Annotated in this window: 208 protein-coding genes, 8 tRNA genes, 1 other RNA gene and 2 pseudogenes (2 of these 219 cut by a window edge); 83 read left to right on the forward strand and 136 right to left on the reverse strand. The window is 69.6% G+C overall.

Features of this window, described 5'->3' with window-relative positions; translation table 11 throughout:
- Positions 1-476, forward strand: partial view of a VIT1/CCC1 family protein gene (locus tag AB2L57_RS11445; RefSeq protein ID WP_292811678.1) — the 3' end only. It extends 619 nt beyond the left edge of the window; 476 of the gene's 1,095 nt are visible here — the last part of the coding sequence; its start codon lies beyond the left edge, outside the window; its stop codon occupies positions 474-476.
- 411 nt (positions 477-887) lie between these two features.
- Here the strand turns inward: AB2L57_RS11445 and AB2L57_RS11450 are convergent.
- A tRNA-Leu gene (locus AB2L57_RS11450) sits at positions 888-972 on the reverse strand.
- Positions 973-1,052: 80 nt separating this feature from the next.
- On the opposite strand from AB2L57_RS11450, the gene AB2L57_RS11455 reads away from it, so the two are divergent.
- A complete protein-coding gene (locus AB2L57_RS11455) occupies positions 1,053-2,381 on the forward strand; it encodes a M20/M25/M40 family metallo-hydrolase (protein WP_409047147.1) in 1,329 nt (442 codons plus the stop codon).
- A gap of 67 nt (positions 2,382-2,448) precedes the next feature.
- Positions 2,449-3,279: an undecaprenyl-diphosphate phosphatase gene (locus tag AB2L57_RS11460; protein ID WP_292811702.1), complete on the forward strand. Its 831-nt coding sequence runs from the start codon at positions 2,449-2,451 to the stop codon at positions 3,277-3,279.
- Positions 3,280-3,313: 34 nt separating this feature from the next.
- On the opposite strand, the gene AB2L57_RS11465 is transcribed toward AB2L57_RS11460, so the two are convergent.
- Positions 3,314-4,180 (reverse strand): PAC2 family protein, encoded by an 867-nt coding sequence (locus AB2L57_RS11465; protein ID WP_292811682.1) that lies wholly within the window; start codon positions 4,178-4,180, stop codon positions 3,314-3,316.
- 174 nt (positions 4,181-4,354) lie between these two features.
- On the opposite strand from AB2L57_RS11465, the gene AB2L57_RS11470 reads away from it, so the two are divergent.
- The 9 genes from AB2L57_RS11470 (at position 4,355) to lnt (ending at position 14,337) form a co-directional block, all read left to right on the forward strand.
- Complete coding sequence (locus tag AB2L57_RS11470) at positions 4,355-5,011, forward strand: HAD family phosphatase (protein ID WP_292811704.1); 657 nt, start codon at positions 4,355-4,357, stop codon at positions 5,009-5,011.
- Positions 5,008-6,054 (forward strand): tRNA (adenine-N1)-methyltransferase, encoded by a 1,047-nt coding sequence (locus AB2L57_RS11475; protein WP_292811685.1) that lies wholly within the window; start codon positions 5,008-5,010, stop codon positions 6,052-6,054. The genes AB2L57_RS11470 and AB2L57_RS11475 overlap by 4 nt, the downstream gene beginning before the upstream one ends.
- Before the next feature lie 5 nt (positions 6,055-6,059).
- Complete coding sequence (locus AB2L57_RS11480; RefSeq protein WP_292811687.1) at positions 6,060-7,028, forward strand: FKBP-type peptidyl-prolyl cis-trans isomerase; 969 nt, start codon at positions 6,060-6,062, stop codon at positions 7,026-7,028.
- 59 nt (positions 7,029-7,087) lie between these two features.
- On the forward strand, positions 7,088-8,071 hold the full coding sequence (locus AB2L57_RS11485) for a YafY family protein (protein WP_292811689.1): 984 nt from the start codon (positions 7,088-7,090) through the stop codon (positions 8,069-8,071).
- Positions 8,071-9,054, forward strand: coding sequence for a YafY family protein (locus AB2L57_RS11490; protein ID WP_292811691.1), 984 nt, complete (start codon positions 8,071-8,073; stop codon positions 9,052-9,054). Before AB2L57_RS11485 ends, AB2L57_RS11490 begins: the two co-directional genes overlap by 1 nt.
- Positions 9,055-9,134: 80 nt before the next feature.
- Positions 9,135-9,410, forward strand: a complete 276-nt coding sequence (tatA, locus tag AB2L57_RS11495; RefSeq protein ID WP_292811694.1) for a Sec-independent protein translocase subunit TatA — start codon at positions 9,135-9,137, stop codon at positions 9,408-9,410.
- Between the two features lie 66 nt (positions 9,411-9,476).
- A complete protein-coding gene (gene tatC / locus AB2L57_RS11500; protein ID WP_292811706.1) occupies positions 9,477-10,250 on the forward strand; it encodes a twin-arginine translocase subunit TatC in 774 nt (257 codons plus the stop codon).
- Entirely contained in the window at positions 10,247-12,733 is a 2,487-nt protein-coding gene (locus AB2L57_RS11505; RefSeq protein WP_292811696.1) for an RNA helicase, read from the forward strand. The genes tatC and AB2L57_RS11505 overlap by 4 nt, the downstream gene beginning before the upstream one ends.
- A 50-nt stretch (positions 12,734-12,783) precedes the next feature.
- Positions 12,784-14,337: an apolipoprotein N-acyltransferase gene (lnt, locus tag AB2L57_RS11510; RefSeq protein ID WP_409047148.1), complete on the forward strand. Its 1,554-nt coding sequence runs from the start codon at positions 12,784-12,786 to the stop codon at positions 14,335-14,337.
- 67 nt (positions 14,338-14,404) lie between these two features.
- Here lnt and AB2L57_RS11515 read toward each other — a convergent pair whose 3' ends face one another.
- The 4 genes from AB2L57_RS11515 to AB2L57_RS11530 all read right to left on the reverse strand — a co-directional run bounded on the left by AB2L57_RS11515 (position 14,405) and on the right by AB2L57_RS11530 (position 17,132).
- A complete protein-coding gene (locus AB2L57_RS11515; RefSeq protein WP_292813521.1) occupies positions 14,405-14,788 on the reverse strand; it encodes an RNA polymerase-binding protein RbpA in 384 nt (127 codons plus the stop codon).
- Between the two features lie 126 nt (positions 14,789-14,914).
- Positions 14,915-15,691, reverse strand: a complete 777-nt coding sequence (locus AB2L57_RS11520; protein ID WP_292813523.1) for a glycerophosphodiester phosphodiesterase family protein — start codon at positions 15,689-15,691, stop codon at positions 14,915-14,917.
- Entirely contained in the window at positions 15,688-16,653 is a 966-nt protein-coding gene (locus AB2L57_RS11525) for an SPFH domain-containing protein (RefSeq protein ID WP_409047149.1), read from the reverse strand. Before AB2L57_RS11525 ends, AB2L57_RS11520 begins: the two co-directional genes overlap by 4 nt.
- Positions 16,650-17,132, reverse strand: coding sequence for an NfeD family protein (locus tag AB2L57_RS11530; RefSeq protein ID WP_292813527.1), 483 nt, complete (start codon positions 17,130-17,132; stop codon positions 16,650-16,652). Before AB2L57_RS11530 ends, AB2L57_RS11525 begins: the two co-directional genes overlap by 4 nt.
- 113 nt (positions 17,133-17,245) lie before the next feature.
- Here AB2L57_RS11530 and AB2L57_RS11535 point away from each other — a divergent pair, with 113 nt between their 5' ends.
- On the forward strand, positions 17,246-18,019 hold the full coding sequence (locus tag AB2L57_RS11535) for an SDR family oxidoreductase (RefSeq protein WP_292813529.1): 774 nt from the start codon (positions 17,246-17,248) through the stop codon (positions 18,017-18,019).
- 75 nt (positions 18,020-18,094) lie between these two features.
- On the opposite strand, the gene AB2L57_RS11540 is transcribed toward AB2L57_RS11535, so the two are convergent.
- The gene (locus AB2L57_RS11540; protein WP_292813530.1) at positions 18,095-19,462 is read right to left on the reverse strand and encodes an AEC family transporter; all 1,368 of its coding nucleotides are present in this window, start codon (positions 19,460-19,462) and stop codon (positions 18,095-18,097) included.
- A 120-nt stretch (positions 19,463-19,582) separates the two neighbouring features.
- Here AB2L57_RS11540 and AB2L57_RS11545 point away from each other — a divergent pair, with 120 nt between their 5' ends.
- From AB2L57_RS11545 to AB2L57_RS11555, 3 genes are read left to right on the forward strand one after another with little or no spacing between them, the layout of a single operon-like run.
- Entirely contained in the window at positions 19,583-20,173 is a 591-nt protein-coding gene (locus AB2L57_RS11545; protein WP_292813531.1) for a sulfite oxidase-like oxidoreductase, read from the forward strand.
- The gene (locus AB2L57_RS11550; protein WP_363331357.1) at positions 20,170-20,889 is read left to right on the forward strand and encodes an FAD-binding oxidoreductase; all 720 of its coding nucleotides are present in this window, start codon (positions 20,170-20,172) and stop codon (positions 20,887-20,889) included. Before AB2L57_RS11545 ends, AB2L57_RS11550 begins: the two co-directional genes overlap by 4 nt.
- Entirely contained in the window at positions 20,889-21,182 is a 294-nt protein-coding gene (locus AB2L57_RS11555; protein WP_292813535.1) for a DUF6510 family protein, read from the forward strand. Before AB2L57_RS11550 ends, AB2L57_RS11555 begins: the two co-directional genes overlap by 1 nt.
- Positions 21,183-21,571: 389 nt before the next feature.
- Here the strand turns inward: AB2L57_RS11555 and AB2L57_RS11560 are convergent, their stop codons facing one another.
- Positions 21,572-22,129, reverse strand: a complete 558-nt coding sequence (locus tag AB2L57_RS11560) for a dihydrofolate reductase family protein (protein WP_409047150.1) — start codon at positions 22,127-22,129, stop codon at positions 21,572-21,574.
- A gap of 76 nt (positions 22,130-22,205) precedes the next feature.
- Between AB2L57_RS11560 and AB2L57_RS11565 the strand changes: the two genes are divergently transcribed.
- The 4 genes from AB2L57_RS11565 to AB2L57_RS11580 all read left to right on the forward strand — a co-directional run bounded on the left by AB2L57_RS11565 (position 22,206) and on the right by AB2L57_RS11580 (position 25,000).
- Positions 22,206-22,715 carry a hypothetical protein gene (locus AB2L57_RS11565; RefSeq protein WP_409047151.1) on the forward strand — a complete coding sequence of 170 codons (510 nt, stop codon included), beginning with the start codon at positions 22,206-22,208 and terminating at the stop codon, positions 22,713-22,715.
- Between the two features lie 35 nt (positions 22,716-22,750).
- On the forward strand, positions 22,751-23,497 hold the full coding sequence (locus tag AB2L57_RS11570; RefSeq protein WP_409047152.1) for a hypothetical protein: 747 nt from the start codon (positions 22,751-22,753) through the stop codon (positions 23,495-23,497).
- Positions 23,498-23,587: 90 nt separating this feature from the next.
- Positions 23,588-24,304, forward strand: a complete 717-nt coding sequence (locus AB2L57_RS11575; RefSeq protein WP_409047153.1) for a hypothetical protein — start codon at positions 23,588-23,590, stop codon at positions 24,302-24,304.
- A 30-nt stretch (positions 24,305-24,334) separates the two neighbouring features.
- On the forward strand, positions 24,335-25,000 hold the full coding sequence (locus AB2L57_RS11580) for a hypothetical protein (RefSeq protein WP_292813545.1): 666 nt from the start codon (positions 24,335-24,337) through the stop codon (positions 24,998-25,000).
- A gap of 63 nt (positions 25,001-25,063) precedes the next feature.
- Here the strand turns inward: AB2L57_RS11580 and AB2L57_RS11585 are convergent, their stop codons facing one another.
- From AB2L57_RS11585 to AB2L57_RS11595, 3 genes are read right to left on the reverse strand one after another with little or no spacing between them, the layout of a single operon-like run.
- Positions 25,064-25,822 (reverse strand): SGNH/GDSL hydrolase family protein, encoded by a 759-nt coding sequence (locus AB2L57_RS11585; RefSeq protein WP_409047154.1) that lies wholly within the window; start codon positions 25,820-25,822, stop codon positions 25,064-25,066.
- A 22-nt stretch (positions 25,823-25,844) separates the two neighbouring features.
- Positions 25,845-27,242, reverse strand: coding sequence for an MFS transporter (locus AB2L57_RS11590; protein ID WP_409047155.1), 1,398 nt, complete (start codon positions 27,240-27,242; stop codon positions 25,845-25,847).
- 32 nt (positions 27,243-27,274) lie between these two features.
- Positions 27,275-28,333 carry an LLM class flavin-dependent oxidoreductase gene (locus tag AB2L57_RS11595; protein ID WP_409047156.1) on the reverse strand — a complete coding sequence of 353 codons (1,059 nt, stop codon included), beginning with the start codon at positions 28,331-28,333 and terminating at the stop codon, positions 27,275-27,277.
- Between the two features lie 90 nt (positions 28,334-28,423).
- On the opposite strand from AB2L57_RS11595, the gene AB2L57_RS11600 reads away from it, so the two are divergent.
- Positions 28,424-29,092, forward strand: a complete 669-nt coding sequence (locus AB2L57_RS11600; RefSeq protein WP_292813553.1) for a phosphoribosyltransferase — start codon at positions 28,424-28,426, stop codon at positions 29,090-29,092.
- A 9-nt stretch (positions 29,093-29,101) separates the two neighbouring features.
- On the opposite strand, the gene AB2L57_RS11605 is transcribed toward AB2L57_RS11600, so the two are convergent.
- Positions 29,102-30,778: a DUF885 domain-containing protein gene (locus AB2L57_RS11605; protein WP_409047157.1), complete on the reverse strand. Its 1,677-nt coding sequence runs from the start codon at positions 30,776-30,778 to the stop codon at positions 29,102-29,104.
- Between the two features lie 33 nt (positions 30,779-30,811).
- Positions 30,812-33,484, reverse strand: a complete 2,673-nt coding sequence (gene polA / locus AB2L57_RS11610; protein ID WP_409047158.1) for a DNA polymerase I — start codon at positions 33,482-33,484, stop codon at positions 30,812-30,814.
- 159 nt (positions 33,485-33,643) lie between these two features.
- On the opposite strand from polA, the gene AB2L57_RS11615 reads away from it, so the two are divergent.
- Complete coding sequence (locus AB2L57_RS11615) at positions 33,644-34,003, forward strand: PaaI family thioesterase (protein ID WP_292815375.1); 360 nt, start codon at positions 33,644-33,646, stop codon at positions 34,001-34,003.
- Between the two features lie 27 nt (positions 34,004-34,030).
- Here the strand turns inward: AB2L57_RS11615 and AB2L57_RS11620 are convergent, their stop codons facing one another.
- Positions 34,031-34,651, reverse strand: coding sequence for an ANTAR domain-containing response regulator (locus AB2L57_RS11620; protein ID WP_292815370.1), 621 nt, complete (start codon positions 34,649-34,651; stop codon positions 34,031-34,033).
- Between the two features lie 55 nt (positions 34,652-34,706).
- Between AB2L57_RS11620 and AB2L57_RS11625 the strand changes: the two genes are divergently transcribed.
- Positions 34,707-34,789 (forward strand) — tRNA-Leu (locus tag AB2L57_RS11625).
- Positions 34,790-34,881: 92 nt separating this feature from the next.
- On the opposite strand, the gene pyk is transcribed toward AB2L57_RS11625, so the two are convergent.
- The 15 genes from pyk to rpe form a co-directional block, all read right to left on the reverse strand.
- Positions 34,882-36,330, reverse strand: coding sequence for a pyruvate kinase (pyk, locus tag AB2L57_RS11630; protein ID WP_409047159.1), 1,449 nt, complete (start codon positions 36,328-36,330; stop codon positions 34,882-34,884).
- A gap of 73 nt (positions 36,331-36,403) precedes the next feature.
- Positions 36,404-37,870 carry a glutamate synthase subunit beta gene (locus tag AB2L57_RS11635; RefSeq protein WP_409047160.1) on the reverse strand — a complete coding sequence of 489 codons (1,467 nt, stop codon included), beginning with the start codon at positions 37,868-37,870 and terminating at the stop codon, positions 36,404-36,406.
- Positions 37,863-42,437, reverse strand: coding sequence for a glutamate synthase large subunit (gltB, locus tag AB2L57_RS11640; protein ID WP_409048621.1), 4,575 nt, complete (start codon positions 42,435-42,437; stop codon positions 37,863-37,865). Before gltB ends, AB2L57_RS11635 begins: the two co-directional genes overlap by 8 nt.
- Before the next feature lie 53 nt (positions 42,438-42,490).
- The gene (gene lgt, locus AB2L57_RS11645) at positions 42,491-43,492 is read right to left on the reverse strand and encodes a prolipoprotein diacylglyceryl transferase (protein ID WP_292811751.1); all 1,002 of its coding nucleotides are present in this window, start codon (positions 43,490-43,492) and stop codon (positions 42,491-42,493) included.
- A 10-nt stretch (positions 43,493-43,502) separates the two neighbouring features.
- On the reverse strand, positions 43,503-44,309 hold the full coding sequence (gene trpA / locus AB2L57_RS11650) for a tryptophan synthase subunit alpha (RefSeq protein ID WP_292811754.1): 807 nt from the start codon (positions 44,307-44,309) through the stop codon (positions 43,503-43,505).
- Entirely contained in the window at positions 44,306-45,556 is a 1,251-nt protein-coding gene (trpB, locus tag AB2L57_RS11655; protein WP_292811756.1) for a tryptophan synthase subunit beta, read from the reverse strand. The genes trpA and trpB overlap by 4 nt, the downstream gene beginning before the upstream one ends.
- Positions 45,553-46,362 (reverse strand): indole-3-glycerol phosphate synthase TrpC, encoded by an 810-nt coding sequence (trpC, locus tag AB2L57_RS11660; RefSeq protein ID WP_409047161.1) that lies wholly within the window; start codon positions 46,360-46,362, stop codon positions 45,553-45,555. Before trpC ends, trpB begins: the two co-directional genes overlap by 4 nt.
- A gap of 2 nt (positions 46,363-46,364) precedes the next feature.
- Positions 46,365-46,595 carry a DUF6704 family protein gene (locus AB2L57_RS11665; protein ID WP_292811760.1) on the reverse strand — a complete coding sequence of 77 codons (231 nt, stop codon included), beginning with the start codon at positions 46,593-46,595 and terminating at the stop codon, positions 46,365-46,367.
- 88 nt (positions 46,596-46,683) lie between these two features.
- Positions 46,684-47,292, reverse strand: coding sequence for a Trp biosynthesis-associated membrane protein (locus AB2L57_RS11670; protein WP_292811763.1), 609 nt, complete (start codon positions 47,290-47,292; stop codon positions 46,684-46,686).
- The gene (hisI, locus tag AB2L57_RS11675) at positions 47,289-47,678 is read right to left on the reverse strand and encodes a phosphoribosyl-AMP cyclohydrolase (protein WP_292811765.1); all 390 of its coding nucleotides are present in this window, start codon (positions 47,676-47,678) and stop codon (positions 47,289-47,291) included. The genes AB2L57_RS11670 and hisI overlap by 4 nt, the downstream gene beginning before the upstream one ends.
- Entirely contained in the window at positions 47,675-48,439 is a 765-nt protein-coding gene (hisF, locus tag AB2L57_RS11680) for an imidazole glycerol phosphate synthase subunit HisF (protein WP_292811767.1), read from the reverse strand. Before hisF ends, hisI begins: the two co-directional genes overlap by 4 nt.
- 2 nt (positions 48,440-48,441) lie before the next feature.
- The gene (hisG, locus tag AB2L57_RS11685; RefSeq protein WP_409047162.1) at positions 48,442-49,284 is read right to left on the reverse strand and encodes an ATP phosphoribosyltransferase; all 843 of its coding nucleotides are present in this window, start codon (positions 49,282-49,284) and stop codon (positions 48,442-48,444) included.
- A gap of 43 nt (positions 49,285-49,327) precedes the next feature.
- Positions 49,328-49,591: a phosphoribosyl-ATP diphosphatase gene (locus AB2L57_RS11690; protein WP_292811771.1), complete on the reverse strand. Its 264-nt coding sequence runs from the start codon at positions 49,589-49,591 to the stop codon at positions 49,328-49,330.
- Between the two features lie 53 nt (positions 49,592-49,644).
- The gene (locus tag AB2L57_RS11695) at positions 49,645-50,199 is read right to left on the reverse strand and encodes a hypothetical protein (protein WP_292811773.1); all 555 of its coding nucleotides are present in this window, start codon (positions 50,197-50,199) and stop codon (positions 49,645-49,647) included.
- Positions 50,200-50,217: 18 nt separating this feature from the next.
- Positions 50,218-50,883, reverse strand: a complete 666-nt coding sequence (gene rpe, locus AB2L57_RS11700; RefSeq protein WP_292811776.1) for a ribulose-phosphate 3-epimerase — start codon at positions 50,881-50,883, stop codon at positions 50,218-50,220.
- Between the two features lie 26 nt (positions 50,884-50,909).
- Here rpe and glsA point away from each other — a divergent pair, with 26 nt between their 5' ends.
- Positions 50,910-52,079, forward strand: a complete 1,170-nt coding sequence (glsA, locus tag AB2L57_RS11705; RefSeq protein ID WP_409047163.1) for a glutaminase A — start codon at positions 50,910-50,912, stop codon at positions 52,077-52,079.
- 21 nt (positions 52,080-52,100) lie between these two features.
- Here glsA and AB2L57_RS11710 read toward each other — a convergent pair whose 3' ends face one another.
- The 28 genes from AB2L57_RS11710 to AB2L57_RS11845 all read right to left on the reverse strand — a co-directional run bounded on the left by AB2L57_RS11710 (position 52,101) and on the right by AB2L57_RS11845 (position 85,716).
- A complete protein-coding gene (locus AB2L57_RS11710) occupies positions 52,101-53,474 on the reverse strand; it encodes an RsmB/NOP family class I SAM-dependent RNA methyltransferase (RefSeq protein ID WP_409047164.1) in 1,374 nt (457 codons plus the stop codon).
- Positions 53,471-54,391, reverse strand: a complete 921-nt coding sequence (fmt, locus tag AB2L57_RS11715) for a methionyl-tRNA formyltransferase (RefSeq protein WP_409047165.1) — start codon at positions 54,389-54,391, stop codon at positions 53,471-53,473. Before fmt ends, AB2L57_RS11710 begins: the two co-directional genes overlap by 4 nt.
- Positions 54,392-54,402: 11 nt before the next feature.
- Entirely contained in the window at positions 54,403-56,415 is a 2,013-nt protein-coding gene (locus AB2L57_RS11720; RefSeq protein ID WP_409047166.1) for a primosomal protein N', read from the reverse strand.
- 2 nt (positions 56,416-56,417) lie between these two features.
- Positions 56,418-57,611 (reverse strand): methionine adenosyltransferase, encoded by a 1,194-nt coding sequence (metK, locus tag AB2L57_RS11725; RefSeq protein ID WP_409047167.1) that lies wholly within the window; start codon positions 57,609-57,611, stop codon positions 56,418-56,420.
- 78 nt (positions 57,612-57,689) lie between these two features.
- A complete protein-coding gene (gene rpoZ / locus AB2L57_RS11730) occupies positions 57,690-57,962 on the reverse strand; it encodes a DNA-directed RNA polymerase subunit omega (protein WP_292811789.1) in 273 nt (90 codons plus the stop codon).
- An 89-nt stretch (positions 57,963-58,051) separates the two neighbouring features.
- Positions 58,052-58,957, reverse strand: coding sequence for a guanylate kinase (gmk, locus tag AB2L57_RS11735; protein ID WP_292811840.1), 906 nt, complete (start codon positions 58,955-58,957; stop codon positions 58,052-58,054).
- A gap of 25 nt (positions 58,958-58,982) precedes the next feature.
- The gene (gene pyrF / locus AB2L57_RS11740) at positions 58,983-59,846 is read right to left on the reverse strand and encodes an orotidine-5'-phosphate decarboxylase (RefSeq protein WP_292811792.1); all 864 of its coding nucleotides are present in this window, start codon (positions 59,844-59,846) and stop codon (positions 58,983-58,985) included.
- Positions 59,843-63,130: a carbamoyl-phosphate synthase large subunit gene (gene carB, locus AB2L57_RS11745; RefSeq protein ID WP_409047168.1), complete on the reverse strand. Its 3,288-nt coding sequence runs from the start codon at positions 63,128-63,130 to the stop codon at positions 59,843-59,845. Before carB ends, pyrF begins: the two co-directional genes overlap by 4 nt.
- Positions 63,130-64,305 (reverse strand): glutamine-hydrolyzing carbamoyl-phosphate synthase small subunit, encoded by a 1,176-nt coding sequence (gene carA, locus AB2L57_RS11750; protein WP_409047169.1) that lies wholly within the window; start codon positions 64,303-64,305, stop codon positions 63,130-63,132. Before carA ends, carB begins: the two co-directional genes overlap by 1 nt.
- A complete protein-coding gene (locus AB2L57_RS11755; RefSeq protein WP_409047170.1) occupies positions 64,302-64,823 on the reverse strand; it encodes a hypothetical protein in 522 nt (173 codons plus the stop codon). The genes carA and AB2L57_RS11755 overlap by 4 nt, the downstream gene beginning before the upstream one ends.
- On the reverse strand, positions 64,820-66,163 hold the full coding sequence (locus tag AB2L57_RS11760; protein ID WP_409047171.1) for a dihydroorotase: 1,344 nt from the start codon (positions 66,161-66,163) through the stop codon (positions 64,820-64,822). The genes AB2L57_RS11755 and AB2L57_RS11760 overlap by 4 nt, the downstream gene beginning before the upstream one ends.
- Positions 66,160-67,149: an aspartate carbamoyltransferase catalytic subunit gene (locus AB2L57_RS11765; protein ID WP_292811802.1), complete on the reverse strand. Its 990-nt coding sequence runs from the start codon at positions 67,147-67,149 to the stop codon at positions 66,160-66,162. The genes AB2L57_RS11760 and AB2L57_RS11765 overlap by 4 nt, the downstream gene beginning before the upstream one ends.
- A gap of 4 nt (positions 67,150-67,153) precedes the next feature.
- Positions 67,154-67,687 (reverse strand): bifunctional pyr operon transcriptional regulator/uracil phosphoribosyltransferase PyrR, encoded by a 534-nt coding sequence (gene pyrR, locus AB2L57_RS11770; RefSeq protein ID WP_292811804.1) that lies wholly within the window; start codon positions 67,685-67,687, stop codon positions 67,154-67,156.
- A 363-nt stretch (positions 67,688-68,050) separates the two neighbouring features.
- Positions 68,051-69,613, reverse strand: coding sequence for a Rieske 2Fe-2S domain-containing protein (locus tag AB2L57_RS11775; protein WP_409047172.1), 1,563 nt, complete (start codon positions 69,611-69,613; stop codon positions 68,051-68,053).
- Between the two features lie 91 nt (positions 69,614-69,704).
- The gene (locus tag AB2L57_RS11780; protein ID WP_409047173.1) at positions 69,705-73,028 is read right to left on the reverse strand and encodes an SNF2-related protein; all 3,324 of its coding nucleotides are present in this window, start codon (positions 73,026-73,028) and stop codon (positions 69,705-69,707) included.
- A 67-nt stretch (positions 73,029-73,095) separates the two neighbouring features.
- Positions 73,096-73,506: a transcription antitermination factor NusB gene (nusB, locus tag AB2L57_RS11785; RefSeq protein ID WP_292811812.1), complete on the reverse strand. Its 411-nt coding sequence runs from the start codon at positions 73,504-73,506 to the stop codon at positions 73,096-73,098.
- A gap of 18 nt (positions 73,507-73,524) precedes the next feature.
- Entirely contained in the window at positions 73,525-74,085 is a 561-nt protein-coding gene (gene efp, locus AB2L57_RS11790) for an elongation factor P (RefSeq protein ID WP_292811814.1), read from the reverse strand.
- Between the two features lie 104 nt (positions 74,086-74,189).
- On the reverse strand, positions 74,190-74,648 hold the full coding sequence (gene aroQ / locus AB2L57_RS11795) for a type II 3-dehydroquinate dehydratase (RefSeq protein ID WP_292811816.1): 459 nt from the start codon (positions 74,646-74,648) through the stop codon (positions 74,190-74,192).
- Positions 74,645-75,727: a 3-dehydroquinate synthase gene (gene aroB / locus AB2L57_RS11800; protein WP_292811818.1), complete on the reverse strand. Its 1,083-nt coding sequence runs from the start codon at positions 75,725-75,727 to the stop codon at positions 74,645-74,647. Before aroB ends, aroQ begins: the two co-directional genes overlap by 4 nt.
- Positions 75,724-76,242, reverse strand: a complete 519-nt coding sequence (locus AB2L57_RS11805) for a shikimate kinase (protein ID WP_409047174.1) — start codon at positions 76,240-76,242, stop codon at positions 75,724-75,726. Before AB2L57_RS11805 ends, aroB begins: the two co-directional genes overlap by 4 nt.
- A complete protein-coding gene (aroC, locus tag AB2L57_RS11810) occupies positions 76,226-77,455 on the reverse strand; it encodes a chorismate synthase (RefSeq protein WP_409047175.1) in 1,230 nt (409 codons plus the stop codon). The genes AB2L57_RS11805 and aroC overlap by 17 nt, the downstream gene beginning before the upstream one ends.
- Before the next feature lie 4 nt (positions 77,456-77,459).
- Positions 77,460-78,305, reverse strand: coding sequence for a shikimate dehydrogenase (locus tag AB2L57_RS11815; RefSeq protein ID WP_292811826.1), 846 nt, complete (start codon positions 78,303-78,305; stop codon positions 77,460-77,462).
- Position 78,306: 1 nt separating this feature from the next.
- Positions 78,307-79,953 (reverse strand): endolytic transglycosylase MltG, encoded by a 1,647-nt coding sequence (mltG, locus tag AB2L57_RS11820; RefSeq protein ID WP_409047176.1) that lies wholly within the window; start codon positions 79,951-79,953, stop codon positions 78,307-78,309.
- Positions 79,953-80,426, reverse strand: coding sequence for a Holliday junction resolvase RuvX (gene ruvX / locus AB2L57_RS11825; protein WP_292811830.1), 474 nt, complete (start codon positions 80,424-80,426; stop codon positions 79,953-79,955). Before ruvX ends, mltG begins: the two co-directional genes overlap by 1 nt.
- On the reverse strand, positions 80,423-83,089 hold the full coding sequence (gene alaS, locus AB2L57_RS11830) for an alanine--tRNA ligase (protein WP_409047177.1): 2,667 nt from the start codon (positions 83,087-83,089) through the stop codon (positions 80,423-80,425). Before alaS ends, ruvX begins: the two co-directional genes overlap by 4 nt.
- A gap of 63 nt (positions 83,090-83,152) precedes the next feature.
- Positions 83,153-83,407 (reverse strand): ATPase, encoded by a 255-nt coding sequence (locus AB2L57_RS11835; RefSeq protein WP_292811836.1) that lies wholly within the window; start codon positions 83,405-83,407, stop codon positions 83,153-83,155.
- 123 nt (positions 83,408-83,530) lie between these two features.
- The gene (gene rpsD / locus AB2L57_RS11840; protein ID WP_409047178.1) at positions 83,531-84,160 is read right to left on the reverse strand and encodes a 30S ribosomal protein S4; all 630 of its coding nucleotides are present in this window, start codon (positions 84,158-84,160) and stop codon (positions 83,531-83,533) included.
- 140 nt (positions 84,161-84,300) lie between these two features.
- A complete protein-coding gene (locus AB2L57_RS11845) occupies positions 84,301-85,716 on the reverse strand; it encodes a replication-associated recombination protein A (protein WP_409047179.1) in 1,416 nt (471 codons plus the stop codon).
- An 83-nt stretch (positions 85,717-85,799) separates the two neighbouring features.
- Between AB2L57_RS11845 and AB2L57_RS11850 the strand changes: the two genes are divergently transcribed.
- The 3 genes from AB2L57_RS11850 to AB2L57_RS11860 all read left to right on the forward strand — a co-directional run bounded on the left by AB2L57_RS11850 (position 85,800) and on the right by AB2L57_RS11860 (position 88,100).
- On the forward strand, positions 85,800-86,117 hold the full coding sequence (locus AB2L57_RS11850) for a dioxygenase (RefSeq protein WP_292813657.1): 318 nt from the start codon (positions 85,800-85,802) through the stop codon (positions 86,115-86,117).
- Between the two features lie 66 nt (positions 86,118-86,183).
- Positions 86,184-87,434 carry a DUF349 domain-containing protein gene (locus tag AB2L57_RS11855; RefSeq protein WP_409047180.1) on the forward strand — a complete coding sequence of 417 codons (1,251 nt, stop codon included), beginning with the start codon at positions 86,184-86,186 and terminating at the stop codon, positions 87,432-87,434.
- Between the two features lie 78 nt (positions 87,435-87,512).
- Complete coding sequence (locus tag AB2L57_RS11860; protein WP_292813652.1) at positions 87,513-88,100, forward strand: type IV toxin-antitoxin system AbiEi family antitoxin; 588 nt, start codon at positions 87,513-87,515, stop codon at positions 88,098-88,100.
- On the opposite strand, the gene AB2L57_RS11865 is transcribed toward AB2L57_RS11860, so the two are convergent.
- The 11 genes from AB2L57_RS11865 to pdxS form a co-directional block, all read right to left on the reverse strand.
- A complete protein-coding gene (locus AB2L57_RS11865) occupies positions 88,079-90,334 on the reverse strand; it encodes a bifunctional (p)ppGpp synthetase/guanosine-3',5'-bis(diphosphate) 3'-pyrophosphohydrolase (protein ID WP_292813649.1) in 2,256 nt (751 codons plus the stop codon). The genes AB2L57_RS11860 and AB2L57_RS11865 overlap by 22 nt on opposite strands.
- A gap of 91 nt (positions 90,335-90,425) precedes the next feature.
- Positions 90,426-91,415 (reverse strand): protein translocase subunit SecF, encoded by a 990-nt coding sequence (gene secF / locus AB2L57_RS11870; protein WP_409047181.1) that lies wholly within the window; start codon positions 91,413-91,415, stop codon positions 90,426-90,428.
- On the reverse strand, positions 91,415-93,136 hold the full coding sequence (gene secD / locus AB2L57_RS11875) for a protein translocase subunit SecD (protein ID WP_292813644.1): 1,722 nt from the start codon (positions 93,134-93,136) through the stop codon (positions 91,415-91,417). The genes secF and secD overlap by 1 nt, the downstream gene beginning before the upstream one ends.
- A 38-nt stretch (positions 93,137-93,174) precedes the next feature.
- The gene (gene yajC, locus AB2L57_RS11880; protein ID WP_292813641.1) at positions 93,175-93,609 is read right to left on the reverse strand and encodes a preprotein translocase subunit YajC; all 435 of its coding nucleotides are present in this window, start codon (positions 93,607-93,609) and stop codon (positions 93,175-93,177) included.
- Positions 93,610-93,675: 66 nt separating this feature from the next.
- The gene (gene ruvB / locus AB2L57_RS11885) at positions 93,676-94,710 is read right to left on the reverse strand and encodes a Holliday junction branch migration DNA helicase RuvB (RefSeq protein ID WP_292813639.1); all 1,035 of its coding nucleotides are present in this window, start codon (positions 94,708-94,710) and stop codon (positions 93,676-93,678) included.
- A complete protein-coding gene (gene ruvA / locus AB2L57_RS11890; protein WP_292813636.1) occupies positions 94,703-95,326 on the reverse strand; it encodes a Holliday junction branch migration protein RuvA in 624 nt (207 codons plus the stop codon). Before ruvA ends, ruvB begins: the two co-directional genes overlap by 8 nt.
- 49 nt (positions 95,327-95,375) lie before the next feature.
- Positions 95,376-95,954: a crossover junction endodeoxyribonuclease RuvC gene (ruvC, locus tag AB2L57_RS11895; RefSeq protein ID WP_292813633.1), complete on the reverse strand. Its 579-nt coding sequence runs from the start codon at positions 95,952-95,954 to the stop codon at positions 95,376-95,378.
- Positions 95,955-96,003: 49 nt separating this feature from the next.
- Complete coding sequence (locus AB2L57_RS11900; protein WP_292813630.1) at positions 96,004-96,762, reverse strand: YebC/PmpR family DNA-binding transcriptional regulator; 759 nt, start codon at positions 96,760-96,762, stop codon at positions 96,004-96,006.
- 67 nt (positions 96,763-96,829) lie between these two features.
- On the reverse strand, positions 96,830-97,354 hold the full coding sequence (locus AB2L57_RS11905) for a DUF1697 domain-containing protein (RefSeq protein ID WP_409047182.1): 525 nt from the start codon (positions 97,352-97,354) through the stop codon (positions 96,830-96,832).
- A 127-nt stretch (positions 97,355-97,481) separates the two neighbouring features.
- On the reverse strand, positions 97,482-98,075 hold the full coding sequence (gene pdxT / locus AB2L57_RS11910; RefSeq protein WP_292815702.1) for a pyridoxal 5'-phosphate synthase glutaminase subunit PdxT: 594 nt from the start codon (positions 98,073-98,075) through the stop codon (positions 97,482-97,484).
- 108 nt (positions 98,076-98,183) lie between these two features.
- Entirely contained in the window at positions 98,184-99,074 is an 891-nt protein-coding gene (gene pdxS, locus AB2L57_RS11915) for a pyridoxal 5'-phosphate synthase lyase subunit PdxS (RefSeq protein ID WP_292815705.1), read from the reverse strand.
- A gap of 76 nt (positions 99,075-99,150) precedes the next feature.
- Between pdxS and AB2L57_RS11920 the strand changes: the two genes are divergently transcribed.
- Positions 99,151-100,536: an aminotransferase class I/II-fold pyridoxal phosphate-dependent enzyme gene (locus tag AB2L57_RS11920; RefSeq protein WP_292815707.1), complete on the forward strand. Its 1,386-nt coding sequence runs from the start codon at positions 99,151-99,153 to the stop codon at positions 100,534-100,536.
- A 7-nt stretch (positions 100,537-100,543) separates the two neighbouring features.
- On the forward strand, positions 100,544-101,395 hold the full coding sequence (gene pdxY, locus AB2L57_RS11925) for a pyridoxal kinase PdxY (RefSeq protein WP_409047183.1): 852 nt from the start codon (positions 100,544-100,546) through the stop codon (positions 101,393-101,395).
- 16 nt (positions 101,396-101,411) lie between these two features.
- On the opposite strand, the gene AB2L57_RS11930 is transcribed toward pdxY, so the two are convergent.
- The 5 genes from AB2L57_RS11930 to AB2L57_RS11950 form a co-directional block, all read right to left on the reverse strand.
- Positions 101,412-101,936, reverse strand: a complete 525-nt coding sequence (locus AB2L57_RS11930; protein ID WP_292815447.1) for an HIT domain-containing protein — start codon at positions 101,934-101,936, stop codon at positions 101,412-101,414.
- A gap of 35 nt (positions 101,937-101,971) precedes the next feature.
- Positions 101,972-103,996 carry a threonine--tRNA ligase gene (thrS, locus tag AB2L57_RS11935; RefSeq protein ID WP_292815443.1) on the reverse strand — a complete coding sequence of 675 codons (2,025 nt, stop codon included), beginning with the start codon at positions 103,994-103,996 and terminating at the stop codon, positions 101,972-101,974.
- Positions 103,997-104,249: 253 nt separating this feature from the next.
- A tRNA-Val gene (locus tag AB2L57_RS11940) sits at positions 104,250-104,321 on the reverse strand.
- A 24-nt stretch (positions 104,322-104,345) separates the two neighbouring features.
- Positions 104,346-104,419 (reverse strand) — tRNA-Cys (locus AB2L57_RS11945).
- Between the two features lie 56 nt (positions 104,420-104,475).
- A tRNA-Gly gene (locus AB2L57_RS11950) sits at positions 104,476-104,547 on the reverse strand.
- A gap of 143 nt (positions 104,548-104,690) precedes the next feature.
- Here AB2L57_RS11950 and AB2L57_RS11955 point away from each other — a divergent pair.
- Positions 104,691-105,902 (forward strand): integrase, encoded by a 1,212-nt coding sequence (locus tag AB2L57_RS11955; RefSeq protein ID WP_409046856.1) that lies wholly within the window; start codon positions 104,691-104,693, stop codon positions 105,900-105,902.
- A 168-nt stretch (positions 105,903-106,070) separates the two neighbouring features.
- A tRNA-Val gene (locus tag AB2L57_RS11960) sits at positions 106,071-106,143 on the forward strand.
- A 9-nt stretch (positions 106,144-106,152) separates the two neighbouring features.
- Here AB2L57_RS11960 and AB2L57_RS11965 read toward each other — a convergent pair.
- The 3 genes from AB2L57_RS11965 to zapE form a co-directional block, all read right to left on the reverse strand.
- Positions 106,153-106,683, reverse strand: coding sequence for a type II toxin-antitoxin system PemK/MazF family toxin (locus AB2L57_RS11965; RefSeq protein WP_292815445.1), 531 nt, complete (start codon positions 106,681-106,683; stop codon positions 106,153-106,155).
- A gap of 71 nt (positions 106,684-106,754) precedes the next feature.
- Positions 106,755-107,981, reverse strand: coding sequence for an ammonium transporter (locus tag AB2L57_RS11970; RefSeq protein WP_409047184.1), 1,227 nt, complete (start codon positions 107,979-107,981; stop codon positions 106,755-106,757).
- 193 nt (positions 107,982-108,174) lie between these two features.
- On the reverse strand, positions 108,175-109,206 hold the full coding sequence (gene zapE / locus AB2L57_RS11975) for a cell division protein ZapE (protein WP_409047185.1): 1,032 nt from the start codon (positions 109,204-109,206) through the stop codon (positions 108,175-108,177).
- 148 nt (positions 109,207-109,354) lie between these two features.
- Here zapE and AB2L57_RS11980 point away from each other — a divergent pair, with 148 nt between their 5' ends.
- From AB2L57_RS11980 to AB2L57_RS11990, 3 genes are read left to right on the forward strand one after another with little or no spacing between them, the layout of a single operon-like run.
- Positions 109,355-110,257 (forward strand): sulfurtransferase, encoded by a 903-nt coding sequence (locus AB2L57_RS11980; protein WP_292813114.1) that lies wholly within the window; start codon positions 109,355-109,357, stop codon positions 110,255-110,257.
- Positions 110,258-110,288: 31 nt separating this feature from the next.
- Positions 110,289-110,729 carry a SufE family protein gene (locus tag AB2L57_RS11985; RefSeq protein ID WP_292813118.1) on the forward strand — a complete coding sequence of 147 codons (441 nt, stop codon included), beginning with the start codon at positions 110,289-110,291 and terminating at the stop codon, positions 110,727-110,729.
- On the forward strand, positions 110,726-111,460 hold the full coding sequence (locus AB2L57_RS11990) for a dihydrofolate reductase family protein (protein ID WP_409047186.1): 735 nt from the start codon (positions 110,726-110,728) through the stop codon (positions 111,458-111,460). The genes AB2L57_RS11985 and AB2L57_RS11990 overlap by 4 nt, the downstream gene beginning before the upstream one ends.
- Here AB2L57_RS11990 and AB2L57_RS11995 read toward each other — a convergent pair.
- On the reverse strand, positions 111,429-112,646 hold the full coding sequence (locus AB2L57_RS11995; protein ID WP_292813124.1) for a S9 family peptidase: 1,218 nt from the start codon (positions 112,644-112,646) through the stop codon (positions 111,429-111,431). The two genes, AB2L57_RS11990 and AB2L57_RS11995, sit on opposite strands and share 32 nt — an antisense overlap.
- A gap of 25 nt (positions 112,647-112,671) precedes the next feature.
- Here AB2L57_RS11995 and AB2L57_RS12000 point away from each other — a divergent pair, with 25 nt between their 5' ends.
- From AB2L57_RS12000 to AB2L57_RS12015, 4 genes are all read left to right on the forward strand, one after another.
- A complete protein-coding gene (locus AB2L57_RS12000; RefSeq protein WP_292813126.1) occupies positions 112,672-113,268 on the forward strand; it encodes a DUF3000 domain-containing protein in 597 nt (198 codons plus the stop codon).
- Between the two features lie 88 nt (positions 113,269-113,356).
- Complete coding sequence (locus AB2L57_RS12005) at positions 113,357-114,553, forward strand: HRDC domain-containing protein (protein ID WP_292813129.1); 1,197 nt, start codon at positions 113,357-113,359, stop codon at positions 114,551-114,553.
- A 73-nt stretch (positions 114,554-114,626) separates the two neighbouring features.
- Positions 114,627-115,832 carry a thiolase family protein gene (locus AB2L57_RS12010; protein WP_292813133.1) on the forward strand — a complete coding sequence of 402 codons (1,206 nt, stop codon included), beginning with the start codon at positions 114,627-114,629 and terminating at the stop codon, positions 115,830-115,832.
- Positions 115,829-118,000, forward strand: coding sequence for a 3-hydroxyacyl-CoA dehydrogenase NAD-binding domain-containing protein (locus AB2L57_RS12015; RefSeq protein WP_409047187.1), 2,172 nt, complete (start codon positions 115,829-115,831; stop codon positions 117,998-118,000). The genes AB2L57_RS12010 and AB2L57_RS12015 overlap by 4 nt, the downstream gene beginning before the upstream one ends.
- Before the next feature lie 22 nt (positions 118,001-118,022).
- On the opposite strand, the gene dxs is transcribed toward AB2L57_RS12015, so the two are convergent.
- The 5 genes from dxs to dut all read right to left on the reverse strand — a co-directional run bounded on the left by dxs (position 118,023) and on the right by dut (position 124,912).
- The gene (gene dxs, locus AB2L57_RS12020; protein ID WP_292813138.1) at positions 118,023-119,969 is read right to left on the reverse strand and encodes a 1-deoxy-D-xylulose-5-phosphate synthase; all 1,947 of its coding nucleotides are present in this window, start codon (positions 119,967-119,969) and stop codon (positions 118,023-118,025) included.
- Between the two features lie 166 nt (positions 119,970-120,135).
- Positions 120,136-122,973: an aconitate hydratase gene (locus AB2L57_RS12025; protein WP_409047188.1), complete on the reverse strand. Its 2,838-nt coding sequence runs from the start codon at positions 122,971-122,973 to the stop codon at positions 120,136-120,138.
- A 153-nt stretch (positions 122,974-123,126) separates the two neighbouring features.
- A complete protein-coding gene (locus tag AB2L57_RS12030; protein ID WP_292813143.1) occupies positions 123,127-123,852 on the reverse strand; it encodes a DUF3159 domain-containing protein in 726 nt (241 codons plus the stop codon).
- Positions 123,849-124,454, reverse strand: a complete 606-nt coding sequence (locus AB2L57_RS12035; protein ID WP_292813146.1) for a DUF3710 domain-containing protein — start codon at positions 124,452-124,454, stop codon at positions 123,849-123,851. Before AB2L57_RS12035 ends, AB2L57_RS12030 begins: the two co-directional genes overlap by 4 nt.
- Positions 124,451-124,912, reverse strand: coding sequence for a dUTP diphosphatase (gene dut, locus AB2L57_RS12040; protein WP_292813150.1), 462 nt, complete (start codon positions 124,910-124,912; stop codon positions 124,451-124,453). Before dut ends, AB2L57_RS12035 begins: the two co-directional genes overlap by 4 nt.
- Positions 124,913-124,924: 12 nt before the next feature.
- Between dut and AB2L57_RS12045 the strand changes: the two genes are divergently transcribed.
- The gene (locus AB2L57_RS12045) at positions 124,925-125,440 is read left to right on the forward strand and encodes a DUF3093 domain-containing protein (RefSeq protein WP_409047189.1); all 516 of its coding nucleotides are present in this window, start codon (positions 124,925-124,927) and stop codon (positions 125,438-125,440) included.
- Here the strand turns inward: AB2L57_RS12045 and AB2L57_RS12050 are convergent.
- Positions 125,373-125,666 carry a DUF4193 domain-containing protein gene (locus tag AB2L57_RS12050; protein ID WP_292815031.1) on the reverse strand — a complete coding sequence of 98 codons (294 nt, stop codon included), beginning with the start codon at positions 125,664-125,666 and terminating at the stop codon, positions 125,373-125,375. The two genes, AB2L57_RS12045 and AB2L57_RS12050, sit on opposite strands and share 68 nt — an antisense overlap.
- Positions 125,667-125,877: 211 nt before the next feature.
- Here AB2L57_RS12050 and sepH point away from each other — a divergent pair, with 211 nt between their 5' ends.
- Positions 125,878-126,915 (forward strand): septation protein SepH, encoded by a 1,038-nt coding sequence (sepH, locus tag AB2L57_RS12055; protein WP_292815033.1) that lies wholly within the window; start codon positions 125,878-125,880, stop codon positions 126,913-126,915.
- A 9-nt stretch (positions 126,916-126,924) separates the two neighbouring features.
- Here sepH and AB2L57_RS12060 read toward each other — a convergent pair whose 3' ends face one another.
- On the reverse strand, positions 126,925-128,076 hold the full coding sequence (locus AB2L57_RS12060) for an alkaline phosphatase family protein (RefSeq protein ID WP_409047190.1): 1,152 nt from the start codon (positions 128,074-128,076) through the stop codon (positions 126,925-126,927).
- 55 nt (positions 128,077-128,131) lie between these two features.
- Here AB2L57_RS12060 and AB2L57_RS12065 point away from each other — a divergent pair, with 55 nt between their 5' ends.
- On the forward strand, positions 128,132-130,579 hold the full coding sequence (locus AB2L57_RS12065) for a DNA topoisomerase (ATP-hydrolyzing) subunit A (protein WP_409047191.1): 2,448 nt from the start codon (positions 128,132-128,134) through the stop codon (positions 130,577-130,579).
- 21 nt (positions 130,580-130,600) lie between these two features.
- Here the strand turns inward: AB2L57_RS12065 and AB2L57_RS12070 are convergent, their stop codons facing one another.
- A complete protein-coding gene (locus tag AB2L57_RS12070) occupies positions 130,601-132,679 on the reverse strand; it encodes a type IIA DNA topoisomerase subunit B (RefSeq protein WP_409047192.1) in 2,079 nt (692 codons plus the stop codon).
- Positions 132,680-132,847: 168 nt separating this feature from the next.
- On the opposite strand from AB2L57_RS12070, the gene AB2L57_RS12075 reads away from it, so the two are divergent.
- Positions 132,848-133,066: a hypothetical protein gene (locus AB2L57_RS12075; protein ID WP_409047193.1), complete on the forward strand. Its 219-nt coding sequence runs from the start codon at positions 132,848-132,850 to the stop codon at positions 133,064-133,066.
- A 48-nt stretch (positions 133,067-133,114) separates the two neighbouring features.
- Here the strand turns inward: AB2L57_RS12075 and AB2L57_RS12080 are convergent, their stop codons facing one another.
- The 4 genes from AB2L57_RS12080 to AB2L57_RS12095 all read right to left on the reverse strand — a co-directional run bounded on the left by AB2L57_RS12080 (position 133,115) and on the right by AB2L57_RS12095 (position 137,652).
- A complete protein-coding gene (locus AB2L57_RS12080) occupies positions 133,115-133,858 on the reverse strand; it encodes a hypothetical protein (protein ID WP_292813666.1) in 744 nt (247 codons plus the stop codon).
- A complete protein-coding gene (locus AB2L57_RS12085; protein ID WP_409047194.1) occupies positions 133,855-135,174 on the reverse strand; it encodes a MurT ligase domain-containing protein in 1,320 nt (439 codons plus the stop codon). Before AB2L57_RS12085 ends, AB2L57_RS12080 begins: the two co-directional genes overlap by 4 nt.
- Positions 135,175-135,180: 6 nt before the next feature.
- Positions 135,181-136,509, reverse strand: a complete 1,329-nt coding sequence (locus tag AB2L57_RS12090) for an RNA polymerase sigma factor (protein WP_409047195.1) — start codon at positions 136,507-136,509, stop codon at positions 135,181-135,183.
- Positions 136,510-136,722: 213 nt separating this feature from the next.
- Complete coding sequence (locus AB2L57_RS12095; protein WP_292813673.1) at positions 136,723-137,652, reverse strand: proteasome assembly chaperone family protein; 930 nt, start codon at positions 137,650-137,652, stop codon at positions 136,723-136,725.
- A gap of 123 nt (positions 137,653-137,775) precedes the next feature.
- Between AB2L57_RS12095 and AB2L57_RS12100 the strand changes: the two genes are divergently transcribed.
- The 3 genes from AB2L57_RS12100 to sucB all read left to right on the forward strand — a co-directional run bounded on the left by AB2L57_RS12100 (position 137,776) and on the right by sucB (position 142,434).
- Positions 137,776-139,242: a leucyl aminopeptidase gene (locus AB2L57_RS12100; RefSeq protein ID WP_409047196.1), complete on the forward strand. Its 1,467-nt coding sequence runs from the start codon at positions 137,776-137,778 to the stop codon at positions 139,240-139,242.
- A complete protein-coding gene (gene lpdA / locus AB2L57_RS12105) occupies positions 139,242-140,615 on the forward strand; it encodes a dihydrolipoyl dehydrogenase (RefSeq protein ID WP_409047197.1) in 1,374 nt (457 codons plus the stop codon). Before AB2L57_RS12100 ends, lpdA begins: the two co-directional genes overlap by 1 nt.
- 61 nt (positions 140,616-140,676) lie before the next feature.
- Positions 140,677-142,434 (forward strand): 2-oxoglutarate dehydrogenase, E2 component, dihydrolipoamide succinyltransferase, encoded by a 1,758-nt coding sequence (gene sucB, locus AB2L57_RS12110; RefSeq protein ID WP_409047198.1) that lies wholly within the window; start codon positions 140,677-140,679, stop codon positions 142,432-142,434.
- 72 nt (positions 142,435-142,506) lie between these two features.
- Here the strand turns inward: sucB and AB2L57_RS12115 are convergent, their stop codons facing one another.
- Entirely contained in the window at positions 142,507-143,859 is a 1,353-nt protein-coding gene (locus AB2L57_RS12115) for a hypothetical protein (RefSeq protein WP_409047199.1), read from the reverse strand.
- Between the two features lie 144 nt (positions 143,860-144,003).
- Between AB2L57_RS12115 and AB2L57_RS12120 the strand changes: the two genes are divergently transcribed.
- On the forward strand, positions 144,004-144,714 hold the full coding sequence (locus AB2L57_RS12120) for a DUF4191 domain-containing protein (protein ID WP_292813687.1): 711 nt from the start codon (positions 144,004-144,006) through the stop codon (positions 144,712-144,714).
- Positions 144,715-144,719: 5 nt separating this feature from the next.
- On the opposite strand, the gene AB2L57_RS12125 is transcribed toward AB2L57_RS12120, so the two are convergent.
- Positions 144,720-145,115, reverse strand: coding sequence for an RDD family protein (locus AB2L57_RS12125; RefSeq protein ID WP_292813689.1), 396 nt, complete (start codon positions 145,113-145,115; stop codon positions 144,720-144,722).
- Between the two features lie 136 nt (positions 145,116-145,251).
- Between AB2L57_RS12125 and glnA the strand changes: the two genes are divergently transcribed.
- The 7 genes from glnA (at position 145,252) to AB2L57_RS12160 (ending at position 152,190) form a co-directional block, all read left to right on the forward strand.
- Positions 145,252-146,676, forward strand: a complete 1,425-nt coding sequence (glnA, locus tag AB2L57_RS12130; protein WP_409047200.1) for a type I glutamate--ammonia ligase — start codon at positions 145,252-145,254, stop codon at positions 146,674-146,676.
- Positions 146,677-147,275: 599 nt separating this feature from the next.
- Entirely contained in the window at positions 147,276-147,590 is a 315-nt protein-coding gene (locus AB2L57_RS12135) for a hypothetical protein (RefSeq protein WP_409047201.1), read from the forward strand.
- Positions 147,583-148,233, forward strand: a complete 651-nt coding sequence (locus AB2L57_RS12140) for a nucleotidyl transferase AbiEii/AbiGii toxin family protein (RefSeq protein WP_409047202.1) — start codon at positions 147,583-147,585, stop codon at positions 148,231-148,233. The genes AB2L57_RS12135 and AB2L57_RS12140 overlap by 8 nt, the downstream gene beginning before the upstream one ends.
- The gene (locus AB2L57_RS12145) at positions 148,233-149,507 is read left to right on the forward strand and encodes a DUF6880 family protein (protein WP_409047203.1); all 1,275 of its coding nucleotides are present in this window, start codon (positions 148,233-148,235) and stop codon (positions 149,505-149,507) included. Before AB2L57_RS12140 ends, AB2L57_RS12145 begins: the two co-directional genes overlap by 1 nt.
- 364 nt (positions 149,508-149,871) lie before the next feature.
- Entirely contained in the window at positions 149,872-150,162 is a 291-nt protein-coding gene (locus tag AB2L57_RS12150) for a DUF6412 domain-containing protein (protein ID WP_409047204.1), read from the forward strand.
- 104 nt (positions 150,163-150,266) lie between these two features.
- Positions 150,267-151,010 carry a YidC/Oxa1 family membrane protein insertase gene (locus tag AB2L57_RS12155; protein WP_409047205.1) on the forward strand — a complete coding sequence of 248 codons (744 nt, stop codon included), beginning with the start codon at positions 150,267-150,269 and terminating at the stop codon, positions 151,008-151,010.
- 271 nt (positions 151,011-151,281) lie between these two features.
- Positions 151,282-152,190: an oxygenase MpaB family protein gene (locus AB2L57_RS12160; RefSeq protein WP_409047206.1), complete on the forward strand. Its 909-nt coding sequence runs from the start codon at positions 151,282-151,284 to the stop codon at positions 152,188-152,190.
- A 50-nt stretch (positions 152,191-152,240) separates the two neighbouring features.
- On the opposite strand, the gene AB2L57_RS12165 is transcribed toward AB2L57_RS12160, so the two are convergent.
- The 5 genes and pseudogenes from AB2L57_RS12165 to AB2L57_RS12185 form a co-directional block, all read right to left on the reverse strand.
- Positions 152,241-152,534, reverse strand: coding sequence for a hypothetical protein (locus tag AB2L57_RS12165; protein ID WP_409047207.1), 294 nt, complete (start codon positions 152,532-152,534; stop codon positions 152,241-152,243).
- A gap of 194 nt (positions 152,535-152,728) precedes the next feature.
- A pseudogene (locus tag AB2L57_RS12170) lies at positions 152,729-152,944 on the reverse strand (transposase); the annotation flags it as partial.
- A gap of 125 nt (positions 152,945-153,069) precedes the next feature.
- Complete coding sequence (locus tag AB2L57_RS12175; RefSeq protein WP_409047208.1) at positions 153,070-156,075, reverse strand: bifunctional [glutamine synthetase] adenylyltransferase/[glutamine synthetase]-adenylyl-L-tyrosine phosphorylase; 3,006 nt, start codon at positions 156,073-156,075, stop codon at positions 153,070-153,072.
- 16 nt (positions 156,076-156,091) lie between these two features.
- Positions 156,092-157,429: a glutamine synthetase family protein gene (locus tag AB2L57_RS12180; protein ID WP_292814572.1), complete on the reverse strand. Its 1,338-nt coding sequence runs from the start codon at positions 157,427-157,429 to the stop codon at positions 156,092-156,094.
- A gap of 33 nt (positions 157,430-157,462) precedes the next feature.
- A complete protein-coding gene (locus tag AB2L57_RS12185; RefSeq protein ID WP_292814575.1) occupies positions 157,463-157,687 on the reverse strand; it encodes an SPOR domain-containing protein in 225 nt (74 codons plus the stop codon).
- Between the two features lie 73 nt (positions 157,688-157,760).
- Between AB2L57_RS12185 and ppgK the strand changes: the two genes are divergently transcribed.
- Positions 157,761-158,516: a polyphosphate--glucose phosphotransferase gene (ppgK, locus tag AB2L57_RS12190; RefSeq protein ID WP_292814578.1), complete on the forward strand. Its 756-nt coding sequence runs from the start codon at positions 157,761-157,763 to the stop codon at positions 158,514-158,516.
- A gap of 8 nt (positions 158,517-158,524) precedes the next feature.
- On the opposite strand, the gene rnpB is transcribed toward ppgK, so the two are convergent.
- The 5 genes and pseudogenes from rnpB to AB2L57_RS12215 all read right to left on the reverse strand — a co-directional run bounded on the left by rnpB (position 158,525) and on the right by AB2L57_RS12215 (position 160,957).
- Positions 158,525-158,883, reverse strand: an RNA gene (gene rnpB / locus AB2L57_RS12195) — RNase P RNA component class A.
- Positions 158,884-158,918: 35 nt separating this feature from the next.
- Positions 158,919-159,410, reverse strand: a pseudogene (locus AB2L57_RS12200) (bifunctional 3'-5' exonuclease/DNA polymerase); the annotation flags it as partial.
- Positions 159,411-159,669: 259 nt separating this feature from the next.
- A complete protein-coding gene (locus AB2L57_RS12205; protein WP_292814581.1) occupies positions 159,670-160,155 on the reverse strand; it encodes a reverse transcriptase-like protein in 486 nt (161 codons plus the stop codon).
- Positions 160,152-160,883 (reverse strand): zinc ribbon domain-containing protein, encoded by a 732-nt coding sequence (locus AB2L57_RS12210; RefSeq protein ID WP_292814584.1) that lies wholly within the window; start codon positions 160,881-160,883, stop codon positions 160,152-160,154. Before AB2L57_RS12210 ends, AB2L57_RS12205 begins: the two co-directional genes overlap by 4 nt.
- A 1-nt stretch (position 160,884) precedes the next feature.
- Positions 160,885-160,957: transfer RNA gene (locus tag AB2L57_RS12215), tRNA-Val, on the reverse strand.
- A 159-nt stretch (positions 160,958-161,116) separates the two neighbouring features.
- Here AB2L57_RS12215 and aceE point away from each other — a divergent pair.
- The 11 genes from aceE to AB2L57_RS12270 all read left to right on the forward strand — a co-directional run bounded on the left by aceE (position 161,117) and on the right by AB2L57_RS12270 (position 175,974).
- Positions 161,117-163,843, forward strand: a complete 2,727-nt coding sequence (gene aceE / locus AB2L57_RS12220) for a pyruvate dehydrogenase (acetyl-transferring), homodimeric type (RefSeq protein WP_409047209.1) — start codon at positions 161,117-161,119, stop codon at positions 163,841-163,843.
- Positions 163,824-165,089 (forward strand): PucR family transcriptional regulator, encoded by a 1,266-nt coding sequence (locus AB2L57_RS12225; RefSeq protein ID WP_409047210.1) that lies wholly within the window; start codon positions 163,824-163,826, stop codon positions 165,087-165,089. Before aceE ends, AB2L57_RS12225 begins: the two co-directional genes overlap by 20 nt.
- 44 nt (positions 165,090-165,133) lie before the next feature.
- Positions 165,134-166,048 (forward strand): ACP S-malonyltransferase, encoded by a 915-nt coding sequence (locus tag AB2L57_RS12230; RefSeq protein ID WP_292815199.1) that lies wholly within the window; start codon positions 165,134-165,136, stop codon positions 166,046-166,048.
- Positions 166,045-167,073, forward strand: coding sequence for a beta-ketoacyl-ACP synthase III (locus AB2L57_RS12235; RefSeq protein ID WP_292815202.1), 1,029 nt, complete (start codon positions 166,045-166,047; stop codon positions 167,071-167,073). The genes AB2L57_RS12230 and AB2L57_RS12235 overlap by 4 nt, the downstream gene beginning before the upstream one ends.
- Positions 167,074-167,137: 64 nt before the next feature.
- Positions 167,138-167,386 carry an acyl carrier protein gene (locus tag AB2L57_RS12240; protein ID WP_292815205.1) on the forward strand — a complete coding sequence of 83 codons (249 nt, stop codon included), beginning with the start codon at positions 167,138-167,140 and terminating at the stop codon, positions 167,384-167,386.
- A 61-nt stretch (positions 167,387-167,447) separates the two neighbouring features.
- Entirely contained in the window at positions 167,448-168,686 is a 1,239-nt protein-coding gene (locus AB2L57_RS12245; RefSeq protein WP_292815208.1) for a beta-ketoacyl synthase, read from the forward strand.
- A gap of 228 nt (positions 168,687-168,914) precedes the next feature.
- Entirely contained in the window at positions 168,915-170,342 is a 1,428-nt protein-coding gene (locus tag AB2L57_RS12250) for a DUF222 domain-containing protein (RefSeq protein WP_409047211.1), read from the forward strand.
- A 199-nt stretch (positions 170,343-170,541) separates the two neighbouring features.
- Positions 170,542-171,540 carry a hypothetical protein gene (locus AB2L57_RS12255; protein ID WP_409047212.1) on the forward strand — a complete coding sequence of 333 codons (999 nt, stop codon included), beginning with the start codon at positions 170,542-170,544 and terminating at the stop codon, positions 171,538-171,540.
- Positions 171,541-171,618: 78 nt separating this feature from the next.
- A complete protein-coding gene (locus AB2L57_RS12260) occupies positions 171,619-173,247 on the forward strand; it encodes a S8 family peptidase (RefSeq protein ID WP_409047213.1) in 1,629 nt (542 codons plus the stop codon).
- A 13-nt stretch (positions 173,248-173,260) separates the two neighbouring features.
- A complete protein-coding gene (locus tag AB2L57_RS12265; protein ID WP_409047214.1) occupies positions 173,261-174,547 on the forward strand; it encodes an alpha/beta fold hydrolase in 1,287 nt (428 codons plus the stop codon).
- A gap of 56 nt (positions 174,548-174,603) precedes the next feature.
- Positions 174,604-175,974, forward strand: a complete 1,371-nt coding sequence (locus AB2L57_RS12270) for a maltokinase N-terminal cap-like domain-containing protein (RefSeq protein WP_409047215.1) — start codon at positions 174,604-174,606, stop codon at positions 175,972-175,974.
- Here AB2L57_RS12270 and AB2L57_RS12275 read toward each other — a convergent pair.
- Positions 175,955-177,196: a CDP-glycerol glycerophosphotransferase family protein gene (locus AB2L57_RS12275; protein WP_409047216.1), complete on the reverse strand. Its 1,242-nt coding sequence runs from the start codon at positions 177,194-177,196 to the stop codon at positions 175,955-175,957. The genes AB2L57_RS12270 and AB2L57_RS12275 overlap by 20 nt on opposite strands.
- Before the next feature lie 134 nt (positions 177,197-177,330).
- Between AB2L57_RS12275 and AB2L57_RS12280 the strand changes: the two genes are divergently transcribed.
- On the forward strand, positions 177,331-178,356 hold the full coding sequence (locus AB2L57_RS12280; RefSeq protein ID WP_409048622.1) for a glycosyltransferase: 1,026 nt from the start codon (positions 177,331-177,333) through the stop codon (positions 178,354-178,356).
- 20 nt (positions 178,357-178,376) lie between these two features.
- Here AB2L57_RS12280 and AB2L57_RS12285 read toward each other — a convergent pair whose 3' ends face one another.
- The 3 genes from AB2L57_RS12285 to AB2L57_RS12295 all read right to left on the reverse strand — a co-directional run bounded on the left by AB2L57_RS12285 (position 178,377) and on the right by AB2L57_RS12295 (position 182,744).
- Positions 178,377-179,840, reverse strand: coding sequence for a CDP-glycerol glycerophosphotransferase family protein (locus AB2L57_RS12285; protein WP_409047217.1), 1,464 nt, complete (start codon positions 179,838-179,840; stop codon positions 178,377-178,379).
- Positions 179,837-181,141 carry a CDP-glycerol glycerophosphotransferase family protein gene (locus AB2L57_RS12290; protein WP_409047218.1) on the reverse strand — a complete coding sequence of 435 codons (1,305 nt, stop codon included), beginning with the start codon at positions 181,139-181,141 and terminating at the stop codon, positions 179,837-179,839. The genes AB2L57_RS12285 and AB2L57_RS12290 overlap by 4 nt, the downstream gene beginning before the upstream one ends.
- A 97-nt stretch (positions 181,142-181,238) precedes the next feature.
- Entirely contained in the window at positions 181,239-182,744 is a 1,506-nt protein-coding gene (locus AB2L57_RS12295) for a trypsin-like peptidase domain-containing protein (protein WP_409047219.1), read from the reverse strand.
- 141 nt (positions 182,745-182,885) lie between these two features.
- On the opposite strand from AB2L57_RS12295, the gene AB2L57_RS12300 reads away from it, so the two are divergent.
- A complete protein-coding gene (locus tag AB2L57_RS12300) occupies positions 182,886-184,088 on the forward strand; it encodes an aminotransferase class I/II-fold pyridoxal phosphate-dependent enzyme (RefSeq protein ID WP_409047220.1) in 1,203 nt (400 codons plus the stop codon).
- 34 nt (positions 184,089-184,122) lie between these two features.
- Here AB2L57_RS12300 and AB2L57_RS12305 read toward each other — a convergent pair whose 3' ends face one another.
- A complete protein-coding gene (locus AB2L57_RS12305; RefSeq protein WP_292810596.1) occupies positions 184,123-184,956 on the reverse strand; it encodes a carbon-nitrogen hydrolase family protein in 834 nt (277 codons plus the stop codon).
- Positions 184,953-185,504: a DUF6328 family protein gene (locus AB2L57_RS12310; protein ID WP_292810594.1), complete on the reverse strand. Its 552-nt coding sequence runs from the start codon at positions 185,502-185,504 to the stop codon at positions 184,953-184,955. The genes AB2L57_RS12305 and AB2L57_RS12310 overlap by 4 nt, the downstream gene beginning before the upstream one ends.
- 128 nt (positions 185,505-185,632) lie before the next feature.
- Here AB2L57_RS12310 and AB2L57_RS12315 point away from each other — a divergent pair, with 128 nt between their 5' ends.
- From AB2L57_RS12315 to mtnB, 3 genes are read left to right on the forward strand one after another with little or no spacing between them, the layout of a single operon-like run.
- Positions 185,633-186,754: a hypothetical protein gene (locus AB2L57_RS12315; RefSeq protein WP_409047221.1), complete on the forward strand. Its 1,122-nt coding sequence runs from the start codon at positions 185,633-185,635 to the stop codon at positions 186,752-186,754.
- Positions 186,751-187,467, forward strand: a complete 717-nt coding sequence (gene mtnC, locus AB2L57_RS12320) for an acireductone synthase (protein ID WP_409047222.1) — start codon at positions 186,751-186,753, stop codon at positions 187,465-187,467. The genes AB2L57_RS12315 and mtnC overlap by 4 nt, the downstream gene beginning before the upstream one ends.
- Positions 187,464-188,096, forward strand: a complete 633-nt coding sequence (gene mtnB, locus AB2L57_RS12325) for a methylthioribulose 1-phosphate dehydratase (RefSeq protein ID WP_409047223.1) — start codon at positions 187,464-187,466, stop codon at positions 188,094-188,096. The genes mtnC and mtnB overlap by 4 nt, the downstream gene beginning before the upstream one ends.
- A gap of 30 nt (positions 188,097-188,126) precedes the next feature.
- On the opposite strand, the gene mtnK is transcribed toward mtnB, so the two are convergent.
- From mtnK to AB2L57_RS12345, 4 genes are read right to left on the reverse strand one after another with little or no spacing between them, the layout of a single operon-like run.
- A complete protein-coding gene (mtnK, locus tag AB2L57_RS12330; protein WP_292810587.1) occupies positions 188,127-189,371 on the reverse strand; it encodes an S-methyl-5-thioribose kinase in 1,245 nt (414 codons plus the stop codon).
- Positions 189,368-190,426: an ABC transporter permease gene (locus tag AB2L57_RS12335; protein WP_292810585.1), complete on the reverse strand. Its 1,059-nt coding sequence runs from the start codon at positions 190,424-190,426 to the stop codon at positions 189,368-189,370. Before AB2L57_RS12335 ends, mtnK begins: the two co-directional genes overlap by 4 nt.
- Entirely contained in the window at positions 190,423-191,985 is a 1,563-nt protein-coding gene (locus AB2L57_RS12340) for a sugar ABC transporter ATP-binding protein (RefSeq protein ID WP_409047224.1), read from the reverse strand. The genes AB2L57_RS12335 and AB2L57_RS12340 overlap by 4 nt, the downstream gene beginning before the upstream one ends.
- Positions 191,982-193,079, reverse strand: coding sequence for a substrate-binding domain-containing protein (locus AB2L57_RS12345; protein ID WP_409047225.1), 1,098 nt, complete (start codon positions 193,077-193,079; stop codon positions 191,982-191,984). Before AB2L57_RS12345 ends, AB2L57_RS12340 begins: the two co-directional genes overlap by 4 nt.
- A gap of 194 nt (positions 193,080-193,273) precedes the next feature.
- Between AB2L57_RS12345 and AB2L57_RS12350 the strand changes: the two genes are divergently transcribed.
- Positions 193,274-193,861, forward strand: a complete 588-nt coding sequence (locus AB2L57_RS12350) for an acireductone dioxygenase (RefSeq protein ID WP_292810578.1) — start codon at positions 193,274-193,276, stop codon at positions 193,859-193,861.
- Positions 193,862-193,908: 47 nt separating this feature from the next.
- Here AB2L57_RS12350 and AB2L57_RS12355 read toward each other — a convergent pair.
- The 7 genes from AB2L57_RS12355 to AB2L57_RS12385 all read right to left on the reverse strand — a co-directional run bounded on the left by AB2L57_RS12355 (position 193,909) and on the right by AB2L57_RS12385 (position 199,113).
- Positions 193,909-193,985: transfer RNA gene (locus AB2L57_RS12355), tRNA-Met, on the reverse strand.
- A gap of 60 nt (positions 193,986-194,045) precedes the next feature.
- The gene (locus AB2L57_RS12360; RefSeq protein WP_292810576.1) at positions 194,046-194,273 is read right to left on the reverse strand and encodes a DUF3046 domain-containing protein; all 228 of its coding nucleotides are present in this window, start codon (positions 194,271-194,273) and stop codon (positions 194,046-194,048) included.
- Between the two features lie 6 nt (positions 194,274-194,279).
- A complete protein-coding gene (locus AB2L57_RS12365; protein WP_292810574.1) occupies positions 194,280-194,588 on the reverse strand; it encodes a helix-turn-helix domain-containing protein in 309 nt (102 codons plus the stop codon).
- Between the two features lie 182 nt (positions 194,589-194,770).
- Positions 194,771-195,310 carry a CinA family protein gene (locus tag AB2L57_RS12370; RefSeq protein WP_409047226.1) on the reverse strand — a complete coding sequence of 180 codons (540 nt, stop codon included), beginning with the start codon at positions 195,308-195,310 and terminating at the stop codon, positions 194,771-194,773.
- Positions 195,307-195,882 carry a CDP-diacylglycerol--glycerol-3-phosphate 3-phosphatidyltransferase gene (gene pgsA, locus AB2L57_RS12375; RefSeq protein ID WP_409047227.1) on the reverse strand — a complete coding sequence of 192 codons (576 nt, stop codon included), beginning with the start codon at positions 195,880-195,882 and terminating at the stop codon, positions 195,307-195,309. Before pgsA ends, AB2L57_RS12370 begins: the two co-directional genes overlap by 4 nt.
- Complete coding sequence (locus tag AB2L57_RS12380) at positions 195,882-198,611, reverse strand: DNA translocase FtsK 4TM domain-containing protein (RefSeq protein ID WP_409047228.1); 2,730 nt, start codon at positions 198,609-198,611, stop codon at positions 195,882-195,884. Before AB2L57_RS12380 ends, pgsA begins: the two co-directional genes overlap by 1 nt.
- Positions 198,612-198,681: 70 nt before the next feature.
- Entirely contained in the window at positions 198,682-199,113 is a 432-nt protein-coding gene (locus tag AB2L57_RS12385) for a GNAT family N-acetyltransferase (RefSeq protein WP_409048623.1), read from the reverse strand.
- Positions 199,114-199,288: 175 nt separating this feature from the next.
- On the opposite strand from AB2L57_RS12385, the gene AB2L57_RS12390 reads away from it, so the two are divergent.
- Positions 199,289-200,500 carry an integrase gene (locus tag AB2L57_RS12390; RefSeq protein ID WP_409046856.1) on the forward strand — a complete coding sequence of 404 codons (1,212 nt, stop codon included), beginning with the start codon at positions 199,289-199,291 and terminating at the stop codon, positions 200,498-200,500.
- A 34-nt stretch (positions 200,501-200,534) separates the two neighbouring features.
- On the opposite strand, the gene AB2L57_RS12395 is transcribed toward AB2L57_RS12390, so the two are convergent.
- From AB2L57_RS12395 to thyX, 4 genes are all read right to left on the reverse strand, one after another.
- Positions 200,535-202,241, reverse strand: a complete 1,707-nt coding sequence (locus AB2L57_RS12395) for a ribonuclease J (RefSeq protein WP_409047229.1) — start codon at positions 202,239-202,241, stop codon at positions 200,535-200,537.
- A gap of 104 nt (positions 202,242-202,345) precedes the next feature.
- On the reverse strand, positions 202,346-203,323 hold the full coding sequence (gene dapA / locus AB2L57_RS12400; RefSeq protein ID WP_409047230.1) for a 4-hydroxy-tetrahydrodipicolinate synthase: 978 nt from the start codon (positions 203,321-203,323) through the stop codon (positions 202,346-202,348).
- Between the two features lie 127 nt (positions 203,324-203,450).
- Positions 203,451-204,296, reverse strand: coding sequence for a DUF559 domain-containing protein (locus AB2L57_RS12405; protein ID WP_409047231.1), 846 nt, complete (start codon positions 204,294-204,296; stop codon positions 203,451-203,453).
- A gap of 202 nt (positions 204,297-204,498) precedes the next feature.
- Positions 204,499-205,245, reverse strand: a complete 747-nt coding sequence (gene thyX / locus AB2L57_RS12410) for an FAD-dependent thymidylate synthase (protein WP_292810557.1) — start codon at positions 205,243-205,245, stop codon at positions 204,499-204,501.
- Positions 205,246-205,348: 103 nt separating this feature from the next.
- On the opposite strand from thyX, the gene AB2L57_RS12415 reads away from it, so the two are divergent.
- The 4 genes from AB2L57_RS12415 to AB2L57_RS12430 all read left to right on the forward strand — a co-directional run bounded on the left by AB2L57_RS12415 (position 205,349) and on the right by AB2L57_RS12430 (position 207,739).
- On the forward strand, positions 205,349-205,792 hold the full coding sequence (locus AB2L57_RS12415) for a thioredoxin family protein (RefSeq protein ID WP_292810555.1): 444 nt from the start codon (positions 205,349-205,351) through the stop codon (positions 205,790-205,792).
- Positions 205,785-206,303 carry a DUF4395 domain-containing protein gene (locus AB2L57_RS12420; protein ID WP_409047232.1) on the forward strand — a complete coding sequence of 173 codons (519 nt, stop codon included), beginning with the start codon at positions 205,785-205,787 and terminating at the stop codon, positions 206,301-206,303. The genes AB2L57_RS12415 and AB2L57_RS12420 overlap by 8 nt, the downstream gene beginning before the upstream one ends.
- Positions 206,304-206,399: 96 nt before the next feature.
- The gene (locus tag AB2L57_RS12425; protein WP_292810551.1) at positions 206,400-206,825 is read left to right on the forward strand and encodes an OsmC family peroxiredoxin; all 426 of its coding nucleotides are present in this window, start codon (positions 206,400-206,402) and stop codon (positions 206,823-206,825) included.
- A 14-nt stretch (positions 206,826-206,839) separates the two neighbouring features.
- On the forward strand, positions 206,840-207,739 hold the full coding sequence (locus AB2L57_RS12430) for a TIGR01777 family oxidoreductase (protein WP_409047233.1): 900 nt from the start codon (positions 206,840-206,842) through the stop codon (positions 207,737-207,739).
- Here the strand turns inward: AB2L57_RS12430 and AB2L57_RS12435 are convergent, their stop codons facing one another.
- Complete coding sequence (locus tag AB2L57_RS12435) at positions 207,740-208,192, reverse strand: tetratricopeptide repeat protein (protein ID WP_292810547.1); 453 nt, start codon at positions 208,190-208,192, stop codon at positions 207,740-207,742.
- 10 nt (positions 208,193-208,202) lie between these two features.
- Positions 208,203-209,015, reverse strand: coding sequence for a 4-hydroxy-tetrahydrodipicolinate reductase (dapB, locus tag AB2L57_RS12440; RefSeq protein ID WP_292810545.1), 813 nt, complete (start codon positions 209,013-209,015; stop codon positions 208,203-208,205).
- A gap of 42 nt (positions 209,016-209,057) precedes the next feature.
- Between dapB and AB2L57_RS12445 the strand changes: the two genes are divergently transcribed.
- On the forward strand, positions 209,058-209,537 hold the full coding sequence (locus AB2L57_RS12445) for a GNAT family N-acetyltransferase (protein ID WP_292810543.1): 480 nt from the start codon (positions 209,058-209,060) through the stop codon (positions 209,535-209,537).
- Here the strand turns inward: AB2L57_RS12445 and AB2L57_RS12450 are convergent, their stop codons facing one another.
- The 3 genes from AB2L57_RS12450 to AB2L57_RS12460 form a co-directional block, all read right to left on the reverse strand.
- Positions 209,538-210,140 (reverse strand): histidine phosphatase family protein, encoded by a 603-nt coding sequence (locus AB2L57_RS12450; protein WP_292810540.1) that lies wholly within the window; start codon positions 210,138-210,140, stop codon positions 209,538-209,540.
- Between the two features lie 83 nt (positions 210,141-210,223).
- Positions 210,224-211,258, reverse strand: coding sequence for an aldo/keto reductase (locus tag AB2L57_RS12455; RefSeq protein WP_409047234.1), 1,035 nt, complete (start codon positions 211,256-211,258; stop codon positions 210,224-210,226).
- Positions 211,259-211,464: 206 nt separating this feature from the next.
- Entirely contained in the window at positions 211,465-213,744 is a 2,280-nt protein-coding gene (locus tag AB2L57_RS12460) for a polyribonucleotide nucleotidyltransferase (protein WP_409047235.1), read from the reverse strand.
- Between the two features lie 350 nt (positions 213,745-214,094).
- Between AB2L57_RS12460 and AB2L57_RS12465 the strand changes: the two genes are divergently transcribed.
- Positions 214,095-214,280, forward strand: a complete 186-nt coding sequence (locus tag AB2L57_RS12465; RefSeq protein WP_409047236.1) for a DUF5302 domain-containing protein — start codon at positions 214,095-214,097, stop codon at positions 214,278-214,280.
- 10 nt (positions 214,281-214,290) lie between these two features.
- Positions 214,291-214,467, forward strand: coding sequence for a hypothetical protein (locus AB2L57_RS12470; protein ID WP_409047237.1), 177 nt, complete (start codon positions 214,291-214,293; stop codon positions 214,465-214,467).
- Between the two features lie 21 nt (positions 214,468-214,488).
- On the opposite strand, the gene AB2L57_RS12475 is transcribed toward AB2L57_RS12470, so the two are convergent.
- The 3 genes from AB2L57_RS12475 to AB2L57_RS12485 all read right to left on the reverse strand — a co-directional run bounded on the left by AB2L57_RS12475 (position 214,489) and on the right by AB2L57_RS12485 (position 218,467).
- Positions 214,489-216,474: a GDSL-type esterase/lipase family protein gene (locus tag AB2L57_RS12475; RefSeq protein ID WP_409047238.1), complete on the reverse strand. Its 1,986-nt coding sequence runs from the start codon at positions 216,472-216,474 to the stop codon at positions 214,489-214,491.
- A 132-nt stretch (positions 216,475-216,606) separates the two neighbouring features.
- Positions 216,607-217,251, reverse strand: coding sequence for an FMN reductase (locus AB2L57_RS12480; RefSeq protein ID WP_292812099.1), 645 nt, complete (start codon positions 217,249-217,251; stop codon positions 216,607-216,609).
- A gap of 1 nt (position 217,252) precedes the next feature.
- Positions 217,253-218,467 carry an LLM class flavin-dependent oxidoreductase gene (locus tag AB2L57_RS12485; RefSeq protein WP_409048624.1) on the reverse strand — a complete coding sequence of 405 codons (1,215 nt, stop codon included), beginning with the start codon at positions 218,465-218,467 and terminating at the stop codon, positions 217,253-217,255.
- A gap of 197 nt (positions 218,468-218,664) precedes the next feature.
- Here AB2L57_RS12485 and AB2L57_RS12490 point away from each other — a divergent pair, with 197 nt between their 5' ends.
- Both AB2L57_RS12490 and AB2L57_RS12495 read left to right on the forward strand, forming a co-directional pair.
- Entirely contained in the window at positions 218,665-219,831 is a 1,167-nt protein-coding gene (locus tag AB2L57_RS12490) for an acyltransferase family protein (RefSeq protein ID WP_292812096.1), read from the forward strand.
- Positions 219,832-219,902: 71 nt separating this feature from the next.
- Positions 219,903-220,913 (forward strand): isopenicillin N synthase family oxygenase, encoded by a 1,011-nt coding sequence (locus tag AB2L57_RS12495; protein WP_292812094.1) that lies wholly within the window; start codon positions 219,903-219,905, stop codon positions 220,911-220,913.
- A gap of 71 nt (positions 220,914-220,984) precedes the next feature.
- Here the strand turns inward: AB2L57_RS12495 and rpsO are convergent, their stop codons facing one another.
- From rpsO to AB2L57_RS12515, 4 genes are all read right to left on the reverse strand, one after another.
- Positions 220,985-221,254 (reverse strand): 30S ribosomal protein S15, encoded by a 270-nt coding sequence (gene rpsO / locus AB2L57_RS12500; protein WP_036299063.1) that lies wholly within the window; start codon positions 221,252-221,254, stop codon positions 220,985-220,987.
- A 181-nt stretch (positions 221,255-221,435) separates the two neighbouring features.
- Positions 221,436-221,993, reverse strand: a complete 558-nt coding sequence (locus tag AB2L57_RS12505) for a YceI family protein (protein WP_292812089.1) — start codon at positions 221,991-221,993, stop codon at positions 221,436-221,438.
- Between the two features lie 148 nt (positions 221,994-222,141).
- Entirely contained in the window at positions 222,142-222,510 is a 369-nt protein-coding gene (locus AB2L57_RS12510) for an FKBP-type peptidyl-prolyl cis-trans isomerase (protein WP_292812087.1), read from the reverse strand.
- A 156-nt stretch (positions 222,511-222,666) separates the two neighbouring features.
- The gene (locus tag AB2L57_RS12515; RefSeq protein WP_292812084.1) at positions 222,667-223,899 is read right to left on the reverse strand and encodes a PrsW family intramembrane metalloprotease; all 1,233 of its coding nucleotides are present in this window, start codon (positions 223,897-223,899) and stop codon (positions 222,667-222,669) included.
- Between the two features lie 40 nt (positions 223,900-223,939).
- On the opposite strand from AB2L57_RS12515, the gene AB2L57_RS12520 reads away from it, so the two are divergent.
- Positions 223,940-224,815 (forward strand): fumarylacetoacetate hydrolase family protein, encoded by an 876-nt coding sequence (locus tag AB2L57_RS12520; RefSeq protein ID WP_292812082.1) that lies wholly within the window; start codon positions 223,940-223,942, stop codon positions 224,813-224,815.
- 16 nt (positions 224,816-224,831) lie between these two features.
- Here the strand turns inward: AB2L57_RS12520 and AB2L57_RS12525 are convergent, their stop codons facing one another.
- Positions 224,832-226,286 carry an aspartate ammonia-lyase gene (locus AB2L57_RS12525; RefSeq protein ID WP_292812080.1) on the reverse strand — a complete coding sequence of 485 codons (1,455 nt, stop codon included), beginning with the start codon at positions 226,284-226,286 and terminating at the stop codon, positions 224,832-224,834.
- A 71-nt stretch (positions 226,287-226,357) separates the two neighbouring features.
- Positions 226,358-227,266 (reverse strand): metallophosphoesterase, encoded by a 909-nt coding sequence (locus tag AB2L57_RS12530; protein ID WP_292812126.1) that lies wholly within the window; start codon positions 227,264-227,266, stop codon positions 226,358-226,360.
- Between the two features lie 113 nt (positions 227,267-227,379).
- Here AB2L57_RS12530 and AB2L57_RS12535 point away from each other — a divergent pair, with 113 nt between their 5' ends.
- On the forward strand, positions 227,380-228,887 hold the 5' portion of the coding sequence (locus AB2L57_RS12535) for a molybdopterin-dependent oxidoreductase (RefSeq protein ID WP_292812077.1). The gene runs 79 nt beyond the window's last position; the window shows 1,508 of its 1,587 coding nt (coding positions 1-1,508); it begins with the start codon at positions 227,380-227,382; its stop codon lies beyond the right edge, outside the window.

A 228,887-nucleotide genomic window follows, 5' to 3' on the forward strand; every position in this document is an offset into this window, starting at 1 on the left:
AGCCGAATGACTTCGCCGACGACGTGCTGCCCGACCTCGATCTCGACGCGAACGAGCTGGCCCTGGTCTACCGCACGCGCGGCCTGACGCCGGATGAGGCGATCGAGCGCGCTCGCGCGGTCGTCGAGGCGGCGCGCTCAGCCGACCGTGCCGAGCCCTACCGCAGTCCGCGCGGGGATTCGGGAGACCACGAGGTCGTCGGCGGCGCACTGGGCGCCGCGACATCGAGCTTCCTGTTCTTCGCGTCCGGCGCGATCATCCCGGTGCTCCCCTGGATCCTCGGCCTGAGCGGTGTGGCGGCCGTCGTCCTCGCGCTGGTGCTCGTGGGAATCGCCCTGCTGGCAACGGGGGCGACCGTCGGCCTGCTCTCGGGAGCGCCGCCGCTGCGGCGCGCGCTGCGCCAGCTCGCGATCGGCTTCGGCGCCGCCGCCATCACCTACGCGCTCGGCCTGCTGTTCGGGGTGACGGCCGCGTAGCCCCGGGTGTCCGTCCGCTGCACCGCCGGACATGGTCCGCGGCCGCGCATGCTGAGCCGAACCTACATTCCTGCAGCGAGCCCACATTTTTGCAGCGAGCCCACATTTCTGCAGCGAGCCCGCATCTCTGCAGCGAGCCCACCTCCGACGCGTGGTGGCTCGCTGCAGAAATGTGGGGTCGCATCGCACCCGGTCGCGGGCACGCAGATCGGGCCGCCGCCGGGTACGACGTACGGCACGCCGCGAGAACAGGAGATGCGCCCAGAACAGGATGCTGCACGTCAATGCGTCCTGTTTCGGCGCCGTCTCCTGTGCTCGTTCCCGCCGCGCCGCGTGGCCCCAACCAGGGGCGTCGCGCCGACACTGTCGCACAACAAAAAAGGGCCCCTTTCGGGACCCTTTTTCGTTCTGTGCGCGAGGGGGGACTTGAACCCCCACGCCCTATACGGGCACTAGCACCTCAAGCTAGCGCGTCTACCTATTCCGCCACCCGCGCATGGGTGAGTTGCTTTCGCAACCGAGGATCGAGCCTAGCATGTTCCGGGGCGTCCTCCCGACCCGGGTAGCCTGGTGCGCATGTCAGGGCCCACGGCACCCGCCGCCAACGCGAGCGATCCCGCCGCGCTGCCGGAAGTGGCCCGCATCGCCCGCGACCTCATCCGCATCGACACCCAGAACTGGGGCGGCGGCCGAGCGTCCGGGGAGCGTGAGGCGGCCGAATACGTCGGCGCCTATCTCGAATCCCTCGGGCTCATCACCCACTACTTCGAGCCGATTTCGCGGCGCACCAACGTCACCGCGCGTGCGCCGGGCAAGAATCCCGATCGGCCGGCGCTCATCCTGCACGGTCATCTGGATGTCGTGCCCGCGCCCGCCGAGGGATGGAGCGTCGATCCCTTCGAGGGTCTCGTGCGCGACGGGATGCTGTGGGGTCGGGGGGCGGTGGACATGAAGGACATGGACGCCATGATCCTGACGTCGGTCGCCGAGCTGCTGCGCGCAGGCGAACAGCCCGATCGTGATCTCATCCTCACCTTCTTCGCCGACGAGGAGAACGGCGGCGTCGAGGGCTCGCAGCTTGTGGTGCGCGATCGGCCCGAGTGGTTCGCCGGCGCGACCGAAGCGATCAGCGAGGTCGGCGGCTACTCGATCGATGTCGCCGGTCGGCGTGCGTATCTGCTGCAGGTGGGGGAGAAGGCGCTGCTCTGGATCCGGCTCGTCGCCCGCGGCCGCGCCGCGCACGGTTCGCGCCTGCACGGAGACAATGCCGTGACCCGCCTGGCCGAGGCGGTCGCGGCGCTCGGTCGGACCGAGTGGCCGGTGCGTCTGACCGAGACGACCACGCAGCTGCTCGCGCGCCTCGCCGAGATCACGGGAGAATCCGACGCCGACCCGGACGCCCTCGCCGCGTACACCGGCCCTGCACAGGGCTTCCTGCGCTCCACGCTGCGCACGACCGCCAACCCCACGGGGCTCACGGCGGGGTACAAGCACAACGTGATCCCGGATCGCGCCGAAGCGCTCATCGACGTGCGGGTACTCCCCGGCACGGAGGATGCCGCCCTCGCCGACATCCGCCGCATCATCGGTGACGACGTCGAGATCCAGACCGTGCATCGCGACATCGGTCTCGAGGTGCCGTTCTCCGGCGACCTCGTCGAGCGGATGGTCGCGGCCCTCGGCCGGCACGATCCCGGCGCCCCCGTCATCCCGTACCTGATGGGCGGCGGCACCGACAACAAGGCTCTCGCCTCACTCGGCATCGCCGGCTTCGGGTTCGCACCGCTGCGACTGCCCGCCGACCTCGATTTCACCGGCATGTTCCACGGTGTCGACGAACGCGTGCCGATCGCGTCGCTCGAATTCGGTCAGCGCGTGCTGACCGATCTGATCCGCACCTGCTGATCCGCGGATGCCGGGACCCGGCATCCCTCATCACTCCCGCATCGCTGCGACCAACCCGGAAGGCGCCATGCAGTTCATCGAAGCCCTCATCCTCGGCATCGTGCAGGGGTTGACCGAGTTCCTGCCGATCTCATCGAGCGCCCACCTGCGCATCGTCGGAGAGTTCTTGCCCTCGGCCGAGGACCCGGGCGCGACGTTCACCGCCATCACCCAGATCGGCACCGAGCTCGCCGTGCTGGTCTATTTCTGGGGAACCATCGTGCGGATCATCTCGCGATGGGCGAAGTCGCTGACCGGCGCCGTGCCCCGCAATGATCCGGATGCGCGGATGGGATGGCTGATCATCATCGGCACCATCCCGATCGGGGTGCTCGGGTTCCTCTTCCAGGACGTCATCCGCGGCACCTTCCGCAACCTGTGGCTCGTGGCCATCGTCCTGATCGGCTTCGGTCTGCTCCTCGGCGCGGCGGATCGATGGGGCTCCCGCCGCCGTCAGCTCAGCGACCTCACCTACCCGCACGGCCTGGGCCTCGGCTTCGCGCAGGCCCTCGCACTCATCCCGGGGGTGTCCCGCTCCGGCGCGACGACCACCCTCGGGCTCGCGCTCGGCTACACCCGGCCCGCGGCGGCCGAGTACGCCTTCCTCCTCGCCGTGCCTGCCGTGTTCGGCTCGGGGCTCTACGAGCTGCTCCAGGCGTTCGAGGAGCCGAGCGGCCCCTACTCGCTGATCGACACGGCCGGGGCCACCGTTGTCGCGTTCGGTGTGGGACTGGCCGTGATCGCGTTCCTCATGCAGTACCTCAAGCGGGGCAGCTTCCTGCCGTTCGTGATCTACCGCCTCGCGCTCGGCGCCCTGCTGATCGTGCTGTTGTCGCTGGGCGTGCTGCAGCCGTACTGAGTCCGGAGGCGCCGGCGCGAGCCCTCGCGGCGACTCAGCGCCGCGGGTCGTCCCGAGGGGGCTTGCGCGGTCCGTCGCCGCCGCCGCGGCGCAGGTAGCGCTCGAACTCCTCGGCGATCGCGTCTCCCGACGCCTCGGGGGAGTCCCACGTGTCGCGCGTGCGCTCGAGGCTGCGGATGTACTCGGTCATCTCCTCGTCGTCGGCCGCCGCCGCGTCGATGGAGGCCTCCCAGGTCGCCGACTGCGTGGGCAGGTCCCCGCGCGGGATCTGTGCGCCGGTGATGTCCTCGAGACGATCGAGCAGCGCCAGGGTCGCTTTCGGGGAGGGCGTGTGGCCAGCGACGTAGTGCGGGACGCTCGCCCACAGGCCGACGGAGGGCACTCCCGCTCGTTCGGCCGCCTCGGCGAGCACCGACAGGATGCCGACCGGGCCCTCGTACGTGCTGCGGTCGATGCCGAGGTGGTCGCGGACCCGGTCGTTGTCGCTGCCCGCGAACACCGAGATCGGCCGGGTGTGCGGCACGTCGGACATCATCGACCCCAGCGCGACGAATCCGGTGATGTCTTCGCGCAGGGCGACGTCCATGAGCTCGGCGGCGAAGGCCTGCCAGGCGCGGGCGGGTTCGACCCCGGTGAGCAGCCAGAGCTGCGTGCCCCGTGTGCGCCGCGCCGGGCGCAGGATCGTCGTCTCGGGCCAGGTCAGCTGGCGGCGGCCCTCGGCATCCATCGCGATGTGGGGACGGGTGTACTGGTAGTCGAAGTAGAGCTCGGGATCCACCGAGTGCACGGCTTCGTATTCGCCGGATTCGCGCAGCGCGGCGACCGCAGCCGTTGCCGCCTCTCCCGCGTCGTTCCAGCCGTCGAATGCCGCCACGAGCACTCTGCGTCCGAGTCCATCCACCACGCCTCCCGACTGGCTCTGCGGGTCTGCGGTGCAGAATCGAGCATCCTGCACCCCCGCGCGGGTTCCCTCAAGGATAGGCGGTCGCGCGGACAGGGGTATCAGGCGGGCCTCGGGCGCGTCGGTAGCATGGGGCGGGTGACTCACCCCCCTCTGCGCGCGGTCCTCTGGGACATGGACGGCACTCTCGTCGACACCGAACCCCATTGGATGGCCGCTGAGACGCCGCTGGTCGAGAGCTTCGGAGGCACGTGGTCGCACGAGCAGGCGCTGCAGCTCGTGGGCCTCGGCCTCGATGACGCGGCCCGCATCTTCCAGGCCGCCGGTGTGCGGCTGAGCGTCCCCGAGATCGTCGACACCCTCACCGATCGCGTGCTCGAATCCCTCGCCCGCGAGGGCGTCCCCTTCCGCCCGGGTGCGCGTGAGCTGCTCTTCGCCCTGAAGGAGGCGGGGATCCCGACCGCGCTCGTGACGATGTCGATGCGCAGGATGGCGCTGTCGATCGTCGAACTGATCGACTTCGACGCCTTCGATCTCGTCATCGCGGGCGACGACGTCAGCCGTCCCAAGCCGTTCCCCGACCCGTATCTGATGGCAGCAGACGAGCTGGGGGTCGACATCCGGCAGACCGTGGCCATCGAGGATTCGCCGAACGGCGTCCGTTCCGCCGTCGCGGCGGGCGGTGCTGTCCTGGGTGTACCCAACATCGTCTCGCTCGAGGGCACCGGCGCGAACCGGCTCTCGCCGTCGCTGGCCGATGAGACGCCGGCGACGCTCCAGGATCTGCTGACCCGACACGCCCGGCACGCGGGCGCGGAGCACGGCGCATGAGCGCGGCTCCCGCATCCGCCCCCCGTCAGAGCGGGCCGTTCGGCCTCGGAGACCGCGTGCAGCTGACCGGCCCCAAGGGGCGCCGGCACACGATCACGCTGCGCGAGGGCGGCGAGCTGCACACCCACCACGGTGTCCTCACGCACGAGGCCCTCATCGGCGCTCCCGACGGCTCCGTCGTCGTCAACAGCTCAGGACACGAGTACCTCGCCCTGCGCCCTCTGCTGCGCGACTTCGTCATGTCGATGCCGCGCGGTGCGGCCATCGTGTATCCGAAGGATGCCGTGCAGATCCTCGCCGAGGCCGACATCTTCCCCGGGGCCACGGTCGTCGAAGCGGGGGTCGGATCCGGCGCGCTCTCCCTCTGGCTGCTGCGGGCCGTCGGACCCGAGGGGCGACTGGTCTCGTTCGAGCGCAGGCCCGAGTTCGCCGAGGTGGCGACGGCGAACGTCGAGACGTTCTTCGGCGAGCACCCCGAACGGTGGGAGGTGCGTGTGGGCGACCTCGCCGCAGATCTCCCCGATGCCCTGCCGCCCGGCGCCGTCGACCGCGTCGTGCTCGACATGCTCGCGCCCTGGGAATGCATCGACGTCGTCGCGGACGCCCTCACTCCCGGCGGTGTCGTGCTCTGCTACGTCGCGACGGCGACGCAGCTCTCACGCGTCGCGGAGTACCTGCGCGGCACGGGGCTGTTCACCGATCCGGAGGCTTCGGAGACGATCGTGCGCGGCTGGCACGTCGAGGGCCTCGCCGTGCGACCCGACCACCGCATGATTGCGCACACCGGCTTTCTGATCTCGGCGCGTCGCCTTGCCCCCGGCGCAGTGCCCCCCGAGGTCAAGCGTCGCGCATCCAAGTCGAGCTACGGCGACGAGGATGTCGAGCTGTGGACCCCGGGTGCCGTCGGTGACCGCGAGATCACCGACAAGAACCTGCGCAAGCGGGTCCGCGAGGCACGCAAGGCGGCAGATGCCCGCCTCGACGGCGGACCGCTTGCGGGCGACGACCCCCACGGGGCGACGTCGGACGACGGCCTAGACTGATGCGCGTGCGTAGACTTCCCGCTCTGGTGGCAGCCGTCGGCCTCGTCGGATTAGGACTCGTCGGCTGCGCCTCGGCGCAGCCCTCCGGCGGCGCGTGCGAGCGCGAGGTGTCGCCGGATTCGGCCGTCGCCGAGCTCGTGAGCGTCGAGGGCGACCTTGGTGAGATGCCCGAGCTCGAGGCCTACACCCCCGTGCAGACGGATTCCACGATGTGGGCCGATGTGCTCACCGGCGAGGGGACGGCCATTCGCACCGACGACCAGCTGGTGGTCTTCGACCTCGCTGTCTTCGACGGCGAGAGCGGCGAGCAGCTCGTCTCGACGCCCTTCGACGGCACGCTCGACGCGGCGCCCCTGACTCAGTGGACGGGCATCTTCCCCACGCTCGAGCAGTCACTGGCGTGCGCGCGCGAGGGCGGCCGCGTCGTGAGCGTGATCCCCTCCGGCGATCTCGACGAACAGACCGCCGAGGGACTGGGGCTTGCACCGGGAGCGACCGCCATCGTCGTCACCGACCTGCGCAAGGTCTACCTCGACAAGGCGGACGGCGACGACCAGTTCGTGACCGGCCACGGCATGCCCTCGGTCGTCCGCGCACCCGACGGGCGCCCCGGCATCATCGTTCCCGACACCGCGCCCCCGTCCGACCTCCAGGTGCAGGTGCTCAAGAAGGGACGCGGCGAGATCGTCACGGGCGACGCCCCGGTGCGCGTGGCGTACACCGGCGTCCTCTGGGACGACCGCACCGTGTTCGACTCGACGTGGGACGAGGGCAAGACTCCCGCGTCGTTCGAACTCGATCAGGTCGTCGAAGGCTTCGGGCAGGCTCTCGAGGGGCAGACCGTCGGCTCGCAGGTGCTGATCGTGATCCCGCCCGAGCTCGGGTACGGCGACGACGATGCCGGCAGCATCCCGGGTGGGTCGACGCTCGTCTTCGTCGTCGACATCCTCGGCATCGACGCTCCCGCCGGATAGTCCGTCCCGGCGGCGTCGCGCTCGCGCCGGACGCGGGAGCGCCGACCTAGGATTGGGGCGTGCCGGAGAAGATCGCGCCCGAGGAGCGGCTGCTCAGTCTCACCGTCGCGCTCATGGCGCATCGCTACGGGCTGACGAAGGAGCAGATCCTCTCGAGCGTGTCCGGATACCGCGAGGCGCGCGCCGAAGGGCGCAGCGTCGACGCGCTCGAGAAGATGTTCGAGCGCGACAAGGATGCCCTTCGCGAGCTCGGTGTACCCATCCACACGCTCGGTGACGCCGCCGACCCCGACGATCTGCGCGAGGCGCGCTACGTCATCCCCAAGGCCGAGTACGTGTTGCCCGAGGACCTCGAGTTCACCCCCGCCGAGGTGGCGGTGCTCAACGTCGCCGCCGCGGTATGGGGCGAGAGTTCCATCTCGGGCGAGGCGCGGTCCGCGTTGCGCAAGATCCGCGCTCTGGGTATCGAGGTCGACGAGCCGATCATCGGCTTCGCGCCCCGGATCACGGCGCGGGATGCCGCCTTCCCGGCGCTGCGCCAGGCCGCTGATCAGGGGCGGGTCGTGCGCTTCACCTACGTCAAGCCCGGCGACGACGTCCCCCGCCTGCGCACTCTCGAGCCCCACGCCCTGATCGATGTCGAGGGACGCTGGCACGTCTACGGATACGACCGCGACCTGGCCCAGGAGCGGACCTTCCTGCTCTCTCGCATCGTCGGCGACATCGAGCCGACGCGGCAGCGTTTCGATCCCGCCGCGCGAGCAGGTGCGGGGGAGCGAGCGCGCCGAGGGCTCGAACAGGTCGCGGCGCGCAACACCGCCGTGCTCCGGGTGCAGGAGGGCACGGAGGCGGCGCTGCGACTGCGACGGCGCGGCGAACGGCGCGGCGACCAGGTGCACGTGCCGTTCATCGACGTGCACGTGCTGGCCGACGAACTCGCCTCCTACGGACCCGAAGTGTTCGTCGAGGGGCCCGAGGCCCTGCGGGCGCAGGTCATCCTGCGGCTGCAGCGCACGCTGTCCGCGCACGGGGAGGCGAGCTGATGTCGGTTCCTTCCCAGGGCGGGGCGCGCGGCTCCCTGCCACGGCCCGTCGCCATGGTCGCGATCGACCGCGTGGCGCTCGTGATGAATCTCGTGCCCTATCTCGTCGAGCGCGGTCCGGTGCCGGTCGTCGAGGCGGCGCGCGATCTCGACGTCGACCCCGACACCCTCCGGGCCCTCGCGGAGAGTCTGGTCGTGATCGGTCTGCCGGGCGGTATGCACAACGAGCTCTTCGACATCGACTGGGACCTGCTCGATCAGAGCGACGAGTTGCAGCTGCTGAACACCGTCGCGTTCGAACGGGCGCCCCGGCTGACCGCCCGCGAGGCCGCGGCACTGCTGGCGGGACTGCAGCTCGCGCAGTCGGCCCCGGGAGTCGCCGGCGGTGGCGTCGTCCCGGCGCTCATCGCAAAGCTCGCGCGCGGGGCGAGCGCGGCGCCGACGGAGCTGGTCGTCACCGCCGACCCCATCGACGACGTGCGGTCCGCGGTGCGCGACGCCCTCGACCGGGGGCGAGCGGTGTCCTTCACGCATCGAAAGCCGGATGCCGAGGCCACGACTCGCACGGTGGACCCGGTGCGCATCGTCGTCACCGACGATCAGTGGTACCTGCGGGGCTGGTGTCATCTGCGCCGCGACATGCGCACCTTCCACCTCGACCGGGTCAGCGACGTGGTGGTCACGGACATTCCCGCCGCGCACCACGACGATCCCGAGACCGAGGTGTTCACTCGGGCGGACGGGGCGCTCGAGGCGTCGATCCGATTCGTCCCTCATGCCGCGCCCCTGCTCGGTCAGTACCTCGACTTCGCCGAGGTCACCCCGGGTGAGCCGCTGTCCTCCGCGGTGCTGCGGGTCGCGGACCCACAGCAGCTCAAGCGCCTCGCGGCCCGCCGGGGCGGGGCCGTCGAGGTCGTCGCGCCCAGCGAAGCGCGCGAAGCGAGCATCGCCTGGGCGCGCCAGGGGCTTGCGCAGTACGAGTGAGCGGCCTGAGGCTCCCGGCCATCGCGGCATCCGCGGGTTAGACTGGGCGGACCGCATCCTCACGTGAGACGGAGAGCACCATGTTGGGAAACCTCAACGGCTGGCACCTGCTGATTCTTCTTGCGGTGATCCTGCTGCTCTTCGGTGCGGCCAAGCTCCCCGCACTGGCCAAGAGCGTCGGCCAGTCCGCTCGCGTCTTCAAGGGCGAGATGAAGGCGATGAAGGACGAAGATCACTCCGAGGGCAAGACCGAGCAGACGGTCGGCACCCCGCCGTACGATCCCTCGCTCGGGCAGAACGCCTCGGCGAGTTCGACGCCCCCTGCACCGGGCGCGTCTTCCGACACAAAGCCGTAGGCTGCCGTGGCCACGACCGCTGCGGGCGTGACCGTCGGGGATGACGAACCGCGCCGCGACAAGCGCATGTCGCTCGGCGCCCACCTTGTCGAGCTGCGTCGTCGGCTGATGATCGCAGCCCTCGGACTGATCGCCGGCATGGTGGTGGCCTTCTTCATCACCGACGGAATCATCTCCCTGCTCAACGAGCCGATCCTCGAGGTGGCGCAACGCCGCGGACTCGAGATGCAGGGCGACGCGCTCACCGCTCTGAACTTCACGACCGTCACGAGCGGCTTCGACTTGCGCATCCGCATCGCGTTCGCGATCGGCCTGCTCATCTCGGCACCGGTCTGGCTCTGGCAGCTGTGGGCGTTCGTGATGCCGGGCCTCACGCGCAAAGAGATCCGCTATACCTGGTCGTTCATCGGGGCCGCCATCCCGCTGTTCTTCGCCGGGTGCGTCGTGGGCTTCTTCATCATCCCGCACGTGATCGAGCTGATGGCATCCTTCGTGCCCAACGGCTCGGCGCTGCTGTTCGCCTACGACACCTACTACGACTTCGTCTTCAAGTTCTTCATCGTCCTCGGCTGCGCGTTCGTGCTTCCCGTCTTCCTCGTGGCGTTGAACATCTCGGGCGTCATGAGCGGGATGGCGATCCTCAAGGGATGGCGGGTCGCCGTCCTCATCGCCGCCGTCTTCTCGGCGCTCGCGACGCCGGCGGCGGATGTCACCTCGATGCTTCTGCTCATGGGCATCATGATCGTGCTGTACTTCGCGGCCGCCGGACTCTCTCTGCTCTTCGACCGCCGCCGCCGCAAGCGCGACGCCGCGCTGCTGGCCGCGGGGACGCCCGGGTGAGCATCCCGAGCCCCGCGGAGAGGTACGCCTCCGCGCGGGAGGCGCACCGGCATCCCCTCACCTCCGCGTTCGCTCAGGCGCAGCGGTTCGACCTCGACCCCTTCCAGGTCGCGGGGTGCCAGGCCCTCGAAGAGGGGCGCAGCGTGCTCGTGGCGGCCCCGACCGGAGCGGGCAAGACGATCGTGGGGGAGTTCGCCGTCCATCTCGCCATGCAGAGCGATCGCGGCAAGGCCTTCTACACGACACCGATGAAGGCCCTGTCGAACCAGAAGTTCCGCGAGCTGCAGGAGGTGTACGGCGCAGACGAGGTCGGGCTGCTCACGGGCGATGTCAACATCAACGGCAACGCCCGCGTCGTGGTGATGACCACCGAGGTGCTGCGCAACATGCTCTACGCCGACTCGCCGGCATTGCGCGACCTGCGCTTCGTCGTGATGGACGAGGTCCACTACCTCGCGGACAGGTTCCGCGGCGCAGTGTGGGAGGAGGTCATCATCCACCTCTCCCGCGACGTGCGCCTCGTGTCGCTGTCTGCGACGGTCTCCAACGCCGAGGAGTTCGGCGACTGGCTCGACACCGTACGCGGCGACACCGAGGTCATCGTCTCCGAGACCCGGCCCGTGCCACTCGAACAGCACGTCCTCGTGCGGGGAGACCTGCTGCCTCTCTTCGACGATCGCGCGGGGGTGGCCACCGCGCAGGTGAATCAAGAGCTGATGCGCATCCGCTCGCCGAAAGGGGCGAACCTCGACAACAACCGTCGCGCGCACGCTCGCAACAGCGACCGTCAGACCGGCCGATACGAGCCCTCGCGTCGTCGGCCCGACCGCGGTCACCACCGGCCGGTGCGGCCCGGCAACGTCCAGCGGATCGAGCGACTCGACCGCCCCGATGTCGTCGAGCTGCTCGGACGCAGCAACCTGCTGCCGGCGATCTTCTTCATCTTCAGCCGTGCGGGGTGTGATGGCGCGGTCCAGCAAGTGCGCCGAAGCGGGCTGCGCCTGACGTCCCCCGAGGATCGTGCCGAGATCCGGGCCGTGATCGAGGAGCGCACCCGCACGCTGCCCGACGAGGATCTGGCCGTGCTCGGCTTCTGGGAATGGCGCGAGAACCTGGAGCGGGGCGTGGCCGCCCACCACGCGGGGCTCCTGCCGGCCTTCAAAGAGGTGGTCGAGGAGCTCTTCCGCCGCAAGCTCGTCAAGGCGGTCTTCGCGACCGAGACCCTGGCTCTCGGCATCAACATGCCCGCGCGCACGGTCGTGCTCGAGAAGCTCGAGAAGTTCAACGGCGAAGCGCGGGTCGCCATCACGTCGGGGGAGTACACGCAGCTCACCGGGCGCGCCGGCAGGCGGGGCATCGATGTCGAGGGACACGCGGTCATCCAGTGGACCGAGGGTCTGGATCCCCAGCAGGTCGCGGCGCTGGCGTCGCGTCGCACCTACCCGCTGCACTCGAGCTTCCGGCCCACCTACAACATGGCCGTCAACCTCATCGACCGGTACGGCAGGGGTCGGGCCCGCGAGCTGCTGGAGTCCTCGTTCGCCCAGTTCCAGGCCGACCGTGCGGTCGTCGGCCTCGCGCGGCAGGTGCGCGAGCAGGAGGAGTCGTTGGCAGGTTACGCGCAGGCGATGACCTGCGACCGCGGAGACTTCGCCGAGTACTCGGGCATCCGACGCGAGCTGAGCGATCTCGAGAAGCAGAATCGGACGGATGCCGGGGCGAGCCGCGGTGCTCGCGAACGTCGGCAGGCCCAGCTCAAGAGCCTGCGCACGCGCATGCAGCGCCACCCGTGTCACACGTGCCCCGACCGTGAAGCGCACGCGCGATGGGGGGAGCGGTACTGGAAGCTGAAGCGGCAGGTCGATTCCCTGCGCCGGCAGATCGACAGCCGCACGGGCACCGTCGCGCGGCAGTTCGACCGGGTCACCGATGTGCTGCGCGCGCTCGAGTACCTTCGCGAGCGCGACGGCCGGGTCTTCCTCACCCCGGCGGGCAAGACGATGCGGCGCATCTACGGCGAACGCGATCTGCTCGTGGCCGAATCGCTTCGTCTGGGCCTCTGGGATCGGCTCGATGCCGCATCTCTCGCCGCTCTCGCGAGCTGTCTGGTCTTCGAACCGCGCCGCGACGAGGCGGGACCGGGGGAGCGGGGACTGCCCGGAGGGGAGTTTCGGGCGGCGCTCAGCGCGACGCAGGATCTCTGGTCGCGGCTCGACGATATCGAACGGGATCACCGGCTCCCGGGGTCCGAGCCGCTCGCGACGGGTCTGGCCCGCGCGATGCGGGCCTGGGCGCGCGGAATGCCCCTGGATCGTGTGCTCGATGACGCCGATATGGCGGCGGGGGACTTCGTACGCTGGACCAAGCAGACGATAGATCTTCTCGATCAGCTCTCGATCGTCGCGGACGCGCCCCTCGCCGGCACGGCGCGCGACGCGCTCGACGCCGTGCGGCGCGGCATCGTGGCCTACTCCGGCGTGTGAGCTCCCGCATCCCGCCCGGCGCATTCTCGCGCGCGTTTAGGCTGGAAGGCGTGCCCGTGACCTCCGCTTCGCCGCGCACCGGCACGAAGCCCCTCCTCCCCCTCTGGGCGGCCCTGATCGCCGCCGCCGTGGGAGGTCCCGTGCTCGATCTGGCGTATCCCTCCGTCGGCGTGTGGCCGCTGGCGTTCGTCGGGATCTCGCTCGCGCTCGTGTCGCTCGTCGGCCGGAGTGCGTGGTCGGCTCTGCTCGTGGGGGCGGTGTTCGGCGCGTCGTTCTACTTCGTGCACATCCTCTGGATCACGCGCTACCTGGGTCTCGTGCCTTGGTTCGCCCTCGCGGGGCTCGAGGCCGTCTTCTGGGCCGTCGGCTCGCTTCCGATCGCGCTGGCGTACCGATGGATGCCGCGGGTGATGCCCGCGCGGACGGGTCGACTCGTCCTCCTACCGCTGCTCGTGGCCGGACTCTGGACGGCGCGTGAGGTGTTCATGGGCTCGTGGCCGTACACGGGATTTCCGTGGGCGCGGATGGGGATGAGTCAATCCGAGAGCCCCCTCGCGCACGTGTCTTCGTGGGTCGGTGTCACCGGCCTGACGTTTCTGATGGTGGCCGTGTGCGCCGCCGCGATCGAGTGGGCGCGACTGCGGCATCTGCGCGATGTGCGCACCGCACTGCCGACGCTCGTGCTGGCGACCGTGCTCCTGCTCACTCCGCAGTTCGCGACGGCGACGGCGGGGACGATGCGTGTGGGCAGCGTGCAGGGCAACGGCCCCTCCGGGTACTTCGACGAACGCGCACCCGGAGATGTGCTGCGCGCCCAGCTCGCCGCCACGCAGCCGATCATCGACGACGATCTCGACGTGCTGCTGTGGCCCGAGGGCGGGATCGACTCGGATCCGACGCAGAACGCGTCGACGGCGCGCACGCTGGACTCGCTGTCGTCGCTGGCCGACGCCCCTCTGATCGTCAATGCGGCCACCCAGCGCGGCGACGAGATCTTCAACACCTCGATGCTGTGGCGGGCGGGCGAATCCAACCCGGTGCAGTACCACGACAAGCGCAAACCCGTGCCCTTCGGCGAGTACGTGCCCGACCGGTGGTTCTTTGAGGCACTCGCACCGGATCTGATCGGGCTGATCCAGCGCGAGTACACACCCGGGCAGAACGCCCCCGTGTTCGATGTCGACGGTGTCGGCGTGGGATTGGCGATCTGCTTCGACGTCATCTACGACGACGTCATCCACGAGGGAGCGCGAGACGGCGCGCAGGTGTACATGTTCCAGACCAACAATGCCGACTTCCGTGGGACGGACGAGAACCTTCAGCAGCTGGCGTTCGCGCGGATGAGGGCGATCGAGACGGGCCGCTCGGTCGTGAACATCTCTACGGTCGGCACGAGCCAGGTCATCGCACCCGACGGCTCGACGATCGACGCGCTGCCCGCCGACGAGCCGGGCGCGATGGTCACGGATGTCGAGTTGCGCGAGGGGATCACTCCCGCCGTGCTCATCGGGTCGACGGTTCAGGCGATCCTGTTCTGGGGAGCCCTCGCGGCTTTCGCCGGCGTCGGTCTGCTGGCGCGTCGCCGTCGGCGCGACGCCGCCTGAGGCGCCCGGATATGACGAAGGGCGCCGGATGTCGTCATCCGGCGCCCTCCGTGGCGGATCGTGAGGCTCAGGCCCCGAGCAGCATGCTGTCGGGGTTCTCACCGGCGCCGCGACGGGCGCGCAGGTAGGCGAGCCGCTCCTCGAGCAGCTCCTCGAGCTCGGCGCGCGAGCGACGTTCGAGCAGCATGTCCCAGTGGGTGCGGGCGACCTTGTCGTCGCTGTGATCGATCGTGACCGCCTTGTCGCCGACCACGAGGGCTGCCTCCGCGCCGCAGGTGCGGCACTCCCAGGCCTCGGGGGCTTCGGCGTCTGCGGCGAACATCAGGACGGTGTCGCGTCCGCACGTGCTGCAGTTGTAAGTGTGTTCCGCGCGCTCCATGAACACGACGCCCTCTTCGCTCTGTAGGCTCTGGGCGCCGAGCCGCATGCCGCGCAGGCTGCGATCTGCCATTGTGTGGTCTCCTCGGCGGTGGGTGGTGACGGTCTGTCTAGGTCCGTCCTCCGGTATAACGTGACCACCTGGATGCTTCATCCGAACGGGCCGTTGCGGCGCGGCATTCTCAGTCAACGCACAGTGTCAGACGTGCGGAAACCGTCGCAGCGCCACGTCCGCGCGATCCGTGACGATGCCGTCGACGCCCATCGCGACCAGGCGGTCCATCTCGTGCTCCTCGTTGATCGTCCACACGTGCACCTCGACGCCCTTCTCATGCGCCGCGTCGAGCAGCCGCGGGCTGAGCACGCGCACGCGGCCTCTTCGCTCCGGAATCTGGAGCGCGTCGACATCCGAGAGCAGTGCGCGCACGACGCGCCTCTGTCGCAGGGCGAGGGCAGCGAGCAGCCGCGTGAGCACCCACCTACCCGCCGATGTCGCGGGCGGGGAGCTTCCGCCCGCCGCGGCCGAAAGCGCTGCTCTCCGGCGTTCATCCGAGAAGCTCGTCAGCAGCACGCGCTCGGCATGGGGTGCGATGATCCTGCCCGCGGGATGGGCTGCGGCCGCGGCTTTGACATCGATGTTGAACCGGACCGTCGGGAAGGCGTCGAGCGCCTGCTCGAGGGTGATCAGCCCGCCGCGCTCCGCCATCAGCTGTTCGAGCTCACGGACTCCGACGTCCGCGAGGGAGCGCGCATCGCCGGTCACGCGCCGAAGATCGGGGTCGTGGAAGAGGACCACGACCCCGTCCTGGGTCAGGTGGCAGTCCGACTCGACGTACAAGGCCCCGGCGGCATGGGCCTCGGCGACGGCCGCGAAGGAGTTCTCGGCGATGCCGTGCGCTGCGCCGGTGTCCGTGACGAGTCCGCGATGGGCCAGCACTCGGGGCGCCGCCGAGGCGGCGAACCACGGGTGTGTCACGACGCGGAGGGCCCATCGGGGTGCGATGCAGCGCGAGGGGCCGCCTCACGAGCCGCCACATCGGCGAGCGTGCCTGAGAAGGCTCCCGAGACGTTCTTCAGGGCTTCGGTGAACTCGCTGGGGATGATCCACAGCTTGTTGGCCGAGCCCTCGCTGATCTTGGGAAGGGTCTGCAGGTACTGGTAGGCGAGGAGCTTCTCGTCGGGATTGCCCTGGTGGATGGCGGCGAAGACGGTCTGGATCGCCTCGGCTTCGCCCTGCGCCCGCAGCACGGCGGCCTGCTTGTCGCCCTCGGCGCGCAGGATCTCGGCCTGCCGGGCGCCCTCGGCCGTGAGGATCGCGGACTGTTTGGTACCCTCGGCGGTCAGGATCAGGGCACGGCGATCGCGTTCGGCGCGCATCTGCTTCTCCATCGAGTCCTGGATGGAGACCGGCGGGTCGATCGCCTTCAATTCGACACGCCCGACGCGGATGCCCCACTTACCCGTGGCCTCGTCGAGAACTATGCGCAGTTTGCTGTTGATCTCGTCCCGGCTGGTGAGCGCCTCTTCGAGGTTGAGCCCGCCGACCACGTTGCGCAGCGTGGTCGTGGTGAGCTGCTCGACCGCGCCCAGATAGTTGGCGATCTCGTAGGTCGCCGCGCGGGCATCGGTCACCTGGAAGTAGACGACGGTGTCGATTGAGACGACCAGGTTGTCCTCGGTGATCACCGGCTGCGGGGGGAACGACACGACCTGCTCGCGCAGATCGATCAGCGGCCGCACCCGATCGATGAACGGCACCAGGATGTTCAGGCCCGGCATCAGGGTCTTGCGATAGCGGCCGAGCCGCTCGACGACCCCCGCCGTGGCCTGAGGGATGATGCGGATCGATCGTACGATCACCACCAGCACGAAGATGAAGACCGCCGCGGCGAGGACCCAGCCGATCGCGGTCGGGATGATCTGCTCGAGATCGCTCATACGCCCTCCTCGGGGATCTGCGTGCGCACGACGGCGGTCGCGCCGTCGATGCGCACCACGGTGACGGGGATGCCGGGGGTGATCTGCGCGTCTGCGGCGCCGCTGTCGGCGCGGGCAGTCCATGTGTCGCCGTTTGCGAGGCGTACCTGGCCCCCGAGCGTCGAGACCGTGGACACCACGACCCCCGGCATCCCGAGCAGTGCGTCGATGTTGCTCGGCGTGGGATCCTCGCCGCGGCGCAGGCGCCGCAGCAGCGGGGGGCGCAGGAGCAGGAGCAGTCCCGCGGCGACGGCCGCGGCGAGGACGACCTGCAGCCAGAGCGGAGCGCCGGCGAGACCCGAGACGAGACCGGCGACACCCCCGACCCCGAGCATGAGGAAGGTGAACTCCAGGGTGAGTGTCTCGATCGTGAAGAAGACGAGGATCAGGACGATCCACCCGATCCAGGCGAACTGCTCGATGGTCTGAACAAGGTCCACGGCGCGCCTCCTCGTCTCGAACCTAGCACGGGGCCCGCGGGCCGGGGTTGGTAGGGTCGAGAGGTCCGTGACATCACCTGTGCGCGGCCCGTTCGATCCCTCTGGAGCACCCCGTGACCGACCCCGCCGTCCCTCTCGCCCCCGGATCCCTCGCCGGCAAGCGCGCTCTCGTGACGGGTTCCTCGCGCGGTATCGGTGCCGACACGGTTCGATACCTCGCCCAGGCCGGCGCCGACGTCGTGATCAACTTCCGGAACAAGGCTCCTCGCGCCGAGAAGCTGGCGAACGAGGTGCGTGCGCTCGGTGTCCGCGCCATCGTGGTCGGGGCGGACCTCACCGACGCCGACTCCGTGGGCGCGATGTTCGCCGAGGTCGAGCGCGAGTTCGGCGGCCTCGACATCCTGGTGCTCAACGCGTCCGGCGGCATGGAGTCCGGCATGGGGGAGGACTACGCGCTGCTGCTCAACCGCGATGCGCAGGTGGGTGCGCTGCAGGCGGCGCTGCCACTGCTCGGCGAGGGCGCACGTGTCGTGTTCGTCACGAGCCACCAGGCGCACTTCATCCGCACGACGCCGACCATGCCGGAGTACGAACCGGTCGCGCTCTCCAAGCGGGCCGGTGAGGACGCGCTCCGAGAGCTCATCCCCGATCTCGAGCGCCGCGGTATCGGCTTCGTCGTCGTCTCGGGCGACATGATCGAGGGCACGATCACCGCGACCCTGCTCGAGCGGGCCAACCCGGGCGCCATCGCGTCGCGCCGTGAGTCGGCGGGGCGGCTCTACAACGTCTCGGAATTCGCTGCCGAGGTCGCTCTCGCCGCATCCGACCCCGTACCGACGGACAACACGCGCCTCATCGGCGACACCAGCGGCTTCGCCGGCGCTTAGTCACGGCCCGCTCGCACGAGAAGAGCCCACGCGCCCCGGGGGAGGGAGCGTGGGCTTTCGCGTGTGCGCCTCGGCTCAGAGCGTCTTGAACGTGAAGGCGCGGATGATCTGAAGGATTCCCAGCACGACGAGCGAGATGCCGATCAGCCACCACAGCACCACAGCGCCCCAGATGGGCGAGAAGAGCAGGATGACGCCCGCGACGATGCTGAGGATCGCGAAGAAGATGCTCCAGCCCTTCGAGCTCGAACCGCCGAGCGTCGTGAGCGCCACGACGCCCTCGACGATCCACATGATGCCGACGAGGATGCCGAGGAAGAGGGCGAGCCATGCCGTGGCGGCGCCGAGGTTGGCGAAAGCGATGATGCCCGCGATGACGAACAGCACGCCGAGCACGATGTGACCGATGCGCGACCATCCGCCCATCGCCTTGGAGAAGATGCCGAGGCCGGCATATACCAGGCCGGCGACGATCGCATAGATCGCGATGATCGCCGTGACGACGGCGGCGGTCTTGCCGGGCCAGACGAGGATCAGGATTATGCCGATCAGGACGGGCACGCTCGCGACCGTCGTGAGAAAGACCGTGTCACGCGAGATCGTCTCGCCGACACCGTACCGCTGGGAGTAGTTGAACACGTTCTGGGCTGTGGGCAGCGCCGCCAGCACGACGACGACGAGCACCTCCGCGGCGGAGAGATGGAAGATGTAGGTCGCGACGGCCCATGCGGCACACGGCATGACGAAGAGCTTCAGTGCCGAGGCGAGGAGGATGTCGCGACGCCGGCCAGACGCGCCCAGCACCCGCTGACCGTGGAGCGAGATGCCGTAGCTGATCAGCAGGACGGGGACGCACGCGTCGGCGATGAGCAGGGCGGGATCGAGCACGACGGGCGGCAGCGTGATCCCGCTCACGGACACGAGGGTGCCCAGCACGGACCCGATCACGATCGGGTTGCTCGCCGTGCGCGCCAGCGCGCGGCCGAGCGACGCGCGCCCCGACGTGACGGATTCGAGGATCGTCATCGCGATCGGCGTGAACACGAGCAGCTGCAGCAGGATGACGGGCGCGGGAAAGGCCGCGCTTCCCAGCATGTAGAGCGAGATGGGGATGCCGATGTTGTTGGAGTTCACCTGCCCGGCCGACAGCGCGCCGATGAGGGTCTCGCCGACCGAGCGCTTCCAGATCAGTCGGGCGACGACGGTGTATGCGACGAAGACCGTGAGCGCGGCGAGCGCCGAGACGGGGAGCATCGCCGAGAACAGCATCGCCACGTCGGCCTGGGCGAGCACGACGAAGAGCAGGAAGGGGGAGAGGACGAAGAAGGTGAGGCGGCTCAGCACGGGGCGCGCGTGCGGTCCGAGCAGATCGATGCGCCCGATCACGTAGCCGACGGCGATGGCGACGCCGATGACGACGAATCCGGTGAGGGCCTCGATCACGGCGCCGCGTCGGAATCGGCGGGACGCGGCATCCTCCCAGCGTAGCGATCGTCCTGCGCGTGGCCCTCGCGCAGGCTCCGCGCGCCGATACTCTGGAGACCCAGACCGTTCGGAGGCGTCATGGCCGTGTTCTCCCGGGGCTTCGGAGCCCGCCGCCGCGAGAGTGATCCACGGCTGCCTCCCGGGCAGTACCTGACGGAGGATTTCCCCGTGCTCTCGGCGGGTCCGACGCCCCGGGTGGACACGGGGGAGTGGGCATTCTCGATCCGCACCGAGGACGCTGTCACGACGTGGACGTGGGATCAGCTGATGGCGCTTCCGATCGAGGATGTGCACACCGACATCCACTGCGTCACCCGGTGGTCGAAGCTCGAGACGACGTGGCGCGGTGTGTCGCTCGACACCCTGTTCGCCGGCATCGACACGGAGCTGGCGTTCGCGATGATCCATGCGTATGGCGGCTACACGACGAACCTGCCCCTGGACGATCTGTTGGGCGGCAAGGCATGGGTCGCATGCGAATTCGACGGCAAGCCGCTCGAGCCCGAACACGGCGGGCCCGCACGGCTGCTCGTGCCGCACCTGTATTTCTGGAAGAGCGCCAAGTGGGTGCGGGGCATCGAGATGCAGAAGAGCGATGACCCGGGCTTCTGGGAGCAGAACGGCTACCACCGTCGGGGCGACCCGTGGGCCGAAGAGAGATATTGGTGAACGCAGGCTGGCGGCCCGCGCGGATCGTGGCGGCGCGATCGGTGACGCCCTCGGCGCGTGTGCTCGAGGTCGAGGTGCCGGGCTGGCCCGGCAGCGTTCCGGGCCAGCACATCGATCTCCGACTGACGGCCGAGGACGGGTACCAGGCCGTGCGGTCGTACTCCCTGGCCTCCGCCGATGCGGGTGAGCACATCGAGCTGGCTGTTGACGAGGTCGCCGATGGTGAGGTTTCGCCCTACCTCGTCCGTGACGTGCTGCCGGGTGACGAACTCGAAGTCCAGGGGCCGCTCGGTGGCTACTTCATCTGGCGCCCCGAGGATCGGGGGCCCGTCCAGCTGATCGCCGGCGGTTCGGGGATCGTGCCGGTCCGGGCGATCGCGCGCGCTCGTGCGACCGCGGGTTCGGGCCAGCCGTTCCGCCTGCTCTATTCGGTGCGTTCACCGCAAGACGCGATATATCGTGATGATGTCGAATCCATGGGGGAGCAGGGCGTCGACGTGACCTGGGTCTACACCCGGCGCGCACCCGATGGCTGGTCGGGCCGAGTCGGGCGGGTGGATGCCGAGACCGTGGAATCCGCGGTGTGGCCCGTGGATGTCGGGGCCACAACGTTCGTCTGCGGGCCGACGGGATTCGTCGAAGCGGTCGCGCGGACACTCGTCGAACTCGGACATCGGAGCGACCGCATCCGTACCGAGCGTTTCGGAGGTGCGTGATGGGAGTCGGGTCTCCGCGACACGACCGCCGGGCCGCGCACGCGACACTGGTCGACGGAAACGCCCTGGCGGGCGTCCTGGCGCGCCTGCTCGGCGGGGACCCGACGGCGCTCGTCGCATCGTGCGGCGCGTGCGGCGCGGCAGAGCCCTTGGCGGCGGCATCCGTCGAGGTGGACGATTCCGTGGCGATCGTTCGTTGCCGGTCCTGTACGCACACGCTGTGCACCGTCGTTCTTGATGAGGCGGCGCCGTCGCTGCGGATCGGGGCGCTGACGGAGCTGCGCGTGCGCTGAGGCCCGGATGGGTTATTCGCCGATAATGCACATTATGTCAGGTTGAGTTGTTCGGGCGGCCTTCGTGGGGCGTGCGGCGGCGCTCGTCGTGTGCGTGCCGTCATCGTGAGGGCGCTCCCCTGTCGCGATGTGCGGGTGCAGCGCGGCGCGACCCGCACTTTGCGACAGGCGAAGTGCGCACCGGCGCCTGCGCGAGGTACTCGCCTGTCACGAACTGCGGGTCGGACGGTGTCGCACCCGCAGTTCGCGACAGGCGAACGGTTGTGAGATGTCGGCGACGCCGGGGCACGCCTGGGGTGAGGCGAACGGTTGTGAGATGTAGGCGACGCCGGGGCACGCCTGGGGCGGCCGCGACCAGGGCCGCCGCAGCGGATGCGTGCGTCGACGCGTCAGGTCATGCGCACGTCGAAGACCACGCGCGCGAACTGCCCGACGGCCTTCGCCTCGACGAGTGTCAGGCGGTCGGATTCGATACGGCGTGGCAGCAGGGGCGCGCCGGAGCCGAGCGCGACCGGCGCGATCGAGATCGCGATGCGGGTCAACACTCCGGCGTCGAAGAACTGCCCGGCCAGATCTCCCCCGCCGACGACCCACACATCTCCGTCGCCCGCGGCCTCCCGGATCCGCGGCAGCGCCTCGGCGACCGAGCCCGAGACGAAGCGCACGTCGGCTCCCGCCGGCACGGGAAGCTGCCTCGTCGTGAACACGAACACCGGCCGATCGCCATGAAACTCCTGCCACTTCTCGGGGTGCGTCAGGATGTCGGACTCTCTCAGCAGCCACTCGTAGGTGGTCGATCCCTCCACCAGGACCGCATGATCGTGCGGCAGCAGCTCGTCGGCGGGCGACTCGCCGTCGGGCACGGCGAACAGCCATGCGAGCGAGTCGGCGTCGTCCGCGATGAAGCCGTCGAGGGACGTTGCGGTGTCGAAGAAGAACCGAGTCATGCGGCGAATGTACGACGAACCTCCGACATCTGTGGATAACCGCCGTCGCCTGCTGCCGCACGGCTAGTTTGTCGCCATGAGATTCGGGATCGTCGCGCTCGCCGCCGCCGCCCTGCTGCTGGTCGGATGTGCGTCGCAGCCCGACGCGACGCCCACACCCTCCGCGACTGCACTCCCCTTCGCCACGGACGAAGAAGCCTTCGCAGCCGCCGAGGCGACATATCGCGCCTACGTCGACGCCCAGAACGGCGTAGTAGTCAGCGATCCGGAAACATTCACCAACGTCTACGAGTGGAGTACCGGCGAAGCGAATGCTGGTGCTCGAACGTACCTAACCGAGCTCCACTCGCTGGGACATGAGGTGACGGGCGAGACGCGCGTCCTCTCTATAGGTGGTCAAGCAGAACGCCTCCTCGTCTGCGTAGACGTTGGCACAGTGAAATTGGTTGACGCGTCCGGCAGTGTGATCCCCAATTCTGACCGTACAAGCATCCAATCGTTCGTGGTGATTCTCGAAGAACGTCCCAGCACCGCCACTGGCTTGGCTGTGTCGAAGTTCCTGCCCGGAGACCCTGCGCTGTGCTGAGAACGGCTGCCGCGACCTTGATGCTGGTAGGGGCGATGCTTGGCACAGGCATCCCCACATCGAATGCTTGCCAGGGCGGTTTTGGCTGGACGACGACCTGCCACGCCACGACGAACGGCACCCAGGTCGACGTCGGCGCCGACACCCGCAGCCTCGGCGGGCAAAGCGGGCCAGCGACGAGGCCACAGACGGGCTCGGCAACGAATCCAAGCCGCGACGACACCGGCACAGCGCCCGCCGCTCCCCCGGCCTGCACGACCGCGCTGTGCCGCCCCAACTACACGGTCGTCACCCTCCCCGACGTCACGGCGGCGGACCTCGCCTCGTTCATCCCGGCGGCCCCGGCCATCACGGGCGAGCCGCAGGGGCTCGGCGTCGTCGGCATGCCCACGAACCTCGTGGCGACAGCATCCACCCATGCGTTGACGGGCACGCTGTTCGGGTACGACGTCACGGTGCGGTTCTCCCCCACCGCCTTCCGCTTCGAGCACGGCGACGGCACGGCGCGCGCGGCATCCACCGGCGGCGCGCCGTGGCAGAGACTCGGGATGCCGGAGTTCAGCCCCACCGCGACGAGCCATGTCTACGGCGAGCCCGGCCGTTACCGTGTCACCGCGCGGGTCATCTACCAGGCGGCGGTCGACTTCGGCACGGGGGCATGGCGACCCGTCACCGGGGCGGTCACCTCGGCGGGCGTCGGATACGACGTGCGTGTCGTCGAGGTGCACACGGCCCTCGTCGCCCGCACCTGCATCGAGGATCCCGCGGGCCCGGGCTGCTGACCCGCGGCTGAGACGTATCAGACGTCGCCTCGCGAACTCCTTTGAGGGTGAGCGCACTCCCCCGCGCTCGCCCTCAGACAGGAGAGAGCGATGGTGCATCACGAGAACACGCCTCGCGTGCGCGGTACCGAACCCGACGAGTTCGCCATCCGGGATATGCGCAGCTTCCCGGACATCTCGGGCGATCCGCGGCTGTACCGGCGATTGACCGACACGGTCGCGGTCATGACGGCGAGTGGCGCCGGCGCCGAGGAGATCTATCAGCGCGCCCTGGCCCGCGTGCGCGAGGACGCGGACTTCGCCGTCCTGGTGCTGAAGACCCACGATGCGCTCGAGGAGGATGCCTACATCGAGCGGTGGGCGCTCGTGCAACTGGCGATCGATCTGGAACACCCGGCGGCGGGTGAGTTGCTCGCCGACATCGTCCGACGCCCCATTCCCGAGGAACGGTCCGCCGACCCCGCGCACGGCATCAGCACGGTCACCGAGGAGGTGCTGCTGCGCACCACCGCGATGGAGGGCCTGAGCCGCCTCTTCCGGCACGGCGTCGACACGAGCGACGTGCTGCTCGAGACCATCGCCCGCGCCGATTACACCGCGATGCGCCGCGCCGCGTGGTTCGCACTCCTCGACGGCGATCAGCGCGACGCGCTCGAGCGCGCCCGCGCCCTTCTCGACGAGCGGGGTGACGGGTGGATCGCAGACCTGCAGCGCCACACCGTGTCGGACGCCGAACAGGCCGATATCGACCGCATCGATCCGCCGCAGAAGGACCTGCCCGGCATCCCGCGCCCCTTCGACGAGTGACCCGCGCAGCATCGAGAGAGGAATGAGACCATGACCGCCTGTGGCGCCACCGTGCCCGACAAGAACGCCTCCGGAGACGCCTTCTACGGCGCCTCCATCTGCAGTCAGCCCTTCGTCGACTACTTCTGGAACACATACGGCTTCTTCGCCAATGCGACCTGGAACGCGAGCTTCGGGTACGACGACTGCTGCAACACCGATCTGCCACTCGCCCGAGCCTTCAACGGCTGCTACGCGCTGACCTACTCGGCCCAGAACTACCTCGACGACGACTATTCGGGCGCCTGCCTGAACTGGGCGCGCCGGTACGTGCGCGAACACATCGGCGATCTGCGTGCCGCCTGCGGAGACGGCGACGCCGTCGCTCGCAACAACGGCTCCAACGTCGAGCTGTACTCGCTGTTCTTCTACAGCAAGAACGCCCCGGGACGCGCCGAGACGCTTGTTCACGAGGCACGGCACGCCGCACTCCGGCACAACTCGACCTTCCCCGCGGGTTCGACATTCGGGGAGGGCAAGGACGGCGCCGACTCGAACTGGGCCTACAACGGCGCGTGGATGTACGGTGCGCTGTACCTCTGGTGGTACTTCGCCGAGGGCGCGCGTACGACCAGCGCACTGCGCCAGCTGGCCCGCCAGCGCGCGCAGATCGTCATCGACGGTGCCTTCGCCGAGCACCCGGGGTACGTGCTCTGAGGGACACGTGCTCCGAGCGGGTCCGGGCTCTGAGCGGGTCCGTGCTCCGAACGGATGCCGCGCTCAGGTGCTCGGGTCGATCGGCGTCCACGCGCCGTACTTCGCCTGGCGGCCATCACCCGATGAGGTTCCGGTCATCCGCCGGCGCACCCACGGACCGACGTGCTCGCGATAGTAGGCCCACCCGCGCGCGCTTCGGGGACCCGCATCCGGCAGCGCCCACCACTCCGGCGGCGGGGTGTGCCCGAGGGCATCGAGCACGCGGGCGGCGACACGGTGATGCCCGCGTGCGCTCATGTGCAGCCTGTCCTCGGACCAGAACGGAGGCGTGCCGAGCTCGTGATCGTGCCAGTTCAGCGCGCGGACGACATCGTCGCGGTGCTCCACCCGCTGTTCCACGGTTCGTGAGAGCTCGTCTCCGCGGCGCCGAATGAGCCGCCCGAGCGGCAGCTGCGCGGACGGGTTCGCGCCCGAGAGCAGGATCAGCGTGACCCCTTCCTCGTCGCACCGACGCAGCACGCGCTCGAAGGCGTCGGCGACGCGCACCAGGTCGGCGCGCGGTCGGAGCATGTCGTTGCCCCCGCCGTTGAACGACAGGTGCGTGGGATTCAGCGCGAGGGCCGGTTCGAGCTGCTCCTCGACGATCGGCCAGACGAGCTTGCCCCGGACGGCGAGATTGGCGTACTCGATCCGATCTCCCAGCGCATTCGCCCAGCCCTGCGCGGTGAGATCGGCCCACCCCCGGGTGCGACCGTCGGGCAGCTCATCGCCGACGCCCTCGCTGAAGGAGTCGCCGATCGCGACGTACCGAACGTGTACCACTCCCCCACCCTATGCGGGCGGGTCAGGCGTCGAGCGCTGCGCCCGTGCGGTCGCCGAGCGGCAGGACGGCCACGGCTGCGAGCACGAAGAACCCTGCGAACACGGCGAACAGCAGCGGCGTGCCGCCCCAGACGAGCATCACCGGCACCAGCAGCGGCGCGACGATGGATGCGAGACGCCCCACCGCGGCCGCCCAGCCCGCGCCGGTCGCGCGCACGGGCGTCGGATAGACCTCGGGAGTGACGGCGTAGAGCGCACCCCACGCGCCGAGGTTGAAGAACGACAGCGCCATCCCGGCCGCGATCACCTGCCACTGCGCGATCGCGGTGCCGAAGAAGTAGGCCGACACCGCCGACCCCGCCAAGAAGACCACGAGCGTCGCACGCCGGCCCCAGACCTCGATCAGCCACGCCGCCACGGCGTATCCCGGCAGCTGCGCGAGAGTGATGATCAGGGTGAATCCGAACGAGCGCACGAGGTCGTATCCCGCCGCGACGAGCAGCGACGGAATCCAGATGAAGGCCCCGTAGTACGAGAAGTTGACGCAGAACCACACGACCCAGAGGGATGCCGTCCGCAGGCGCACGCCCGGACCCCACAGCGCCGCGACGCCGCGCATCGCGCCCCGCGCCCGGCCCGCCCCGCCAGGTGCCGCGTCCACCGCGGGCGCCACCGGTAGGCCGCCGTCGCGCACCGTCGCCGCGGCCGGGGACGGGCGGCCAGCGGACGCCTCGAAGCGCCGGACGACAGCATCCGCCTCGCCGAGCCTTCCTCGCGACTCGAGGAACCGTGCCGACTCCGGCAGACCCCAGCGCACGATGAGCGCGTAGACGGCCGGGATCGCACCGATCGCGAACGCCCATCTCCAGCCGTCATCGGAGGCGGGGATGACGAGGTAGCCGATCAGCGCGGCCGCGGTCCAGCCGACGGCCCAGAACGCCTCGAGGATCACCACGAGACGCCCGCGGATGCGCGCGGGGGCGAACTCGCTCACGTACGTCGAGGCGACCGGCAGCTCGGACCCGAGTCCCAGGCCAACGAAGAACCGCAGCACGAGCAGCGCGGCGACCGAGCCGAAGAGAGCGCTCGCACCCGTGGCGACGCCGTACACCAGCAGCGTGATCGCGAAGACCTGCCTCCTCCCCAGCCGATCCGCCAGCAGACCGCCGACACTCGCACCGATCGCCATGCCGATGAATCCGACCGAGGCGATCCACGACGCTTCGTGCGGCAGCAGACTCCACTGCACGGTGAGAGCGGCGATCACGAAGGAGATGAGTCCGACATCCATCGCATCGAGTGCCCAGCCGATTCCCGAGCCGGTGAGCACGCGCAGGTGGGCGCGGCTGAACGGCAACGTGTCGAGACGGTCGGAGGGCCGCGCGGAGCGTGCGGCTGCGGTGTCGGTCACGCCGGCCATCGTACGGCTCAGCCCACCGGCCATCGTACGACTCAGCGCACCGGCTGGCGGGAGTCCGCGAGCATCTCCTGCACGAGCGGGGCGACCCGCGTACCGTAGAGCTCGATGCTGCGCATCAGCATGCTGTGCGGCATGGTGCCGGTCGCGTACTTGAGGTCGAAGCGCGAAACGCCCAGAGTCTGCACCGTGTCGACGATCTTTCGCGCGACGGTCTCGGGGGATCCGGCGTAGATCGCCCCTTCGGGGCCGACATCGTGCTGGAAGCGCATCCGGCTGTAGGGCGGCCATCCGCGCTCGCGCCCGATGGTGTTGTTCATCGCCTCGAAGCCGGCGTAGGCCTCGTCCCAGGCCTGCTGGTCGGTGTCGGCGATGTGACCCGGCGAGTGCACGCCGATGGGCAGCGCCTCGCGGCCGAAGGCGTCGAGCGAGCGGTGATAGAGATCGACGAACGGGCGGAACCGGTAGGCGGGCCCGCCGATGATCGCGAGCATGAGGCCGAGACCATGACGTGCCGTACGCACGACCGACTCGGGGCTGCCGCCCACGCCGATCCAGGCTTTGAGCCCCCGGGCGGTCTTCGGAAACACATCCGCCTCGGTGAGCGGTGCGCGGGTGGTGCCCTGCCAGGTGACGGGCTTCTCGGTCATGAGCTGCGTGAAGAGGTCGAGCTTCTCCTCGAAAAGGGTCTCGTAGTCCTGCAGGTCGTAGCCGAACAGCGGAAAGGACTCGATGAACGACCCGCGCCCGAGGATCACCTCGGCGCGCCCCTGCGAGACGGCGTCGAGCGTCGCGAAGCGCTCGTAGAGGCGCACGGGGTCATCGCTCGAGAGCACCGTCACGGCGGTGCCCAGGCGGATCCGGGACGTCCGAGCGGCCGCGGCGGCGAGGACGATCTCGGGACTCGAGATCGCGAACTCGCGGCGGTGGTGCTCCCCCACCCCGAAGAACGCCAGCCCGACCTCGTCGGCCAGCTGCGCCTGGTCGACGACGTTTCGGATCGTCTCGGCATCGCTGATCAGGTGCCCGTCGGATCCCAGGCTCACATCGCCGAACGTGTCGAGCCCCAGCTGTACTCCGGTGGATTCGGTCATGATCCCGCCCTTCTATTCAGAAGCATGCAACGGATGCCGTCGTGCCGGCATTCCCGCCGCATCATGCCGCTGCGAGCGTACTCTGGCCGCATGGCAGCGCAGCCCTTCCGCGATCGTGCCGATGCCGGTCGTCTCCTCGCCGAACGCCTCGTCGCGGAGGCGGCCGCGGGCACCGTGGGTGCGGACGCGGTCGTGTACGGGATTCCCCGCGGGGGCGTCGTCGTCGCGGCACCGGTCGCGCGTGCCCTTGCCGCCCCGCTGGACGTCGTGCTCGTGCGCAAACTCGGCGCGCCGGCACACGCGGAGTACGCCGTCGGTGCGATCGGCGAGAACGTACGGGTGGTGGATGCGGCCGCCGTGCGCGGCATGGGCGTCGGACCGGAGCAGCTCGCCTTCGTCGAGGACCTCGAACGCGTCGAGCTCGCCCGACGCACTCGGCTGTTCGGCGGCGACGGCGCGCGAGCGGACGTGCGCGGACGCACGGCGATCGTCGTCGACGACGGCATCGCCACGGGGGCGACGGCCACCGCCGCGTGCCGGGTCCTGCGCGACCGCGGCGCCGCAACGGTGGTGCTCGCGGCGCCCGTCGCGCCGGCGCAGTGGCGCCCCGACCGCGGCATCGCGGATCTGTACGTCTGCCTACGCCCGGAACGGGAGTTCTGGGCCGTCGGGCAGTTCTACGAAGACTTCACCCAGACGGGCGACGAGGAGGTCGCGGACCTGTTGCGGCAGCATCCCGCTGGCGGAACGCCCCCGTGAGGCCCCGACTCAGCCGCGTAGAAGGGCCGTGCGGAGCGTGTCGAGTCCGACACCGCCCATGTCGAGGGCGCGCTTGTGGAACTCCCTGATCGAGAAGGCCTCGCCCCGCTCATCGCGGTAGGCGTCACGCACCTGCTCCCAGATGCGCTGCCCGACCTTGTACGAGGGCGCCTGTCCCGGCCACCCCAGGTAGCGGTTGACCTCGAACTGCACGAACTCGTCGGGCATGTTGACGTTGCGCCGCATGAACTCCAGCGCGAACGCGGCGTCCCAGGGGCCCTGGCCGTCGGGTCGCGGCTTCTCGAGGTGCACGCCGATGTCGAGGACGACGCGGGCGGCCCGCATGCGCTGTCCGTCGAGCATGCCGAGGCGGTCGGCCGGGTCGTCGAGATAGCCCAGATCCTGCATCAGGCGCTCGGCGTAGAGAGCCCAGCCTTCGGCGTGGCCCGACGTGCCGGCCAGCAGCCGGCGCCAGGAGTTGAGCTCGCCACGGTTGTGGACGGCCTGCGCGATCTGCAGATGATGACCGGGCACCCCTTCGTGGTACACCGTGGTCAGCTCCCGCCAGGTGTCGAAGCTGTCGACGCCCTCGGGCACAGACCACCACATGCGGCCGGGCCGGGAGAAGTCGTCTGTCGGCCCCGTGTAGTAGATGCCGCCTTCGTTGGTCGGGGCGATCATGCACTCGAGCGTGCGGATCTGCTCGGGAATGTCGAAGTGACTCGCGCCCAGCTCGGCGATCGCACGGTCGCTCGTCGCCTGCATCCAGCGCTGCAGCGCCTCGGTACCGTGCAGCTTGCGGGCGGGATCGGCTTCGAGGATCGCGACGGCGTCCTCGATCGAGGAGCCGGGCGCGATCTCGTGCGCGACCTCCTCCTGCTCGGCGACCATGCGCGCGAGCTCTTCGGTGCCCCACTCGTAAGTCTCGTCGAGGTCGATCTCGGCTCCGAGGAAGCGCCGCGAGTGCAGGGCGTAGAGCTCGCGACCGACCACATCCTTCTCTGTGGCCGCGGGCGCCAGCTCGTCGGCGAGAAAGCCGGCGAGCTCGTCGTAGGCGACACGGGCGGCGTCGGCACGCTCGGCGAGATCACGGGCGAGGGATGCCGGCAGCTGGCCCTCGGCGGGAGCCGCCTGAGCCGCGAACTCGGCGAAGAAACCGGTGTCGGCCGTGTACCGGTGCAGCTGGGTGACGACCTCGACGACCTGACGGCGCGCGGGGACGACTCCCTGCGCGATGCCCTCGCGGAGGGTCTGGATGTAACCGCGGACCGCGCCGCGCACCGCCCGGAGGCGCTCGCCGATGACGGCCCAGTCCTCGACCGTGTCGGTGGGCATCAGATCGAACGCCGATCGGATGTCTTGTGCGGGAGAGGCGATGACGTTGAGATCGCGCAGGTGCCAGCGAGCGTCGTGCAGATCGAGCGCCAGACGGAGACTGCCCCCGAGGTCCGCCTGCGTGACCGCATCGATGGCGTCAGCCGGGATCTGCGCGTCGAGTCGCGTGAGCGTCGTGCGCGCCGCGTCGGCGAAGCGCTGCGCCCCCTCGGGCGAGAAATCGTCGAAGCGCCCGTTGTACTCGAAGCGACCGATGTAGGTTCCGAGCGTCGGGGAGAGCTCGGCGAGAGTGTCGACCCACGCCTCGGCGACCTCGTCGATCTTCGTGGGTGTCCGCTGTGCGTCCGTCATAGCCTCGAGCCTACTGACCGGGGCCGACACGACTCAGTGGGCGGCCTCGTTCCAGTCCGCGCCGCGCCCGATCTGCACATCGAGGGGAACCGTCAGCTCGGCCGCGTCGCCCATGCGCGCGCGGACGATCTCTTCGGCGGCATCCCACTCCCCGGGCGCCACCTCGACGACGAGCTCGTCGTGGATCTGCATGAGGATGCGCGAGCGCAGACCGGCCCCGCGCAGCGCATCGTCGATGTGGAAGAGGGCGATCTTCATGATGTCGGCGGCGCTGCCCTGGATCGGCGCGTTGAGCGCGGCACGCTCGGCATTCTCTCGCAGCACGCGGTTGGGGCTGGCCAGATCGGGGAAGGGACGGCGACGACCGAAGATGGTCTCGGTGTACCCGTCGATCCGCGCCTGCTCGACCGATCCGCGCAGATAGTCGCGGACCGCGCCGAACCGCGCGAAGTACTCGGTCATGAGCTGCTTGGCCTCGGACTGCTCGATGCGCAGCTGCTTGGACAGACCGAACGCCGACAGGCCGTAGACGAGACCGTACGACATGGCCTTGACCTTGGTGCGCATCGCCGGGGTGACGTCGGCGGGCTGCACGCCGAACACGCGCGCGCCGACGAAACGGTGCAGATCCTCCCCCGTGCGAAACGCCTCGACCAGCCCCGGATCCTCGGAGAGGTGCGCCATGATGCGCATCTCGATCTGGGAGTAGTCGGCGGTCAGAAGGGCCTCATACCCCTGACCGACCTCGAAGGCACTCCGGATGCGACGCGACTCCTCGGTGCGTACGGGGATGTTCTGCAGATTCGGTTCGGTGCTGGACAGACGACCGGTCTGACTGCCCGTCTGCACGTAGGTGGTGTGGATGCGGGCGTCGGGACCGATCGCGACATCGAGGGACTCGATAATCTGGCGCAGCTTCGTCGCCTCGCGGTGCTGGAGCAGCAGATCGAGGAAGGGATGCGGGTTGCTCTCCTGCAGGTCGGCGAGCACGGCCGCATCGGTCGAGTAGCCCGTCTTGGTCTTGCGTGTCTTCGGCAGCTGGAGGTCTTCGAAGAGCACCTCCTGCAGCTGTTTGGGCGACCCCAGGTTGAACTCTCGGCCGATGATGGCGTACGCCTCGCGCGCGAGCGTCTCGGCACGAGCCCCCAGATCACCGGAGAACGACGAGAGCTTGGCGTGTGACACGGTCACCCCCGCCAGCTCCATGTCCGCGAGCGCCGTCAGCGTCGGCATCTCGATCTCGGAGAGCACCCGCGTAACGGACGCCGGCATGTCGGCCAGCAGAGCGTCGGCGACCCTGAGGATGTACCACGCGCGCTGACCGGGGGTCGCCCCCTCGGTCTCGGGCACGAGCTGATTCGGGTCGGCCTCGGGCAGCGCCTCGCCCAGATAGCGATCCACGAGGTCGGCGAGGTTCTTGTCGGGAAAGCTCGGGCGCACGAGCCACCCGGCGATCAGCGTGTCGTGCGCGACGCCGGCGACCTCGACTCCCGCCCGCCGGAGGAACTTGAGCTGCGGTTTGGCGTCGTGCATCACCTTCGGTGCGGTCGAGGCCAGCCATGCGGTGAACGCCGAGAACGCCGGGTCGTCGTCGGCGGGCATCCACGCGAACTCCACGGCCTCGGCCGATGTGGCGAGGCCGACACGCGCGGCGGCCGCCGTCGGCTGCGGGTCGCACACCATCGCGATGCCCGCCGGGTGGCTCTCGAGCGCCGCGGCGATCCAGCCATCGAGCTCGCCGGGCGCGATCTGCCGTGCGGGAGCGGCGGTGGGCGCCGCGGCGGGAGAGTCCGTCGCCGCCGCGGCCGAGGCATCCGCTCCCGTCGCCTCGAAGACGCGTGGCAGGAGTGTGCGGAACTCGAGGCGGGCGAAGATGTCGCGCACGCCCTGCGCGTCGATCGGGCGCACCGCGAGGTCGGCCGGCGCGACGGGCAGTTCGACGTCGGTGAGCAGGCGGTTCAGCGTGCGGTTGCGTCGCACGTCGTCGAGGTGGTCCCGCAGGTTGCCGCCGACGACACCCTTGATCTCGTCGGCGCGGGTGAGCAGCTCATCGAGCGAGCCGAACTGGGTCAGCCATTTGACCGCCGTCTTCTCGCCGACCTTCGGCACACCCGGCAGGTTGTCGCTCGTCTCGCCGACGAGAGCGGCGATCTCGGGATACTGATGCGGCGGCAGCCCGTACTTCTCGACGACGGCCGCGGGATCGTAGCGCTTGAGCTGCGAGACGCCCTGAACGTTCGGGTACAGCAGCGTGATGTCGTCGGTGACGAGCTGGATCGTGTCGCGGTCTCCGGAGACGACGAGGACGTCGTATCCCTGCGCGGCCCCCTGGGTCGCAAGCGTGGCGAGGATGTCGTCGGCCTCGATGTCCTCCTGCTGCAGCACCGTGATGCTCATCGCCGCGAGGCAGTCCTGCAGGAGGGGGATCTGCCCCTTGAACTCCTGCGGCGTCTCGCTGCGGTTGGCCTTGTACTCCGCATACTCACGCGTGCGGAATGACACTCTCGACGTGTCGAAGGCGACCGCCATGTGCGTGGGCTTCTCAGCCTTGATGAGGTTGACGAGCATCGCCAGGAAGCCGTAGATGGCGTTGGTGTGCTGGTGATCCTTGGTCGTGAAGTTCTCGACGGGGAGGGCGAAGAAGGCCCGGTAGGCCAGCGAGTGGCCGTCGACGATCATGAGGGTAGGCTTTGCGGAGTCCGGCACCCTGACAGCCTAGTCAGGGGTTCCGACACCGCCCGCGGCCCCGTGCGAGCGCCGCGGCTCCGCCTCCCCCGTCCAAGGAGTCCCGTGAACGACCATGCCGCATACCCGTCCGCACTCGAGTGGGCGCGGGCGCGCGGGGTCGGTGCGCTCGCCGAGAAGATGGGCTTCGAATGGGTGGAGTTCACGCCCGAACGCGCCGTCGCCTCCCTCCCGGTCGAGGGCAACACGCAGCCCGTGGGACTCATGCACGGCGGGGCGTACGTCGTGCTCGGCGAGTCCCTCGGTTCGATGCACGCGAACTTCCATGCCGGCGAAGGGCGGCTCGCGGTGGGCGTCGACATCAACGCGACCCATACGCGATCCGCGACGTCCGGACGGGTCACGGGGGTATGCACCCCGATCCATCTCGGGCGCACCATGACGGTGCACGAGATCGCGATCAGCGACGATCACGGCCGTCGTGTCTCGACGGTGCGCATCACCAACCTGCTCAAGGATCTGACGCGATCAGCCCGCTGAGGGATCTGATCAGGCCTGCCTCGCGGGTCAGGCCTTCTTGGGGGCGAGCTGCTCGATGATCGCTTTCGCGACATCCTGCATCGTCAGGCGGCGGTCCATCGACGCCTTCTGGATCCAGCGGAAGGCCTCGGGCTCGGACAGCCCCATCTTCTCGTTGAGCAACCCCTTCGCGCGGTCGACCAGCTTGCGCGTCTCGAAGCGCTCCACCATGTCGGCGACCTCGGCCTCGAGCGTGATGATCTGCTGGTAGCGGCTCAGTGCGATCTCGATCGCGGGCAGAAGGTCGTTCGGGGTGAACGGCTTGACCACGTAGGCGAGCGCACCCGCCTCGCTCGCGCGCTCGACGAGCTCCTTCTGGCTGAAGGCGGTGAGCAGCACGACCGGCGCGACGTGGTTCTTGTTCAGCTTCTCGGCGGCGCTGATGCCATCGAGCACGGGCATCTTGACGTCCATGATCACGAGGTCGGGGCGCAGCTCGGTGGCGAGCTGGACGGCGGTCTCGCCGTCGCCGGCCTCGCCGACGACCTCGTACCCGTTGTCGCGAAGGATCTCGACGATGTCGAGGCGGATCAGCGACTCATCCTCGGCGACGACGACGCGTCGGGTGGTGGATGCCGCGGGCTTGGCGTTCAGGTCTTGCTCAGTCACCTTTGAATCCTACGGTATCGTCTCAGGCGGACGCGCGGGCAGGCCGCTCGCGCGGGCCGGTGTGGCGGAATGGCAGACGCGACCGACTCAAACTCGGTTGCCCGAGAGGGCGTGTGGGTTCGACTCCCATCACCGGTACCGCAGCCCCGACGGCACACGCAGACGGCGGCATCCCCGCAGGGATGCCGCCGTCTGCGTGCTGTCGGGGCGGGTCGTCGGGCCCCGAACCGCTACTCGCGCGTCTGGTAGATGGGCGCGGCGCCGTGCACGGCGTCACCGACCTTGTGGACGCGGATGTCGTTCGTGGAGCCGATGATTCCGGGAGGTGAGCCCGAGATCACGACGACCTTGTCGCCGATCTTGGCGAGGTCGTTGGAGAGCAGGTAGTCGTCGACCTGGATGAACATGCGGTCCGTGTGGGCGACGTGCTCCACCAGCGTCGACCGGATGCCCCATGTCAGCGCCATGCGGCGGCGGATCGCCGGGTCGGGGGTGAACGCCAGCATGGGGATCTTCGGGCGCAGACGCGACATGCGGCGGGCGGAGTCGCCGGACTCCGTGAAGATGCAGAGATACTTCGCCTCGACGAAGTCCGCCACCTCGATCGCCGCGAGGGTGATCGCCCCGCCCTGCGTGCGCGGCTTGTTCGTCAGCGGTGCGATGCGCTCGAGACCGTGCTCCTCGGTCGAGGCCACGATGCGCGCCATCGTCTCGACGACGACGACGGGGTACTCCCCCACGCTCGTCTCGCCCGACAGCATGACCGCGTCGGCGCCGTCGAGCACCGCATTCGCAACGTCGGAGGTCTCTGCGCGGGTGGGTACCGGGTTGTTGATCATCGATTCGAGCATCTGGGTCGCCACGATGACGGGCTTGGCCATGCGGCGGGCGAGCTCGACGGCGCGCTTCTGCACGATCGGGACCGCTTCGAGCGGCAGTTCGACGCCGAGGTCGCCGCGGGCGACCATGATGCCGTCGAAGGCGTCGACGATCTCCTCGAGCTGGTCGACGGCCTGCGGCTTCTCGATCTTGGCGATGATCGGCACGTGTCGGCCTTCCTCGGCCATGATCACGTGGGCGCGCTGCACATCCTTGGCGTTGCGTACGAACGACAGCGCGATCATGTCGGCGCCGATGCGCAGTCCCCAGCGCAGATCCGCCTCGTCCTTCTCGGACAGCGCGGGCACGTTGACGGCGACTCCGGGCAGGTTGATGCCCTTGTTGTTGGAGACGGGCCCGGCGACGATCACCTCGGTGGTCACTACGGTGCCGTCGGTCTCGACGACCTTGACCTTCACCTTGCCGTCGTCGATGAGGAGGAAATCACCCGGCTTGACGTCCTGGGGCAGGCCCTTGAACGTCGTCGAGCAGATCTCCTTCGTGCCCGGGATGTCTTCGATCGTGATCTTGAAGATGTCACCGACGGCGAGCTCGTGGGGCCCGTCGGCGAACTTGCCGAGTCGGATCTTCGGTCCTTGCAGGTCGACGAGCACGGCGACGGGACGCCCCGCGTCGTCCGCGGCCTTGCGCACATTGGCGAAGTTCGCCTCGTGCACCGTGTAATCGCCGTGGCTGAGGTTCATCCGGGCGACGTCGACGCCGGCCTCGATGATCGCGCGCACCATCTCGTACGAGGAGGTGGCGGGTCCGAGAGTGGCGACGATTTTGGCACGTCTCATCGTGAGGAGCTCCGTGGGGTTGGGGGGGTGTGGGATTTGTTGCGAAGGCGGCAGAAATGCGCCGCCCCTCAGCCTACGCGGGCTGCAGGCCGATCGCGACGTCGTTCGGGTGAACGGGGAAGGGCAGCTCGGTCTCTCCCATGAGGTAGGCATCGACCCGCGCTGCGGCGGCCCTGCCCTCTGCGATCGCCCAGACGATCAGCGACTGTCCGCGGCCCGCATCCCCGGCGACGAAGACGCCCGGCACGGTCGTCTGGTAGTCGCCGTCACGCTCGAGGTTGCCGCGGCCGGTGAACCGCGCGCCGAGCTGATCGGAGAGCTCGCCCTGCTCCGGTCCGGTGAACCCCATGGCGATGAGCACGAGATCGGCGGGGATCTCGCGCTCCGTGCCGGATTTGGGCACGCGTCGGCCGTCGACGAACTCGGTCTCGGCGACACGCAGCGCGCGCACCTCGCCCGCACCGTTGCCGAGGAACTCGACGGTGGAGGCGAGGAACATCCGCTCACCGCCCTCCTCGTGCGCCGACGCGATCTCGAAGATCGTCGGCGACATCGGCCAGGGCTGCTCGTCCGTGCGCGAGGCCGGGGGCTGCTTGCCGATGGCGAGGTTCGTCACGCTCAGTGCACCCTGCCGGTGGGCCGTGCCGATGCAGTCCGCGCCGGTGTCGCCGCCACCGATGACGATGACGTGCTTTCCCTCGGCGCTGATCTGGTGCGGCACCGCGTCGCCCGCGACCGCTCGATTGGATTCGACGAGGTACTCCATCGCGAAGTGCACACCCGCGAGGTCACGGCCGGGGATCGGCAGCTCGCGCGGGATCGTGGATCCTGTCGCGATGACAACGGCGTCGTAGCGGGAGCGCAGCGCGTCCCATGTGATGTCTTCGCCGATGCTCACACCCGCGCGGAAGCGCGTGCCTTCATCCTGCATCTGGCGAAGGCGCGCCTCGAGGTGCTTCTTCTCCATCTTGAAGTCCGGGATGCCGTACCTGAGCAGTCCGCCGATGCGGTCATCGCGTTCGTACACGGCGACCGTGTGGCCGGCACGGGTGAGCTGCTGAGCGGCGGCGAGGCCGGCGGGACCCGAGCCCACGACCGCGACGGTCTTGCCGGTCAGGCGGCCCGGCGGCTCGGGCTCGACCCAGCCGTTCGCGAATGCCTGGTCGATCGTGGCGACCTCGATCTGCTTGATCGTGACGGCGGGCTGGTTGATCCCGAGCACGCACGAGCTCTCGCATGGCGCGGGGCACAGACGGCCCGTAAACTCCGGGAAGTTGTTCGTGGCGTGCAGACGCTCGATCGCCGAACGGCCCTCGCCGCGCCACATGAGGTCGTTCCACTCGGGAATCAGGTTGCCCAGAGGACAGCCCTTGTGACAGAAGGGGATGCCGCAGTCCATGCAGCGCCCCGCCTGCCGGCGGAGGGCGGCGGGATCCCCCGCCTCGTACACCTCTTTCCAGTCCATGATGCGGACGGGTACGGGGCGGCGAGCGGGCAGCTCGCGCTCCGTGACCTTCAGGAAGCCTTTCGGGTCAGCCACCGGTCACCTCCAGGATGCGGGTCCAGACGACGTCGCTGTCGGGGTCGAGCCCCTCGTCGACGGCGTCCTGTCGGGTCTGCAGCACTGCCGCGTAGTCGCGCGGCAGCACTCGGGTGAAGCGCGGCGCCTCCTCCTCGAAGTTCTCGAGCAGAGCGGCCGCGAGTGTCGAATCGGTCTCTGCGACGTGTCGGGTCAGCAGGTCGCGGAGCATCTCGGCGTCGCCGGCGCCGAGCTCGAGCAGCTCGAGTTCGCCGGAGGCCAGCGCCTCGCGGTTGACCAGCGAACGATCGAGGTCGTACACGTAGGCCGTGCCGCCCGACATGCCGGCGCCGAGGTTGCGGCCTGTCCTGCCCAGGATGACCGCGAGGCCGCCCGTCATGTACTCGAGCGCGTGATCGCCCACGCCCTCCACCACGGCGGTCGCGCCGGAGTTGCGGACGAAGAAGCGCTCGCCGACGACTCCGCGAAGGAACATGGATCCCTGGGTGGCGCCATAGCCGATCACGTTTCCGGCGATCACGTTCTGGGACGCATCGAAGGATGAACCCCGCGGCGGCCTGACCACGATCTGACCGCCCGAGAGGCCCTTGCCGACGTAGTCGTTGGAGTCGCCTTCGAGTCGGAGCGTGATCCCCGCGGGCATGAACGCCCCGAAGGACTGCCCGGCGGACCCGCGCAGATTCACGGTGATCGACCCCGACGGCAAGCCGTTCTGGCCGTGAGCCAACGTCACACGGTTGCCGAGCATCGTGCCCACGGCCCGCGCCGTGTTGCGCACGGGCAGATCGATCACGACCTCGCCGCCGTGCGCGATCACATCCTGCGCGCGCTCGATCAGCTGAACGTCGAAGTGCTCGTCCAGCTCGTGCTCCTGACCGCGGGCGTTGCGCCGCGGCTCGTCCTCCGCGAAGGCGGGGCCCTCGAGGATGGGCGCGAGGTCGAGACCGTTCGCCTTCCAGTGCTCCACGGCGCCGTTGACATCGAGGAGCTCGTGGTGCCCGATCGCCTCGTCCAGGGAGCGGAAGCCCAGCTCGGCCAGGTACTCGCGCACCTCCTCGGCGATGAACTCCATGAAGTTCACGACGAACTCCGGCTTGCCGGTGAAGCGCTTGCGCAGCACGGGGTTCTGCGTCGCGACGCCCACGGGGCAGGTGTCGAGGTGGCAGACACGCATCATGATGCAGCCCTCGACCACGAGCGCGGTCGTGGCGAAGCCGAACTCCTCGGCACCGAGCAGCGCGCCGATGACGACGTCTCGTCCCGTCTTGAGCTGGCCGTCCACCTGCACGACCACCCGGTCGCGCATGCCGTTGAGCATCAAGGTCTGCTGGGTCTCGGCGAGACCCAGCTCCCACGGCGTCCCGGCGTGCTTCAGCGAGTTCAGCGGGCTCGCGCCCGTGCCGCCGTCGTGGCCCGAGACGAGGATCACGTCGGAGAGGGCCTTGGCCACACCCGCCGCGACCGCACCGATGCCCGACTGGCTGACGAGCTTGGTGTGGATACGCGCCTTCGGGTTTGCTCGCTTGAGGTCGAAGATGAGCTGCTTGAGGTCCTCGATCGAATAGATGTCGTGGTGCGGCGGCGGCGAGATGAGGCCCACCCCGGGCGTTCCCCCGCGGGTCCGGGCGATCCAGGGATACACCTTGCCCGGCGGCAACTGCCCGCCCTCGCCGGGCTTGGCGCCCTGCGCGAGCTTGATCTGGATGTCCTCCGCGTGGGTGAGGTACATGCTCGTCACGCCGAAGCGGCCGGAGGCGACCTGCTTGATGGCGCTGCGGCGTTCGGGGTCGAGCAGACGGTCGAGATCCTCGCCGCCCTCGCCGGTGTTCGACTTGCCGCCGATGCGGTTCATCGCGATCGCGAGGGTCTCGTGCGCCTCCTTGGAGATGGAGCCGTAGCTCATCGCGCCGGTGGAGAAGCGCCGCACGATCGCCGAGACCGGCTCGACCTCGTCGATCGGGACGGGAGAGCGCTCACCCGTACGCAGCCGGAAGAGTCCCCGCAGGGTCTTGAGCTCGGCCGCCTGGTCGTCGACGAGCTTGGTGTACTCGCGGAAGATGTCGTAGCGGCGGGCGCGCGTCGAATGCTGCAGACGGAACACGGTGTCAGGGTTGAACAGGTGCGGGGCCCCGTCACGGCGCCACTGATACTCGCCCCCGGTCCACAGCCGCTCGTGCGCACGGACCGCGGCGTCTTCGGGATACGCGTAGGCGTGCCGCGCCGCGTTCTCGGCGGCGATCTGATCGATCCCGACGCCCCCGAGCTTGGTCTCCGTACCGGAGAAGTACGCGTCCACCAGACCCTGCGACAGGCCGACCGCCTCGAAGACCTGGGCGCCCGCGTAGGAGGACACCGTCGAGATACCCATCTTGGACATGATCTTCAGCACACCCTTGCCGAGTGCGTAGATGAGGTTCTTGACGGCCTTCTGCGGGGACACCCCCGAGATGAAGCCGGCGCGTACGAGGTACTCGACGGTCTCCATCGCCAGGTAGGGGTTCACCGCGGATGCGCCGTAGCCGATGAGGGTCGCGACGTGGTGCACCTCACGGACGTCTCCCGCCTCCACGACGAGCCCCACCTTCATCCGCGTCTCCTTGCGGATCAGGTGGTGATGGATCGCCGACACCATCAGCAGGGACGGGATGGGGGCGAGGTCCTTATTCGAGTCGCGGTCGGAGAGCACGATGAACTCCGCGCCGTCCTCGATGGCCTGATCGACCTCGTTGCACATCTGTGCGATGCGCTTCTCGAGTCCCTTGCGCCCTCCCTCGACACGGTAGAGCCCGCGGATGGTCACCGAGGTGCGACCGGGCAGTGCGGTGTCGATGTGCTGGATTTTGGCGAGCTCGTCGTTGTCGATGACGGGGAAGTCCAGCGTCACCGTGCGCGCGTGGTCGGCGCCCCACGACAGCAGGTTGGGCTCGGGCCCGAGTCCCATGCGCAGACTCGTCACGACCTCTTCGCGGATCGAGTCCAGCGGCGGGTTCGTGACCTGCGCGAACTGCTGCACGAAGTAGTCGAACAGCAGACGCGGACGCTCGCTGAGCACCGCGATGGGCGTGTCGCTGCCCATCGCGCCCAGCGGCTCGGCACCGTTCTGGCCCATGGGTGTGAGGAGGATGCGCACCTCTTCTTCGGTGTATCCGAAGGTGCGCTGACGACGGGTGATCGACGCGATGGGGTGCACGATGTGCTCGCGCTCGGGCAGGTCAGCGAGACGCACCGTACCGCTGTCGAGCCACTCCTGCCAGGGCTGGAGCTCGGCGAGCTGCTGCTTGACCTCGTCCTCTTCGATCATGTGACGCGCCGCCGTGTCAACGAGGAGCATGCGGCCCGGGCGCAGCCGACCACGACGCTTGATCCGCTCGGGCGCGAAGTCGAGCACACCGGTCTCGCTGCCGACGACCACGAGTCCGTCGGTGGTCTCCGTCCAGCGCCCGGGGCGCAGCCCGTTGCGGTCGAGCGTCGCGCCCACGAGCGTGCCGTCCGTGAAGATCAGCGCGGCGGGGCCGTCCCAGGGCTCCATCTGCATGGAGTGGTACTCGTAGAATGCGCGCAGCTTGGGGTCGATGTCGGGCTGCTTCTCGTACGCCTCGGGCACCATCATCATGATGGCGTGCGGCAGGCTGCGCCCCGTCAGCGTCAGCAGCTCGAGCACCTCGTCGAACGATGCGGAGTCGCTCGAGCCGGGCGTGCAGATCGGCAGCAGAGGCTTGACGTCGCCGAGCAGCTGGGACTCGAGCTGCGACTGGCGGGCACGCATCCAGTTGCGGTTGCCGTTGACCGTGTTGATCTCGCCATTGTGTGCGAGCATGCGCAAGGGCTGCGCGAGCGGCCACGACGGGAACGTGTTGGTCGAGTAGCGCGAGTGCACGACCGCGAGCTCGGATGCGAACCGCTCGTCCTGCAGGTCCGGGTAGAAGGGCTCCAGCTGCAGCGTCGTGACCATGCCCTTGTAGCCGAGGGTGCGGCACGAGAGCGAGACGAAGTAGGCGTCGAGTTCGCGGCGCGCGCGCTTGCGCAGACGGTACACACGGCGGTCGAGCTCGATGCCCGAGAGCGCCGGCGCCGATCCGGAGGCGGGACGCGAGACGAAGAGCTGCTCGAATGCGGGGCGGGCGGCATGCGCCAGCTTGCCGAGGTTGCTCTCGTCGGTGGGCACCTCGCGCCACCCGAGCACGACGAGGTTCTCGCTCGCCGCGATCTTCTCGACACCGTTCTTCAGAGCGATGCGCTCGTCATCGTCGAGGGGCAGGAACGCCATGCCGACGGCGTACTCGCCGACGGGCGGAAGATCGAACTCGACGACGGCCCGGAGGAAGGCATCCGGAATCTGCGTCAGGATTCCCGCGCCATCTCCGGTTCCCGCGTCGGAGCCGATGGCCCCGCGGTGCTCGAGATTGCGCAGCGCCGTCAGCGCCAGGTCGACGATGTCGTGACCGGGCGTTCCGCGCAGCGTAGCGACCATGGCCAGACCACACGCGTCCTTCTCGAACGCGGGGTTGTACATGCCCTGCTTCGCGGGGAGGGAACTGCGGTCGCCGATAAGAGGGCTCGCGGCCATTTCAACCGTCCTCACTGGGTGTTTCTACATGGGACGACGTCGGCCCGGCTGCGTTACTTCGCGGCGACTGTGCTTGTGGCCGTTGCCCCGCTCTTCGGTTCGTTCGCGGGCGGTTCGCTCACGTCCACGAACTCCGTGGTGTCCTGCGATTGTACCCCCTCCCCCGTCGGCGACCACTCTCGGCCGTCGCTGTAGGGGCCGGGCTCGCGCCCCGGGTGGCGGCGCTTCTGCACGAAGATGATGATGAGGCCGAACACGACGCCGGCGATGGCAGCCCAGACGTTGGTGCGGATGCCGAGGAAGATCTCGCTGGGATCGATGCGGATCGACTCCCACACGATGCGCCCCGCGCCGTACCACACGAGGTACAGGCCGAACAGGCGCCCCCACTGCATACGCAGCCCGCGCCCGGCCCAGAACAGCACGATCACGCCCGCCACGTTCCAGATCACCTCGTACAGGAAGGTGGGGTGGAAGAGGGTGTCGGGTGCGAGCCCCGGGGGGAAGGCGGTGTTGTCGGCGTCGATCTCGAGGCCCCACGGCAGATCGGTGGGCAGCCCGAAGAGCTCCTGGTTGAACCAGTTGCCGAAGCGTCCCATGGCCTGTGCGAGCAGCAGACCGGGCGCCAGGGCGTCGGCGAACGACCAGAACCGGATGCCCGTCCAGCGGCATCCGAGCCACGCTCCCACGGCGCCGCCCATGAGGGCGCCGTAGATGGCTATTCCGCCCTCCCAGATGAAGAAGACCGCCCAGATGTTGGTGCCCTCGCCGAAGTAGAACCCCGGGTGGGTGAGCACGTGGTAGATGCGCGCGCCGATGATCGCGAGCACGACGGCGGGCAGGGCGACATCGAGCACGACCCAGGGCTCGGCTCCGCGCTTGGTGAGCCGGTGATTCGTGATCAGGGTCGCCGCGATGATGCCCGCGATGATGCACAGGGCGTAGAAGTGGATGCGCAGCGGCCCGATGTCGATGTAGCTGACCGAGGGGCTCGGGATGCTGGCCAAGACCTGGGTGGTGGCGCTCGTCAGGTCGTGCGGAAACGCGAAGGGCATGCCTGCGAGTCTAGTCAGCCGCGACGGCTGTTCCTCGGCGCGTGCCCGCGGCGAGGTCGCGGGCCACCCGGGCCAGGCGCGGCACTCCGCCATCGCGCAGCGCACGCACGAGAGCCGTTCCCACGATCGCCCCGTCGGCGTAGTCGAGCACGCCCGCCACCTGATCCGGGGTCGAGATGCCGATGCCGACGCACGCGCGTGTCGCGCCGCGATCTCGGAGACGGCCGACGAGCGTGCGCGCGGCGGCGTCGAGTTCCGCGCGCTCGCCGGTGATGCCCATCGTCGAGACGGTGTAGACGAAGCCCGTCGAGTTCTTCACGACGAGGTCGAGGCGGTCATCGCTCGACGTCGGTGCGGCAAGGAACACACGGTCCAGTCCCGTGCGGGTGCTCGCGGCGATCCACTCTCCGGCCGCCTCGGGCGTGATGTCGGGCGTGATCAGACCGGCCCCGCCGGCGGCGGCCAGGTCATCGGCGTACCGATCGACGCCGTACTGCCACACCGGGTTCCAATAGGTCATCACGAGCACGGGCACGTCCACCCGACTCGTGATCTCACGGATCGCGGGAAAGAGGTCGCGCAGTCGGAAGCCGTTCGCGAGGGCCGCGACGGTGGCCTCCTGGATGACCGGACCGTCCATGACGGGGTCGCTGTACGGAGGGCCCAGTTCGAGGATGTCGGCGCCTGCCTCCGCGAGGGCGACGGCGGCGTCGATGCTCGTCTGCAGGTCGGGATACCCGATCGGGAGGTAGCCGATGAAGGCCCCCCGCCCTTCGGCTTCGGCCTTGGCGATCGCCGCTTCGACGGGCGACGTCACAGCTTCTGTCCTTCGCCCCTGGCGGCGTCCGCGGGGCCGGGATCGGCATCCCCGTCGTCGTACAGTCCGAAATACCTCGCGGCGGTGTCCATGTCCTTGTCGCCCCGGCCGGAGAGGTTCACCGCGATGAGCGCGTCGGGACCCAGCTCGCGCCCGATCCGCAGGGCGCCGGCGAGCGCGTGGGCGGACTCGATCGCGGGGATGATGCCCTCGGTCTCGGACAGCAGGCGCAGCGCCTGCATCGCCTCGTCATCGGTCGCGGGGATGTAGTCGGCGCGACCGATCGAAGCAAGCCACGCGTGTTCGGGGCCCACACCGGGGTAGTCCAGTCCTGCCGAGATCGAGTGGGATTCGATCGTCTGCCCGTCCTCGTCCTGCAGCACGAAGGTCTTCGCACCGTGCAGCACACCCGGCCGCCCGCGCCCGATGGACGCGGCATGGCGCGGCGTGTCCACGCCGTCGCCGGCCGCCTCGACGCCGTACAGGCGCACCTGCGCGTCGTCGAGGAAGGCATCGAACATGCCGATCGCGTTGGATCCGCCGCCCACGCAGGCGACGACCGCGTCGGGCAGTCTGCCCACCTCGTCGAGCAGCTGCGCTCGGGCTTCGTCCCCGATGACCTTCTGGAAATCACGGACCATCGCGGGGAACGGGTGCGGACCCGCCGCGGTGCCGAAGATGTAGTTGGTCGTCTCGACGCTCGCCACCCAGTCTCGGTAGGCCTCGTTGATCGCGTCCTTGAGGGTGCGCGAGCCTGTGGTCACCGGCACGACCTCTGCGCCCAGCAAACGCATCCGCGCGACATTCAGTGCCTGGCGCTGCGTGTCGACCTCGCCCATGTAGATCGTGCACTCGAAACCGAAGAGCGCCGCGGCCGTGGCCGTGGCGACGCCGTGCTGACCTGCGCCGGTCTCGGCGATGACGCGGGTCTTGCCCAGCCGCTGCGTGAGCAGGGCCTGGCCGAGCACGTTGTTTATCTTGTGGGACCCGGTGTGGTTGAGATCCTCGCGCTTGAGGAAGATGCGGGCGCCGCCCGCGTGCGCGGCGAACCGCGGTACCTCGGTGAGAGCGGAGGGGCGGCCTGCGTATGAGTGCAGGAGGCGCGCGAACTCGGCGCCGAAGGCCGGGTCGGCCATGGCCGCCTCGTACACGGCGGTCAGCTCGTCGATCGCGGCGATGAGCGACTCGGGCATGAACCGCCCGCCGAACTCGCCGAAGAAGGGACCGCTGGCCTCGCGCAGGCTCACGCGGTTGCTCCCTGGTCGCGGAGCGCATCGCGCTCTGTCGCCGCCAGGAAATCCCGGAGCGTGGCGATCGGGTCGTTGGTCACGAGGGCCTCCCCCACCAGCACCACGTCGGCGCCGGCTCGTCGGTAGTGCGCCACGTCCTCCGGGCGCAGCACGGCGGACTCGGCGACCTTGATCGCGCCCGCGGGAATGCGCTCCGCGAGGCGTCCGAACAGGTCGCGATCGAGCTGGAACGTCGAGAGATCGCGGGCGTTGACACCGATCACGCGAGCGCCCAGCTGCGCGGCCCGGTCGACCTCGTCGGCGGAGTGCGCCTCCACCAGAGGAGTCATTCCGAGATCGAGGATCAGAGCGTGCAGCCGCTCGAGCGTCGGCTGATCGAGCGCGGCGACGATCAGAAGGACGAGGTCCGCGCCGGCCGCGCGCGCTTCGACCACCTGATACGGCGTCGCGATGAAGTCTTTCCGAAGCACGGGCAGCGATACTGCGGACCGCACCGCCTCGAGGTCGGCGAGGCTGCCTTTGAACCGGCGCTGCTCGGTCAGCACGCTGATGGCGCTCGCCCCGCCCCGCTCGTAGAGTCCCGCCTGATGCGCGGGGTCGGGGATGTCGGCGAGATCGCCGCGCGAGGGGCTCGCGCGCTTGACCTCGGCGATGATGCGCACGATGTCGGCGGGGGCGAGGGCTTCGAGGGCGTCACGGGCGGGCGGCTGTCCGAGGGCGGCGCGCTCGACGTGTGCGAGCGAACGACTCGCCTCGCGGGTGCGGGAATCCTCGACGGCGCCGGCCATGAGGTCGGCGAGCATGCTCAGTGCTCTTTCGGCGTGTACTTGGAGCCGCCCACGCCGTAGCCCGCGCGCGCCATGATCCAGCCCACGAGGGCTCCGACGACCAGCAGCCCGGCCGAGGCCCAGACCAGCCAGGGAAGATCGAAGAAATAGGCCACCGTGCCGATGGTGACGGCGACGAGCATGATGACGACGGCGGTCCAGGCGGCGGGCGAGTGTCCGTGACCGGGGTCGGCGATGTCGTTGCTCATGGGACTCCTTCGATCGACAACCGCTTCAGTCTATCGGGCGATGCCGCGCTGCCGCGCGCCTGCCGCACCTCGCCGATGCACGATCCGATCAGCGGGTGGGATCGGTGCCGTGGCTCAGGTCGTCCCACGAGTCGATGGCGTCGAGCGTCCCGGCGTCCTCCGCGCCGGGGGCGGGCGCAGAGCGCGGTGAGTCCGTGCGGTACCGGCGTCCGGAGGCACGCCAGCGGTGCGCCGTGGCGAGCACGACGCCGCCGGCGCCGGCCAGTACCACGGCGCAGACGAGCGCGATCGCGGGCCACACACCCGCGCTGATCGACGCGACGAGCTGGGCGATCGCGGGCTCCCCGGCGATTCCGGTGGCCTCCGTCACCGTCGCCGCCACGGTGCCGATCGGAGGATCGACGGCGACGGGGGCGATCAGGATCACGAGCAGGATGCCGAGCGCGAGCGCCAGCGCGCCGAAGATCGTGCCGAGCACCCGGCCGGCGATCGAAAGTGCACCTCCGACGGCGAGGGCCGCCAGCGCGAGCGGCGCGAGAACCGGCACCGCGGCGGCACCCGCGACCTCGAGCGCGGCATCCGGGCTCTCGCGCAGCGAGACGCTCACCCAGGTCTGCGTCGATGCGATGAGCAGCATCGCGCCGGTGGCCAGAATCGCGAGGATCGCGGTGGTGCGACCCCGACGTGCACCCTTCACGCGTTCGCCGCCGGCATGCGGGTCACCGGGTGCAGGTCGTCCGCGTCGAAACAGGTGCGGTCGCCGGTGTGACAGGCGGCACCGACCTGCTCGACGCTGATCAGGAGGGCGTCGCCGTCGCAGTCGAGCCGGGCTCCGCGCACGAGCTGCACGTGGCCCGAAGTGTCGCCCTTGCGCCAGTACTCGCCGCGCGACCGCGACCAGTACGTGACGCGGCCGCTGGTGAGTGTTCGGCGCAGTGCCTCGGCATCCATCCACGCGAGCATGAGGACCTCGCCCGTGTCGTGCTGCTGCACGATGGCGGGAGCAAGCCCCCCCTCCCCGAAGACGACCCGGGCGATGCGCGCCTCGACGTCGTCGCCGTCGGATGCTGTCGAATCGGTCATGCGCGCACCTCGATCCCGTCGGCGCTCAACGCCGCCTTGACGTCGCCGACGGTCAGCTGCCCCGAGTGGAACACGCTGGCCGCGAGCACGGCGTCCGCACCCGCGCGGATGGCCGGGGCGAAATCGCCGACCGCACCGGCACCCCCGGAGGCGATGACGGGGACGCTGGAGACCTCGCGCATCAGCGCGACGAGCTCGAGATCGAAGCCCGCCTTCGTCCCGTCGGCGTCGATGGAGTTCACCAGCAGTTCGCCGGCGCCGCGCTCGATGGCCTCGCGGGCCCAGGCGAGGGCGTCCAGCGTGGTCGCCGTGCGTCCGCCGTGGGTGGTGACGACGAATCCGGACTCGGTATCGGGCGAGCGCTTGACATCGAGCGAGAGCACGAGGACCTGGGCACCGAAGCGGTCGGCGATCTCGTCCAGCAGCGCGGGGCGGGCGATCGCGGCGGAATTGACCCCGATCTTGTCGGCGCCCACCGACAGCAGACGTGCCACGTCGTCGGCGGTGCGCACTCCCCCTCCCACGGTCAGGGGGATGAAGACCTGCTCGGCCGTGCGCCGCACGACGTCGTACGTCGTCGCCCGCTCATCGACAGTGGCGGTGACATCGAGGAACGTGATCTCGTCGGCGCCCTGATCGAAGTACAGCTTCGCGAGTTCGACGGGATCGCCCATGTCGCGCAGGTTCTCGAAGTTCACGCCCTTCACCACGCGCCCGGCGGCAACGTCCAGACACGGGATGACGCGACACACGAGGCTCATGATCACAGCCTCGCGGCGTGGATGGCGGTGACGAGGATCGCGCGGGCGCCGATCGCGTAGAGGGAGTCCATCACGCGGTTCACACCCTTCCGGGCGACCATCACGCGCACGGCGACCCATTCGGGGTCGCGCAGCGGAGAGATCGTCGGCGACTCGATGCCGGGGGCGAGCGCGACGGCGTAGTCGATGAGCGCGGCGGGCAGGTCGTAGTCGACCAGCACGTATCGGCGCGCGACCATGACGCCGCGCAGCCGGCGCAGGAGCGTCTCGGCGCCGTCCGCGTCCTGGTTGGCGCCGCCGATCAGCACCGCCTCGGACTGCAGGATGACCGGGCCGAAGATCTCGAGCCCTGCCTGACGAAGCGTCGTGCCGGTCGACACGACGTCGGCGACGGCATCCGCAACGCCCAGACGGACGGCGGATTCGACCGCGCCGTCGAGCGGCACCAGGTCGACCGCGACGCCGTGCTCGTCGAGGAATCCGTCGACGAGGCCGGGGTAGGCCGAGGCGACGCGCAGCCCCTCGAGGTCGGAGAGGTCGGTGAAGCGGCCGGGAGGGCCGGCGAAGCGGAAGGTCGAGTCGCCGAAGCCGAGCGCCTCGATCTCGCGTGCGCGTCCGCGCACATCCAGCAGCAGATCGCGGCCGGTGATGCCGACATCGAGCGCGCCGGAGCCGACGTAGGTGGCGATGTCCCGGGGGCGGAGGTAGAAGAACTCGACGTCGTTCTGCGGGTCGATGACGTGCAGATCCTTGGAGTCGCGGCGGCCGGTGTACCCGGCCTCGGCGAGCATCTCGGCGGCGGTTTCGGCGAGCGAGCCCTTGTTGGGCACGGCGATGCGCAGCATGTCGGCGGTGCTTTCGGTTCGGATGTCGGGGGGACGGGGCGCGTCAGAGATGTCGGTAGACGTCGGCGGGCGAGAGGCCCTTCGCGAGCATGAGCACCTGCAGGTGGTACAGCAGCTGCGAGACCTCTTCGGCCGTCGCCTCCTGCGACTCGTACTCGGCCGCCATCCAGACCTCGGCCGCCTCTTCGACGATCTTCTTGCCGATCGCGTGCACCCCTCGATCGAGCTGGGCGACGGTTCCCGATCCCTCGGGGCGCTCCGCGGCCTTGGCCGCGAGCTCCGCGAACAGCTCGTCGAAAGTCTTCACCCTGCCAGGTTACCGGCTCGATCCGGGCGCGTGCGTCGCTCGGGCCTGCGCGGTCAGTGGGTGAGGATGCTGAGGAGGATGACGATCAGCCCGAGACCCGTGGTGGCGAGCACACCGAGGATCCGCCAGTACCACGGGCTGCGGTTGCGGGCGGCGTTGGCGTAACCGATGAGCGCGAGCAGGACGACGCCGCTGCCGAGCGCGAGGAGGTATGCGGTCCACTCGTCGACGAGGCCGGCGACGCCGAAACCGAGGAGGACGGCGGGCACGAGCATCGCGAGCAGCATCCCCGACGCGTGGCGTGCGCCCGAGCGGATCGCGGTTCCCACGCTCTCTCCCCGCCCGTGCGTCGGGGATCGACTCGCGACGACGGCGGCGTAGACGTGGCAGAGCCAGAAGACGAACACCGTGCCGACGACGAAGAGGAGGACGTCGAGGTCGGTGTCCTCCTCGGCCGCCACGGCGATGAGGGCGGTGACCAGCACGACCCCGTAGATGCCGTGTTCGCCGCTGTAGGCATCGAGCACGACCCGCGCGGGTCGCGTGAGCCTCGCCGCGCGGGAGGAGACGACGCGTGCGGGCTGCGGGTCGGGGGACGGCGCGCTCATGCGCACGACCCTACCGACTCAGTGGGCGTGCCTTGCGGCACCCGCGCGCAACGCCGCGATGGCGGCCGCAGGATCCGACGCGCCGAACACCGCGGAGCCCGCGACGAAGGTGTCGGCACCGGCCTCGGCCGCCTGCGCGATCGTCGACTCTCCGATGCCGCCGTCGACCTGCAGCCAGACCGCGGAGCCCCGGCGCCGGGCCTCGTCGGCCAGCGCGCGCAGCTTGGGCATCGTCTCGGGCATGAAGGACTGCCCGCCGAACCCCGGCTCGACGGTCATCACGAGGATCTGGTCGAATTCGTCGAGCACCTCGAGCAGCCCTTCCACGGGCGTGCCGGGCTTGACGGCCACGCCCGCGCGCGCGCCGATCTCGCGCAGACGCCGGGCGAGTGCCACCGGCGATGCGGCGGCCTCGAGGTGAAAGGTCACGGACGCCGCGCCGATCTCGGCATAGCCGGGCGCCCACCGTTCGGGGTCGTCGATCATGAGGTGCACATCCAGGGGCACGGGGGTCGTCGCCTGGATACGCTCGACCATCTGCGGTCCGAAGGTGAGATTGGGCACGAAGTGGTTGTCCATCACGTCGACGTGCACGAAGTCCGCGGCCGCGATGCGGGCGAGCTCCGCCTGGATGTTCACGAAATCGGCGGCGAGGATGCTGGGGTTGATGCGGGGCGTCGGCACTCCCCCATTATCGCTAGGGTCGGGGCGTGGACCCGATCGCCCCCATGCTCGAGGCCGTGCTGCAGGAGGTCCGCGAGGACACCTCCGGCGCCGTCGCCGACTACATCCCCCAGCTCGCCGCGGCGCCGCCCGATCGACTCGCGTTCGCGGTCGTCGGTCCGCGCGGCCACGTCTTCTCCGTCGGCGACGACGAGGTGGCCTTCACGATCCAGTCGGTGTCGAAGCCGTTCGTCCTCGCTCTCGCCCTCGAACGGCTCGGGCGCGACGCCGTGTTCGCGCGCGTGGGCGTCGAACCCAGCGGGGAGCCCTTCAACGCGATCAGTCTCGAGGCCGGCACCGGGCGCCCCGCCAATCCCATGGTCAACGCCGGCGCCATCGCGACGTCGGGCCTCGCGGCAGAGGGGTCCGCGGCGGAGCGCTCATCGACCCTGCGGGACACCCTCTCGCGCTTCGCGGGTCGGTCGCTGAGCATCGACGAGGAGGTGTACCTCGGCGAGTCCGAGACGGGTCATCGCAACCGTGCCCTCGCGCACCTGCTGCGCTCGCACGGCATCATCGACGGCGACGTCACCACGGTCGTCGAGACCTACTTCCGGCAGTGCTCGATCCTCGTCACGGTGCGCGACCTGTCGGTCATGGCGGCGACCCTCGCGTTCGGCGGCGTGAACCCCGTGACCGGGGAGCGCGTGGTGCGCGAGGCGGTCGCACGCGACGTCGTCTCGGTGATGGCCAGCTGCGGCATGTACGACTACTCGGGCGAGTGGATGCTGCGCGTCGGCATGCCGGCCAAGAGCGGTGTGAGCGGCGACCTGATGGCCATCGCCCCCTCTCAGTTCGGCGTCGCGACCTTCAGCCCGCGCCTGGACCGTCACGGCAACAGCGTGCGCGGCATCCGCGTGCTGGAGCGGCTGTCGGAGGAGTTCGGCATGCACGTGTTCGAGCCCCACGAGAGCATCGCCGAACCCGGCATCCGCATCGAGCGCACCGACGGCGGAGTGATCGTCCACCTCGGCGGCGAGCTGGCCTTCAGCGGTGCCGCACGGGTGGTGGGCGTGCTGCGCGATCTCACCGGCGCGGACTCGGAGTCCGATGTCCTCGTCGATGCGAGCGCGCTGGCTCGCGCGCACCCTGCGGCGCTTTCGGTGCTGCGCGCCCAGCTGGAGACGGAGGGCGGGCGACTGCACTTCACGCAGTGAGCCGACGCCGGCCGGGCCCGCTCAGTCCGCGACCCTGCGAACAAGCTGGATGAACATCGCATCGGTGCCGTGCCGGTGCGGCCAGAGCTGGGCATGCAGGGATGAGTCGCGCGGGTCGCCGAGATCGAGCGGTTCGCGCACGACCTGTGCCAGGACCGCCCGCGTGTCGATCGCCTCGACGCTGCCGCCCGCGCGGCGCAGGCCCTCGGAGACGATCGCGGCGGTCTCGGCGAGGTGCGGCGAACAGGTCACGTATGCCATCACGCCGCCCGGCCGCAGCGCGGCCACGCCCGCGTCGAACAGCTCGGTCTGCAGATCGGTCAGCGGCACGACGTCCGCCGGCTGCTTGCGCCACCGAGCTTCGGGACGCCGCCGCAGCGCGCCCAGACCCGTGCAGGGAGCGTCGACGAGCACGCGGTCGTAGGTGCCGGCGGCGGCCGCGCCCCGCTCCCGGCCGTCCGCTTCGCTGACCTCGACGTCGAGGGGCACCCCCGCGACCGCCCGGCGCACGAGGCCCGCGCGAGCGGGCGAGATCTCGTTCGCATCGAGCGTGGCGCCGACGGCCAGCGCCTCGGCGGCGAGCACGGCCGTCTTGCCGCCCGGCCCGGCGCACAGATCGAGCCATCTCTCGCCGCTGTGCGCGGCCTCGACGCGGGACAGCGCGAGCGCCGCGAGCTGCGACCCCTCGTCCTGCACGCGCAGGATCCCGCCGGATGCCGTCACGATCGGCTCCGGATCGCCGCCGGCACTGCGGAATCCGATCGGCGAGTACGGTGTGCGGACGGAGCCGGCGGGCGGCTCCGCGAGCCCCGGCAGGGCCGCCATCGTCACGGCGGGCGAGACGTTGTCGGCCGCCAGCAGCGCTTCCAGTTCGTCGCCGCGTCCTTCCGCGATCAGCGCGCGGCGGAACGCGCGCACGATCCAGGGCGGGTGGGCGTGAGCGAGCGCGAGCCTGTCGATGTCGTTCTTCGCGGTCGCGAGCACGCGGGTGCGCCAGGTGCCGGGATCCTCCCGGGCGATGCTCCGCAGCACGCCGTTGGCGAATCCGGTGGCGCCTCGGCCGGCGTGCGCACGCACGAGCTCCACGCCCTCGTGCACCGCGGCGTGCGACGCGATCCGTGTCGACAGCAGCTGGTGGACTGTCAATCTCAGTGCCTCGAGCACCGGCGGGTCGATCGCCGTCACGGGGCGCCTCGCCGCCAGTGCGATGACGGCGTCGTAGTACCCCCGCCGGCGCAGGGTGCCGTAGGTGAGCTCGGTCGCCAACGCGGCATCGGCGGTCTTCAGCCCCGCGCGGACGATCGCGCTCGGCAGCAGCAGATTCGCGTAGGCGTCGGAATCGGTGACGGCGCGCAGGGTCTCGTAGGCGACGCGTCGCGCGGGCTGGACGCTCATCCCTCGGCCAACAGCTCGGGTACCCGCAGACCGCGCCACCAGTCGCCGCCCGACATCTCGGAGCGGCCCGCCGGCTGCACCCGATCGAGGCTGATCGCGGTCGTGCCGGTGCCGACGAGCACGCTGCGCCCGGCCGCTGCGAACTCCCCGGGCCGCAGGATGACCTCGGCGCCGTGCGCGCGCGCCGCGAGGACCTTCAGTCGCGTGCCGTTCACAGTGGTGAAGGCTCCGGGCTCGGGCGTCGTGCCGCGCACCCGGTCGAGCACCGTCGGCGCGGGATCCGCCCAGCGGATCCGTGCGTCGTCGAGGTCGAGTTTGGGTGCGAGCGACGCTTCGCCGGTCTGTGGTGTGGCCCGCGCGCTGCCGTCCTCGATGCCGGCCACGACATCGCGCAGCAGCTCGGCCCCCAGGCCCGCCAGGTCGGTCAGCACGTCGCCGGCGCTCGCCTCGGGAGGCACGACGTACTCCCGGGCCTCGAAGACGTCGCCGGCGTCGAGCTCGGGCACCAGTTGGAAGACGGCGGCACCGGTGACGTCGTCGCCGTTGATGAGTGCGTGCTGCACCGGCGCAGCGCCCCGCCAGCGCGGCAGCAGGGAGAAGTGCAGGTTGATCCAGCCCCGCGCCGGTGCACTCAGCAGCGGCTCGCGGACGAGGCCGCCGTAGGCGACGATCACCCCCAGGTCGGCACCGACCGCGGCGATCGCCTCGGTGGCCGCCTCATCCAGCCGTGCGGTCTTGAGCACGGGGATGCCGAGCTCGTCCGCGGCGCGGGATACCGGCGAGGGCGTCAGCGTCCGTCTGCGGCCCTTCGGCGCGTCGGGACGCGAGACCACCAGCGCGATGTCGTGGCCGGATGCTGTCAGCACCTTCAGTGCGGGAACCGCCGCATCGGGGGTGCCGGCGAAGACGAGCCGCATGGCGTCTCCTTCTAGAGCTCGGGGTCGGGCACATCGACCCGCACTCTGAGTGTATTGCGCGGCGCCCCGCCCCTCGCGGGCCGTCGGGTGCGCAGAGCCGCCTGCACCACCGAGGCGCGCAGGCTCGCGGTGACGTCCGCGCCGTGTGCGTAATCGAAGAGGACGAGCGCCCGGGCTGCGGGTCCCGGGCGTGTCGCGGCGCGACCACGGGGTCGGTCGGGCGGTTCGACGGCGACCGGGCCGACCACGGTGCCCTCGGGCAGCTCGACCTCGGTGCGCAGCTGCTCGAGAGCGCGTTCGACGGCGTCCACATCGCCCTCGACCGCCGCCACGCGCGCAGTCGGCGGCATGCGCAGAGGCGCACGCGAGGCCAACTCGGCGCGCGCGTAGGCCGCCTGGTTCCACGTCGCGAGCGCACGCGCGACCTGGCCGGCGACTCCCACGAGGTGCACGGGCGCCCCCGGCGCCGCCAGGGCGGCCGCGTTGGACCACCAGCGCAGGCACGACTCGCCGATGCGGAGCGCATCGGCCATGAGCATCCGGTCTCCGTCGAGGAGCACCACGGCGCGGTAACCGCCGTCGGCCACGGGCTCGGCGCCTCTCGTGGCGATGATCAGGGCCGGGCGGGCATCGACGTGCAAGACGGGGTGATCGCCGTCCGCGACGATCACCCGCACGCCGGGAAAGGCGCGACCGAACTCGTCGGCGGTGCGCGTGGAGCCCGCGGATGCCAGCCGGAGCTTCTCGCCCTGGCAATGCCCGCATCGCCACGCGACCGCGGCGCGTCCGCACCAGCGGCACTCGGGAGCGCGACCCCGGGCCGCGGTGTGGAGGGGACCCGCGCAGTGCAGACAGCGCGCAGCCTGACGGCAGTCCCCGCAGACGAGGACGGGCGAGTAGCCGGGTCGCGCCACCTGGATGAGCACGGGTCCGTGGGCGAGCGCCTCGCGCGCGGCCGCGAAGGCGGCGGACGGAACGCGCACACCGGGTCGCTCCCCCTCCCTGGCCGCGCTCAGCACGACGCGCGGACTCTCGCGCCTGCGCGGGCCGACATCGCGCACCCAACCCACCGCGACGAGCCTCTCGACGTCGGTGGTGCGGGTGTGGCCGGCGAAGACGAGGGCGCCACCCTCGAGCTCCTGACGGACGAGGGCGGCGTCCCTCGCGTGGACGTAGGGCGCCAGCGGTTCGTCGAGCAGCGGATCGCCGTCGTCCCAGACCGCCAGCATCCCGAGCCGGCTCACGGGGGCGTAGACCGCCGAGCGGTTGCCGAAGACGACGCTCGGCGCGGGCTCGAGCGTACGCAGAAAGCCCCGATAACGTTCGGCGCCGGTGCGTGCGGCATCCACTCGCACCAGCGCGTCCGCGGGGATCAGCGGTGCGAGAGCTCGGTCGAGCTGATCGAGATCTCGGTGATCGGGGGCCACCAGCACGGCGCTGCGGCCGCCCGCGAGCACGCGCGCGGCCGCAGCGGCGAGCAGCAGAGCCCACGCGGCCGCCTGCTCGCCCGTGGCGGTGGTGCCGGGCCGCGGCGGTGCATCGAGGGCGATGCGCTCGCCGCCCTGGAGTGCGTCGCCGAGGCCGGGATAGACATCGAGCATCTGCTCGGCCCAGGCGATCTGCTCCGCCGTCGGTGCCGCGGGTTCGACGGCATCCGCGCGCGCGAGCCAGGTCTTCTCGACGCGCACCTGGCGCTTGGGGATCGCGAGGCGCAGGATGTCGGACGCCGAGCCCGCGGCCCGGTCCGACACCCGACGCGCGAGGTCGTAGAGCGGGCGCGGCAGGACGCGGACGGCGGAGACGACCTCGTCGATCTCGGACAGTGGGCGGTCGGGATCGACCGCCTCGCCGAGTTCGACGACATAGGCGTCGACGACGCGACCGGCGGTGCGCAGCGGAACCCGCACCCGCACGCCCGGGACGACGTCGCCCTCCAGCGCGGCGGGGATGGCGTAGTCGAGCAGCCTGTCCAGCTGTGGAAGCGGGGCATCCAGCAGCACGCGCGCCACGGGCGCGGTGCCCATGCTCAGATCCCGGCGGCGGCGCGCAGCTCTTCGACGCGGTCGACGCGCTCCCACGTGAAGTCGGGCAGCTCGCGGCCGAAGTGCCCGTAGGCCGCGGTCTGCGCGTAGATCGGCCGGAGCAGGTCGAGTCGCTCGATGATCGCCGCGGGCCGCAGGTCGAACACCTGCGCGATCGCGCGGGTGATCGTGTCGTCGGACACCGCGCCGGTGCCGAAGGTCTCGACGTACACGCCCACGGGGCGGGCCTTGCCGATCGCGTAGGCGACTTGCACCTCGATGCGCTCCGCGAGCCCCGCGGCGACGGCGTTCTTGGCCACCCAACGCATGGCGTAGGCGGCGGAGCGGTCGACCTTGGAGGGGTCTTTTCCGCTGAAGGCGCCGCCTCCGTGTCGTGCGGCCCCACCGTAGGTGTCGATGATGATCTTGCGGCCGGTGAGGCCCGCGTCGCCCTTGGGACCGCCGACGAGGAACGGCCCGGCCGGGTTGATGTAGTACTTCACCTCGGGAAGGTCCAGGCCGGTGCTCTCGAGGACCGGGTCGATGACCTCGCTGCGGACCAGAGCGCGCAGCTCATCCTGCGAGATGTCCGGGTGGTGCTGCGTCGAGAGCACAACCGATTCCACCGTCTTGGGCACGCTGCCATCGAAACCGAGCGTCACCTGGGTCTTGCCGTCGGGACGCAGGAACGGGAGCGTACCGTCGCGGCGGGCGGCGGCGAGGCGTTCCGCCATGCGGTGCGCCGTGTGGCTGGCCATCGGCATCAGCTGCGGCGTCTCGGTGGTGGCGTAGCCGAACATGATGCCCTGATCGCCCGCACCCTGTTCGTCGTGGGGATCCAGCGAGCGCTGCTCGCGCTGCTCGAACGCGCGGTTGACACCCGCGGCGATGTCGGAGGACTGCGCGCCGATCGACACGCTGACGCCGCACGAGTCACCGTCGAAGCCCGTCTCGCTCGAGGTGTATCCGATGCGGTTGACCACGTCGCGCACGATCGCCGGGATCTCGACGTACGCCGAGGTCGACACCTCGCCCGCGACGTGGACGAGTCCCGTCGTGACGAGGGTCTCGACGGCCACACGACCCCGCGGATCCTCCGAGAGGATGCCATCGAGGATGCTGTCGGAGATCTGGTCGCAGATCTTGTCGGGGTGGCCCTCGGTGACGGACTCGGACGTGAACAGGCGCAGATCGCTCATCGGTGCTCCAGTCGGGGGTGAACGCGCATCAGTATGCCCCCCGCCGCCGACACGGCGCGGGAGAGCGTGGATGCGGCCTCAGTCGCCGGCGCGCAGGCGGAGCTTGTCTTCGTTGATCTCGTGCAGCGCGATCGTCAGCGGCTTGTCCTCGACGGACGAGTCGACGAGCGGGCCGACGTTGTCGAAGAGGTTTCCTTCGTGCAGGTCGGAGTAGTAGTCGTTGATCTGGCGCGCGCGCTTGGACGCGAAGATCACGAGCTGGTACTTCGAGAGCGCACCGCCCTCGGCATCCTTCTTCTGCAGCAGGGAGTCGATGGGGGGCTCGATGATGCCCTGGTTCGTTCCGGCCATGGCGGAATCCTCTCGTTGGCGACGGATGATCGTCGGTGGCGCGACCGCCCGCGGGTGCGGGCTGCGGCGGGATCGTGCGGGTCGCGCGGCTAGGAGCGCGCGGGCGCCTCGACCAATTCTACGACCTCGCGTGCCGCGCGGGCGACGTCGTCGTTCACGACACGGAAATCGAACTCGCTCTGGGCCGCGAGTTCGCGCTTCGCGGTGCGCAGGCGGCGAGAGCGTTCCTCGGCGTCCTCGGTGCCGCGGCCGATGAGTCGCTGCACCAGTTCGTCCCAGCTGGGCGGGAGGAGGAAGACGAGCGTGGCATCCGGCTCGCGGGTGCGCACCTGGCGGGCGCCCTGGATGTCGATCTCGAGCAGCACGCTGCGGCCCTCGCCGACGGCGGCCTCGATCGGAGCGCGCGGCGTGCCGTAGCGGTGCCGGTTGTGCACCGTCGCGTGCTCCAGCAGCTCGTCCTCGCGCACCAAGCGATCGAACTCGGCGTCGTCGACGAAGAAGTAGTGCACGCCCTCGACCTCGCCGGGGCGCGGCGGCCGGGTGGTGGCCGAGACCGAGAGGAGCATCTCGGGGTGGTGCTCCTTGATGTGCGCCGCGACGGTGCCCTTGCCGACGGCCGTGGGGCCTGCGAGCACGACGAGACTGCTGCGCCCGGGACGGGGCTCGGGCTCGGGAAGGCGCTCGTCGAGGAAGGCCGCAAGATCCACGCGCTGTCGCGAGCCGAGGCCGCCCAGCCGCTTGACGGGCGAGATCCGGAGGGATTCGAGGATGCGGTCGCGCTTGCCCGCGCCGATGGCCGGGATGCTGGTGAGGAAATCGGGCACCCGCATCGCGGCCGCCGGCGAGTCGGTGTCGGCCCACGCGCGTCGCAGGAGCTCCTGAGGCGTGATGACGCGGGTCGTGACGTCCCGCTTGAGCGCGGCGCGGGCGCGTCGCGCGGCGACGGCGCGACGCGACGCGGCCGCACGATCGACCTCGGGGGGACGACCGGCCACCCTGTCGTTGCCCTGGAGCTCGCCCTCAGCCACCGATCATTCCTTTCACGCCCCGCCTGTCGTCGATCGCCTGCTCCATGCCGTCGGGACCGGCGGAGAGGATGCTCCGGCTCTCGCTGACGATCACCGCGGGCGCAAGCGCCCCGAAGATCGCGAGGAGGTCCTCGGGGCGGGCGCCCTGGTGACCGAAGCCCGGAGCGAGGATCGGGGCGATGGGCTCGATCGTAGCGTCAAGTCCGACCGCGGCGCGGTCCACCGTCGCGCCGATGACGAAGCCGGCGCTGGCCCACTCCCCCGGAGCGCCGGTCCGGGCGTTGAACGCCGAGACCTCGGCGACGACCGACGCGGCCACCGAGCGCGATGTGGCAGCATCCGTCGTGCGGGCACTCTGGAGTACGGCGGCCTCGGGGTTGCTCGTCGCGGCCAGGATGAAAGCGCCCTTGCCGTGGGCGAGCGCGAACACCAGCGTGTCCTGCAGCGAACCGACGCCGAGGTACGGGCTGAGGGTGACCGCGTCGACTTCGAGGGCGGATCCCGGGCTCAGCCATGCGCGGGCGTACGCGTCCATCGTCGTACCGATGTCACCGCGCTTGGCGTCGGCGATCACGATGAGTCCGGCGGCGCGGGCCGCGGCGATCACCTCTTCGAGGGCCGCGTAGCCCGCCGACCCGAAGCGCTCGAAGAAGGACACCTGCGGCTTGACGATGCCCGCCCGCCCGGCGCAAGCCTCGACGACGCGCAGGCCGAACGCGCGCACGCCCTCCGCCGTGACGGGCAGCCCCCAGGCGTCCAGCAGGCCCTCGTGCGGATCGATGCCGACGCAGAGGCGCCCGGTCACGGCCACGCTCTCGCGCAGCCGCTGCCCGAACCCCGAGGCGGTGTCGCTCACGCGCGCACCGCGCGGTCGGCGGCGTACTCCTGCAGGCTCTTGACGTCGAACCCGTCGCGGACCGCGTCCATCGCGCTCACGGCTGCGCCGAGTACCGCGATCGTCGTGAACAGCGCCTTGTCGGCGGCCACCGCGGCGGCTCGGATCTCGTAGCCGTCGGCGCGCGCCGAGCGCCCACTGGGCGTGTTCACGATGATGTCGATGCTGCCCGCATTGATGAGGTCGACGATGTTCTCGGCGCCCGACTCCTGGGTCGCGCTGTACTTCTCGACCACGCGCACCGCGATCCCGTTGCGGGCGAGGATCTCGGCGGTGCCCTCGGTGGCAGCGATGTCGAACCCGAGCTGCTGCAGCCGGTGCGCCGGCAGGATCACGGCGCGCTTGTCGCTGTCGGCGACCGAGATGAACACGGTGCCCGAGAGCGGCATCCCCCCGTAGGCGGCCTCCTGGCTCTTGGCGAACGCGCGCGGGAAGTCGCGATCGATGCCCATCACCTCGCCCGTCGAGCGCATCTCGGGGCCGAGCACCGAGTCCACGATGTGACCTTCCTTGGTGCGGAAGCGCTTGAACGGCAGCACCGCCTCCTTCACCGATACCGGCGAGTCCAGCGGCACGCGCGACCCGTCGGCAGCGGGCAGAAGACCCTCGTCCTTCAGCTCGGCGATCGAGGCGCCGACCATGACCCGAGCCGCGGCCTTCGCGAGCGGGATGCCGAGCGCCTTGGAGACGAACGGCACGGTGCGGCTCGCACGGGGGTTGGCCTCGATGACGTAGAGCACGCCGGCGCTGATGGCGAACTGCACGTTCAGCAGGCCGCGAACGCCGACGCCGCGGGCGATGGCGAGCGTGGCCTCGCGCACGCGGTCGATCTCCGAGCGCCCGAGCGAGATCGGCGGCAGTGTGCAGGCGGAGTCGCCCGAGTGGATGCCGGCCTCCTCTATGTGCTCCATCACGCCGCCGATGTAGAGCTCGGAGCCGTCGAACAGCGCATCGACGTCGATCTCGATCGCGTCGTCGAGGAAGCGGTCGACCAGCAGCGGCATGCCGGGGCCGACGATCACCTCCCCCGCGGTGCGCACGAAGTAGTCGCGCAGGCTCGGCGTGTCGTACACGATCTCCATGCCACGGCCGCCGAGCACGAAGCTCGGGCGCACGAGCACGGGGTATCCGATGTCCTCGGCGACCGCGACCGCGCCCTCCACGTCGGTGGCGGTGTCGTGGCGCGGCGCGATGAGGCCCGCCCCGTCGAGGATCCCGCTGAACAGCCCGCGCTCCTCGGCCAGATCGATCGCCGCGGGGCTCGTGCCGAGGATGCGGTAGCCGGCATCCTCGATGCCCTTGGCGAGCCCGAGCGGCGTCTGTCCGCCGAGCTGGCACACGACGCCGAGGATCTCGCCCGAGGCCGCCTCGGCGTGCAGCACCTCGAGCACGTCCTCGAGGGTCAGCGGCTCGAAGTACAGGCGGTCGGAGGTGTCGTAGTCGGTCGACACGGTCTCGGGGTTGCAGTTGACCATGATGGTCTCGTACCCGGCGTCGGAGAGCGCGAACGACGCGTGGACACACGAGTAGTCGAACTCGACACCCTGGCCGATGCGGTTGGGCCCGGAGCCGATGATGACGACCTTGGTGCGTTCGGACGCCGTCACCTCGGTCTCGAGGTCGTAGCTGGAGTAGTGGTAGGGCGTGAGCGCCGGGAACTCCCCCGCACAGGTGTCGACCGTCTTGAAGACCGGTCGCAGACCCAGCCCGTGGCGGATGCCGCGCACCTCGGCCTCGTCCAGACCCCGCAGCTGGGCGATCTGGGCGTCCGAGAAGCCGTGCTCCTTCGCGACGCGGAGGGTGGCGGCGTCGAGTTCTGCGGCGCCGCGCACGAACTCGGCGACCTCGTTGATGAGCGCGATCTGGTCGAGGAACCACGGGTCGATCGCCGTAGCCTCGAAGGCCTGCTCGATGCTCGCGCCCTTGCGCATCGCCTGCTGCAGCACGACGATGCGACCATCGGTCGGGGTCTTCGAGACCTCGAGCAGCTCGTCGACCGAGCGCGGCTCGTCTCCCCAGTGGAAGCTCGACCCCCGCTTCTCGAGCGAGCGGAGCGCCTTCTGCAGCGCGGTGGCGTAGTTGCGGCCGATCGCCATCGCCTCGCCGACGCTCTTCATCGTGGTCGTCAGCGTGGTGTCGGCGGCGGGGAACTTCTCGAACGCGAACCGCGGCACCTTGACCACGACGTAGTCGAGGGTCGGCTCGAAGCTCGCGGGCGTCACCTTCGTGATGTCGTTCGGGATCTCATCGAGCCGGTACCCGATCGCGAGCTTGGCGGCGATCTTGGCGATCGGAAAGCCCGTGGCCTTCGACGCGAGAGCCGACGAGCGCGAGACACGCGGGTTCATCTCGATGACGATGATGCGGCCGGTCGCGGGGTCGACGGCGAACTGGATGTTGCACCCACCCGTGTCCACTCCCACGGCGCGGATGATGTCGATGCCGATGTCCCGCAGCTTCTGGTACTCGCGATCGGTCAGTGTGAGGGCCGGCGCGACCGTGATCGAGTCACCGGTGTGCACACCGACCGGGTCGACGTTCTCGATCGAGCAGACGACGACCGTGTTGTCGGCGGTGTCGCGCATGAGCTCGAGCTCGTACTCCTTCCAGCCGAGGATCGACTCCTCGAGCAGCACCTCGTGGGTGGGTGAGTCGCGCAGCCCCGCGCCGGCGATCCGGCGGAGATCCCGCTCGTCGTACGCGAACCCCGACCCGAGTCCGCCCATCGTGAACGAGGGCCGCACGACCAGGGGGTAGCCGAGCTCTTCCGCGCCGGCGAGAACTTCGTCCATGGACGTGCAGATGCGGCTGGCCGCGACATCCGCCCCCGCCTCCAGCACCAGCTCCTTGAAGATCTGACGGTCCTCGCCCTTGTTGATGGCTTCGAAGTTCGCGCCGATCAGTTCGACGTCGTACTTCTCGAGGATCCCGTGGTTGTGCAGCTGGATCGCGGCGTTCAGCGCCGTCTGACCGCCGAGGGTCGGCAGGATGGCATCCGGCTTCTCCTTGGCGATGATGGTCTCGATGACCTGCCACGTGATCGGCTCGATGTAGGTGGCGTCCGCGAAATCGGGGTCGGTCATGATGGTCGCCGGGTTCGAGTTGACGAGGATGACACGCACCCCCTCTTCGCGCAGCACGCGGCACGCCTGCGTGCCCGAATAGTCGAACTCGCAGGCCTGGCCGATGACGATCGGGCCGGATCCGATGACGAGGACGCTCTGGATGTCGTCGCGCTTGGGCATCAGTTGTTGTCCTTCACTGTCGGTCCCTGAGCTTGTCGAAGGGCCGCGATGACCATGTCGCGGAACCGGTCGAAGAGATAGTTGGCGTCGTGCGGGCCGGCCGCCGCCTCGGGGTGGTACTGCACGCTGAAGGCCGGGATGTCGAGCGCGCGCAGACCCTCGACGACGCGGTCGTTCAAACCGATGTGGCTGACCTCGACCTGGCCGTATCCGTGCGGACTGGCGAACGCGCCCTCGAGCGGCGCCTCGACCGCGAAGCCGTGGTTGTGCGCCGTGATCTCGACCCGGCCGGTCTGCTTGTCGAGCACGGGCTGGTTGATGCCCCGGTGACCGAAGGGCAGTTTGTAGGTGCCGAGGCCGAGCGCGCGGCCCAGGAGCTGATTGCCGAAGCAGATGCCGAAGAACGGCAGGCGCTCATCGAGCACGGCGCGCAGGAGCTCGACGTGGTGCTCGGAGGCGGCCGGGTCGCCCGGGCCGTTGGAGTAGAACACCGCGACAGGCTCGATCGCGCGCAGCTGCTCGATCGTGACGTCCTGCGGCAGCACGTGCACCTCGAAGCCGCGCGCCGCGAGATTGTCGATCGTGGCCTGCTTGACCCCGAGGTCGAGCACGGCGAGGTTGCCCAGACGTTCGCCCCGGGCGGGCGTGACCTCGGCGACCGTGACCGAGACGTCGGCCGACAGGTTGCGGCCGGTCATCGCCGGCGCCTCGCGCACGAGGCGCAGCTGCTCCTCCGGGTCGATGCCCGCGGCGTCTCCGGAGAAGATCGCCCCGCGCATGCTGCCCGACGAGCGGATGCGGCGGGTGACCGCGCGCGTATCGATCCCTGAGATCCCGACGATGCCGTCGCGCTCGAGCGTGTCATCGAGGGACTCTTGCGAGCGCCAGTTGGACACGATGCGCGAGGGGTCCCGGACGATGTATCCGGCGACCCACACCCGGCGCGACTCGGTGTCCTCGTCGTTCATGCCGGTGTTGCCGATGTGGGGGGCCGTCTGCAGCACGATCTGTCCCGCGTACGAGGGATCGGTGAGTGTCTCCTGGTAGCCGGTCATGCCGGTGGCGAAGACGACCTCGCCGAGCGTGGTGCCTCGCGCGCCGTAGGCGCGTCCGGTGTGACGGGTGCCGTCCTCGAGGACGAGCACGGCGGGGTCGGTGGAGATGAGCGCGGTCATGCGTCGTTTCCTGTCGGTGTGGCGGGAGTCGCGGCCGAAGGCCGCAGCGGGTCGATGGCGTGCACGAGGGCGTCGGGGTCGCCGCCCTGCAGCCGGAGGTAGGAGTCGGCGACGGTGGCGGTGTCGAGGCGCCACGAGAGGACCACAAGACCGTCGCGCTCGACGACACGGTCGATCGTCCACGTCGCACGCCCGACGCCGACGATGGACGCGCGATCGACGAACACATCGGGCTCGCCCGTGATGCGCAGCAGCACACCCCGCGTCGTGACGTCGATGCGGCAGCGGCCGCGGTACGCGAGATGGCGCACCGCGAGACGCTCCAGCGGCGCGTCGTGGTGCGTGGTGGCGACGTAGAGGCCCGAGAAGGATGCTGTCACGACAGCATCCGCGGGAACATCCGTCGGCGCGGCGAGCGAGCGGTCACGGCGGGTGCGACGCCACCAGCCCCAGGCCATCAGCGCAAGGAGGGCGACGGCGAGGGCGATCATGACGGCGATCGCGCCCTCGCGGGTCATCGGGAGACCCCCTCGACGAGCGCGCCGTCGGCGAGCACCGCCGCGCCCCGGTGGATGGTCCAGAGGACACGACCGGGCAGGTCTCGTTCGAGATAGGGCGAGTTCACGCTGCGGCCGCGCAGGTCGGTCCGGGTGAACGACGCGCGCGCCGAAGGATCGTAGAGCGTGAGCTCGGCGGGCTGACCGGCGGCGATCGGCGTGCCGTGCCCGGACAGCGACCCGATGCGCGCGGGCGACTCGGACATGACGCGCGCCACATCGTCCCACCCGAGCAGACCGGTCTCGACCATCGCCTCGTGGACGACCCGCAGGGCGCTCTCGAGGCCCACCATGCCGTTCGCGGCCGCCGCCCACTCGCACGTCTTGTGCTCGGCGGGGTGCGGGGCGTGGTCGGTCGCGACGATGTCGATCGTTCCGTCAGCCAGCCCCTCGCGCACGGCGAGCACGTCCTCTTCGCGACGCAGCGGCGGATTGACCTTGTAGCGGGCGTCGTATCCGCGCACGAGCTCGTCCGTCAGCAGCAGGTGGTGCGGGGTGACCTCGGCCGTCACGTCGATGCCGCGCTTCTTCGCCCAGCGGATGATGTCGACGGATCCGGCGGTGGAGAGATGACACACGTGCAGACGGGATCCCACGTGTTCGGCGAGCAGCACGTCGCGGGCGATGATCGACTCTTCGGCGACGGCCGGCCAGCCTGCGAGCCCGAGCTCGGCCGACACCGTGCCCTCGTTCATCTGCGCACCCTCGGTGAGACGCGGATCCTGCGCGTGCTGGGCGATGACCCCACCGAACGCCTTGACGTACTCGAGCGCGCGGCGCATGATCAGCGGGTCGTGCACGCAGAAGCCGTCGTCGCTGAAGACGCGCACGCGTGCGCGCGAGTCCGCCATCGCGCCGAGTTCGGCGAGACGCTCGCCCTTCTGGCCCACGGTGACCGCGCCGATGGGCTGCACCGTCGCGTATCCCGCAGCCTCGCCGAGGGCGAGCTCCTGCTCGACCACACCCGCCGTGTCGGCGACCGGCGACGTGTTGGGCATCGCGAAGACCGCGGTGAAGCCGCCCGCGGCCGCGGCACGTGTGCCGGTGAGGATCGTCTCGGAGGCCTCGTATCCGGGCTCGCGCAGGTGCGTGTGCAGGTCGACGAGACCGCGCAGCGCAACGAGTCCGTCGGCGTCGATCCGGGTCGCCCCGGCACGGCTGAGTCCCGTGCCCACCTCCGCGATCCTGCCGTTCTCGATCAGGATGTCGGCGGCGGCGCCGCCCTCGATCCGTGCGCCCGTGATCAGCATCGTCCCGGGCGCCGGGGACGCGCCCGCGGCGGCGTCTCGAAGAGCGCTCATCGTGTCTCCTCCGTCTCGGCCGGCGCGGCCGTGTCATCGTTCGCGGCCTGCTCCCCCGCCAGCAGCAGGTAGAGCACCGCCATCCGCACGGACACGCCGTTCGCCACCTGCTCGAGCACGGTCGAGCGCGGAGAATCGGCGGCCTCGGCGGAGATCTCGAGTCCCCGGTTCATGGGTCCGGGGTGCATCACAATGCTACCCGGGGGCAAGGCCGCGAGCCGCTCGGCGTGCAGCCCCCACCGCCGGGCGTACTCGCGTTCGGTGGGGAAGTAGGCGGCCCCCATGCGCTCGAGCTGGATGCGCAGCATCATGAGCGCGTCAGGCGCCGCCGCGACCGCCTCGTCGAGGTCGTAGACGACCCGGACGGGCCAGGCCGACACGTCCTGCGGCACGAGCGTCGGCGGTGCCACGAGCGTGACATCGGCGCCCAGTGTCGTGAGCAGCCAGACGTTCGAGCGCGCCACGCGCGAGTGCAGCACATCGCCGACGATCGTGACCCGCATCCCCGCCAGATCCCGTCCCCGGCTGTCGGATCCGAATCGCCGTTTGCGCATCGTGAACGCGTCCAGCAGCGCCTGCGTGGGGTGCTCGTGCGTGCCGTCGCCGGCGTTGACGACGCCGGCCGTGATCCAGCCGCTCGAGGCCAGGGTTCGCGGCGCTCCCGAGGCGCCATGACGGATCACGACAGCATCCGCCCCCATGGCCTGCAGCGTCTGGGCGGTGTCCTGCAGGCTCTCGCCCTTCGAGACGCTCGAGCCCTTCGCGGCGAAGTTGATGACGTCGGCGCTGAGCCGCTTGGCGGCGGCCTCGAACGAGATGCGCGTGCGCGTGGAGTCCTCGAAGAAGAGGTTCACGACGGTCTTGCCGCGCAGTGTGGGGAGCTTCTTGACCTCGCGTCGCTGCGTGTCGGACATGTCCTCCGCGACATCGAGGATCGCCAGCGCGTCCTCACGGGCGAGCGAGCGGGTGTCGAGCAGATTCCTCACGGGATCACCGCCCCTCGATCGTGACGGATTCTGCGCCGTCCGTCTCGGCGAGGTGCACGTTCACGCGCTCGTCCCGCGCGCTCGGCAGGTTCTTGCCGACGAAATCGGGCCTGATCGGCAGCTCGCGGTGCCCCCGGTCGATGAGCGTTGCCAGGCGCACGATCGCGGGCCTGCCGATGTCCTGCAGGGCGTCGAGGGCCGCACGGATGCTGCGCCCCGAGAACAGGACGTCATCCACGAGCACGACCACCCTGCCGTCGACGCCGCCGGGTGGGATCTGGGTCGGGCGCGGCGCACGAGTGGGGTTGCGGGCGAGGTCGTCGCGGTACATCGTCACATCGAGGGCGCCGACGGGGACCGCCGTACCCCCGAACTCAGTGATGAGGGCGCCGATGCGGTGGGCGAGCGTCACGCCGCGGGTCGGGATGCCCAGGAGCACCAGATTGTCGGGGCCCCGGTTGGACTCGAGGATCTCGTGCGAAATCCGAGTCAGGGCTCGGGCGATGTCGGCCTCGTGCAGCACGGTTCGCGTGCCCATTCGCCGCTCCCTTCTCCGCCTCACGGGACGGGATTAAAGGTTGCTCTGGTGCGGTGTCCACTGTAGCGGACGCGGCGACCCGGCATTCGTGCCGCGGGCCGCGCCCCCGCCGCCGGTCGTGCTCCCCGCCGCGGGCCGTGCTCTCCAACGCGAACCAAGCTCTCCGCCGCGAACCAACACTTTTGCAGCGAAACACCACGCGACGGATGTGGGTTCGCCGCAGAAGTGTTGGCTCGACGGCGCATCGGCACGTGGCGGCGGCGCGCAGGGCCGGGCGGCGGCGCGCAGGGCCGGGCGGCGGCGCGCAGGGCCGGGCGGCGGCACAGGGTCAGACCCCGACGCAGGGCCAGACCGCGACGGCGCTCAGACCGCGGCGGGCGCGGGTGCCTCGGCTGCCGCGTGCGCCCGGATCGGGTGCCCCTGCGTGGTCAGGCACCGGCCGGTGGCCAGATCCCACTTCCAGTCGTGGAGGCTGCAGGTGAGCACGCCGTCCTCGATCTTGCCGGTCTTGGTCAGATCGGCGCGCAGGTGCGGACAGCGCCGCTGCACGACCCAGTCGCCGAGCTGCGCGTCCTCGGTCTGATCGGACTGCTCGGAGTACCAGTTCTCGACGTACTCGATCCGGTCGCGCGAGAGGCACTTCAGGAACGTCGTGAGGAACTCGTTGAACTTGCCGCTGCGCCCGACCTCGAACTGCATCGAGAGGAAGATCGAGTTGGACCAGTCGATCTCGTGGTCGCGGATGTTCGTCGAGACCAGATCAGCCGGGATCGTGTACCAGTAGATGCACTCCTCGCCCGCATACTCGCGCACCTTCGCCTTCGGAAAGTCCACGACCATGTCGAGCTCGCCGATGCGGAAGCGCACGTTGCCGCCGACGCCGTTGCGAATCGTGCGGGCGCGGCGCAGCAGCGGCTCCCACCACTCCTTGATCGCGGCGAGCATCTCGGCGGGGGGCAGGACCTCGGCCCTCGTGGCCTCCTCGGCCCTGATCTCGTCCGCTCGCCCGTCGCGCTGCTCAGCGAGATAAGCCCACTTGTCGTCGAACATGCGGTCGATCTCGTCGTCCGTGTAGAGCGTCTGGGTCACCGAGATGGCGCCGGAATTCAGCTCGACGACGGTGCCCGGCACGAACTCGTACCCCTTCTGCTGGGGGCGCTGCTCGCGCATGTGCGCGAGGAACTGACGCTGATCGGTGAAGATCGAGTCGTCATGCTCTCCGATGCCGTTGTAGCGGAACAGCTCCTCGCGCAGGAACATCGGCGGACCCGCCATGGGGAACACGTGCGGCGCGTCGACCTTCTCGATGTAGTACATCGCCCGCTTGTTCTGGGCGTCGCGCTTGAGCTTTGCGAAGTTCTGCTTCGCGTCCTGAGGCAGGTCGTAGACCATCGGCCACCAGATCGCCCCCGACACCTGCGTGAAGTACGCCTCGGGCTTGGAGAACGACAGCAGCTTCTCGAGGTCGAGCGGGTGCGAGTCGTTCTGGTTCAGGATGCTGGCGGTGCCGTCATCGACGCTGAGAGAGGAGTCCCCGATCGGCCCGTCGCTCGGTGCGCGCAGGGGCGTGACCATCAGGGTCAGCGCGCCGAAGGTCAGCGGCTCACCGCCGCGCGTGTAGACGAGGTTGTCGTATCCGCACGCGCGCAGGTCGCTCTCGAGGTCGTCCGTCGGGTATTCCGGGAGGAGGACGCGGATGTCCTTGCGCACGTAGCGCTCGAGCAGCGCAGGATCGAAGTGATCGCGGTGCCGGTGCGAGATGTAGAGGAAGTCGGCGGCGCCGAATCGCTCCCAATCGAGGCCCCGGTTGTCTGGGAAGGGAAACCACGACCCGAAGAAGCTCGGGCCGATCACCGGGTCGCAGAGGATGGATCCCCCCGCCGTCTCGATGAACATGCCGGCGTGTCCGAGTCCCGTGATCTTCATGCTGCTCCCGTCGGGTCGTCTCGTGAACTCCTCGATTCTACGTGCGGCCCTCGTCCGGGCCCGGTCGACGGACCGGGCAAAACGGCATCCCTCACCCTTCGAACAGGGTCCGGATGTCGTCGGCCGAGAGCGTCTGCCCGAACAGCGCCTCGTCGTCCATGACGGCCGTGAAGAGCCGCGCCTTGCGCTGCTGCAGCGCCATCACCTTCTCTTCGATCGTGTCGGAGGCGATCATCCGGTAGACCATTACCGTGCGGTCCTGCCCGATGCGATGGGTGCGGTCGACGGCCTGCGCCTCGGCCGCGGGATTCCACCACGGATCGAGCAGGAACACGTAGTCCGCTTCCGTGAGCGTCAACCCGAACCCGCCCGCTTTGAGGCTGATCAGGAAGACGGGGCTCTCGCCCGCGCGGAAACGCGCGATGACCTCGTCCCGATGACGGGTCGATCCGTCGAGTTGCGTGTGGCCGATCTGCTCGCGTTCGAGACGCCGCGCGACGAGCGCGAGGAACGACGTGAACTGGCTGAAGACCAGCACGCGGTGACCCTCGGCGACGATCTCGCCCAACTGGTCGACGAGCGCGTCGATCTTGCTCGATCCGAGGGACGCGTGTGCGGGGTCGACGAGCTCCGGCGCGAGGCTGAGCAGGCGCAGGAGCGTCAGCGATCGGAACACGATGAATCGGTTGCGATCCAGGTCGTCGAGCAGGCCGAGCACCTTCTGCCGTTCGCGCTGCAGCACGGTGTCGTACACACTCCGGTGCGCGGGTGAGAGTTCGATGTGCAGCTGCTGCTCCTGCCGGGGCGGCAGCTCGGGCGCCACGATCTCTTTCGTGCGACGGAGGACGAGCGGGCGGATGCGCCGGCGAAGGCGCTCGAGCCGCGCCGCGCGATAGGCGCCACCCTCCTGGTTCTCGGGAACCTTGCCCTGCTCGATCGGCGCGACGTAGTCCTGGCGGAATCGCCGCCCCGACGCGAAGAGTCCGGGGGCTGCGAGCGCCAGGATCGACCACAGGTCGATCAACGAGTTCTCGAGCGGCGTTCCCGTGATGGCGTATGTGGCGTCGGCGCGCAGCGCCTGCGCGGCGCGGTGCAGCTTGGTCTGCGGGTTCTTGACGAACTGCGCCTCGTCGAGGATGACCGCGGCCCATTCGACGTCACCGAATTCGGCCTCGGAGAGCCGCAGCAGGGCGTAGGAGGTCACCACCACATCCGCCTGCGCCGCCAGAGCGCCGACCGAGGCATCGCGTCTGCCCCGTGTCGAGCCGACCGATGCGACGCGCAGCCCCGGACTGAACCGCAGCGCCTCGTCCCGCCACGTCGAGGTGACCGATGTCGGGGCCACGACCAGGAACGGACGATGCTCACCGCTCTCCTTCGCGTGCGCGACGAGCGCCAGCATCTGCACCGTCTTGCCCAGCCCCATGTCGTCGGCGAGCACACCGCCGAGGCGATGCCGCCAGAGGAAGGCGAGCCAGTCGAATCCGCTCTTCTGGTAGGGCCGCAGCTGTGCGCGCAGGCCGGACGGTGCCGGTGTGGGCTCGACACGATCGATGTGGCGCAGTCCCTCGACCGCCGCCCGCCACGCTCGCGCGGGCACGGCCTCATCGGCGACGTCTTCGAAGTCCGCCCACAGCGAGCTCTGGTGGCGACTGATGCGCGGGCCGGTCTCCCACTCCGCGACGTCGGCCGCCTCGTCGATGAGATCGCGAAGACGGTGCAGGGCGGGATGTGCGAGCGAGAAGTAGCGGCCGTCCGAGAGCAGCAGCTTCTTCTTGCCGAGGGTGAGCGCCGTGAACAGGGGCGCGAACGGGATCGTGCGGCCATCGATCGCGACGATCACGCCGAGATCGAACCAGTCGGCATCTGCCGATTCGACGGTCGATACGGTGATCCGCGGCGCCCCCGTCAACTCGCGGTACGCGCGACGGGTGCCGCGGGTCTCGACGCGGACTCCCTGACGCTCGAGCGCCGGCACGACCCGGGTCATGAACTCGGCCGTCGCGACCTCCTGCAGCGTGCCCGCTGGCTGGAACGGAAGCTCGAGACCACCGGTCCACGCGGCCTCGACCTCGCGGAGGATCCGCTCCTCCGCGCCGCGGTCCCGGTCGGGCTCGCCGGAGTCCGGAGCGCCCGATTCGGGCGCTCGCTCAAGGCCGGGATAGTCCCAGGCGAACGCGTAGTGCAGGGTGTCCGCGGCACGGAACTCGACGCTCAGCACCGGCGTCGGATCGTGTGCCGGCGGAATCGACACGCCACCGCTCGCGCGGACCACGGCCCGACGAGCGAGCCTCGGCGACCCCTCGCGCAGAAACTCCTCGGCCTCCCCCTCGGCGACCGCGATGTGGCCGCCCGCCGACACGAGCGCGTGCACCGGATCGCTCAGCGGCACCTCCGCAAGAGTGACGCGGATGCTGTCGTCCGAGACCGCGAACGCGTAGACGCCGCTGCGGCCGATCGCGCGCACGGACGCCGCGTCGCAGCTCTCCCCGGCGATCACGAACTCGGCTTCGACCCGGAGCCCGCCGGTCTCCGCGGGCTCGATCCGGATGGCCGACTCGGCCTCGGAAGCGAGCGTCACCGTGCTCAGCCGGTTCATTCCCACGAGCGCGATCCCGAGCCGTTCGGCCCGCCGCAGCTGTGGCCACAGCAGCACGGAGCCGACGGTGTCGAGCGTGACCGCATCGGACGAGTCGGGAAAGGCCCCGATGGCGAACACGTCGCGGGCGATGCTGTAGAGCTCGGCGAACCACCGCGCCTGCGCCGTCGCGAACGAACCTCCGGGGCGACGCACCGCCTCCCAGGAGGCCTCGCCCTTGATCCACGCGCCCGTGCTCGGGCTGCGCATCAGGGGTCGGGCGCGCAGAAGGAGTTCGCTCGCACTCCGGCTGACGGAGCGTGGCGTCACGGGCTCGGCCCGGCGCGGCATCCACGCCGAATGATCCGCGGCTCTGCGCTGGGTGAGGTCGAAGCCGAGGGCGAGGGGAACGGACCGGCAATCGTGGGGAGCACCGGGCATGAGGTCGCGCCAGGACGGTGCCGAATCGGCGCGTGCACGGGAGACGGGAACGTCGACTCCCACAGAGACGACCGCCGGCGCCGACACTGCGGACGAACCCTCGAGGGCTGCGTTGCTCGCCAGCAGGGCGGCGACGGTGTGCTTGCAGTCGGCCTCCATCGGACAGCTGCAGACCGCCAGGAGGATCGGGGCGCCAGGGCGCCCCGGATCGAGGCGGATCGTGCACGAGTAGGGATGTGCTCCACTGCCGCGAACCTGCGCCGTCAGGACGCGGGTCGCATCGTCCCATGCGATGTCGCGCACGGCGCCGCTGCGGAAATATCGCACGCCGCGCTCGTAGCCCGCCCCGAACGCGCGACGTCGGATCGCGTCGGGGGCGACGAAGGGCGCAGGCATGTGCTCCATCCTCGCAGGGCGCTCCGACACGGCGCCGACCCGGCCTCGCCGCGAGCCGGTGCGCGCGTCAGCCGGCTCGGGCGACGCGCGCGAGCACGCCGTGCACGAACGCTCCGGAGTCGTCGGTGGAGAACTCCTTCGCGAGTTCGACGGCCTCATCGATCGCGACGGCGGTCGGCACGCCGTCGTTGAAGAGCACCTCCCACACACCCATCCGCAGCAGCGCGCGGTCGACGGCGGGCATGCGGTCGAGCTTCCAGTCCCGCGCGTGCGTCGTGATGATCTCGTCGATCTCATCGCGGTGATCGATCACCCCGTCGACGATCTCGCGGGCATAGAGCCATGACGCCTCGCGGGCGGGCTCGCCCACGGCGCGCTTGGCCTCCGCTGCGAGGATCACCGCAGTCTCGTCGCCGCGGACGTCCGCCTGGAACAGGATGTCGAGCGCGCGTTTGCGCGCCTTCGTGCGGGCACTCATCGGGCCGGACCGCCGAGCTCAGCTGACGCGGCCGAGGTAGTCCCCGGTGCGCGTGTCGACCTTGACCTTCGTGCCGGTCTCGAGGAAGAGCGGCACCTGGATCTCGTAGCCGGTCTCGACCGTCGCGGACTTCGTGCCGGCCGACGACCGATCGCCCTGCAGACCGGGTTCGGTGTAGGTGATCTCGAGCACGACGGATGCGGGGAGGTCGACGTACAGCGGATTGCCGTTGTTGGTGGCGATCGTGACCTGCTGGTTCTCGAGCAGGAAGTTGGCGGCGTCCCCGACGATCGTCGCGGACACGTTGATCTGGTCGTAGTCGGCCATGTCCATGAACACGAAGCTGTCGCCGTCGTTGTAGAGGTACGTGAAGTCGCGGCGGTCGACGTTCTCGATGTCGACCTTCGAGCCCGCGTTGAACGTCTTGTCGACGACCTTGCCGGACATGATGTTCTTCAGCTTGGTGCGCACGAACGCACCGCCCTTGCCGGGCTTGACGTGCTGGAACTCCACGACGCCCCAGAGCTGCCCGTCGATGTTGAGGACGACGCCGTTCTTGATGTCTGCGGTGGATGCCATGAGGGTGAAAGGTCCTTCGGGATGACGGGTGCAAGACCCGGGAGGATGCGGCCCGACCGGGCCCGACGTTCGATTCTACGGGATGCCCCGCCGGGCGCTGCAGGTCAGCCCTCGGCGGTGCCCGTGATGATCGCGACGAGCCGCTCCACCGCCCGCGCGTATCCCTGTGCGCCCTCGCCGATGACATGGACGGCGGCCACGTCCGAGACGTACGAGAAATGGCGGAACGACTCGCGCGCGCGGACGTCCGAGATGTGCACCTCGGCGACGGGCAGCGCCACACCCGAGAGCGCGTCGCGGAGCACGACCGAGGTGTGCGTGAGACCGCCCGGATTGATGACGATGCCGGCGCAGTCCTCCCGCGCGGCGTGGATCGCATCGATCAGCACGCCCTCGTGATTGCTCTGCACGGCGCGCACGGAGAAACCGAGGTCCGCGGCCGCGCGCGTGGCGATCTCCTCGACGTCGGCGAGGGTGGACGAGCCGTAGATGCCGGGCTCCCTCGTGCCGAGGAGGTTGAGGTTCGGGCCGTTGACGAGCAGGAGACGGCGTTCGGCACTCATGCCCCCACCTCCTGGTAGGCCGCGAAGAGCAGCGATTCGTCGGGGGCCTGCAGCACGGTCGGTCGTGCGAGATCGTCGAGAACGATGAAGCGCAGCATCCCGCCTCTGCTCTTCTTGTCGCGCTGCATCGTCGCCAGCAGCTGGGGCCATGCCCCCGCGCGGTAGGTCACGGGCAGGCCGAGCGTCTCAAGGATGCTGCGGTGCCGGGCGGCGGCGGCGTCGGGAAGACGCCCGGCCAGCCGGGAGAGCTCGGCGGCGAACACCATGCCCACCGATATCGCCGCGCCATGTCGCCAGCGGTAGCGCTCGGCGTGCTCGATCGCGTGACCCAGGGTGTGTCCGTAGTTGAGCACCTCGCGCAGGCCCGCCTCGCGGAAATCCTCGCCGACCACTCGGGCCTTCATCTCGATCGCCAGCTCGATGCAGCGTCGGAACGCCGGGCTGGACGGGTCGGTCGCCGCGGCCGGATCCGCCTCGATCAGGTCGAGGATCTCGGGATACCAGATGAACCCGGCCTTGACCACCTCGGCGAAGCCCGCCACGGCCTCGTTCTGCGGCAGGGTGTCGAGCGTGTCGAGGTCGCAGACGACCGCGCGGGGCGGCCAGAATGCGCCGACGAGGTTCTTGCCCTCGGCGGTGTTCACGCCGGTCTTGCCGCCCACCGCCGCATCGACCATGCCGAGCACCGTGGTGGGCACCTGCACGACCTGCACGCCGCGCAGCCACGTCGCCGCGACGAACCCCGCGACATCGGTGACCGCTCCCCCGCCGAAGCCGACGACGGCATCGGTGCGGGTGAAGTCCGCCTGTCCCATGACCTGCCAGCAGAACGCCGCGACCTCGATGCGCTTGCCCGCCTCGGCATCCGGGATCTCGGCGAGCAGCACCTCGCGCGACCCGTCGTCCATGAGCTGCTCCCGCAGCGCGGCGGCCCGCTTTCCGAGGGTGGGCGGATGCACCACGAGCACCTTGCGGACGCTCGGTTCCAGGGCGTCGGCGACGCGGGTGAGGATGCCGCGCCCCACACTGATCTCGTATCCGGAGTCGCCCTGCACCGCGATCGTCGTCGTCTCGCTCACTTCTCGCCCCTCAGCCAGTCGAGGATCGCGTCCGCGACCCCCGTGATCGGTCCGAACGACGTGTCGAACGTCCGGTCGGCGACCTCCTCGTACAGGGGTCGCCGTTCGTCGAAGATCTGCTGCCATCGCGCGAGGGGATCGTCGCCCTCGACGAGGGGCCGGTTTCCGTCGCGGATGCGCGCGGACACCGCCCGTGGCGTCACGGTGAGGAAGACGACGCGGTGGCCTGCCAGTGCCGCCCGCGTGCCCGCGTCCAGCACCGCTCCCCCGCCCAGCGAGATCACTCCGCCGCGCTGCAGCGATTGCGTCACGGCCTCCCGCTCCCACTCGCGGAACCGCGCCTCGCCGTGCGCGGCGAAGATGTCGGGGATCGGGCCGTGCGCCTGCACGATGACCCGATCGGTGTCGGTGAAGCCCACCCCCAGACCGCGCGCGACGCGTCGCCCGATGCTCGTCTTGCCGGCGCCCATCGGCCCCACGAAGACGACGGCGGGCGGCTCAGCCGAGGAGGTCATGCTCGACGAGCGCCGCCTCCGAGGCGGGAGTCGTGCGCAGAGCCGCGGGGATCTCGGCGAGGTAGGCCTCGAGGTTGCGGCGCGTCTCGCGCACGCTGTCGCCGCCGAACTTCTCCAGCACCGACCCGGCCAAAACGATCGCGACCATGGCCTCGGCGACCACGCCGGCCGCCGGGACGGCGCACACGTCGGATCGCTGGTGATGCGCGGCCGCCGTGTCGCCGGTGGCGACATCAACCGTGCGCAGCGCGTGCGGCACGGTCGCGATGGGCTTCATGCCCGCGCGCACGCGCAGCACGGTGCCCGTCGACATGCCGCCCTCGGTGCCGCCCGCGCGATCGGTTGCGCGGGTGATGCCCTCGCCGGTGACGAAGAGCTCGTCGTGCGCGGCCGAGCCGCGGCGCCGCGAGGTCTCGAAGCCGTCGCCGACCTCGACGCCCTTGATCGCCTGGATGCTCATCAGCGCCTGCGCGAGCTTGCCGTCCAGTCGTCTGTCCCAGTGCACGTGCGAGCCGAGCCCGGGCGGCAGGCCGTACGCGAGCACCTCGACGATCCCGCCGAGCGTGTCGCCGTCCTTGCGCGCGGCGTCGACCTCGGCCACCATCCGCTCCGAGGTGTCGGCGTCGAAACAGCGCAGCGGGTCGGCGTCGAGCACGTCGACGTCGTCCGCCGTGGGGAGCACTGCCCCCTCGGGCACCCGGACTGGTCCGATCGAGAGGGTGTGGCTGACCAGGCGGATGCCGAGCTCGACCAGGAACCCGCGCGCCAGGGCGCCGAGGGCCACGCGGGCCGCTGTCTCGCGCGCGCTCGCGCGCTCGAGGATGGGCCGCGCCTCGTCGAAGCCGTACTTCTGCATGCCGACGAGGTCGGCGTGCCCCGGACGCGGGCGGGTCAGTGCCGCTCCGCGGCCGCGCGAGCGCTCGGTGAGCTCGACGGGTTCGGGGCTCATCACCTCGACCCACTTGGGCCACTCGGTGTTGCCGATGCGCAGGGCGATGGGGCTGCCGAGGGACAACCCGTGACGCACGCCGCCCGAGAGGGTCAGCTCGTCCTCCTCGAACTTCATGCGCGAGCCGCGTCCGTAGCCGAGCTTGCGGCGGGCGAGGTCGGCGCGGATGGCGTCGAGCGAGACGGGGACGCCTGCGGGCAGGCCCTCCATGACGGCGACGAGTTCGGGGCCGTGGGATTCACCGGCCGTGAGCACGCGGAGCATTCCCCTAGTCTCCCATGAGCGCGCGGCGCATCGCGGCGATGACGGCCTCCTCGGCGGCGAGCGGGATCTCGACGTCGTCGTTGACGAAGAATCGCACCTGCAGCACCGCCTGATGCAGCAGCATCGACAGGCCCGACATCGCCGCCCCGCCGCGCGCCCCCTGCCGCTCGGCCAGGTGCGAAGGCCAGGGACTGTAGGCGACGTCGAGCAGCGGCCCGGACTCATCCAGCGCAGCGTCGGCGATGTCATCGTCGAGGCGGACTCCTCCGGGCAGCGTACCGATCGTGACGTCCGCGGGCGCGAGGCTCGCGGACCCGAGCGCGTGCGCCCGGACGTCGACGCCCATCCGCGCCCCGAGCGCGCGTATCGGTGCGACCGCTTCGGGACGTCGCGCGAGCACGACCACGGAACCCGCACCCAGTTCGCCGAGCGCGACGAGCGCCGAGGATGCCGTCGCGCCGGCACCGACGATCCGCCCGGTGTCGACGTGGTCGATACCGCTCTCGCGCAGCGCGCGCACGAGACCTCCGACGTCGGTGTTGACGCCTCGGGGGCCATCGGCGTCGAGTCGAAGCGTGTTCACCGCTCCGGTGAGCTCGGCGCGCCGATCGCGGTGCACGGCCGCGCGGAACGCCTTCTCCTTGAGGGGCATCGTGAGAGACAGCCCGCGCCAGCGGCGATCGAGTCCCGCCAGCGCCCCGTCGAACGCGCCGGCGTCGACGTCACGCCGGTCGTACTCCCAATCCAGGCCCAGCACCGCGTACGCGGCCGCGTGCAGCTGCGGCGAGCGGCTGTGCGCGATGGGGCTCCCCCACACCGCCAGATGGATGGGGGAAGAACCCGATGTCACCTCAGCATCCCGACTCGGGATTCTCACGGCACCACTGCTGCCACTGGGTGACGGCCTGCTGATGCTGCGCGTTCGTCTCTGTGAAGATCGTCTCTCCGGTGTCGAGATTGACCGTCACGAAGTAGAGCCAGGGACCGTCCTCGGGGTTCATCGCAGCGTCGATGGCGGTGTCGCCGGGGTTGGCGATGGGACCGATCGGAAGGCCTGTGTTGACGTACGTGTTCCACGGGTTGTCGTCCTCGAGCGCCTCGGCGCTGGAGGAGACGGTGCCATCGTGCATCTCGCCGTAGCCGTACTGCGCGGTCGAGTCCATCTGCAGCAGGCCGTTGGTCTCGTCGTTGTCCGGTGAGAGGCGGTTGTAGATGACTCGGGACACGCGATAGAAGTCCTGCTCGAATCGCGCCTCCCTCTCGATGATCGACGCGATGGTGAGGATGCGCTGGCGCTCCTCGACGGGAACCCCTGCCGAGTCGAGGGACTGGATCGTTCGATCGACCAGCGTCTGGATGACCTCGCTCGCGCTGACTCCGGGATTGAAGGTGTAGGTCGCGGGAAAGAGCCACCCCTCCATGCTGTCGGCCGGAACACCGTATGCAGCCGGATCGGCGACGGCGGCCTGGAGATCCTCGAGCGGCAGGCCGATGCCATCCGCCAGCAGCGGCAGCGACTGGTCGACGGTCAAGCCCTCGCGCAGCTGCGCGGAGTTCTCCATGCGGTTGTCCGGGTTCTGCAGCGCCTCGAGAGCGGCGGCGGAGGTCATCTGCTCCTGCAGCCGGAAGACGCCGGGGTAGAACGTCGGAACCGCGTCGAGGGTCAGGATGTGGGCGTAGAACGCCTCGGGCGTCATCGTGACTCCCGCAGCGTACAGCGTGTCGGAGATCGTCGATCCGGTGTCGCCGTCGACGACGGTGACGAGCACCTCGCCGGTGGCCATGCCCGGCTCGTAGTCGATCGGCTCCTGCCAGCCGAGCACGGCGCGGATCTGGTCCTCATACGTGTTCCAGGCCCATGCGCCGGCGCCGGCGATGCCTCCGATGATCAGCACGACGACTCCGAGCGCGATCCATCCGCCGATGCGGCGATTGCGGCGGCGCTCCGCCTTGGCGTGGACAATCGCCTTCTCCTCGGCGAAGAGGTCATCGAGGGTCATCGACGCGGCAGCCGGTGCCTGTCCGGAACGAGGGGGCCCCGACTCCTCGGGCGGACGCGGACGGGTCAGCGGCGGCGTGGCAGCCCCCGCCGGTGGCGCGTCGGCAGCTCGCGGCGCCGCGACCGGAGCCGTCTGTGATTCACTCGAGGGCCCCTGCCGCGGAGCGGCCTCCGCAGCGGACTGCTGCCGACCACCCTCCGCGGCGGAATCCGGCTGCTCCTGCGCGGCCTGGGCCGACGCCAGAGCGCGCATCTCCCGCCGCGACAGGGGGGCGCCGGTGCCGTGCGCGCTGTCGGCCGCGCCGCCCTGCTGCTGGCGCGACGCCCGGGCCGCCGCATCCCGCGCGGATTCGGCGGGCACGGGCGGCGGCGCCTCGGAGCCCAAGGCGCCCGAACCCTCCGCCTCGGCGGCGTCGGTCACCGTGCGCCCGCGGGGATCGGGCAGCCGGCCGAAGAGCGCGGCGAAGTCGTCATCGGCAGGGGGCTTGTCATCGGGCATCAGGTGGACTCCTGGGCAAGGACGGGCTCGCCCGCAGGGCGTCCCGTCCGCTTCTCGACATCGAGGGCGTGCTGGAGCAGCACGACCGCGGCGACCTGGTCGACAATGCTACGTGACCCACGCTGGCTGCGGCCCGATCGGCGCAGGGCATCGTGTGCGCTCACCGTGCTGAGACGCTCGTCGACGAGCCGCGTGGGCAGGGTGGATGCCGTCGCCAGACGCTCCGCGAACCCCCGGGCGTCGGCCGTCGACGCCGTCTCGCCGCCGGACAGACTCACGGGGAGCCCCACGACGATCTCGACCGCGTCGTACTCGCGCGCGATGGCCGTGATCCGCGCCAGGGGATCCGGGCCCTCGCGCGGCACCGTCTCGACGGGAACGGCGAGCAGACCGTCGCGATCGCACCGTGCCACGCCGATGCGGGCCTTGCCCACGTCGACGCCGAGCCGCACGCCCGCGCGGAAACCCGTCACGCCGCGGTCGCCTCGATGTGGGCGCGGACATCGGCAAGGGCTGCGGGCAGGGCCGCAGCATCCGCACCCCCGCCCTGAGCGATGTCGTCACGGCCGCCACCGCCTCCGCCGAGGGCGGAGGCCGCGATCTTCGCGAGCGCGCCCGCTTTGGCGCCGCGCGTGCGGGCTGCGTCGTTCGTGGCGACGATGACCACCGGGCGCCCCGACACCTCGCCGCCGAGAGCGACGATCGCCGGCTCGGAGCCGAGCCGGTCGCGCACCCCGAGCACCAGCTGGCGGAGGTCGTCCTGGGATGCGACGGCGCCCGCCGCACCCGTCACCACGGCGATGCCGGAGACGCGCTCGGCCGTGGCGGCGAGGGCGGGAACACGATCCTGCAGGGCGCGCGCCTCGAGGGCCGCGAGCTTCTTCTCGGCGGCCTTGAGGCTCGCCGTCAGCTCCGCGATGCGCTCCGGCAGCTGATCGCGCGGGGTCTTCAGCGTCGTGGTCAGCTGGGAGACGATGGCACGCTCCGCGGCGAGCTCGCGGAACGCCGACAGACCCACGAGGGATTCGATACGCCGGTTGGAGGCGCCGACCGAGGACTCGCCCACGAGGGAGATGAGTCCGACCTCTGCGCTGGAGGACACGTGCGTGCCCGCGCAGAGCTCCCGCGACCAGGGTCCGCCGATGTCGACCATGCGGACGACGTCGCCGTACTTCTCACCGAAGAGTGCCATCGCCCCGGCCTGCTTGGCCTCGTCGAGAGAGAGCACGCGCGTCTCGACGGGCAGGTTGTCGCGGATCGCGTTGTTCGCGATCTCTTCGATCTCGGATCTCGTCTCGCCCGACAGGGCCTGACCCCACGTGAAGTCGAAGCGCAGGTAGCCTGCCCGGTTGAGCGATCCCGCCTGTGTCGCGCTCTTGCCGAGCGTGTCGCGCAGCGCCGCGTGCACGAGGTGGGTGGCCGAGTGCGCCTGGCGCGCGGCGCGCCTGTTCGCGGCGTCGACGACGGTCGTGGCGGCGGCACCCACCGACACCTCGCCCGCCGTCACCTCGACCGTGTGACTGACCAGGCCCGGCACCGGCTTCTGCACATCGAGGACGTCGAGCTCGAATCCGGGACCGACGATGACGCCCTTGTCGGCCACCTGACCGCCCGATTCGGCGTACAGAGCGGTCTCGCCCAGGATCACCTCGGCGACCTGACCCACGCTCGCCCGGTCGACGGAGATCCCGTCCACGAGCACGCCGAGCACACGCGACGAGGTCTCGAGATCCGTGTAGCCGGTGAAGACGGTCTCGCCCTGGGCGCGGAACTCGCGATACACGCTGTGATCGGCGAGCGCCCGCTTGCGGCTCTTGGCATCGGTCTTGGCGCGCGTGCGCTGCTCCTGCATGAGCGCGTCGAAGGCCGCGCGGTCGACGGTGATGCCGGCCTCCTCCGCGACCTCCAGTGTGAGGTCGATGGGAAAGCCGTACGTGTCGTGCAGCAGGAACGCCTCGGAGCCCGCGAGCGATGTGCCCCCGGCATCCTTCGTCTGCGTCACCGCGAGGTCGAGGATCGTGGAGCCCGCGGCGAGGGTGCGCAGGAACGTCTCCTCCTCCGCGTAGGCGTACGCCGAGAGCCGTGCGTAGTCGCTCTCGAGCTCGGGATAGGCGGAACCCATCGCGTCGCGGGAGGCGGTGAAGAGCTCGGGGAAGGTGGGGCCGTCGACGCCGAGCAGACGCATCGCGCGCACGGAGCGTCGCATGAGGCGCCGCAGGATGTAGCCGCGACCCTCGTTCGAGGGCGTCACCCCGTCGGAGAGCAGCATCAGAGAGGACCGGACGTGGTCGGCGATGACGCGGAAGCGCACGTCGTCCTCGTGCTCGGCCCCGTACTTCTTTCCCGAGAGCTCGACGGCGCGGTCGAGAACAGGGCGGACCTGGTCGATCTCGTACATGTTCTCGACGCCCTGCTTGATGAAGGCGACGCGCTCGAGTCCCATGCCGGTGTCGATGTTCTTCATCGGCAGCTCGCCGACGATGTCGAAGTCGACCTTGCTGCGCACGTTCGTGATGAGATCTTGCATGAACACGAGGTTCCAGATCTCGGTGAAGCGGTTGTCGTCGACTGCCGGGCCGCCGTCACGCCCGTACGCCGGGCCACGGTCGAAATAGATCTCGGAGCAGGGGCCGGCGGGGCCGGGCTGGCCCGTCGACCAGTAGTTGTCGTCCTTGCCCAGCCGCTGGATGCGCTCGGCGGGAACCCCCGCCACCTTCTGCCACAGCGCGGCGGCTTCGTCGTCGTCTTCGTAGACCGTGACCCACAGATCCCGCTCCGCGAAGCCCAGACCGCCGTCGGCCTCGGAGGCGGTCAGCAGCTCCCAGGCGTAGCCGATCGCGCCTTCTTTGAAGTAGTCGCCGAACGACCAGTTGCCGAGCATCTGGAAGAAGGTGCCGTGCCGAGCCGTGTGACCGACCTCTTCGATGTCGTTGGTTCGAATGCACTTCTGCACGTCGGCGGCGCGCTTGTACGGAGCGGGCACGACTCCGGTGAGGTACGGGATGAAGGGCACCATGCCGGCGACCGTGAACAGCAGCGAGGGATCGTCGGTGACGAGCGACGCCGAGGGGACGATGACGTGATCGTTCTTCTCGAAGTAGTTCAGGTAGCGCTTCGCGATATCAGCGGTCTTCATGGCGGCGTCGTTCCTTGCATGCGGGAGCAGCCACCGCTTCGCGGGGCGCCGGGAGGGGAAAGGTCAGTCGGAGCTGGCGGGGCGGGCGGCATCCGTCGCCGCCTCCGCCGCGCGGCCGGCGACGCTCTTGGCGTCGTCGAGGAACGACGCGAACTGCGCCTCCTGCGCGTGGTACGCGTCCGCGATGCGGTCGGTGAACTCGCCGATGCGCGCATCGACCTCGGCGAGGGCCTCGTGGCCCGCCGGGTTCTTGTTGACGAGGTGCGCGGCGACGAACCCCCCGATCACGCCGAGCATGAACCACGTCAGGTTCTTCATGTCACCACTTCCTCGCAGAACGCGGCCGCGCGCGCGACCCGCAACCATCGTAGCCGCGGACGGCGAAGGGCGCCGGATCCTCTGCGGATCCGGCGCCCTTCGACTGTCGTCTCGCGCCGTCTGTCAGCGTGCGGCGTAGTACTCGACGACGAGCTGCACGTCACAGGTGACGGGCACCTCGGCGCGCTTGGGGCGACGCACGAGGCGCGCCTGCAGCTTGTCGAGCTCGACCTCGATGTAGCCGGGAACGGGGGGCAGCACGTCGGCGTGACCGCCGGCGGCGGCGACCTGGAAGGGCTCCGTGCCCTCGCTCTTGGCCTTGACGTGGATGAGCTGACCCGGCTTCACGCGGAAGGAGGGACGGTCGACGAGCTGGCCGTCGACGAGGATGTGACGGTGCACGACCATCTGGCGAGCCTGCGCCGTGGTGCGGGCGAAGCCCGCGCGCAGCACGAGGGAATCCAGACGCATCTCGAGCAGCTCGACCAGGTTCTCACCGGTCAGGCCGTCGGTGCGGCGGGCCTCGTTGAACGCGATGCGCAGCTGCTTCTCGCGGATGCCGTACTGGGCGCGCAGGCGCTGCTTCTCACGAAGGCGGACGGCGTAGTCGCTGTCCTGCTTGCGCTTGCTGCGACCGTGCTCGCCGGGAGCGTAGGGGCGCTTCTCGAGGTAGCGGGCCGCCTTCGGGGTGAGGGCGACGCCGAGGGCGCGCGAGAGGCGCGTCTTGCTTCGGGTCCGGGATTTGGTGGACACAATTGCCTTTCGGTGACGTGGCCGCGTCGGTCGCGGGCTCACGGACGTATCTCCCGCCTCCTGCTGCCGGGCGCACGTCGGGGCGCACCGGAAGTGTGGTGTCGGAGAGGGGGATGCTCGAAATGCGGATTCGAGCCGATCTAGTCTAGCAGACCGAGTATTCTGCGCAGCTTCTCGAGGCGCGCGTGGATGTCGCGCTCGGTGCCGTGCGTCGTCGGCTCGTAGTACCGCGTGCCGCGCAGTTCGTCGGGCAGGTACTGCTGACGAACGACGCCGATGTCGCTGTCGTGGGGGTACAGGTAGCCCTTGCCGTGACCCAGGCGCTTCGCGCCGGCATAGTGCGCGTCGCGAAGATGCAGGGGCACACGCCCGATCCGGCCGTTCTTCACATCGGCGATCGCCTTGCCGATCGCCGTGTAGGCGGCATTGGACTTCGCGGCCGTGGCCAGATAGGCCGTCGCCTCGGCGAGCGGGATACGACCCTCGGGCATGCCGATCAGCTGAACGGCATCGGCGGCGGCCACCGCGATCGTGAGCGCGTGGGGGTCGGCGAGTCCGATGTCCTCAGACGCCGAGATGATCAGACGACGGGCGATGAAGCGGGGGTCCTCCCCCGCCTCGATCATGCGCGCGAGGTAGTGGATGGCCGCGTCGACATCGGACCCGCGGATCGATTTGATGAAGGCGCTGATGACGTCGTAGTGCTCATCGCCCTGCCGGTCGTACCGCAGGAGCGCGCGGTCGACCGCCCGTGCCACATCGTCGGCGTCGACGACGGCCGGTTCGGCATCCGTCTCGTCATCGATGGCAGCCCTGCCCGTCTCGTCCGCGTCATCCGGCACGGCCCCGCGCGCCGGTCCGGATTCTCCCTCGACGTCCTCCGCGCCGAGCACCGATGCCGCCGCCGCCTCGAGCGCCGTGAGCGCCCGGCGCGCGTCGCCGGAGGACAGGCGCACGAGCGCGGCCCGCGCGGCGGGATCCAGGCGCACGGCATCGTGCAGGCCGCGCGGGTCGGACACGGCCCGGTCCAGCAGCGCACCCAGGTCGTCGTCTCCGAGCGGCTGCAGCGTGAGCAGGAGCGAACGGGAGAGCAGGGGCGAGACGACGGAGAAGCTGGGGTTCTCCGTCGTCGCGGCGATCAGGACGACCCAGCCGTTTTCGACCCCCGGCAGCAGCGCGTCCTGCTGTGCCTTCGTGAATCGGTGGATCTCATCGAGGAAGAGGATGGTCGAGGTGCCGTAGAGGTCCCTCTGCGTGAGCGCCTCCTGCATCACCTCGCGCACGTCCTTCACCCCCGCCGTGACGGCCGAGAGCTCGACGAACCGTCGGCCGGATGAGCGCGCGATCGCCTGGGCGAGTGTCGTCTTGCCCGTGCCGGGCGGGCCCCACAGGATCACCGACACGGCACCGGCCGCGCCGTCCGGGTCCGCCAGCTTGACCAGCGGTGACCCGGGGCGCAGCAGGTGACCCTGACCCGCGACCTCGGCCAGCGAGGTCGGCCGCATGCGCACCGCGAGCGGTGTGCTGCCCTGGAACAGCGCGGAGGAGGGGGTCACCCCCTCAGGCTAACCGCCGCCGCACGCCGAATATGCTGGCACCGCACGCGGTGACGTCCGCGCGCGGACGAAGGGATGCGCGAATGGCGACCGGCAAGGGTGACAGAGCGCGCGGCGACCGCGAGGCCCGCGAGCGCGCGCGCCTCTACCGTGCCCGACAGGAGCTGCGTGAGTCACAGGCCGCCCGACGCCGACGCGACACGGTGCTCGCCGCCGTCGTCGGCGGTGTCGTGATCCTCGCGAGCATCGGCGGCCAAGTGGCATACGTCACCGCCGGCCCGGGAGCACCGTCGCCTGCTCCCTCGTCGACCCCGTCGCCGACGGCGACGTCGACGTCGACGCCCCTGCCGACGCCGGCCGCTTCCCCGGCTGCGACGCCCGCGCCCAGCACGACCCCCTGAGTCCTGTGCGCCCCACGTACTAGGCTGGGGTGGTTTCCGCACCCGGCACCGCACACGAGGAGAACCGTGTCCTCCGACTCCGCTCACGCATCAGACCGGCCGTGGGGCCGGGTCGATGACGACGGCACCGTATTCGTCCGCGAGGGCGACGACTGGCGCGAGGTCGGGCAGTTCCCCGACGGTTCGCCGGACGAAGCTCTCGCCTACTTCGCCCGCAAGTACGCCGACCTCGCCGACAAGGTGACCCTCCTCGAGCAGCGCCATCGCCGCGGTGGCGCCTCCGCGTCCGATCTGGCCTCGGCATCCCGCCACCTGCGCTCCGACGTCGAGGGCGCGTCCGCGGTGGGTGATCTCGCCGGCCTCGTTGCACGCATCGATGCGCTCGGAGCCACCCTCGCCGAGGCATCCGCCACCGAAGCCGCGGCCGCCAAGGAGGCGGTGGCCGAGGCGGTCGCCGAACGCACCGCGCTCGTGGAGCGCGCCGAGGCGCTCGCCGCGCGCGACCCGCGACAGGTGCAGTGGAAGCAGGCGACACAGGAGCTGAACGACCTGTTCGCCCAGTGGCAGGCGCACCAGCAGAGCGCGCCTCGCCTTCCCAAGCGCGACGCGCAGGATCTCTGGAAGCGGTTCCGCGACGCGCGCGCGAGTGTCGAGAAACATCGTCGCGAGTTCTTCGCCGAACTCGACGAGGCGCACAAGGGCGCACGCGACCGCAAGTCCAAGCTGGTCGAACGCGCCGAGGCACTCTCCACCAAGGGCGAGGACGGCATCCCCGCCTACCGTGCGCTCCTCGATGAGTGGAAGACGGTCGGACGCGCGGGCAAGAAGGTCGACGACGCGCTCTGGGATCGGTTCAAGGCCGCCGGCGACGCGCTCTACGGCGCGCGTGCCGAGCGCGACGCGACCGAGCTCGCCGAGTCCGCGCCCAAGATCGAGGCCAAGCACGCCCTGCTCGTCGAGGCCGAGGCGGTCGCCGACGAACGGAATCTCACCGCCGCGCGATCGCAGCTCACCGGTATCCAGCGCCGTTGGGACGAGATCGGCCGCGTCGCGCCGCGTGAGAAGGATCGCGCGCTCGATGACTCGCTGCGCAAGATCGAACAGGCTCTGCGCGCACGCGAGGATGTCGACTGGAAGCGCAACAACCCCGAGACCAAGGCGCGCGCCGGCGACATGGCACGCCAGCTCGCCGATGCGATCGCCGCGCTCGAGGCCGACATCGAGACGGCCCGCGCGAAGGGCGACACCAAAGCGGTGACGAAGCTCGAGGCCGAGTTGGCCACGCGGCGCTCCTGGATGCAGGTCGTCAGCGGCTGACTCGACCGACCCGCGGGTTGTCCACAGATCCGGGATGCCGTCATCCGGCGTCCGCCGCAGTGGGCTTCAATCGGGACCATGGTCTGGCCGTTCCTGTACTTCGCGCACGATCGACTCTCGCCCGCCGAGCTGTCGGCGGCACGCCTGGATGGCGACCTCGTCGAGATCGGCGAGGGGTACATGCCCGCCGATGCGGTCGAGAACGCGGCCATGCGCGCGGCATCCCTCGCTCCTCTGTGCAGCGAGAGACTGGCTGTGGGCATCTGGAGCGCGGCGTGGGTCTACGGCGCTCTCCACGAACCTCCCGCGCGCCATTCGCTGGTGCGTGCTCCGGGCCGGCGGGTCGGCAACCTCGTCAGCCGTCGCGCCGTCTTCCACGACACGGCGATCGATGCGGACGACGTCACGCTCCTCGGCGACGTGCGCGTGACGACGCCGCTGCGCACCCTCACCGACATCGCGCGGCGGACCGGCAAGGGCTCGGATCCGTCACGGGCGGCAGCCGCGGCACGCGGGCTGATCGAGACGGGTCTGGTCACCGCGACCGCGGGGCGGGACTTCCTCGCCATCCACCCCGGGCTGCCGGGATGCCGCCGGGGTGACGCGCTGCTCGCGCGGATCGCAGGCGGGGCCGCGTCATCCGCTCAGGAGGACGTCACACGGTAGACGTCGTACACCGCGTCGATGCGACGCACCGCGTTGAGGACACGATCGAGATGGACGATGTCACCCATCTCGAAGACGAACTTGCTCAGCGCCAGGCGGTCATCGGTCGTCGACACCGAGGCGGAGAGGATGTTGACGTGGTGCTCGCTGAGAACGCGCGTGACATCGGACAGCAGTCCCGAGCGGTCGAGCGCCTCGACCTGGATCTGCACGAGGAAGACGCCCTTGGGCGTCGACGTCCACGACACCTCGATGATGCGGTCGGGATCGGTCATCAGCGACGCGACGTTCGGGCAGTCGGTGCGGTGCACCGAGACTCCGCTGCCGCGGGTCACGAAGCCGACGATCTCGTCGCCCGGAACCGGAGTGCAGCACTTGGCGAGTTTGACGAGGATGTCGGGGGCCCCGCGCACGAGCACGCCGGTGTCGCTCGAGCGCGGCGTGCGCTGGCGGCCGATGTGCGGGAGATCGATCGGGCCTGTGGATGTCTCGCCGCTGGCACCGACGAGTGCCGTCACCTTCTCGATGACGGACTGGGTCGAGACGTGGCCTTCGCCGACAGCCGCATACAGCGCCGATACGTCTTCGTACCGCAGCTGACGGGCGACATCCGCGAACGAATCCTGGCTCATCAGGCGCTGGAGCGGGAGGTTCTGCCGGCGCATGGCGCGGGCGATCGCCTCCTTGCCCTGCTCGACGGCCTCCTCGCGGCGCTCCTTCGTGAACCACGCGCGGATCTTGTTGCGCGCCCGCGTGCTCTTGACGAAACCCAGCCAGTCCTGGCTCGGTCCCGCGTCGGGGTTCTTCGACGTGAAGACCTCGACGACATCACCCGAAGACACGGGCGAGTCGAGGGGCACCAGCCGGCCGTTGACCTTGGCGCCCATCGTGCGGTGCCCGACCTCCGTGTGCACGGCGTAGGCGAAATCGACCGGTGTCGCGCCCGCGGGCAGTCCGATCACGCGGCCCTTGGGGGTGAAGACGTAGACTTCTTTGGCGCCGATCTCGTAGCGCAGCGAGTCGAGGAACTCCCCCGGGTCGGCCGTTTCCGCCTGCCAGTCCGAGATGTGGGCGAGCCACGCCATGTCGGTGTCGAGGGACTTGCTCTCGGTCTTGGCGCCCGACATCCGCTCCTTGTACTTCCAGTGCGCGGCGACACCGAACTCCGCCTGCTGGTGCATCTCGTGCGTGCGGATCTGGATCTCGACCGTGCGGCCGCCGGGGCCGATCACCGTCGTGTGCAGGGACTGATAGAGGTTGAACTTCGGGGTGGCGATGTAGTCCTTGAACCGTCCGGGCAGCGGCGTCCACCGGGCATGGATCGCCCCGAGCACCGCGTAGCAGTCGCGCACCGTGCCCACCAGGACGCGGATGCCGATCAGATCGTAGATGTCGTCGAACTCGCGGCCGCGCACCACCATCTTCTGGTACACCGAGTACAGCTGCTTGGGCCGGCCCATGACACGACCGCGGATGCGGAGCTCGCGCAGATCCTCCTCGACCGAGCCGATCACGTTGTCGACGTACTGCTCCCGCTGCGGGGTGCGCTGTTTGACGAGACTCTCGATCTCGGCGTACAGCTTGGGGTGCAGCACGGCGAAGGAGAGATCCTCGAGCTCGGACTTGATGGTCTGGATACCGAGCCGATGAGCCAGCGGTGCGTAGATCTCCAGCGTCTCGGTCGCCTTCTTGGCGGCCTTCTCCGGCGGCACGAATCCCCACGTGCGGGCATTGTGCAGTCTGTCGGAGAGCTTGATGACCAGCACCCGGATGTCTTTGGACATCGCGACGATCATCTTGCGGACGGTCTCGGCCTGGGCGGCATCGCCGTACTTGACCTTGTCGAGTTTCGTGACGCCGTCGACGAGCATCGCGACCTCGTCACCGAACTCGGCCGACAGCTGATCGAGCCCGTAGGCGGTGTCTTCGACGGTGTCGTGCAGGAGGGCTGCAGCGATGGCCTTGGGTCCGAGCCCCAGATCGGCGAGGATCTGGGCGACGGCGACGGGGTGCGTGATGTACGGCTCGCCGCTCTGGCGCTTCTGGCCCTCGTGCGCCTTCGAGGCCACGACGAAGGCCCGCTCGATCACGGCCACATCGCTCTTGGGGTGGTTCGTGCGCACCGTGCGGATGAGGTGCTCGACGCCCTCGCTCCGGGTGGAGCGCGAGAAGATGCGGGGCACGAGTCGGCGCAGCGACGAAGCCTGCGCGACGGGCGGAACCGTCTCGGTCATCGGTACACCTCCCCCGCGTGCGGATCGCGGGCTGACGCAGTCCCGACGGATTCATCCATCCTACGCCCGCGGGCGGGTCGCTCCGACGCGGTCAGACCCCCACCGACGCGCGCTCGCGGGCCTCCATGAGTCGCTGGTCGCGCTCGCGGAGGTCGGGCTCGCTCTCGCGGAACAGCGAGTACAGCGGAGCCGCGACGAACAGCGTCGAGTAGGCCGCGACGATGATGCCGACGGTGATCGAGAGAGAGATGTCGCTCAGCGTGTCGGCACCGAGCCAGAAGGCACCGATGAACAGGATCGCGGCCACCGGCAGCACCGCCACGACGGAGGTGTTGATCGATCGGATCAGGGTCTGGTTGACGGCGAGGTTGACGGACTCACCGAACGTGCGTCCGGACTTCATGCCGTCCTCGGATGTGTTCTCGCGGATCTTGTCGAACACGACCGTCGTGTCGTACAGCGAGTACCCCAGGATCGTGAGGAACCCGATCACCGCCGCCGGCGAGATCTCGAACCCCGCGAGGGCGTAGATGCCGATCGTGATGACCAGCACGTCGACGAGGCCGATGATCGCCGCCGCCGACATCTTCCACGTGCGGAAGTAGATCGCGAGGATCAAGAAGGCCAGGGCGAGGAAGATACCGAGACCCCAGAGCGACTGACGTGTGACATCCTCGCCCCAGCTGGGGCCGATGAAGGATGTCGTCACCTCGGTCTCGGGCACGCTGTAGGCCGCCGCGAGGGCCTCGCTCACCGACTGGGTCTCGTCGGCGCTGAGCTGGTCGGTCTGCACCCGCACCGCGTCGCCGCCGACCGTGGTCACGCGCGTCGCTGCATCGGGGACGACCGAGCGGACCGCATCGGTCGCGACGAGCTGGTCGGGCTGCTCGAGGCCCGTGACGGTGAACTGCGATCCGCCAGTGAACTCGATCGAGAACTGCGGGGGCTTGATCAGCAGAACGAGCGCCGACCCGATGATCAGCAGCGCGGCGATGATGAACCACAGCCGCCGCTTTCCGACGAAGGGAACCGACGCCTTGCCCGTGTAGAGGTCGTTGCCGAACCGGCTCATGGGACCCATCAGTCGTCCTTCCCCTCGGGGCCGCTCGTGCCGCGGCCCGCGGCGGCCAGCTCCGCCTGCTTGCGTTCGGCGATCGTCTGCCGTTTGACCGCCTCGCCCCGCGATCGTGCGGCCCGGGTGCTCGCGCCGCGTCCCTCAGCCGTGACGGGGGCCTTGAACTCCGCGCGATTGCGGTAGACCGCGCCCAGGGCGACGGGGTCGAGACCGGAGAGCGGGTGGCCCTGCCCGAAGAAGCGGGTGCGGGCGAGCAGCTGCATCACCGGGTGGGTGAAGATGATGAAGATCAGCACGTCGAGCACGGTCGTGAGGCCGAGCGTGAACGCGAAGCCCTTCACGGTCGCATCGGCGAGGATGTACAGAACCACGGCCGCGAGGATGTTGATCGACTTGGAGATGTAGATCGTGCGCTTGGCTCGCGCCCAGCCGTCCTCGACGGCGCTGGTGATCGACTTTCCGTCGCGCAGCTCGTCGCGGATGCGTTCGAAGTAGACGATGAACGAGTCGGCCGTGAAGCCGATCGTGACGATGAGTCCCGCGACGCCGGCGAGAGAGAGCCGGAAGCCCATGCGCCACGACAGGATGCACAGCGCGATGTACGTGAGCACAGCCATCACCGCGAGCGAGGCGATGATCACGAACCCGAGCGAGCGGTAGGCGATCAGGGAGTACACGGCGACCAGGGCGAGGCCGATGAGTCCGGCGATCATGCCGATCTGCAGCTGCTGGGAGCCCAGGGTGGCCGAGATCGTGTCGGAGCTCACGACCTCGAAGCTCAGCGGCAGCGCGCCGTACTTCAGCTGATCGGCGAGCACCTGGGCGCTCTCCTGCGTGAACGATCCGGAGATGCTGGGCCGGCCGTCGAGGATCAGCCCGTTCATCGACGGCGCCGAGATGACGGCACCGTCGAGGACGAAGGCGAACTGATTCAGCGGAGCGGTCGCGCCGTAGAGCCGCTGGCTGACCTCGCCGAAGATCTCGGTGCCCTCGGAGTCGAACTCGAGGTTGACGGTCCACTGGTTGCTCGTCGTGTCGAGACCCGAGGTGGCGTCGTCGATCGAGGAGCCGTCGATCTCGACCGGACCCAGGATGAACTTGGCGGTGTTGTCGACGTCGCACGTGATCAGCGGCCGGTCGGCGGGAGCGCCCGAGGGATCGATGTCGGGATCGGCGCAGTCGTAGGCGAGGAAGCGGGCTTCGAGCGCGGGGGTGATCCACGCCAGGTCGCTCGGGCCCGTGGGCTCTGCCGTCGGGGTCGCAGCGAGCGTCGGGTCGGGCGAGGGGTAGGGCGTGGCGTTGCCGTCCTCCCCCACGAACTCGGTTGCGGGCGAGCCCGTGAACAGGACCGGCCGCAACTGCAGCTGGGCGCTGGCCTCGATGCGCTCGCGCGTCTCCTCATCGGCCTGGCCGGGGATCTGCACGACGATGTTGCGCCCACCCTCGGTCGTGACATCGGCCTCGCCGACACCCGACGCGTCGACGCGCTGGCGGATGATCGTGACCGCCTGGTTCATCTGCTCGCTCGAAGGCGCCGCGCCATCCTCGACCTGAGCCTCGAGGATGATCTGCGTGCCGCCCTGCAGATCGAGGGCGAGCTCGGGAACCCACGAGCTCTGCTTGAAGACGTAGACGCCGAGGGCGTTGATGCCGAACAGGACGGCGGTCAGCACGAGGAGTGCCGTCAGCGCACGCCACGCGTGCCGGACGGGAGTGGATGTCGCCACCGGGGCCAGCTTTCTACGTCGTCCGCGCGGGGCGCGGGTCAGGCCTCGGGCTTGTTCTTCTTCTCGGCGTCGGCCTCGGCCTCGCCGGCCCGGTAGACGCGGTCGTCGCTGATCGAGGAGATCTCGCCGTCGGCGACACCGGAGACGTACTCGGCCTCGCTGGCCTCGGCCGCGATGAACTCGTCCTCCGTCACAACGCCCTCGAGCGGGTTCACGACGCGGAGGATGGCCTGGCTGTGCACCTTGATGACGGTGCCGGGGGCGATCTCGACGAGGGCCGGCTGGTCGAGGTCCTCGCCGTTGTACTCGACGATCGTGCCGTAGAGCCCGCCCTGGAGCAGGACCTCGGCACCGGGAAGGGTCTGACGGCTCTTCTCCTCCTGCTCGGCCTTCGCCTTCTGCATGCGCTTGCGCGAGTTCCAGAACATGAAGCCCAGGAGGGCCACGAGGACGACGATGAGCAGGATGTCCATGCGGGGGGTGCCTTTCGAGGGCGCACCGAACGGCACGCAAGATGGAGGCCCGGAAGCCTTCAGCGATTATAGGTCATCGAATCTGAGGGCGTCCCGGACGCGGGGCGCGCCGAGGTGGGCATACGCGTCGGGCATCGCGACACGGCCTCGCGGGGTGCGCCCGAGGAATCCGATACGCACGAGGTAGGGCTCGACGACGCTCTCGACCGTCTCGGACTCCTCGCCGACCGCCACCGCCAGGGTGCCCAGACCCACCGGACCGCCCTTGAACCGATGGATGAGGGCATCGAGGACGGCCCGGTCAAGCCGGTCGAGGCCGATGGTGTCGACGTCGTACAGCTCGAGCGCCGCGCGCACCGCCGCGAGATCGGCCGACCCCGTGTGGACCAGCGCGTAGTCGCGGACGCGACGCAGCAGCCTGTTCGCGATGCGCGGTGTGCCGCGAGAGCGACGCGCGATCTCGACCCGGGCCTCGGGCACGAGGTCGACACCGAGCATCGTCGCCGACCGCTCGATCACGCGCTCGAGGTCGGCCGAGTCGTAGAACTCGAGATGACCCGTGAACCCGAACCGGTCGCGCAGGGGACTCGGCAGCAGACCCGACCGTGTCGTCGCACCGACGAGGGTGAAGGGCGCTAGATCGAGGGGGATGCTGGTGGCCCCGGCGCCCTTGCCCACCATGATGTCGATGCGGAAGTCCTCCATCGCGAGGTACAGCATCTCCTCGGCCGAGCGCGCCATCCGGTGCACCTCGTCGATGAAGAGCACCTCACCGGGGGTCAGGCTCGACAGGAGCGCAGCAAGATCGCCCGCGTGCTGGATCGCGGGACCGCTCGAGAGCCGCAGCGGTCGGCCGCTCTCGTGCGCGACGATCATCGCGAGTGTCGTCTTGCCCAGCCCGGGCGGACCGGCCAGGAGGATGTGATCTGCAGGACGCTGCTGGATGCGGGCGGCATCCAGCAGCAGCTGCAGCTGGCCGCGCACCTTGGGCTGCCCGACGAAGTCGCCGAGCGAGGTCGGACGCAGGGCGCCCTCGACGGCCAGATCGGACTCGGACGCGTCCGGGTCGATTCCGCGCGCGATCTCCTCACCCTCAGCCACGCGCGCCTCCCGCTCGGGCCGGCCCGAGCGCGGCCAGGGTCAGCCGCAGCAGCGCGGGCACGGTGGCGCGCTCGGCTTCGTCGCTCGTCTCGAGCGTCGTGGTCACGGCATCGGTCGCCACCCGCTCCGGCCATCCCAGTCCGATGAGCGCCTGCACGACCTGTGCGCCGATGTCGGATGCCCCGCCCTCCGCCCCCCGCGCCGCGGGACGCAGCGCCGGCGCGATCTTGCCCGCGAGCTGCAGCACGATCAGCTTGGCGGTCTTGGGCCCGATGCCGGACACGCGGCGAAAGGGCGCGTCGTCATCGTGGGCGACAGCATCCGCGATCTGATCCACGCTCAGCTGCGAGAGCACGCCCAGCGCGGACTTGGGACCCACGCCCGTCACCTGCAGAAGCAGCACGAACGTCTCGAGCTCGTCGCGCGTGGCGAACCCGAACAGCGAGAGGGCGTCTTCGCGGACGACCAGATGAGTGTGCAGCGCGATCGCCTCGCCGGTGTGCGTCGTGCGCACGACATCGCCCGGCACGGCCACGCTGAGACCGAACCCCCCGACCTCGACGACGACGCCCTCGGGCCCGACGTGGACGACCGTGCCGCGCAACGTGGAGATCATGCTTTCGAGCCTAGATCACATGTCGTAGTTATGTTCGAGCGACACGCCGTCACACCCGGGCCGAACGTGTCAGACGCTCGGCATCCGCCCACGCGCGCTGCGCGGGAGTGAGCGCCGAGCCTGCGCCCGGCGCCACGGCCGCTCCTCGTCGCCAGGCGTGACACAGCGCAAGGGCGAGGGCATCCGCGGCGTCGGCGGGTTTGGGGAGTGCATCCAGGCGCAGCACGCGGGCGACCATCGTCTGCACCTGACGCTTGTCGGCCGCGCCGTACCCCGTGATGGCGGCCTTCACCTCGGTGGGCGTGTGCGTCTCGGCGGGCAGCCCGTGCTCTGCAGCCAGCAGCAGGGCGACCCCGCTCGCCTGCGCCGTTCCCATCACGGTGCGGGTGTTGTGCTGCGCGAAGACCCGCTCGACCGCGACGACGTCCGGCCGATGATCGGCCAGCACCTCGCGGATCCCCCTCGCGATCGTCGCGAGCCTCTCGGCCGCGCTCGCATCGACGGCGGAGCGGATGACCCCGACGTGCACGAGCACGGCGGAGCGATCGGGCGCGACATCCACGATGCCGACACCGCACCGGGTCAGGCCCGGATCGATGCCGAGCACACGAAGAGAGGTTCGGGCCACTCCCCCACGCTAGACGCGCGACGGTCAGCCTCGGGTCAGGCGCGCCCGCTCAGTCATCCTGCGCGAGCTCCGCCTGGACCTCGGGTGTCAGATCGAAGTTGCTGAAGACGTTCTGCACGTCGTCGCTGTCTTCGAGGGCATCGATGAGCCGGAAGATCTTGCGCGCCGTCTCGGCGTCGATCTCGACCTTGAGGCTCGGCACGAACTCGACATCGGCGGATTCGTAGTCGATGCCCGCCTCCTGGAGAGCGGAGCGCACACTGACGAGGTCGGTGGCCTCGGTGATGACCCCGAACCCCTCGCCGTGCGGCTCGATCTCCTCGGCTCCGGCGTCGAGGACGGCGAGCATCAGGTCGTCCTCGGTGGTGTTCTCGGACGACACGACGATGACGCCCTTGCGGTGGAAGTTGTAGGCGACGCTGCCGGGATCGGCCATCGTGCCCCCGTTGCGCGTCATCGCCGTGCGCACCTCGGCGGCCGCGCGGTTTTTGTTGTCGGTCAGACACTCGATCAGCAGCGCCACGCCGTTGGGGCCGTAGCCCTCATACATGATCGTCGTGTAGTCGATGGACTCACCGGTGAGCCCCGCGCCGCGCTTGATCGCGCGATCGATGTTGTCGTTGGGCACCGAGGTCTTCTTGGCCTTCTGGACGGCATCCACCAGGGTGGGGTTGCCCGAGAGATCGGCGCCGCCGATCTTGGCCGCGACCTCGATGTTCTTGATGAGCTTGGCGAAGGACTTGGCACGACGCGAATCGATGATCGCCTTCTTGTGCTTGGTCGTCGCCCACTTGGAATGCCCGGACATGTAACTCCCGTGTCTGTCGATCGGCCCGAAAGCCTCCGTAGATTCTAAGCCCGCGCGGGCCGCACCCTCAGGCGAGGATGCGCAGCAGCGTCCGCAGGTTGCGGTTGGTCGTCCGCGCTCTGTAGGTCGTCCGGGCGATCGTCTTCGCGAACGGAGTATCGGTCGTGCGCCCCTTCGGAGGGTTCCAGAAGACGACACCCGGGCCGGGCGCGACGGGGTCGACGTCCGCATCGAGCGACGCCGCGGCATCCGTCAGCTCGTCCCGCGTCGCGTCGTCGACGCAGAAGATGACCCAGGGCTGTCGGCCGACGTCGTCCGCGTCGAAGGGGAAGGATGCGACAGCCGTCTCGATCTCCTCCCGGGTGACCAGCACGATCCACGCGTCGTAGTCGAACCGGTTGCGCAGCGCCGCCTCGATCGCGGGCTTGAGGTCGCCGTGCGATCGTGTCGACCGGAACGCTGTGTTGCCGCTCGCGAGAAACGTGCGCACGTCGGTCAGGCCGAGGCCCGAGAGCACGTCGCGAAGCTCCGCGCTCCGGATCGTGACGCCGCCGACATTCACCCCGCGCAGCAGCGCCACCCATTCGGTCACGTCGTCACCCTCACACAGGGCCCCGACATCGGACTCAGGCCGCGTCGCCGGAACAGGAGATCCGGCGAGCACAGGAGGATCCCGCCCCGATCTTCCTGCATCCGGCGCATCTCCTGTCGCCGGCGCATCAGGATGCCGCCCGCACCGTGTCGAGGAACAGCGCGTGGAAGCGGGTCTCGCCCGTCACCTCGGGATGGAAGCTGGTGCCCATCAGCGCGCCCTGGCGCACGGCGACGATCCTCCCGTCATCCAGGGCCGCGAGGGTCTCGACATCGGGACCCACCTGCTCGACGAGCGGGGCGCGGATGAAGACGGCGTGCACGGGCGGTGCGCCGAGCACCGGCACGTCGAGGTCGGTCTCGAACGAATCGACCTGGCTGCCGAAGGCATTGCGCCTGACGGTGACATCGAGTCCGCCGAAACTCTGCTGCCCCGCGATCGCGTCGGTGATGCGGTCGGCGAGCAGGATCAGGCCCGCGCAGGTGCCGTACATCGGCATGCCCCGGGCGATCGCTTCGCGGACGGGATGCTGCATGCCGAACGCCCGGGACAGCTTGTCGATGACGCTCGATTCGCCGCCGGGGATGACGAGACCGTCGACGCGGGCGAGCTCCTCCGGGCGACGCACGGCGGTCGCGGCGGCGCCAAGATCGGTCAGCACGCGGACGTGCTCGCGCACGTCTCCCTGGATCGCGAGCACACCGACGCGGGGGCTCACCACCTGACGCCCGCCGGCTCTGTCGTCTGCACGACGGTCGGCGCCCGAACCACCACACGCGCCACGTCGGTCACCACCCGCCCCGCCGATCCGACAAACGTCGTCCCATGCCTACCAGCCGCGCTCGGCGAGGCGATGGGGCGCGGGCAGATCGGCGACGTTGATGCCGACCATGGCCTCGCCGAGGCCGCGCGAGACGTCGGCGATGACCTTGGCGTCGTCGTAGAACGTCGTCGCCTTGACGACGGCGGCGGCACGCTCGGCCGGGTTGCCCGACTTGAAGATCCCCGAGCCGACGAAGACCCCGTCGGCGCCCAGCTGCATCATCATCGCCGCATCCGCGGGGGTCGCCACGCCGCCGGCCGTGAAGAGGACGACGGGGAGCTTCCCGGTCTCGGCGACCTCGACGACGAGGTCGTACGGGGCCTGCAGATCCTTCGCCGCGACGTAGAGCTCGTCCTTCGTCATGGAGCGAAGGCGATTGATCTCGGCCGTGATCGTGCGGATGTGCTTCGTCGCCTCCGATACGTCCCCCGTGCCCGCCTCACCCTTGGAGCGGATCATCGCGGCGCCCTCGTTGATGCGCCGCAGCGCCTCGCCGAGGTTGGTGGCCCCGCACACGAAGGGCACGGTGAAGCCCCACTTGTCGATGTGGTTGACGTAGTCGGCGGGCGAGAGCACCTCGGACTCGTCGATGTAGTCGACACCGAGCTCCTGCAGCACCTGCGCTTCGACGAAGTGGCCGATGCGCGCCTTGGCCATCACCGGGATCGAGACCGCCGCGATGATGCCGTCGATCATGTCGGGGTCGCTCATGCGCGATACGCCCCCCTGCGCCCGGATGTCGGCGGGCACGCGTTCGAGCGCCATGACGGCGACCGCTCCCGCATCCTCGGCGATCTTCGCCTGCTCGACGGTGACGACGTCCATGATGACACCGCCCTTGAGCATCTCGGCGAGGCCGCGCTTGACGCGCGATGATCCTGTGGTGGAAGAGGACATGGGGGCTCCTTCTTTGGCCTAGGCCAAAAGATAGCATGGGGCTCTACCCGCCCCCAGCGGTGAGACGGAGTGTGACATGGCAAAGACGAGACGGCCCACCCCCGGCATCAGCGGCGCCTCTGCAGCAGAGATCGCCGACAACATCCGGATGCTGATCGAACGCGCCGCGCTCGGCCCGGGCGACGCGCTGCCGCCGGTGCGCACGCTGGCCGACGACCTCGGCGTCAACCGCAACACAGTCGTCGCGGCCTATCGCCAGCTCGCCCAGACAGGCCTCGTCGCCGCGCACGGACGCGGGGGCACGCGCGTCGCAGGCAACACCCGCGTCGCGCAGGACGGGTATGCGGCATCGGGACGCCTGACCGATGTCGGCACCGGCAATCCGGACCCCACGCTGATCCCCGATCCTTCCTGGGCGCTCGCCGCGATGGCCGGTCGACCCGTGCTGTACGGCGAGCCGGTGATCGATCCGGGCCTCGAGGCCTGGGCACGCGACTGGATGTCGACCGACGCACCCGACGCGGAGTCGTTGCGACTGACCATCACCAGCGGCGCGGTCGACGCGGTCGAGCGTCTGCTCGCTCAGGCGCTCGTGCGCGACGACGCCGTGGCGCTAGAAGATCCCTGCTTCCTCGCCAGCATCCACACCGTCCGTCTCGGCGGTTACCGCGCGATCCCCGTGCCCGTCGACGCCGAGGGGATGACCGTCGCCGGGCTTCGAGCGGCGCTCGACGCCGGTGTGCGCGCGGTGGTCTGCACGCCGCGCGCCCAGAACCCGACGGGGGCGAGCCTGTCGGCACGTCGCGCCGCAGATCTGCGCGCCGTGCTGGCCGACCATCCCTGGGTGCTCGTGATCGAGGACGACCATTTCTCGCTGCTCTCGACGCGGCCGGCGCACTCCGTCATCGGAGCGGGCCACCGGCGGTGGGCTCGCGTGCGCTCGGTCTCGAAGTTCCTGGGTCCCGACATGTGCCTGGCGATCACCGCCTCCGATCCCGAAACCGCCGAACGCCTCGCGCTGCGGTTGAGCCCCGGCACCACGTGGGTGAGCCACCTCCTCCAGCGCCTCGTGCTCACCCTCGTCACCGATCCCGATGCGCTGGCGGTCATCGCCCGCGCCGCAACGCACTACGCCGACCGCAATACCGCGTTCGCGGCGCACCTGCGCGCGCGCGGCATCGAGGCGACGGCGGGTGACGGCCTCAATCTCTGGGTCCGCCTGCCGGTGACGGCGCGCGGGGTCGCCGCCCGCCTCGCCGACCGCGGATGGGCGGTACGCACCGGGGACGAGTTCGTCCTCGCCGATCCCGCCGCCGCCTCCTGCCTGCGGCTGACGGTGCACGACCTCGGCGACACCGACGCCGCGCGCCTCGCGTCGGATATCGCGACGGTCGTCGCCGACCGCGTGGCCGCGCACGATGCACCGGTCACCGCGGCGCCGGCATCGTCGGGAGTGGGATGATCGAGCGGTGAAGGTGCTCTCCATCCAATCCGCCGTCGCGTACGGCCACGTCGGCAATTCCGCGGCTGTCTTCCCCCTGCAGCGCATCGGCGTCGACGTCCTGCCCGTCTACACGGTCAACTTCTCGAATCACACGGGCTACGGCGTGTGGCGTGGGCCGCTCATCTCCCCGGAGGACGTGCGCGCGGTCATCACGGGCATCGAAGAGCGCGGCGTGCTGCCCGAGATCGATGTCGTGCTGTCGGGGTATCAGGGCGGAGAGGGCATCGCGGATGTGGTGCTCGATGCCGTCGCACGGGTCAAGGCCGCCAATCCCGACGCGGTGTACGCCTGCGACCCCGTCATGGGCAACGCCGTCTCGGGGTGCTTCGTGGCCCCGGCGATCCCGGTGCTGCTGCGGGACCGCGTCGTGCCCGCGGCCGACATCATCACGCCGAATCAGTTCGAGCTGGGGTTCCTGACCGGCACCGAACCCGGAGACCTCGACTCCACACTCGTCTCGGCCGACCTGGCACGCGAGATGGGACCCTCGACCGTTCTCGTGACGAGCGTGCTGCAGCCGGAGGCGCCCGACGGCACGATCGAGATGCTCGCTGTGACCGATGACGGCGCCTGGATCGTGCAGACACCCCGCATCCCGATGAAGGCGAACGGATCGGGAGACGTCACGGCCGCGCTCTTCACCGCGCACCTGCAACAGACGGGGGATGCTGCCCTCGCGCTCTCGCGCGCGGCTTCGAGCGTGTTCGACCTGCTGCAGACGACGCATGACTCGGGTGAGCGCGAACTCAAGCTCGTCGAGGCTCAGCGTTTCTACGCCGACCCGCGCATGCAGTTCGAGGTACGTCGCGTGCGATGAACGCACCCGCCGACGATCAGGCAGGCCAGGCCTTCGCCACCGCGGCACGGACATCGCCCAGAAGCTGGGGCAGCGCCTTGGTCTTCGCGATGATCGGGAAGAAGTTCGAATCGGTGGCCCAGCGCGGAACGATGTGCTGATGGAGGTGGCCATCGACGCCCGCCCCCGCCAGGCTCCCCTGGTTCATGCCCAGATTGAAGCCGTCGCAGCGCGACACCGTGCGGAGCACCCGCATCCCGATCTGCGTCAGCTCGCCGATCTCGGCCACCTCTTCGGGCGTGGCCTCGTCGTACATCGGGATGTGGCGGTACGGGCACACCAGCAGATGCCCGGAGTTGTAGGGGAATAGATTGAGCAGCACATAGGCCGTGCGGCCGCGTGCGACGATCAAGCCGTCCTCGTCCGACATCTGGGGCGCCGCGCAGAAGGGGCAGCTGTGGCGCAGGGGCTCGGGTCCTGCCTGGATGTAGGCCATCCGGTGCGGCGTCCAGAGTCGCTGGAACTCATCGGGCACGCCGGCGAGCTCGGACGCCGCGATCATCTCGGGTCCTGAGCCCGCCGAAGGACCGTCAGCGCTCACGCGAGATCCGCGGCGGTCGCGACCTGCGTGTGATCGGCGATGGCCCGGGTGATGAGAGCGACAGCATCCGTCACCGGCACGCCGTTGGTCTGCGTGCCGTCGCGGAATCGGAAGGAGACCGTGCCCGCCGAGCGGTCGGCCTCGCCCGCGATCAGCTGCACGGGCACCTTCATCGTCGTGTGGGTGCGGATCTTCTTCTGCATGCGGTCGTCGGAGTGGTCGACCTCGGCGCGCACGCCCTCGGCGCGCAGTCGGGTGATGATCTCGTCGAGGTAGTCGCCGAACTCGTCCGCGACGGGGATCCCCATCACCTGCACGGGCGCCAGCCACAGCGGGAAAGACCCCGCGTAGTGCTCGAGCAGGATCGCGAAGAATCGCTCGATCGAGCCGAACAGGGCCCGGTGGATCATGATGGGGCGTTTCTTCTGCCCGTCACGGTCGGTGTACTCGAGATCGAAGCGCTCAGGCAGGTTCGGGTCGACCTGGACGGTTGAGAGCTGCCAGGTGCGCCCGATCGCGTCCTTGGTCTTCAGGTCGATCTTGGGGCCGTAGAACGCCGCTTCTCCCGGCACCTCGGTGAGCTTCAGACCGCTCGCGACGGCGACGTTGCGCAGCGCGTCGGTGGAGTACTCCCAGAACTCGTCCGTGCCGATCCACTTCGACTTCTCGTCGTCGCGCATCGAGAGCTCGAGCTCGAAGTCGTCGAGGCCGAAGTCTCGCAGCATGGAGATCACGAACTCGAGCACGCGCGTCGCCTCGGACTCCAGCTGATCCGGGGTCACGAACAGGTGCGAGTCGTCCTGCGTGAAGCCGCGCACACGGGTGAGGCCGTGCAGGGCGCCCGAGAGTTCGTTGCGGTAGACGGTGCCGTTCTCGGCCAGCCGCATGGGCAGGTCGCGATAGCTGCGTCCGCGCTCCTTGAAGATCAGGATGTGCATCGGGCAGTTCATTGGCTTGAGGTAGTAGTCGATGCCCGCCTTGGTCACGGCGCCGTCGGCGTCGCGCTCCTCGTCGAGGTGGATCGGCGGGAACATGCCGTCCTTGTAGGTGACGAGATGATTCGACGTGAGGAACAGATCCTGCTTCGAGATGTGCGGGGTGTACACGTAGGTGTAGCCGCCCTCGATGTGACGCCTGCGAGCATGCTGCTCCATCTCGCCCCGGATGATGCCGCCCTTGGGGTGCCAGACCGACAGGCCCGAGCCGATCTCGTCGGGGAAGGAGAAGAGGTCCAGCTCCTTGCCGAGCTTCCGGTGGTCGCGCTTGGCCGCCTCCTCGAGGCGCTCCTGATAGGCGCGCAGCTCGTCCTTCGTCGGCCACGCGGTGCCGTAGATGCGCTGCAGCTGCGGGTTCTTCTCGCTGCCGCGCCAATACGCGCCGGCGATGCGGGTGAGCGCCCAGCCGTTGCCGACCATGCGCGTGCTGGGCACGTGGGGGCCGCGGCACAGGTCCTTCCAGACCGTCGTGCCCTCGCGGTCGACGTTGTCGTAGATCGTCAGCTCACCGGCCCCGACCTCGACGGAGGCGCCCTCCGCGATCGCGGTCGCCGAGGCACTCGAAGCGCCGCCTTTGAGCCCGATGAGCTCGAGCTTGAAGGGCTCGTCGGCGAGCTCGGCACGGGCCTCGTCGTCCGAGACGACGCGGCGGATGAAGCGCTGCCCCTCGCGGACGATGCGCTCCATCTCCTTCTTGATGGCCTTCAGATCCTCGGGCGTGAAGGGCTCGTCGACGCCGAAGTCGTAGTAGAAGCCGTCGGTGATCGGAGGGCCGATCCCGAGGTTCGCCTGGGGATTGATGCGCTGCACGGCCTGCGCGAGCACGTGCGCGGTGGAGTGTCGCAGGATCGACAGGCCATCGGGGCTGTCGATCCTGACGGCCTCCACCTCGTCGGTCGCGGTCACCGTCGTCGCCAGGTCCTTCAACTCGCCGTTGACGCGGAGCGCGACGACGGAGCGGTCGGGGAACAGAGCAAAACCATCGGCGGGGAACGACACGTCCTCCGCGGGGCGCAGATCAGTCAAGGGAACTCTCCTGGGGTGACAGGGTTCTAGGCTATCGCGGGCCCCGACGCTCCCCACACGGACAGACGCGGTGAAGCACGCCGCTTCGGGCCCGGATGCCGACGCCTGGTCGTCAGGACAGGAGATGTGCCCAGAACAGGATGCTGAGCATCCATGCGTCCTGTTTCGCCACCGATTCCTGTGCTCGTCGCCGCCGCGGCGACGCGGGCTCCCCAGAAACGAAAAAGCCCCCGGGTTTCCGGGGGTTTCGTCGTGCGCGATACTGGGATCGAACCAGTGACCTCTTCCGTGTCAGGGAAGCGCGCTACCGCTGCGCCAATCGCGCCCAAAGGGGCTATTCAGTTGCAAGTGGAGGTGGCGACGGGATTCGAACCCGTGTAAACGGCTTTGCAGGCCGGTGCCTAGCCGCTCGGCCACGCCACCGCGTGTGGTTTGACCCCACGTGCCTTGGCTTCCCCTGAGGAAAGCCCCTGCACTCGAGCGGATGACGAGATTCGAACTCGCGACCCTCACCTTGGCAAGGTGATGCGCTACCACTGCGCTACATCCGCGTGCTCCCCGTGTGACCGGGGCGCCTTGGAAGACTTTAGCCGATGCTCGGCGCCGTGCAAAACCGGCGACGAGACTCAGCTAAAAGGTCCGGGAAGGGCTGCGCGTGCCTCACGTAGGAATGTCCGCGTAGTTCCCTGGGGTGATGAGCAGGGAGTTGTCGATGGCGGCGCGCCGTGAGATCACGAAGAAGTTCGCCCGCGAGTATGCGAAAGCAGGCAAGGAAGAGAAGGGCCGGCTGCTGGACGAGCTTGTGCACGCGACAGGCTGGACGCGTGATCACGCGCGCCGCGCGATCCGTGCCGCGAACGCACGCAAAGGTGCCGCGCGCGATCAGCAGCGTAAGCCGCGTGAGCGGAAGTACTCCTACGATGCGCTCGTGGTGCTGCAAGAAGTCTGGCGGCTGTCCGGGCAGCCGTCGGGAAAGTACTTCGCGGCGATCATGGACGACACCCTCGAACGCCTCGTCCGCTTCCGTGAGCTCGGCAAGGTCGAGCAGCGGGTCACACCGGAGGTGCTGGACGAGTTGCGATCGATGAGCGCCGCGACGATCGACCGGTACCTGAAACCGCACAAGGACGCCGCCTACCCGGTCGCGGTCTCGGGCACGAAGCCGTCCCACATCCTGCGCTCTTCGATCCCGACGCGCACCAGCATGGACGCCCCGCTGACCGTCCCGGGGTTCCTGGAGCTGGACACCGTCGCGCACTGCGGCCACTCCCTCAAAGGCGAGTTCCTGCGCACCCTGACCGGCACCGACCCGGTCGCGGGGTGGACGATGCTGCGCACGATCCGCAACAACGCCTACGTGCACGTGCACGGCGCCCTGGAATGGATGGTGAAGAACGCGCCCGTCCCGGTCGCCGGGCTCGACTTCGACAACGGATCCGAGTTCATGAACTGGGGCGTGATCGCCTGGGCGGACAAGAAGGAGATCCCCGTCACCCGGGGGCGTCCCTACAAGCACAACGACAACGCGCACGTCGAGCAACGCAACGGCGACTGGGTCCGCAAACACGCGTTCCGCTACCGCTACGAGACCGAGGCGGAGATGACCCTGCTCAACGAGCTCTGGGATTTCGTGATGGCCCGCAAGAACCATCTGCTGCCCTGCGTGAAAGCGATCGACTGGACCCACACCGCAGCCGGCCGGAAGAAGCGCGTCTACGACAAGCCACGTACCCCCTACCAGCGGTTGCTCGACGCCGGTGTGCTCGACGAGAAGACCCGCGCCCGACTGGAGCGCGAGCATGCGAAGCTGAACCCGGCACGGATCACCCGACGGATCAACCAGATCCAGCAACAACTCATCGAACTCGCCGCCGCCCGCACCCAGGGCACCCGCCCCGCCGCCTGAGCTACGCGGACATTTCACGTGAGGCAAGCATCACTCACTCCCGGACATCTTGACGTGAGGCAAGACGACCGGGACCGGTCCGCGCGTGTCGACGGCCGGGGCGGACGCCGCGCGTTCGCCGACGCGCTCGGCATCCGGTAACATCGTGATTCGGCCCCCAGGGGCCTTGGGCGATTGGCGCAGTTGGTAGCGCGCTTCCTTCACACGGAAGAGGTCGTCGGTTCGAGTCCGGCATCGCCCACCGTTTTGCTCAGCCCACGACCCGCCAGCCGTGACGCGCCTGCAGCGCGGCGGCGACGCGCGCGAAGACGGCGCGCTCCAGCGCTGCCGCCTCCCGGCGCATCCCGGACCTGTGCACGCTGTACAGCTGGTCGGTGTCGACCCACGACTCTCGCCCACGACTGTCCCACGGGCCCGCGCCGATAGGGAGGAGATCCCTGTCGCCCTCGCGACCACGACTGGTCAACCGCACCGCGTACACCCGATCCGCACTCTGGCGCCCGATCACGAGCACCGGACGGTCCTTGCCACGCCCATCCTTCTCGGCATACGGCACCCAGGTCCATACGACCTCCCCCGCATCGGGATCGCCGTCGCGATCGGGTGCGTAGGTGATCCGCAGCCCATCGCGCGGCGGAGGATCGATCTCAACCGTCGCCGCGGGGCCGGTCTGCCCGGGGCTGCCCTGAGCGTCGGGAACTCGCGTCGAGGCGTTCGGCACCGGCTGGGTGCGTGGGCGCAGGAGGGAGGCGAGAGATCGAAGGATGCCGCGGGTGCTCACCCGCTCACCCTACGCACGCCGAAGGGGCGCCGCGATCTCGCGACGCCCCTTCGTGGACAGTGAGCTGTACGTTACTCGCGCTCGGCGATCGCGTACCCCTCCTCGCCGTGGACGACCGTGTCGACACCGGCGATCTCGTCCTCGTTCTTGACGCGGAAGCCCAGGGTCTTCTCGATCGCGAAGCCGATGATGAAGGCCAGCACGAACGAGTACACGAGCACGCCGAGGGCTGCGATCACCTGCAGGATGAGCTGCTCCGCACCGCCGCCGAGGAACAGACCGGTCTCGGTCGCGAAGAAGCCGAGGTAGATCGTTCCGATCAGACCGCCGACGAGGTGGATGCCGACCACGTCGAGCGAGTCGTCGAAGCCGAGCTTCCACTTCAGCTCCACCGCAAGGGCGCAGACGGCACCGGTCACGATGCCGAGAAGCAGTGCCCAGCCTGGGGTCAGGTTCGCACAGGCGGGCGTGATGGCCACGAGACCGGCGACAGCACCCGATGCCGCGCCGACGGAGGTGGCCTTGCCGTCCTTGAGCTTCTCGACGATCAGCCAACCGATGATGGCGGCAGCGGTCGCACCCATGGTGTTGATCGTGATGAGCCCGATGAGCGAGTCCTCGGTGCCCAGCAGCGCGAAGGTGCCCTCGGCGCCACCGTTGAAGCCGAACCAGCCGAACCACAGCAGCGCGGCGCCCAGCAGCACCAGCGGAACGTTGTGGGGCTTGTGGATGCCCTTCTGGAAGCCGACGCGCTTGCCCAGCACGAGCGCGAGGGCGAGTGCTGCCGCACCGGCGTTGATGTGCACGGCGGTGCCACCGGCGTAGTCGATGACGTTGGTGGAGAAGCCGAAGGTCTCGCCGAGGCTGAAGACCCAGCCGCCACCCCAGACCCACGCGGCGACCGGGAAGTAGACGAGCGTGACCCAGATGCCGGCGAAGATCATCCACGCGCCGAACTTGGCGCGGTCCGCGATGGCACCCGAGATGAGCGCAACGGTGATGATCGCGAAGGTGGCGCCGAACGCCGCACCCACGAGGCCGTTGTCATCGAGGGCGCCGAGGCCGAGGTCGGAGAAGGGGTTGCCCGCGAATGCCCAGGGGCTCTCGACGGCGCTCATGTTGAAGCCGTAGAGAATCCAGAGCACGCTGACGAGGCCGAGCGCGCCGAAGCTCATCATCATCATGCTGACGACGCTCTTGGCCTTGACGAGGCCACCGTAGAAGAACGCCACACCGGGCGTCATGAGAAGCACTAGCGCCGTTGCTGTGACGGACCAGGCGAGATTTCCGCTATCCATGAAGTTCCTCATCCATGTGTTGTGTATCAAGACGCGTGGGGCTTCGGGTACAGAGGGCCCCACGACCTCGCCCCAGTCTGGACATCAATGGTTACGGTGTGGGACGGATCGATGTTTCGTGCGCGTTACGTCGGCCGCCCGCATGTAAACATCGTGTTTCACGAAGCCGTGAGGTCAGAAAGAACAGCGCGCGTCAGGCCGCGGTCGACGCGTTCAGTCGGGAGATGGCGCGCAGGTACTTCTTGCGGTAGCCGCCGGCGAGCATCTCATCGGGGAAGACCTGATCGAGGCCCGTTCCCGTGGCCCTGATCGGCAGCTGGGCGTCGTACACCCGGTCGACGAACGCGACGAAGCGCAACGCCGCAGACTGGTCTGTCAGCGTGTGCACGTCGCGGATGCCGACGACGTCGAGACCGTCGATGAGGCGGATGTACCGCGAGGGATGCACGTGGGCGAGGTGCCCGATCAGCCCGGAGAAGCTGTCATCCGACACGAGACCCCGGGTGGCGGCATCCGCTATCGCTGCCTCGTACTCCGCAGGCTGCAGCACGCGCGCGTGGCCGTCGATCGCCCGCTGACGGTAGTCGACGCCGTCGATGCGCACCGTCTCGAAGCTCGCCGCCATCGCGTGGATCTCACGCAGGAAGTCCTGGGCGGCGAATCGCCCCTCCCCGAGCGCATTGGGCGGGGTGTTGCTGGTCGCCGCGAGCTTCGTACCCGAACCCACGAGTTCGCCCAGCAGCCGGGTCATGACCATCGTGTCGCCGGGATCGTCCAGTTCGAACTCGTCGATGCAGAGCAGGTCGGCGCCTCGGAACAGATCCACCGTGTTCCTGTAGCCGAGCGCTCCGACAAGCGCGGTGTACTCGATGAAGGAGCCGAAGTACTTCCGCCGTGCGGGCATCGCGTGATAGACGGCCGCGAGCAGGTGCGTCTTGCCCACCCCGAAGCCGCCGTCGAGGTAGACGCCCGGCTTCGTCTCGGGAACCCGCGCACGGCGCGAGAACAGCCCTCCGCGCTTGGCCGCGGGAGCACGTCCCGCAAAAGCCGTGAGCAGCTCCTTGGCGTGCTGTTGCGAGGGATAGGCGGAGTCGGCGCGATAGTTCTCGAACGACGCCGCGTCGAACTGCGGCGGCGGCACGAGATGCGCCACCATCTCCGTCCCTGTGACCGAGGGCGCACGATCGGTGAGCTGGACGATACCCGCGTCGGTCGAGAGTGGCATGCGGTCCTTCCGGACGTCACATTCGGTCGGCGCGGGTGCGAGGCGGCGCCCGGCGACCTAGGGTTTCAAGGGATGGCATTCAGCCTATCTGCGCGCGACCGACAGCCCCTCCCCGGCGACCGCGCCCGATGACGTCCAGGAGAGACCCATGAGCACCCCCACCGACTCCTCCGATCCCAAGTTCGCCGCATATGCCCACCCCGAGCGCCTGGTCACGACCTCATGGCTCGCGGAGCGTCTCGGAGAGCCGGGCCTGGTCGTCGTCGAATCGGACGAGGACGTGCTGCTCTACGAGACCGGCCACATCCCCGGCGCCGTGAAGGTCGACTGGCACACCGAGCTGAACGACCCCGTCGTGCGCGACTACGTCGACGGTGCCGGCTTCGCCGCACTGATGAGCCGCAAGGGCATCGCGCGGGAGGACACGGTCGTGATCTACGGCGACAAGAACAACTGGTGGGCGGCCTACGCCCTGTGGGTGTTCTCGCTGTTCGGCCACCGCGACGTCCGCCTGCTCGACGGCGGCCGCGACCGCTGGATCGCGGAGGGTCGCCCTCTGACCACGGATGCTGCAACCTCCGAGGCGACCGACTATCCCGTCGTCGAACGCGACGACTCCACACTGCGCGCCTACCGCGAAGACGTGCTGGCGCACCTCGGCAACCCGCTGATCGATGTGCGTTCGCCCGAGGAGTACTCCGGAGAGCGCACCACCGCCCCCGCCTACCCGGAGGAGGGGGCGCTGCGGGCCGGGCACATCCCGTCGGCCCAGAGCGTGCCGTGGGGCAAGGCCGTCGCCGAGGACGGCACGTTCAAATCCCGCGCCGAACTCGAGGCCGTCTACCTCGAGGGTGCCGGGCTCACACCGGGCGACGACGTCGTTGCATACTGCCGCATCGGCGAACGCTCCAGCCACACCTGGTTCGTCCTGCAGCACCTGCTCGGGTTCGAGAACGTGCGCAACTACGACGGATCCTGGACCGAATGGGGCAGCTCCGTGCGCGTGCCGATCGTCGTCGGCACAGAGCCCGGGCCGGCCCCGACCCGCTGACCGGAGGGCGTCTCGTGGGAGAATGGACCCGATGACTGAGCACCACCTCCCCGACGCGCTCGCCGAGATCCGCGAGGACTTCCTCGACCTCCCCGAGTCCGAACGACTGCAGCTGCTCTTGGAGTTCTCCAACGAGCTCCCGCCGGTGCCCGCCGAGTACGAGGGACATCCCGAACTCGCGGAGCGCGTGGCGGAGTGCCAGTCGCCGGTGTACATCATCGTCGACGTCGATTCCGCGGGTCGCGTCGCGATGCACGCGACGGCGCCGCGCGAGGCTCCGACCACGCGGGGGTTCGCCAGCATCCTCGCCCAGGGCATCACGGGCCTGACCGTCGCCGAGGCGCTGGCGATCCCCGATGACTTCCCGCAGAGCATCGGTCTCACCCGCGCCGTGTCGCCCCTGCGGATCGCGGGCATGACGGGCATGCTCATGCGCGCCAAGCGGCAGGTGCGCGCGAAGTCATCGGTGTGAGCGAGCGGATGCTGCTGACGCAGGTGCTGCCGGTCGGCCCGAGCGTCGACATCTCAGACGCCGACGGACGCGCGTGGCTCGAGAGCGTCTACGCCCCCGATCCCGGCCCGTTCGTGCGCCTGAACATGATCACGAGCCTGACCGGATCGGCGGCCGGGCCCGATGGCACGAGCGAGAGTCTGTCCAACCGCGCCGACCGCGCCGTGCTCGGCGTCATCCGGGGGCACGCGGACGTCGTCATCGTGGGCGCCCAGTCCGTGCGCGCCGAGGGCTACATCGTGCCCCGTTCCGCACGACTGGCCGTCGTGACCCGCTCCGGTGACCTGAGTGGACATCGTCTCGACGCGTCGGCCGACGGTGCGCCGCCCGTCCTCGTGCTCTGCCCGCAACCGCGCGTGGCCGCCGTGCGGGCGCGATTGGCTGAGATGAATGCGGAAGTCGTCGGCGTGCCGGCGGACGCCGACGGCACGCTCGAGCCGCGTCGGATCCTCGCAGCGCTGCACGCACGCGGCCTCGAATCCAGCGTCTGCGAGGGTGGACCGACCCTGGCCGGTCGATTCATCGCCGCGGGCGTCGTCGACGAGGTCTGCGTCACCGTCGCTCCGGCACTCACGCCCTCCAGCGGACCGTTCATCCCCGTCGGCGCCGCCGATGATCCCCCCGGCGCCGTCGCGGGGATGCTGGTGGATCAGTCCGGATTCAGCTACCTTCGCCTGCGTCGGCGGCCGTGAGCCCGCGTTCGCGCAGAAAGCGCGCGATGGCGCCCGTCCAGCGGTCCTGGTCGTAGTTCCACAGCTTCGTGTGGCGCGCGACCTCGAAGGACTCGAGCGTGACGAGATCAGGACGCGCGCGCGCGAGGGCCCGCGATGCGTCCGAGGGCACGAACCCGTCGTCGTCGCTGTGCAGGATGAGGACCGGATGCCGCAGTTCGCCCGCGCGTGCCACGACGTCGAGGCGATCGAAAGGGATGCGATCGCCGGAGCCTCGCAGCGGCCCCGTCCACTCCCCGCCCAGCGCGCCGAGGGTCATGCCGACGATGGGCCTCGGCAGGCGCAGCATCCCGGCCTGAAAACGAAGGACGTCGGCCCAGTCGATCGCCGGCGAGTCGAGCACGACGGCGGCGATGTGCTCGCGGTGCGCGGACGTCAGGGCCAGCTGCAGGGCGATCGCGCCGCCCATCGACCAGCCCATGAGCACGATGCGACGCGCTCCGCGACGCCGCGCGAAGGCGACCGCCGCATCGACATCGCGCCATTCGGTCGCCCCGAGCGTGTAGGTGCCCTGGCGGCTGCGGGGGGCTTCGCCGTCATTGCGATACGACACGAGGAGCGAGGTGAGCCCGAGATCGCGGAACACGGGCACGGCACGCAGCGCCTCGGCGCGAGTGGTGCCGCGGCCATGGATCTGGATGACCCACAGGTCGCTCGGCTGCGCGGCGGGGAACAGCCAGGCGGGGCAGGGTCCCAGCGGTGACCCGATGAGCTCGGGCGAGTACGGCACCTGCAGCTGCTCGGGGCGGTCGTAGTACCATCCGGAGAAGGCGGCCTCGGCGCCGAGCCTCGCTCCGCGTTCGATGTGCGTGAGCAGCTTGCGTTTCACGGTCGTGTCGGACTCGGTCAGCACCGAGCCGAGCTTGACGTAGGTCTCGGCGCCGGAGGTGAACAGTCCGTACCGGCCGGGGAGCCGCGTGTCGGGGGTGCGGTCGAGGGTGATCGTCTGCGCCGCGGTGTCCAGCCCCACGATCCGGGTGTCGGCGACCCGCGGCGCCGGGGTGACAACCCGTCGCGCGAGCCGGCCGGATACGACTGTCATCGCGGCCAGCAACGTCACGATCGATCCGCTGAGCACGGCGGCGGTCACACGAAGGCCGGCTGCGAGGGGGCCGTTCGCCGCTGCGGCGCGCCTGGGGAGGATCATCGAGGCCCCACTCTAGTCTGTGGACGTGACCGCGGATCATTCGGAAGAGGGCTTCTCCGCTCTCTTCGCCCGGGCAGTCGCAGATGTCCGGGCCACCGACATCCGTGGCGATCTCAGTGTCCGCGAGATCCCCGCGCCGACGGGCGTCGCACCCGAAGCCCTCGCCCTGGCGGGGGACGTCCGTCAGACACAGGACTCGGCGGACTCGCCGTACGGCACGGGCAGGCTGATCCTCCTGCACGATACGAGCATGCCCGACCCATGGGGCGGCCCACTGCGGATCGTCTGCTTCGCCCAGGCGCCGCTCGAGCCCGAGATCGGCACCGATCCGCTTCTCGCGGACGTCGCCTGGTCTTGGCTGATCGATGCGCTCGACTCGCGCGGGGCCCAGTATCATTCGGCATCGGGAACGGCGACCAAGACGCTCTCGAAGGGATTCGGCTCCCTCGCGGATGAAGGCGACGGCGCGCAGATAGAGTTGCGTGCCTCGTGGACGCCCGCGGGCGGGTCCCTTTCACCACACGTCGAGGCGTGGGCGGAGCTCCTGGGCATGCTCGCGGGGCTGCCGCCGGGATCGGAGGGCATCGAGATCCTCTCGGTTCGCCGGAGGGACCGGGACTGAACGTCGCACCGGCCGCGCCGCCCGGCCGTGCGAGGTGCACCGCACGGGCTTCCGCCCACGCGCACCACACATCATCGAGGAGACGACAGTGACCAGCCATCCGGTCATAGACACGGGCGAGGGGCTCGCCGAGGCCGCCGCACTGCTCGCCCTCGGCGTGGGGCCCGTCGCGGTCGACGTCGAGCGGGCGTCGGGCTTCCGATACTCGCAGCGCGCCTACCTCATCCAGGTCTTCCGTCGCGACGCGGGCGTCTTCCTCTTCGATCCCCCGGCGATCGGCGATTTCGACGCTCTGCAGCGCGCGATCGGCGGCACTGAGTGGGTGCTGCATGCGGCGAGCCAGGACCTGCCTTCGCTCCGAGAAGCGGGGCTCGTGCCGCCGATGATCTTCGACACCGAGCTCGCCGCCCGCCTGCTCGGCCGCGAACGCGTGGGATTGGGTGCTGTGGTCGAAGAAGTGCTCGGCATCTCGCTCGCCAAAGCCCACTCCGCAGCGGACTGGTCGACCCGCCCGCTGCCCGATTCCTGGCTCGAGTACGCCGCGCTGGATGTGCTCCACCTCGTGGATGTGCGCGACGCACTCGCCGCGGATCTTCACGCGCAGGGCAAGCAGCGCTTCGCCGAGGAGGAGTTCCGTGCCGTGCTCGAGCGCCCGCCGCGGCCCGCCCGGGAGGACCCCTGGCGCCGGTTGAGCGGTCTGCACACCGTGCGCGGACGTCGATCGCTCGCCGTCGCGCGCGAGCTCTGGACCGCCCGTGAGGAGTACGCCCGCGAGGTGGATGTCTCACCCGGTCGCCTCGTGCCCGACCGCTCGCTCGTCGCGGCGGTGCTGGCGGATCCGCAGACGAAGCAGGCGCTCGCGTCCGTGAAGGAGTTCACGGGACGCGCCTCGCGTACACAGCTCGACCGGTGGTGGCAAGCGTTCGAGCGGGGGCGCTCCGAGACCGCGCTTCCGGTCGAGCGGGTGTCGGGCGATGGCCCTCCGCCACCGCGCGCATGGGCCGACCGGAACCCGGCTGCGGATGCGCGACTGCGCGCGGCACGACCCGTCATCGAACAGCGCGCGAGCGAGCTGACGATGCCGGTCGAGAACCTCTTGACCCCGGATCTGCTGCGCCGGGTCGCGTGGGCGCCGCCCGAGACGGTCGATGCGGAGTCGATCGGGCGTGCGCTCGAGGCCCTTGGCGCGCGCCCGTGGCAGATTGACGAGACTGCACAGTTGATCGCCGAAGCCTTTGTCAGTTCCACACAAGAGGCCGTCGCGCCCTCCGAAACCGGTTCGTAGGTTCGACCCAACCGATTCCGGCTGTCCGCGGCCGGTTCCTAGGCTGGGGTCATTCCCTAGTTTTGGAGGCAGTGTGGCCGAGCTCTCGGACGTCTACTTCGTCGATGGAACGCGCACCCCGTTCGGGCGCGCCGGCGAAAAAGGCATGTACTGGAACACCCGCGCCGATGATCTCGCCGTCAAGGCGACCATCGGCCTCATGGAGCGCAACCCCCGGGTGCCGCTCGGTCGGATCGACGACGTCGCGATCGCCGCGACATCCCAGACCGGAGACCAGGGCCTCACCCTCGGTCGGTCCGTCTCGATCCTCGCGGGCCTGCCCCAGTCGGTTCCCGGCCTCGCGATCGAGCGCATGTGCGCAGGCGCCATGACGAGCGTCACGACCATGGCCGCCTCCATCGGCGTCGGCATGTACGATCTCGCTCTCGCGGGCGGCGTGGAGCACATGGGCCATCATCCGATCGGGGGCAACGCCGATCCCAATCCGCGCTTCGTGGCCGAGAAGATGGTCGATCCCGGAGCTCTGAACATGGGCGTGACCGCAGAGCGCATCTTCGACCGGTTCCCGCACCTGACCAAGGAGCGCTCCGACCGATTCGGGATGCTGAGCCAGCACAAGGTGCAGGCGGCCTACGACGCCGGTAAGATCCAGCCCGACCTCGTTCCCGTCGCGATCAAGGACGCCGACGGCGCCTGGGGTCTCGCCACCGAGGACGAGGGGCGACGTCCCCAGACCACGATGGAGGACCTTGCCGCGCTGAAGACGCCCTTCCGGCCCCACGGACGTGTCACCGCCGGCACCTCCTCCCCCCTCACCGACGGTGCCACGATGTCGCTCCTCGCCGGTGGCGACGCCGTGAAGGAGCTGGGCCTTTCTCCGAAGATGCGCCTGGTGTCCTTCGCCTTCGCCGGCGTGCAGCCCGAGATCATGGGCATCGGGCCGATCCCCTCGACCGAGAAGGCCCTGCGCAAGGCGGGACTCTCGATCGACGACATCGGCCTCTTCGAGCTGAACGAGGCGTTCGCGATCCAGGTGATCTCGCTGCTCGATCACTTCGGCATCGCCGACGACGACCCCCGTGTCAACCCGTGGGGCGGCGCCATCGCCGTGGGCCACCCGCTGGCCGCCTCGGGCGTGCGGCTGATGATCCAGCTCGCCGCGCAGTTCGCCGAACGTCCCGATGTCCGCTACGGCCTCACCGCCATGTGCGTCGGGCTCGGCCAGGGCGGCTCGGTCATCTGGGAGAACCCGCACTACAACGGACGGAAGAAGAAGTGAGCGCGCAGACCACAACCGACGCCACCGCCCAGTACGACGACATCGACTTCGCGCCGCTCGGGGCCCTCGCAGACGACGAGATCATCACCCACGCGCGCGTCCGTGACGTTCGGCTGCCGTCCGGGCGCGTCCTCGCCCTGATCACGCTCGACAACGGACGCGACCACACACGGCCCAATACGCTCGGGCCCGCGACGATGATCGCGCTCGGCGAGACGCTCGAGACGCTGAAGGCCCGCGCCGACGCCGGCGAGATCGAGGCCGTCGCGATCACCGGCAAGCAGTACATCCTGGCGGCGGGGGCGGACCTCTCCGACATCACCAAGGTCGGCTCCCGCGACAATGCCCGCCTGATCGCCCAGCTCGGTCACAAGGTGCTCGGAAGGCTCGGCGAGCTCGGTGTGCCCTCGTTCGCCTTCGTCAACGGCCTCGCCCTCGGCGGCGGACTCGAGATCGCCCTCAACTCGACCTACCGCACCGTCGATGCCTCGGCGGCGGCCGTGGCCCTCCCCGAGGTCTTCCTCGGCATCATCCCCGGTTGGGGCGGCGCCTACCTGCTCCCCAACCTCATCGGCATCGAGAACGCGCTCGAGGTGGTGATCTCCAACCCGCTGAAACAGAACCGGATGCTGCGCCCCCAGCAGGCCTTCGACCTCGGCATCATGGATGCCATCTTCCCGGCCGCAAGCTACCTGGAGGATTCTCTGCGCTGGGCCGACGGCGTGCTGGGCGGCCGGGTCACCGTCGAGCGCCCGCACACGCCGGGACGGATCGAGCGTTCCGTGAAGTGGCCCGTCGCGATCAAGATGGCGCGCGGGATGCTGGAGTCCAAGATCGGCACCATTCCCCGATCCCCCTACGTGGCGCTCGACCTGCTGGAGCGGGCCAAGTCCGGTACCAAGGCCGAGGGATTCGCCCGTGAGGACGAGGCGCTGGCCGACCTCGTCACCGGCGATCAGTTCGCCGCATCCATGTACGCCTTCGACCTCGTTCAGAAGCGCGCGAAACGTCCCGTCGGAGCTCCCGACAAGGATCTGGCAAGGAAGGTCACGAAGGTCGGGATCATCGGCGCGGGACTCATGGCGAGTCAGTTCGCGCTGCTCTTCGTGCGCAAACTGCAGGTGCCCGTGCTCATCACCGATCTCGATCAGGCGCGCGTCGACAAGGGTGTCGCCTATATCCACGACGAGATCGGCAAGCTCGAGGCGAAGGGACGCCTGGATGCGGATGCCGCCAATCGTCTGCGCGCGCTCGTGACGGGCACGACCGACAAGGGCCTGTACGCGGATTGCGACTTCGTCATCGAGGCGGTCTTCGAAGAGGTCGGAGTGAAGCAGTCCGTCTTCGGCGAGATCGAGAAGATCATCGCCGAAGACGCGATCCTCGCCACGAACACCTCGTCGCTGTCGGTCGCGGAGATCGGTGCACGACTCGAGCACCCCGAACGACTCGTGGGGTTCCACTTCTTCAACCCCGTCGCGGTGATGCCGCTCATCGAGATCGTGCGCACCGACAAGACGGCCGACGCCGCGCTCTCAACCGCTTTCGTGGTCGCTCGCGGGCTCGGCAAGAACGCTGTGCTCACCGCGGACACCCCCGGCTTCGTCGTCAACCGACTGCTCGCCATGGTGATGGGCGAGGCGGCCCGTGCCGTCTACGAAGGAACCCCGGTGGCGGAGGTGGAGCACGCGTTCGCACCGCTGGGACTGCCCATGGGGCCGTTCCAGCTGATCGACCTGGTGGGGTGGAAGGTCGCCGCCCACGTGCAGGACACGATGGTCCGCGCCTTCCCGGAGAGGTTCTACGCGAACGAGAACTTCCACGCGCTGGCGCAACTGCCCGAGGTCGTGCAGAAGGACAAGGGCGGCCGGGTGACCGGATTCACCAAGCCGGCCGAGAAGGTGCTCAAGGGCAGTGTCGGAACCGATCCGGCGTCGGCCGAGACGATCCTTCGCCGCGTGCAGGACGGCCTCGCGCGGGAGATGCGCATCATGCTCGACGAGGGCGTGGTCCCGGCCGTCGAGGACATCGACCTCTGCCTGATCCTCGGCGCAGGCTGGCCCTTCATCGATGGTGGGGCATCGCCCTATCTCGACCGGGAGGGGGCGTCCCAGCGCGTGTTCGGCGACAGCTTCCACCACCCCGTCATCCGCGGCATCGGCGGCTGAGCGCGCGGAGGCCGCGCGCGGGTCAGTCCCCCGCGGCCTCCGACACGCGGGTCAGCCACGCGGGCTCCCCCGCGGTCGGCCTCGCGACGGGAACCCGCGTGCCGAGGACCTGCGACACGACATCCTGGGCGATCTTCGCCGGAGTCAGGCCCGCGGCCTCGAGGATCTGATCGCGGGAGGCGTGGTCGATGAACTCGTCGGGCAGGCCCAGTTCGTCGACCGCCGTGTCGACACCGGCCTCGCGCAGCACCTGCCGGATCCTGGTGCCGATCCCCCCGACGCGGATGCCGTCCTCGATCGTGATCACCAGGCGATGGCGCGCGGCGAGGTCGACGATCGAGGGAGCCACGGGAACGACCCAGCGGGGATCGATGACCGTCGCACCGATGCCCTGTGCAGCAAGGCGGGTGGCGACATCCATGGCCGTGTGCGCCATCGGCCCGATCCCGATGATGAGCACATCTTCGGCGTCGGCGCGCGCGAGGACGTCGACGCCGTCGGCGAGTCGCTCGAGGGCGGGCAGAGACGCGCTGACCGTCGCCTTGGGGTATCGCACGACCGTCGGAGCGTCATCGACGGCGACCGCCTCGCGCAGTTCCTCGCGCAGGCGCGGCTCGTCACGCGGTGCGGCGATGCGGATCTGCGGAACGAGCTGCAGCATCGCGAGATCCCAGATGCCGTGGTGACTGGGCCCATCCGGTCCCGTGACACCGGCGCGGTCGAGCACGAACGTCACACCCGCACGATGGAGTCCGACATCCATCATCACCTGATCGAAGGCCCGATTCATGAACGTCGCGTAGATGGCCACGACGGGATGCAGCCCGCCGTACGCGAGCCCCGCAGCCGAGGCGGCGGCGTGCTGCTCGGCGATGCCCACGTCGTAGACGCGGTCGGGAAAGCGCTCGGCGAAGCGCTGCAGCCCCGTGGGTCGCAGCATGGCGGCCGTCATCGCGATGATGTCTTCGCGCTCCGCCCCGATCGCCACGAGCTCATCGGCGAACACGTCCGTCCACGAGGTCGCCGCGCCGCCGAGCGTCTCACCCGTCACCGGGTCGATCCGACCCACCGCGTGGAACTGGTCGGCTTCGTCGTTGCGGGCGGGCAGGTAGCCACGACCCTTCTCGGTGATCATGTGCACGATCACGGGCGCGCCGTACTCCTTGGCGAGCTCGAGGGTCTCGAGGACGGTAGGCAGGTCGTGTCCGTCGATCGGGCCGAGGTACTTGATGTCGAGGTTGGAGTAGAGCGCGGCGTTGTTGGTGAACCGGGAGAGGAACCCGTGGGTTCCGCCTCGCACCCCGCGGTAGACGGCGCGGGCGGCGGGCCCGAGGCGGTGGAAGAACGTGTCGCTGCTGCGGTGCAGCGTGCGGTACGCATCGGTCGTGCGCACGCGGTTGAGGTGGCGGGCGATACCGCCGATCGTCGGGGCGTAGGAGCGACCGTTGTCGTTGACGACGATCACGAGATTGCGATCGTTGTCGTCGCTGATGTTGTTCAGCGCCTCCCACGTCATACCGCCCGTGAGCGCGCCGTCGCCGACGACGGCAACCACGTGCCGATCGCGCCGGCCGGTGCGGGTGAGGGCACGTGAGACGCCGTCGGCCCAGCTGATGGAGCTGGACGCGTGCGAGGATTCCACCACGTCGTGCTCGCTCTCGGAGCGCTGCGGGTAGCCTGCGAGACCGCCGCGGGAGCGCAGCCCCGAGAAGTCCTGACGACCCGTGAGCAGCTTGTGCACGTACGACTGGTGGCCGGTGTCGAAGATGATCGGGTCATCCGGCGAACGGAAGACACGGTGCAGCGCGATGGTGAGCTCGACGACACCCAGATTGGGGCCCAGGTGGCCGCCGGTACGTGAGACGTTGTCGACGAGGAACTCGCGGATCTCGGCGGCCAGCTCATCGAGCTGTTCGACGCTCAGGGCATCGAGGTCGCGCGGCCCCGAGATGGACGACAGCAACGGCATTGCGCTCCTCCCCCGCCCGATGTGACGTCCGCACCGGGCATCGACCCAGTCTACGGGCCCTGCCGGGCGCCGCTCCGCGAGCGGCGGGCGTGGCGGCTCCCGTGCCCCGGACACGACCCAGCCGCAGAAGCCCGCCGATGATCGCGGGCCCCTGCGGCGTCGCGTGTCAGACCAGGCTGCGCAACACGTACTGCAGGATGCCGCCGTTGCGGTAGTAGTCCGCCTCGCCCGGGGTGTCGATGCGCACGACGGCTTCGAACGTGATCGTCTGCTTGCCCTCCGATGAGAACTCACTGGGCTCGGCGGTCACCGTGACCGTCTCCGGCGTCACGCCCTCGTTCAGCTTCTCCAGTCCCGAGATCGAGACGATCTCCGTGCCGTCCAGGCCCAGCGACTCCCAGCTCTGACCGGCGGGGAACTGCAGCGGCACCACGCCCATGCCGATCAGGTTCGAGCGGTGGATACGCTCGAAGCTCTCGGTGATGACGGCCTTGACGCCAAGCAGGCTCGTGCCCTTGGCCGCCCAGTCGCGTGAGGATCCCGAACCGTACTCCTTGCCGCCGAAGATCACCAGCGGTGTGCCCTGATCCTGGTAGTTCTGGCTCGCGTCGTAGATGAACGACTGCGGTCCCCCGGGCTGCGTGAAGTCGCGGGTGAAGCCGCCCTCGACCACCGCGCCGTCGTTGACGGCGCTGACGAGGGCGTTCTTGAGGCGGATGTTGGCGAACGTGCCTCGGATCATCACCTCGTGATTGCCGCGGCGCGACCCGTAAGAGTTGAAGTCCTTCTGGCGCACACCGTGATCCTCGAGGTACTTCGCCGCGGGCGTGCCGATCTTGATGTTGCCGGCGGGGCTGATGTGATCGGTGGTGACCGAGTCGCCGAGCGTGGCCAGCACCCGGGCGCCGGCGATGTCGGCGACCGGCGTCAGCTCCATCGTCATGCCGTCGAAGTACGGCGCCTTGCGCACGTACGTCGAGTCCTCGTCCCACTCGAACACCGGCCCGGTCGGGGTCGGCAGGTTCTTCCAGCGCTCGTCGCCGTCAAAGACGGTGGCGTACTGCGTGATGAACTGCTCGCGCGAGATCGACGTGTCGATGACGTCCTGCACCTCATCGGGCGCGGGCCAGATGTCCTTGAGGAACACGTCGTTGCCCTCGAGGTCTTTGCCCAGGGGGTCGGTCTCGAAGTCGAAGTTCATCGAGCCGGCGAGGGCGTAGGCGACGACGAGGGGCGGCGAGGCCAGGTAGTTCATCTTGACGTCGGGGCTGATCCTGCCCTCGAAGTTGCGGTTGCCCGAGAGCACGGCGGTGACGGCCAGGTCGTGGTCGTTGATGGCCGCCGAGACCTCCTCGATCAGGGGACCCGAGTTGCCGATGCAGATCGTGCAGCCGTACCCGACCGTGTAGAAGCCGATCGCCTCGAGGGACTTGTCGAGCCCCGACTTCTCGTAGTAGTCGGTGACGACCTTCGAGCCGGGTCCGAGCGTCGTCTTGACCCACGGCTTGCGCTGCAGGCCCTTCTCGACCGCTTTCTTCGCCAGCAGACCGGCGGCGATCATGACCGACGGGTTCGAGGTGTTGGTACAGGAGGTGATCGCGGCGAGCGTGACGGCGCCGTTGTCGATCGTGTAGGGCATGCCCTCGGCAGGGGTGATCCGCACCGGCTTGGATGCTGCTGCCGGGCCTCCGCTGGAGATGTACACCTCGTCATGGGTGACAGGCTCTTCGACGCCGGGTGCGTTGCCGGGGTCGGACGCCGGGAAGGACTCCTGCGATTCGAGGTCCACGATGGACTCCGAGGTGGTCGCGGAGGCGTAGTTCAGGATGTCCTTCTCGAACTGGGCCTTCGACTCCGACAGGAGGATGCGGTCCTGCGGGCGCTTGGGCCCGGCGATGGAGGGCACCACGGTACCGAGGTCGAGCTCCATGTACTCGCTGAACGACGGCTCGCGCGACGCGTCGTGCCAGAGCGACTGCGCCTTGGCGTAGGCCTCGACGAGCGCCACGGTCTGCTCGTCACGACCGGTCAGGCGCAGGTAGTCCAGCGTCACGTCGTCGATCGGGAACATCGCGGCCGTCGAGCCGAACTCGGGGCTCATGTTGCCGATCGTGGCACGGTTGGCCAGGGGCACCGAACCGACACCGGCGCCGTAGAACTCGACGAACTTGCCGACCACCCCGTGCTTGCGGAGCATGTCGGTGATCGTGAGCACGACGTCGGTGGCCGTCACTCCGGCGGGAATCTCGCCGGTGAGCTTGAAGCCGACCACGCGCGGGATGAGCATCGACACCGGCTGGCCGAGCATGGCCGCCTCGGCCTCTATGCCGCCGACGCCCCAGCCGAGCACCCCGAGGCCATTGACCATCGTGGTGTGCGAGTCGGTGCCCACGCAGGTGTCGGGATAGGCGCGCAGCACGCCGTCGACCTCGCGGTCGTAGATGACCTTGGCGAGGTGCTCGATGTTGACCTGGTGGACGATGCCGGTTCCGGGCGGGACGACCTTGAAGTCGTCGAATGCGGACTGACCCCAGCGCAGGAACTGGTACCGCTCGCCGTTGCGCTCGTATTCGATCTCGACGTTGCGCTCGAGGGCGTTCTCGGAGCCGAACAGGTCGGCGATCACGGAGTGGTCGATGACCATCTCGGCGGGCGAGAGCGGGTTGATCTTGTCGGGGTCGCCGCCGAGTGTCGTGACCGCCTCGCGCATGGTGGCGAGGTCGACGATGCAGGGCACTCCCGTGAAGTCCTGCATCACGACGCGCGCGGGCGTGAACTGGATCTCGGTGTTCGGCTGCGCATCGGGGTCCCATGAACCCAGCGCCTGGATCTGCGCGCTCGTGACGTTCGCGCCGTCCTCGGTGCGCAGAAGGTTCTCGAGGAGCACCTTGAGGCTGAACGGCAACCTCTCAGACCCCGCCACGGTGTCGATGCGGAAGATCTCGTAGTCGGTGCCACCGACTGTGAGCGTGCTCTGCGCTCCGAAGCTGTTGACCGATGCCACGATGCCGTCTCCTTCAGGTAGCTGCGACCTCTCGCCGGCCTCCATCTTCGCGGCCGGGCCGGAAGCGCGGCTAGCAAGGCGAGCCTTACCAGTCTGCGCCCTCGACGGCGTGCGAGGAAGGGCCGAATTTATCTTGATATCAAGATAAATGTATCACTCCGCCCGCGGCCGGTACACCGCGCGCACCGCGAGCCACGTCACCGCCAACAGGGGCGCGAAGAGCGGCACGCCCATGATGAGCTTGAGCGTTCCGAGCGCGGTCACATCCCCCGCGAAGTAGAGCGGAAGCTGCACCGCGAGCCGCGCGGCGAAGAGAGCAGCCCACGCGATCGCGAGCCAGAAGAACACGCGGCGCTTGCGGGCATCCGAGCGCCACGCGGTGCCCTCCCCCATGAGGAAGCCCGCGGCCAGTCCGATCAGCGACCATCCGACCAGCGCCGACACGAGAAGCGCGGTGCCGTAGAGACCGTTGGTGAAAAAGCCCCAGATGAAGTTGTCCTCGGCCCGGCCGGTCCACAGCGCCAGGAGCGCCGCGGCACCCGTGGCCACCAGCCCGCCGACTGCGGCCGAGGCGGGAGAGCGGGCGATCAGACGCAGGACGGTGAAGACGACCGCCAGCCCGACGGAAACAGCGAGGGCGAGGGGCAGGTTCTGCCAGATCGTGTAGGCGACGAGGAAGGTGAGGCTCGGCAGGACGGATTCGAGGATGCCTCGCCAACCGCCCATGGCACGCCAGACGACGTGCCCGGTGGTGCTGCCGTCATCGGGGTCCAGTCCCGCGCGCCGTGCCGCCCCCGCAAGCGCTCCGCCGAGCACCTCGGATGCGGGCGGCGGGGTCAGGGGGTCCTTTCCGTCCTCGGGCGCACGGGACTCGTTCACGCAGCCCCCGGGGCCGTCGGCATCTTCAGCGGGATGAATTCACGCGGGGGCATGGGCGTCCCGCCGCGTACCACGACGATGGAGCGGAAGAGATCCTCCACCTGCGCTGCCGCCTCGAGGTCGGACGCCGCTGCACCGCCGATGACGCCCCGCAGGAACCACCGCGGTCCGTCGACGCCCACGAAGCGGGCCAGGCGCTTGCCGGAGTCGCCGGCCGCGCCCGCCATCACGGGCACCTCGGCGAGCAGCTCCGGACCCAGCGGGCCTTCGCGCTCCTCCACGCGCCCGCCCTGCTGGCGTACCTGCTCGCGGATCTGGGCACGCGTCTCGTGCCATAGTCCGCTCGACCGGGGCGCCGCGAAGGGCTGCACCTGAAGGGTGGAGTCGGCATAGTCGAGCCCCACGGCGACGATGCGCTGCGACTGTTCCTCGATCTCGAGGCGGAGGTTGAGTCCCTCTCGCGGAAGCACCTTGATGCCGCCCAGGTCGATGTAGGGCCGCACCGCGTTGGCTTCGGCCTCGTCGAAGGGCCCGGCCGTGGCGCGATCCAGGGGCGCCGACTTCGCCGTCGGGTCCTCTGCCGCCGTCTGCGCGTCGCTCACGCGGACACCTCCGCCGCCGCGAGGGGCCGCACACCGGTGGATCCGAAGCCGCCCGTCCCACGCGCGCTCTCGCGCAACTCCCTCACGGGCACGAATCGGGCGCGGGTCACCGGCATGACGATGAGCTGGGCGATCCGATCTCCCGCCGTGATCTCGAACGCGGCATCGGAGTCCGTGTTCAGCAGCGTCACCTTGATCTCCCCTCGATAGCCGGCATCCACCGTGCCCGGCGAGTTCACGATCGTGATGCCGTGCCGGGTGGCCAGGCCGCTGCGGGGTACCACGAACGCGGCGTATCCGTCGGGGAGTGCGATGGAGACGCCCGTGCCCACCAGCGCGCGCTGTCCGGGCTCGAGCCGCAGGGACTCGGCCGCGACCAGATCGGCGCCGGCGTCACCGGGGTGGGCGTAGGCGGGAGGTTCGGGAGCGATAATGGGAACGTCCACGGAATCGGTCACTCATCGAGGGTAATGCAGAAGCCAACAGCCGCCTATCGCGAGAGACTGACCCCGTCACTGTGGGTGCTCGTCTCGGCCGCCGCCGTTGCACCGATGGCATCCCTCGTGCTCGTACCCCTCGATCCCACGCTTGCGCTGGCGACGGGACTGGCCGTGGCTGTCGCCGTGATCGGCGTCCTGGTGGCTCTCTCCCCCGTCGTGGAGGTGCGCGACGGAGAACTTCGCGCGGGCCGCGCGCACATCGATGCCGACCACCTCGGTGAGCCGCTGCCGCTCACCGGTGACGAGGCCCGTCAGGCGCGTGGACCGAGACTGGATCCGAGATCGTGGATGCTGATCCGCGGCGGCGTCGAGGGCCTCGTGGTCGTACCGATCACGGACGAGGCGGATCCCGTTCCGGCGTGGGTGATCTCCACCCGGACGCCGGACAGGCTCGCCGCCGCTATCGAGCGCGGCCGTGTTATGCGGCGCAGTCCCGGCAGATCAGTCCGTACGACTCCTCGTGATCGACCTGCGAACGGTGCTTGACCAGGAAGCAGCTCACACAGGTGAATTCGTCCTCCTGGGCGGGCAGCACCACGACGTCGAGCTCGAGGTCGGAGAGGTCGGCACCGGGCAGCTCGAATCCCGTGGGGTTGTCGGCGTCTTCGTCGCCGACGGCACCCGACAGCTTGTCAGGAACGCGCTCCTTCAGGGCCTCGATCGACTCGCTGTCGTCTTCGGTCTTGCGGGGGGCGTCGTAGTCGGTTGCCATGCGTGAGAGTCACTTCTTTCATTGCGTGCTGGTGGTGCGGGTGCCAGTGAGGCGGCGCTAGTTTGCACGACAGGTGCGCATTTCGCAAATGCGTGCTCCGGCGACATCCGCCGTCCTCTCCGAACCCACGGCGCGCCCGCGATATTCCCGCATCCGGACGCCGCCCGTGACACGATGGCCGAACACAAACGATGCGGAAGAAGGCGTTCGCATGCAAGAACTCAAGGTCATCCGCACGGAGGACGATCGCCTCATCGTCGCCAGCGACAACGGTGAGACGTTCGCACTGGTCATCGACGAGGTCCTCCGCGCCGAAATCCGGCGCGCCCGCGCGCGCGCCGAGGTCGACGACACCCGAGCCGCGCGCCCGAGCCCACGGGAGATCCAGGCGCACATTCGCTCGGGTCTGTCCGCCCGCGAAGTCGCGCAGCTGCTGGGAGCCCGCGAAGAGGACGTCGCCCGCTTCGAGGCCCCCGTCCTCGCCGAGCGCGAACACGTCGTGGGGCTCGCGCTCGCCGTGCCCGTGCTTCTGGGCGCCGTCGACGACGCCGATGCACAGCCCACGTTCGGTGCCGCCATGCGCGCCAAACTCGCCGAGGTCGGCGCCGCCGGCGAGCGATGGACCAGCTGGAAGGAGAAGGCCGGCTGGGTCGTGAAGGTGGAGTTCGCCGTGGGCGAGATCGAGCACGACGCCCGCTGGAGCTTCGATCCGCGGCGCAGCGCCCTCTCACCCCTGAACGCCGACGCAACGCAGCTGTCCCGTCAGGGGTCGCTGCCCGAGGGCCTGATCCCCCGCCTGCGCGCACTCGATCAGAATTCCTCTGCGCTCAAGGACGACTCCCGCTTCGACAGCGGCGCTTTCGGCCCGCGTCGCGATCCGCACCCCGCCGTCGCGCCCGCGACCGATGAAGCCCCGCCGCAGTCGGGCGCTGTTGATGCCGCCGTCAAGCGCTCGGCCGAGTCGCCGTCGACGAGCTCGGAGACGGCCGACCTGCTCGACGCGCTCAGACGACGCCGCGGTCAGCGTGAATCCGCGCCGAGCCTCTCCGAGGCGTCACCGGTGGCGCCGCACGCTCCCGTGGCCCTGTTCGACGCGCTCGAGCCCGGCTACGAGTCCGTGGACGACTCCGTCGAGACGACGACGCAGCCCGCAGAATCGGCAGCCGAGACCGGTGGCCGTCGGCGCGGACGCGCGTCGCTCCCGTCATGGGACGAGATCGTCTTCGGCGCGCGCGGCGACGGGGAGTGAATCCACACCTCAGCGAGTGGCGTAGGCGCCGAGTCTGATCAGAGGCACGAGTCGCTCGTCGAGCGTCAGAGACCCGTGCTGACCGACCATGTTCTGCGGTCCTTTGTCGGGCAGCCGGTCGTCGTAGTAGGCGACCCTCGCCCGCGCTGCGACCAGCACGTCCCCGAGGCGCGGCATCACCTCCGGATCCACCGACCCCAGGATCCCCGCCGAGATCGCCTCGGCGCGCGAGAGCACCCAGGATCGTGACTCTTCCGACGCCCGCCAACGGTGTGCCACCTGCTCGGCCTCGCCCGGTTCCGCGTAGACATGCAGCATCCGCGGCTCGCCCGCAAGCGCTGCCACGCCATCGAGGATCGCGTCGCCCTCTACGACGAGCACATGGCCGTGCCGCGGAACGTCGACCATGCCGTGGTCTGCGGTGAGCACCGCGCCGATGCCCAGGGCGGCCGCGTCGCGCGAGAACTCCCGGGCGGCGGCATCCACCTGCTCGAGCGCAGCGACCCATGCGTCCGACTCCCACCCGATACGGTGCCCCAGCGCATCGAGGTCGGGCGTGTAGACGTAGGTCAGACTTCCGGGATGTGCGCGGGCGGTCTCGAGAGCGAGGGTCAGTCGATCGGCGAACGATCCCGCCGCGAGGAAGTGCGAGCCCCGGAATGCCGCGCGCGTGAATCCGGAGGAGCGATAGTCCTCGCGGCTGACGACGAAACACGCGTGGCCGCGTCGGCTTGCGCGCTCGAAGAGCGTCTCGGCCCGCTGCCAGGTCGCCGGATCGAGGCCGTCCTTCTCCCACCCGGTGAGCTGATTCGACAGCACCGCCGTGCCGGGCACGCGCACACGGTAGCCGACGATGCCGTGTCGTCCCGGGGCCGCTCCCGTCATGAGGCTCGTAAGCGCGGATGCCGTCGTGGAGGGGAAGACGCTCAGGGCGGTGTCGCGCTTGGCCATCGCCTCGCGAAGGAAGCGCGCGTGGCCGGCCCGGGCAGCGAGGTTCGCCGCACCGAGCCCGTCGACCACCACCGCGATGGCCGATGCCACCGGGGGCAGCTGCTGCACCCCGAAGTCGGGCTCGGGACCGCCGACCGACGCCCACAGGCGTGGCATGACCTCGGTGAGGCTCCGGGCGTGCGCGGGCGGCGCCGGTAGCATGAGGGACATCGGGGCCAGTCTCGCACACCACGCGGACGGCCCCTCGTCTCGCCCGAAGGACCCCATGCCCGACTCCCGCACCGATCCCGCCGCCGAGCGCATCGAAGACGTCGACGTCTCGACCGAGATGCAGGGATCGTTCCTCGAGTACGCCTACTCCGTCATCTACTCACGAGCGCTGCCCGACGCCCGCGACGGGCTCAAGCCCGTTCAGCGCCGCATCGTGTACCAGATGGCCGAGATGGGACTTCGGCCCGACCGCGGGCATGTCAAGAGCGCCCGTGTCGTCGGCGAGGTGATGGGAAAGCTGCATCCCCACGGTGACGCCCCGATCTACGACGCACTCGTGCGCCTCGCGCAGCCCTTCTCCCAGCGCGTGCCGCTCGTCGACGGACACGGCAATTTCGGCTCGCTCGACGACGGACCGGCGGCCGCCCGCTACACCGAGGCCCGGCTCGCGGAGTCCGCGCTCGCGATGGCCGAAAGCCTCGACGAGGACGTCGTCGACTTCATCCCCAACTACGACAACCAGTTCCAGCAGCCCGAGGTGCTCCCCGCCGCATACCCCAACCTGCTGGTCAACGGCGCGAGCGGTATCGCGGTGGGCATGGCCACGAACATGGCCCCGCACAACCTCATCGAAGTGGTGGGCGCCGCCATCCACCTCATCGAGAATCCGGATGCCACCCTCGAGGATCTGATGGCGTTCGTGCCCGGTCCCGACCTGCCTTCCGGGGGCGTCATCGTCGGTCTCGACGGTGTCCGGGATGCCTATCGCACCGGCCGCGGATCGTTCAAGACGCGTGCACGCACGAGCATCGAGAGCCTCGGGCCGCGCAAGACGGGCATCGTCGTCACCGAGCTGCCCTACCTCGTCGGGCCCGAGAGGGTCATCGAGAAGATCAAGGACGCCGTCCAGTCCAAGAGGCTGCAGGGCATCAGCGACGTCGCAGACCTCACCGACCGCAAGAACGGCACCCGGCTCGTCATCGGGATCAAGACCGGCTTCGATCCGCAGGCCGTGCTCGAGCAACTGTTCCGGCTCACGCCGCTCGAGGACTCGTTCAGCATCAACAACGTCGCCCTCGTCGAGGGGCAGCCCCGCACCCTCGGGCTGCGCGAGATGCTCCAGGTCTACGTCGATCATCGCCTGCGCGTCATCACCCGACGCAGCGAGTACCGCCTTGCCCGCCGCCGCGAGCGACTGCATCTGGTCGAAGGCCTGCTGATCGCCATCGTCGACATCGACGAGGTCATCCAGGTCATCCGCACCTCCGACGACGGCGAACAGGCTCGCGCGCGGCTGATGGACGTGTTCGATCTGACCCGCGTGCAGGCGGAGTACATCCTCGAACTGCGCCTGCGTCGCCTCACGAAGTTCTCCCGCATCGAGCTCGAGTCCGAGCGCGACCAGCTGAAGGCCGAGATCGCGGCGCTCGAGGAGCTGCTGGCCAGCGACGTGCTGCTGCGACGTCAGGTCGCGACCGAGCTGGACGATGTCGCCGAGCGTCTGGGCACCCCTCGCCGCACGCTGCTCACCAACGCGGCGGCGACGACCGCACGCCCCTCCCGGACCGCCCCCGTGCTCGAGATCGCCGACGCGCCGTGCCGCGTGATCCTCAGCGCCAGCGGGCGCATGGTGCGCGTCGAGCTGGCGCCCGATCAGCCCGCGTCGGGGATCGTCGCTCCCACGCGCCGCGCCAAACACGATGCCGTGCGCTCACAGGTCGACACCACGACACGCGGCGACCTCGCCGCCGTCACCAGCGCAGGGCGCCTCGTGCGCTTCTCCCCCGTCGATCTGCCCAGCGTGCCGGGCAACTCTGTGCAGCCGGGGGCCGGCACACGCGCGGATCAGTACCTGTCCCTGCCGAAGGACGAACACATCGTGGCCCTGGTGCCGCTCGTGGATGCGCCCCCGATCGCGCTGGGGACCCGTCAGGGCGTCGTCAAGCGCGTCAGCGCGACCGAGCTGTCGAACAAGCACGACATCGAGATCATCGCGCTCAAGCCGGGCGACGCGGTGGTCGGTGCGGCACCGGCCGCCGACGACGCCGAGCTGATCTTCGTCGTGAGTGACGCACAGCTCCTCCGGTTCGACGCCGCCGCGGTGCGCCCGCAGGGTCGCTCGGCGGGTGGCATGGCCGGTGTGCGCGTGGCACCGGGGCAGGCCGTCGTGCACTTCGCCGTGGTGGACGCCACAGCATCCGACCCCGTCGTCGTGACGATCGCGGGCAGCAGCGCCGCCCTCGCCGGAACAGATGCCGGCTCGGCGAAGGTATCGGAGCTGTCGGAGTTCCCTGCCAAGGGGCGCGGCACCGGCGGCGTGCGGGCGCAGCGGCTGCTGCGCGGCGAGGACGCCATCCGCCTGGCCTGGGTCGGCGAGGGTCCCGCACGCGCGCTGGACGCCGATGGCGCGGTGCGCGCGCTTCCCGAGTCCGGCGCGAAGCGCGATGCATCGGGTGTGACGCTCGACGCCGTCGTCGCGAGCATCGGACACGCGATCCGCTGACGCGCGCCCCCCGCTTCCGCGTCAGGCGTCGATGCGCTCGCGCTCGAGGCGGGCGGATGAGTCGACGATGAACTCGCGGCGGGGCGCGACCTCGTTGCCCATCAGAAGCTCGAACACACGCCCCGCGTTCTCGGCATCCTCGAGCCGTACGCGGCGCAGCATCCGGCCCGAGCGATCCATGGTCGTCGTCGCGAGCTGATCGGCGTCCATCTCGCCGAGGCCCTTGTACCGCTGAATCGGCTCGTGCCAGGTGCGCCCGGACTTCTGCAGCTTCGTCAGCAGCGCCTGCAGCTCCTTCTCGCTGTACGTGTAGACCGTCTCGTTCGGCTTCGATCCGGGATGCCGGATGATGACGCGATGCAGGGGTGGAACCGCCGCGAACACCCTGCCGTCCTCGATGAGCGGTCGCATGTAGCGGAAGAACAGCGTGAGCAGGAGCGTGCGGATGTGGGCGCCGTCGACGTCGGCGTCGCTCATCAGGATCACCTTGCCGTATCGGGCCTGGGGCAGTTCGAAGGAGCGACCCGAGCCCGCCCCGATCACCTGGATGATCGACGCGCACTCGGCGTTGCTGAGCATGTCGCTGATCGACGCCTTCTGGACGTTCAGGATCTTGCCTCGGATGGGCAGCAGCGCCTGATACTCGCTGTTGCGTGCAAGCTTCGCCGTGCCGAGTGCCGAATCGCCCTCGACGATGAAGAGCTCGGATTCGGCGACGTCGCTGGAGCGGCAGTCCACGAGCTTGGCGGGCAGCGAGGAGGACTCGAGGGCGTTCTTGCGCCGCTGGGTCTCTTTGTGCGCGCGGGCCGAGAGCCGCGCCTTCATCTCGGCGACGACCTTGTCGAGCAGCAGTGACGTCTGGTTCTTGTCGTCGCGCTTGGTCGAGGCGAACCGGGCACCCAGCTCTTTGCGCACCACCTGGGCGACGATCTGGCGCACGGCGGGGGTGCCGAGCACCTCCTTGGTCTGCCCCTCGAACTGCGGCTCGGGCAGGCTCACGGTGAGCACCGCGGTCATGCCCGCCAGTGCGTCGTCCTTGTCGAGCTTGTCGTTGCCGACTTTCAGGCGCCGCGCGTTCTGCTCCACCTGCGTTCGCAGGACCTTCAGGACCTCCTGTTCGAAGCCCTGCTGGTGCGTGCCGCCCTTGGGCGTGGCGATGATGTTGACGAACGACCTCGTGATCGTCTCGTACCCCGTGCCCCACCTCACGGCGATGTCGACCGTGCATTCGCGCTCGACCTCGGTGGCGACCATGGCTCCCGTGGCCTGCAGGACGGGAACCGTCTCGGTGAACGTCCCGACGCCCTGCAGCCGCCATGTGTCCGTGATCGGCGCGTCGGCGGCGAGGAACTCGGCGAACTCCGAGATGCCGCCCTCGTACTGGTAGACCGTCTCGACGGTCTCGTCGCCGCGTTCGTCACGGACGACGATCCGCAGGCCCGGCACGAGGAAGGCCGTCTGGCGTGCGCGCGTCTCGAGCTCATCGAGCTGGAAGGCGGCGTCCTTGGTGAAGATCTGGCGATCCGCCCAGTAGCGGATGCGCGTGCCGGTCACGCCGCGTGCGGCCTTGCCCACGACGCGCAGTTCGCTGCGGTCCTCGAACGGAGTGAAGGCGGCGGAGGGGCCGGGCTCACCGTCGTCGGCGAACCTGCCCGGCTCGCCGCGGTGAAACGACATCGCCCACGTCTTGCCGCCGCGATCCACCTCGACGTCGAGACGCTCCGACAGGGCGTTCACGACGGATGCCCCGACCCCGTGCAGACCGCCGGATGCCGCGTACGATCCTCCGCCGAACTTTCCGCCGGCGTGCAGCTTGGTGAAGACGACCTCGACCCCCGACAGTCCGGTCCGGGGTTCGACATCCACCGGGATGCCTCGGCCCCGGTCACGCACCTCGACGCTGCCGTCGGCGTGCAGGATGACGTCGATCTCGGAGCCGTTGCCCGCGAGAGCCTCGTCGACAGCGTTGTCGATGATCTCCCAGAGGCAGTGCATCAGACCCGGCGAGCCGTTCGAGCCGATGTACATGCCCGGCCGTTTGCGCACGGCTTCGAGCCCCTCGAGTACCTGGAGGTGGTGGGCTGAGTACTCGGACGTCACAATCTCCCAGCGTACAAGCGCGGCCTCGACTGCCTGACCCGACACACGGCCGGCGTCGCCCGGCGTACGCGCTGAGCGAAATGTCACCGAATCGCGGCCTGGCCGTAACAAACCCGTGGTTCTATGGGACGATGTCGCACCCGACCAGCGATCCGAGGAGGCACCGAGATGACCACGCTTACGACTCCCACCGAACACGAGATCACCTACCGCCTCAGCGCTGCCGACCGCTGCGACTCGTGCGGTGCGCAGGCCTACATCGCCGCTGAAGTCAACGGCAGCGAACTGCTCTTCTGCGCACACCACGGGCGCAAGTACGAAGACAAGCTGCGCAGTGTCGCCACGTCGTGGCACGACGAGACGGCGCGCCTCATCGAGGCGGGCTGACCCCATACTCCGCGGATCCTTCGATCCGCCCCGAATCGGCCGTGACGCTCAGGCGTTGCGGCCGATTCGCATGTTCTCGAGCACGATGCGGTTCGCGGTCTCGGCATGCGCATCCGCACGGCTCTGGCGAGGATCGACCTCACCGGCACCGATGCCACGTCGGGCGAAGGCGCGCAACAGCACCTCGTCCGCGAGGCGCGGGTTGCGCGCCAGCACCGGCCCGCGGATGCCCGTGCCGACACAGGCGCCGATGACGGCGCCGTCCTCCCGGCCGCCCGCCACGAGGTTGCCGATGCCGGAGACAACGACGCCCAGCGGCTGCTCGGCGCCCGAGCGCACATAGTCGCGCAGGTGGTACTCGTAGCCCACGAGGCGGCCGAAGGCGGAGTCCACGGCCACGGTTCCCACGCGCCGCTCCGACGCGACGGCCCGTCCGGGGAACACGCCGAGCCCCGGGGTGTGCTCCCCCGGTGCGAGCTCGACCGACGCGCTCAGCAGCTCCCAGCCCAGACCGACGGCGACCAGCGGCACCCCCGCGGCGACCCATCCCGAAAGCTCGCCCTCGAACGATCGCAACGCAGCGAGGATCTCGGCTGCGTCGGCGTCGAACCCCGCCCCGATCGTGATGGCGTCCGGATGCTGCGCCGCAGCATCCGCGGATGTCTCGACGTCGACCACGGTGGCATCGACACCCCGCCAGCGGGCGCGGGCGGCCAGCACCTGCGCGTTCTGCGCATCGCCGTGGATATCCAGCAGGCGCGGTACGAGTGACGCGACGACGAACCCGCTCATCGCGCGCCCGCCTTCGCCCGCACCTCGGCGCTCGTGAGCCCGTAGTGCCCGCGGATGCGGCGCATGCTGCGTGAGGTGAACACGACGGTCTTGTCTCCTTCGGAGGGAGCCGGCAGAGCGAGGAACGCCTCGAAGGCCCGAATCAGGTCGGTGTCGACCGTTCCGAAGGGCACGCCGTCGTACGCGAGGCGATTGGCCATCGCGTCGGCCTTCGGCCCGCCGACGATGTCGACGTGACCCAGGGCCTCCGTGTGCACCGTCCACAGCCAGGAGGTGTCTTCTTCGGCGTCGCACACTCCGAGGAACACGCGCTCCCGCGCGGGACCGATCGCGTCGATGTTGAGCTGGAAGCTGGCGGTGTTCTGCACGAGCAGGCACTCGATGCGCTGGCCGGCGATCTCGACCGTCTCGCCCCGCCCGAACACGGGCTCGAGGGTCGAGAGTGTGCGGGCCGAGAGCGCCGCGTCGAACGCATCGCCGAAGACGGCGTGCGCCGTCTCGATGGCCGCCGCCGCGTCCACCGCGAAATGAACGCCGCGTGCGGGGAGGGTGACCGGCATCGACGCGCCACCGCGCGTGATCTCGGCATCTCGCCCCGACACCGAGAGGACCAGCGTCCCGTCGCTCGCCGGCATCCGCTCCGGCTCGGTGCGCACATAGCCGAGCCCGTAGGGCTGCGCATCCATCACCGTCCCGGCGACGCCGAATCGGTGGACGGCGACGCCCCGCTCGCCGGCCTCGACGGCGCGCGCCACCCGCGACAGCGAGGCGTCGTCGGCGTTGAGCACGACCGCCTGCGTGGCGCGTCCGGCGACGGTGCTCAACAGGCGGATCACCCGCTCGTAGGACTCGAACCGCGCAATGTCGTCGAGGTTGATGTTGGTGAGGGTCACGACCCTGGCCGTGTACATCCCGGCGATCTTCGCACCGAATGCCTCGTCCATCTCGAGGACGGCGATATCAGCATGCACCCGCCCGGCCCAGTCGCCCTCATCGAGCACGGCCGAGGTGATGCCCTGGGGCAGGTTCGCCGTCGACGAGTTCGTGAACACGCGCAGCCCGTGCGCGCGCAGCAGAGCCGCGACCATCTTCGTGGTCGTGGACTTGCCGGCCGTGCCGCTGATGACGACGACCCCCTCGGGGAACGAGCCGAGGACGCGCGGCAGCAGACCGGGGCTGATCCGGTTGGTCACCAGCCCGGGCGCGCCGGACCCCTTGCCGCCGCGCACGCGCAGCGCCCACTGCACACCCCGGCCGGCGGCCACGCCCACGGCGTCGCGTACCCGGCCGACGGCGCCCGCGATCGCGCCTGCCATCCCGGCTTACTCCAGGTAGTCGCGCAGCGACTGAGACCGCGACGGATGCCGGAGCTTGGCCATCGTCTTCGACTCGATCTGACGGATCCGCTCGCGGGTCACCCCGAACGTGTCGCCGATCTGGTCGAGCGTCTTCGGCATGCCATCGCCCAGACCGAAGCGCATGCGGATGACACCCGCCTCGCGCTCGCTGAGCGAGTCAAGGAGCGACTCGAGCTGACGCTGCAGCATCGTGAAGCCGACGGCGTCCGCCGGCACGACAGCCTCGGTGTCTTCGATGAGGTCGCCGAATTCGCTGTCGCCGTCCTCGCCGAGGGGGGTGTGCAGCGAGATCGGCTCACGGCCGTACTTCTGCACCTCGATGACCTTCTCGGGGGTCATGTCGAGTTCGCGGCTGAGCTCCTCGGGAGTGGGCTCGCGACCGAGATCCTGAAGCATCTGGCGCTGGACGCGCGCGAGCTTGTTGATGACCTCGACCATGTGCACGGGGATGCGGATCGTGCGGGCCTGGTCGGCCATGGCTCGGGTGATGGCCTGACGTATCCACCACGTGGCGTACGTCGAGAATTTGAAGCCCTTGGTGTAGTCGAACTTCTCGACCGCGCGGATCAGGCCGAGGTTGCCCTCCTGGATCAGGTCCAGGAACTGCATGCCGCGGCCGGTGTAGCGCTTTGCCAGCGAGACGACCAGCCGCAGGTTCGCGCCGAGCAGGTGGGACTTGGCGCGCTGACCGTCCTTGGCCACCCACGTCAGGTCGCGCCCGAGCTGCGTGCGCTTCTCGGCGTCGGAGAGGTGCGAGAGCTTCTCCTCGGCGAACAGGCCGGCCTCGATGCGCATCGCGAGTTCGACTTCTTCGGCCGCGTTCAGCAGCGGAACCTTGCCGATCTGCTTCAGGTAGTCCTTGACGGGGTCGGCCGTCGCGCCGGTGATCGTGGTGGAGTAGACGGGAACGTCGTCCTCGTCGCTCGACGAGATCACGATCGCGCCCGTGGGGAGCGGCTCACTCACCGGCTTCTTGGGTGCGTCCTCGTCGTCGTCGTCGCCCGAATCGTCGTCCGAGGCCTTCTTCTCGCCCGACGCGGACTCCTCCGACGTGTCATCGTCGGCGGAGTCGTCGGTCTCCTCGACCTCTTCGATCGCCTCGTCGGGGTCGACGTCCTCGTCGTCCCCTGAAGCCGAGGTCTTCTTGCTGGCCTTCGCAGGCGCCGCCTTCTTCGCGGCGGGGGCCTTGGCCTTCGCGGCGGGCTTCTTCGCCGCCGTCTTCGTCGCGGGCTTCGCCGCGGTCACGGTCGCCTCGTCGACGACGTCTTCGGTGGTGGTCCGGGAAGGAGTCACAATTCGCCTTTCACCGCCGCCCCTCGGTCCCTGAGTCGGGGGGCGTCCGGTCGGTTTCGGACACGAGTAAGACCCTTGTCAAGTCCTGGGCAGAGCATTCACCCTTGACAACGGGTCGGATTGTCCATTATCGCACACTGGATGCCGGCTGCCGACACCTGCGGGACTGCCGTTGTCAACGCGGCCCGTCGACTGGGCATTCCCCGGTTCGCGTCAGGAGAGTCCGGTGTGCTTGTCGTCGTCGCCCGCGGGGCGGGACGCGAGGAATCGCTCCAGCTCCGCCGCGAGTTCGTCGGCGCTCGGCAGCTCGACCTCGCCGAACGACGCCGCGCGCAGCGGCGACCCCGCCATGTACTGGTCGTAGCGCGACTCGAGGTTCTCGAGCATCGTCGCCAGCTCGTCACTCGCACCGATCTGCTCCTCGACCTTGGACAGGAAATCGAGGTTCGCCTCGCGAAGATCCTCGGAGGGCAGAGCAAGCCCCGTCGCGATGGTGATGCTCTCGAGCGCGGTGATCGCCGCCGCCGGATACTCGGCGTCGGCCAGATAGTGCGGGATGAGCAGGACGAAGCTCGCCACGGGCGTGTCGTGCTCGGAGAAGCGGAGCTCCAGAAGATGGCCCGCCGTCGCCGGCACCTGGGTGTGCGGCTGCCACACGGAGTGGGCGGAGATCAGCTCGGCACGGGTGCCGCTCACCGTGGTGCCGATCGGCCGAGTGTGGGGAACGGGCATCGCGATCGCGTGCACCCAGGTCACCGACGACACGGAGTACCGATCAGCCAGATCGAGGACGGCCGCGGCGAAGGCGTCCCAGCCGAAGTCGGGCTCGTAGCCCGTGAGGGTGAGGAACGCCTTGCCCATGGCATCGTGGGCGAGCGCCAGCTCCAACCGCGGCGGGCGGTAATCGGTCAGATGGTCCTGGTCGAAGGAGATCACGGGTCGCCGCGCCCGGTAGTCCAGGAGCGCGTCGTTCGAGAAGGCGATCACGGCGGAGGTCTCCATCGACTCCCGCAGCACGTCGATCACTTGGGAGACCGCGCTGCCCGCGTCGGTGAAGCCGGTCAAGGCGATCACGAGGGGCAGGCCCGCAGGCACATCCGGCGCGTCGTCCGCATGCGCGTAGAGGGGTCCGAACGAGGGCATCCCCCCACTCTACGAGGCACCCGGCGCGGTGGCTCGGACATGACGCGCGCTGACAGCGAACACGTCGGGCGCTCGGCGCGTGCTCCCCGCCGCCGGGCGCACGCCCGACCTAGGATGGTCCATATGCCGACGCCTCAGCTCTCGCACAGCACTGGTTCCGCACCCGAGATCGAGGCTGACGCGCAGCTGCTCCTCCTGATCCCCTCGCCGCTCGATGAGAAGGCTCTCGAAGCCTGGGCCGGCCTTTTCGACGCACTGCGGGCCGTGGAGTTCGCCGGCGCCGCGGGGTCTTTCTCCCGTGTTCCGTTCGATGGCGCGACGGTCGCCGTGGCGGGGGTCGGTCCCGGGAGGGATGCCGCCGCCTATCGCGACGCCGCGGGCGTCGGCCTGCGTGCGCTGGGAGGCGTCGAGGCGGTCGTGGTGAACGCGCCGGCGGCGCCCTCGGGCGCGTGGCGTGCGATCGCCGAGGGCGCGGGGCTCGGCGCCTATACATTCGCGTCGTACAAGAAGGACGGCGGCAAGCGCCGCGCCTCGACGGTGCGCGTCGTGTCCGATGACGATGTCGCGGACGACGATGTCGCGGCGGTGCAGTCGGTCGTCGACGCCGTCGCGCTGGTGAAGGATCTCGTGTCGACGCCCGCCGACCGGCTCGGCCCGCAGGACCTCGCCGACGAAGCCGTCACCGCCGTGCGCGACCTGCCCGTCGAGGTGACCGTGCTCGACGAGCAGGACCTCGCCGACGGCGGCTACGGCGGCATCCTGGGCGTGGGACGCGGGTCGGATCGACCGCCCCGGCTCGTGCGCCTGGACTACTCACCCGCCACCGCGACACGTCATGTCGCCGTCGTCGGCAAGGGCATCACGTTCGACACGGGCGGGCTCTCGCTCAAGCCCGCCGGATCGATGGTCGGCATGAAGTACGACATGTGCGGCGCCGCCGTCGCGCTGGCCGTCGTGCGCGCCGCGGCGCAGCTTCGCCTCCCCGTGCGGGTGACGTCCTTCCTCTGCATCGCCGACAACATGCCCTCGGGCCGCGCGACCCGGCCGGGTGATGTGCTGACGGCTCTCGACGGTACGACGATCGAGGTGCTCAACACGGATGCCGAGGGGCGGCTCGTGTTGGCCGACGGGCTCGTCGCCGCCTCGCGCGAGCATCCCGATCTGATCGTCGACGTCGCGACGCTGACCGGAGCGATCACGGTGGCCCTCGGCACGCGCCACGCGGGTGTCATGGGCGAGGGCGAGGCGGTGCGGGAATACCTCGAGGCCGCGACCCGCGCCGGCGAGCTCGCCTGGCATCTGCCGCTGCCGGCCCACATGCGAGACGACCTCGACTCCCCCATCGCCGACCTCGTGAACGCCAAGATCGGCGACCCCGCCGGCGGCTCGCTGTTCGCGGGTCTGTTCCTCCAGCACTTCGTGGGTCGTGTCGATGACACGGCGGATGCTGCGCGCATCCCGTGGGTGCACCTCGACATCGCGGGCGTCGGCATGAACAAGGGCGCGCCCTTCGGCGCCACGGACAAGGGCCCGACCGGAGCGACCGTGCGGTCCCTCCTCGCCCTGCTCGAGGGCGAGCGCAGCCGCTGATGGCCGAGCACACGGTCGATCTTGTCGTCCTCGGGGGTGGCAGCGGCGGCTACGCCGCCGCCATCCGGGCGGCGGAACTCGGCTCCACCGTCGTTCTGATCGAGGCCGACAAGGTGGGCGGGACGTGTCTGCACCGCGGGTGCATACCGACGAAGGCGCTGCTCCACGCGGCCGAGGTCGCGGATTCCGTTCGCGGTGCCGCGCATCTCGGACTCGACGCACGCCTGGACGGCGTCGACGCCGAGCGGCTGCGCGCGTATCGAGAGGGAATCGTCGCCAAGAAGTACAAGGGCCTGCAGGGACTGCTTGCGACGCGGAAGATCACGGTCGTGCACGGCCGTGGCGTCCTCGAACCCGGTCCGGCCGTGCGCGTCGGCCACGATCTCTACCGCGGCGCGAACGTCGTCCTGGCAACGGGGTCAGCCTCCCGCACGCTTCCCGGCCTCGAGCCGGGTGGCCGCATCCTGATGAGCGAACAGGCGCTCGAGCTCGGCGAGATCCCGCGGCGTGTCATCGTGCTCGGCGGCGGAGTGATCGGCGTGGAGTTCGCGAGCCTCTGGCGCTCCTTCGGTGCGCATGTGACGATCGTCGAGGCCCTGCCTCACCTGGTGCCGGGCGAAGACGACGTCCTCAGCAAGGGCCTCGAGCGAGCCTTCCGCAAGCGCGGCATCGAGATGAAGCTCGGTGCGCGCCTGTCGTCCGCCACCCAGAGCGACGACAGCGTCGAGGTCGTGCTGGAGGACGGCACGTCGATCGACGCCGACTACCTGCTGGTCGCCGTCGGACGGCGACCGGTGACGGAGGAGATGGGCTACGCGGAGACGGGAGTCGAGCTCGACGACGGATTCGTGCGCGTCGACGAGAACCTCGCGACCACCGTCACCGGCGTGTGGGCCGTCGGCGACATCGTCCGCGGGGTCCAGCTCGCCCATCGCGGCTTCGCACACGGCATCGCGGTCGCCGAGCGCCTCGCGGGACGCACCCCCAGCCCGGTCCCCGACCACCACATCCCGAGGGTCACCTACAGCGACCCGGAAGTCGCCTCCGTGGGGCTGACGAAGGCGCAGGCGATCACGCAGCTGGGCGAGGCCGCCGTCGTCGTCCAGGACTACAACCTCGCCGGCAACGGCCGCAGCGAGATCCTCGGAACCGCCGGCCTGGTCCGGGTGGTGCGCGAGGTCGACGGCCCCGTCGTCGGAGTGCATCTTCTCGGTGCACGCGTCGGCGAACTCATCGCCGAGGCCCAGCTGATCGTCGGGTGGGAGGCCCATCCCGACGACATCGCACCCTACGTCCACGCACACCCCACGCAGAGCGAAGCGCTGGGTGAGGCGTTCCTCGCCCTCGCCGGCAAGCCCCTGCACGCCCTGTAGGCGCGCACCGAATGCGCGTCAGTAAGCTAGAACACAGCATCGTCCTGAAGGAGACACCGTCATGAGCACATCCGTCGTCCTCCCCGCGCTCGGTGAGAGCGTCACCGAGGGAACGGTCACCCGCTGGCTCAAGCAGGTGGGCGACGAGGTCACCGCCGACGAAGGCCTGCTCGAGATCTCGACCGACAAGGTCGACACCGAGATCCCCGCGCCCGTCTCGGGAATCCTCGAGGAGATCCTCGTCCAGGAGGACGAGGTCGTCGAGGTCGGCGGCATCCTCGCCACCATCGGCGACGGAAGCGCAGCTTCGGGCGATGCTCCCGCCCCGGCGGAGGCGGAGCAGCCGTCGGACGAGGCTCCCGCAGAGGCAGAGCAGCCCGCAGCCGCCGAGCCGCCGGCTCCCGAGCCCGAGGCACCCGCGGCCGAGCCCGCAGCCGCCGCTCCCGCCGCGGCCTCGGATGATGCCACATCGGTCGTTCTTCCCGAGCTCGGCGAGAGCGTGACCGAGGGAACGGTCACCCGCTGGCTCAAGCAGGTGGGCGACGACGTCGCCGTCGACGAGCCGCTGCTCGAGATCTCCACAGACAAGGTCGACACCGAGATCCCCTCCCCCGTCGCCGGCACGCTGCAGGAGATCGTCGTGGGCGAGGACGAGACCGTCGCCGTCGGCGCGGTCCTCGCCAAGATCGGCAGCGGTGCGCCCGCCAAGGCCGCCGAGCCCGCAGAGCCCGTCGAGGAGCCCGAGGCGCCCTCGACCGAGAAGCCCGTCGACGAAGACGTCCCTGCCGCCGAGACGAGCGAGAAGGCCCCCGAGCCGGAGCCCGCTCCGGCCGCGGCGGCCCCCGCGGCGTCCGCTCCCTCCGAGCCGGCGGCGCCCGCACCCGCACCCGCCGCGGAGGGCGACGACGAGCGCTCGTACGTCACGCCGCTGGTCCGTCGCCTCGCGGCCGCACAGGGCGTCGACCTCGCGACCGTGAAGGGAACCGGTGTCGGAGGACGTATCCGTAAGGAGGACGTGCTCCAGGCCGCGGCCGCAGCATCCGCACCCGCACCCGCTGCCGAGACGCCGGCCGCCCCCGCCGCGCCGAAGCTCGAGGTGTCGCCGCTGCGCGGCACGACACAGCCCATGTCGCGTCTGCGCAAGGTACTCGCCGAGCGCGCCGTCGCATCGATGCAGGCGACCGCGCAGCTGACCACCGTGATCGAGGTGGATGTGACCCGCCTCGCCGCGTACCGCGACAGTGTGAAGGCCGAGTTCCTCGACAAGACCGGCGACAAGCTCTCGTTCCTGCCTTTCTTCGCGCTGGCCGCGGCTGAGGCTCTTCAGGCCTACCCGGTCGTGAACGCCACCGTCGACGGCACGGACATCGTCTACCCCGCGAGCGAGAACCTCTCGATCGCGGTCGACACGGAGCGCGGCCTGCTCACGCCCGTGCTGCGCGACGCGGCCTCGAAGAACCTCGCGGAGATCGCGCACGAGATCGCCGACCTCGCCGGCCGTACGCGCAACAACAAGCTCAAGCCCGATGAGCTCTCGGGTGGAACGTTCACGCTGACCAACACCGGTTCGCGCGGCGCGCTCTTCGACACCCCCGTGGTGTTCCTGCCGCAGTCCGCGATCCTCGGCACGGGCGTGGTCGTCAAGAAGCCGGGTGTGGTGAAGGTCGACGGCGTCGAGGCCATCGGAGTCCGCTCCTACGTCTACCTGGCGCTCTCGTACGACCACCGCATCATCGACGGTGCCGACGCCGCGCGCTTCCTCAGCGCGGTGAAGACGCGTCTAGAGGCCGCGGACTTCGCCGCATCGCTCGGGATCTGACATCTCCTCACGAAGGCGCGGTCATCCCTCAGGGGAGGCCGCGCCTTCGGCGTCCGCGCATGTGTCTCGCCCTCACGGGAGACGCTGGGTCTCGGTCACGTCTCGGATGCGCCAGCCGCCGTCGCGGATCACGAGCACGACGAGCTGGGCCGGCATCGTCTCGGCGAGGTCTCGAATTCGCAGCACGGCGACGCCGCCGAGGTCGTCGAGCAGCTCGATCGCGCGGGCGTCGGGGGCGAGGTCCACGGCACCGGCCGGCAACAGGGTCTGCGCGGGCTGCTCGAAGACGCCCTCGAAGCACTCCTGCGCATCACCTGCTCGGGTGCAGTCGGCGCGCTCACGAAGCAGGCCGTCGAGAGCGGCGACGGGGTCCTGCGCCGCCTCTGCAAGACCGGTCGGCCCCGCGGGCTCGGACACGGCGGTCGCACCATCAGGGTCCATCGGAGCGCTCGAAGGGCCGGGAACCGGGTCCGAGCGCGGCGAGGTCGTCTCGAGCGATCCACGGTCTGCGGACTCGGCGGGATCGGTGGGCACAGGCCACAACAGGCCGCCCGCCACGACGACGGCGGCGGCGGTGGCCGCCGCGACGATCCACGGCATGCGCCTGCGCGCGACGAGTTCGCTCCCCCGCCGCCGCGTGCGGTCGACGGCATCCGACATCAGATCGCCGAGTCCCTCGTCCACATGTCGGCGCAGCATCCGCCGGACCAGTCCTGCAAACCCGGCGGGCGCGGCGTCCTCGACGACGGGGGCCGTGGCGTCACCGCGCGGCCGGAGGCCCGTCACGCGGCGCGGGGTGAGCTGTTCGCGGTCGAGGGCCCTGGCCTGCCCGAGGGCGAAGACAGCGGGCTCGAGAGGCGCCACGTCCGCGCCCTCCGCGATCGCGGAGGCGAGCCGCTCGACCACGGCCGCACCCGTGTCGAGGTCGCAGGTGTGCGCGATCTCTCTCAGCACGGATGTGGTCGCCTCGATCGCGGGCGCCGAGCCGACGGCATCCCAGACCAGAACCGGCATGCCCTCGTCGGTGAGCCACCAGGCCGCCCCGCGCTCGGGCGTACGGCGGGCATGATCCCAGCCGCGCAGGAGGCTGGCGGCGAGCGTCACTATCTCGCCGGCGCTCAACGGTGCCGCGCCCGCAGCACGCCGGGAGAGGAACGCGGTGATCGATTCGACGCACCACGGCAGCACCGCATCGTGACCGTCCGGGCGCCTGGCGATGTCTCGCGCGGCCAGCACATGGACGTTGTCGTCCGCTCCGCGCCACGCGGGCATGACCTGGATGTCGACGAGGAGCACCGCCTGTTCTCCTTCTCGGGCCAAGACCGCCGGGAAGGGTGTCTCCGGAGGCACGAGCGAGCGCACGGGTCGGTAGGCGCCGGCGAAGACCGGCGAGGGCGAGGGGGCGGCTACGCGGTCGTGATCCACGTCGCCAGCGTCTCAGTACCTCCGCGTCGATCGATTGAACCGGCTGTGCGTGGAGGACGACAGCCGCCTCACCCCCGCTGGGGAGGAGCCGACGGCGCGGACTCGGGCCGATCTGCGGTGCGCGGCGAAGGTAGGCTGGATGTCATGGCAGCACGCAGCACGGCGCCCGAGAAGCGCCCGGGATTCTTCTCTCAGATCCGAAGCCTCTACTCCTTCACCCAGCAGGAGTTCCGCTTTCTGCCCTGGCTGCTGATCGGCATCCTCGTCGTCGCGATCGGCCTCGGCATCCTTCTGGGCTTCCTGATCCAGCCGGTGCAGTGGTGGACCGTGCTGCTCTGGGGGATCACCGGCCTGCTCGCGGGCGTGCTCATCTCGCTGATGACGATGACACGCCTGTCCACCAGGGCGATGTACGTCAAGCTCGACGGCATGCCCGGAGCGGTCGGACACGTCATCTCCACATTCCTCGGTCGTGGCTGGACCGCCTCCGAGATGCCGGTGGGCGTGAACCCCAAGACGCAGGATGCCGTCTACCGGGTCATCGGGCGCGGCGGCGTCGTGATCATCGGCGAGGGCGCCAAGGGGCGTCTCTCCCGCCTCGTCGGCGACGAGCGCTCCAAAGTCACCCGGGTGGCCCATGGCGTTCCCGTGCACGTCTTCTACATCGGACACGGTGACGGAGAGGTGCCCATCAAAGACCTCGCCAAGACGATCAAGTCGCTGCCGAAGAAGCTCGACAAGGCCACGATCGGCGCCGTCATCAAGCGCGTCGACTCGATCTCGCAGGGCCTGAACTCCCTTCCGATCCCGAAGGGGATCGATCCGACGAAGGTGCGCGCGCCCCGTCCGCGCTGAGTCCGTCAGGACCTGACGAGCACCGTCCCGGCCGCCTTGTCGTGCAGGCCGCGCTGGTCCGCGTCCCAGATGACCGCCGGGATCACGACGATCAGCAGCGCCGTACGCAGGATGGGACGCCACAGCCCCACCCATCCGCCGCCGACGCGCTCGAGGCGCAACCCGAAGATGCGGTGCCCGGGGCTCCCCTGCAGCGTGGGCAGGAAGGCGATCTGGATCAGTCCGAAGATCGCGAGGATCGCGAGCGGGTCGAAGGCGAAGAAACCGGAGATCAGATACGCCGCGCCGTAGTCGATGAACAGCGCACCGACACGTCTGCCCAGCCGGGCGACCGAGCCCGCACCGGTACGCGGGAGACCCAGTCTGCGGCCGGGAAAATCAGCGGGTTCGATCGACGTCACCACGCCAGCGTATACAGCGGCGCGTAACATGCCGGAAACATAGGCGTCACTGCCGGGCAACGCCCCGTCGATAGGTTTCCAGGGAAGCCCGCACACGCGGGCGGCAGTTCCCGAATGCCCTACCTCTGGAGACTCCATGTTCAGTGATTCATCCGAGGTGCTGAAGTTCATCAAGGATGAGGACGTCAAGTTCCTCGACATCCGATTCACGGATCTTCCTGGTGTGCAGCAGCACTTCAACATCCCGGCCTCGACCGTCGACGAGGAGTTCTTCACGGTCGGTCAGCTGTTCGACGGTTCCTCCATCCGGGGTTTCGCGAACATCCACGAGTCCGACATGCAGCTGATCCCGGACGTGTCGACGGCCTACCTCGACCCGTTCCGTGAGGCGAAGACGCTCATCATGATCTTCGACATCTACAACCCGCGCACGGGCGAGATCTACCACAAGGACCCGCGTCAGGTCGCCAAGAAGGCGGAGAAGTACCTGGCCTCCACGGGCATCGCCGACACCGCGTTCTTCGCCCCCGAGGCCGAGTTCTACATCTTCGACGACGTGCGTTACGAAGTGAAGCAGAACTCCAGCTTCTACTCCGTCGACTCCGAGGAGGGCGCCTGGAACAGCGGCCGCGTCGAAGAGGGCGGCAACCTCGGCAACAAGACGCCGTACAAGGGTGGCTACTTCCCCGTCAGCCCCGTCGACAAGACCGCCGACCTGCGCGACGACATCACACTCAAGCTCATCGAGTCGGGCTTCGTGCTCGAGCGCTCGCACCACGAGGTCGGCACGGGTGGCCAGCAGGAGATCAACTATCGCTTCGACACGATGGTGCACTCGGCCGATGACATCCTGAAGTTCAAGTACATCGTCAAGAACACCTCCGAGCAGTGGGGCAAGGTTGCGACCTTCATGCCCAAGCCGCTCTTCGGCGACAACGGCTCGGGCATGCACACGCACCAGTCGCTGTGGCTCGACGGCAAGCCGCTGTTCTACGACGAGGCCGGCTACGGCGGCCTCTCCGACATCGCCCGCTGGTACATCGGCGGACTCCTGGCCCACGCGCCCGCCGTCCTCGCCTTCACCAACCCGACGCTGAACTCCTACAAGCGCCTGGTCAAGGGCTACGAGGCTCCGGTCAACCTGGTCTACTCGGCCGGTAACCGCTCGGCGGCCATCCGCATCCCCATCACGGGCTCGAACCCCAAGGCCAAGCGCATCGAGTTCCGCGCGCCCGACGCCTCAGGAAACCCGTACCTCGCCTTCGCGGCGCAGATGATGGCGGGCCTCGACGGCATCAAGAACCGCATCGAGCCGCACGAGCCGGTCGACAAGGACCTGTACGAGCTTCCCCCCGAGGAGGCGAAGAACATCCCGCAGGTGCCGAACTCGCTGCTCGACTCGCTCGAGGCGCTGCGCGCCGACAACGAGTTCCTTCTCGCCGGCGGCGTCTTCACGCCCGAGCTGATCGAGACGTGGATCGAGTACAAGATCGAGAACGAGATCAAGCCGATCGCGGCGCGCCCGCACCCGTTCGAGTACGAGCTGTACTTCGGCGTGTGAGTCAACAGGGACGAATGCGTAGGACTGCGTAGCTACACGTAGCACTGCGTATCTCGCGAGAGCGAGATACGCCCCGGAGTTCTCATAGACTCCCTGAGCCCCGGTTCCTCCTGGAATCTCTTGATTGAGACCGGTTGGGCCGGGGCTCAGTCGTTTCCGCACGTGAGAAACCCGAGAAGGGATCGTCTTGTTCGTGACCGGTACACCGACGGTAGAATAACGATATGGACACCACCTCTCCGGGTCTGGCTCGTGAACTGGGCGTGAGTCTTCCCACAGTGCATCGCGCACTCGATTCCCTCGGGGTGCCTCGCGCCGGTCGCGGCCACGTGCGGAAGATCCCCGACGGTACGTTGGCGCGACTGCTCGCCGCGCGAGGCGCCTCGCCACGGCATCCGACTCCGGCTTCCGAGCTTCGGGTTCTCGCTGCACTCTCTCGCGCCCCGCTCGGGGTGCCCAGCGCGCGAAGCGTTGCGGCTCAGGCAGGGGTGAGCACGACCACGGCGTCGAAAGTGCTGAATCACTTGGCCGCGACGAATCTGGCTTCGCAGACATCTTTCGACGTCGCGAGCGGAAGGGCACGGCGTGAGCTGAGGTGGATGGCGAATACCGCAGCATGGCCTGAGGATCTCCGCCGCACCGTGCGACGGACTCGATTGCCTCACCAGGAGTCCTCCGCAGCTCCGCTCCCCCGCTCGCTCCACCACCTCTTCTGGAACGCCGACGTCTCGAAACTCTCTCCCGACGTGGATGGCAGCTACATGGCCGGTCGTCTGCTCGAGGCGCCCGATCTTCGCGCCTGGCGCTGGGCGCTTGCCAATATCTCCCCGCACGACATCGACAACGCCATATCCCGACGCGGAGTGAACCCACGCATCAAGTCCCTCGTCGCGAATTGGATGCGCGGTGAGTGAGAGCATCGACGACCTGTCCTCACTCGTCGGCGTTCTCCCGGCAGGGACGCTGAGAGCCTGGCGCACACTCGCGCCCGTCGTCCCCGCTGCGGCCTACCTCTCCGGCGGCACGGCGCTCACCGCGCATCTGCGGCACCGAGTGAGCCGCGACCTCGACTTCTTCACCGAGGAGAGCTTCGATAGCCGAGCCCTCGACGCCGCGCTGAAGTCTGTCGGCGCCTTCGCCCCCACGCTCGCCGAGGACGGAACCCTCAATGGCGTATTCGAGGACACGAAGGTACAGTTCCTCGACGCGTCGTCGCAGCGACTACTCGAGCCCACGACCCAGTTCGGCGGCATCCGCCTGGCCAGCCTCGCCGACGTGCTCGCGACGAAACTCAAGGTGATTCAGGACCGCGGCGCTCTTCGCGACTACTTCGACCTGATGCTCATCGACGAACACATCCCGATCGAAGAAGGCCTCGGCCTCCTCGTGCAGAAGTATCAACCGGTGGCGCCGGCCGGCCTCATCGCGAATGTGGTCCGCGGGCTCGGGTATCTCGACGATGTCGAAGACGACCCCTCGCTCCCGATCCCCCGCACCGACATCGAGTCCTTCTGGAGACGACGCCAGCCCGAGATCATCAAGGAAGTCGCGCTCTGATGGTTCCTCCCGAAGACCTCCTTCCCCTCCCCGAAGTTGTGCTCCCGCTGATTCGGGCGAGCAGCCGCGATCTCTGGCGCTACGCCGCCGCCAACGAGCAGGGCGCCCGTATGCATGAAGGAGTGGAACTGCTCGAGGTTGCGCTCGAGGATCCGGACGCGCTCCCGTCGCAGGGCATCCGGGCACCAACCCCGCGGGAGACCCACACAACCACGCACAAGGCGCTCGCCAGCGCGATCCGCGTGATCGCCCGCGCCGACGACTCCGCCGGCATCATCGGCGACGCGTGCCGCGCCCTCATCGAATTGCATCCGCACACTGCAGCGGTCGCCGGAGTTCCCGGGGTCAAGCTCGCCGACTGGGTCTACGACTTCCATTTCGACGATGACGTCGACTACTTCGAGTTGGACCCCGTCGCCTACGCCCCGGCGCTCGGAGAGAAGGGGCTCGCTCGGCTCCGCGCCCGGATCGATGCGCTACGCGCCGAGATCTCACCTGTCGAGCCGAGCCAGCGCTTCTCACGCCACGACCATCGAACGTTCGTTGTCGAATGGTTCGACAAGCGTTTCGCGGTCCTGGATCGCGACCACGACGCGATCATCCGTACGCACCTTCGCGATGGGCGCGTCGCCGCCTGGCATGAAGACGTGGCCAAGGCCTTCGAGGAGATCGGCTCGACCGACCTCGCGATCCACTGGGCCGAACGAGCGACCTTGTTCGACCACGGGCACCAGGCGCGCCGCGCCGCCGATCACTGGTGGCGCCTGCACCAGGAGCATCGTCCGGAAGCCCTTCCGGAATCCGCCAAGACGATCTTCGACCGCTGGCCGACCGCAGGGACCGGCGCGCGGCTCGTCGCGGTGACCGGAGAGGATGCCATCGACAGTGTGCAGGAAACCCTCGCGGCCCGCCCTACCGAGCTCGTCCGCTTCCAGCTCGACACGATGCGCGATCCACGACTCGCGTGGACGAGTGCCGAGCGACTCGCACTCGACGAAGCCGGAGTGTGGGCGGATCTAGCGAAGGCGTACCTGCCCTTCGACCCGATCGCCGCGATAGGGGTCCAACTCCGCCTCGTCGCCGGGACGCTCATCGAGGCGAACACTCGGAAGTACCGACCCGCTGCCCGCGAACTCGCGAGCATCAGAAAGACCGCGGTGACCAGCGGTGCCGAGGCGATCGCCGTCGTGGACGACACCATCGCCGATCTGCGTGATCGCTACAAACGACGCCCCAGCCTCATCGCCGCACTCGACCGCGCGCGACTGCCATGACCATCGAACGTGCACGTCGACGTCGGCAGGCTACAGTATCGCGACAAGAACTGAGCCCGATGCAGACGTTGCGGTGCGCACCAACACGCCCCCGTGCGCACCAACACACGGGAGTACGTGCCCGACGACCGCACGAGCTGTACTTCGGCGTGTGAGCTCACAGGGGCGAATGCGAAGGATTGCGTAGCAGCACGTGCGTCGATGAGCCCCGGAGGTCTCCTCCGCCTACTGAGCCCCGGCTCCTCCTGGAATCTCTTGACAGAGATCAGGTGAGCCGGGGCTCAGTCACGTGCGGACGATGAGCGGTCGCCGAACCTCCGCTCATTGAACGCGAGTGCTACGGTGGGCCCATTCCAGTCGGGAGGTGAGTGACGCGATGATCGACGCGATGACTTCCTTCTTGCAGGTTCTGCTCTCCTCCTCCAGCGTGATCGGCGCTTCCGACGCTGGTTTGGTGGCGATGTGGGCTGTCGTCTTCACGGCCGCCGTTCTTGTTGTCCTGCTGCAGGCCGTGTGTACGCCCGGATCCATTCAGGCTTCTCTGGTTCGTCCCGACCGAGCCATCGATGCATCGGTCGCGGTCGCGCAGAGCGATCCGGATGCTGCCGGGCACACGCGTTCTCGCGCTCCAGGGATCGCGGCTGCGGCCGCGTAGCGCGTCGACGCTCCCCCACCCCGTCCCGACCGGGGTGGGCTCTGCGTTCGTCGATGTCGGACGTGGTCGCTCAGCGACCACCTCCACATCGACGAACGGACCTCATGGACCTCTCCTCTTTCCCGCCCATCTCGGCCACTCTGGATGCGGCGTACGCGCTGCTGATGGGATTGGCATCGCTTCTGCAACCGATCACGGGTGACGCATCGGCGGCCATCGCCATCGTGCTCCTCACCGTGATGGTCCGCGCGATCTTGATTCCCACGGGGGTCGCCCAGGCGAGGGCGGATCAGACCCGCGCGCGCGTGGCACCGAAGCTCCAGATGCTGCAGCGCAGATACAAGAACGATCGGGAGCGTCTGCAACGCGAGACGATGAAGCTCTACACCGACGAAGGAGCGTCCCCCTTTGCCGGATGCCTCCCTGTTCTCATCCAGGCCCCGGTCGTCGGCATCGTCTACATGCTCTTCCTGAACGTCACCATCGCCGGCCACCCGAACGACCTGCTCGCCGAACAGCTGTTCGGCGTCTCGCTGGGGACGAGCCTCGCCGGAGCCGTCGGGAGTGGAACGCTGTCGTGGGCCGCCGCAGCAGTCTTCGGCGCGGTGATCCTGTGGATCGTGGTGATCGCAGAGATCACCCGACGGGTCTTGCGTCCTCTTCCCGGGCCGGCAGTTCCTCCTCAGGCGCGCGAACGGGTGCTGGGTCTGGTGGGTCTCTTGCAGTTCGGTACGGCAGTCGCCGCCGTGTTCGTTCCGCTGGCCGCCGCGCTCTACCTCCTCGTCACAGCGTCTTGGACACTCGCGCAAAGGCTGCTCCTGCGGCGGCGATTCCCCCACCCCTGGTGAGAATCGGTGCCACCCGCACGAACGCTTGAGACCGTGCTGTGGGCGCCGGGAGAAGGTGCATCGTAGGCTCAGACCTATGGACCCGAAGGTGCGTGGATGGATGGTTGCCGGCAGCGCACGCTTCGCAATGGTTACAGTCCTCGCCAAGGAGCGCCGCGCCGCGCGGTGAACCACCGGCTGAGGGCGCGCGGCGTCGCACTGAAGGTCCGATCTGGGATCTCGCTGGATATCTCTCCGCCCTCTTGTCCGGTGGGCATGGCACGCTGGAACGATGAAACGTCCCGCACTTCGCGCGCGGCTTCTCACGGCGCTCGCGGGCGATCCGGACGGCACGCCGCGGTGGGTGCGCGAGCTCGCCGACGGCGATGACGACGGGTACTTCCCCGACGGGGGCGCGGTGTTGACGGTTCATGCGGGAACCGCAACATTTGTCGCCGGCATCCGGGCGCTGCTCATCCAAGCCCTTCACCCCGGCGCGATGGCCGGCGTGCACGACTTCTCGCGCCACCGCGAGGATCCGATCGGGCGCCTGACCGGTACCGTTCGCTGGATCATCTGCGTCACGTACGGCTCAACGACGCAGGCGCAGCAAGAGACAGCGCGCGTCGGCCGGATGCACGAGCGAGTCGCGGGGACCTACGAGACGGATGCCGGCGCTCGCTCCTATTCGGCGTCGGACGCCCGTCTCGTGGAATGGGTGCATCTCGCGTTCACCGAAGCGTTCCTCGGTGCGCACGAGCGTTGGGGCGGTCCGATTCCCGGAGGTGCCGACGAGTATGTGCGCGAGTGGGCGACCGCCGGGCGTCTCATGCGCCTGCAGAACCCGCCCGAAACCGAAGCCGATCTGCGCGAGAGGATGCGCGGATTCCTCGTCGGCGGAGAGCTCCGCCGCGACGAGCGCGTCGACGAGGTGGTGCGGTTCTTGCGTGACGTGCCCTTCACTGGCTCGATGCGAGTCGCCTACCGCGTGCTGTTCGCCGCCGCTGTTGCGAGCCTGCCGCGGCCGTACCGACAGCTGCTCGGTGTGCGTCGCACGGTCCTGCCTGTCGTGACGGCGACGCGGCTCGTGCTCGCGATATCGCAACGCGCTCTCGGTTCGGGTCCTCGCGCGCAGGACTTCGCTCGTGAACGGCACCGCCGCCTCGCGCTCGAACAAGCCCGGGTCCACCCCGAGAGGTGAGCCTCACCCGAGCAAGCAGTGTAGGAGGGGCCTATCTCGGCGCTCAGATGTCAGTTCGCGGAATCCGGGTCGAGTCGATTGGGGCGGCCTCGTGCCCCACGCCACCCGGCGAGGAAGGCGACCGACAGGAACCCGATCGTCAGAACTACCAATCCGAGGATCGTCGTATGGGACAGGAACACGCCGCCACCATCGGGAACGAACGTCGCATCGGAAGCCGGCTGAAACGCGAACCAGCCGAACGTCACCGGCGTCAGCAACCCGATGATCAGCACCACAGCCCCGATGCCGATTACGCCACTGGCAATCGCCCAGGCCAAGGTCGATCTGTTACGTTCACTCACGCGTCGACACTATCGATGCGCGAGACGGTGGGATCCCCTATTCGGACAGTACGCGCTGGAGGTTGGTGTGTGTGCGGAGCCAGTCGGCTGGTGTAACCGTGCCTTCGGCCTTCCTCGTCGCGGATACGCGCAGCTTCAAAGGCGGTCGCGATCCGCCGAGCTGCGCGGGACGAGGTGAAGGCGAGAATCGCCACGGTTGACCGGGTCTTGGGGCGGGTCCCGTTGCGGCGTGTGGTCCGCTCCGGGGTGCGCTCGTGCGGGGCTGCACCGATCTTCACGGTCGCTTCCGCGTTGATCAGGTCCTGCAGGCCGGCCTGCAGCATCCGGCGGAACACGTCCGAGTGGGCGAGGTCGGGGTCAGCGAGGACTTCGCCGATCAGGGTCGTCAAGGCAGACTGGTTGTGGGTCATCGTGGGATCACTTCTTTGCTTCTTGGCGGAAACAACTGGGTATCCCACGATGGCCCCCCTACGTCAACGACGACGAGGACCCCGCGGGAAGTGACACCACACTATGGGGCTCACCCTCGACGCGCTCAGCCGTAGAAGAGCTTCTCGAACACGCGGCGGGCGCGGCGCGCTGTGCCGAAGTAGTCCTCTTCGACCTGGGTCGCCGAGCGCGGCGGGTAGTCGAGGATGCGGCCGATGCCATCGAGCTGACGCCGGTCGGTGGGCAGCACATCGCTGGTCTGGCCCGACAGGAGCGTGTTCGCCGAACGCAACCGAGTCGACAGGTGCCAGGCCTCGGCCAGCCGGCCGGCCGATGTCTCGCCGATGAGACCGGCCGCGACGGCGGCATCCAGCGCACCGAGGGTTGACGTCGTCCGCAGTGAGGGGTGCGCTCGCGCGTGCTGGAGCTGGATGAGCTGGACGAGCCACTCCACGTCGCTGAGGGTGCCCGGGCCGAGCTTGAGGTGACGCGCTCGATCGACACCCTGCGGAAGGCGCTCGTTCTCGACGCGCGCCTTGATGCGCTTGATCTCGCGAAGGCCCTTCTCATCGGGATCGACGGGATAGCGGAGGTCGTCCGCGAGCTGCATGAACGCGCGGATCAGCTTGACGGATCCTGCAACACCACGAGCGCGCAGGAGCGCCTGCGCCTCCCACGACAGTGACCAGCGACGGTAGTACTCCGCGTACGACTCCAGCGAGCGCACGAGCGGTCCGGTGCGGCCCTCCGGGCGTAGATCCGCATCGAGATCGAGAGGCACGCGGTAGTCCTCCGACACACGGCGCAGCTCGGTGACGATCTTGCGAGCGAGCTCGTTCGCGCGCTCAGGAGCGACTCCTTCGGGCCGATACACGTACAGCACGTCCGCGTCGGACCCGAACCCGAGCTCCGCTCCCCCGAAGCGCCCCATCGCGATGATCGCGAAGTCGAGATCCGCGTCCTCGGGAGGCACGACCTGCCGTCGCACGGCGCGAAGCGTCGACTGCAGCGTCACCTCGGTGATCGTCGTGAGGCTGTCCGCCAACTCCTCGATCGTCAGCACACCGAGCACCGCCGCGACGGCCGTGCGCAGCAACTCGCGGCGCCGCAGCGATCGCACGGCGCGCATCGCGTCGTCGATCGTCTCGTGCCGCTTCTGGATGGCACGCGCCTCCTCCTGCAGCACCACTCCCGGGCGAGGGCGCAGGTCGGCGTCGTCGTCGAGCCATGCGACGGACTCGGGGATCCACTCCATCAGCTCCCCGACGTATCGTGAACCCGACAGCGCGCGGGTCAGCCGCTCGGCGGCACCCGATGAGTCGCGCAGCATCCGCAGGAACCAGGGTGTGTCGCCGAGCCGCTCGCTGATCCTTCGGAATGCCAGCAGTCCGTAGTCGGGGTCGACCCCGTCGGCGAACCATCGGATCATGACGGGCATCAGATGCCGCTGGATCGTCGCCTTGCGACTCAGACCGCTCGTGAGGCTGCCGATCGTGCGCAACGCCCCCGCGGGATCCCGGAATCCGATCGCCGCCAGACGATCGTGCGCCTGCTCGGTGGAGAGCTCGCGCTGCTCTTCGGGCAGCGACGCGACCGCCGAGAGAAGCGGCCGGTAGAACAGCCGCACATGGATCTCGCGCACCTCTCGCTTGACGCGGTCCCACACCTCCTGAACTCCGGCACCGGTCTGCGCGAGTCCGGACGAGCGCGCGAGGGTGCGCAATCCCTCGGGTGTACGCGGCATGAGATGTGTGCGGCTCAGGCGCACCAGCTGCAGCCGATGCTCGAGCAGGCGCAGCACACGGTAGTCGTGTGCGAAGGCCGATGCTTCGGTGCGTCCGATGTACCCCCCACCGACGAGAGCGTCGAGCGCATCGAGGGTGCTCCGCTGCCGGATCGACTCGTCGGTGAGCCCGTGCACCAGTTGCAGCAGCTGGACGGTGAATTCGATGTCGCGGATGCCGCCGGGCCCCAGTTTGAGCTGATACGGCACATCGTCGGCGGGGATGTGCTCCGTGACCCGCTCCCGCATGCGCTGCACCGAGTCGACGAAGTTCTCCCGCGCGCCGCTCGTCCACACCTTGGGCTGGACGGCCTCGACGTAGTCGGCGCCGAGCTGCTCGTCTCCGGCGATCGCGCGGGCTTTGAGCAGAGCCTGGAACTCCCAGCTCTTCGCCCAGCGCTCGTAGTACGTCAGGTGCGAATCCAGCGTGCGCACCAGCGCGCCCTGGGATCCCTCGGGCCGCAGGTTCGCGTCCACCTCCCAGAGCGGGGGCTCGACCTCGAACTCCGATACGCCGCGCATCGTCTGCACGGCGAGACGCGTCGCGATGTCGATCACCCGGCTGGCGCCGATCCGCTCCATCGCCTCCGGAGAGGCACCACCGACGAAGATGACGTCGACGTCCGAGACGTAGTTCAGCTCGCGCGCACCCGTCTTGCCCATTCCGATGATCGCGAGTCGGGCGTCTGCGACGGCCTCGCGCGAGAACAGGGCGCCGGGCGCGAGACCGGGCGTCGAGATGCGCGTCCGCGCCACCGCGAGCGAGGCTTCGAGTGCTGCCGCCGCGGCGTCGGCCAGAGCCGCGGAAACGGCGCGCACGGCCTCCACCGCATCCGGGGCGAGCAGGTCGAACACCGCGATGCGCGAGACGAGGCGCCGATAGCCGATACGCAGCGCCACCCACGAGCTCTCACCGCCGTCCTCGGCGAAACCGTCCACCGCGCCGACACTCTCGAGCAGGTCGTGCTGCATCTGCGCCGCGCTGGGCAGTGCGATGTGCGGCGTGCCCAGATGCACGATCTCCTCGGGATGCCGCGCGTAGAACGCGCCGAATCCCTCCGATGCCCCGAGCAGCGCCCACACCGCGCGACGCCCGTGCGTCGTGGCGAGCACCGCACGCAACGGGCCGGAATCACGGCGGGCGACCGCGACGAGCCCCGCGGTCGCGCAGTCCGGATCGGCCGCGGAGGCAGCATCCGCCACCAGCTGTTCGCGGGGCACACCGATCAGACCCTCGAGCTCGGCCAGGCACGCATCGGCCGCCGCCAGATCGGCGAAGCCGATCCGCGCGAGTGCCGTCAGCGCCGACGAGCGCTCGGGAGCTGCCATGCGGGGAGGATGCCGGTCAGAGCATCTCGAGGTTGCTCTTCAGCTCGAACGGCGTCACCTGGTCGCGGTACGCGGCCCACTCGCGACGCTTGTTCTTGAGCACATAGGTGAAGACCTGCTCGCCGAGCGTCTCGGCGACGAGCTCGCTCTCCTCCATGTACTCGAGCGCGTGGTCGAGGCTCGTCGGCAGCGGCGCGTATCCGAGCGCGCGGCGCTCGGAGTCGCTGAGCGACCAGACGTTGTCCTCGGCCTCGGGGGGAAGCTCATACCCCTCCTCGATGCCCTTGAGACCGGCCGCGAGCATGAGCGCGTACGCGAGGTAGGGGTTGGCCGCCGAGTCCAGCGCGCGGTACTCGACCCGCGAGGACTGGCTCTTGTTCGGCTTGTACATCGGCACGCGCACGAGGGCCGAACGGTTGTTGTGTCCCCAGCAGATGAAGCTCGGAGCCTCGTCGCTGCCCCACAGGCGCTTGTAGGAGTTGACGAACTGGTTGGTCACGGCCGAGATCTCGTTGGCGTGGCGGAGTAGGCCGGCGATGAACTGCCGGCCGACCTTCGACAGCTGGTATTCGCCGCCCTCTTCGTAGAACGCGTTGACATCGCCCTCGAAGAGGGACATGTGCGTGTGCATGCCGCTGCCGGGGTGGCCGCTGAGGGGTTTGGGCATGAACGTCGCATAGACGCCCTGCTCGATCGCGACCTCTTTGATCACCGTGCGGAAGGTCATGATGTTGTCGGCCGTCGCGAGCGCGTCGGCGTAGCGCAGATCGATCTCGTTCTGCCCGGGGCCGCCCTCGTGGTGGCTGAACTCGACCGAGATGCCCAGGTCCTCGAGCATGCGCACGGAGCGTCGGCGGAAGTCGTGCGCCGTGCCGCCCGGCACGTTGTCGAAGTAGCCGGCGGAATCGACCGGCTCGGGTCCGTCAGCGCCGTACGAGGACGACTTGAGCAGGTAGAACTCGATCTCGGGATGCGTGTAGAACGTGAACCCGCGCTCGGCGGCCTTGGCGAGCGTGCGCTTGAGCACGTGCCGCGGGTCGGCGACGGCGGGCTGCCCGTCGGGGGTGGTGATGTCGCAGAACATGCGCGCGGTCGGGTCGATCTCGCCCCGCCACGGCAGGATCTGGAACGTCGAGGGGTCGGGATGAGCCAGCAGGTCGGACTCGAACGACCGGGTCAGACCCTCGATTGCGGATCCGTCGAAGCCCAAGCCTTCGGCGAAGGCCCCCTCGACCTCTGCCGGGGCGATCGCCACCGACTTGAGTGTTCCGATGACATCGGTGAACCAGAGTCGGACGAACTTGACGCCCCGCTCCTCGATCGTCCGCAAGACGAAATCGCGCTGCTTGTCCATGCTTCCCTCCGCGGCGTCAGGCCGCTCTCCAGCCTAGTGGCGCTCGGGGTCCGTGCCCGGCGCAGACGCGCCCCACGCGTCGTCGCGGGCATCGTCGTCCGCCCACGCGCGTGATCGCTGCTTCAGCAGCTCGGGTGCGTTCGCCGCCTCTTCGGCCGTGTCGAACGGGCCGACGCGGTCGACCGCGGGTGACGCGTAGCCCTGCTCCACAGCCCTGGTGGACAGGTTGTACCAGTACTTGTTCTCGGTCTCCGACACGTCGGTCCCCCTTGATTCGTCGTCCGTGTCGATCCTACTGATGGGGTGGGCGGCCTTGGCTAGGCTGAGGACCATGGCGAAGAAGACGGACCGGGCTGTCGGGGTCGACATCGGAGGCACCGGCATCAAGGCCGGCATCGTCGATCTCGAGGCCGGCGAACTGGTCAGCGACCGCATCCGTGTCAGCACCCCCGAGGGTGCCGCTCCGAAAGACGTGCTCGCCGCCGTGATCGAGGTGCTGGAGCGCCTCGGCGGCGTCGAGGACCGCCTGCCGCTCGGCGTCGCCTTTCCCGCCATCGTCAAGCGCGGACGCACACTGTCGGCCGCGAACGTGTCGGATGCATGGCTGGACTTCGAGGCAGAGGCCTTCTTCGAGCAGGGACTGGGCCGCGACATCCACTTCGTCAACGATGCGGATGCCGCGGGCATCGCAGAGGTCCGCTACGGCGCCGCGCGGGGTCAGGAGGGGCTGACGATCCTGACGACGCTCGGCACCGGAATCGGCTCGGCGTTCATCTACGACGGGATGCTGATCCCCAACACCGAGCTGGGGCACCTGAACTACAAGGGCGAGTCCATCGAGCGATACGCCGCCTACTCGGCGATGGAGCGCGAGGAGCTGACGTGGGAGAAGTGGGCCAAGCGCCTGCAGAAGTTCTACACGCACGTCGACTTCCTGTTCTCCCCCGACCTCTTCGTCGTGGGAGGGGGCGTGTCGAAGCACCCCGACCGCTTTCTGCCGCTGCTGGATGTGAAGACGCCGATCGTCCCGGCGGTGCATCGCAACAGCTCGGGCATCATCGGTGCGGCGGCCCTCGCGGGCGACTGAGACGGGGGCGAATGGGCCGGCCTGTACGCCGGGTTCTGTCCGGGGGCACGTGCCCCGTGGACGGTCATCTCTCTCGGCGACACGTTGCCGTGCCGCTCCAGCGGTCTACCCGGGGACTCGGCGGGCCGCGTCAACATCCCCTGTCTGACCTTGCTCCGGGCGAGGTTTACCGTGCGGGCCGTGTCACCACGGCCCCGGTGGTCTCTTACACCACCCTTTCACCCTTACCGGGGTCTCCCCCGGCGGTCTGCTCTCTGTGGCACTGTCTCGCGGATCGCTCCGGGTGGGTGTTACCCACCGCCCTGCCCTGCGGAGCCCGGACGTTCCTCGGTGCGCTCGCGCGCCACGCGACCGTCCAGCCGACCCATTCGCAGGTGCGAGTCTAGCCGCCGGCGACCCTCGTCAATCCTTGCCGGCGGTGCGCGAGATCCGGAGGTCGAGGGGGAAGTCGAGCGGGAAATCGCCGAAGAGCAGACGCCCCGCGGATGCCGCCGCCTCTCGCACGGCGTCCGCCACGGCCTCGGCGAGCTCCTCCGGGGTGTGCACGATGACCTCGTCGTGCAGCCAGAAGACGAGGTGGGGATCGTGGGCGAAGGCCGGTCCCGAGGCGCGCGCGGGCGGTGCGGTGACCGGGCGGGTGAGCGTTCGCAGCCGCGCGCGCAGGTCCGCCAGCCACACCAGAGCCCACTCGGCGGCGGTGCCCTGCACGACGAAGTTGCGCGTGAAGCGGCCACGGTCGCGGGCGGTGCGGCGCGCGATCGCCTCGTCGGCGGGCGTGGCATCGAGGGCGTGCGCCCGGGACTGCAGCTCCCGCCACGCCTCCAGGGGCGGCGGCGATGTGCGCCCCCACCACGTGGAGACGACCCCACCCTGCTCCCCCGTCGCCGCCGCCGCGAGGATCGCGTGGCAGAGCCGCAGATCATGGCAGCGCTCGACGCGCCGGCCTGCGGCCAGGATGTCGGGATACCAGAGCGCCGTATCGCCCCAGACGATCCGCGGTGCCGTCGCCGCGTCGCCCAGCACATCACCGAGCACGTCACCCAGGCCGTCGCGCGCGACGGAACGGCGGCGGAGCTCGCGCCCCACACCGTCGAGGAACACGAGGGCGACGACGTCGCGGTCGGCGCGTCCGACGACGACGAATCGCGCGGTGTCAGTGGACGGTGAGGTCACGGCGGAAGCTCTCGCGCCGGTCCATCGCCTCGTTGGCCACCGCATCCGCGCGCGCGTTGTCGGCACGCGGGACCCACTCCAACTGCACCGGCCGCCCCGCGATCACCTCGCGGGCCTCGCGAGCGAGCTGCTGCATCGCCGGGTGCTTGATCTTCCAGCGTCCCGACACCTGCTCGACGACGAGCTTCGAGTCCATCCGCACGCGCACTCGCGCCGACGGGGCGATCTCGAAGGCCGCGCGCAGCCCCGCGATCAGTCCGCTGTACTCGGCGACGTTGTTGCTGGCGATGCCGACGTCGACGCCGATCTCGGCCAGGACCGCGCCCGTCGCGGCGTCGATCACGACGGCACCGCCGGCGGCCACGCCGGGGTTGCCACGCGAGCCGCCGTCCGCCTCGACAATGAGCTCGGCGGGTGTCGGCCCGGCCGACGGAGCGCTCGTCGCGCCCGAAGGCGAGTCGGTCACAGACCTGACTCCTCGGTGCGGACGAGGATCGCCGCGCACTCGGGACAGCTGACGACATCCGTCGCCGTGGCCGCGCGGATGAGCTGCAGGTCGGTGCCCGACAGCATCATGTGGCAGCTGCCGCACGTGCGGGCGCGCAGCAGGCCCGCTCCCGCGCCGCGTGCGGCGAGACGCTCGTACAGCGCGAGCAGGTCCGCGGGAAGAGCGGCGGCGATCGCGGCGCGGTCGCGAGTGAGCTGATCGATGCGGGTCGACGCGTCGCCGACCACAGCCTTGGCCTCGGCGGACAGTCGCGCGCCCTCCGCGTTCGTCTCGGCGATCGCCGCTTCCTGCTCCGCCACGGCGGCATCCGCCTGCTCGAGACGCTCCATCACACTGAGCTCGGCATCCTCCAGATCGCTCTGACGCCGCGTCAGCGAAGCGAGCTCGTGCTCGAGGCCTGCGGCATCCTTCGGATTGGTGACCGTCGCGAGAAGATCGTTGTCGCGCTTGCGACGAGCCTCGACCACCTTGACGTCGGATTCGATTCTCGCCAGCTCCGTGCGCAGGTCGTCGCGCGCCCCCGCGCGGATGGACAGCTCGTGCGAGAGGGTCTGGCGAGCCGCCACGAGCTGCTGGATGCGGGCCGCCTGCGGGGGGTTGCGGCGTTCGGCCTCTGCCTGGCGCAGGCGAGCATCGATGTCGGCGATCTCGAGAAGGCGCCGCTGATCGGCGGGTGCAGCTTGCATGTGGGCCCTGCCGGGATCGAACCGACGACATCCACGGTGTAAACGTGGCGCTCTACCAGCTGAGCTAAAGGCCCTCGCGCCCAGTCTAGGAGGCGACTCCGTCCCGGACGGTCACCACCCCCGCGGAAATGACTAGGCTGTTCCGCGGTGCGCATTTGTGGGAAGCCGACAAAGCTCCGCGCCCCTTACCCGGTTCCCCGGCACGATCTGCCGGCTCGAAGAAAGGTCACCCGGTGACTGTTCACGACCAGGACCCGTATTCGCAGGACGCTGCCGACAGCGACCCCGAAGAGACCTCGGAATGGCAGGAATCCCTGCAGCAGCTCGTCGATGCCAAGGGCCACGGCCGCGGTCGCGAGATCATGCTGAGCCTGCTGAAGAAATCGCACGATCTGCACCTGGGCGTGCCGATGGTGCCGACGACCGACTACATCAACACGATCGCTCCCGAGAACGAGCCGGACTTCCCCGGCGATGAGGAGATCGAGCGCCGCTACCGTGCGTGGATCCGCTGGAACGCGGCCATCACGGTGCACCGCGCACAGCGCCCCGGCATCGGCGTGGGTGGTCACATCTCGACGTACGCGTCCTCCGCCGCCCTCTACGAGGTCGGTTTCAACCACTTCTTCCGCGGAGCGGACCACCCCTCCGGCGGCGACCAGATCTTCATCCAGGGCCACGCATCGCCCGGCACGTACGCGCGCGCCTTCCTCGAGGGGCGTCTGACCGAGGCGCAGCTCGACGGCTTCCGCCAGGAGAAGTCGGCCGGACGCAACGGAATCCCGTCCTACCCGCACCCCCGACTCATGCCCGAGTTCTGGCAGTTCCCGACGGTGTCGATGGGACTCGGACCGATCAACGCCATCTACCAGGCGATGACGAACAAGTACCTCACCAACCGCGGCATCAAGGACGTCGGCGACGGGCACGTCTGGGCATTCCTCGGCGACGGCGAGATGGACGAGGTCGAGAGCCGCGGCCAGCTGCAGGTCGCCGCCAACGAGGGCCTGGACAACCTCACGTTCATCGTCAACTGCAACCTGCAGCGCCTGGATGGCCCGGTGCGCGGCAACGGCAAGATCATCCAGGAGCTCGAGAGCTTCTTCCGCGGCGCCGGCTGGAACGTCATCAAGGTCGTCTGGGGTCGCGAGTGGGACGACCTGCTCGCCCGCGACACCGATGGCGCCCTGCTGAACCTCATGAACGTCACGCCCGACGGCGACTACCAGACGTTCAAGGCCGAGGACGGCGCTTACGTGCGCGACAACTTCTTCGGTCGCGACGAGCGCGCCCTCGCCCTCGTGAAGGACTACACCGACGAGCAGGTGTGGAACCTCAAGCGCGGGGGCCACGACTACCGCAAGGTCTACGCGGCCTTCAAGGCGGCCGTCGAGCACAAGGGCCAGCCCACCGTCATCCTCGCCAAGACCATCAAGGGCTACGGCCTGGGTCCGCACTTCGAGGGCCGCAACGCGACCCACCAGATGAAGAAGATGACCCTCGACGACCTCAAGCAGTTCCGCGACGCGATGCACATCCCCATCAGCGACGCGCAGCTCGAGGAGAACCCGTACCAGCCGCCGTACTACAACCCCGGCACGGGCGACGAGACCATCCGGTACATGCTCGACCGACGGCGCGACCTCGGCGGCTTCATCCCCGAGCGCCGCGCGACCCACGTGGACCTCGCGCTGCCGGGCGACGCCGCCTACGCCCTGCCAAAGAAGGGATCGGGCACGCAGGAGATCGCCACGACGATGGCCTTCGTGCGCCTGCTGAAGGACCTGCTGCGCGCGAAGGACTTCGGCCACCGCATCGTGCCGATCATCCCCGATGAGGCGCGCACGTTCGGCATGGACGCGTTCTTCCCGACGGCGAAGATCTACAACCCGAACGGCCAGCACTACACCTCGGTCGACCGCGAACTGCTCCTGGCGTACAAGGAGAGCCCGCAGGGGCAGATCATGCACGTCGGCATCAACGAGGCGGGTGCCCTCGCCGCCTTCACCGGCGTCGGCACGTCCTACTCCACGCACGGCGAGCCGCTCATCCCGGTCTACATCTTCTACTCGATGTTCGGCTTCCAGCGCACCGGCGACGCCCAGTGGGCCGCCGGCGACCAGATGGCGCGCGGGTTCATCATCGGCGCCACGGCGGGACGCACGACACTCACGGGCGAGGGCCTCCAGCACGCCGACGGCCACTCGCACCTGCTCGCCTCCACCAACCCGGCCACGGTGTCCTACGACCCCGCCTACGGCTACGAGATCGCCCACATCGTGCGCTCGGGCATCGAGCGGATGTACGGCGGAGCACACCCCGATCCCAACGTCATGTACTACATGACCGTGTACAACGAGCCGATCGTCCAGCCCGCCGAGCCCGAAGATGTGGACGTGGACGGCATCGTCCGCGGCATCCACCGCGTCTCGGTCGGCGAGGGCGAGGGTGCGCGCGCCCAGCTGCTCGCATCGGGCGTGGGCGTGCCGTGGGCGATCGAGGCCCAGCAGCTGCTGCGCCAGGACTGGGGGATCGCCGCGGACGTGTGGTCGGTGACCTCCTGGACGGAGCTGCGCCGCGACGGCCTCGCCGTCGACGAGCACAACTTCCTGCACCCGGGCGAGCCGTCGCGCACCGCCTACATCACGCAGAAGCTGGCCGGCGCTCCCGGGCCCGTCATCGCCGTGAGCGATTTCATGCACGCCGTTCAGGACCAGATCCGCCCCTGGGTGCAGCACGACTACTGGACGCTGGGCGCCGACGGCTTCGGCTTCTCGGACACCCGAGCCGCCGCCCGCCGGTACTTCAAGATCGACGGTCCCTCGATCGTCGTCCGCACGCTGCAGGCTCTCGCCACGCAGGGCGCCGTGGATGCCGGAGTCGTCGCCGCGGCGATCGAGAAGTACCGTCTGCACGATGTGACGGCCGGCACGACCGGGAATGCCGGCGGCGAGAGCTGACGCTCAGGTGGCAGGGACGACGCAGTCCGAGCGCAAGGCGGAGACACTCACGTGGCTCCGCCGTATCTCGGGCGACCTCGCGACAGCGACGCTGAAACGTCTCGAGGACACCCTGCCCTGGTACCGCGAGATGCCGCCTGGGCGACGATCGGCCGTCGGCTTGGTCGCCCAGGCAGGCATCACGTCGTTCATCCAGTGGTACGAGGATCCCGAGTCCACACCGTGGATCGCGGCCGACATCTTCGCGGCGGCGCCGCGGGAGCTGCTGCGCAGCGTCAGCCTGCAGCAGACCCTGCAGCTGATCCGCGTGACCGTCGAGATCACGGAGGAGCGCGTCGCCGGCCGGGGCGGAAACGTTCGCGAAGCGATCCTCAAGTACTCCCGCGACGTCGCATTCGCCGCGGCCGACGTCTATGCACGCGCCGCCGAGGCGCGCGGTCTGTGGGATGCCCGGCTCGAGGCGCTCGTCGTCGACTCGATCCTCACCGGCGAGGCTGACGCCGAACTGCCGAGCCGTATCGCCGCGCTCGGCTGGCACGGACACGGCGAGGTCTGCGTCCTCGTCGGCACCACGCCGCCGCAGTTCGACGTCGATCAGCTGCGGCGAATGGCGCGCAAGCTCGGCGTCGACGTCCTGATCGGCGTGCAGGGATCGCGCCTCGTTCTCGTCATGGGTCGCTCCGACGCGGGCGCACGTGGCGAAGAGCCTGTCGCTGACCTGCCTTTTCCGGACATCGCCCTGCACCTGGAGCCCGGGTTCGGACCCGGCCACCTCGTGCTCGGGCCTCCCGTGCCTGCGCTGGTCGATGCGAGCGCGAGCGCCCGGGCGGCCCTCGCCGGCTTCGCCGTCGCACGCGGGTGGCGGCACGCTCCACGGCCCGTCGAGGCCGACGATCTCCTGCCGGAGCGCGCGCTGGCCGGCGACCCGCTCGCCAAGCAGACCCTCGTCGAACGCATCTACCGTCCGCTGCAGGCGCACTCACCCGATCTCGTGACGACGCTGTGGAGCTACCTCGACAACGGGCGCTCGCTCGAGGCCACCGCGCGCGAACTGTTCGTGCACCCCAACACCGTGCGCTATCGACTCAAGCGCGTCAGCGAGGTGATCGGGTGGGATGCCACCGGCCCGCGCGAGGCGCTCATCCTGCAATCCGCCCTCATCCTGGGACAGGTGGCGGGTGCCGAGGGGCAGCGCAAGCGTCCCGGATTGGCGGGCGCGCACAAACGTCCGGCGGTTTCTTCGTAGCACGGCGCCAGAATCGGCATCCGTGGGATTGGCAGACTGGTCGAGTGATCGTCGTCGTATGCCCGGGACAGGGTTCGCAGTCCCCGGGTTTCCTCACCCCCTGGCTCGAGCTCGATGGAGCACGCGACACCCTCGTGGCATACTCCGAGGCCGCCGAGGTCGACCTGATCGCCGCCGGCACGGAGTGGGATGCCGACGCGATCCGCGACACGCGCGTGGCCCAGCCGCTCATCGTCGCCGCGAGCATGCTCTCGTGGCAGCATCTGCCGGGCCGCGAGCAGGTGCGAGGTGTCGCGGGTCACTCGGTCGGCGAGCTCGCCGCGCTTGCGATCAGCGGCGTCCTGGAGCCGCTCGAGGCGATGCGACTTGTCGGGGTGCGCGGGCGGGCGATGGCTGCCGCAGCCGCGCTCGAGAGCACCGGCATGAGTGCCATCCTCGGGGGCGCAGAAAGCGACGTGCTCGCGCGCCTGGCGGAGCTCTCGCTCACGCCGGCGAACTACAACGGCGGCGGGCAGATCGTCGCGGCGGGCGGGCTGGACGCGCTCGGCGTGCTCGCCGCCGAACCGCTGCGGGGTACTCGCGTGGTGCCGCTGCAGGTCGCCGGGGCCTTCCACACCTCGTACATGACCCCTGCCGTCGCCGAGCTGCGCTCCGCGGCCGACCGGGTGAGTGCATCCGACCCCGCGTTGACGCTTTGGACGAACAGCACGGGAGCCACGGTCGCCGACGGCGACGAAGCCCTGCGGCTGCTCGTCGGTCAGGTGGCGTCCCCGGTGCGCTGGGACCTGTGCATGGCGGGCTTCGCCGAAGCCGGCACGACGGGCCTGGTCGAACTCGCTCCGGCCGGCGCCCTGACGGGCCTGGCCAAGCGTGCCATGCGGGGCACGCCCGCCGTCGCGCTGAAGACTCCCGACGACCTCGAGGCCGCCGCGACGCTGCTTTCGGAGGAGAACGCATGAGCACCATCACACCCCTCGTCCAGCCGACGGGACCCGCCCACACCCGCATCTACGCCTACGGCGCGGCGCGCGGTGAGGAGTACGTCGACAACGACGCGCTCGTGGGGCCCATCGACTCCAGCGACGAGTGGATCCGCCAGCGCACCGGGATCGTCACGCGCACACGCGCCATCGCGACGACGTCGGCTATCGATCTGGCGGCCGACGCCGCCGTCGAGGCCATCGAGGCATCCGGCGTCCAGGCGTCCGACATCGACCTCGTGATCGTCGCGACGATCAGCAACCCGAAGCAGACGCCATCGGTCTCGGCGATCGTCGCCGACCGCGTCGGCGCCAATCCCGCCGCCGCCTACGACCTCAACGCAGCCTGCGCGGGCTTCGCCTACGGTGTCGCGCAGGCCGACGCCCTGATCCGAGCGGGAGCGGCGCACTACGCGGTCGTCATCGGCACGGAGAAGTTGAGCGACATCGTCGATCCCACCGACCGCAGCATCTCGTTCCTGCTCGGCGACGGGGCCGGAGCGGTGGTCGTCGGGCCGAGCGACACGCCCGGAATCGGGCCGACGATCTGGGGCTCGGACGGCTCCAAGGCCGACGCCGTGGGCATGAACCACACGCTGACCGAGTTCCGCGACGCAGCGTCGCCCTGGCCGACGCTGCGGCAGGAGGGGCCCACGGTCTTCCGCTGGGCGGTGTGGGAGATGGTGAAGGTCGCCCGGCAGGCCCTCGAGGCTGCGGGCGTGACAGCCGACGACCTGGCGGCCTTCGTGCCTCACCAGGCGAACATGCGCATCATCGACGAGTTCGCGAAGCAGCTCGGTCTGCCCGAGAGTGTCGTCGTCGCCCGCGACATCGAAACCACCGGCAACACGTCGGCCGCTTCGATCCCGCTGGCCACACACCGACTGCTCGCCGAGCACCCGGAGGTCGCCGGCGGGCTCGCCCTGCAGATCGGCTTCGGCGCGGGGCTGGTCTTCGGCGCGCAGGTCGTCGTGCTCCCGGGCACGGCGGACTCGTCGCCCTAGACTGATCTGCGGTCGCCGACACGTCCACTCCCCCGAACTCGAATCACCCATAGAAGGAGACATCATGGCCCTTTCCACCGAAGAGGTGCTCGCAGGCCTCGCCGAGCTCATCACCGACGAGACCGGCATCTCGGCCGACGAGGTCGCGCTCGAGAAGTCGTTCACCGACGACCTCGACATCGACTCCATCTCGATGATGACGATCGTCGTCAACGCCGAGGAGAAGTTCGGTGTGACGATTCCCGACGACGAGGTCAAGAACCTCAAGACCGTCGGCGACGCCGTCACCTTCATCACCTCGAACCAGTCCTGATCCGGCGGCCCGGGGGCGTGTGCCCCCGGGATCTCCGTTCTTCCCCGTGAGGTTTCGTGTCATGACCACCCCCCGTATCGTCGTCACCGGCATCGGCGCGAGTTCGCCGCTCGGCGGCACCGCCCCCGAGAGCTGGAGTGCGCTGCTCGCCGGCGAGTCGGGTGCGCGCACCCTCGAGCACGAGTGGGTCGCCACCTACGAACTGCCCGTCACGTTCGCGGCCGAGGCGAAAGTCCGCCCCGAAGCGGTGCTCGCGCGGCCGGTTGCCAAACGTCTCGACCCGGCGTCGCAGTTCGCGCTCGTCGCGGCGATGGAGGCGTGGGAGGACGCGGGAGCGCCCGAGGTCGACCCCGAGCGCCTCGGCGTCGACTTCGCCACCGGCATCGGCGGTGTGTGGACCCTGCTCGACGCGTGGGACACGCTGCGCGAGAAGGGTCCTCGCCGGGTGATGCCGATGACGGTGCCGATGCTCATGCCCAATGCGGCGGCGGGAAATCTCTCCCTCCACTTCGGAGCGCGCGCCTTCGCGCGCACCGTCGCCAGCGCCTGCGCCTCGAGCACCGAGTCGATCGTGAACGCCGTCGAGCACCTGCAGGACGGGCTCGCCGACATCGTCATCGCGGGCGGCACCGAATCCGCCATCCACCCCATCACCGTCGCCTCGTTCGCCTCGATGCAGGCGCTTTCGCGCCGCAACGACGACCCGAGCACGGCATCGCGCCCGTGCAGCGTCGACCGCGACGGCTTCGTCATGGGCGAGGGCGCCGGCGCGTTGATCCTCGAGACCGAAGAGCACGCCAAGGCCCGCGGCGCGAAGATCTACGCGTACGTGGTCGGCGGCGGCGTGACCGCGGATTCGTACCACATCACGGCCAACGATCCCGAGGGCCGTGGAGCGGCACGCGCCGTCCGACTTGCTCTGGAGATGGCCGATGCCTCGCCCGACGACGTGACCCACATCAACGCCCACGCCACCTCCACCCCGGTCGGCGATCCGAACGAGTATCAGGCGCTGAAGGCCGTCTTCGGTGCCCGGGTCGATGAGATCCCCGTCTCCGCCACGAAGGCTTCGACCGGCCACCTGCTCGGCGGCACGGGGGCGCTGGAGGCGATCTTCACGGTGCTCGCCATCGGTCAGCGTCAGGCCCCGCCCACCATCAACCTGACGACACAGGATCCCGAGGTGCCGTTCCGCATCTCCGGCGATGTGCAGGATCTCGGTGCTGGTGACCAGCTCGCGATCAGCAACTCTTTCGGCTTCGGCGGGCACAACGCGGTTGTCGCGTTCTCCAACGCCTGATCCGATTCTGTTTTCGCCTCCTGGGCCTTTTGCGCGCCCTGAGCCAGTCTTCGCGCGCCATGCCCGTTGCGCCCCCTGAGCTGCTACGTGCCCTGAGCTCGTCGAAGGGCGCTCGGGTCTCGCTGCCGACTTGAGATGAGAGAAGTCTCATTCGAGAAATTTGCCGTGGGGCGTCAGAGATACATATATACGACTCTCGATGTCGGAGACCTGTCGTAGAGTTCGAATATGAGAACACCGACCGGCGGCGACGCACACGACGACAACGTCGATGGCGTCGATGTCGACGGTGTGGATGCTGTCGCGGCGGCCCTTGCGGCGAAGTACGCGGCCGCGGTGGCAGGGGTGGCCTCGGCCGAAGCTGAGGTCATGGCGGTGCTGGCTGAGGCGCAGGCGGTGGGTTTGGAGCGGGTGGCGGAGATCCCCCGCTCCGCCGGTCGCGAAGCCGAACTACCCTTGCGGGCACTGGCTGCGGAGCTGGGGGCGTGTGCGCGGCAACCCGACCGGTCGGTACAGCGGCGGATGAACGACGCCCACACCCTCGTGAACCGGTTCGCGGCGTCGTTTGAGGCGCTGGCCGCGGGTGTCGTGTCGGTCGGGCATGTGCGGGCGATCGTGGAACACGGGGTGAAACTCACCGACCCGGAGGTGCGCGCCTCGTTCGAGGTTGAGGCGTTGGAGCGGGCCGCGTCCACCACGCCCGGGCGGCTCGGACCGCAGCTCGCGAGGCTCGTGGAGCAGGTGCAGCCGACGACGTTCGCGGAGCGGCATCAGGTCGCGCGCAAGAGCGGCGGGGTGTGGGTGCGGGACGTCGAAGACGGGATGACCGAACTCCTCCTCCGAGGCCCGGCGGTGCCGGTGCACGGCATCCACGACATGATCACCCACATCGCCCGCGACGTCCTCAACACCGCACACGCCGCCGAAACCGCGGACGCGGCGGCTGCGAGCGCAGCTGGGACTGGCGAGCCTGCGGCTGACGCGGCTGCCGCGGGCGGCGCGGGCGGCGCGGGTGGCGCGGGTGGCGGCATCGTGGATTCTCGGACCCTGGATCAGGTGCGTGCCGACGTGCTCATGGAGATGGTCCTCACCCACCGCATCGACACCGAGACCGGTGAAGGGCTCGGTGACGGGCACGGTGGGCTCGCGTCGATCCGCGCGACGGTCAACGTCACCGTCCCCGCCCTCGCACTCGCCGGGGTGACCGATGACCCCGCAGAGCTGGTGGGACGGGCGCCGATCGACCTCGACACCGCGAGGATCCTCGCGAAATCCGTTCCGGGATGGGAACGGGTGCTCGCCGATCCGATCACCGGCGGGGTCCTCGCCGTCGACAGGTACACGAGATCCGCGGACTTGACCCGACATTTGAGGGTGAGGGATCCGCACTGCAGATTCCCGGGCTGCCGCATGCCCACCCATCGGTGCGATATGGATCATGGTGAGGATTTCGCCCTCGGCGGAGCAACCGATCATCGAAACCTCTGCGCCCTCTGCCGACGACACCACACCCTCAAGGGCGAGACACCGTGGCGGGTGAAACATCACCCGGGCGGGGTGATCGAGTGGATATCCCCCGGCGGACTCCACTACACAGACACCCCACCACCCGTCACCATCGGATTCATCCCCGACGTAGAGGACGCACCCTTCTGAAACCGAGCACAATTCGGACGCCGCCTCAAGCGTGTCGATCACCACGGCCGCCTGAGCGACGAAGGAAGCGATAGTCGACGCAACCAGGCGAGGCAGCGCACGGCGCGCGGCGCGCGAGTCGACGCGACACGCGACACGCGACACGGCGGACGACAGCGCCCGAGCCCATCTCCCAGACAGCAGGATTAGGATCTGCCCGATGGCCGAGAAGGTACACAGGATCCACACACTTCCCTCCGACACACCGTGGGAGGGCGGGTTGCCGCCCGTGGGCTCCGAGGAGCACCCGCGGGTGATCCGCGCACTCGATCGCGTCCTCGCCATACAGCGCCCCGTCGTCGTCGCACATATCCGCAGCATCCGCCTCCGGCATCCCGATGCCACGACCACCGAGATCGTGCGGATGCTGGAGCGACGGTACCTCGCCGCCGTCACCACCGGCGGAGCCGCCGTCGGAGCGACCGCCGTCGTGCCCGGCATCGGAACCGGCGTCACTCTCGCCCTCTCCGGCGTCGAAACGGTGGGATTCCTGGAATCCACGACCCTCTTCGCGCAGTCGGTCGCCGAGGTCCACGGCATCGCCGTCGACGACCCCGACCGCGCCCGCGCGCTCGTCCTGACCCTCATGCTCGGCAAAGAGGGCGTCGACCTCGTGTCGCAGCTCGCGGGACAAGCGGCAGGCAAGGGCGTGACGCGTCCCGCGTACTGGGGCGAACTCGTCACGAAGACACTCCCCCGCGCCGCCGTCGGCCCTCTCGTCGACCGCCTGAAGACGAGCTTCATCCACCAGTTCGCGGTGCGCGGCGGCGCGTCCTGGGTGGGCAAGGCGCTGCCCTTCGGTGTGGGCGCCGTCATCGGCGGCGCGGGAAACCACATCCTCGGCCGCCGCGTCCTCACCGGCTCCCGGCGCGCGTTCGGCGTGCCCCCGGCCGCGCTACCCGGCGATCTCGAACCCCGGCCCGGCGCGCAGCGGCTCGAACGCTCCGCCGTAACGGGCGTACGACGCGCAGGCGGCGCTGTTGCAGGACTCGTCGGCGCCTCTGCACGTACCGTCGGCGCTGCGGGCAGCCGCATCGGCGGCTCCGTCGCCCAGGCGACCCGCCGCGTGCGACCCTCACGCGAACGCCCGGAACTCACCACCGGCGCGACCGACGACACCGGCGTGAACGACGACACCGACGCCGCCCGCCCCAGCTGACACGCGCACCCCTGGCGTGCGCGACCAGCGCGCGGTACTGTGCCCTCGGATCCCGGCGGTGTGGGCAGGGGGTGGGCGATGGCGCGTTCTCAGGAACCACCCGACCTGCCGCGCGAGTTCCCCGGGCTCGAGCCCGACGACGACCTGCTGCCGGATCCCCTGCAACCGGGGCCGCAGGGTGAAGATCCGGGTCAGGTCGATCGACGCGAGCCCGCGCCGCGGCGCCCGGGCGGACCCGCGTTCGAGCTGCCCGGAATGCCGCGCACAGCATCCCTCGTCACCGATTCGGTCATCACGCGCCCCCTCAGCGAGCGGATGGCCTCAGCTCCCCCCGATGAGGCGATCGGCATCATCGTCGAACTGCGCACCGACAGCGGCCTGGAGCCGGCCCACGCTCTCGCGCAGCTGACGACGATGCTCACGATGATCGCCCCCCGCGCCCCCGTGTGGAACACCCGCGCCTACCTGATGTCAGCCCTCACCGCCGACGAGATCCGCCGCCTGGCCGAGGTCGACTCCCGCGGCGCCGCACGGAGCGGTTCGTCGCGGCACGATCAGCGCAGTGCGCCGCGACGCTTCATCCACCGCATCTGGCCCAACTTCGAGGTGCGCGCAGCCGTGCACCGCACCGTGATGACCACCAAAGCCGAGGCGGCGATCCGCGCGTTCGACGCCACCGGCGAGGGCATCGTCTGGGCCGTGCTCGACACCGGGGTCGATGCGAAGCATCCGCACTTCGCCGCCCATGACACCTTCGACCTGCCCGGCAACCTCGCCCACCGCAGCTTCGTCCCCGGTTCGAGCGACGCCGATGCCCTCACGGATGTCAACGGACACGGCACCCACGTCACGGGGATCATCGCGGGAGGCCGTACCGCGACCGCGAAGAGACCGATCGTCGCGGCGACCTGGTACCGCACGGCGGGCGGAGGGGCCGGCGTCGAACGCGTCTCGCTGGATCGGATCAGCGGCATGGCACCGCGCACGAAGATCCTCTCGTGCAAAGTCCTGCGCGACGATCGCACGGGCGACGTCGCGGCGTTGCTCGCCGCACTCGAACACATCCAGGATCTGAACAACGGCGGCCGCGAGCTCAACGTCCACGGCGTCAACCTCTCGCTCGGCTACCCGTTCGATCCGTCCTGGTTCGCCACCGGGCTCTCGCCGGTGTGCCGAGAGGTGGATCGACTCGTCGCCTCGGGCGTGTGCGTCGTCGTCGCGGCCGGCAATACGGGGTACGGCGCGGCCCGCGACACCGCGGGGAGAGAGATGCGGCTCGGGTTCGGCATGACGATCAACGATCCCGGCAACGCCGCGCGCGGGATCACCGTCGGCTCGACCTCCGTCAATCCGTACTCGTCGGGGGTGTCGTACTTCTCCTCGAAGGGTCCCACGGGAGACGGCAGGCTCAAGCCCGATCTTGTCGCCCCCGGCGAGCGCGTGGTCAGCGCGGGCGCCGGCTACCTGTTGGAGAAGGCCCGCGCCCACGTGGCCGACGCGGCATACGTCGAGGATTCCGGCACGTCGATGTCGGCCCCGCATGTATCAGGAGTAGCGGCCGGCTTCCTCTCGGTGCACAGGGAGTTCATCGGCAAACCCGACGAACTCAAGCGCATCCTGATGGACACGGCGAGCGACCTCGGTCGCGAACGCGCGTTCCAGGGCCGCGGCCTCGTCGATGCGATGCGGGCCATCCAATCCGTCTGAGAGCGAGCACACCATGAAGCTTCCCTACGCCGAGGTCGCGTTCGACAAGAAGGGCCGCGAAATCGACGGCGCCGACCGCGAACGCCTGGACGAGCTGCTCGCCCGCACACGCCCGACCGACCTGATCGTGATCTCGCACGGCTGGAACAACACCCACGGTCAGGCGCGCGCCCTGTACGAGCGATTCATCGACTCCCTGGTCGCCGTACGCCCCCAGGTCGACGGCGCCGCCACGCGCCGATTCGTCGTCGTCGGGATGCTGTGGCCATCGATCCTGTGGGCTCCGGCCGAGTCCGACGGCGCGGGCGCCGGAGTGGGAGGTGAGGAGGAAGCGCTGATCGCCGACATCCGGGCCCGCGTCGACGACGAGGATGCCGCGGCCGAGCTGATCGCGCTCGTGCCGCAGCTCGAGACGTCGGGCGATGCGCAGAAGCGCTTTGTGGATGTCCTGCGTGCGACGCTTCCGGATTCCTCGGAGGGCGAGGACGCGGCCGGGTTCGAAGCCCTGCGCACGGCCGATGCCGCCGACGTCCTCGACGCGGCACGCGCGCTGGAGGAGGAACAGGCCGCACCGGCAGCGGTGGGCGGAGCCGCCGTGATCGATCCCGCGGGGCTGTCGCCCCTCGATTCGGGCGGCCCCGGCGGGGGCGCGGGACTGTTCGACAGCATCCTGCGCGCGGGACGCGGCCTGGTGAACGTCACGACCTATTACACGATGAAGGAGCGGGCCGGCGTCGTCGGCGCACGGGGATTCGCTCCCCTGCTCGGTCACCTCCACGAGGAGGCGCCCGCCGCCCGCATTCACCTGGTGGGGCACTCCTTCGGCGGTCGTGCCGTCACCGCGGCTGCTCTCGCGAGCACGGCTCCGGTGGCATCGCTGTCTCTGCTGCAGGCCGCATACAGCCACTTCGGCATGGCGCGCGCCTACGACGACACGGGCGCGGACGGCGCGTTCGCCGGTGTGCCCGAGAAGGTCCGCGGTCCCGTGATCATCACCCACACCGTCAACGACAAGGCCGTCGGGCTCGCCTACCCGGTCGCCTCCCGGCTGGCGCGCCAGATCGGGGTCGGGCTCGGCGACGCCGCGGATCCCTACGGCGGAATCGGTCGCAACGGCGCGCTGAAGACGCCCGGCGCCACGACCGCGGACCTCGGCGACGTGGGCGCAACCTATGCTCTCGCCGCGGGACGGGTGACCTCGCTCCGCGCCGATCGGTACATCGGAGACCACTCCGACGTCACCGGCCGCGAGGTGGCATACGCCGTCCTGTGCGCGGTCATGAGCGCATCTGCGCCGTGAAGTCAACCCGTCCGGCGCATCTCGACACTGCCGGGGGTCGAGAATACGCTCGCCCTATGGACAGCACGATTTCGTGCCTGGCGGCGTGGATGCCGCGGCAGCGATGGTATGCCGGCAAGGGCCGTGCTCCGCATCTCGCGATCATCGGCTCGTGGGACCTGCCCTCGCCCTCCCCCGGCGTCGTGGTGCGCACCTACCTCGTCGTCGATGAGTCCGCGCTGCCCATCGTGCTCTACCAGGTGCCGGTCGTGGCGCGGGCGACCGCTGACGTCGAGGCCGATGCCGCGCACGTCATCGGCGATCCGGAACCGGGCACGACCCTGATCGACGGGCCGCACGATCCCGCCTACGCGAACGCGCTTCTCGCCCTCATCACCACCGGGACCGAGGCGGTCGGAAGCGGAGCCCGCGCCCAGGGCTTTCCCGCAGGCGCGGGCGCGCCGCTCACCGCGATGCGCTCCGCGGTGCTCGCGGGTGAGCAGTCCAACACCTCGATCGTGTACCGCCCGGCAGAAGAGGGCGCGGCGGCACCGATCATCTGCAAGGTGTTCCGTCAGCTGCACGGCGGACGCAACCCCGACATCGAGCTGCAGACCGCGCTCGCCGCGGCCGGCTCCGAGCATGTGCCCCCCGCGATCGGGTCGATCGGGGGGTCCTGGCCGGATCCGATGGGCCGAGGCGAGCAGGCGGGTTCTCTCGCGTTCGCGCAGGAGTTCCTGCCCGGCGTGGAGGATGCGTGGCGGGTCGCCCTGCGCGCCGCGTCGTCCGGCGAGGACTTCACCGAGCGCGCGGAGCAGCTCGGTGTCGCGACCGCCGAGGTCCACCTGCTGCTGGCCGGCCTGTTCCCGCCGCACGAGGCCTCGGAGCAGGACCGGGCGGCCGTTCGTGCCGTCTGGGACAGGCGGCTCGTGACCGCCGTCTCGGAAGTCCCCGGCATCGCCGCCCGACGTGCCGAGATCGAGGCCGTCTACGACCGTGCACTGCAGCATCCCTGGCCCGCCCTCCAGCGCGTGCACGGCGACTACCACCTGGGACAGGTCATCCTCGTCCCCGGGCGCGGCTGGGTGCTGCTGGATTTCGAGGGCGAGCCGCTGCGACCGATGGCCGAGCGCACGCGTCCCGACCTCGCGCTGCGGGACGTGGCCGGGATGCTGCGCTCGTTCGACTACGTCGGCGGGTCGATACGTCTTGACCGGCCTGATCACTCCGTCGATGCGGTGACCGACTGGGTCGCCGCGGCGCGTGCCGCGTTCCTGCGCGGCTACGCGGGGGCGGCCGACGTGGACCTTGCGGACGTGGCGGACCTCCTGAACGCCTTGGAGCTCGACAAGGCCGTCTACGAGGTCATCTACGAGGCACGCAACCGACCGACGTGGACATCCATCCCGCGTTCCGCCATCGGACGCATCATCGATCGGCCCGGGTGAGTGTGCGGGCGTGCCATCGCTCCCAGTCGTCCATGAGGCCCTGGATCGCGGCGTGGAACTTCGCCGTCGCGGCCCCCGGCGCCGTCTCACCGAAGTAGTGCTGCACCCACGTACCCAGCCGTTCGATCGCCGCGGCGTCGCCGCGCACCCGCTCGACCTCGGCGACGATCCCGCCCGCGTCCGCGGCGTCCAGCCACTCGCACGCCGAGAGGTAGCCGTTCGTGTCGACGAGGGCCTCGGGATCGGCCGGGCGCGTGATCATCAGCGGCTTGCCCGCCGCCAGCCGGTCGTAGACCATCGCCGAGATGTCGACGACGGCGACGTCCGCGGCGGCCAGCTGCCAGCCGAGGTCGGGCCCGTCGTCGAAGACGTGCTCGGCCGTGGTGTCCGCCGCATTGGCCCGGCCGAGCGCCGCGATGATGCGTTGATTCGCGGCACCGTACGCGGGATCGATGACCCCGCTGCGGGGATGCGGTCGGTAGATCACGCGATGACGTCCGGTCGTCAGCAGCGCATCGACGAGCGCCTCGCCGTGGGTGAGGATGGAGCCGTAGTGCGCCGAGGGGCGGTCGCCCTCCCATGTCGGGGCGTAGAGCACGACGGTGCGCTCGTCGGGCGTGTACGGGAGCGCACCCGAGTAGTGATCGGCCTGGGGCCTGCCGATCTCGATCGCCCGCTTGTCGAGGTCGTAATCCCACAGCACGCGGTCGAGGCGCTCGCGGGCCGCGGCGCCCGCGATGAACGCCACGTCGTACGCCTTGTACTGGTTGGTCGTCATGTACATCTTGTCGGACTCGCCGTGGTTGATGAACACGTGCCACCGTCGGCCGTAGCGGAACATCTGGAAGTTGCGGGTGTTCTGGTTGACGTAGAGCACCACGCGGATGTCCTGCGTGTGCACGTAGCGCTCGAGATCACGCACCGTGGGCACGAAAGCCACCGGAAGTGCGCCGTCTGCGAGGAGGGCACGCGCGCCGGTGGCGGAACGGGCGAGCACGACCACCGGCCAGATGCGGGCCAACTCGGCCAGCGGCTTGTACCACTGGCGCATCTGGTACATGTTCACATCGCCGTCCGCGAAGTACACCGCGACGCGATAGTGCTCGGGCGCATGCGGAGGCAGCGCCGCCAGGGTCTTGCGGACGCTGCGCACGGACGCGCGGGTGGCGAGCGCCTTCACCAGCAGCGCCCTCGCCTTGCGCGCATCCGACACGATTCCCACCCGGCAAGCCTACCCAGGCTCACATCGCGCGCCCGTGACATGATCGACGGGTGCAGGTGGATGATCCCGGACGACGCGCGATCGCACGCCGGGACGCCCCCACCGTGGCGGCCGGCTCGGGCGTGTCGTTCATCATGCCCGTGCTCAACGAGCGTGCCTACCTCGAGCGCGCGGTGCGCACCGTCCTCGAACAGGTCGTCGACGGACCGACCGAGCTCGTACTCGCGCTGGGCCCTTCGAGCGATGGAACGACCGCACTGGCCGAACGCCTCGCCGCCGCGGATGACCGCATCCTCCTCGTGCACAACCCGGCCGCCGACATCCCGGTGGGTCTGAACGCCGCGATCCGTGCGAGCACGCTACCGACGATCGTGCGCGTCGACGCGCATTCGGAGCTGGCCCCCGATTACACGCGACTCGCCCTCGCGACGCTCGCGCGCACGCGCGCCGCCAACGTCGGGGGCGTCATGCGCGCCGACGGCCGCTCACCCTTCCAGCGCGCCGTCGCCCGCGCCTACAACTCCCCCATCGGCCTCGGCGGCGGCGCGTACCACGGCGGCACCCGCGAGGGCGAGGCCGAATCGGCCTACCTCGGGGTCATGCGCCGCGCCGTCCTCGACGAGGTCGGTCTCTTCGACGAATCGATCCGCCGCGGCGAGGACTGGGAGCTCAACCTCCGCATCCGCAGCGCCGGATACCGCGTGTGGTTCGATCCCGGCCTCTCCGTCACCTACTGGCCCCGCGAGAGCTGGCCGCGGCTGGCCCGTCAGTTCTTCGCCACCGGCACGTGGCGCGGCGAACTCGTCCGCCGCTACGGACGACGCAATTCGCTCCGCTTCTTCGCGCCGCCGGCCCTCGTCCTCTCGGCGGGCACGGCAGCCGTGCTCGCCGTGCTGCAGGCGACCCGGATCGTGACGGGTGCGGCCTCGATGGCAGCATCCGTCCTCTACCTGCCCGTCGCCGCGTACACGGCACTCGTTGCGGGTGTCGCGGCCGGTCGCGGCGGAGGCCGCGGGTGGCGAGACAAGGTCTGGACGCTCGCCGTGCTGCCGACGATGCATCTCGCGTGGGGAGCCGGATTCGTGCGCGGGCTCGCGCGCGGGGCGCGCGACACCGTCGACACCTCGCGCCTGAGCGAGCGCAACACCCCCCTGCCGTAGCCCGCACGGCCGGCAGCGGATCAGTCTCGGCCGATGAATCCCTGATCGAGCAGACGCGCGACGACGCGCTCGGCTGCGCGGCCGTCCTCGCGTGCCGTGAACGCACGCTGCCACGCCGTGTAGCGGGCTCCGAACAGCCCGGGCAGATCGCTGTCGCCGAGCGCCGCCGCGAGCTCGTCCTGCGTGCGCACGACGGGCCCCGGCGCACGCTCGACGAGATCGAAGTAGAAGCCGCGGAGCTCGCCCCGATAGTGCTCGAGATCCGGCACGAGGAAGTACATCGGCTTGCCGGTGACCGCGAAGTCGAACATCACCGAGGAGTAGTCCGTGATGAGCGCGTCGGCGACCAGGAGCAATCGAGAGATGTCGGGATAACCCGTGACGTCGATCACCCTCGGCCCATCGACGTCGCGTCCCGGGATCAGCGTGCGGGAATGACCGCGCACGAGCACCACGGCATCCGCATCGCGGGCGAGGGTCGCCGGATCGACGAAGTCGACCATCAGCGCTCGATCGTCCCGCCAGGTCGGGGCGTAGAGCAGCACCCGTTCGTCCGCTCGGATGCCCAGCGCCCGTCGGATGTCCGCACCGTCGCCGGTGACGAGCACATCGTTGCGCGGATACCCCTCCACCCAGATGGGACGTGTCAGGAACGCGTAGGCCTTGCGCAGGATGTTCGCCGCATAGGGGTTCGCCGCCAGCAGCACGTCCCAGCGGCGTCCCTCGCGCACGACCGCGATCATGCGACGCGGATCGAAACCGGGCCGGTGCAGCGCCAGCCGCTTGAGCGGCGTGCCGTGCCATGTCTGCAGCACCCGCTGCCCCGGCCGCCGCGAGAAACGGCGACGCAGCCAGTCGTTGACCACCAGCAGGCGCGCCTGACCCCGCGCACGCCACCACTCCGGGCTCGCCTCCACCACGGGTACGGCTCCCGGCGGCACCTCCACCGACAGGTCGACCACACTCCAGTAGCGCGTCACCTCAGGCGCGACGCGCGCGAGTTCACGGTCGATCGCGAGCGGATTGCAGCTCGCGCTGCGTCCGTAGAAGCTCTCGAAGAAGACCGCGTTCTCGAGCGGACCGGCTCCGGCCGCGTAACGGCGCTCGAGCGCATCCTGCCCCTCACCGGAGTCGTAGACAGGGTCCACCGGGGGGCCCACGGCCAGTCGGCCCGCCTCGCCGTCGAGCTGCGCCCGCAATGCCGTGCCCACGGTGAGCGGCACGGAGTCCGAAACCACCGCCTCGGCATCCCGACCGGCCCATCGCGCACGCACCTCGTACGCTCCGGAGGGCAGCGGCAGCCGCGCGCCGCCCCACCTCGCCGCGGTGAGGGGTACGCGTGCCCGCCACGTGCGACCGCGTCCCGTCAGGGTCGCATCCACGCGCGCGCGGGGGCCTTCGAGCCACAGAGCCTCGGGGCGCTCGCCCTCTCCCGTGATGGTGAGCTCGGGCGCTTCCGCGCACCTCAGCTGAGCCGTCGTCATGCCGTGGTCCCCTCCGCGCCCGCGTCCGCACGCCCGGCACCCATCGTGGCTGCGGGCAGACCCGCCCGTTCCACAATCGCACGGTACACCCGCCGCGTGCTGCCACCGTCGCGGAAGGCGTGCACGCGCAGGCTCAGAGCGCGCGACAGCGCGGATCGCCGCTCCTGTTCGGCGGGATCCCTCAGAAGCGTCGCCAGCTGCACCGTCGCCTCGGCCCATGTGCGCGCGAGGTCCGGCCCCGCCACATCCTCGTACCGCCCGTAGAACCCGCGACGCCGCGCGTACACCTCCGCATCGGGCGCGAAGTACAGCACGGGAAGCGCGACGAGCGCCGCGTCGAACGCCATCGAGGAGTAGTCCGTGATCAGCGCATCCAGGCCGGGCAGGGCCGGTGTCGCATCTCGGACCAGGTCGCTGCCGAAGGCACGCACGCGCGCAGAATCGCGCGGCGGGGTGTAGTCCCCCGCACCCAGCGGGTGCGAGCGCACGAGCAGCACCGCGTCGCACGCGTCGAGCACCGCGAGAAGCGCATCCCACTCCTGCCCCGTCGGCACCGCGGGGTCCGGATCTCCGTCGCGCCACGTCGGCGCGTAGAGCACGACGCGCGACCCGGGCGTGGGCAGCGGCCCGACAGCATCCACGATCCTCGCGCGCGCACGATCTGCGCTCGGCTCCACCCCGCCCGCCGTGAGGACGTCGGTGCGGGGCTCGCCCGTCACGGGCACACGCTCGTCGGGCAGGGCGAAGGCCGACTCGAGCCGCCCCCGGACCAGGTGCGACGCCGCCGGCAGCAGATCGATGCGCCGCGTCGCCCTCGTGTACATCAGCCGAAGCAGCGCGCGCACGACGCGCGAGCGCGGCAGGATGCTGCTGCGCAGCGTCTCGGGAGAGTCCAGACCGATGCGCTTGAGGGGGATGCCGTGCCACAGCTGCACGGTGAAGGCACCCGCAACGGCGTACCTGTTGGCGTCGCCGAAGCCGTGCGTGACGACGACGACCCGCGCGCGCGCGGTGCGCCAGAACCCGCGGAGGGAGCTCTTGCGCGCGAAAGTGATGCCGAGTGCGCGCGCATCGGCGTCGTCGCGCGGCGATCCCGTCAGCCAGAGGGCCGGGCGGCCGTCGGCCGTGACCTGCCTCCAGAGCGCGAGCGCTCCGTCGGTCACCCCGGCACCGCAGCCGAACACCCACTGGTCGCGCGAGCGCGGAATCACCCGCACGGCCAGAGCGCCGAGGACGTAGGCGGGGATCCGCAGCAGCTGAGCCGCGTTGCCCGCGCCGAACGAGAACGACGCCACGATCATGCCTCCCCGCACGAGCCTAGCGGGGGCACACCCTCCGTCAGGCATGCGGATGCCCCCGGGCTGGAGGTCCCGGGGGCATCCGACGTTCGTCGCGGGCCTACTGCAGCGACCCCAGGGTGACCGTGGTCTCGAGGGTCTCGCCGTCACGCACGTAGGTCACGGTCGCCTCGCTGCCCGCGGCGGCCGCACGCACCTGCGCCGTGAGATCGACCGAATCGGTGATCGGAACCCCGTTGAACGCGGTCACGATGTCGTCCGCGGCGAGTCCGCCGTCCTCGGCCGCGCCGCCGGGCGTGACCGAGTCGATGTACGCGCCCGAGATCGTCGCTCCCTCCACCGCACTCGCGGCGAGAACGGTGGCACCCAGCAGGCCGTGAGTCGCTTCACCGTCGGCGATGATCTCGTCGGTGATGCGCTCCACGACATTCGAGGGGATCGAGAATCCCACGCCGATCGACCCCGACTCGCTCGACGAGCCGGCCGTCGCGATCGCGACGTTGATGCCGATCAGACGCCCCTCGCCGTCGACGAGCGCGCCGCCCGAGTTGCCGGGGTTGATCGCGGCGTCCGTCTGGATGACGGCGATCTTGATCGTCTCGCTCGCCATGGACTGCTGCTCCTGACCGGGGATGTCGAACTGGAACGGACCCTGGTCCTGCTCCTGGTCCTCCTCACCATCCCCCTCATCGTCGCCGCCGGACTCCGGAGCCGCCGACGAGGCGATCTCGATGCTGCGGTTCAGGGCGCTGATGATGCCCGTCGTGACGGTGTTCGCAAGCCCGAGGGGCGCTCCGATCGCTACGCTCTGATCGCCCACGTTGAGCTCGGACGAGTCCGCGAACTCGATCGGCGTGAGCCCCTCGGCATCGACGAGCCGGATGACCGCGAGGTCGTACGTGGGATCCGTGCCGACGATCTCGGCGTCGTAGATGCGACCGTCTGAGGTCGTCACCCGGATCTCGGGGGTGCCCGTTCCGCCATCGAGCGTGACGACGTGGGTGTTGGTGACGACGTAGCCGTCCTCGCTGAGGACGACACCCGAGCCGCTGCCTCCCGAGCCTCCGGCCGAGACCTCGATGGTCACGACGCTCGGCAGGACCTTGGCGGCGATCGCGGTGGTGGCCGTCACGCTCTCCGGATTGTTCACGGTGACCGTGCCACCGCCGGCCACGACGGTGGTCGCGGGCTGGCCCCACAGCTGGGTGCCGGCGTACGCCGTACCGAGGCCGGCCGCGCCGCCGACCAGGGCGGCCGCGACGATCAGACCGGTCACCTTGCCCGCGGCCGACTTCTTCTTGGCGGGTCGTTCGGCCGTGGCGGTGCTCGAGCCGAAGGTCGGGCCACCGGCGGACGCGCCGCCCAGCGGAAGCGTGGGCTGGGTGGCGTGCGCTCCGTAAGGGGATGCCGCCGGACCGAACGAGGCCCCGTGTGAGGGGGCGCCGGCGCCCGGGTGGTAGCCCGCGGGATACGCGGGCATCGGTGGCCGCGGCGGCACCGGCGCAGCCTGCGCCGGGATCTCCGTCTGCGGATGCGGGTGGGGGGCGGCGGTGCCCTGCGGCTGCTCGCCGTCGTGGTCGGGGCGGACGCCCTGCGTGTCACTCATCGGTGCTCCTTCGTCCAAAGCCCTTTCACCATCCTCCCGGATCCTGTGTGTTGCTTATGACGACACCCCATTTCGGCTATGCGATGACGTTGCCCTAGCCTTGAGCGGCCCGGCCTCCGAAGCGGGCGGAAGGTGCCACACATGAGTGAGATCACAGGCGCCTGGCGTCGGACGGCGGCGGGCGCGGGACTTCTCCGGCCCGACGGATCGGTCGCCACGACGATCTTCGCCGAGATGAGCGGCCTCGCCACGAGCACCGGCGCCCTCAACCTCGGGCAGGGCTTTCCCGACGAGGACGGGCCCGCCGAGGTGCTCGAGGCTGCGCGCTCGGCCATCGCGGGCGGAGCGAACCAGTATCCGCCGGGCCGCGGCATCCCGGATCTCCTGCAGGCGATCGCCGAGCACCAGGAGCGCTTCTACGGCGTGACCCTCGACCCCGAGCGGGAGGTGCTCGTCACCGCCGGTGCCACCGAAGCGCTCGCCTCGACACTGCTCGCCCTCATCGACTCGCCGGAGGACGAGGTCGTCGTCTTCGAGCCCTTCTACGACTCGTACGCCGCGTGTGTCGCTCTCGCCGGGGCGCGATTAGTGACGGTCCCCCTGCGCTGGCCCGATTTCCAGCCCGATCTCGACGCGCTCGAGGCCGTCGTGAGCGATCGCACGCGAATCATCCTCGTGAACGATCCGCACAACCCCACCGGTGCGGTCTTCAGCTCGGAGGTGCGCGAGCGCATCGTGGCCCTCGCCCATCGGCACGATGCCGTGATCGTCACCGACGAGGTCTACGAGCACCTCACCTTCGGTGAGCCGCACGTTCCGATCGCGACGATTCCCGGAGCGGCGGAGCGCACGCTGACGATCTCATCGGCGGGCAAGACGTTCCGCACGACGGGGTGGAAGATCGGCTGGCTGAGCGGCCCGGAAGAGCTCGTGACCGCCGTCATGACCGTCAAGCAGTACCTCACGTATGTCAACGGCTCGCCCTTCCAGCCTGCGATCGCCGTCGGGCTGCGACTGCCCGATGAGTTCTTCGCGCACATCGCGCGCGATCTCGAGCACGGCCGCGACATGCTCGGCGCCGGCCTTCGCGCCGCGGGGTTCGATGTGTCCGTGCCGCGTGGGTCCTACTTCACCGTCGCCGACGCCGGTCCGCTCGGCGCGACCGACGCCGATGAGTTCTGCCGCGAGCTGCCCCGGCGCGCAGGGGTCGTGGGGATCCCCGTGACCGCGTTCGTCACCCCCGAGCACCGCGCAGACTATGCCGCGCTGGTGCGTTTCGCCGCCTGCAAGCGCGTCGACGTGATCGAGCAGGCCGCCTCGCGTCTGGCCGGCATGGCCCCCTGAGCGTCGGCGCAGGCGCCTCGCTCCGCGAACGGGGTCAGGCGGGCGCGACGCGGAATCGGCGCAGCGCGAGCGCGGGGTTCACACGGCGCACCCGTTCGATCGCTGCGCGTTCGAGGAACGCGACCGCGACGTCCGTGCCCGTACCCACGCACGCCATCTCGACGCCCTGCGGATCGATCACGCCGCTGTGCCCGATCCCGAGCGGCGGCGGATGGTCGGCGGCCGCGACGTAGAGGGTGTTCTCGATCGCTCGCGCCTGCAGGAGGGTGCGCCAGTGGTGCTCCTTCAGGGGGCCGCGCACCCACTCCGCCGGCACCAGCACGACATCCGCGCCGGCGTCGGCGAGTGTGCGGGTGACCTCGGGAAACCGCAGGTCGTAGCAGGTTTGCAGCGCAAAGCGCAGTCCGTGCCACACGAAGGTCTCGGGCGTCGCGATCTCGCCCGGTTCGATCCAGTCCGACTCGCGCTGCCCGAAGGCGTCGTAGAGGTGGAGTTTGCGGTACGTCGCCAGCAGGCCCTCGTCGCCCGACACCGCCACGACGGTGTTGCGCACGCGCCGTTCATCGGCGGCGCGCTCCAGGAACCCCGCGACGATGCAGACGCGGTGGCGGGCGGCGAGGGCGGTCAGCGCCGTCACGAAGGGGCCGTCGAGATCCTCGGCGTGGGTCGCGAGAGAGGCATCGAAGGGGTCGACGAAGTAGCTCGAGTATTCGGGCAGGAGCACAAGATCAGCGCCGCGCGCGACCGCCCGTTCGACGAGGTCCGCGATCACCTCCAGGTTCACGGCGGGAGCGGCGCTGGGTGCGAACTGGGCGACGGCCACGCCGACGGTGGTGGTGGCGACCGTGGTGGGGGCGGCATCCGTCATCGCTCGTCCTTTCCCTCGGGGCGCAGGCGCCACACCAGCGGTAGGAGGACCCACAGCGCGACGATCACGACGCCGAGGGCCACGGCCGACACTGTCGCCGCCAGGTGGCTCACGACGACGTCGAAGATGAACGCGACGACGCCGACGACCAGCACCGACACCGTCGCCAGGGCGGTCAGCAGGGCCGCGTGGCCGTAGGCGACGATGCGTCGCTTCTCGCGGCGGCGGAACAGGATGCGATGCAAGGCGACGGGGGCGAGGGCGATGATCGCGCTGAGCGCCGAGGCGACGACGAGGAAGAGGTAGAACCCGCGCTGCCCGTCCGACAGATCGCCGAAGGCCGGCTGAAAGGCGAGGGCGAGGAGAAAACCGGTGAGGATCTGGGTGCCCGTCTGCAGGACGCGCAGCTCCTGGAGCACCTCGATCCAGTTGCGGTCGTAGCGCTCGGTGGCGCTCTCGTCCCGCCCGTCACGTACGTCATCGACGCGGGAGGAATCCCCGTGCCGCGAGGATCTCCCCGACGTGGAGCCCTTCTCGATATCGACCATTCCCCCATCCTCGCGGCCCCGTCCGCGCGCGGGCAACCCGTCGCGACCGTGTTGCGCCGTGCGTCGTCCCGGGTTGGCACGGCTGCGCTTCCCCGTGTCAGGATGGCCGGGTCGGAAGGAGGGGTTGCGTGAGCCATACCGCCCCCGCAGCCACCCTCGAGAACTCCGTCGTGCTTGACGGGGACGTGGTGCGGATCCTCGACCGCCGCGTCTTCCCGGCCCGCATCGAGTGGGTCACCGCGCGCACGGCCCACGAGGTCGCCGCCGCGATCCGCGGCATGGTCACGCAGAGCTCCGGGCCGCTGTACGCCGCGTGCGCCGGCATGCAGCTCGCCGCGCTGCAGGCACGTACGCTGCCCGTGGACGCCGCCCGACGCGCCCTCACCGCGGCGGCCGGCGAGATCGCCGCCGCGCGCCCCACCAACGCGCACCCGCGCGATGCCGTCGCGCGCGTGATCGCCGGCATCGCCGACGCCACCACGACCGCAGAGCTCGTCGCGTCCGCGATCGATACCGCGCGAGACATCGACCTGGAGTACCGCGATGCGGGTCTGCGACTGGGGCGCGTCACGATCGAGCTGCTGCCCGCGAACGCTCGAGTACTGACGCACTGCTGGATGGACGCCTATCTCTTCGGGGTGGTCGCCGCCGCGCGTGAGGCCGATATCCGCCTCGACTGGGCGGCGACCGAGACCCGGCCGTATCTCCAGGGCGCGCGCCTGACCGCGCACTCCCTCCGAGAGTTGGATCAGCGGGTGACGCTCATCACCGACGGAATGGCCGCCGCGGCACTCGCATCGCCATCGGGGACGGGCACGGGACCGATCGACGCCGTCCTCACGGCGGCGGATCGGGTCTCACTCGACGGCGACGTCGTGAACAAGGTGGGCACCCTGGGAATCGCCGCGGCCGCCGCCGCATTCGGGGTGCCCTACTACGCCCTCGTGGAGGCTCCCGATCCCGCCGCCGCCACGGGCGCCGACATCGTCATCGAGGATCGGGATCCGCGTGAAGTGCTCGAGGTTCTCGGTGCGCGCACGGCGAGCCCCCTCGTCACCGATGCCTGGTACCCGGCGTTCGACCTCACGCCCGCGCGTCTGGTCACCCGCGTGGTCACCAAGCGCGGCGCGTTCGAACCGGCCGCCGTCGCAGCGCACTTCGCGACCGCGCCCGATCTTTACGCCCAGCCCCTCATCGCGCGTGGTCGGCGGGTCGCAGCATCCCCCCTCCAAGGAGCAGTTCCCGCATGAGCGAATCCGTCACCGCGAGCGCCGATGTCGTCGTCCTCGATCTCGAAGGCACCACCAGTGCCGCGGGGTTCATCCTCGGCGATCTCTACGATTATGCGCGGCCGCGACTCGAGGGGGTGCTTCGGCGGGCGGCACACGACGAGGGCGTGGCGCGCGCGCGGCGCGCGGCGATCGCCGAAACCGGCCTGCCGGATGATGCCGCCGACGCGCAGGTGGCCGACGCGCTGCGGGCTCTGATGGCGACCGATGTGAAGTCCACCCCGCTGAAGACGCTGCAGGGGATCATCTGGGCCGAGGGATTCGCGGCGGGTGAGATCTCGTCGCACTTCTTCGACGACGTTCCTCCCCGGCTGACCGGCTGGCACGCCGCCGGTGTGCGCCTCGTCGTGTACTCCTCGGGCTCCGTCGCCTCGCAAAAACCGTGGTTCCGTCACGCACCGCAGGGAGATCTGTCCTCGCTCGTCGAGGACTGGTTCGACACGGTCAACGCCGGTCCCAAGAAGGAGACCGGGTCGTACGAACGCATCGCCGCACACCTCGCCGTCGCCCCGGAGCGCGTGCTCTTCCTCACCGATCATCCCGACGAGGTCGCAGCGGCGCGCGCCGCCGGGTGGCAGGTGATCGCCCTGGACCGCCCCGGCGAGCCCTGGGAGGGTGCACAGGTCGCCGCGCCGGCGGTGACGTCGTTCGCGCAGATCGACGTGCGCCCGTGACCGGCATCGACGCCCTCGCCCTGAAGGCCGCGGGCGGCGCCCTCGCGGCCGAAGCGGCCCGTTTCTCGGGGTACGGCTGGATGCGCGGGACATCGGGCAACCTCTCGATCGTGATGCAGCGCGAACCTCTCGTGCTCGCCGTGACGGCGTCAGGACTCGACAAATCGGAGCTCACGGACGCCGACATCGTCCTCATCGACGCCGCGGGTCGCGCCGCCTCGGCCGATGACCCCCGTGCGCCTTCCGCCGAGGCGGGGCTGCACGCGCACATCGCCGCGCGCACCGGGGCCGGCGCGATCTTCCATGTGCACGCTCTCGACGCCGTCGTGGCCGGGCACCGGTGGCCGGAGGGCGTCGAGCTGCGCGACCTCGAGATGCTCAAGGGCATCGGACACGCCGCCCATGGCGAGAGCATCCTCATCCCCGTCATCGCCAACGACCAGGACATGGTGATCGAGTCGGAGCGCTTCGACTCGGTCTACGCGCCCCCCACGCCCCGGACGGCCGAGGTGCCGGCCCTCATCGTCGCCGGTCACGGCATGTACGCGTGGGGCGCCGACGTCGCCGCCGCGCGTCGCCACCTCGAGATCGCCGAGTGGATGCTGCGCTTCACCGTCGCGACGCGCTGAGACGCTCGGCACCTCGTCCGCCGACGCAGATCAGCCGAGGACGATGTCGCCGGTGCGCCGCACGAGGTCCGCGATGTCGACCTCCCCGTGCCGCTGCGTGGCGAGGGCGCGCGCGGCGCGCAGGACCAGGCGTGCCGCGATCTCGCGGACGTCGGGCTCGAGGGTCTGGATGTCGGCGACCTTCGAGAATCCGACGATGCGCCGGATGGCCTTCGCGGCGGCGTAGACCGCGGCATCCGAGCGCACGCGCCGCAGCGTGTCCGCCAGGACGTCGTCGCGATAGACGCGCGCGTCCACGCGGTCTGGCCAACGGCGCATGAACTCGAGCTCGAACGACTCCACGAGTTCGACAGGCAGTCCGAGCAGCCGCTCGGCATCGCCAGTGCGCCCGAGCACCCGCGCGCGCGCTGAGGCGATCACGAGGTTCGCCCAGACGGCACCGAGGTCGAATCCCGTCGGGGCGAAGGTGCCGAACTCCTGGTCGAAGGCGCGCACCGAACCGTGCTCCCCGTCCGCGCCGTCCGCACGCACGAAGACGGAGCCCGTGTGCAGATCGCCGTGCACGAGGCTCTGCGCGTCCTCCTGGAAGCGGACCTTGGCGAGCCCGATCTCGCGCACGAGCGCTCGATCTGCGCGCAGCTCGGCGACGTCGCGATCATTGCCGGGAAGCCAGCCGTTGTGTTCGTGATCGACGTAGGGCTCGCTGAAGACGAGGTCCTCGGTGATCTCGGACAACTCCGGGTTGGTGGCCTCGGCGATCGCCCGGCGGCGGTCGGGCCCCGGCATCCCGAACACGCTCGTCGCGAATCCCGTCGCCCCCACGTAGCGGCCCAGCTGCGCCGCGGCGTAGGGGTGCAGCCGCCCTTCGTTCAGCTCATACCGCCACACCGCGTGGTCGCTCAGGTCTTCGATGCCGATCGTGAACGTCTGCTCATCGAAGCCGTACAGGGCTGGCACGTGCGCGCCATCGACGCTCTGGTGAGCCCCGAGCACGACGGCCTCCCGCTTCGTGCGCGATCGCGTCAGCGGCCAGCTCGTGTCGACGCGGACGTGCGGCAGCGACTGCTTGAGCACAACGCCCGCTCCGTGGGCGTCGGTGACGACGAACACCAGGTTGAGGTTGCCGTCGCCCACCTCGCGCACGTCGGTGATCGCCGCGGGGTCGAGCGGTCCGGCGAGCCCACGGTGCGTGGCGAGATACCCGGGAACGCTCTCGACGGAGAGCTGACGGATGCTGTCGTCCCGCGTGGGTGCGGAGGTCGAAGGTGTCGTCACGTCGTGCTCCCGGCGATGATCGTGGTGGTGCGGCGGCGGAAGGTGAAGCTGAACAGCAGGGCGACCAGCAGCACGACGCCCTTGCCGAAGTCCTGGATGTAGTAAGGCAGTCCCATCATCGAGAATCCCGTCACCATGACGGCGATCAACACCGCGCCGAGTGCCGTGCCCCACGCGTTGGGGCGTCCGATGCCGAGCACCGAAACGCCGACGAGGGCCACGGCGACGGCATCCAGGAGCAGCGAGTTGCCGGCCGAGACATCTCCCTGACCGATTCGCGCGGCCAGCAGCAGACCCGCGATCGACGCGAGGATGCCGCAGCCGATGTAGGCGGCCGCGCGATATGCCCGCACGGGAATACCCGCGAGACGCGCGGCCTCGGGGTTCGAGCCGACCGCGGAGAGAGCCCGCCCCCAGCGGGTGCGGTCCAGAACGAACCACAGCAGCGCCGTCAGAACGAGGAAGAGGATGACGGGCACGGAGACCGGACCGATCGCGCCGCGGTCGAACCAGAGGAAGTCCGGGGTGAACCGCCCCGGCGCGGTCGAACCGTCCGACAGCGTCATCTGCGACGAGATCGACTTGCCGTCGACGATGATGAGCTTGAGCCCGACCACGGCGAACATCATCGCGAGCGTCGCCAGCAGGTCGGGAATGCGGGCGAAGACGATGAGCACGGCGTTCAGAGCGCCGATCACGGCGCCCGAGAGCAGCACGACGATGACGGCGACGCCGCCCACCTGGCCCGCGATGACGAGGGTCCAGGCGGCGATCGACACCGCGAACCCGGCGTTCGCACCCACCGAGAGGTCGAGCCCGCCGACCGTCATCGCGAGTGTGACCCCGAGGCCTGCGATACCGATCGGAGCGATGTATTTCAGCATCCCGAACACATTGTCGACGGTGCGGAAGTTCGGTTCGGTGATCGCGAAGAACGCGATGAGACCGACCGTGACCGCGACGAATCCCCATTTCGCGACGCCGTCGAGCACACGCTCCCCCACCGGGCGCGCAGGCCGACCCGTCACGGACGCCGAAGCGAGGGTGGACATCATACGGACTCCTCCGGGTGGTGCGGATCATCGAGCAGGGCCGCGACGATCGTGGCACGATCGCGCTCCCCGGCGGCGACATCGAGGGTGACGCGTCCGCTCACGAGCACGACGAGACGGTCGGCGACCTCGAGCACCTCGTCCACATCGGAGGTGAGCACGACGACGGCCTTGCCCTCGGAGGCACGCGCTCGCACGGCCGTCCCGATCGTGCGCCTGGCGCCGATGTCGACGCCACGGAAGGGCTCGTCGAGCACGGCGACCTGCGGATCGGTCGCGAGCCAGCGTCCGACGATCACCTTCTGCTGGTTTCCCCCGGACAGATCGTCGACGCGCTCGGCCACCGACGTCGTCACGACGCCGAAGTCCGCCACGACGGCGGCGGCGCGTCGACGCTCCTCCGCGCCACGCAGGACGCCCCACGCCGTGGCGACACGACGCAGCTCGGGCAGGCTCACGGTGTGCGCGATCGACCAGCCGGGCTGGATGCCCTGTCGCTGGCGATCCTCGGGAACGAGCACGATGCCGGCAGCCTGGGCGGCCGCGGGGGTGCGCGGCGCGTAGGGTCGCCCCTCGCGCTCGAGCGTCGCCGTTCCCGCCTCGCGGACACCGCAGAGTATCTCCGCCAGTTCGGTCTTGCCGGCGCCGAGGAGGCCCAGCACTCCGGTCACCTGGCCCGCGTGCACGGTCAGATCCAGTGGGGCGGCGCCGGGGAGCAGCACGGCGCCGCGGACGCTCAGCACCGACTCCCCCGGCGGGAGCGGCGCGACGACGTGCTGCTGGAGTTCTGTGGGAACCCCCAGCATCGCCTCGAGCGCCGCGTGCCAATCGAAGGGCCGCGCAACGTCCAGCGCGGGGCTGCCGTCCCGCAGCACGACGATGCGGTCGGCCAGACGCTCGATCTCGCCGAACCGATGACTGACGAAGAGGATGGCCAGCCCCTCGGCCCGCAGCGCGCGGAGCACGTCGAACAGGCGGTCGGCCTCGGCCGCGGTCAGGGCCGAGGTCGGCTCGTCGAGGATGAGCAGGCGGGGCCGACCGCGCAACGCCCGGGCGAGCACGAGCAGCTGCGCGTCGGAGGTGCCGAGCCGTCCGGCATCGGCCCGGAGGACCTCGTCGCTCCAGGACAGCCCCAGGCGAGACAGCGCGGTGCGCGCCGCGGCCTCCGTGTCCGATCGCCGGAGGACAGGTCGGCCGCTCGCGGCGAGATCGGTCAGGACGGCGTTGTCCGCGACGGACAGTCCCGGCACGATGCCGTCCGAGATCTTCTGGTGCACCGTCTCGATACCCGCGCGACGGGCGACGGTCGGCGAGGAGATGCGCGCGGGCACGCCGCCGACCTCGATGTCGCCGGTGTAGTGGGCGTTCGCCCCCGACACGGTGCCGATCAACGTCGACTTGCCGGCACCGTTCGTCCCCAGGAGCGCCGTGATGGAGCCTGCGTGCAGATCGAGCGAGACATTCTCGAGCACGCGGTTCGTCCCGAAGCGCACGCCGACACCGCGCAGACGGACGACCGGCTGGTCGTCCTTCTGCGCGGTGTGATCGACGGCGGGGCTCACTGCGAGATGGCGGGCAGCCACTCCGCGACGACCACGTCATCGAGCAGGAGGGTGGGCTCCGCCTCGCGCAGCGCAGCGACGTTCTGGATGTCGTTCTCGAGCAGGAAGTCGCGCGTCACGGTCACGGCCGGGAACTGCACCTCGGTCTCATCGAGCTCCCCCGCGAGCGAGAGGGCGAGGGTGCGCACGACCGCCGCACCGATCGCCGCCGGGTCGGTGGCGCTCGTGGCCACCCACGGGCTGTCCTCGGCGATCATGACCTCGATGTCGGCGTTGGAGATGTCGATGCCGTACACCTTGACGGAGTCCTGCAGGTTGTTCTGGATCACCGCCTGCACGACGCCCTTCGCGATCTCGTCGTACGGGGCGAAGATCGCCTGCACCTCCGGGTTCTGCTTCAGCGCGGCATCCACCAGGGGGATGTTGTCGGTCGCCGTGGACTCGGTGACCTCACCGGTGAAGAACAACTCGTTCAGCTCGTGCTCCGTCACGAACTCGTCCCAGACGGCCTTGCGGCGATCCAGCGGAGCAAAGCCCTCGGCGCTGACGAGGCCGACATTCGCACCCTCCCCGACGTCGTCGATCAGCTGGTCGAGCACACCCTGCGCCATCGACGCATCGGACTGCGACGTGACGAGCACACCCTCGGTGTCTTCGAGGGCGAGGTCGTAGACGATGACCGGGATGCCGGCGTCCACCGCCTCATGCACGAGGTGCTCGATCGTGTCCGTCTGGCCGTGGTCGACGATGATCGCGTCGGGAGCCGAGGCGATCGCCTGCTCGAGGTCGGAGGCGTGCTTGGCGTTGTCGTTGCGTGCGTCGTAGACGGTGAGGTCGATGTTCGCCGCCGACGCCTGCGCCTGCGCACCGGCTGTCCACGCGGTGAAGTAGTCACCCGCGCCGGACTGCTGCACGAGGGCGACCTCTACGGGCTCACCGTCGAAGGGTGCGGGCAGGTCTGCGGCGGGAACAGCGCGTGCGTCGGCGTCGTCGTTCGGCGCCGACTGCTGGGCGCATCCGGTGAGGGCCAGCAGGGCGACGGCGCCTGTGGCGGCGAGGGCGAGCCAGCTCTGGCGCGCGGGACGAGAAGACATGGTGATCCTTCGGGTAGCTGTGTCGGCGACGGTGCGGAGCCGAGCCCGGTCGAGTCAACCAGCATGCCCCGCGTCACAGCCAAACGGGCGTTGCGCCGTGTTACGAGTTCAGGACATCTGTTACGGGGTGCCGTGCGCAGGCCATCGGCGCGCGCCAGAATCGGTGGTGTAACCCGTCCTGTAAGGAGACCCCCGTGACGCTGCTGACGGTCTGGAAAGACACCGATCCGACGACACCCGTGCTCGAGACCACCGATGAGCACGAGATCCGCGCTGCCCTGGCCGGGCTCGGCGCGCGCTTCTCCCGGTGGGAGGTGAAGGGCTTCGCCGAAGACGCCGCCCTGGATGACGTGCTCGCGCTCTACGCGGACGAGGTCGAGCAGGTCAAGCGGAGCGAGGGCTACACACTCGTCGACATCGTCGGTCTCAGCCCCGCGCAGGCGAACTACGACGACGTCAAGGGCCCCTCGCGGGAGAAGTTCCTGTCCGAGCATGCGCACGACGACGATGAGGACCGCTTCTTCGCCAAGGGCGCCGGCGTCTTCTACCTGCACGTCGACGGCAAGGTGCACGCACTGTACTGCGAGGCGGGCGACCTCGTCTCAGTGCCTGCCAACACGACGCACTGGTTCGACATGGGCACAGCGCCCGAGTTCACGTCGATCCGCTTTTTCCACGATGACGACGGATGGGTGGGCCATTTCACCGGCAGCCCGATCGCGGAGTCGTTCGCGGGTTTCGACCAGCTCGCCATCCGACGCGCACAGCTCGCCGACGTCTGAGCAGAGACAAGAAAAGGCGCCCCGACCGGGGCGCCTTTTCTTGTCTTTGGTTGCGGGGACAGGATTTGAACCTGCGACCTCTGGGTTATGAGCCCAGCGAGCTACCGAACTGCTCCACCCCGCGGCACAAGAAGTTAGCCTAGCACGGCTTCGGGCGCGTGGCGAATCGGGTGCGACCTCGGCCTCACCGATGTTCGGGTTCGAGGCGGCCGACTCCGTATCGGCGGTCCGGCGGCACGTCGGCTGCCGCGCACAACGCCAGCCACACATCGCGCGGTGGCACGCCCTCGCGGATCGCCTGATCGGCGGTGCGACCGCCGATCTCGGCCAACTGGAGATCAGCGGTCAGCACCGCACCGTACGCATCACCGAACTCGTCGGCGACGGCGCGATCGAACTCGCTCCGACGCATGCCGGGTCAGCGCAGCGACAGCTCGGCGTCGACCGATGCCATCAGGTCGTCAGGCACCACATCGGGGAAGGTGTGGATCCCCTCGAGCACGGAGATGCGATCGCCGACCTCGCGCATGATCGTCGAGATGGGTACATCCAGCGCCTCGGCGACCGACGCGAGGATCTCGCTCGATGCTTCCTTCTGTCCGCGCTCCACCTCACTGAGGTACCCGAGCGCGACGCTTGCCTTGCCCGCAACCTGCCGGAGGGTCTGGCCCTTCTGCAGTCGGAAGTCTCGCAGAACGTCACCGATCTCTTGACGAACCAGGATCATGATGGCCCCCTCCTCACTGTCCTCGCGCATCTCTTCGGGTGTTCGAGAGTACAACACCGGATGGTGCCAATCTAACGGTCCCCGCTGTGGGATGGCTCGGAATCACCGAATGTAACGGAGGTGAAACACGCGGTATTCCGACCGGACATACCGGCGCGTCGTGCGTGCCCGCGGTGGGCGGCTCAGAGGGCGTCGAAGACCGCTCGGAGGGCCCTGCGCACCGTCTCGCGGCGGATGGCGATCCGGTCACCCTCCAGGAGGAGCGGGAGAGCCCGCGTGCCCACCGGAGTCGACACCCCGATGAAGACCGTGCCCACCGGCTGTCCGTCGGCGGGATCGGGCCCGGCGACTCCGGTCGTCGACACGCCGACCTCGGCGGGGCGCCCTGCGATCGCCGCCGCCTCCCGCACCCCGCGTGCCATCTGTCGCGCGACCTCGGCGTGCACGGCCCCATGCTGAGCGAGAAGCCCCGCATCCACCCCCAGCAGGGACTGTTTGAGCGCCGTCGAGTACGCCACCACTCCCCCGCGCACGACGGCGGAGGCCCCGGGGAGCGCGATGAGCTCGGCACACAGCAGTCCGCCGGTGAGCGACTCGGCGCAGGCGATGCTCCATCCGAGTCGGCCGAGGCGATCGAGCACGCGCTCGGCATCGGGCCGTCTGTCGCGGGCGACCGTGCTCTCGAGCTCGTCCGGCAGATCGGGGTGGGCGCCGTCGCTCATGCGCGGCGCTCGCGACCCCGTCTCGCGCCGCGCACCTCCGTGACCACGTAGTCGATCCCGCTCGCCACCGTGAGGATCACCGCGGCCCACATCGTGACGATGTTCAGCCACACGACCCAGCCGCCCACGATCTCCGAGAGCGGGAGCAGGGCGAGCGAGAGCGCCACCGCCTGCGCGATCGTCTTGAGCTTGCCCATCCACGCCGCGGCGACCACGTGATCGCTCGCGACGACGAGTCGGTGGACGGTGATTCCGATCTCGCGCACGAGCACGAGGATCGTCACCCACCACGGCAGCTCGGCGAGGATGGACAGTCCGATGAACGCGAAGCCGGTCAGAACCTTGTCGGCGATCGGATCCAGCAGCTTGCCGAGGTCCGTGACGATCTTGTATCGCCGGGCGATGTAGCCATCGACTCCGTCTGTCGCGATGGCGACGATGAAGAGGATCGCCGCCGCCCAGCGCATCCCGCCGTCCGCGCCGCCATCGGCCAGCAGAAGCCAGAGGAACACGGGCGCGCAGAGGATGCGCGCGATCGTGATGGCATTGGGCAGCTGCCGGGGAACGGTCATCAGTCGCGTCCCGTCAGACCCCAGGCGTCTTCGTCGCCTTCGCTCTCGACCACCGGCATGCCGTCGAACTGGGCGTCGACCGCGTCGGCCCCGTAGGGATCACCGGATGCCGGCGACCCACCCTCGACCGCGACGTCCTCGCCGCGCAGCCGCGCGAGCACGGCGGGCAGCTGCTCGGCCGTGACCAGGACGTCGCGAGCTTTGGAACCCTCCGACGGCCCGACGATCTCGCGCGACTCGAGCAGGTCCATCAAGCGCCCCGCCTTGGCGAATCCGACTCGGAGTTTGCGCTGAAGCATCGATGTCGACCCGAACTGCGTCGAGACGACCTGCTCCGCGGCGGCGAGAAGCAGTTCGAGGTCGTCACCGATGTCGGCATCCACCTGCTTCTTCTCAGCAGCGGCCGCCACATCGGCACGGTACTCGGGCTGCGCCTGCCGTGTGACGTGCTTGACGACGGTCTCGATCTCGTCCTCGCTGACCCACGCGCCCTGCACGCGCAGTGCCTTGGACGCGCCCATCGGGAGGAAGAGCCCGTCACCCTGCCCGATGAGGCGGTCGGCGCCCGGCTGATCGAGGATCACGCGGGAGTCGGTCACGCTCGTGACGGCGAAGGCGAGGCGCGAGGGCACGTTGGCCTTGATCAGACCCGTCACGACGTCGACGCTCGGTCGCTGGGTCGCGAGCACGAGGTGGATGCCGGAGGCGCGGGCGAGCTGGGTGATGCGAACGATCGAGTCCTCGACGTCGCGGGGTGCGACCATCATCAGGTCGGCGAGCTCGTCGACGACGACGAGCAGGTACGGGTACGGCTTGAGGACCCGCTCGCTGCCGGCGGGCAGGACGATCTCGCCGGCGACCACTGCCTTGTTGAAATCGTCGATGTGGCGGAATCCGAACGACGCGAGGTCGTCGTACCGCATGTCCATCTCCTTGACCACCCACTGCAGCGCCTCTGCCGCCTTCTTGGGATTGGTGATGATGGGTGTGATCAGGTGCGGCACCCCCGCATACGAGGTCAGTTCGACCCGCTTGGGGTCGATCAGCACCATGCGCACATCGGCCGGCTTCGCCCGCATCAGCAGGCTCGTGATCATCGAGTTCACGAAGCTGGATTTTCCGGATCCCGTGGACCCGGCCACGAGCAGGTGCGGCATCTTGGCGAGGTTGGCGACGACGAAGCCGCCGCCGACATCCTTGCCGACGCCGATCGTCATCGGATGCGTCGACTGCTGCGCCGCGGAGGAGCGCAGCACGTCGCCGAGCGTGACGATCTCGCGGTCGGTGTTGGGGATCTCGACGCCGATGGCACTCTTGCCCGGGATGGGCGCGAGGATGCGCACCTCGTTGGAGGCCACCGCGTAGGCGATGTTGTTGGTCAGCGCGGTGATGCGCTCGACCTTGACGCCCGGTCCGAGGGAGATCTCGTACTGCGTCACCGTCGGCCCGCGGGAGAACCCGGTGACCTTCGCGTCGACCGAGAACTGCTGCAGGACCTCGGTGATGGCGCGGACGACCTCGTCGTTCGCGGCCGATCGCTCCTTGTGCGGCGTGCCCTGTGCGAGGGCGGTGACGGCCGGCAGCCGATAGGGCGCGACGGGGCCCGAGGCGGCGTGCGCGCCGTCGGTCCCGAGCCCGGAGAGCCCCGGAAGGGTGGCGTCCTCGGCGTCGTCGCCGTCTTCGTGGATCGAGGTGTCGGCGCGACGCGCCGACGCTGCGGCCCGCTCGGCCCCGGTGATCACCGACGGGTCGATCACCTCGGTGAGCGCATCGGGCGCGAATGCGGGAGCGGGGGGCCGGGGCGGGGTGGCGGGGGCCGGCGGCGCGGTGGCGATGGCCTGATCGAACCCGCCACGCGCGGTTCCGGGGGTCAGGAGCTCCGTGAGGTCCTGCGATCCGATGCCGTCATCGGGGTCTTCTTCGCGCCCGGACTTGTTGCGCCGCCACCACGGCAGCGTCGGCTCATCGCCCGCACCTTCGGATGCCTCCGCGGTTCTGTCGCGCGGCTCGGGACGCTCGGGACGCTCGGTGCCGAACATCCACGCGTACAGGTCGCCGAGACGCTGACCGATCCGATTCGGCGGGGTCTTGGTGATGATCAGGATGCTGAGCACGGCCAGCAGCACGAGCACGATCCACGCCCCGACCGGGGTGAGCGCGAGGGTCAGCGGCTCCGCGACCATCCAGCCGAACAGCCCACCGGAGGCGCTGAGGACGGGCAGCCCGTCGCTCGGGACGGGTCGCTGCCCCGCAAGATGACAGAATCCCGCACCGGTGAGCACCAGCATCCCGAATCCGATGCCGATGCGACCGTTGTCGTGGACGCTCGAGGGATGCCGGAAGAGCCAGCCCGCCAGCAGTAGGACGAGGACGGGCAGGACGAACGCGAGCCTGCCGAGCATGCCGCCGACCGTGTAGTCGCTGATGGTGCGGGCGACGTCGTTGCCGATGAAGAACCACTCCACGACCGCGCCGAGAACTGCCAGCAGGACCAGGAGGAAGGGAAGCCCGTCGCGGCGCTGGTCGCGCTCGAGCGTCTCGGGCCCGAAGGCGCGGAACAGACCGCCGACACCGTGGGCGAGCCCCATCCAGGCGCGCGCGATCGCGGGCGGCCTGTGCTCGTCGTCTCCGACGTACTTCTTGGGCACAGGGGCGGGTTTACGGGCGCGCGAGGAGGACGCCCGCGCGGGCGCCTTCGAGCTCTTGGTCGGACTGGTGCTCCTGGCCATGCCTTTACGGTACGTCCCACCGGCGACATTCGCCCGCAGCGACGCGGGGCCCGCCCCGCTCGGAGGCGGATCAGCGCAACAGCTTGACCATGATGTCCCGCCCGTAGTCCGCCCGGACGACGGCGAATCCCTCGCTGCGGTAGAGGGACACCGCGAAGTTGCCGCGCTCGACGCTCAGACTCATCCGCGCGAATCCCGCGGACCGGGCCGAACCCGCCAGGCGTTGCAGGAGGGCCCTGCCCACCCCGTGCGCCCGCCAGATCGGGCGGACGCCGATGATCAGCTCGGGAACCGCGGTGCCCACGTAGGCGAATCCGGGATCGGTGCGCGGGAACATCCGATACCAGGCCGCACCGACGGGCGTGTCGTTGCCATCGAGCGCGACGTATCCGGCGTCGCCGGGGCGCATCCAGCCCGAGACGTAGCGGAGGTGCTCGGGAGCGCTGAGGATCTCGTGCCGCGGCCGCACAGCGCCGCTCCAGTTCGCGGCCTCGACCACCATGTCGGCGAGGAAGCTGCCATCGGCCTGCTCGGCCGGACGCACACGAAAGGGGGGCACGCACGGATTCTAGCCATGCGCACCCCCTCGCGATCAGGCCTCGACGAGACTCAGCTAAAAGGTCCGGGAAGGGCTGCGCGTGCCTCACGTAGGAATGTCCGCGTAGTTCCCTGGGGTGATGAGCAGGGAGTTGTCGATGGCGGCGCGCCGTGAGATCACGAAGAAGTTCGCCCGCGAGTATGCGAAAGCAGGCAAGGAAGAGAAGGGCCGGCTGCTGGACGAGCTTGTGCACGCGACAGGCTGGACGCGTGATCACGCGCGCCGCGCGATCCGTGCCGCGAACGCACGCAAAGGTGCCGCGCGCGATCAGCAGCGTAAGCCGCGTGAGCGGAAGTACTCCTACGATGCGCTCGTGGTGCTGCAAGAAGTCTGGCGGCTGTCCGGGCAGCCGTCGGGAAAGTACTTCGCGGCGATCATGGACGACACCCTCGAACGCCTCGTCCGCTTCCGTGAGCTCGGCAAGGTCGAGCAGCGGGTCACACCGGAGGTGCTGGACGAGTTGCGATCGATGAGCGCCGCGACGATCGACCGGTACCTGAAACCGCACAAGGACGCCGCCTACCCGGTCGCGGTCTCGGGCACGAAGCCGTCCCACATCCTGCGCTCTTCGATCCCGACGCGCACCAGCATGGACGCCCCGCTGACCGTCCCGGGGTTCCTGGAGCTGGACACCGTCGCGCACTGCGGCCACTCCCTCAAAGGCGAGTTCCTGCGCACCCTGACCGGCACCGACCCGGTCGCGGGGTGGACGATGCTGCGCACGATCCGCAACAACGCCTACGTGCACGTGCACGGCGCCCTGGAATGGATGGTGAAGAACGCGCCCGTCCCGGTCGCCGGGCTCGACTTCGACAACGGATCCGAGTTCATGAACTGGGGCGTGATCGCCTGGGCGGACAAGAAGGAGATCCCCGTCACCCGGGGGCGTCCCTACAAGCACAACGACAACGCGCACGTCGAGCAACGCAACGGCGACTGGGTCCGCAAACACGCGTTCCGCTACCGCTACGAGACCGAGGCGGAGATGACCCTGCTCAACGAGCTCTGGGATTTCGTGATGGCCCGCAAGAACCATCTGCTGCCCTGCGTGAAAGCGATCGACTGGACCCACACCGCAGCCGGCCGGAAGAAGCGCGTCTACGACAAGCCACGTACCCCCTACCAGCGGTTGCTCGACGCCGGTGTGCTCGACGAGAAGACCCGCGCCCGACTGGAGCGCGAGCATGCGAAGCTGAACCCGGCACGGATCACCCGACGGATCAACCAGATCCAGCAACAACTCATCGAACTCGCCGCCGCCCGCACCCAGGGCACCCGCCCCGCCGCCTGAGCTACGCGGACATTTCACGTGAGGCAAGCATCACTCACTCCCGGACATCTTGACGTGAGGCAAGACGGGCCTCGATGACCAACGGGACGATCATCGGGCGCCGCCGCAGCGACTGGTTGACCCAGCGTCCGATCGTGCGACGCACGACCTGCGACAGCGCGTGCGAATCGCGCACGCCCGACTGGGCCGCTTCGGCGAGCGCCGCGGCGATCTTCGGCTTGACGGCGTCGAAGACGGCGTCCTGCTCGGCGAAGCCGCGTGCGTGGATCTCGGGGCCGGAAATGACCCGCCCGGTCGCCGCGTCGACGACGACGATCACCGAGATGAATCCCTCCTCACCGAGAATCCGGCGGTCTTTGAGGTCGGCATCCGTGATCTCGCCGACGGTGGAACCGTCGACGTAGACGAACCCGATGTCGAGCTGCCCGACGACCGAGGCCGTTCCTGCGCGCAGGTCGATGATCGTCCCGTTCTCGGCGAGGATCGTCCGCTCCACCGGCACACCGCTGGACTGCGCGATCTTCGCATTCGCGGTCAGGTGGCGGTACTCGCCGTGGATGGGCAGCACGTTGCGCGGTTGGAGAATGTTGTAGCAGTACAGCAGCTCTCCCGCCGCCGCGTGCCCCGACACGTGCACCTTCGCATTGCCCTTGTGCACGACGTTGGCGCCGAGCTTGGTGAGGCCGTCGATCACGCGGTACACGGCGTTCTCGTTGCCCGGGATGAGGCTCGACGCGAGAATCACCGTGTCACCCGGGCCGGGCTCGATCTCGTGGTCGAGATTGGCCATTCGACTGAGCACCGCCATCGGCTCGCCCTGCGAACCGGTCGACATGTAGACGATCCTGTCATCGGGCAGGTCGCGGGCCTTCTTGTAATCGATGAGCACGCCGTCGGGAACGTTGAGATACCCGAGATCGGAGGCGATCGTCATGTTGCGCACCATGCTGCGCCCGAGGAACGCGACGCGACGTCCGTGCGCGGCCGCGGCGTCCAGCACCTGCTGCACGCGGTGGACGTGGCTGGAGAAGCTCGCCACGACGACGCGGCGGGGCGCCTTGCCGATCACCTGGTCGAGCACGGGGCCGATCGAACTCTCGAGCGGCGTGAAACCCGGCACGTCGGCGTTCGTCGAATCCACGAGGAAGAGGTCGACACCCTCTTCGCCCAGTCGGGCGAACGCCCGCAGGTCGGTCAGTCGACCGTCGAGGGGCAGCTGATCCATCTTGAAGTCGCCCGTCGCGAGCACAAGACCGGCGGGGGTGCGGATCGCCACCGCGAGCGCATCGGGAATCGAGTGGTTGACCGCGATGAACTCGAGGTCGAAGGGGCCGACCTTCTCCTCCTGGCCCTCGATGACAGAGAGCGTGTACGGCTTGATGCGATGCTCCTTGAGCTTCGCCTCGACGAGCGCGAGCGTGAGCCCCGACCCGATCAGTGGGATGTCGCGCTTGAGCTTGAGCAGGTAGGGCACGGCCCCGATGTGGTCCTCGTGCCCGTGCGTGAGGACGACGCCGACGATGTCGTCCAGGCGTTTCCGGATCGGCTCGAAGTCGGGCAGGATCAGGTCGACGCCCGGTTGGTGCTCCTCGGGGAACAGCACGCCGCAGTCGACGATGAGCAGCTTGCCCTCGTACTCGAAGACCGTCATGTTGCGACCGACTTCGCCGAGACCGCCGAGCGGTGTGACGCGGAGCGTGCCCTGGGGCAGCGCGGGCGCGTCGAAGACAGGGGTGGCCATAGGGTGCCTCCTCGGGATGCCGTCGTGCGGCATCCCCTCGTGTTTTGTTGTGTTGTGCGAGCCGATGTGCGGCCCGCGATTGGCTGGGGGCGGACGCCGGGGCGTCAGCGGGTGGTGCCGTGGACCTTGGGCAGGGCGCCGCCCGCGGCGGCGTTGCGATCGGGGCGGAAGTTCTTGAAGTCGACCCCGGGAACCTCGCCGACGAGCGCGAGCTCGTCTTCGATCATCGCGGCCTCCCACTCCTCGGGGCCCACGAGCGGCAGGCGCACGCGCGGGCTGCCGATGCGGCCGAGTCCGTGCAGGATGTACTTGGCCGCGACGGTGCCGGGAACATGCGTCATGACGGCGCGGACGAGGGGTTCGAGCTTCTTGTGCGCCGCCGTCGCGATGGCCAGGTCACCCGCGTTCACGGCGTCGACGATCGTGCGGTACGGGGCAGCGGCGATGTTGGCCGTCACGCCGATCAGGCCCGAGGCGCCGATCGAGAGGTGCGGGAGCACGTTGGCGTCGTCGCCCGAGAAATACAGCAGATCGGTCTGGTTGAGCACGCGGCTGACCTCGCTGAAATCGCCCTTCGCGTCCTTGACGGCGAGGACGTTCGGGTGCTTGGCGATCCGCAGAATGGTCTCGTAGTTGATCGGCACACCCGTGCGGCCGGGGATGTCGTAGAGGATGACCGGCAGATCGGTCGCGTCGGCGACGAGCCGGAAATGCGTGAGGATGCCCGCCTGCGTGGGCTTGTTGTAGTACGGGGTCACGATCATGATCCCGTCGGCTCCGGCCTTCTCGCTGGCCTTGTACAGCTCGATCGCGTGTGCCGTCTCGTTGGAGCCGCCGCCGGTGATGATCTTCGCGCGTCCCGCGGCGACGTCCTTGCCGACTTCGACCAGCCGGAGCTTCTCGGGGTCTGTCAGCGTGCTCGTCTCACCCGTCGTGCCGGTGACGACGATGCCGTCGGCACCCGCCTGGATGCACGAGTCGATGTGCTTCTCCGTGGCGGGCCAGTCCACTTCGCCGTCGGCCGTCATGGGGGTGACGAGCGCGACCAGCACCTGACCGAACGGATTGGCGGTGTGCGTCATGCTCCTAGGCTATCGGGCCCTCTGCCCCTGCACAGATCCCGCCACCCCCATCGCCAGAGCAGTGTCGGCCGCTCATCTGCACGACCCGTGGTTCAGGAGCGCACTCGTGCGGCGCGTGTCATCATTCTCAGGTCGAGCGTCGTGCATTCAGTACCCGCAGCCGGGCCAGGACGGCGGAGCGAACACGTTCCCAGTCATGCACGACGAGGGCATAGTCGAATCGGAGCGTTTCGTACCCGAGGGCCGCGGCGACGGCGTCACGCACAAGATCCTTGTGCCGCATCGACGGACCGTCGTGATTCTCGCGTCCGTCCACCTCGATGATCAGACGGCCGCCGACGACGAAGTCCACGATGCCGACGCCGGCGATCACGACCTGGCACTCGAGCGCGATACCGAGCAGGTGCAGGCGCAGGCGCAGGCGCGACTCCAACCCGCTGTCCGCGTCGGGGCGGGCGATGTCGACGAGCCATCGTCGTGCCGCCGGCAGCCGGTTGCGCACCTCGACGCGGTCGGCCCGCGTGAGAAGTCCCTTCCGCCACGCCGATTCGAAGGCCGCGAAGAAGGCTTCGGACCCGAGACAGTCGACGACCTGGACGAGCGCGTGCACGACCGAGACGATCCCGAATGCGGAGCGCCCGGCATCGCGGTGAGTGATGCATTCACAGCTCTCGTGTGGGTGCGCGCGACCGTTCGCTCCGACCCAGACATGACATCGCTCGTCGGGATCCAGCATCCACACGCCGTGGCGACGCAGCGCCGCAGCGCAAGCCAATTCGCCGCCGTGGAGCGCCGCCTCGCCGATCTCAGGCATGATGCCGACGCTGTAGACACCGTTGCGGACCCGTGAGATCGTCCCGACATCCACGGCATGCGCGAGGTGGTGACGTGTGACGTTCATCGCGCGCAGCGCCCGGCCACGAACGATGCCTCCTCGATTTCGGATCAGCGCGGCGATGGCAGCGGGTTGCATCTTCGCAGGATGCGTGGTGCCGGCATGCGCGAGGCATCGAAGGCCGGACTTTGGGAACAACGCTCGAGGAACCGGGACTGGGGAGGGAGCGACGCGACGACGTTTGCACAATCCGTGGTGCTGATGTTCACGCACGAGCCGCGTGGGGCGATCTCCGCGCGACTGCCGTGCAGATGTCGCCGATAGGTCCGAGGGCGATCGCCTACGGCGCGACGCGGCCGTTGGCGTTGAACGCGGCGTGGGTGAGCGGCATCAGCTCGGTCCAGGCCTGCTCCATCTTCTCCGCGACCATCTCGATCTCACGCTGCGGGAACGACGGGAAGTGCGTGCCCTCGCGCTTGGTGCGCAGCGACAGGAAGTTCATCAGCGCCCGCGCGTTCATCGTGACGTACATCGAGGAGTAGATGTTCAGCGGAAGCACGATACGCGCCACTTCACGGGCGATACCGGCCGCCAGCATCCCCTGATACGCCTCGAAGGCCTGCACGGATGCTGCCCGCGTGGCCTCGTCGACGAGGGCGGTCTGCTCGGGGGTCCCCTCGAGGAACTCGTAGGCCCCGGGCTTGCCGACCTGCACGAGTCGGCGCTCCGGCGCGGGGACGTAGAACACGGGACGAAGCTCGCGGTAACGGCCGGACTCCTCGTTGTAGGAGGCGATGCGATGCCGCATGAACTCTCGGAAGACGAAGATCGGCGCCTGCACGTAGAACGTCATGGCGTTGTGCTCGAAGGGCGAGCCGTGACGGTCGCGCATCAGGTAGTTGATGAGTCCGCGGTCGCGCGCCGACGCCTCCGCCCCGGAGGCCGCGGCGTCCAGCGTCTGCTCCCCCATGGTCGACACCCGCGCGGCGAAGAGCACGTCGGCGTCGGCGGCGGTGGAGCGGACGAGCTCGACGGTGACGTCGGAGCGGAACTCGATCGGGGGCGGCGTCTGTGCGGCATCGGTCACGCGCCCCAGACTACCCGCGCGTGACCGCCCCGACCGCCCCCCATCCGCGTCGTGCGAAGACGCACGGCGCCCACCACCGCACAGCGGGATATCCTGGGATGCTGTGACACTCGTCGAAGCTCTCATCGGACTCGCTGCGCTCCTCGCGGCGACGGTCCTCCTCGGCGTTCTGGTGCGCTGGCGCCAGGGCAAGCCGTCCCATCACGTCGCGCACGAGGTGGTCGAGCCCGCGCGTCTCGGCGCCGACGGGCTCGGCGAAACCGCGACCCTGCTGCAGTTCAGCACCGAGTTGTGCGCCAAGTGCCCGGGAGTGCACCGGCTGCTGACGTCGGTGGCCGACGGACACGAGGGTGTCCGTCACCTGGACGTCGATCTGACGCACCGCCCCGACATCGCCAAGCACTTCCACGTCCTGCAGACGCCGACGACGCTCATCCTCGACAAGGACGGCGTCGTGCAGACGCGCTTCGGGGGCGTCCCCCGCCGCGACGTCATCGAGCTCGAGCTCGCCCGCGTCACCGGCGAGATGGAGCCCGAGCGTGTCTGATCCCGTCACGAAGGATGCCGCGGGCATCGACCCGCGCGGCCCCCGGTTCGCCGCGGGGATCACGGCCCTCCTGCTCCTGGTCGCGGTCCTGCTCGGGCTGACCGGGCTGTCGACGGCGGGTGTCGCCGACGCGACGCTCGCCCAGCGCGCGCTCGACCCCGCCTTCCTCCTGGTGCTGGCGATCGCGCTGCTGTTCCTGTGGGGGGTGCTCTCACCGCGCACCGCACCGTGGGGTGTTCTCTATCGGCGGCTGATCCGCCCCCGGCTGGCCCCGCCCAGCGAACTCGAGGACCCCCGTCCGCCCCGCTTCGCGCAGGGCGTCGGCCTCTTCGTCACCGCGCTCGGTCTGATCCTGCACCTGCTCGGAGTGCCCTGGGCGCTGCCCGCCGCCGCCGCCGCGGCCTTCATCGCGGCCTTTCTCAACTCCGTGTTCGCCTACTGCCTCGGATGCCAGATGTACCTGCTCCTGCAGCGGGCAGGCGTCCTCGGGCGCGAGCGCCCGGCCGTCTGAGGCCGCGCACCGCGGGCGCATCCGAAATCGACGGCCCGGCACCCGGCGTGCGTCGATAGGCTGGCCAACGACATCCAGCCACGACGGAGGTTCTCCATGAGCGTCACCAGCGAAGCCAGCACCGCCTGGAAGGGCAGCCTGACCGAGGGATCGGGCACGGTCGCCCTCAACAGCTCGAAGATCGGCACCTTCGACGTCAACTGGAAGGCCCGCTCCGAGGGCTCCAGTTCGACGACGACCCCCGAAGAGCTCATCGCCGCCGCGCACTCGTCCTGCTTCTCGATGGCGCTCTCGCATGCCCTCACGGGCAACGGCACTCCGCCCGAGAGCATCGACACGACAGCATCCGTCACCTTCGTGCCGGGCACAGGCATCACGGGCAGTCACCTCAACGTCAACGCCGTGGTCCCGGGTCTCTCGGCCGAAGACTTCGCGCGCCTCGCCGACGAGGCGAAGTCGGGCTGCCCCGTCTCGCAGGCGCTCGCCGGAATCGAGATCACCCTCGAAGCCACCCTCGCCTGAACGGCGGGCGACGGATGCCGGGACGCATCGTCGTCGCGGGCGCCTCGGGCCTGATCGGCCGGGCGCTCGTCGAGAGCCTGCGCGCGGACGGTGTCGAGGTGCGCACCCTCGTGCGGCGCGCGCCGGCGGCCCCGCACGAGATCGAGTGGCTGCAGGACACTTCACCTCTGGATCCCGAGTTGCTGGAGGGCGCCGAAGCGGTCGTGAACCTCAACGGCGCGAGCATCGGGCACATCCCGTGGACGCGCTCGTACAAGCGCTCCCTCCTGTGGTCCCGGCTCACGCCGACGCGCACGCTCGCCACCGCGATCCGCGCCCTCGGGGCGTCGGCACCCGCCTTCGTCTCGGCGAGCGCCGTCGGCTTCTACGGGTCGGCACCGGGTCGCGCGCTCACGGAGTCCTCACCGCCGGGCGGCGAATTCTTGAGCGGCATCTGCGTCGAGTGGGAGAATGCTGCGCTCGCAGCCGGTGACCAGGCGCGGGTGGCGCTGTTGCGCACCGCCCCCGTCGTGCACCCGGAGGGTGTCCTGAAGCCTCTCATGCTCCTCACGAAGGCGGGTCTCAGCGGACCTCTCGGCGGCGGACGCCAGGTGTGGCCGTGGATCTCACTCACCGACGAGGTGCGCGCCATCCGCGCCGTGATCGAGCGCGACATCGCGGGACCGGTGAACCTCGCGGGGCCGACCCGGGCGACCGCGAACGACCTGGGTTTCGCCCTCGCCCGCCGCATGAACAGGCCGTTCGCGATCCCCGCTCCGGCGTGGGCGATCCGTCTGGGCCTCGGTCGAGACATGGCCGACTCGGTGCTGCTCGGCGACGCGCACGTGCTCCCCGAGGTGCTGCGCGACGCCAGCTTCACCTTCACCCACCCGACGGTGGAAGATGCCGTCGCCGCCGCGGTCCCGGCGCGCTGATCACTCGGCGCGGCGCTCCGCCGACTCCCGCCGGATTGCCTCGCGCACCGCGGATCGCGCCCGCCGGCGGTCCCCCGCGGCGTCGTAGGCCAGGCCGAGCCGGTACCACGCGCGCCAGTCCTCGGGGTCGGCTTCGACCTGGGCGCGGTAAGTGGGAAAGACCGCGTCGCCGTCGGAGCGCAGCACGCGGCCGCTCTCGCGCACCGCGACCTCGTCCTCGGGCAGCCCGCCCTCGATCTCGAGGCGTCGGCCCACACGCTCGGCGCGGACGCCGAACCAGAGCTCCCGCCCGAGCGCCCACGCCGCCACCAGGGGCAGAACGAAGATCGCGACGCCCATCGCGATCCCGACCGGATCACCCGACCCCAGCAGCAGCACGCCGCGCTGCGTCACGAGCACCAGATAGAGGGCCAGGAGCACCGCCATGACGGCGACGCCGATGCGCGCGTTCACGAGAGGACGGTCACAGACCGGTCGCGGCGGCGACCTGACCGGGCACGCCGCCGTCGTCGATGGGAGAGCCGGCGGGCGAACCGAGCCGCCCGATGCCGATGTCGATGAACGTGTCGAGCCCGACGATCACGCCGGTCGCGGTCCGGGCGGCGTCGAGGGCGATGCGGATGCCGGGGGCATAGGCCCGCGCGGGCTCGATCGTGTCGTGCACGATGTGCAGCGACTCCCCCGGCCCCGAGAGCACGACCTCCTGTTTGGCGATGACGCCCGGCCGTCGCAGCGAGTGCACGGGGACGCTCGCCACTCGCTGTCCGCGGGCGCGCTGATCGGCGTGCGGCGCCTCGACGGGTCCGACATCCGCGCGCGCTGCGGCGATCAGCTCGGCCGTGCGCACGGCGGTGCCACTGGGCGAATCGACCTTGCGCTCGTGATGGGCCTCGATGATCTCGATCGAGGGGAAGAAGGGCGCGGCCGCGGCGGCGATCGCCGAGCCGATGACGGAACCGAGCGAGAAGTTCGGGATGAAGACGACACCCGTGCCGGCCGCCGCCACGAGCGGCCGCACGAGCGCGATGCGCTCCTCCGACCAGCCCGACGTACCCACCAGCACGTTGATTCCCCGCTCGGTGGCCGCGCGGACGACATCGATCGAGACCGCCGGAGTCGAGACGTCGACGACCAGGTCTGCACCCTCGATCTCGGCGATGTCGCTCTGCGAACCGAGCATCGCCAGCACCTCGTAACCATCGGCCTGTTCGATCACGGACTGCACGACGCCGCCGAGGCGACCCGATGCACCCACGATGGCCACGCGTGTCGTCATGGCTTCCATCCTAGGTTCGCGGGCCCGTCGTAGACTCGCACGGTGGTGCACCTGCGTGAATCCCCCGTCGACACCGCCGAAGCGCACACCCTGCTGGCCGAGTACTTCGGCGCCCGGGCCGACATCTTCCCCGGCGGCGGCTACCGCACGGTCTTTCCGGACCCCGCGGCCTTCGTTCCGCCTCGCGGCGTGTTCGTCGTGCTCGAGCAAGAAGGCGCCGGCGAGACCGCTCAGGCCGTCGGCTGCGGCGGCATCCGACGAATCGACGACGGCGACCTCGGCATGCGTTACGAGCTCAAGCACCTGTACGTCAAGCCGGAGGGTCGCGGCAAGGGATGGGGCAGGATGCTGCTCGATGACCTCGAGGCGCGCGCCAGGGCGTTCGGCGCGGCAGAGCTCGTGCTCGACACCCACCACACGCTCGAGGCCGCCGGCTCGCTGTACGCGCACTCCGGATTCGCCGCCATCGCGCCCTACAACGACAACGCGAACGCGACCCGCTGGTACGGCAAGTCGCTCTGATCAGACCGGATGCGTCTCGGGAAGCCCCGTGCGCAGCTCGAAGGGCAGATGCGCCAGGTCGTTGTGCGTCAGCAGCGTCCAGGGGCGGCCCTGCTTCTGAGCGATGACGGTCAGGCCGCAGTGCGCCTGGTTGAGGGTCATCCAGCGCCACTCCGGGGCGCCGAGAACCTCGCGGACGAACCAGCCGATCACGAAGTTGTGGGTGATCAGCAGCTCGTGCACGTCGCCGGTCCGCCGCACCAGGAACTCCGCGGTGGCGTCGGCCATCTGCGCGTGACCGGCGTCGATCTCGGCCTCGCTGACCGATCCGAAGAAGGGCTCGAAGGCCGCGGGTGTGTCACCGGCCATGCCCGAGGGAACGCAGTCGAACAGCAGAGCCGAGGGCTGCGGGTCGATGGCGGGCATCCGTTCGGCGACGATCCGCGCCGTCTCGGTCGCCCGCAGCAGCGGCGAGTGCCAGACCGAGCTCAGCGGAACGCCCGAGAGCCGGTCGGCGATCAGCGACGCCTGGCGCTGACCGCGCGGTGAGAGGGGCCCATCGACCAGACCGTGCTCGGCATCCTGATGCTCGCCGTGACGTACGAGGTAGATGAAATGGGTCACGCTCTCACTCTCGTCGCAGGGGGCCTCGGTGCCGCGCCTCTTTTCAGCCTATGTCACCTCTGCGACAAGGCCGAGGACCGCGGTCACTGCGCGGCGCGGGTCAGCTCGGCGAGGTGGCTGCGGCTGAGCTGCACACCCGCGCCCTGCACGAGCTCGTCGACGTGCTCGGGCGCATAGGCGTTGACGATGGGCGCGACGACGGTGCGCTGGGCGAGCAACCATGCCACCGCGACCGCGGCGTCGGGAACACCGAGCTCGAGCGCGATGCCATCAAGAGCCTTGAGCGCGCGCTGGCCCCGGCGGTTGAGGTAGGTGGCCAGTTGCATTCCGCGGGCCGACAGTCCCATGCGATCCCGGTTGCGGTGCCGCCCGGAGAGGAAGCCGTGCGCGAGCGGGTGCGACGGCGTGACCGCGATGCCCTGCGCCCCCGCGACGAGCCGCAGGTCTCCCTCGAAGGGTGTGCGATGCAGGACGTTGTAGTGGGCATCGAGCACCGTGAACCGCGGGTAGCCCGCCGATGCGAGGATCCGCGCCTCGACGAGGCGCTCCGGCGAGAACTCGGCCGCCGCGAGGTGACGCACCTTGCCCGCGCCGATGAGCCACTCCGCCGTCGCGAGGGTCTCTTCGAGCGGTACGGCCTGGTCTGCGGAGCCGTCGAGGTAGAGCACGTCGATGTGGTCGGTGCCCAGGCGTGTGAGGGAAGCCTCGACAGCCCGAACGAGATTGACGGGGCCGAGCCCGGGGTTGTCCGGGTGCCCGCCCACACGCACCGCGACGCCGATGTCGTCGCGGACACCGCGGGTGGCGAGCCACTGGCCGATGATGTGCTCGCTGCGGCCCGCGGAGAACGAATCCGCCGTGTGCAGCACGTTGCCGCCGAGTTCGACGTAGCGGTCGATGATGCGGTGGCTGGCGGCGATGTCGACGTTCCAGCCGAACTCCGCACCGCCCAGCACGAGCGGGAAGATCTCGAGGCCGGTCTCACCGAGCGGCGTCCGCAGCCCGTGGCCGATGCTGGGTCCCTGTACCGGGATCGGAGCAGAGGGATGCGCGACCGGCATCCGCGGCGTTCCGGGGCTCGCCACAGAGGCGGCTGATCCCACACCGAAGAAACCCATGCTCCACCCCCTCGCGACCCGTTTCACCCGTTCCGCGACCTGTGCGTCGTGCGCGCCCCCCGGCGCTTAAGTACGAGGGTAGGGCCTCCGGGGCGGCCCGGCCGACCAACCGGTGGCCGCGTCGTGAATTGCATATAACGCTTTGATCACGAAACGGCGATGCCCCCGGCATCCCGGAAAGGACGACGGGGGCATCGCGCGGCGATTCAGCCTTCGGCGGGCGCCTCGGGACCGGGGTTGGCCGCGGCACGGCCCTCCTGGTCGGCTGCCTCTTCGACGACGGGCTCGAGCGAGAGCTTGCCGCGGTCGTCGATCTTCGTGATCTTCACGAGGATCTTCTGACCGACGCCGAGGACGTCCTCGACGTTCTCGACACGCTTGCCGCCGGCGAGCTTGCGGACCTCGCTGACGTGCAGGAGCCCGTCCTTGCCCGGAAGCAGCGAGATGAACGCACCGAACGTCGCGATCTTGACGACCGTGCCGAGGAACTGCTCACCCACCTCGGGGTTGGTCGGGTTGGCGATCGCGTTGACCTGCGCACGCGCCGCCTCGGCCGAGGGGCCGTCGACCGCGCCGATGTAGACGGTGCCGTCATCCTCGATAGAGATCTGGGCGCCGGTCTCGTCCTGGATCGAGTTGATCGTCTTGCCCTTGGGGCCGATCAGCTCGCCGATCTTGTCGACGGGGATCTGCACGCTGATCACGCGGGGAGCCGTGGCGGCCATCTCGTCGGGCGCGTCGATCGTCGCGTTGATCAGCTCGAGGATCTGCATACGCGCATCCTTGGCCTGCTGCAGCGCGCCCGCGAGCACCGACGACGGAATGCCGTCGAGCTTCGTGTCGAGCTGGATCGCCGTGACGAACTCGCTCGTGCCGGCGACCTTGAAGTCCATGTCGCCGAGGGCGTCCTCGGCGCCGAGGATGTCGGTCAGCGCGGCGTAGCGCGTCTGTCCGTCGACCTCATCGGAGACGAGACCCATCGCGATGCCCGCGACGGGCGCCTTCAGCGGCACACCCGCGTTGAGCAGGGCGAGCGTCGAGGCGCAGACCGAGCCCATCGAGGTCGACCCGTTGGAGCCGAGAGCCTCCGAGACCTGGCGGATCGCGTAGGGGAACTCCTCGCGGCCCGGCAGCACCGGGACGAGGGCGCGCTCGGCGAGGAAGCCGTGCCCGATCTCGCGACGCTTGGGGCTGCCCACACGACCGGTCTCACCGGTGGAGTAGGGCGGGAAGTTGTAGTGGTGCATGTACCGCTTGCTCGTCGTGGGCGAGAGCGAGTCGATCTGCTGCTCCATCTTGAGCATGTTCAGCGTGGTGACGCCCAGGATCTGGGTCTCACCGCGCTGGAAGATCGCCGACCCGTGCACGCGCGGGATGACGTCGACCTCGGCCTCGAGGGCACGGATGTCGGCGAGGCCACGACCGTCGATGCGCACACCCTCGGAGAGGATGCGGCCGCGGACGATCTTCTTCGTCACGGACTTGTAGGCCGCCGAGAACTCGAGCGTCGCGACGGCGGGCAGCTCGCCCGACTCGACGGCGGCGAGCAGCTGCGCCTTCACACGGTCCTTGACCGCGTCGTCGGCGTCCTGACGCTGCTGCTTATCGGCGATCTGGTAGATGCCGACGAGCTCGTCGTACGCGCGACCCGCGACGAAGTCGTAGGTCTCCTGGCTGTAGGGCAGGAAGACCGGGTAGTCGCGGATCTCCTTCGCGGCGCCGTCGGCGATGACCTGCTGCGCCTCGACGAGCTGCTTGATGAAGGGCTTGGAGGCCTCGAGGCCCGCGGCCACGACGTCTTCGCTGGGCTTGGTGGCGCCGCCCTTGATGAGGTTCCAGCTGTGCTCGGTGGCCTCGGCCTCGACCATCATGATCGCGACCTCGCCGTCGGGCAGCACGCGGCCGGCGACGATCAGATCGAACACGGCCTCCTCGAGCTGCTCCGCCTTGGGGAACGCGACCCACTGGTCGGCGTTCTCGCCGTGACCCGGGATGAGCGCGAGACGCACGCCGGCGATCGGGCCGGAGAAGGGCAGACCCGAGATCTGGGTGGACGCCGAGGCCGCGTTGATCGCGAGCGCGTCGTAGAACTCGCCGGGAGCGATGGAGAGCACCGTCACGACGATCTGGACCTCGTTGCGGAGGCCGTCGACGAACGACGGGCGCAGCGGGCGGTCGATCAGGCGACAGACGAGGATCGCCTCGGTCGAGGGTCGACCCTCACGACGGAAGAACGACCCCGGGATCTTGCCGGCGGCGTACGAGCGCTCCTCGACGTCGACCGTCAGCGGGAAGAAGTCGAAGCCCTCGCGGGGGCTCTTGCCGGCGCTCGTCGCCGACAGCAGCATCGTGTCGCCGTCGAGGTACGCGGCGACCGCGCCCTGCGCCTGCTGCGCGAGGCGACCGGTCTCGAAGCGGATGGTGCGGGTGCCGAAGCGTCCGTTGTCGAGAACGGCTTCGGCGGATGTGATTTCAGGACCTTCCAAGAGGTCTCTCCTTCTTTGTTTCGACTCGCCCGCCCGTGTGGCGCGCGAGTGTATCCGAAGGAGCGGGAGTAGGCAGATATGAGCGCGCGAGACGCGAGGGCGGCGTGCGCTTGCGCTGGCCACCAGTAGAAATCCACCCGGCGAGACCGACGAGGAGACCACCACAGGGGACCAGCTTCCTGCCGGCCTGCTCCTGAGACGCCGGCGGTGCCGGCGCATTGTGCAGTTGTGCGGTGGCGCGAAGCGATCCGCACAACCTTCGAAAGCCTACCAGCGCGAGGCGCCGGGAGCGGGATGCCGCGGCCCGACGTCTCTCGCCACTCTCGCCCCGCGTGCGTAGGCTGAGCCTCATGAGCACCGACGAGAAACCCCAGGACGCGGCATCCGACGACCTGAAGCGCAAGTTCAAGGAGGCGCTCGAGAAGAAGAACGCCCACCACCGATCGGGCGAGGCGCACCTGAACGGCGATTCCGCCGTGCACGCCACCCACGGACCCGCGGGGGCCAAGCGCACGTTCCGGCGCAAGAGCGGATAGGAGTCAAAAGATGAGCGAAGATCGCCGTTCCCCCGGCGATGTGCCCGACGACGACCGTGAGGTCCCTCTCGAGGACGAGGCCGAATGGGACGGACCCGACCCGACGATCGACCCGCGGGAGAGCATCGAGCTCGGCGAGAGCCTCGAAAGCGAGGTCGACCAGTTCGAGCGCGGCTTCGAGGGATGACGGGCGGCCGGGCGACGCACATCAGAGCGAGTCGTGCGGCTCCGCGTCCCGCACCTTCATCGACCGCGGTGGCAGCGCGATGAGGGCGTTGTGCTTGGGTCCGAGCCCGTCGCCGGCCGTGCGGCCGCGCAGCCGGCGCCAGACCCAGGGCAGCGCGTGCACCCGCAGCCACGACCCCTCCGGCGGGGCATCCTCGACAGCATGGAAGGCATCGTCCAGACCGCCGAGCGCGTCCGCATCGGGTACTCCGAGCACATCGGCCGCACGGTAGGCGAGCACCCGGTGCCCGCGAGCCGAGAGATGCACACGATCGTCCGCCCACGCCGAGGGATCGGCGAGCTCGGGCATGGCCTCGGCATCCAGCAGAAGGCACCCCGTCTCGCGTGAGATCCGGCGCAGCGCGGAGGAGTAACGAGCGAAACGCCGGACGAAGAGAACGGATGCGCGACGGCGCGGCAGCACCGGGGTGACCAGGAGCACCTGACTTCCCGCCGCACGCAGGGTGCGGACGGCCGAAGCCACCTCGGCCGCGAGCGCCGCGACGTCCGCCCTCGGCCCGACGAGATCGTTGGCGCCGATGAACACCGAGACCAGATCCGGCCGGAGCGCCAACGCCATCGGAAGCTGCTCGTCGACGAGGTCGCGCACCCGACGGCTGCGCACCGCGAGGTTGGCGTAAGCGAGCGGCGTGTCGCCTTCGCGCGCGTGCGCCAGCAGCTGCGCGAGACGGTCGGCCCATCCGCAATACTGCCCCGGCGGCATCCTCGACGTGTCGCACAGCCCCTCTGTGAGGGAGTCCCCCAGGGCGACGAAGCTCGCGCAGCGTCGACCGGACGACGGCGAGGGGGGCACGGGGAGCGCCGGCCGTTCGAGCCCGCGCCCGAGACGTGCGTCGTCGAGGGGTCGCAGCGCCCGCGCTTCGGCGTAGTGCCCGAGCAACTGATCGCCCAGTGCAGCCCAGGTGCGGCCCCGCACGCTCTCGCGCGCCGCGCGCGCGAACGCTGCGCGCTTCGCCTCGTCGCCGACCAGATCGGCGACGCGCGAGCGCAGATCGCCGAGGTCGCCCGGCCGGTAGAGCCAGCCGTCGATGCTGCTGCGCACGAGATCCAGGGGACCGCCGCGTCCCGTCGCCACGACCGGTACGCCGCTGGCGAGCGCCTCCTGAACGCCCTGGCAGAACGTCTCGTGCTCTCCCGGATGCACGAAGACGTCGAGCGACGCGAGCGCCCGCGCAAGCGCCTCGCCACCTAGGAATCCCGTGAACAGCGCGTCGGGCAGCAGCTCCTCCAGCCGGGCGCGCGCCGGCCCCTCCCCGATGACCACGAGCCGGACGCCGGGCAGATCGGCGAGCGCACGAAGATCCTCGACCTGCTTCTCGGCGGCGAGTCGACCGGCATAGCCCACCAGCATCCGTCCGCCTCCCGCGCGCGCACGCCACAGATCGTCGCGCCGCTCCGGGGTGAAGCGCTCCGCATCGACGCCGCGCGCCCACGTGCGGATGCGATCGACGCCGAGTCCCTCGAGCTGCGCACGCGCGGAGCTCGAGGGGGCGAGCGTCAGTGTCGCGCGGCGGTGCAGGCGGCCGACGTGGGCCCCCACGAAGGGGGCGGCGCCTGCCACACCGTACTTCTGCGCGTACGCCGTGACGTCGGTCTGGTAGACGGCGACCGAGGGCACCCGCAGGGCGTCCGCGGCCTGCACCCCCTGCCAGCCGAGCACGAAGGGCGAGGCGAGATGGATCACGTCCGGACCGAACTCCCGCAGAATGCGCGTGAGGGTCGCCGTGCGCGCGAAGACCACACGCACTTCGGGATATGAGGGAAGCGGCACCGATCGCAGCAGCGCCGAGCGGGCGCCGTGCAGGTCGGCATCGACCTCGCCCGCACGCGGCGCGATCACGAGCGTCTCGTGACCCTGTGCCCGCAGATGGCGCAGGACGTGGAGGACGGATCCCGTCACACCGTTCATGTGAGGGAGGAAGGACTCGGCCAGCAGCGCGACTCTCACAACTCCACGGTGACGCCTGCGCACGCCGCGCGCCCGCCGAATCGGCGTACGGCGCCGAGTGTTCACCGGATGCACGCCGGCACGTCACCGTCCGCGCGCCGTTCGGCGGCCGTTCACCCGCGGGTCGGCGTCCTACTCCCCCGCCAGGCCGCCCAGCAGGTGCCCGAACGAACGCCCCTCGCCGAGGTAGGTCGCGGGATCGAAGGGGTCACCCGCACCCTGCACGCCGCGCCGCTCGATGGCATCGGCGAGCTCGCGGGCAGCCCGACCGATCCGCGCGCCGAGGGGCGCCACCTCGTCCGGTGTCGAACCCCAGTCGGCGGAGGCCGCGAACACGCCGGTGGGCACGGGATCGGCGTGCAGGTACGTGAACAGCGGACGGATGGCATAGTCGATCGCGAGCGAGTGTCGCGCGCTGCCCGCATTGGCGCCCAGCAGCACCGGGGTCCCCGCGAGCGCGTCCGGGTCGAGCACATCGACGAACGACTTGAACAGACCCGAGTAGCTCGTGGAGAAGATCGGCGTCACGGCGATGATCGCATCGGCCGAGACGACGGCGTTGATCGCGGACTCGAGCGCCGGAGGCGCGAATCCGGTGAGCAGATTGTTCGTGATGTCGTGCGCGTAGTCGCGAAGCTCGAACACGTCGACCGACGCGGCGATCTCGCGCTCCGAAAGCTCGCCGAGCACCGCCTGGGTCAGTCGATCGGCGAGCAATCGGGTCGTCGACGGGTTCGACAGACCGGCCGTCACGACGGCGATGCGCCGGGCGACCATCTCAGGCCCCCTTCCGCGTCGCGGCGGCGCCGAAGGCCGACCCCGCCAGCACGGGAGCCGCGGCGGCGTCCTGATACGGCGAGGGACCCGCGAGGTTGTCGCCCCGGTTGGCCCGCGGGCGGGCCTCACGCGCGGGTCCGTCGCCGTAGACCGCGCGCACGCGGGCCGCGTGCGTGGGACCGTCGGGCACCTCGGCCGGCCGGTTCTTCGCCAGCTCGCGACGCAGGACCGGCACGACCTCGCCGCCGAGGATGTCGAGCTGCTCGAGCACCGTCTTCAGCGGCAGGCCTGCGTGATCCATCAGGAACAGCTGGCGCTGGTAGTCGCCGAAGGTGTCGCGCATCGCGGCGTAGCGGTCGATGACCTGCTGCGGCGAGCCGACCGTGAGCGGCGTCATCTCGGCGAAGTCCTCGAGCGACGGTCCGTGTCCGTAGACGGGGGCGTTGTCGAAGTACGGGCGGAACCGGGCCACGGCATCCTGCGACTTCGCCGCCATGAACACCTGTCCGCCGAGCCCGACGATCGCCTGCTCGGGGGTGCCGTGGCCGTAGTGCGCGTACCGCTGACGGTAGAGGGCGATCAAGCGCTGGTAGTGCTCCTTGGGCCAGAAGATGTTGTTGGCGAAGAAGCCATCGCCGTAGTACGCGGCCTGTTCGGCGATCTCGGGGGTGCGGATCGAGCCGTGCCACACGAACGGCGCGATGCCGTCGAGCGGCCGCGGCGTCGAGGTGAACCCCTGGAGCGGGGTGCGGAATTTGCCCTCCCAGTCCACGACGTCCTCACGCCACAGCTTGTGCAGAAGCGCGTAGTTCTCGATGGCGAGCGGGAGCCCCTGGCGGATGTCCTGTCCGAACCACGGGTAGACGGGACCGGTGTTGCCGCGCCCGAGGGTGAGATCGACCCGGCCCCCCGAGAGATGCTGCAGCATCGCGTAGTCCTCGGCGATCTTCACCGGGTCGTTGGTCGTGATCAGCGTCGTCGCGGTCGACAGGATCAGGCGCTCCGTCTGAGCGGCGATGTAGGCCAGCGTCGTCGTGGGAGAAGAGGACCAGAAGGGCGGGTTGTGGTGCTCGCCGAGCGCGAAGACATCGAGCCCCACCGCTTCGGCGTGCGTGGCGACCGTCACCGCGTTGCGGATCTTCTCCGCCTCGCTCGGCGTCTTGCCGGTGGTGGGATCCTCGGTGATGTCGCTCACCGAGAAGATGCCGAACTGCACGGCCTGTGACGTGGTGTCGTTCACGATCTGCTCCGCTTCCTCCGCGCCGGGATCACCGTCGCGAGTGTCTATGCAAATGAATGTACCCGGTGAAACGTCCGCTCCCCCAGATTATTCCGCCCGGCTCGAGGCCGCGCCCCGCATCCGCCAGAGCAGGGGATGCCGCGCCGCGGTGCCGCGGTAGGGTGAGCACGCTCATGAGCCAGACCACTCCGCCCGGCCGGGCCGCGGCATCCGCCCCGCGCTCCTCCGACCCCGGGTCGCCCGCGACGGGGACGACGCCGCGCCCCAAGCGCCGCGTGCCGTTCTGGGACAATGCCCGCTTCGCGTGCATCGTCCTCGTGGTGCTCGGCCATGCCGTGCAGCGTCTGACCTACGACTCCGACATCGCCCTCGCCCTCTACCTCACGGTGTACGCGTTCCACATGCCCGCGTTCGCGATCATCTCGGGATACTTCTCGAAGGCGGGCACGCCGACCAGGCGGCAGATGGCGCGCGTGGTCACCGACATCCTGCTGCCCTACGTCATCTTCGAGGGCCTGTGGACCCTGACCAAGTGGATCGTCGAGGGGGACGGCGACCCCAACCTCAGCCAGCCGTCGTGGACACTGTGGTTCCTGCTCGCCCTCGGCATCTTCCGCCTCGTGCTGCCCTACCTCGCTCTGCTCCGATGGCCCCTGGTGTGGACCGTGCTCATCTCGGTCGGCGCCGGGTACGTGACGAACATCGACTCGACCTTCTCGCTCTCGCGCACGCTCGGCCTGCTGCCCTTCTTCGCCCTGGGGTGGTGGCTGAGCGAGCGGGACGTGGTGAACCGGTTGCGGCTGCTGGATCGCAGGCCCTGGTGGGTCACGGCGGCGGCGCTGGCTGTCCTCGGCGTCACGGGATGGGCGGCCTGGGCCTTCGTGGACGTGTGGGAGCGGATGAACCTGCGCACCTGGCTCTTCTACGACGACTCGTACGCCGCCCTCGGCGGCGATCAGTGGTGGGCCGGCGGCGTCCGACTGGCGCTCATGGCGATCGCCCTCGTGCTCAGCGTCGCGTTCTTCGCGCTCGTGCCGCTGAGGCACACCTGGTGGACCCATTTCGGCCAGTACACGATGTACGTCTATCTGCTGCATTCCTTCGTGCTCTATCCGTTCCGCGAGTCGGGCGTGCTGCGCGATCTCGAACCGACGTGGCTGTGGCTGCCTCTCGTGGTCGTGCTCGCCGTCGGCGTCGCGCTGGGCCTTGCCACACAGCCCGTGCGCCGTCTCTTCCGGCCGCTCGTCGAGCCCCGACCAACGTGGCTGTTCGCCGATCCCGCCCTCGCCGGCCGCGAGGGACGACGGTCGGACCCGACGGGGTCGCGCCGCCCGCGCTGATCACGCGCCCGCGTGGTAACGCGGGGCAACACGGCGTGACGACGCGCTCATCCTCCACCTACCCTGGCGGCATGAGTGAGCTGAACCTTCCGGTGCTCGATCTGTCGGCACTCGACCGGGGCGCAGAGGCGTCCGAGCGCTTTCGGCAGGAGCTGCGCGCCGCCACCCACGAGGTGGGATTCTTCTATCTCACCGGTACCGGCGTGACGGCCGACCTCGAGGCACGCCTGCACAGTGTCGCGCGGCGGTTCTTCGAGCTGCCCGAGGCTGACAAGCTGGCGATCGAGAACGTCCGAAGCCCGCACTTCCGGGGCTACACGAGGGTCGGCGGGGAGCGCACCCGGGGCGCGGTCGACTGGCGCGAGCAGATCGACATCGGCCCGGAACGCGAGGCGGTGCGGGATGCCGCGTCTCCCGATTTCGCGCGGCTCATCGGCCCGAACATGTGGCCCGACGCCCTCCCCGAACTGCGCGACGTGGTCGCCGAGTGGCACGATCACCTGGCCGGCGTGTCCCGCAAGCTGCTGCGCGCCTGGGCGCTCGCCCTCGGCGCACCCGAGGACTACTTCGCCGCGCCCTTCGGCGAGCCGTCCACGCTGATCAAGATCATCCGCTACCCCGGCACCGACGACCCCGAGCCCGCGCAGGGCGTCGGAGCCCACAAGGACTCGGGCGTGCTCACCCTGCTCTGGATCGAGCCCGGAAAGGGCGGCCTGCAGGTAGAGCGCGACGGGGTCTGGGTCGATGCGCCTCCCGTTCCCGGGGCCTTCGTCGTCAACATCGGCGAGATGCTCGAGTACGCCACGCAGGGCTACCTCACGGCCACCAATCACCGTGTGCTCTCACCGCGGTCGCCCGAAGACCGCATCTCGGTGCCGTTCTTCTTCAACCCCGCGCTCGATGCGACCCTGCCGCTGATCGAGCTGCCGCCGGAGCTGGCCGCCCGCGCCTCCGGGGTCTCCGACGACCCGTCGAATCCGATTCACGCCCTGTACGGCGAGAACGCCCTCAAGTCGCGGCTGCGCGCGCACCCCGACGTCGCCGAGCGCTGGCACGCGGATCTCCTGGCGGCGCGCGCCTGACACGAGGAAGGGCCGCCCCACACCTGGGACGGCCCTTCAAGAAGTTTCGTGCGATTGAACGCTGGCGCGACTTAGCGGCGCAGCCCCAGCTTCTCGATCAACGCGCGGTAGCGGTTGATGTCGATGTCCTGGAGGTAGCCGAGCAGACGACGGCGCTGACCGACCATCAGGAACAGACCACGACGCGAGTGGTGGTCGTGCTTGTGCTCCTTCAGGTGCTCTGTGAGGTCCTTGATGCGCTGCGTCAGCATCGCGACCTGCACCTCGGGGGATCCGGTGTCACCGGGGTGCGTCGCGTACTCTTCGATGATCGCCTTCTTGGCTTCGAATTCAAGCGGCATAGAGGGGATCCCCTTTCTCTTCATTGCGCGGCGCCCATCGCCTGATGCGTGAGCTCTCTTTATCCGCGGCCGATCGAACGGCAACCTGAAGAGTCTACAGGCAAACCGATCCGCGCGCGGACACGAGAAAGGGGTGGATGCGGCGACCCATCGGCCGCGACATCCACCCCTGCTCGCGATGTCAGGCCTGCAGCGAACCCTGCAGGTCGAGGGTGATCGTCACGTCCTTGCCGACGAGCACGCCGCCGGTCTCGAGCGCGGCGTTCCACGTCAGACCGAAGTCCTCGCGGTTGATGACGGTCTTGGCGCTGGCGCCGGCCTTGTAGTTGCCGTAGGGGTCGGTGCCGAATCCACCGAAGTCGAGCTCGAACGTGACGGTCTTGGTGATGCCGCGGATCGTGAGGTCGCCGTCGATGTAGAGGTCGTCACCCTCGATGCGGGCACCGGTGGAGCGGAAGTCCATCGTCGGGTAGGTCTCGGCATCGAAGAAGTCGGCCGAGCGCAGGTGCTGGTCGCGGTTCTCGTCCTTCGTGTCGATCGAGGCGACGTCGACGCTGGCGGTGACCTCGGCCTCGAGCGGGTTCTCGGGGGCGACGAGCGTGGCGCTCTTGACACCGAAGGTGCCGCGCACCTTCGAGATCATCATGTGGCGGACGCTGAAGGTGACCTCGCTGTGCGAAGGGTCGAGAACCCAGGTGCCGGGCTTGTAACCGGGAAGGTCGAGGGTGGTGGCGCTCATGCTGTCTCCTTGGGGATCGTGGGTGCCGTGTGCACGGCGTCTTTCGTCGTCAACCAGTATGCAGGTGCATGTATTCCGATGCGCGACGACGATGTGACGAAACGATGAACGACCCCGGCGCCGCCGGGGTCGTTCGATGCGGGGCGGGTCAGCCGACGGCGATGAGGTCGATCACGAAGATGAGCGTCTTGCCGCCGAGGAAGTGCCCACCCGGAGGGCCGTACGCGAGCGCCGGCGGGATGACCAACTCGCGACGCCCGCCGGCCTTCATGCCCGGAATGCCGTCCTGCCAGCCCTGGATCAGACCGCGCAGAGGGAACTGGATGCTCTCGCCCCGGTTCCAGGAGGAGTCGAACTCCTCGCCGGTCTCGTACTCCACTCCGACGTAGTGGACGGTGACGGTGTCGCCGGGCTTCGCCTCGGCGCCGGTGCCCTCGATCAGGTCCCTGACCACCAGTTCGGTCGGGGCGTCGCCGACGGGGGCGTCGATTTCGGGCTTGGTGCGCTCATCAGTCATGGTTCCATCCAACCCGAGCCGGACGCGGGCGTCAAAGCACGCCGGCGCGGCCGTCAAGAGGGGTTGACACCTGCGCGCGGCCCGGGCAACCTGGGTTCAGGCCGACTCAGCGCCCGGTTGACACGCAGGCATCGCCGCGGCACCGGGCGCTGAGTTTTAGAGTGCGAGCAGGGATTCCCGCGCCGCCGCCGTCCGCTGGAGCAGCACGCGCTCGTCTTCGACCGCGTGGGGATCCCGTCCCGAGATGGCCCGCTGACGGGCCGCCGCGAGCCCCGTCGCGTCGGCGATGAACTCTCGCATGATCGCCGTGCGATCCCCGCGCAGACCGCGCGCCCACGCCAGCCCCCGCTTGCGACCGGCGCCTGTGGCGAGCATGTCGACCTCCTGCGATGTGAACCAGCCCGCTGCGGCGTACTCCCCCAGTCGCTGGTGGGTCAGACGCGACTCCTGCCGTCGGAGCGCGACGATGCCCAGGATGAAGCCGACGAACAACGGCACCTGCAGGGTGAGGTAGAGCGCGAAGAAGTCGCCGAGCATCGCGGAGCCGTTCCAGAAGGCGTGCAGCAGGATCGCTCCGACGAGCCCCAGCATCCAGTACCCGAGCACTCCCCCGCGCGCGCCCCGGCGAGCGGCGAGGCCCAAGGCGAACCCGATGATCGCCGTGAACATGGCGTGGGCGAAGGGCGAGAGGATGCCGCGCACGAAGAAGGTGCCGGTGACATCCTCGATCCCTCCCTGCAGGAAGCTGATCGCGAAGTACTGGATGTTCTCGGTGAAGGCGAATCCCGCGCCCACCAGAGCGCCGTAGACGACTCCGTCGACCGGGCCGTCGAAGGCGCGCCGGGCGGTGGCGAAGATGATGAGCAGGCCGAGACCCTTGGCGACCTCTTCGACCACCGGCGCCTGCACGACGCTCGAGAAGAGCTCGCGCGCGAGGGTGTCGTCGCGGCCGATCAGGAACACGATGCCGAGGTCCACGAGCAGCGCGATCGCGACGGAGGCGACCGCGCCCCAGGCGACCGCGAGCACGAGGAGACTGCGTGGTTCGGGCTCCCAGCGGTCCACGAGGCGCACCGCGAGCAGCACCCCGACGAAGGGCACCAGCGCCAGCACGAGCCCGAGGATGGACGCCCCCGCCCCGAGAAAGGTGAGGAAGTAGCCCACGAGTCCCACCGAGACCAGGACGAGGGCACCGAGCAGCCAGAGGGAAGCGCTGCGCCCCCTGCGCGGCACCTCGGGCAGTTGCGGGAGCGTGTGCACCGTCGGAGGTGGCGGCGGGATGTAGGCGCCGGTCGCATGGGGAGGCTGATCGAGGGCCGATGAGAACGACGCGGACGGCACGCCGTCGCGGCGATCCTGTGGCGGCCAGGGGGGTGGGGCGTACGTCACAACCGTCAGCCTAAGCGCGCACGCCCGGTAGCGTGGAGACGTGCGTTTTGCCCACATCGTCGTATCCCCGTCCGCGCCTCCCGTTCTGGCGGTGGTCGTCGGCGACCACGCCGTTCCCGTGCCGGGACTGTTCGAGGGGGCGCCGCGCGATCTGCAGACGCTCGTCGAGGGCGGTGACGAGATGCTCGCCCGGGTGCGCGCGGCGAGCGAAGACCTGCCGACCACCGCCCCCCGGCATCCCCTCGCTGACGTCTCGTTCGCGTCCGCCGTCGACCGGCCGCCGCTGATCCTCGCGATCGGATTGAACTACTCTGCGCACTCGAGCGAGCTGGGTCTGAAGACCGACGCGGCGCCCACCGTCTTCTGCCTCTGGCCCAACTCCCTGACGGGCCACGAGGGCACCACCTCGTGGCCGCGCTCGCTCAGCGAGTCGGTCGACTACGAGGCCGAACTCGGCGTCATCATCGGGCGCCCCGCACACGATGTGTCTCCCGCCGACGCGCTCGATCACGTCTGGGGCTACACCGTCGTCAACGACATCACGGCCCGCGACATCCAGTTCTCGGAGGCGCAGTGGTCGCGATGCAAGTCGTTCGACGGCTTCACCCCCACGGGGCCGTTCGTGGTCACCGCCGACGAGATCCCCGACCCACAGGACTTGCACATCTGGGCAGTCGTCGACGGTCGGACGGTGCAAGATGCGACAACGGGCCAGATGGTGCGCTCGGTCGCCACGCTGATCGCTCACCTGTCGAGTTCGGCCACTCTGCTGCCCGGCACGCTCATCTCCACCGGCAGCCCCGGAGGGGCCGGATACTCCCGCGACCCGCAGATCTTCCTGCGCGACCGCTCGAGCGTCACCGTCGGCGTCGCCGGCATCGGTGAGCTGACGACGCACTGCCGCATCACGGACTGAGGCGGGATGCCGGGGGTCAGTGATCCTCGGGTGCCACCTGGATCGGGATGGCCGCGGTGATCGCCTCGAGTCCCGACAGGCGCGCCGGCGAGAGCTGTTTGGCGACGTCCTCGCGCGACATCAGACCCGCCTCGACGACGAGGTCACCGACGTTCCGCCCCGTCAGCAGCGCCGCTTTCGCCAGCGCCGCCGACGCCGCGTAGCCGATGAACGGCGTCAGCGCGGTGATGACACCCACGGAGGCGCCCACCATCGCCCCGAGTCGCTCGCGATTGGCGGTGATGCCGTCCACGCAGTTGACGCGAAGGGTGTACATCGCTTGACGCATCCAGGTGATCGACTGGAAGATCGAGTGGGCGATCACCGGCTCGAACGCGTTGAGCTGCAGCTGACCGGCCTCGACAGCCATGGTCACCGTGGTGTCGGCGCCGACGACCGCGAAGGCGACCTGGTTGACGACCTCGGGGATCACCGGATTGACCTTGCCGGGCATGATGCTGGAGCCCGCCTGACGCGCCGGCAGGTTGATCTCGCCGAGACCCGCCTGCGGTCCCGATGAGAGCAGGCGCAGATCGTTGCAGATCTTGGAGAGCTTGATCGCGTTGCGTTTGAGCGACGAGGAGAAGGACATGAACGCGCCGGTGTCGCTCGTGGACTCCACGAGGTCGGTGGCGGTTTCGAGGTCGAGGCCCGAGATGTCGCGCAGGTGATGCAGCACGGCCCTCGCGTAGGCGGGGTGCGTCGTGATTCCGGTGCCGATCGCCGTGGCGCCCATGTTGATCTCGGTCAGCAGGTAGGCGTTCTCTTTCAGCCGGTTCCAGTCCTCGCGAAGAGTGGTCGCGAAACCGTTGAACTCCTGCCCGAGGGTCATCGGCACGGCATCCTGCAACTGCGTGCGACCGACCTTCAGCACGTCGTGGAACTCGTGCGCCTTGGCCAGGAACGATCGACGGAGCAGATCGAGCTGCTCGAGCAGGGCACGCAGATCCAGGCTCAGCCCGACCTTGATGGCCGTGGGATACACGTCGTTGGTGGATTGGCTGCGGTTGGTGTGATCGATCGGCGACAGGAACGCGTAGTCGCCCTTCTCCCGGCCCGCCATCTCGAGCGCGATGTTGGTGATGACCTCGTTCGCGTTCATGTTGGTCGACGTGCCGGCGCCGCCCTGGATGACGCCGACGACGAACTGGTCGTGGAACTCGCCGTCGATCACCCGCTGCGCGGCGCCATCGATCAGGTCGGCTCGCTCGGCATCGAGCACACCGATCTCGCGATTCGCGCGGGCCGAGGCCTGCTTGACCATGGCGAGTGCGCGCACGAGGTCCGGATAGACCGAGATCGGCCGCTTGCTGATCGGGAAGTTCTCGAGCGCCCGGGCGGTGTGAATGCCCCAGTAGGCATCGTCGGGGATCTCGAGCGATCCCAGGGAGTCGGATTCGGAACGGGTGCGCGTCATTGCGTCGAGGGCCACGGGGTGTCCTTGTGGGTCGGTCACGGCGGGGATGGGATGCCACCGAGCCTACTCTCGCGGAGCCCGGCCGATCAGGATCGCGGCGGCTTGCGGGAGAAGCGCTCGAGTCGCTCCTCGGGGGTGATCGCAGACATCCGCTCGTACCATTCCGGCGAGAAGTAGTCGCCGGAATCGGCGCCCGCCACCGGCACGACGGAGTGAGTGATGGTGTGTTCGTAGACGTGCACGAGGTGGAACGACTGTCCGGCGTCCATGCCGTTGATGGATGTCGGGGGCCGGGCGATGTCCATGGTGTAGCAGGTGGCGGCCGAGACACTCACGGGCACGCCCGCGAACGTGCCGTGGGTGGAGTAATGCAGGTGCCCGGCGAGGATCGCGCGCACGTCGGAGCCCGCGATCGCCTCGGCCAGCAGATCTTGGCGGCGCAGTTCGAGGATGCCGAACAGCGGAACGTGGCTGGGCAGGGGCGGGTGATGCAGCGCGAGGATCGTGCCCATCGGGGCGGGCTGCGCGAGACGCCCGCGCAGCCACGAGAGCTGCGCGTCGTCGATGTCGCCGTGATGCCAGCCGGGCACGGTCGAATCGAGCGCGATCAGGCGCAGCCCGCCGAGATCCCACTCCCCCGTGATCGCCTGCTCCGTGGGCTCGAGCCCCAGCAAGTCGCGGCGCATCTCGGGGCGCTCGTCGTGATTGCCGGCGACCCACGCGACGGGGGCGCCGAGTCGCTCGGCGACGGGTTCGACCAGTTCGCGCAGACGCGCGTACGCGGAGGCCTCGCCGAGGTCGGTCAGATCTCCCGTGAAGACGAACGCGTCGGGACGAACGCCCAGCGATTCGACCCGCTCGAGCGTGCGCCGCAGATTGTCCTCGGTGTCGTATCGGTCACCGAGGCGCCTGTCGCCGGCCAGGAGATGGGTGTCGCTGAGGTGCAGCAGCGTGCGCGCGGCGGGAGGATGCTGCCCGAAGGCGGGCGCGGGCATGTTCACCCCGCAAGCCTACGGGCAGCCCTCGACGTGCCCGGCAATCCGCTGGCGGCTTCGCCGCGAACAACTCCCAGGCGGTCGGAGCGGCTGCGCAGGAGCGGAGGATCGGCATGGTCAGCACACTCAGCCGGCGCGGAAGCGTGATCTGGAGCGCGATCGCCGGCGTCGTCAGCGCTGCGGCCTTCCTCGCCGTCGCGGAGCTCGTCGCCCTCATCGTCGCCCGCGAGGGCAGCCCGATCCTCGCCGTCGGCTCCTTCGTGATCGACATCGTCCCGCAGCCCCTCAAAGAGCTCGCCATCTCGACCTTCGGCGCGTACGACAAGATCGCGCTGCTGATCGGACTCGCGCTCGCGGTGCTGGTCGCCTCGGCGATCGCCGGGATGCTGGAGCTCTGGCGCCCGTTCGCGGGCGTCGCCGCGATGGGGATCGCCGGTGTCCTCTCGATCGCCGCGATCGTGACGCGCGCTGGGGCCACGCCCCTTGCGGCGATTCCGCCGATCGTCGGAGCGGCTGCCGGTGGCGTGCTGATCTTCGTCCTCGTACGACGTGCGCGCGCGTGGCGCGAGGGGACCCGCACGGCAGCGGAAGCCGACACGGACAGCGTGGCCGCCGGCGGCACCACCGCGAATCCCGACCGTCGCGCCTTCTTCCGCCTGACGGCGATCGCCGCCGTCTCCGCGGCGGTGGTCGGGATCGGCGCACGGCTGGTGAACACCGCGACGTCCTCGATCGCGAATGTTCGCGAGGCGCTGCGACTGCCCAGCCCCCGGACCACGGTGACGATCCCCGCCGGCGCCGAGCTCGACATCCCGGGCCTGTCCGACCTCATCACCCCCAACGCCGACTTCTACCGCGTGGACACCGCGCTGACCGTGCCGTCGGTCGATCCGTCCGCGTGGCGGCTCGCGGTCACCGGGATGGTCGACGAACCGTTCGAGCTGAGCTTCGATGACCTCGTCGGGATGGGGCTGGATGAATACGCCATCACGCTGACCTGCGTGTCGAACGAGGTCGGCGGCGGCCTCGTCGGCAACGCGATCTGGCAGGGGATCCCCCTGCGCGATGTGCTGCGCCGTGCGGGAGTGCAGGAGGGCGCCGACATGGTGCTCTCCCGTTCGGTCGACGGATACACCGCGAGCACACCGCTCGAAACGCTCACCGACGAGGGCCGCGACGCGATCCTGGCCGTGGCGATGAACGGCGCGCCGCTGCCGCTCGAGCACGGGTTCCCGGTGCGCATGGTCGTCCCCGGGCTGTACGGATACGTCTCGGCGACCAAGTGGGTCACGGAGTTGAAGGTGACGACGTTCGCCGCGGACGAGGCCTACTGGACGCCCCGCGGATACAGCGCTCGCGCCCCCATCAAGATGTCCTCGCGCATCGACACTCCGCGCTCGGGAACCCCCGTCGCAGCCGGGCGGGTGCCGATCGCCGGCGTGGCGTGGGCGCAGACGACCGGGATCTCGCGCGTGGAGGTCAAGGTGGACGACGGCGACTGGATGCCCGCGACGCTGTCGACGCCGATCAACGCGGACACGTGGGTGCAGTGGTTCACCGAGTGGGACGCAACCCCCGGCACGCACTACGTGACCGTGCGCGCCGTCGACGCGAGCGGCGT

This window comes from Microbacterium sp. HA-8, assembly GCF_046111165.1.
In the GTDB taxonomy this organism is placed as follows: Bacteria; Actinomycetota; Actinomycetes; order Actinomycetales; family Microbacteriaceae; genus Microbacterium.

Bases quoted from the DNA above. Each gene is read 5' to 3' on its own strand.
- AB2L57_RS11985 (WP_292813118.1), top strand. From the start codon at position 110,289: ATGACTGAGCACCACCTCCCCGACGCGCTCGCCGAGATCCGCGAGGAC.
- AB2L57_RS12380 (WP_409047228.1), bottom strand. From the start codon at position 198,611: ATGGCCAGGAGCACCAGTCCGACCAAGAGCTCGAAGGCGCCCGCGCGG.
- AB2L57_RS11860 (WP_292813652.1), top strand. From the start codon at position 87,513: ATGGTCTGGCCGTTCCTGTACTTCGCGCACGATCGACTCTCGCCCGCC.
- AB2L57_RS11545 (WP_292813531.1), top strand. From the start codon at position 19,583: ATGGCCGTGTTCTCCCGGGGCTTCGGAGCCCGCCGCCGCGAGAGTGAT.
- ppgK (WP_292814578.1), top strand. From the start codon at position 157,761: ATGGCGAAGAAGACGGACCGGGCTGTCGGGGTCGACATCGGAGGCACC.
- AB2L57_RS12295 (WP_409047219.1), bottom strand. From the start codon at position 182,744: ATGAGTGACACGCAGGGCGTCCGCCCCGACCACGACGGCGAGCAGCCG.
- AB2L57_RS12510 (WP_292812087.1), bottom strand. From the start codon at position 222,510: ATGACTGATGAGCGCACCAAGCCCGAAATCGACGCCCCCGTCGGCGAC.
- lgt (WP_292811751.1), bottom strand. From the start codon at position 43,492: ATGCCCTTCGCGTTTCCGCACGACCTGACGAGCGCCACCACCCAGGTC.
- AB2L57_RS12425 (WP_292810551.1), top strand. From the start codon at position 206,400: ATGAGCGTCACCAGCGAAGCCAGCACCGCCTGGAAGGGCAGCCTGACC.
- AB2L57_RS12310 (WP_292810594.1), bottom strand. From the start codon at position 185,504: ATGGTCGATATCGAGAAGGGCTCCACGTCGGGGAGATCCTCGCGGCAC.
- pdxS (WP_292815705.1), bottom strand. From the start codon at position 99,074: ATGTCCTCTTCCACCACAGGATCATCGCGCGTCAAGCGCGGCCTCGCC.
- hisG (WP_409047162.1), bottom strand. From the start codon at position 49,284: ATGCTGCGCATCGCCGTGCCCAACAAGGGCTCGCTCGCCGAAACCGCC.
- AB2L57_RS12050 (WP_292815031.1), bottom strand. From the start codon at position 125,666: ATGGCAACCGACTACGACGCCCCCCGCAAGACCGAAGACGACAGCGAG.
- AB2L57_RS12160 (WP_409047206.1), top strand. From the start codon at position 151,282: ATGAAACGTCCCGCACTTCGCGCGCGGCTTCTCACGGCGCTCGCGGGC.
- AB2L57_RS12260 (WP_409047213.1), top strand. From the start codon at position 171,619: ATGGCGCGTTCTCAGGAACCACCCGACCTGCCGCGCGAGTTCCCCGGG.
- pgsA (WP_409047227.1), bottom strand. From the start codon at position 195,882: ATGACCGTTCCCCGGCAGCTGCCCAATGCCATCACGATCGCGCGCATC.
- AB2L57_RS12135 (WP_409047201.1), top strand. From the start codon at position 147,276: ATGGCGAATACCGCAGCATGGCCTGAGGATCTCCGCCGCACCGTGCGA.
- AB2L57_RS11955 (WP_409046856.1), top strand. From the start codon at position 104,691: ATGAGCAGGGAGTTGTCGATGGCGGCGCGCCGTGAGATCACGAAGAAG.
- alaS (WP_409047177.1), bottom strand. From the start codon at position 83,089: ATGAAGACCGCTGATATCGCGAAGCGCTACCTGAACTACTTCGAGAAG.
- AB2L57_RS12305 (WP_292810596.1), bottom strand. From the start codon at position 184,956: ATGACGGATGCCGCCCCCACCACGGTCGCCACCACCACCGTCGGCGTG.
- AB2L57_RS12505 (WP_292812089.1), bottom strand. From the start codon at position 221,993: ATGAGCGCCACCACCCTCGACCTTCCCGGTTACAAGCCCGGCACCTGG.
- AB2L57_RS11605 (WP_409047157.1), bottom strand. From the start codon at position 30,778: ATGACGGACGCACAGCGGACACCCACGAAGATCGACGAGGTCGCCGAG.
- AB2L57_RS11780 (WP_409047173.1), bottom strand. From the start codon at position 73,028: ATGCCTGCGCCCTTCGTCGCCCCCGACGCGATCCGACGTCGCGCGTTC.
- AB2L57_RS11995 (WP_292813124.1), bottom strand. From the start codon at position 112,646: ATGATCCTCCCCAGGCGCGCCGCAGCGGCGAACGGCCCCCTCGCAGCC.
- AB2L57_RS12155 (WP_409047205.1), top strand. From the start codon at position 150,267: ATGGACCTCTCCTCTTTCCCGCCCATCTCGGCCACTCTGGATGCGGCG.
- lpdA (WP_409047197.1), top strand. From the start codon at position 139,242: ATGGCCGAGCACACGGTCGATCTTGTCGTCCTCGGGGGTGGCAGCGGC.
- dxs (WP_292813138.1), bottom strand. From the start codon at position 119,969: ATGCCGTTGCTGTCGTCCATCTCGGGGCCGCGCGACCTCGATGCCCTG.
- AB2L57_RS12245 (WP_292815208.1), top strand. From the start codon at position 167,448: ATGACCACCCCCCGTATCGTCGTCACCGGCATCGGCGCGAGTTCGCCG.
- nusB (WP_292811812.1), bottom strand. From the start codon at position 73,506: ATGAGTGCCCGCACGAAGGCGCGCAAACGCGCGCTCGACATCCTGTTC.
- AB2L57_RS11555 (WP_292813535.1), top strand. From the start codon at position 20,889: ATGGGAGTCGGGTCTCCGCGACACGACCGCCGGGCCGCGCACGCGACA.
- AB2L57_RS12470 (WP_409047237.1), top strand. From the start codon at position 214,291: ATGAGCGAAGATCGCCGTTCCCCCGGCGATGTGCCCGACGACGACCGT.
- AB2L57_RS11835 (WP_292811836.1), bottom strand. From the start codon at position 83,407: ATGAAGAACCTGACGTGGTTCATGCTCGGCGTGATCGGGGGGTTCGTC.
- AB2L57_RS12430 (WP_409047233.1), top strand. From the start codon at position 206,840: ATGCCGGGACGCATCGTCGTCGCGGGCGCCTCGGGCCTGATCGGCCGG.
- AB2L57_RS12455 (WP_409047234.1), bottom strand. From the start codon at position 211,258: ATGGGTTTCTTCGGTGTGGGATCAGCCGCCTCTGTGGCGAGCCCCGGA.
- AB2L57_RS11980 (WP_292813114.1), top strand. From the start codon at position 109,355: ATGAGCACCCCCACCGACTCCTCCGATCCCAAGTTCGCCGCATATGCC.
- AB2L57_RS12225 (WP_409047210.1), top strand. From the start codon at position 163,824: ATGCCGGCGGCGAGAGCTGACGCTCAGGTGGCAGGGACGACGCAGTCC.
- AB2L57_RS12385 (WP_409048623.1), bottom strand. From the start codon at position 199,113: ATGGTGGTCGAGGCCGCGAACTGGAGCGGCGCTGTGCGGCCGCGGCAC.
- AB2L57_RS11755 (WP_409047170.1), bottom strand. From the start codon at position 64,823: ATGACCCGCGAGGGCGCGATCGCCGTCATGATCGCCCTCGCCGTCGCC.
- AB2L57_RS11455 (WP_409047147.1), top strand. From the start codon at position 1,053: ATGTCAGGGCCCACGGCACCCGCCGCCAACGCGAGCGATCCCGCCGCG.
- yajC (WP_292813641.1), bottom strand. From the start codon at position 93,609: ATGGACATCCTGCTCATCGTCGTCCTCGTGGCCCTCCTGGGCTTCATG.
- AB2L57_RS12490 (WP_292812096.1), top strand. From the start codon at position 218,665: ATGAGCCAGACCACTCCGCCCGGCCGGGCCGCGGCATCCGCCCCGCGC.
- tatA (WP_292811694.1), top strand. From the start codon at position 9,135: ATGTTGGGAAACCTCAACGGCTGGCACCTGCTGATTCTTCTTGCGGTG.
- AB2L57_RS11595 (WP_409047156.1), bottom strand. From the start codon at position 28,333: ATGACCGAATCCACCGGAGTACAGCTGGGGCTCGACACGTTCGGCGAT.
- trpC (WP_409047161.1), bottom strand. From the start codon at position 46,362: ATGCTCGCCGACCTCATGGCCGGCGCCGTCGAGGATTCCCGCACCCGC.
- AB2L57_RS12335 (WP_292810585.1), bottom strand. From the start codon at position 190,426: ATGATGTCCACCCTCGCTTCGGCGTCCGTGACGGGTCGGCCTGCGCGC.
- AB2L57_RS11490 (WP_292811691.1), top strand. From the start codon at position 8,071: ATGTCGGTTCCTTCCCAGGGCGGGGCGCGCGGCTCCCTGCCACGGCCC.
- AB2L57_RS12080 (WP_292813666.1), bottom strand. From the start codon at position 133,858: ATGAGCGGGTTCGTCGTCGCGTCACTCGTACCGCGCCTGCTGGATATC.
- glnA (WP_409047200.1), top strand. From the start codon at position 145,252: ATGTTCAGTGATTCATCCGAGGTGCTGAAGTTCATCAAGGATGAGGAC.
- AB2L57_RS12210 (WP_292814584.1), bottom strand. From the start codon at position 160,883: ATGCAAGCTGCACCCGCCGATCAGCGGCGCCTTCTCGAGATCGCCGAC.
- AB2L57_RS12120 (WP_292813687.1), top strand. From the start codon at position 144,004: ATGGCAGCACGCAGCACGGCGCCCGAGAAGCGCCCGGGATTCTTCTCT.
- AB2L57_RS11720 (WP_409047166.1), bottom strand. From the start codon at position 56,415: ATGGGCACCGCGCCCGTGGCGCGCGTGCTGCTGGATGCCCCGCTTCCA.
- AB2L57_RS11865 (WP_292813649.1), bottom strand. From the start codon at position 90,334: ATGACCGAGACGGTTCCGCCCGTCGCGCAGGCTTCGTCGCTGCGCCGA.
- AB2L57_RS12065 (WP_409047191.1), top strand. From the start codon at position 128,132: ATGCCCGACTCCCGCACCGATCCCGCCGCCGAGCGCATCGAAGACGTC.
- AB2L57_RS11900 (WP_292813630.1), bottom strand. From the start codon at position 96,762: ATGTCCGGGCATTCCAAGTGGGCGACGACCAAGCACAAGAAGGCGATC.
- AB2L57_RS12395 (WP_409047229.1), bottom strand. From the start codon at position 202,241: ATGGCCACCCCTGTCTTCGACGCGCCCGCGCTGCCCCAGGGCACGCTC.
- AB2L57_RS11570 (WP_409047152.1), top strand. From the start codon at position 22,751: ATGCTTGGCACAGGCATCCCCACATCGAATGCTTGCCAGGGCGGTTTT.
- aroQ (WP_292811816.1), bottom strand. From the start codon at position 74,648: ATGAGTGCCGAACGCCGTCTCCTGCTCGTCAACGGCCCGAACCTCAAC.
- ruvA (WP_292813636.1), bottom strand. From the start codon at position 95,326: ATGATCTCCACGTTGCGCGGCACGGTCGTCCACGTCGGGCCCGAGGGC.
- gltB (WP_409048621.1), bottom strand. From the start codon at position 42,437: ATGGCCGCGAGCCCTCTTATCGGCGACCGCAGTTCCCTCCCCGCGAAG.
- AB2L57_RS11580 (WP_292813545.1), top strand. From the start codon at position 24,335: ATGACCGCCTGTGGCGCCACCGTGCCCGACAAGAACGCCTCCGGAGAC.
- AB2L57_RS12075 (WP_409047193.1), top strand. From the start codon at position 132,848: ATGACCACGCTTACGACTCCCACCGAACACGAGATCACCTACCGCCTC.
- mltG (WP_409047176.1), bottom strand. From the start codon at position 79,953: ATGCCCGATGACAAGCCCCCTGCCGATGACGACTTCGCCGCGCTCTTC.
- metK (WP_409047167.1), bottom strand. From the start codon at position 57,611: ATGAGCGATCTGCGCCTGTTCACGTCCGAGTCCGTCACCGAGGGCCAC.
- fmt (WP_409047165.1), bottom strand. From the start codon at position 54,391: ATGCGGCTCGTCTTCGCCGGCACCCCCGATGCGGCGGTTCCCGCACTG.
- AB2L57_RS11695 (WP_292811773.1), bottom strand. From the start codon at position 50,199: ATGAGCGCGCCGTCCCCCGACCCGCAGCCCGCACGCGTCGTCTCCTCC.
- AB2L57_RS12405 (WP_409047231.1), bottom strand. From the start codon at position 204,296: ATGCAACCCGCTGCCATCGCCGCGCTGATCCGAAATCGAGGAGGCATC.
- AB2L57_RS12365 (WP_292810574.1), bottom strand. From the start codon at position 194,588: ATGATCCTGGTTCGTCAAGAGATCGGTGACGTTCTGCGAGACTTCCGA.
- aroC (WP_409047175.1), bottom strand. From the start codon at position 77,455: ATGCTCCGCGTGCTCACGGCCGGTGAATCCCACGGCCCCGAACTCGTC.
- AB2L57_RS12100 (WP_409047196.1), top strand. From the start codon at position 137,776: ATGCCGACGCCTCAGCTCTCGCACAGCACTGGTTCCGCACCCGAGATC.
- dapA (WP_409047230.1), bottom strand. From the start codon at position 203,323: ATGACGCACACCGCCAATCCGTTCGGTCAGGTGCTGGTCGCGCTCGTC.
- rpoZ (WP_292811789.1), bottom strand. From the start codon at position 57,962: ATGGCCGGAACGAACCAGGGCATCATCGAGCCCCCCATCGACTCCCTG.
- AB2L57_RS12285 (WP_409047217.1), bottom strand. From the start codon at position 179,840: ATGACGACGGCTCAGCTGAGGTGCGCGGAAGCGCCCGAGCTCACCATC.
- tatC (WP_292811706.1), top strand. From the start codon at position 9,477: ATGTCGCTCGGCGCCCACCTTGTCGAGCTGCGTCGTCGGCTGATGATC.
- AB2L57_RS11475 (WP_292811685.1), top strand. From the start codon at position 5,008: ATGAGCGCGGCTCCCGCATCCGCCCCCCGTCAGAGCGGGCCGTTCGGC.
- AB2L57_RS11805 (WP_409047174.1), bottom strand. From the start codon at position 76,242: ATGACCTCCTCGGCTGAGCCGCCCGCCGTCGTCTTCGTGGGGCCGATG.
- mtnC (WP_409047222.1), top strand. From the start codon at position 186,751: ATGAGCGAATCCGTCACCGCGAGCGCCGATGTCGTCGTCCTCGATCTC.
- AB2L57_RS12300 (WP_409047220.1), top strand. From the start codon at position 182,886: ATGAGTGAGATCACAGGCGCCTGGCGTCGGACGGCGGCGGGCGCGGGA.
- AB2L57_RS12345 (WP_409047225.1), bottom strand. From the start codon at position 193,079: ATGTCTTCTCGTCCCGCGCGCCAGAGCTGGCTCGCCCTCGCCGCCACA.
- AB2L57_RS11850 (WP_292813657.1), top strand. From the start codon at position 85,800: ATGGCGACCGGCAAGGGTGACAGAGCGCGCGGCGACCGCGAGGCCCGC.
- AB2L57_RS12360 (WP_292810576.1), bottom strand. From the start codon at position 194,273: ATGCGTCGGAGCGAGTTCGATCGCGCCGTCGCCGACGAGTTCGGTGAT.
- AB2L57_RS12045 (WP_409047189.1), top strand. From the start codon at position 124,925: ATGCAGAAGCCAACAGCCGCCTATCGCGAGAGACTGACCCCGTCACTG.
- pyrR (WP_292811804.1), bottom strand. From the start codon at position 67,687: ATGGGCACGCGAACCGTGCTGCACGAGGCCGACATCGCCCGAGCCCTG.
- AB2L57_RS11930 (WP_292815447.1), bottom strand. From the start codon at position 101,936: ATGATCGCGGCGTCCGAGCTCGCCGGCGTGCCCGATGAGTTCCAGCGA.
- AB2L57_RS11710 (WP_409047164.1), bottom strand. From the start codon at position 53,474: ATGAGCGTCCAGCCCGCGCGACGCGTCGCCTACGAGACCCTGCGCGCC.
- AB2L57_RS12265 (WP_409047214.1), top strand. From the start codon at position 173,261: ATGAAGCTTCCCTACGCCGAGGTCGCGTTCGACAAGAAGGGCCGCGAA.
- AB2L57_RS12530 (WP_292812126.1), bottom strand. From the start codon at position 227,266: ATGCCCGCGCCCGCCTTCGGGCAGCATCCTCCCGCCGCGCGCACGCTG.
- efp (WP_292811814.1), bottom strand. From the start codon at position 74,085: ATGGCATCCACCGCAGACATCAAGAACGGCGTCGTCCTCAACATCGAC.
- hisF (WP_292811767.1), bottom strand. From the start codon at position 48,439: ATGAGCCTCGTGTGTCGCGTCATCCCGTGTCTGGACGTTGCCGCCGGG.
- AB2L57_RS12240 (WP_292815205.1), top strand. From the start codon at position 167,138: ATGGCCCTTTCCACCGAAGAGGTGCTCGCAGGCCTCGCCGAGCTCATC.
- AB2L57_RS12280 (WP_409048622.1), top strand. From the start codon at position 177,331: ATGCCCGTGCTCAACGAGCGTGCCTACCTCGAGCGCGCGGTGCGCACC.
- AB2L57_RS11970 (WP_409047184.1), bottom strand. From the start codon at position 107,981: ATGGATAGCGGAAATCTCGCCTGGTCCGTCACAGCAACGGCGCTAGTG.
- AB2L57_RS11560 (WP_409047150.1), bottom strand. From the start codon at position 22,129: ATGACTCGGTTCTTCTTCGACACCGCAACGTCCCTCGACGGCTTCATC.
- AB2L57_RS11760 (WP_409047171.1), bottom strand. From the start codon at position 66,163: ATGAGCGCTCTTCGAGACGCCGCCGCGGGCGCGTCCCCGGCGCCCGGG.
- AB2L57_RS12270 (WP_409047215.1), top strand. From the start codon at position 174,604: ATGGACAGCACGATTTCGTGCCTGGCGGCGTGGATGCCGCGGCAGCGA.
- AB2L57_RS11515 (WP_292813521.1), bottom strand. From the start codon at position 14,788: ATGGCAGATCGCAGCCTGCGCGGCATGCGGCTCGGCGCCCAGAGCCTA.
- AB2L57_RS12250 (WP_409047211.1), top strand. From the start codon at position 168,915: ATGAGAACACCGACCGGCGGCGACGCACACGACGACAACGTCGATGGC.
- rpsO (WP_036299063.1), bottom strand. From the start codon at position 221,254: ATGCCGCTTGAATTCGAAGCCAAGAAGGCGATCATCGAAGAGTACGCG.
- hisI (WP_292811765.1), bottom strand. From the start codon at position 47,678: ATGACCGATTCGACAGCATCCGACGGCGACGACGTCGAGGCGCGCATC.
- AB2L57_RS12290 (WP_409047218.1), bottom strand. From the start codon at position 181,141: ATGATCGTGGCGTCGTTCTCGTTCGGCGCGGGCAACGCGGCTCAGCTG.
- pyk (WP_409047159.1), bottom strand. From the start codon at position 36,330: ATGAGACGTGCCAAAATCGTCGCCACTCTCGGACCCGCCACCTCCTCG.
- AB2L57_RS11775 (WP_409047172.1), bottom strand. From the start codon at position 69,613: ATGAAGATCACGGGACTCGGACACGCCGGCATGTTCATCGAGACGGCG.
- AB2L57_RS12255 (WP_409047212.1), top strand. From the start codon at position 170,542: ATGGCCGAGAAGGTACACAGGATCCACACACTTCCCTCCGACACACCG.
- AB2L57_RS11470 (WP_292811704.1), top strand. From the start codon at position 4,355: ATGGACGGCACTCTCGTCGACACCGAACCCCATTGGATGGCCGCTGAG.
- secF (WP_409047181.1), bottom strand. From the start codon at position 91,415: ATGGGTCCCATGAGCCGGTTCGGCAACGACCTCTACACGGGCAAGGCG.
- dapB (WP_292810545.1), bottom strand. From the start codon at position 209,015: ATGACGACACGCGTGGCCATCGTGGGTGCATCGGGTCGCCTCGGCGGC.
- AB2L57_RS11525 (WP_409047149.1), bottom strand. From the start codon at position 16,653: ATGAGCGATCTCGAGCAGATCATCCCGACCGCGATCGGCTGGGTCCTC.
- AB2L57_RS11575 (WP_409047153.1), top strand. From the start codon at position 23,588: ATGGTGCATCACGAGAACACGCCTCGCGTGCGCGGTACCGAACCCGAC.
- AB2L57_RS12235 (WP_292815202.1), top strand. From the start codon at position 166,045: ATGAGCACCATCACACCCCTCGTCCAGCCGACGGGACCCGCCCACACC.
- AB2L57_RS11615 (WP_292815375.1), top strand. From the start codon at position 33,644: ATGGGCTTCGAATGGGTGGAGTTCACGCCCGAACGCGCCGTCGCCTCC.
- AB2L57_RS12495 (WP_292812094.1), top strand. From the start codon at position 219,903: ATGAGTGAGCTGAACCTTCCGGTGCTCGATCTGTCGGCACTCGACCGG.
- carB (WP_409047168.1), bottom strand. From the start codon at position 63,130: ATGCCCAAGCGCGACGACATCCAGAGCGTCCTCGTCATCGGATCCGGC.
- AB2L57_RS11920 (WP_292815707.1), top strand. From the start codon at position 99,151: ATGGCAAAGACGAGACGGCCCACCCCCGGCATCAGCGGCGCCTCTGCA.
- AB2L57_RS12175 (WP_409047208.1), bottom strand. From the start codon at position 156,075: ATGGCAGCTCCCGAGCGCTCGTCGGCGCTGACGGCACTCGCGCGGATC.
- AB2L57_RS11600 (WP_292813553.1), top strand. From the start codon at position 28,424: ATGGCAGCGCAGCCCTTCCGCGATCGTGCCGATGCCGGTCGTCTCCTC.
- AB2L57_RS12465 (WP_409047236.1), top strand. From the start codon at position 214,095: ATGAGCACCGACGAGAAACCCCAGGACGCGGCATCCGACGACCTGAAG.
- AB2L57_RS12480 (WP_292812099.1), bottom strand. From the start codon at position 217,251: ATGGTCGCCCGGCGCATCGCCGTCGTGACGGCCGGTCTGTCGAACCCG.
- AB2L57_RS11590 (WP_409047155.1), bottom strand. From the start codon at position 27,242: ATGGCCGGCGTGACCGACACCGCAGCCGCACGCTCCGCGCGGCCCTCC.
- carA (WP_409047169.1), bottom strand. From the start codon at position 64,305: ATGACCGCGCTCATCTCCACCGACCCCGCCGTGCTCGTCCTCGAGGAC.
- AB2L57_RS11565 (WP_409047151.1), top strand. From the start codon at position 22,206: ATGAGATTCGGGATCGTCGCGCTCGCCGCCGCCGCCCTGCTGCTGGTC.
- AB2L57_RS11665 (WP_292811760.1), bottom strand. From the start codon at position 46,595: ATGAGCAACGACATCGCCGACCCCGGTCACGGACACTCGCCCGCCGCC.
- AB2L57_RS12145 (WP_409047203.1), top strand. From the start codon at position 148,233: ATGGTTCCTCCCGAAGACCTCCTTCCCCTCCCCGAAGTTGTGCTCCCG.
- AB2L57_RS11460 (WP_292811702.1), top strand. From the start codon at position 2,449: ATGCAGTTCATCGAAGCCCTCATCCTCGGCATCGTGCAGGGGTTGACC.
- AB2L57_RS12390 (WP_409046856.1), top strand. From the start codon at position 199,289: ATGAGCAGGGAGTTGTCGATGGCGGCGCGCCGTGAGATCACGAAGAAG.
- AB2L57_RS12060 (WP_409047190.1), bottom strand. From the start codon at position 128,076: ATGTCCCTCATGCTACCGGCGCCGCCCGCGCACGCCCGGAGCCTCACC.
- AB2L57_RS12370 (WP_409047226.1), bottom strand. From the start codon at position 195,310: ATGAGCGACGGCGCCCACCCCGATCTGCCGGACGAGCTCGAGAGCACG.
- sepH (WP_292815033.1), top strand. From the start codon at position 125,878: ATGCAAGAACTCAAGGTCATCCGCACGGAGGACGATCGCCTCATCGTC.
- AB2L57_RS12095 (WP_292813673.1), bottom strand. From the start codon at position 137,652: ATGCCCTCGTTCGGACCCCTCTACGCGCATGCGGACGACGCGCCGGAT.
- AB2L57_RS12180 (WP_292814572.1), bottom strand. From the start codon at position 157,429: ATGGACAAGCAGCGCGATTTCGTCTTGCGGACGATCGAGGAGCGGGGC.
- AB2L57_RS12085 (WP_409047194.1), bottom strand. From the start codon at position 135,174: ATGGCAGGCGCGATCGCGGGCGCCGTCGGCCGGGTACGCGACGCCGTG.
- sucB (WP_409047198.1), top strand. From the start codon at position 140,677: ATGAGCACATCCGTCGTCCTCCCCGCGCTCGGTGAGAGCGTCACCGAG.
- zapE (WP_409047185.1), bottom strand. From the start codon at position 109,206: ATGCCACTCTCGACCGACGCGGGTATCGTCCAGCTCACCGATCGTGCG.